General features: G+C 59.4%; 222 protein-coding genes and 7 tRNA genes. 59 read left to right on the top strand and 170 right to left on the bottom strand.

Annotation, left to right across the window (positions count from 1 at the left end; all coding sequences use genetic code 11):
* Positions 1–62: 62 nt before the first annotated feature.
* The 24 genes from V2391_RS02055 to V2391_RS02170 all read left to right on the top strand — a co-directional run bounded on the left by V2391_RS02055 (position 63) and on the right by V2391_RS02170 (position 20,584).
* A tRNA-Val gene (locus tag V2391_RS02055) sits at positions 63–137 on the top strand.
* A gap of 390 nt (positions 138–527) precedes the next feature.
* Positions 528–1,685, top strand: a complete 1,158-nt coding sequence (locus tag V2391_RS02060; RefSeq protein WP_329738049.1) for a hypothetical protein — start codon at positions 528–530, stop codon at positions 1,683–1,685.
* Between the two features lie 545 nt (positions 1,686–2,230).
* Positions 2,231–2,303: transfer RNA gene (locus V2391_RS02065), tRNA-Ala, on the top strand.
* A gap of 200 nt (positions 2,304–2,503) precedes the next feature.
* Positions 2,504–2,579: transfer RNA gene (locus tag V2391_RS02070), tRNA-Ile, on the top strand.
* A 623-nt stretch (positions 2,580–3,202) separates the two neighbouring features.
* Positions 3,203–3,275 (top strand) — tRNA-Ala (locus V2391_RS02075).
* A 75-nt stretch (positions 3,276–3,350) separates the two neighbouring features.
* On the top strand, positions 3,351–5,384 hold the full coding sequence (locus tag V2391_RS02080) for an ABC-F family ATP-binding cassette domain-containing protein (RefSeq protein WP_329738050.1): 2,034 nt from the start codon (positions 3,351–3,353) through the stop codon (positions 5,382–5,384).
* Entirely contained in the window at positions 5,371–5,667 is a 297-nt protein-coding gene (locus V2391_RS02085; RefSeq protein WP_329738051.1) for a hypothetical protein, read from the top strand. The genes V2391_RS02080 and V2391_RS02085 overlap by 14 nt, the downstream gene beginning before the upstream one ends.
* 9 nt (positions 5,668–5,676) lie before the next feature.
* A complete protein-coding gene (locus V2391_RS02090) occupies positions 5,677–6,360 on the top strand; it encodes a site-2 protease family protein (protein ID WP_329738052.1) in 684 nt (227 codons plus the stop codon).
* Positions 6,361–6,444: 84 nt separating this feature from the next.
* Positions 6,445–7,254, top strand: coding sequence for a segregation and condensation protein A (locus tag V2391_RS02095; RefSeq protein ID WP_329738053.1), 810 nt, complete (start codon positions 6,445–6,447; stop codon positions 7,252–7,254).
* Between the two features lie 11 nt (positions 7,255–7,265).
* The gene (gene scpB / locus V2391_RS02100) at positions 7,266–7,994 is read left to right on the top strand and encodes an SMC-Scp complex subunit ScpB (protein ID WP_329738054.1); all 729 of its coding nucleotides are present in this window, start codon (positions 7,266–7,268) and stop codon (positions 7,992–7,994) included.
* Positions 7,981–8,943 carry a pseudouridine synthase gene (locus V2391_RS02105; RefSeq protein ID WP_329738055.1) on the top strand — a complete coding sequence of 321 codons (963 nt, stop codon included), beginning with the start codon at positions 7,981–7,983 and terminating at the stop codon, positions 8,941–8,943. Before scpB ends, V2391_RS02105 begins: the two co-directional genes overlap by 14 nt.
* A 66-nt stretch (positions 8,944–9,009) precedes the next feature.
* A complete protein-coding gene (gene cmk, locus V2391_RS02110) occupies positions 9,010–9,696 on the top strand; it encodes a (d)CMP kinase (protein ID WP_329738056.1) in 687 nt (228 codons plus the stop codon).
* Positions 9,697–9,699: 3 nt separating this feature from the next.
* The gene (locus tag V2391_RS02115; protein ID WP_329738057.1) at positions 9,700–10,428 is read left to right on the top strand and encodes a lysophospholipid acyltransferase family protein; all 729 of its coding nucleotides are present in this window, start codon (positions 9,700–9,702) and stop codon (positions 10,426–10,428) included.
* Between the two features lie 2 nt (positions 10,429–10,430).
* The gene (locus V2391_RS02120) at positions 10,431–11,330 is read left to right on the top strand and encodes a 4-hydroxy-3-methylbut-2-enyl diphosphate reductase (protein ID WP_329738058.1); all 900 of its coding nucleotides are present in this window, start codon (positions 10,431–10,433) and stop codon (positions 11,328–11,330) included.
* Between the two features lie 2 nt (positions 11,331–11,332).
* Positions 11,333–12,775 carry a DUF512 domain-containing protein gene (locus V2391_RS02125; protein WP_329738059.1) on the top strand — a complete coding sequence of 481 codons (1,443 nt, stop codon included), beginning with the start codon at positions 11,333–11,335 and terminating at the stop codon, positions 12,773–12,775.
* Between the two features lie 10 nt (positions 12,776–12,785).
* Positions 12,786–14,120 (top strand): ribosome biogenesis GTPase Der, encoded by a 1,335-nt coding sequence (gene der / locus V2391_RS02130; RefSeq protein WP_329738060.1) that lies wholly within the window; start codon positions 12,786–12,788, stop codon positions 14,118–14,120.
* A complete protein-coding gene (gene plsY / locus V2391_RS02135; protein ID WP_329738061.1) occupies positions 14,113–14,796 on the top strand; it encodes a glycerol-3-phosphate 1-O-acyltransferase PlsY in 684 nt (227 codons plus the stop codon). Before der ends, plsY begins: the two co-directional genes overlap by 8 nt.
* A gap of 9 nt (positions 14,797–14,805) precedes the next feature.
* Positions 14,806–15,813, top strand: coding sequence for an NAD(P)H-dependent glycerol-3-phosphate dehydrogenase (locus V2391_RS02140; protein WP_329738062.1), 1,008 nt, complete (start codon positions 14,806–14,808; stop codon positions 15,811–15,813).
* Positions 15,814–15,831: 18 nt separating this feature from the next.
* On the top strand, positions 15,832–16,503 hold the full coding sequence (gene rpe, locus V2391_RS02145; RefSeq protein WP_196031248.1) for a ribulose-phosphate 3-epimerase: 672 nt from the start codon (positions 15,832–15,834) through the stop codon (positions 16,501–16,503).
* 6 nt (positions 16,504–16,509) lie between these two features.
* Entirely contained in the window at positions 16,510–17,688 is a 1,179-nt protein-coding gene (locus tag V2391_RS02150; RefSeq protein WP_329738063.1) for a cysteine desulfurase family protein, read from the top strand.
* A complete protein-coding gene (locus tag V2391_RS02155; RefSeq protein WP_329738064.1) occupies positions 17,685–18,494 on the top strand; it encodes a Nif3-like dinuclear metal center hexameric protein in 810 nt (269 codons plus the stop codon). Before V2391_RS02150 ends, V2391_RS02155 begins: the two co-directional genes overlap by 4 nt.
* Positions 18,491–19,210, top strand: a complete 720-nt coding sequence (locus V2391_RS02160; RefSeq protein ID WP_271807537.1) for a zinc ribbon domain-containing protein — start codon at positions 18,491–18,493, stop codon at positions 19,208–19,210. Before V2391_RS02155 ends, V2391_RS02160 begins: the two co-directional genes overlap by 4 nt.
* 2 nt (positions 19,211–19,212) lie before the next feature.
* Positions 19,213–20,427, top strand: coding sequence for a bifunctional phosphopantothenoylcysteine decarboxylase/phosphopantothenate--cysteine ligase CoaBC (gene coaBC / locus V2391_RS02165; protein WP_329738065.1), 1,215 nt, complete (start codon positions 19,213–19,215; stop codon positions 20,425–20,427).
* An 80-nt stretch (positions 20,428–20,507) separates the two neighbouring features.
* A tRNA-Pro gene (locus V2391_RS02170) sits at positions 20,508–20,584 on the top strand.
* Positions 20,585–21,077: 493 nt separating this feature from the next.
* Here V2391_RS02170 and V2391_RS02175 read toward each other — a convergent pair.
* Both V2391_RS02175 and V2391_RS02180 read right to left on the bottom strand, forming a co-directional pair.
* On the bottom strand, positions 21,078–21,506 hold the full coding sequence (locus tag V2391_RS02175; protein WP_161116181.1) for a hypothetical protein: 429 nt from the start codon (positions 21,504–21,506) through the stop codon (positions 21,078–21,080).
* A 1-nt stretch (position 21,507) separates the two neighbouring features.
* On the bottom strand, positions 21,508–23,184 hold the full coding sequence (locus V2391_RS02180) for an ABC transporter ATP-binding protein (RefSeq protein WP_329738066.1): 1,677 nt from the start codon (positions 23,182–23,184) through the stop codon (positions 21,508–21,510).
* 1,432 nt (positions 23,185–24,616) lie between these two features.
* Here V2391_RS02180 and V2391_RS02185 point away from each other — a divergent pair.
* On the top strand, positions 24,617–25,243 hold the full coding sequence (locus tag V2391_RS02185) for a DUF1648 domain-containing protein (RefSeq protein WP_329738067.1): 627 nt from the start codon (positions 24,617–24,619) through the stop codon (positions 25,241–25,243).
* Between the two features lie 551 nt (positions 25,244–25,794).
* A complete protein-coding gene (locus tag V2391_RS02190; RefSeq protein ID WP_329738068.1) occupies positions 25,795–25,998 on the top strand; it encodes a ribbon-helix-helix domain-containing protein in 204 nt (67 codons plus the stop codon).
* Between the two features lie 4 nt (positions 25,999–26,002).
* On the opposite strand, the gene V2391_RS02195 is transcribed toward V2391_RS02190, so the two are convergent.
* From V2391_RS02195 to V2391_RS02220, 6 genes are read right to left on the bottom strand one after another with little or no spacing between them, the layout of a single operon-like run.
* Positions 26,003–27,400: a sensor histidine kinase gene (locus V2391_RS02195; protein ID WP_329738069.1), complete on the bottom strand. Its 1,398-nt coding sequence runs from the start codon at positions 27,398–27,400 to the stop codon at positions 26,003–26,005.
* A 26-nt stretch (positions 27,401–27,426) separates the two neighbouring features.
* Entirely contained in the window at positions 27,427–28,089 is a 663-nt protein-coding gene (locus V2391_RS02200) for a response regulator transcription factor (protein ID WP_329738070.1), read from the bottom strand.
* Between the two features lie 45 nt (positions 28,090–28,134).
* Positions 28,135–28,323, bottom strand: a complete 189-nt coding sequence (locus V2391_RS02205) for a hypothetical protein (RefSeq protein WP_329738071.1) — start codon at positions 28,321–28,323, stop codon at positions 28,135–28,137.
* Positions 28,316–29,131: a lantibiotic ABC transporter permease gene (locus tag V2391_RS02210; RefSeq protein WP_329738072.1), complete on the bottom strand. Its 816-nt coding sequence runs from the start codon at positions 29,129–29,131 to the stop codon at positions 28,316–28,318. Before V2391_RS02210 ends, V2391_RS02205 begins: the two co-directional genes overlap by 8 nt.
* Complete coding sequence (locus V2391_RS02215) at positions 29,131–29,901, bottom strand: hypothetical protein (protein ID WP_329738073.1); 771 nt, start codon at positions 29,899–29,901, stop codon at positions 29,131–29,133. The genes V2391_RS02210 and V2391_RS02215 overlap by 1 nt, the downstream gene beginning before the upstream one ends.
* Positions 29,898–30,626, bottom strand: a complete 729-nt coding sequence (locus V2391_RS02220) for a lantibiotic protection ABC transporter ATP-binding protein (RefSeq protein WP_329738074.1) — start codon at positions 30,624–30,626, stop codon at positions 29,898–29,900. The genes V2391_RS02215 and V2391_RS02220 overlap by 4 nt, the downstream gene beginning before the upstream one ends.
* A 477-nt stretch (positions 30,627–31,103) precedes the next feature.
* Between V2391_RS02220 and V2391_RS02225 the strand changes: the two genes are divergently transcribed.
* From V2391_RS02225 to V2391_RS02250, 6 genes are all read left to right on the top strand, one after another.
* Positions 31,104–31,808, top strand: a complete 705-nt coding sequence (locus V2391_RS02225) for a CDP-alcohol phosphatidyltransferase family protein (RefSeq protein ID WP_329738075.1) — start codon at positions 31,104–31,106, stop codon at positions 31,806–31,808.
* A gap of 66 nt (positions 31,809–31,874) precedes the next feature.
* A complete protein-coding gene (locus V2391_RS02230; RefSeq protein WP_022094516.1) occupies positions 31,875–32,309 on the top strand; it encodes an FHA domain-containing protein in 435 nt (144 codons plus the stop codon).
* A 3-nt stretch (positions 32,310–32,312) separates the two neighbouring features.
* On the top strand, positions 32,313–33,197 hold the full coding sequence (ftsR, locus tag V2391_RS02235; protein ID WP_329738076.1) for a transcriptional regulator FtsR: 885 nt from the start codon (positions 32,313–32,315) through the stop codon (positions 33,195–33,197).
* A gap of 38 nt (positions 33,198–33,235) precedes the next feature.
* Positions 33,236–33,766 carry an adenine phosphoribosyltransferase gene (locus tag V2391_RS02240; RefSeq protein WP_195233681.1) on the top strand — a complete coding sequence of 177 codons (531 nt, stop codon included), beginning with the start codon at positions 33,236–33,238 and terminating at the stop codon, positions 33,764–33,766.
* 32 nt (positions 33,767–33,798) lie between these two features.
* Positions 33,799–34,923 carry a coiled-coil domain-containing protein gene (locus tag V2391_RS02245; protein WP_329738077.1) on the top strand — a complete coding sequence of 375 codons (1,125 nt, stop codon included), beginning with the start codon at positions 33,799–33,801 and terminating at the stop codon, positions 34,921–34,923.
* A 176-nt stretch (positions 34,924–35,099) separates the two neighbouring features.
* Positions 35,100–35,966, top strand: a complete 867-nt coding sequence (locus V2391_RS02250; RefSeq protein WP_329738078.1) for a DegV family protein — start codon at positions 35,100–35,102, stop codon at positions 35,964–35,966.
* 73 nt (positions 35,967–36,039) lie between these two features.
* Here V2391_RS02250 and V2391_RS02255 read toward each other — a convergent pair whose 3' ends face one another.
* Both V2391_RS02255 and V2391_RS02260 read right to left on the bottom strand, forming a co-directional pair.
* Positions 36,040–36,651 carry a DUF1836 domain-containing protein gene (locus V2391_RS02255; protein WP_329738079.1) on the bottom strand — a complete coding sequence of 204 codons (612 nt, stop codon included), beginning with the start codon at positions 36,649–36,651 and terminating at the stop codon, positions 36,040–36,042.
* 216 nt (positions 36,652–36,867) lie between these two features.
* The gene (locus V2391_RS02260) at positions 36,868–37,848 is read right to left on the bottom strand and encodes an NAD(P)/FAD-dependent oxidoreductase (RefSeq protein WP_329738080.1); all 981 of its coding nucleotides are present in this window, start codon (positions 37,846–37,848) and stop codon (positions 36,868–36,870) included.
* Between the two features lie 75 nt (positions 37,849–37,923).
* Here V2391_RS02260 and V2391_RS02265 point away from each other — a divergent pair, with 75 nt between their 5' ends.
* Positions 37,924–39,225, top strand: a complete 1,302-nt coding sequence (locus tag V2391_RS02265) for an MGDG synthase family glycosyltransferase (RefSeq protein ID WP_329738081.1) — start codon at positions 37,924–37,926, stop codon at positions 39,223–39,225.
* A 441-nt stretch (positions 39,226–39,666) separates the two neighbouring features.
* Here V2391_RS02265 and dut (V2391_RS02270) read toward each other — a convergent pair whose 3' ends face one another.
* From dut (V2391_RS02270) to V2391_RS02280, 3 genes are read right to left on the bottom strand one after another with little or no spacing between them, the layout of a single operon-like run.
* Complete coding sequence (dut, locus tag V2391_RS02270) at positions 39,667–40,110, bottom strand: dUTP diphosphatase (RefSeq protein ID WP_329738082.1); 444 nt, start codon at positions 40,108–40,110, stop codon at positions 39,667–39,669.
* Between the two features lie 4 nt (positions 40,111–40,114).
* Positions 40,115–40,558, bottom strand: coding sequence for a transcriptional regulator NrdR (nrdR, locus tag V2391_RS02275; protein WP_329738083.1), 444 nt, complete (start codon positions 40,556–40,558; stop codon positions 40,115–40,117).
* Between the two features lie 51 nt (positions 40,559–40,609).
* Positions 40,610–41,059 carry a LysM peptidoglycan-binding domain-containing protein gene (locus tag V2391_RS02280; RefSeq protein ID WP_329738084.1) on the bottom strand — a complete coding sequence of 150 codons (450 nt, stop codon included), beginning with the start codon at positions 41,057–41,059 and terminating at the stop codon, positions 40,610–40,612.
* A gap of 163 nt (positions 41,060–41,222) precedes the next feature.
* Between V2391_RS02280 and lexA the strand changes: the two genes are divergently transcribed.
* On the top strand, positions 41,223–41,867 hold the full coding sequence (lexA, locus tag V2391_RS02285) for a transcriptional repressor LexA (protein ID WP_329738085.1): 645 nt from the start codon (positions 41,223–41,225) through the stop codon (positions 41,865–41,867).
* Positions 41,867–42,571: a heparan-alpha-glucosaminide N-acetyltransferase gene (locus V2391_RS02290; protein WP_329738086.1), complete on the top strand. Its 705-nt coding sequence runs from the start codon at positions 41,867–41,869 to the stop codon at positions 42,569–42,571. Before lexA ends, V2391_RS02290 begins: the two co-directional genes overlap by 1 nt.
* Here the strand turns inward: V2391_RS02290 and hflX are convergent.
* The 24 genes from hflX to V2391_RS02410 form a co-directional block, all read right to left on the bottom strand.
* Positions 42,556–43,845, bottom strand: a complete 1,290-nt coding sequence (hflX, locus tag V2391_RS02295) for a GTPase HflX (protein WP_329738087.1) — start codon at positions 43,843–43,845, stop codon at positions 42,556–42,558. The genes V2391_RS02290 and hflX overlap by 16 nt on opposite strands.
* Positions 43,845–44,783 (bottom strand): tRNA (adenosine(37)-N6)-dimethylallyltransferase MiaA, encoded by a 939-nt coding sequence (miaA, locus tag V2391_RS02300; protein WP_329738088.1) that lies wholly within the window; start codon positions 44,781–44,783, stop codon positions 43,845–43,847. Before miaA ends, hflX begins: the two co-directional genes overlap by 1 nt.
* Positions 44,783–46,153: a tRNA (N6-isopentenyl adenosine(37)-C2)-methylthiotransferase MiaB gene (miaB, locus tag V2391_RS02305; protein ID WP_329738089.1), complete on the bottom strand. Its 1,371-nt coding sequence runs from the start codon at positions 46,151–46,153 to the stop codon at positions 44,783–44,785. Before miaB ends, miaA begins: the two co-directional genes overlap by 1 nt.
* Before the next feature lie 64 nt (positions 46,154–46,217).
* Entirely contained in the window at positions 46,218–46,535 is a 318-nt protein-coding gene (locus tag V2391_RS02310; protein ID WP_118079896.1) for a stage V sporulation protein S, read from the bottom strand.
* Positions 46,536–46,609: 74 nt separating this feature from the next.
* Positions 46,610–47,695, bottom strand: a complete 1,086-nt coding sequence (locus tag V2391_RS02315; protein ID WP_329738090.1) for an ATP-binding protein — start codon at positions 47,693–47,695, stop codon at positions 46,610–46,612.
* Position 47,696: 1 nt separating this feature from the next.
* Positions 47,697–49,247, bottom strand: a complete 1,551-nt coding sequence (gene rny / locus V2391_RS02320) for a ribonuclease Y (RefSeq protein ID WP_329738091.1) — start codon at positions 49,245–49,247, stop codon at positions 47,697–47,699.
* 257 nt (positions 49,248–49,504) lie between these two features.
* Positions 49,505–50,197: a regulatory protein RecX gene (locus tag V2391_RS02325; protein ID WP_329738092.1), complete on the bottom strand. Its 693-nt coding sequence runs from the start codon at positions 50,195–50,197 to the stop codon at positions 49,505–49,507.
* A gap of 11 nt (positions 50,198–50,208) precedes the next feature.
* On the bottom strand, positions 50,209–51,357 hold the full coding sequence (recA, locus tag V2391_RS02330; RefSeq protein ID WP_329738093.1) for a recombinase RecA: 1,149 nt from the start codon (positions 51,355–51,357) through the stop codon (positions 50,209–50,211).
* Between the two features lie 257 nt (positions 51,358–51,614).
* On the bottom strand, positions 51,615–52,130 hold the full coding sequence (locus V2391_RS02335; protein WP_329738094.1) for a CinA family protein: 516 nt from the start codon (positions 52,128–52,130) through the stop codon (positions 51,615–51,617).
* A gap of 27 nt (positions 52,131–52,157) precedes the next feature.
* Complete coding sequence (pgsA, locus tag V2391_RS02340; protein WP_225093622.1) at positions 52,158–52,796, bottom strand: CDP-diacylglycerol--glycerol-3-phosphate 3-phosphatidyltransferase; 639 nt, start codon at positions 52,794–52,796, stop codon at positions 52,158–52,160.
* A 9-nt stretch (positions 52,797–52,805) separates the two neighbouring features.
* Positions 52,806–54,155 carry a 30S ribosomal protein S12 methylthiotransferase RimO gene (gene rimO, locus V2391_RS02345; RefSeq protein WP_329738095.1) on the bottom strand — a complete coding sequence of 450 codons (1,350 nt, stop codon included), beginning with the start codon at positions 54,153–54,155 and terminating at the stop codon, positions 52,806–52,808.
* Positions 54,156–54,181: 26 nt separating this feature from the next.
* Positions 54,182–54,679, bottom strand: a complete 498-nt coding sequence (locus tag V2391_RS02350) for a YajQ family cyclic di-GMP-binding protein (protein WP_329738096.1) — start codon at positions 54,677–54,679, stop codon at positions 54,182–54,184.
* Positions 54,680–54,731: 52 nt separating this feature from the next.
* Positions 54,732–56,219, bottom strand: a complete 1,488-nt coding sequence (locus V2391_RS02355; RefSeq protein ID WP_329738097.1) for a helix-turn-helix domain-containing protein — start codon at positions 56,217–56,219, stop codon at positions 54,732–54,734.
* Complete coding sequence (locus tag V2391_RS02360; RefSeq protein ID WP_329738098.1) at positions 56,219–58,999, bottom strand: FtsK/SpoIIIE family DNA translocase; 2,781 nt, start codon at positions 58,997–58,999, stop codon at positions 56,219–56,221. Before V2391_RS02360 ends, V2391_RS02355 begins: the two co-directional genes overlap by 1 nt.
* 1 nt (position 59,000) lies before the next feature.
* Positions 59,001–60,671 (bottom strand): ribonuclease J, encoded by a 1,671-nt coding sequence (locus V2391_RS02365; RefSeq protein WP_117746567.1) that lies wholly within the window; start codon positions 60,669–60,671, stop codon positions 59,001–59,003.
* Between the two features lie 645 nt (positions 60,672–61,316).
* Positions 61,317–63,563, bottom strand: coding sequence for a polyribonucleotide nucleotidyltransferase (locus V2391_RS02370; protein ID WP_329738099.1), 2,247 nt, complete (start codon positions 63,561–63,563; stop codon positions 61,317–61,319).
* A 149-nt stretch (positions 63,564–63,712) separates the two neighbouring features.
* The gene (gene rpsO, locus V2391_RS02375; RefSeq protein WP_035138510.1) at positions 63,713–63,991 is read right to left on the bottom strand and encodes a 30S ribosomal protein S15; all 279 of its coding nucleotides are present in this window, start codon (positions 63,989–63,991) and stop codon (positions 63,713–63,715) included.
* Between the two features lie 138 nt (positions 63,992–64,129).
* Positions 64,130–64,879, bottom strand: a complete 750-nt coding sequence (gene recO, locus V2391_RS02380; protein ID WP_329738100.1) for a DNA repair protein RecO — start codon at positions 64,877–64,879, stop codon at positions 64,130–64,132.
* A gap of 272 nt (positions 64,880–65,151) precedes the next feature.
* Positions 65,152–65,691 carry a hypothetical protein gene (locus V2391_RS02385; protein WP_329738101.1) on the bottom strand — a complete coding sequence of 180 codons (540 nt, stop codon included), beginning with the start codon at positions 65,689–65,691 and terminating at the stop codon, positions 65,152–65,154.
* A gap of 3 nt (positions 65,692–65,694) precedes the next feature.
* The gene (locus V2391_RS02390; RefSeq protein ID WP_329738102.1) at positions 65,695–66,282 is read right to left on the bottom strand and encodes a hypothetical protein; all 588 of its coding nucleotides are present in this window, start codon (positions 66,280–66,282) and stop codon (positions 65,695–65,697) included.
* Positions 66,283–66,564: 282 nt separating this feature from the next.
* On the bottom strand, positions 66,565–66,897 hold the full coding sequence (locus tag V2391_RS02395) for a hypothetical protein (RefSeq protein WP_329738103.1): 333 nt from the start codon (positions 66,895–66,897) through the stop codon (positions 66,565–66,567).
* A 96-nt stretch (positions 66,898–66,993) separates the two neighbouring features.
* Positions 66,994–68,166 (bottom strand): N-acetylmuramoyl-L-alanine amidase, encoded by a 1,173-nt coding sequence (locus tag V2391_RS02400; protein WP_329738104.1) that lies wholly within the window; start codon positions 68,164–68,166, stop codon positions 66,994–66,996.
* Positions 68,153–68,383, bottom strand: a complete 231-nt coding sequence (locus V2391_RS02405; RefSeq protein ID WP_329738105.1) for a hypothetical protein — start codon at positions 68,381–68,383, stop codon at positions 68,153–68,155. The genes V2391_RS02400 and V2391_RS02405 overlap by 14 nt, the downstream gene beginning before the upstream one ends.
* Before the next feature lie 4 nt (positions 68,384–68,387).
* On the bottom strand, positions 68,388–68,693 hold the full coding sequence (locus V2391_RS02410; RefSeq protein WP_329738106.1) for a hypothetical protein: 306 nt from the start codon (positions 68,691–68,693) through the stop codon (positions 68,388–68,390).
* On the opposite strand from V2391_RS02410, the gene V2391_RS02415 reads away from it, so the two are divergent.
* Positions 68,677–69,042 carry a hypothetical protein gene (locus V2391_RS02415; RefSeq protein WP_329738107.1) on the top strand — a complete coding sequence of 122 codons (366 nt, stop codon included), beginning with the start codon at positions 68,677–68,679 and terminating at the stop codon, positions 69,040–69,042. The two genes, V2391_RS02410 and V2391_RS02415, sit on opposite strands and share 17 nt — an antisense overlap.
* On the opposite strand, the gene V2391_RS02420 is transcribed toward V2391_RS02415, so the two are convergent.
* From V2391_RS02420 to V2391_RS02640, 45 genes are all read right to left on the bottom strand, one after another.
* The gene (locus tag V2391_RS02420) at positions 69,043–69,603 is read right to left on the bottom strand and encodes a hypothetical protein (RefSeq protein ID WP_329738108.1); all 561 of its coding nucleotides are present in this window, start codon (positions 69,601–69,603) and stop codon (positions 69,043–69,045) included. It lies immediately after the preceding gene.
* A 3-nt stretch (positions 69,604–69,606) separates the two neighbouring features.
* The gene (locus V2391_RS02425; RefSeq protein WP_329738109.1) at positions 69,607–70,704 is read right to left on the bottom strand and encodes a hypothetical protein; all 1,098 of its coding nucleotides are present in this window, start codon (positions 70,702–70,704) and stop codon (positions 69,607–69,609) included.
* Positions 70,697–72,838, bottom strand: coding sequence for a fibronectin type III domain-containing protein (locus V2391_RS02430; RefSeq protein WP_329738110.1), 2,142 nt, complete (start codon positions 72,836–72,838; stop codon positions 70,697–70,699). The genes V2391_RS02425 and V2391_RS02430 overlap by 8 nt, the downstream gene beginning before the upstream one ends.
* A complete protein-coding gene (locus tag V2391_RS02435) occupies positions 72,838–75,444 on the bottom strand; it encodes a phage tail protein (protein ID WP_329738111.1) in 2,607 nt (868 codons plus the stop codon). The genes V2391_RS02430 and V2391_RS02435 overlap by 1 nt, the downstream gene beginning before the upstream one ends.
* Positions 75,445–75,448: 4 nt before the next feature.
* Positions 75,449–75,781 (bottom strand): hypothetical protein, encoded by a 333-nt coding sequence (locus V2391_RS02440; RefSeq protein WP_329738112.1) that lies wholly within the window; start codon positions 75,779–75,781, stop codon positions 75,449–75,451.
* Between the two features lie 86 nt (positions 75,782–75,867).
* Positions 75,868–76,284 carry a hypothetical protein gene (locus V2391_RS02445; RefSeq protein WP_329738113.1) on the bottom strand — a complete coding sequence of 139 codons (417 nt, stop codon included), beginning with the start codon at positions 76,282–76,284 and terminating at the stop codon, positions 75,868–75,870.
* Positions 76,285–76,396: 112 nt separating this feature from the next.
* A complete protein-coding gene (locus tag V2391_RS02450; protein ID WP_329738114.1) occupies positions 76,397–77,002 on the bottom strand; it encodes a phage tail tube protein in 606 nt (201 codons plus the stop codon).
* A gap of 35 nt (positions 77,003–77,037) precedes the next feature.
* Positions 77,038–77,388, bottom strand: a complete 351-nt coding sequence (locus V2391_RS02455) for a hypothetical protein (protein ID WP_329738115.1) — start codon at positions 77,386–77,388, stop codon at positions 77,038–77,040.
* Positions 77,385–77,681 carry a hypothetical protein gene (locus V2391_RS02460; protein ID WP_329738116.1) on the bottom strand — a complete coding sequence of 99 codons (297 nt, stop codon included), beginning with the start codon at positions 77,679–77,681 and terminating at the stop codon, positions 77,385–77,387. The genes V2391_RS02455 and V2391_RS02460 overlap by 4 nt, the downstream gene beginning before the upstream one ends.
* Positions 77,674–78,015: a hypothetical protein gene (locus V2391_RS02465; protein ID WP_329738117.1), complete on the bottom strand. Its 342-nt coding sequence runs from the start codon at positions 78,013–78,015 to the stop codon at positions 77,674–77,676. The genes V2391_RS02460 and V2391_RS02465 overlap by 8 nt, the downstream gene beginning before the upstream one ends.
* Positions 78,002–78,388: a hypothetical protein gene (locus V2391_RS02470; RefSeq protein ID WP_329738118.1), complete on the bottom strand. Its 387-nt coding sequence runs from the start codon at positions 78,386–78,388 to the stop codon at positions 78,002–78,004. Before V2391_RS02470 ends, V2391_RS02465 begins: the two co-directional genes overlap by 14 nt.
* Before the next feature lie 12 nt (positions 78,389–78,400).
* Entirely contained in the window at positions 78,401–79,279 is an 879-nt protein-coding gene (locus V2391_RS02475; protein WP_329738119.1) for a phage major capsid protein, read from the bottom strand.
* 16 nt (positions 79,280–79,295) lie between these two features.
* Positions 79,296–79,793, bottom strand: coding sequence for a DUF4355 domain-containing protein (locus tag V2391_RS02480; RefSeq protein ID WP_329738120.1), 498 nt, complete (start codon positions 79,791–79,793; stop codon positions 79,296–79,298).
* Between the two features lie 96 nt (positions 79,794–79,889).
* Positions 79,890–81,044, bottom strand: coding sequence for a VG15 protein (locus tag V2391_RS02485; protein ID WP_329738121.1), 1,155 nt, complete (start codon positions 81,042–81,044; stop codon positions 79,890–79,892).
* Positions 81,025–82,458, bottom strand: coding sequence for a phage portal protein (locus tag V2391_RS02490; protein WP_329738122.1), 1,434 nt, complete (start codon positions 82,456–82,458; stop codon positions 81,025–81,027). The genes V2391_RS02485 and V2391_RS02490 overlap by 20 nt, the downstream gene beginning before the upstream one ends.
* Positions 82,455–83,921, bottom strand: coding sequence for a hypothetical protein (locus V2391_RS02495; RefSeq protein WP_329738123.1), 1,467 nt, complete (start codon positions 83,919–83,921; stop codon positions 82,455–82,457). Before V2391_RS02495 ends, V2391_RS02490 begins: the two co-directional genes overlap by 4 nt.
* Positions 83,893–84,273: a P27 family phage terminase small subunit gene (locus V2391_RS02500; RefSeq protein WP_329738124.1), complete on the bottom strand. Its 381-nt coding sequence runs from the start codon at positions 84,271–84,273 to the stop codon at positions 83,893–83,895. Before V2391_RS02500 ends, V2391_RS02495 begins: the two co-directional genes overlap by 29 nt.
* Before the next feature lie 75 nt (positions 84,274–84,348).
* Complete coding sequence (locus tag V2391_RS02505; protein WP_329738125.1) at positions 84,349–84,711, bottom strand: hypothetical protein; 363 nt, start codon at positions 84,709–84,711, stop codon at positions 84,349–84,351.
* 103 nt (positions 84,712–84,814) lie between these two features.
* A complete protein-coding gene (locus tag V2391_RS02510) occupies positions 84,815–85,189 on the bottom strand; it encodes a hypothetical protein (RefSeq protein ID WP_329738126.1) in 375 nt (124 codons plus the stop codon).
* Positions 85,182–86,225: a DUF4417 domain-containing protein gene (locus V2391_RS02515; protein ID WP_329738127.1), complete on the bottom strand. Its 1,044-nt coding sequence runs from the start codon at positions 86,223–86,225 to the stop codon at positions 85,182–85,184. Before V2391_RS02515 ends, V2391_RS02510 begins: the two co-directional genes overlap by 8 nt.
* 193 nt (positions 86,226–86,418) lie before the next feature.
* Positions 86,419–86,733, bottom strand: coding sequence for an HNH endonuclease (locus tag V2391_RS02520; protein ID WP_329738128.1), 315 nt, complete (start codon positions 86,731–86,733; stop codon positions 86,419–86,421).
* Between the two features lie 279 nt (positions 86,734–87,012).
* Positions 87,013–87,318 carry a hypothetical protein gene (locus V2391_RS02525; RefSeq protein ID WP_329738129.1) on the bottom strand — a complete coding sequence of 102 codons (306 nt, stop codon included), beginning with the start codon at positions 87,316–87,318 and terminating at the stop codon, positions 87,013–87,015.
* A 91-nt stretch (positions 87,319–87,409) separates the two neighbouring features.
* Positions 87,410–87,856, bottom strand: a complete 447-nt coding sequence (locus tag V2391_RS02530) for a hypothetical protein (RefSeq protein ID WP_329738130.1) — start codon at positions 87,854–87,856, stop codon at positions 87,410–87,412.
* Positions 87,853–88,188, bottom strand: coding sequence for a hypothetical protein (locus tag V2391_RS02535; protein WP_329738131.1), 336 nt, complete (start codon positions 88,186–88,188; stop codon positions 87,853–87,855). The genes V2391_RS02530 and V2391_RS02535 overlap by 4 nt, the downstream gene beginning before the upstream one ends.
* The gene (locus V2391_RS02540; protein ID WP_329738132.1) at positions 88,179–88,376 is read right to left on the bottom strand and encodes a hypothetical protein; all 198 of its coding nucleotides are present in this window, start codon (positions 88,374–88,376) and stop codon (positions 88,179–88,181) included. Before V2391_RS02540 ends, V2391_RS02535 begins: the two co-directional genes overlap by 10 nt.
* Positions 88,373–88,546 carry a hypothetical protein gene (locus tag V2391_RS02545; RefSeq protein ID WP_329738133.1) on the bottom strand — a complete coding sequence of 58 codons (174 nt, stop codon included), beginning with the start codon at positions 88,544–88,546 and terminating at the stop codon, positions 88,373–88,375. Before V2391_RS02545 ends, V2391_RS02540 begins: the two co-directional genes overlap by 4 nt.
* Positions 88,546–89,004 (bottom strand): dUTP diphosphatase, encoded by a 459-nt coding sequence (gene dut, locus V2391_RS02550; protein WP_329738134.1) that lies wholly within the window; start codon positions 89,002–89,004, stop codon positions 88,546–88,548. Before dut (V2391_RS02550) ends, V2391_RS02545 begins: the two co-directional genes overlap by 1 nt.
* Entirely contained in the window at positions 89,005–89,307 is a 303-nt protein-coding gene (locus V2391_RS02555; protein WP_329738135.1) for a DUF5052 family protein, read from the bottom strand.
* Between the two features lie 49 nt (positions 89,308–89,356).
* Positions 89,357–89,659: a hypothetical protein gene (locus V2391_RS02560; protein ID WP_329738136.1), complete on the bottom strand. Its 303-nt coding sequence runs from the start codon at positions 89,657–89,659 to the stop codon at positions 89,357–89,359.
* A 289-nt stretch (positions 89,660–89,948) separates the two neighbouring features.
* On the bottom strand, positions 89,949–90,320 hold the full coding sequence (locus tag V2391_RS02565; RefSeq protein ID WP_329738137.1) for a hypothetical protein: 372 nt from the start codon (positions 90,318–90,320) through the stop codon (positions 89,949–89,951).
* Positions 90,320–90,718, bottom strand: coding sequence for a hypothetical protein (locus tag V2391_RS02570; protein ID WP_329738138.1), 399 nt, complete (start codon positions 90,716–90,718; stop codon positions 90,320–90,322). Before V2391_RS02570 ends, V2391_RS02565 begins: the two co-directional genes overlap by 1 nt.
* A gap of 24 nt (positions 90,719–90,742) precedes the next feature.
* Positions 90,743–91,039: a hypothetical protein gene (locus V2391_RS02575; RefSeq protein WP_329738139.1), complete on the bottom strand. Its 297-nt coding sequence runs from the start codon at positions 91,037–91,039 to the stop codon at positions 90,743–90,745.
* Positions 91,040–91,174: 135 nt separating this feature from the next.
* Positions 91,175–91,546, bottom strand: coding sequence for a hypothetical protein (locus V2391_RS02580; protein WP_329738140.1), 372 nt, complete (start codon positions 91,544–91,546; stop codon positions 91,175–91,177).
* Entirely contained in the window at positions 91,546–91,851 is a 306-nt protein-coding gene (locus V2391_RS02585) for a hypothetical protein (RefSeq protein ID WP_329738141.1), read from the bottom strand. The genes V2391_RS02580 and V2391_RS02585 overlap by 1 nt, the downstream gene beginning before the upstream one ends.
* 13 nt (positions 91,852–91,864) lie before the next feature.
* Positions 91,865–92,110 (bottom strand): hypothetical protein, encoded by a 246-nt coding sequence (locus V2391_RS02590; RefSeq protein ID WP_329738142.1) that lies wholly within the window; start codon positions 92,108–92,110, stop codon positions 91,865–91,867.
* 197 nt (positions 92,111–92,307) lie between these two features.
* Positions 92,308–94,512, bottom strand: a complete 2,205-nt coding sequence (locus V2391_RS02595) for a phage/plasmid primase, P4 family (protein WP_329738143.1) — start codon at positions 94,510–94,512, stop codon at positions 92,308–92,310.
* Positions 94,505–95,020 carry a hypothetical protein gene (locus tag V2391_RS02600; protein ID WP_329738144.1) on the bottom strand — a complete coding sequence of 172 codons (516 nt, stop codon included), beginning with the start codon at positions 95,018–95,020 and terminating at the stop codon, positions 94,505–94,507. The genes V2391_RS02595 and V2391_RS02600 overlap by 8 nt, the downstream gene beginning before the upstream one ends.
* Positions 95,021–95,022: 2 nt before the next feature.
* Positions 95,023–95,586 carry a hypothetical protein gene (locus V2391_RS02605; protein WP_329738145.1) on the bottom strand — a complete coding sequence of 188 codons (564 nt, stop codon included), beginning with the start codon at positions 95,584–95,586 and terminating at the stop codon, positions 95,023–95,025.
* Positions 95,587–95,783: 197 nt separating this feature from the next.
* Positions 95,784–96,434, bottom strand: coding sequence for an AAA family ATPase (locus tag V2391_RS02610; protein ID WP_329738146.1), 651 nt, complete (start codon positions 96,432–96,434; stop codon positions 95,784–95,786).
* A complete protein-coding gene (locus V2391_RS02615; RefSeq protein WP_329738147.1) occupies positions 96,435–97,022 on the bottom strand; it encodes a hypothetical protein in 588 nt (195 codons plus the stop codon).
* On the bottom strand, positions 97,023–97,514 hold the full coding sequence (locus tag V2391_RS02620; protein WP_329738148.1) for a hypothetical protein: 492 nt from the start codon (positions 97,512–97,514) through the stop codon (positions 97,023–97,025). It lies immediately after the preceding gene.
* On the bottom strand, positions 97,498–97,689 hold the full coding sequence (locus V2391_RS02625) for a hypothetical protein (protein WP_329738149.1): 192 nt from the start codon (positions 97,687–97,689) through the stop codon (positions 97,498–97,500). Before V2391_RS02625 ends, V2391_RS02620 begins: the two co-directional genes overlap by 17 nt.
* Before the next feature lie 8 nt (positions 97,690–97,697).
* Positions 97,698–97,892, bottom strand: coding sequence for a hypothetical protein (locus V2391_RS02630; RefSeq protein WP_329738150.1), 195 nt, complete (start codon positions 97,890–97,892; stop codon positions 97,698–97,700).
* Positions 97,893–97,899: 7 nt separating this feature from the next.
* Complete coding sequence (locus V2391_RS02635) at positions 97,900–98,067, bottom strand: hypothetical protein (RefSeq protein ID WP_329738151.1); 168 nt, start codon at positions 98,065–98,067, stop codon at positions 97,900–97,902.
* 65 nt (positions 98,068–98,132) lie between these two features.
* Complete coding sequence (locus V2391_RS02640) at positions 98,133–98,351, bottom strand: helix-turn-helix domain-containing protein (protein WP_329738152.1); 219 nt, start codon at positions 98,349–98,351, stop codon at positions 98,133–98,135.
* A gap of 671 nt (positions 98,352–99,022) precedes the next feature.
* Between V2391_RS02640 and V2391_RS02645 the strand changes: the two genes are divergently transcribed.
* Complete coding sequence (locus V2391_RS02645) at positions 99,023–99,232, top strand: hypothetical protein (RefSeq protein ID WP_329738153.1); 210 nt, start codon at positions 99,023–99,025, stop codon at positions 99,230–99,232.
* A gap of 90 nt (positions 99,233–99,322) precedes the next feature.
* Here V2391_RS02645 and V2391_RS02650 read toward each other — a convergent pair whose 3' ends face one another.
* Both V2391_RS02650 and V2391_RS09640 read right to left on the bottom strand, forming a co-directional pair.
* Positions 99,323–99,601: a hypothetical protein gene (locus V2391_RS02650; RefSeq protein ID WP_329738154.1), complete on the bottom strand. Its 279-nt coding sequence runs from the start codon at positions 99,599–99,601 to the stop codon at positions 99,323–99,325.
* A 35-nt stretch (positions 99,602–99,636) separates the two neighbouring features.
* Complete coding sequence (locus tag V2391_RS09640; protein WP_442877994.1) at positions 99,637–99,849, bottom strand: helix-turn-helix transcriptional regulator; 213 nt, start codon at positions 99,847–99,849, stop codon at positions 99,637–99,639.
* Between the two features lie 141 nt (positions 99,850–99,990).
* On the opposite strand from V2391_RS09640, the gene V2391_RS02655 reads away from it, so the two are divergent.
* The 3 genes from V2391_RS02655 (at position 99,991) to V2391_RS02665 (ending at position 101,739) form a co-directional block, all read left to right on the top strand.
* Entirely contained in the window at positions 99,991–100,224 is a 234-nt protein-coding gene (locus V2391_RS02655; RefSeq protein ID WP_329738155.1) for a helix-turn-helix domain-containing protein, read from the top strand.
* Between the two features lie 2 nt (positions 100,225–100,226).
* The gene (locus tag V2391_RS02660; RefSeq protein ID WP_329738156.1) at positions 100,227–100,496 is read left to right on the top strand and encodes a hypothetical protein; all 270 of its coding nucleotides are present in this window, start codon (positions 100,227–100,229) and stop codon (positions 100,494–100,496) included.
* 112 nt (positions 100,497–100,608) lie between these two features.
* Positions 100,609–101,739, top strand: a complete 1,131-nt coding sequence (locus V2391_RS02665; RefSeq protein ID WP_329738157.1) for a tyrosine-type recombinase/integrase — start codon at positions 100,609–100,611, stop codon at positions 101,737–101,739.
* 75 nt (positions 101,740–101,814) lie between these two features.
* Here the strand turns inward: V2391_RS02665 and era are convergent, their stop codons facing one another.
* The 24 genes from era to pyrR form a co-directional block, all read right to left on the bottom strand.
* Positions 101,815–102,891 carry a GTPase Era gene (gene era / locus V2391_RS02670; RefSeq protein ID WP_195568776.1) on the bottom strand — a complete coding sequence of 359 codons (1,077 nt, stop codon included), beginning with the start codon at positions 102,889–102,891 and terminating at the stop codon, positions 101,815–101,817.
* Positions 102,892–102,903: 12 nt separating this feature from the next.
* Positions 102,904–103,281: a diacylglycerol kinase family protein gene (locus V2391_RS02675; protein WP_099431794.1), complete on the bottom strand. Its 378-nt coding sequence runs from the start codon at positions 103,279–103,281 to the stop codon at positions 102,904–102,906.
* A 9-nt stretch (positions 103,282–103,290) separates the two neighbouring features.
* A complete protein-coding gene (gene ybeY, locus V2391_RS02680; RefSeq protein WP_161115787.1) occupies positions 103,291–103,800 on the bottom strand; it encodes an rRNA maturation RNase YbeY in 510 nt (169 codons plus the stop codon).
* The gene (locus tag V2391_RS02685) at positions 103,797–104,783 is read right to left on the bottom strand and encodes a PhoH family protein (protein WP_329738158.1); all 987 of its coding nucleotides are present in this window, start codon (positions 104,781–104,783) and stop codon (positions 103,797–103,799) included. The genes ybeY and V2391_RS02685 overlap by 4 nt, the downstream gene beginning before the upstream one ends.
* Complete coding sequence (locus V2391_RS02690) at positions 104,764–106,056, bottom strand: MiaB/RimO family radical SAM methylthiotransferase (protein WP_329738159.1); 1,293 nt, start codon at positions 106,054–106,056, stop codon at positions 104,764–104,766. Before V2391_RS02690 ends, V2391_RS02685 begins: the two co-directional genes overlap by 20 nt.
* Positions 106,057–106,065: 9 nt before the next feature.
* The gene (gene dnaJ / locus V2391_RS02695; protein WP_117745976.1) at positions 106,066–107,214 is read right to left on the bottom strand and encodes a molecular chaperone DnaJ; all 1,149 of its coding nucleotides are present in this window, start codon (positions 107,212–107,214) and stop codon (positions 106,066–106,068) included.
* An 81-nt stretch (positions 107,215–107,295) separates the two neighbouring features.
* Positions 107,296–108,399 carry a DnaJ domain-containing protein gene (locus V2391_RS02700; RefSeq protein ID WP_329738160.1) on the bottom strand — a complete coding sequence of 368 codons (1,104 nt, stop codon included), beginning with the start codon at positions 108,397–108,399 and terminating at the stop codon, positions 107,296–107,298.
* 58 nt (positions 108,400–108,457) lie between these two features.
* Positions 108,458–109,690: a radical SAM family heme chaperone HemW gene (gene hemW / locus V2391_RS02705; protein WP_329738161.1), complete on the bottom strand. Its 1,233-nt coding sequence runs from the start codon at positions 109,688–109,690 to the stop codon at positions 108,458–108,460.
* A gap of 2 nt (positions 109,691–109,692) precedes the next feature.
* Positions 109,693–110,736, bottom strand: a complete 1,044-nt coding sequence (dusB, locus tag V2391_RS02710) for a tRNA dihydrouridine synthase DusB (RefSeq protein WP_329738162.1) — start codon at positions 110,734–110,736, stop codon at positions 109,693–109,695.
* A gap of 5 nt (positions 110,737–110,741) precedes the next feature.
* Positions 110,742–112,553: a translation elongation factor 4 gene (gene lepA, locus V2391_RS02715; RefSeq protein WP_329738163.1), complete on the bottom strand. Its 1,812-nt coding sequence runs from the start codon at positions 112,551–112,553 to the stop codon at positions 110,742–110,744.
* Between the two features lie 96 nt (positions 112,554–112,649).
* The gene (gene rpsT, locus V2391_RS02720; protein ID WP_022094714.1) at positions 112,650–112,916 is read right to left on the bottom strand and encodes a 30S ribosomal protein S20; all 267 of its coding nucleotides are present in this window, start codon (positions 112,914–112,916) and stop codon (positions 112,650–112,652) included.
* 133 nt (positions 112,917–113,049) lie between these two features.
* A complete protein-coding gene (gene holA / locus V2391_RS02725) occupies positions 113,050–114,012 on the bottom strand; it encodes a DNA polymerase III subunit delta (RefSeq protein ID WP_329738164.1) in 963 nt (320 codons plus the stop codon).
* 78 nt (positions 114,013–114,090) lie between these two features.
* A complete protein-coding gene (locus tag V2391_RS02730; RefSeq protein ID WP_329738165.1) occupies positions 114,091–116,040 on the bottom strand; it encodes a DNA internalization-related competence protein ComEC/Rec2 in 1,950 nt (649 codons plus the stop codon).
* Between the two features lie 350 nt (positions 116,041–116,390).
* Positions 116,391–117,101 carry a helix-hairpin-helix domain-containing protein gene (locus tag V2391_RS02735; RefSeq protein WP_329738166.1) on the bottom strand — a complete coding sequence of 237 codons (711 nt, stop codon included), beginning with the start codon at positions 117,099–117,101 and terminating at the stop codon, positions 116,391–116,393.
* 214 nt (positions 117,102–117,315) lie between these two features.
* The gene (thiI, locus tag V2391_RS02740; protein WP_118079857.1) at positions 117,316–118,560 is read right to left on the bottom strand and encodes a tRNA uracil 4-sulfurtransferase ThiI; all 1,245 of its coding nucleotides are present in this window, start codon (positions 118,558–118,560) and stop codon (positions 117,316–117,318) included.
* Complete coding sequence (locus V2391_RS02745) at positions 118,561–118,842, bottom strand: DNA-directed RNA polymerase subunit omega (protein WP_055250050.1); 282 nt, start codon at positions 118,840–118,842, stop codon at positions 118,561–118,563.
* Between the two features lie 5 nt (positions 118,843–118,847).
* Positions 118,848–119,417 carry a guanylate kinase gene (gmk, locus tag V2391_RS02750; protein ID WP_099431806.1) on the bottom strand — a complete coding sequence of 190 codons (570 nt, stop codon included), beginning with the start codon at positions 119,415–119,417 and terminating at the stop codon, positions 118,848–118,850.
* On the bottom strand, positions 119,418–119,726 hold the full coding sequence (mihF, locus tag V2391_RS02755) for an integration host factor, actinobacterial type (protein ID WP_006236130.1): 309 nt from the start codon (positions 119,724–119,726) through the stop codon (positions 119,418–119,420).
* Between the two features lie 240 nt (positions 119,727–119,966).
* A complete protein-coding gene (gene pyrF, locus V2391_RS02760) occupies positions 119,967–120,683 on the bottom strand; it encodes an orotidine-5'-phosphate decarboxylase (protein WP_195233596.1) in 717 nt (238 codons plus the stop codon).
* A complete protein-coding gene (locus V2391_RS02765; protein WP_192934394.1) occupies positions 120,677–121,585 on the bottom strand; it encodes a dihydroorotate dehydrogenase in 909 nt (302 codons plus the stop codon). Before V2391_RS02765 ends, pyrF begins: the two co-directional genes overlap by 7 nt.
* Positions 121,586–121,599: 14 nt before the next feature.
* The gene (locus V2391_RS02770; RefSeq protein ID WP_320678110.1) at positions 121,600–122,367 is read right to left on the bottom strand and encodes a dihydroorotate dehydrogenase electron transfer subunit; all 768 of its coding nucleotides are present in this window, start codon (positions 122,365–122,367) and stop codon (positions 121,600–121,602) included.
* 116 nt (positions 122,368–122,483) lie between these two features.
* Positions 122,484–123,773: a dihydroorotase gene (locus V2391_RS02775; RefSeq protein WP_161161343.1), complete on the bottom strand. Its 1,290-nt coding sequence runs from the start codon at positions 123,771–123,773 to the stop codon at positions 122,484–122,486.
* Positions 123,757–124,701, bottom strand: a complete 945-nt coding sequence (locus V2391_RS02780) for an aspartate carbamoyltransferase catalytic subunit (protein WP_035138537.1) — start codon at positions 124,699–124,701, stop codon at positions 123,757–123,759. The genes V2391_RS02775 and V2391_RS02780 overlap by 17 nt, the downstream gene beginning before the upstream one ends.
* 4 nt (positions 124,702–124,705) lie before the next feature.
* Positions 124,706–125,290: a bifunctional pyr operon transcriptional regulator/uracil phosphoribosyltransferase PyrR gene (gene pyrR, locus V2391_RS02785; protein WP_117654814.1), complete on the bottom strand. Its 585-nt coding sequence runs from the start codon at positions 125,288–125,290 to the stop codon at positions 124,706–124,708.
* Between the two features lie 452 nt (positions 125,291–125,742).
* Here pyrR and rpmB point away from each other — a divergent pair, with 452 nt between their 5' ends.
* The 3 genes from rpmB to V2391_RS02800 all read left to right on the top strand — a co-directional run bounded on the left by rpmB (position 125,743) and on the right by V2391_RS02800 (position 129,746).
* The gene (rpmB, locus tag V2391_RS02790) at positions 125,743–125,931 is read left to right on the top strand and encodes a 50S ribosomal protein L28 (protein ID WP_022094725.1); all 189 of its coding nucleotides are present in this window, start codon (positions 125,743–125,745) and stop codon (positions 125,929–125,931) included.
* 313 nt (positions 125,932–126,244) lie between these two features.
* Positions 126,245–128,893: a bifunctional acetaldehyde-CoA/alcohol dehydrogenase gene (adhE, locus tag V2391_RS02795; RefSeq protein WP_055250041.1), complete on the top strand. Its 2,649-nt coding sequence runs from the start codon at positions 126,245–126,247 to the stop codon at positions 128,891–128,893.
* Between the two features lie 88 nt (positions 128,894–128,981).
* On the top strand, positions 128,982–129,746 hold the full coding sequence (locus V2391_RS02800; protein WP_329738167.1) for an aminoglycoside phosphotransferase family protein: 765 nt from the start codon (positions 128,982–128,984) through the stop codon (positions 129,744–129,746).
* A gap of 173 nt (positions 129,747–129,919) precedes the next feature.
* On the opposite strand, the gene V2391_RS02805 is transcribed toward V2391_RS02800, so the two are convergent.
* The 27 genes from V2391_RS02805 to rpsP all read right to left on the bottom strand — a co-directional run bounded on the left by V2391_RS02805 (position 129,920) and on the right by rpsP (position 159,447).
* The gene (locus V2391_RS02805) at positions 129,920–131,629 is read right to left on the bottom strand and encodes a proline--tRNA ligase (RefSeq protein ID WP_329738233.1); all 1,710 of its coding nucleotides are present in this window, start codon (positions 131,627–131,629) and stop codon (positions 129,920–129,922) included.
* A gap of 12 nt (positions 131,630–131,641) precedes the next feature.
* Positions 131,642–132,718: a flavodoxin-dependent (E)-4-hydroxy-3-methylbut-2-enyl-diphosphate synthase gene (ispG, locus tag V2391_RS02810; protein ID WP_329738168.1), complete on the bottom strand. Its 1,077-nt coding sequence runs from the start codon at positions 132,716–132,718 to the stop codon at positions 131,642–131,644.
* A 19-nt stretch (positions 132,719–132,737) separates the two neighbouring features.
* Positions 132,738–134,099 carry a M50 family metallopeptidase gene (locus V2391_RS02815; RefSeq protein WP_329738169.1) on the bottom strand — a complete coding sequence of 454 codons (1,362 nt, stop codon included), beginning with the start codon at positions 134,097–134,099 and terminating at the stop codon, positions 132,738–132,740.
* Positions 134,100–134,122: 23 nt separating this feature from the next.
* Positions 134,123–135,310 (bottom strand): 1-deoxy-D-xylulose-5-phosphate reductoisomerase, encoded by a 1,188-nt coding sequence (gene dxr, locus V2391_RS02820; RefSeq protein WP_329738170.1) that lies wholly within the window; start codon positions 135,308–135,310, stop codon positions 134,123–134,125.
* Positions 135,310–136,200 carry a phosphatidate cytidylyltransferase gene (locus V2391_RS02825; protein WP_329738171.1) on the bottom strand — a complete coding sequence of 297 codons (891 nt, stop codon included), beginning with the start codon at positions 136,198–136,200 and terminating at the stop codon, positions 135,310–135,312. The genes dxr and V2391_RS02825 overlap by 1 nt, the downstream gene beginning before the upstream one ends.
* A gap of 2 nt (positions 136,201–136,202) precedes the next feature.
* A complete protein-coding gene (locus V2391_RS02830) occupies positions 136,203–136,997 on the bottom strand; it encodes an isoprenyl transferase (RefSeq protein ID WP_329738172.1) in 795 nt (264 codons plus the stop codon).
* A gap of 1 nt (position 136,998) precedes the next feature.
* Positions 136,999–137,535: a ribosome recycling factor gene (gene frr, locus V2391_RS02835; protein WP_329738173.1), complete on the bottom strand. Its 537-nt coding sequence runs from the start codon at positions 137,533–137,535 to the stop codon at positions 136,999–137,001.
* Between the two features lie 2 nt (positions 137,536–137,537).
* Positions 137,538–138,260, bottom strand: coding sequence for a UMP kinase (gene pyrH / locus V2391_RS02840; RefSeq protein ID WP_329738174.1), 723 nt, complete (start codon positions 138,258–138,260; stop codon positions 137,538–137,540).
* A 117-nt stretch (positions 138,261–138,377) separates the two neighbouring features.
* The gene (gene tsf, locus V2391_RS02845; RefSeq protein WP_055285136.1) at positions 138,378–139,247 is read right to left on the bottom strand and encodes a translation elongation factor Ts; all 870 of its coding nucleotides are present in this window, start codon (positions 139,245–139,247) and stop codon (positions 138,378–138,380) included.
* Positions 139,248–139,292: 45 nt separating this feature from the next.
* Positions 139,293–140,021 carry a 30S ribosomal protein S2 gene (gene rpsB / locus V2391_RS02850; protein WP_055285135.1) on the bottom strand — a complete coding sequence of 243 codons (729 nt, stop codon included), beginning with the start codon at positions 140,019–140,021 and terminating at the stop codon, positions 139,293–139,295.
* A gap of 218 nt (positions 140,022–140,239) precedes the next feature.
* Positions 140,240–141,193, bottom strand: coding sequence for a tyrosine recombinase XerC (locus V2391_RS02855; protein WP_329738234.1), 954 nt, complete (start codon positions 141,191–141,193; stop codon positions 140,240–140,242).
* Positions 141,157–142,494, bottom strand: coding sequence for a methylenetetrahydrofolate--tRNA-(uracil(54)-C(5))-methyltransferase (FADH(2)-oxidizing) TrmFO (gene trmFO, locus V2391_RS02860; RefSeq protein ID WP_329738175.1), 1,338 nt, complete (start codon positions 142,492–142,494; stop codon positions 141,157–141,159). Before trmFO ends, V2391_RS02855 begins: the two co-directional genes overlap by 37 nt.
* 14 nt (positions 142,495–142,508) lie before the next feature.
* Positions 142,509–143,441 (bottom strand): DNA-processing protein DprA, encoded by a 933-nt coding sequence (locus V2391_RS02865; protein WP_329738176.1) that lies wholly within the window; start codon positions 143,439–143,441, stop codon positions 142,509–142,511.
* Positions 143,441–144,964: a YifB family Mg chelatase-like AAA ATPase gene (locus tag V2391_RS02870; protein ID WP_329738177.1), complete on the bottom strand. Its 1,524-nt coding sequence runs from the start codon at positions 144,962–144,964 to the stop codon at positions 143,441–143,443. The genes V2391_RS02865 and V2391_RS02870 overlap by 1 nt, the downstream gene beginning before the upstream one ends.
* Positions 144,964–145,449 carry a YraN family protein gene (locus tag V2391_RS02875; protein ID WP_329738178.1) on the bottom strand — a complete coding sequence of 162 codons (486 nt, stop codon included), beginning with the start codon at positions 145,447–145,449 and terminating at the stop codon, positions 144,964–144,966. Before V2391_RS02875 ends, V2391_RS02870 begins: the two co-directional genes overlap by 1 nt.
* A 188-nt stretch (positions 145,450–145,637) precedes the next feature.
* Entirely contained in the window at positions 145,638–146,426 is a 789-nt protein-coding gene (locus tag V2391_RS02880) for a ribonuclease HII (protein WP_329738179.1), read from the bottom strand.
* A 93-nt stretch (positions 146,427–146,519) separates the two neighbouring features.
* Complete coding sequence (gene rplS / locus V2391_RS02885) at positions 146,520–146,861, bottom strand: 50S ribosomal protein L19 (RefSeq protein ID WP_117583231.1); 342 nt, start codon at positions 146,859–146,861, stop codon at positions 146,520–146,522.
* Positions 146,862–147,009: 148 nt separating this feature from the next.
* Positions 147,010–149,724, bottom strand: a complete 2,715-nt coding sequence (locus tag V2391_RS02890) for a hypothetical protein (RefSeq protein WP_329738180.1) — start codon at positions 149,722–149,724, stop codon at positions 147,010–147,012.
* Between the two features lie 203 nt (positions 149,725–149,927).
* Entirely contained in the window at positions 149,928–152,678 is a 2,751-nt protein-coding gene (ppdK, locus tag V2391_RS02895; protein WP_329738181.1) for a pyruvate, phosphate dikinase, read from the bottom strand.
* A 297-nt stretch (positions 152,679–152,975) separates the two neighbouring features.
* Complete coding sequence (locus V2391_RS02900; protein ID WP_329738182.1) at positions 152,976–153,851, bottom strand: pyruvate, water dikinase regulatory protein; 876 nt, start codon at positions 153,849–153,851, stop codon at positions 152,976–152,978.
* A 34-nt stretch (positions 153,852–153,885) separates the two neighbouring features.
* Positions 153,886–155,982, bottom strand: a complete 2,097-nt coding sequence (gene glyS / locus V2391_RS02905) for a glycine--tRNA ligase subunit beta (protein WP_329738183.1) — start codon at positions 155,980–155,982, stop codon at positions 153,886–153,888.
* 3 nt (positions 155,983–155,985) lie between these two features.
* Positions 155,986–156,897 carry a glycine--tRNA ligase subunit alpha gene (locus V2391_RS02910; RefSeq protein ID WP_006236091.1) on the bottom strand — a complete coding sequence of 304 codons (912 nt, stop codon included), beginning with the start codon at positions 156,895–156,897 and terminating at the stop codon, positions 155,986–155,988.
* 59 nt (positions 156,898–156,956) lie between these two features.
* Entirely contained in the window at positions 156,957–157,520 is a 564-nt protein-coding gene (gene lepB, locus V2391_RS02915; RefSeq protein ID WP_329738184.1) for a signal peptidase I, read from the bottom strand.
* Positions 157,521–157,522: 2 nt separating this feature from the next.
* Complete coding sequence (gene trmD / locus V2391_RS02920; RefSeq protein ID WP_006236088.1) at positions 157,523–158,281, bottom strand: tRNA (guanosine(37)-N1)-methyltransferase TrmD; 759 nt, start codon at positions 158,279–158,281, stop codon at positions 157,523–157,525.
* A 10-nt stretch (positions 158,282–158,291) separates the two neighbouring features.
* Positions 158,292–158,813, bottom strand: a complete 522-nt coding sequence (gene rimM / locus V2391_RS02925; RefSeq protein ID WP_329738185.1) for a ribosome maturation factor RimM — start codon at positions 158,811–158,813, stop codon at positions 158,292–158,294.
* Positions 158,814–158,817: 4 nt separating this feature from the next.
* Positions 158,818–159,063 (bottom strand): KH domain-containing protein, encoded by a 246-nt coding sequence (locus V2391_RS02930; RefSeq protein WP_171021534.1) that lies wholly within the window; start codon positions 159,061–159,063, stop codon positions 158,818–158,820.
* A gap of 42 nt (positions 159,064–159,105) precedes the next feature.
* Positions 159,106–159,447 (bottom strand): 30S ribosomal protein S16, encoded by a 342-nt coding sequence (rpsP, locus tag V2391_RS02935; protein ID WP_022094749.1) that lies wholly within the window; start codon positions 159,445–159,447, stop codon positions 159,106–159,108.
* 201 nt (positions 159,448–159,648) lie between these two features.
* On the opposite strand from rpsP, the gene dinB reads away from it, so the two are divergent.
* Entirely contained in the window at positions 159,649–160,902 is a 1,254-nt protein-coding gene (dinB, locus tag V2391_RS02940; RefSeq protein WP_329738186.1) for a DNA polymerase IV, read from the top strand.
* Between the two features lie 95 nt (positions 160,903–160,997).
* On the opposite strand, the gene rsfS is transcribed toward dinB, so the two are convergent.
* From rsfS to V2391_RS03035, 19 genes are all read right to left on the bottom strand, one after another.
* A complete protein-coding gene (gene rsfS, locus V2391_RS02945) occupies positions 160,998–161,453 on the bottom strand; it encodes a ribosome silencing factor (protein WP_329738187.1) in 456 nt (151 codons plus the stop codon).
* A 27-nt stretch (positions 161,454–161,480) separates the two neighbouring features.
* A complete protein-coding gene (gene yqeK, locus V2391_RS02950; RefSeq protein WP_329738235.1) occupies positions 161,481–162,014 on the bottom strand; it encodes a bis(5'-nucleosyl)-tetraphosphatase (symmetrical) YqeK in 534 nt (177 codons plus the stop codon).
* Between the two features lie 87 nt (positions 162,015–162,101).
* Positions 162,102–162,779: a nicotinate-nucleotide adenylyltransferase gene (gene nadD, locus V2391_RS02955; protein WP_329738188.1), complete on the bottom strand. Its 678-nt coding sequence runs from the start codon at positions 162,777–162,779 to the stop codon at positions 162,102–162,104.
* A 3-nt stretch (positions 162,780–162,782) separates the two neighbouring features.
* Positions 162,783–164,270, bottom strand: a complete 1,488-nt coding sequence (gene obgE, locus V2391_RS02960; protein WP_329738189.1) for a GTPase ObgE — start codon at positions 164,268–164,270, stop codon at positions 162,783–162,785.
* An 85-nt stretch (positions 164,271–164,355) separates the two neighbouring features.
* Positions 164,356–164,613 carry a 50S ribosomal protein L27 gene (gene rpmA / locus V2391_RS02965; protein WP_006236075.1) on the bottom strand — a complete coding sequence of 86 codons (258 nt, stop codon included), beginning with the start codon at positions 164,611–164,613 and terminating at the stop codon, positions 164,356–164,358.
* 33 nt (positions 164,614–164,646) lie between these two features.
* The gene (rplU, locus tag V2391_RS02970) at positions 164,647–165,021 is read right to left on the bottom strand and encodes a 50S ribosomal protein L21 (RefSeq protein ID WP_117786063.1); all 375 of its coding nucleotides are present in this window, start codon (positions 165,019–165,021) and stop codon (positions 164,647–164,649) included.
* A 67-nt stretch (positions 165,022–165,088) separates the two neighbouring features.
* On the bottom strand, positions 165,089–165,901 hold the full coding sequence (locus tag V2391_RS02975; protein WP_329738190.1) for a TIGR03936 family radical SAM-associated protein: 813 nt from the start codon (positions 165,899–165,901) through the stop codon (positions 165,089–165,091).
* Positions 165,898–167,775 carry a TIGR03960 family B12-binding radical SAM protein gene (locus V2391_RS02980; protein ID WP_329738191.1) on the bottom strand — a complete coding sequence of 626 codons (1,878 nt, stop codon included), beginning with the start codon at positions 167,773–167,775 and terminating at the stop codon, positions 165,898–165,900. The genes V2391_RS02975 and V2391_RS02980 overlap by 4 nt, the downstream gene beginning before the upstream one ends.
* A 9-nt stretch (positions 167,776–167,784) precedes the next feature.
* Complete coding sequence (locus V2391_RS02985; RefSeq protein ID WP_329738192.1) at positions 167,785–168,714, bottom strand: YcjF family protein; 930 nt, start codon at positions 168,712–168,714, stop codon at positions 167,785–167,787.
* Positions 168,715–168,732: 18 nt separating this feature from the next.
* Positions 168,733–169,959 carry an FtsW/RodA/SpoVE family cell cycle protein gene (locus V2391_RS02990; protein WP_329738193.1) on the bottom strand — a complete coding sequence of 409 codons (1,227 nt, stop codon included), beginning with the start codon at positions 169,957–169,959 and terminating at the stop codon, positions 168,733–168,735.
* Between the two features lie 9 nt (positions 169,960–169,968).
* On the bottom strand, positions 169,969–172,041 hold the full coding sequence (mrdA, locus tag V2391_RS02995; RefSeq protein WP_329738194.1) for a penicillin-binding protein 2: 2,073 nt from the start codon (positions 172,039–172,041) through the stop codon (positions 169,969–169,971).
* 13 nt (positions 172,042–172,054) lie between these two features.
* On the bottom strand, positions 172,055–172,621 hold the full coding sequence (locus tag V2391_RS03000) for a hypothetical protein (protein ID WP_329738195.1): 567 nt from the start codon (positions 172,619–172,621) through the stop codon (positions 172,055–172,057).
* A 12-nt stretch (positions 172,622–172,633) separates the two neighbouring features.
* Complete coding sequence (gene mreC, locus V2391_RS03005; protein WP_329738236.1) at positions 172,634–173,569, bottom strand: rod shape-determining protein MreC; 936 nt, start codon at positions 173,567–173,569, stop codon at positions 172,634–172,636.
* Between the two features lie 78 nt (positions 173,570–173,647).
* Positions 173,648–174,679, bottom strand: a complete 1,032-nt coding sequence (locus tag V2391_RS03010; RefSeq protein WP_006236061.1) for a rod shape-determining protein — start codon at positions 174,677–174,679, stop codon at positions 173,648–173,650.
* 127 nt (positions 174,680–174,806) lie between these two features.
* Positions 174,807–176,102 carry a tetratricopeptide repeat protein gene (locus V2391_RS03015; protein ID WP_329738196.1) on the bottom strand — a complete coding sequence of 432 codons (1,296 nt, stop codon included), beginning with the start codon at positions 176,100–176,102 and terminating at the stop codon, positions 174,807–174,809.
* Between the two features lie 11 nt (positions 176,103–176,113).
* Entirely contained in the window at positions 176,114–176,656 is a 543-nt protein-coding gene (locus V2391_RS03020) for a peptidylprolyl isomerase (protein ID WP_329738197.1), read from the bottom strand.
* 104 nt (positions 176,657–176,760) lie between these two features.
* Positions 176,761–177,933 carry a zinc ribbon domain-containing protein gene (locus V2391_RS03025; RefSeq protein ID WP_329738198.1) on the bottom strand — a complete coding sequence of 391 codons (1,173 nt, stop codon included), beginning with the start codon at positions 177,931–177,933 and terminating at the stop codon, positions 176,761–176,763.
* A gap of 118 nt (positions 177,934–178,051) precedes the next feature.
* Positions 178,052–180,790 (bottom strand): HAD-IC family P-type ATPase, encoded by a 2,739-nt coding sequence (locus tag V2391_RS03030; RefSeq protein WP_329738199.1) that lies wholly within the window; start codon positions 180,788–180,790, stop codon positions 178,052–178,054.
* A 75-nt stretch (positions 180,791–180,865) separates the two neighbouring features.
* A tRNA-Arg gene (locus V2391_RS03035) sits at positions 180,866–180,942 on the bottom strand.
* 204 nt (positions 180,943–181,146) lie between these two features.
* On the opposite strand from V2391_RS03035, the gene aroF reads away from it, so the two are divergent.
* The 12 genes from aroF to V2391_RS03095 all read left to right on the top strand — a co-directional run bounded on the left by aroF (position 181,147) and on the right by V2391_RS03095 (position 193,759).
* Positions 181,147–182,169: a 3-deoxy-7-phosphoheptulonate synthase gene (aroF, locus tag V2391_RS03040; RefSeq protein WP_329738200.1), complete on the top strand. Its 1,023-nt coding sequence runs from the start codon at positions 181,147–181,149 to the stop codon at positions 182,167–182,169.
* A gap of 3 nt (positions 182,170–182,172) precedes the next feature.
* Positions 182,173–183,087, top strand: coding sequence for a prephenate dehydrogenase (locus tag V2391_RS03045; protein ID WP_329738201.1), 915 nt, complete (start codon positions 182,173–182,175; stop codon positions 183,085–183,087).
* 36 nt (positions 183,088–183,123) lie between these two features.
* Positions 183,124–184,230 (top strand): 3-dehydroquinate synthase, encoded by a 1,107-nt coding sequence (aroB, locus tag V2391_RS03050; RefSeq protein WP_329738202.1) that lies wholly within the window; start codon positions 183,124–183,126, stop codon positions 184,228–184,230.
* On the top strand, positions 184,224–185,543 hold the full coding sequence (gene aroA, locus V2391_RS03055) for a 3-phosphoshikimate 1-carboxyvinyltransferase (protein ID WP_329738203.1): 1,320 nt from the start codon (positions 184,224–184,226) through the stop codon (positions 185,541–185,543). The genes aroB and aroA overlap by 7 nt, the downstream gene beginning before the upstream one ends.
* Before the next feature lies 1 nt (position 185,544).
* The gene (aroC, locus tag V2391_RS03060) at positions 185,545–186,642 is read left to right on the top strand and encodes a chorismate synthase (RefSeq protein ID WP_006236050.1); all 1,098 of its coding nucleotides are present in this window, start codon (positions 185,545–185,547) and stop codon (positions 186,640–186,642) included.
* A 136-nt stretch (positions 186,643–186,778) separates the two neighbouring features.
* Positions 186,779–187,924, top strand: coding sequence for a prephenate dehydratase (gene pheA / locus V2391_RS03065; RefSeq protein WP_329738204.1), 1,146 nt, complete (start codon positions 186,779–186,781; stop codon positions 187,922–187,924).
* The gene (locus tag V2391_RS03070; RefSeq protein ID WP_329738205.1) at positions 187,925–189,175 is read left to right on the top strand and encodes a shikimate kinase; all 1,251 of its coding nucleotides are present in this window, start codon (positions 187,925–187,927) and stop codon (positions 189,173–189,175) included. It abuts the gene before it with no gap.
* 85 nt (positions 189,176–189,260) lie between these two features.
* A complete protein-coding gene (gene aroQ / locus V2391_RS03075) occupies positions 189,261–189,698 on the top strand; it encodes a type II 3-dehydroquinate dehydratase (protein ID WP_329738206.1) in 438 nt (145 codons plus the stop codon).
* A 130-nt stretch (positions 189,699–189,828) separates the two neighbouring features.
* Positions 189,829–190,278, top strand: coding sequence for a DUF4869 domain-containing protein (locus tag V2391_RS03080; RefSeq protein WP_329738207.1), 450 nt, complete (start codon positions 189,829–189,831; stop codon positions 190,276–190,278).
* The gene (locus V2391_RS03085; protein WP_329738208.1) at positions 190,278–191,279 is read left to right on the top strand and encodes a hypothetical protein; all 1,002 of its coding nucleotides are present in this window, start codon (positions 190,278–190,280) and stop codon (positions 191,277–191,279) included. The genes V2391_RS03080 and V2391_RS03085 overlap by 1 nt, the downstream gene beginning before the upstream one ends.
* 152 nt (positions 191,280–191,431) lie before the next feature.
* Entirely contained in the window at positions 191,432–192,556 is a 1,125-nt protein-coding gene (gene glf, locus V2391_RS03090) for a UDP-galactopyranose mutase (protein ID WP_329738209.1), read from the top strand.
* A gap of 255 nt (positions 192,557–192,811) precedes the next feature.
* Positions 192,812–193,759 (top strand): glycosyltransferase family 2 protein, encoded by a 948-nt coding sequence (locus V2391_RS03095; protein WP_329738210.1) that lies wholly within the window; start codon positions 192,812–192,814, stop codon positions 193,757–193,759.
* 124 nt (positions 193,760–193,883) lie between these two features.
* On the opposite strand, the gene V2391_RS03100 is transcribed toward V2391_RS03095, so the two are convergent.
* The 3 genes from V2391_RS03100 to V2391_RS03110 all read right to left on the bottom strand — a co-directional run bounded on the left by V2391_RS03100 (position 193,884) and on the right by V2391_RS03110 (position 195,639).
* Positions 193,884–193,960, bottom strand: a tRNA-Arg gene (locus V2391_RS03100).
* Positions 193,961–194,013: 53 nt separating this feature from the next.
* Positions 194,014–194,781 (bottom strand): ABC transporter ATP-binding protein, encoded by a 768-nt coding sequence (locus V2391_RS03105; RefSeq protein ID WP_329738211.1) that lies wholly within the window; start codon positions 194,779–194,781, stop codon positions 194,014–194,016.
* A 12-nt stretch (positions 194,782–194,793) separates the two neighbouring features.
* Positions 194,794–195,639, bottom strand: a complete 846-nt coding sequence (locus V2391_RS03110; RefSeq protein WP_329738212.1) for an ABC transporter permease — start codon at positions 195,637–195,639, stop codon at positions 194,794–194,796.
* 250 nt (positions 195,640–195,889) lie between these two features.
* Here V2391_RS03110 and V2391_RS03115 point away from each other — a divergent pair, with 250 nt between their 5' ends.
* Positions 195,890–198,904 (top strand): DUF4422 domain-containing protein, encoded by a 3,015-nt coding sequence (locus tag V2391_RS03115; protein ID WP_329738213.1) that lies wholly within the window; start codon positions 195,890–195,892, stop codon positions 198,902–198,904.
* A 180-nt stretch (positions 198,905–199,084) separates the two neighbouring features.
* Here the strand turns inward: V2391_RS03115 and V2391_RS03120 are convergent, their stop codons facing one another.
* The 4 genes from V2391_RS03120 to V2391_RS03135 form a co-directional block, all read right to left on the bottom strand.
* A complete protein-coding gene (locus V2391_RS03120) occupies positions 199,085–200,164 on the bottom strand; it encodes an acyltransferase (RefSeq protein ID WP_329738214.1) in 1,080 nt (359 codons plus the stop codon).
* Positions 200,165–200,181: 17 nt separating this feature from the next.
* Positions 200,182–202,251 carry a DUF6541 family protein gene (locus V2391_RS03125; RefSeq protein ID WP_329738215.1) on the bottom strand — a complete coding sequence of 690 codons (2,070 nt, stop codon included), beginning with the start codon at positions 202,249–202,251 and terminating at the stop codon, positions 200,182–200,184.
* Positions 202,252–202,440: 189 nt separating this feature from the next.
* Positions 202,441–202,764: a DUF2304 domain-containing protein gene (locus V2391_RS03130; RefSeq protein ID WP_442877995.1), complete on the bottom strand. Its 324-nt coding sequence runs from the start codon at positions 202,762–202,764 to the stop codon at positions 202,441–202,443.
* Between the two features lie 5 nt (positions 202,765–202,769).
* Complete coding sequence (locus V2391_RS03135; RefSeq protein WP_329738217.1) at positions 202,770–203,456, bottom strand: glycosyltransferase family 2 protein; 687 nt, start codon at positions 203,454–203,456, stop codon at positions 202,770–202,772.
* Positions 203,457–203,910: 454 nt separating this feature from the next.
* Between V2391_RS03135 and V2391_RS03140 the strand changes: the two genes are divergently transcribed.
* Complete coding sequence (locus V2391_RS03140) at positions 203,911–204,888, top strand: glycosyltransferase family 2 protein (RefSeq protein ID WP_329738218.1); 978 nt, start codon at positions 203,911–203,913, stop codon at positions 204,886–204,888.
* Between the two features lie 16 nt (positions 204,889–204,904).
* Positions 204,905–206,047, top strand: a complete 1,143-nt coding sequence (locus V2391_RS03145) for a glycosyltransferase family 4 protein (protein ID WP_329738219.1) — start codon at positions 204,905–204,907, stop codon at positions 206,045–206,047.
* A 67-nt stretch (positions 206,048–206,114) separates the two neighbouring features.
* On the opposite strand, the gene V2391_RS03150 is transcribed toward V2391_RS03145, so the two are convergent.
* The 9 genes from V2391_RS03150 to V2391_RS03190 form a co-directional block, all read right to left on the bottom strand.
* Positions 206,115–207,110, bottom strand: coding sequence for a glycosyltransferase (locus V2391_RS03150; RefSeq protein WP_329738220.1), 996 nt, complete (start codon positions 207,108–207,110; stop codon positions 206,115–206,117).
* Positions 207,111–207,167: 57 nt separating this feature from the next.
* The gene (gene rfbB, locus V2391_RS03155; protein WP_329738221.1) at positions 207,168–208,187 is read right to left on the bottom strand and encodes a dTDP-glucose 4,6-dehydratase; all 1,020 of its coding nucleotides are present in this window, start codon (positions 208,185–208,187) and stop codon (positions 207,168–207,170) included.
* A gap of 1 nt (position 208,188) precedes the next feature.
* Positions 208,189–209,073, bottom strand: coding sequence for a glucose-1-phosphate thymidylyltransferase RfbA (gene rfbA, locus V2391_RS03160; RefSeq protein WP_329738222.1), 885 nt, complete (start codon positions 209,071–209,073; stop codon positions 208,189–208,191).
* A gap of 4 nt (positions 209,074–209,077) precedes the next feature.
* Positions 209,078–210,085, bottom strand: a complete 1,008-nt coding sequence (locus V2391_RS03165; protein WP_329738223.1) for an NAD-dependent epimerase/dehydratase family protein — start codon at positions 210,083–210,085, stop codon at positions 209,078–209,080.
* 13 nt (positions 210,086–210,098) lie between these two features.
* On the bottom strand, positions 210,099–211,064 hold the full coding sequence (locus tag V2391_RS03170) for a hypothetical protein (RefSeq protein WP_329738224.1): 966 nt from the start codon (positions 211,062–211,064) through the stop codon (positions 210,099–210,101).
* A 1-nt stretch (position 211,065) separates the two neighbouring features.
* Positions 211,066–212,277, bottom strand: coding sequence for an ATP-grasp domain-containing protein (locus tag V2391_RS03175; RefSeq protein WP_329738225.1), 1,212 nt, complete (start codon positions 212,275–212,277; stop codon positions 211,066–211,068).
* A 2-nt stretch (positions 212,278–212,279) separates the two neighbouring features.
* Complete coding sequence (locus tag V2391_RS03180; RefSeq protein ID WP_329738226.1) at positions 212,280–213,392, bottom strand: DegT/DnrJ/EryC1/StrS family aminotransferase; 1,113 nt, start codon at positions 213,390–213,392, stop codon at positions 212,280–212,282.
* A 27-nt stretch (positions 213,393–213,419) separates the two neighbouring features.
* Entirely contained in the window at positions 213,420–214,877 is a 1,458-nt protein-coding gene (locus tag V2391_RS03185) for a lipopolysaccharide biosynthesis protein (RefSeq protein WP_329738227.1), read from the bottom strand.
* A gap of 391 nt (positions 214,878–215,268) precedes the next feature.
* On the bottom strand, positions 215,269–216,797 hold a 1,529-nt coding region (locus V2391_RS03190), incomplete at its 5' end, for an NlpC/P60 family protein (protein WP_329738228.1).

The raw sequence follows: 216,797 nt of genomic DNA on the forward strand, positions 1-216,797 counted from the left end.
GGCAAAAAGTTCTTGGTAAACAGCGCGCGGCTATGATAGTATCTCTTTTGCCGAAAGGCGACGGGCGATTGGCTCAGGGGTAGAGCATATCCTTCACACGGATGGGGTCACAAGTTCGAATCTTGTATCGCCCACCATCAAAAGCACAGGTCAGAGGTATTAAGCCTCTGGCCTTTTTCTTTTTGACGCAAAGGGTGACACCAAAAGTGACACCAAAATCGAACCGTAGTCGTCCTAGGCGTCTTTTTATCGCGCCCTTTTTGCTGACGCCATTGCATATTTTGTATAAAACGCATGCGTATTTTCATTGAATTCTCCATGTGATTCGAGCTCAAATGTGGAGACGGGGACCACTGCCCCAGAACGCCTACCAGCGGATTTCTATCACACGACGGTTTTTCGGCGGAACTCGTCAAGCTTTTGGTCAGCATTTGGTTTGCTTCCGGTACTTACCCGCATGACGGCCCCGTAGATAATCGCCTTGCCCGCAATCCGTACGGCCTATGGCCGATACCAGGGGAGGCCACATGGACGATATCGTCTGCGCAAACACCGCATTCCGCTACTGGCGCTGCCCGCCGCAGGTGCGCGATCTCTACCCGCGCCTGCCCAACTCCGAAGACGGCTGGCGAGCTCTCTCCCAAGCCCCTTTCGTAACCGACGTCCTCAAGACCCCGATTATCGCTGTTGCTTCGCCAGGTTGTTGTAATCACCACTCGGGATTGCGCTCCACTATTCGCTGGGAAGGGGCATCGGATGCCGGCACAACAATCGACACTCATTTAGGCTTTAGTGTCACCAATCCGCTTAACACGTTATTTACCATGACACGCTTTATGTCCCAGATGGATCTTGTGCTGGCTATGTACGAACTTTGCGGTTGGTTTTCTGTTTTCGATCCGACTCCCGCAGCCGAAATGCAATTAAAAATGGCGGAAGAGGAGAATCGCAATTCCAGCACGCAGGATCTGTTCGAACTTGGAGAGGGCGAAGACGAGGTCCCTTGGAAACGAGTTTATGCCCGCGCAACCGTAAAGGCCCCAGATTTTGAAGGCCAATCGAATAAGCGTGAGGACGGAAGAGAGATTACAAAACTCAAAGGTACTTCTCTTTGGATGAGAAAGCCGCTCATCGAACTGAGCGACCTGCATCGATTCGCCGCCAAGGCCAAAAGTCAAATGTGGGGAAAGCAGTTTTATGATGCCGCTCAACAGGTTATCGGCATTGCTGCTTCTCCACTCGAGGTCGCGGGGGTCCTTCTTCTAAGTCGTTCCCGACGTCTAGGTGGTTCAGGATTCAGATACGTGTACCTCAACGATTTAACCCCTCTATCCGAGGCGGCCCAAAGCATCGCAGGTCAAAAGGTTTGCTACGGCGACATTGTGATTGTAAACCCAATCCTAATGAAGGCAGTAATTATCGAAATCCAAGGTGAAGTCATCCATGGATCAGGCGCGGTACTTAACCACGATGCGAAGCGCATGACTGCGCTCCAGAGCATGGGTTTCGACGTGTTCCTGGTAACCCACGATATGCTTAACGATAAAAAGCAGCTAGACACCATAGTCAAAAGCGTCTGCAGTCGTTTGGGGATTCGATATAAAGCCAAATCCGAGGCAATGAAGCGCGCCGAGACGCGACTGCGAGCAAATGTTTTGTGCAACTGGTTGGAAATTGGAAATTAGTCGGCGACATGGCACTAGAACAACCTAGTTTGCCTGCCGGTGAATTTGTGTCATTTCAAAACTATGTCGGATTACGGGGCTGGACCCGGACAGGCCGTCCACACCCTGCATTTCGCGGAATGTGCGAGTCGTCTACCTGCGGTTTTGATTTTACCGATTGCGCCATGCTCGGGGGTTCCCGGCCTGGCCCCGTAAACCTGCATGGTTTTGAAATCGTCGGGTGTGCGGGGGCGCGGTTGGCCCCGATAATGGGCCCGGCGCCGGCGGGACAGCCGTTGGGCGGATGGCGGACCGCGCCGCGGATGCGAGAAACGGCGGTCCGCGGGATTCGAGATGTCCCGAGGGCGCCGGAGAGGAGGGCAGCGGCAACGCCGCCGCCCGCGGGGGCGCGCCCCCGCGGGCGAAAAGGGCATCGCGGGGCCTCGCGGCCCGTTCCCGCGCCTGCGTCCGCGGCCTGGCTGCGCCCCCGCACCGCCGCCCGCAAAATATTTTCCGAAATTGTCCTTGCATCGCCGTCCGAGTTCCCGTATAGTACTTCTTCGCACGGGGGCGTAGCTCAGCTGGGAGAGCGCTTGACTGGCAGTCAAGAGGTCAGGGGTTCGATCCCCCTCGTCTCCACCCGAGCATTGAATGAGGCTCCAACGCAAGTTGGGGCCTTTTTTCATATAGGCACACAAGGTCAAAGGCGGCACCATGATCCTCCTGGTCGACAAGATCGTGCGTTGAACGGGTGCCGCGTGCATGGTAGTATTTCACGACGTGGTGCAACGCTTCTCTAAATGGAAGTCCTTCATTACCTTTGTAACCACTAATCACAAGGGCTCTTGGCGCAACGGTTAGCGCAGGGGACTCATAATCCCTGGGTTCTGGGTTCGAATCCCGGAGGGCCCACCAGAGAATCAAGAGGCCGGGCAAATAGCCCGGCTTCTTTTTGTCAAAGTTCCCACTTCGTATGCCTGCCAAATTGCTAGATAAACGCTTGCGGGTCAAATCCACGTAATTGTTAATGCTGATCGACAAGAACCATTCCAAAACTATGCCGGATTACGGGGCCGGACCCGGACCGGCCGTCCATACCCTGCATTTCACGGAATGCGAGAGTCGTCTACCTGCGGTTTTGTTTTTGCCGATTACGTCATGCTCGGGGGTTGCCGGCCTAGCCCCGTAAACCGGCATGGTTTTGGAATCGCCGGGCGGGCGGGGGCGCGGTTGGCCCCGACAATGGGCCCGGCGCCGGCGGGATGGCCGTTGGGCGAGTGGCGGCCCGCGCCGCGAAAGCGAAAAACGGCGGGCGGCGGGACTCGAGATGTCCCGAGGGCGCCGGAGAGGTGGCCGGCGGCCTCGCCGCCGCCCGCGGGGCGCGCCCCGCGGGCGGATAAGGGCATCGCGGGGCTTCGCCGCCCGTTCCCGCGTCTGCAACCGCGGCCAGGCCGCGCCCCCCGCGCCGGCGCCCGCGAAATTTTTTCCAAAATTGTCCTTGCATCGCCGTCCGAGTTCCCGTATAGTACTTTTCGCACGGGGGCGTAGCTCAGCTGGGAGAGCGCTTGACTGGCAGTCAAGAGGTCAGGGGTTCGACCCCCCTCGTCTCCACCCGAGCATTGAATGAGGCTCCAACGCAAGTTGGGGCCTTTTTTCATATAGGCACACAAGGTCAAAGGCGGCACCATGATCCTCCTGGTCGACAAGATCGAAAAAAGCTTCGGCGCGCGCGTCCTCTTTAGCGGCGCGTCCTTCCAGATCAACCCCGGCGAGCGCTTTGCGCTTGTAGGACCCAACGGCGCCGGCAAAACCACCATGCTCAAGATCATCATGGGCATCGACAGCCCCGACGCCGGCCAGGTCCAGTACGCCAAGGACTGCCAGGTGGGCTACCTAGAGCAGGAAACTAACCTAGAGCACAAGGACACCACCATCCTCGCCGAGGTCATGGCAGCCGCCAAGGAAATCCGCCGCATGGGCGAGCGCGCCAACGAGCTGCAGGCCCAGATCACCGAGCTCTCCGAGCAGGGCAAGGACGTCGACGCACTCCTTAACGAGTACGGCCAGGTCCAGGACCGCTTTGAGCATCTAGGCGGCTACGAGCTTGAAAGTAACGCCCGCAAAATCCTGTCCGGCCTGGGCTTTAAGGTCACCGACTTTGAGCGCCCATGCTCCGAGTTCTCGGGCGGCTGGCAGATGCGCATCGCGCTGGCCAAGCTCTTCCTGCGCCATCCCGATCTGCTGCTGCTGGACGAGCCCACCAACCACCTGGACCTCGAAAGCGTCCAGTGGCTGCGCGGCTTTATCGCCAACTACGATGGCGCCGTGCTCATCGTCAGCCACGACCGCGCCTTCATGGACGCCTGCGTCGATCACGTCGCCGCGCTCGAGAACCGCCGCGTGACCACCTACACCGGCAACTACAGCAGCTACCTTAAGCAGCGCGAGGACAACCTGGAGCAGATGCGCGCCAAGCGTGCCGCCCAAGAACGCGACATCGCCCATATGCAGGTCTTCGTCGACAAGTTCCGCTACAAGCCCACCAAGGCCGCCCAGGCGCAGGAGCGCATCCGCAAGATCGAGCAGATCAAAAAGGAGCTCGTCATCCTGCCCGAGGGCCACAAGCACATCGACTTTAAGTTCCCCGACCCGCCGCGCTCCGGCGACATGGTCGTGGGCCTGGAGGGCGTGTCCAAGTCCTACGGCGACAAGCACATCTACAGCGACATCGACCTTAAGCTCTACCGCGGCGAGCATGTGGCGCTCGTCGGCCCCAACGGCGCCGGCAAGTCCACCCTCATGAAGATCCTCGCCGGCCTGGAGCCGCCCACTACCGGCACGCGCGACCTGGGCACCAACGTTGGCGTGGCCTATTACGCCCAGCACGCGCTCGAGGGCATGACCGAGTCCAACACTGTCCTGCAAGAGATCGACACCGTCACGCCCAAGTGGACCGTGCCGCAGCAGCGCAGCCTGTTGGGAGCCTTCCTGTTTAGCGATAACGATTCCATCGAGAAGCAGGTTCGAGTCCTCTCCGGCGGCGAAAAGGCGCGTCTGGCTCTGGCCAAGATGCTCGTGGCGCCCGAGGCGCTCCTGTGCCTAGACGAGCCCACCAACCACTTGGACATCGACTCGGTGGACATGCTCGAGAACGCCCTGCAAAACTTCCCCGGTACCATTGTGCTGATCAGCCACGACGAGCACTTGGTGCGCGCTGTGGCCAACCGCATCATCGACATCCGCGACGGCAAGGTCACGGTCTACGATGGCGACTACGACTACTACCTCTTCAAACGCGAGGACCTCGCTGCCCGCGCCGCCGCCGAGGCAGCAGGGGAGAGCGCACCTGCCGCGGCCAAGTCCACCAAAGCCAACGCCGCCCAGGACAGCAGCCCCGCCGCGGCCCCTAAGCCGGCCGAGGGCAAAAAGACCAAGGAGCAAAAGCGCGCCGAGGCCCAGGCTCGCGCCGCGCTCAACAAAAAGCTCAAGGGCGTGCGCAACCAGCTCAAGAAGATCGAGGCCGAGCTCGACAAAAAGCGCGCCCGATATGACGAGCTTATGGAATTGATGGCAAGCGAAGAGCTTTATGCCGATCAGAACAAGTTCAACGCCGCGCTGGGGGAATATAACGGCCTTAAGCAAGAGCTGCCCAAGCTCGAGGACGAATGGCTGGAGCTTTCCACCCAGATCGAAGAGGAGACCGCGCGTGAACTCTCGTAAAGCCACCGCCGTGGCGATGAGCATCATCGCCATTGCCTGTCGCATCTGCGGCATCTTTATGAGCGCGATGACGGTGTTGCTGTGCTTTAGCGGCCTCACCGCCAAGCTGCAGATCGTGGGCTTTGTCGTTGAGCTTTCTCGCGCGCTGCCGAGTGCCATCGCCGGCTACGGCGTTATCACCTCGCCCTTCGGCGGTGTGTTTCGCCTGGATTACGCCCTCGTCGCTGTAATCCTGTTTGTGGCCGACCACCTGCTCACGCGCGCCTCGCGCCGCGTCCGCTAAGGGAGCGACATGTCCAGCAGCTACTTTATGAACCTGCTCGCTAGTGCCGTCGCCGTCATCGTGGGTATTGTCATCCACGAGAGCGCGCACGCCGCTGCGGCCTGGGCGCTCGGCGACAAGACGGCGCGTTCGCGCGGCCGCGTCTCGCTCAACCCGCTCAACCACATCGACCCGTTTGGCACCATTCTCCTGCCGCTGTTGATGCTCGCCGCTGGCGGCCCGGTGTTCGCCTTTGCCAAGCCCGTGCCCGTCTACCTCAACAACCTCAAGCACCCCAAGCGCGACGAGGTTCTGGTGAGCGCAGCCGGCCCCGCATCGAACATTGCGCTGGCATGCCTTGCGGCCGCTCTCATGCACGCGACATACGGCAACCTCTACGCCAGGATGTCCTTTGCTGTGGCATCACAAATCATGAACTTCGGTGCCACCTTTATTGTGGTCAACCTGTCGCTCGCGTTCTTTAACCTCATCCCGATCCCGCCGCTCGACGGCTCGTCGATTATCGTGCCGTTCCTCAAGGGCAAGGCGCTCGCCAACTACTACCGCCTGCAGCAATACGCCATGCCCATCCTCATCCTAGTGCTGTATCTGCTGCCCATGTGGACCGGCATCGACGTGATCGGACGGTATTTCGACGTTACCGTGTATCCGCTGGCCGAGTGGCTGCTCAACTTCGCAATCGCCGGCATCTAAGGTAAACTTACAGGTCGTCCGTGCAAAACGGTCGCAACATGCACCCAAACCGCGCCGCGAAGGCGCCGTCAAAGGAGGTCGAAGATGTCGTATCGCGTGTCGACGCAGGTCTACAGCGGACCGTTCGACCTGCTGCTGCAGCTGGTAACCCGCCAAAAAGTTGATATCGGTGCCATCTCGATCAGCGAGGTAGCCGAGCAATACCTTGCCGAGGCCGAGCGCATCGAGGCGCTGGACCTGGACGTGGCGAGCGACTTTTTGCTGGTCGCGGCAACTCTTTTGGACATCAAGGCCGCCTCGCTGGTGCCCCAGGAGGCCCCGCGCAAGACAGTCGACGATGACGAGGACGACGAAGACCTCGAGGAACTCAGTGCGCTCGACGGCGACGCCCTGCGCGAGGTCCTGATCCAGCGTCTGATCGCCTACAAGCAGTTTAAGGGCGCGGCGGCAGCCCTTGGCGCGCGTATGCAGGCCGAGAGCCGCATGCATCCGCGCGTGGCCGGCCCCGACCCCGAGTTCCTAGGCCTTATGCCCGACTATCTGGCCGGCATTACCCTGCGCGGCCTCGCCGTCATCTGCGCCGACCTGGATGGCAAGCGCCAGACCTTCCTGCTGGAGGCCGAGCACGTGGCGCCACATCGCGTGCCGCTCGACCTGACGGTGGCCTCGGTCGACCGCTTTACCATGGCACACCAAACCTGCACCTTCCGCGAGCTGCTGGACGGCGACGCCACCACCGAGCAGCTCGTCGTCACCTTCCTGGCCATGCTCGAGCTCGCCAAGCGTGGCTCGCTTACACTGAGCCAGGACGAGATCTTTGGAACCATTCAAATCAACCGCGTCGAGGGCGCCGAGGCATACGTGCCCGGCGAGGGCCCCGAGCTCACCGAATAGGAGCGGCAGCCATGTCAACCCTTTCCACGCTGGAGGCAAACAGCCTCAAAGGCGCCCTCGAGGCGCTGCTGCTGGTGTCGAGCGACCCCGTGAGCGCACCCGCGCTGGCAGCTGCGCTGGATATCGCCCCGGGCGAGTGCGCGTCGCTTTTGGCCGAGCTCAAGGTTGAGTACGAAGAGGCCAACCGCGGCTTTCAGCTGCGCGAGGTCGCCGGTGGCTGGCGCCTGTTTACGCACCCCGCCTACCACGACGTGGTCGAGGCCTACGTGCTGAGCTGGGACACGCAAAAGCTGTCTCAGGCGGCGCTTGAGACCCTGGCCGTCATCGCCTACCACCAGCCCGTCACGCGCGAGGTGGTCAAGGGCATCCGCGGCGTCAACTCCGACGGCGTCATCGCGTCGCTCGTGGACAAGGGCCTGGTGCGCGAGCTCGGCCGCGACCCCGAGCGCGGTCAGGCAATCATCTACGGCACGACCAACGCCTTCTTGGAAAAGTTCGGTCTTCGCTCCACCCGCGACCTGCCCGATCTGGAGCAGTTTGCCCCCGACGAGCAGTCGCGCCAGTTTATCCGCGAGCGCCTGAGCGGCCGCAGCATTCAGTCCACGCTCGAGGAGCAGGCCGAGGACCTGGACGAAGAGCGCGAACTGATCGATATCGATGTTGAAGATGTTGAGGCAGTCGAGGACGAGGATACCCTGGTTGTCGACGATACCTCGGAGGACATGCATGACGAGGACTAACGAAGCAGAGGTGACGCGCGCCGCAGGCGCCACAACGCCCGCAGGCGACGCCCAGCCCGTCTACCCGCACACGATGCGCCTACAGCGCTTTTTGGCACGCGCGGGCGTGGCGAGCCGCCGCGGCTCGGAGGACCTGATGACCGCAGGCCGCGTGACTGTTAACGGCGAGGTCGCGACCGAACTGGGCACCAAGGTCGACGTCGACCGCGACAACATCGAGGTTGATGGCATGCCCGTCAAGCTCAACCAGGGCGCCGTGTACCTGATGCTCTACAAGCCGACCGGCTACCTCACCACCATGAGCGATCCGCAGGAGCGCCCCTGCGTGGCCGAGCTGGTCCCCCGCGACCGCTTTCCGGGACTCTTCCCGGTGGGTCGCCTGGACCGTGACACCACGGGCCTTTTGCTCTTTACCACCGACGGCGACCTGTCGCAGGACCTGCTGCACCCCAGCAAGCACGTCTACAAGACCTACCAGGCTTTGGTGGACGGCCACCTGACCGATCGCGACTTGGAACCGCTCCGTCGCGGCATCGAGCTCGACGACGGCTTGTGCCAGCCGGCGATCTGCCGGGTCATCAACGCGCGCGAAGCCGAGGCGGTGGCCCCGCAAGGTGTCAAGCCCGGCACCACTGCCGTGGAGGTCATCATCCGCGAGGGCCGAAAGAACCAGGTCAAGCGCATGCTGAGCAAGATACACCACCCGGTGATCCGCCTGCACCGCTGCAACTTTGCCGGACTGGAGCTCAAGGACGTGGCCAAGGGCTCGTGGCGCGAGCTCACCGACCGCGAGGTGCAAATCCTCAAGGCCGGCGGCATCCCGCCTAAGCAGGCCAGCTCCAAGCGCGCCGCCGCGCCGGCGACCAATACCGCGAGTCGCACGCGCCACCACGGCAGCCACGGCTCCGCACCCAAGCGCAACACCTACCGCGAGCGCTACACGGGCTAGGCAACCCGCCGCGCATCAACGCCCGCGTCCCATACCAGCACGTCAACCACCGAAAGGAAGCATTGCATGATCGTCGCCATCGACGGCCCCGCCGGTTCCGGCAAGTCCACCATCGCCAAGGAGATCGCCCGCCAGCTGGGCTTTAACAAGCTCGACACGGGCGCCATGTATCGCGCCGTCACCTTCGCCGCGCTCGACCGCGGCATCGATCTGGACGACGAGGCGGCAATCGACGCCCTCGCCGAGCAGATCGAAATCCGCTTTACCAACAGCACCGGCGAGGATACGCGCCTGACCATTGACGGCCAGGACGCATCGGCTGCCATTCGCACCCCGCAGGTCGACGCTAACGTATCCAAGGTCTCGGCCTACCCGGGTGTGCGCGCGGCCATGCTCATCCATCAGCGCCGCGCCGCCGAGGACCGCGATATCGTGGCCGAGGGTCGCGATATCGGAACCGTCGTGTTCCCCAACGCGCAGGTCAAGGTGTTCCTGACCGCCGACCCGCGCGAGCGTGCCCGTCGCCGCGTGCTGCAGCGCCACCAAAACGACGCACAGCCGCTCGCTACCGAGCGGCTCGAGGCCGAGGTCGACGAGACCCTCGACGCCCTCAAGCAGCGCGACAAGCTCGACAGCAGCCGCGAGGTCGCGCCGCTCGTGCCCGCCGAGGACGCCGTGCACGTCGACTCCACCGCCCACACCATCGACGAGGTCGTCCGCATTATCGAGGACCTCATCAACCAAAGGAGGTAGCCCATGCGCCTGTTTAAGCAGACGCCCGAGGATTACTACAACGCCCCGTACGCCGAGTTCCCCGCGCTCATCCGCGGCACCGTCTTCGTGGTCATGGCAATCCTTTGGGCCTTCTCCAAGCTCATGTGGCGCTGGAAGGTCGAGGACGCCGATCTGCTCTTTGAGCGCCAGGAAGGCCGCGGCAGCGTGGTCATCTGCAACCACACCTCGATGGCTGAGCTGCTGGCCGTTGAGACGGCGCTGTTCTTTGGCGGCCGCCGCATTCGCCCCATTTTTAAGTCCGAGTTCGCCAAAACCAAGATCGTGCGCTGGGCCTTTAGCCGCGTGGGTGGTATCCCCGTCGAGCGTGGCACCGCCGACATGAAGTGCCTGCGCGCAGCCCAACACGCACTGCAGCGCGGCGAGGACGTCCTGATCTTCCCCGAGGGCACACGCATCCGTTCGCGCGAGATCAAGCCAGAGGTCCACGGCGGCTTTGCTCTCATCGCCCAGATGGGCAAGGCGCCCGTCAACCCGCTCGCCATCTGCGGCTGGTCTGATATTACGCCTGCGGGCAAAAAGCTCATGCGTCCCAAGAAATGCTGGATCCGTGCCGGCAAGGCCATCTCGCTATCCGATGCGCCGGCCGAGCTCAAGCGCAAGGAGCGCCTGGCATGGCTTGAGTCCGAGGCCATGAACCGCGTCTACGCCATGCGCGACGACCTGTGCGCCGAGCACCCGGGTAGGTTCTAGCCATGGGTGAGAACGTCATGAATACTGCCGAGGCTGTGCTCGGCAAGGCAGACGCGCCCACCATCGAAATCGCTGCCCACGCCGGCACCTGCTACGGCGTGCAGCGTGCGCTCGACATGGCATTGGCGGCCGCCCCGCAGGCGGGGGAGAGCACTCTGGTCCACACGCTGGGTCCGCTCATCCATAACCCCATCGTGGTACGCGAGCTCGCCGAGGCAGGCGTCGGTCTGGCCGACACCTTGGACGACGCCGCATCGGGCACCGTGATTATCCGCGCCCACGGTGTGGTGCCGCAGGTGATCGAGGCCGCTCGCGAGCGCGGCCTTACCGTGGTCGACGCCACCTGCCCCTACGTGAAGAAGGTCCATGTGGCGGCCGAGCGCCTGGTGCGCGAGGGCTACCGCGTGATCGTCGTGGGCGAGCCAGGCCACCCCGAGGTCGAGGGCATTCTGGGCCATGCCGGCGATGACGCGCAGGTCGTGAGTTGCGCTGCCGATGCGGACGCGCTTCCGCTCAAAGGCAAGGTGGGCCTGGTTGTGCAGACCACCCAAACCGCGCAGAACCTGGCCGAGGTTGTGGCCTCCATCACCCCGCGCGTGCAGGAACTGCGCGTGATCAACACCATCTGCGCCGCCACGAGTGAGCGTCAACAGGCAGCCGCCACACTTGCCAACCGCTGCGACTGCATGGTCGTGGTGGGCGGCAAAAATTCGGGCAACACCCGTCGCCTGGCGCAAATCTGCGCCGACGTCTGCGAGCACACGCACCACATCGAGGAAGCTTCCGAGCTCGAGGCCGCATGGTTTGCCAGCGCGCGCCACATCGGCATCACCGCCGGAGCCTCCACCCCGCAAGAACACATCGAACGCGCCGTTGCGCGCATCAAGGAGCTTTGCCGCTAATCATGGACCAGACCGTACCCGCATACGCCGCCGAGGTGGCCGATTACGGGCGCAGCCGCGACCCCGAGCCGGGTGAGGGCGCGCTCGTTAAGAACGTGCGTCCCGAGTCGCCCGCATGGGATGTGGGTATCGAGCCGGGCATGCGCGTGCTCACGGTCAATGGCGAGAAGCTGACCGATATGATCGTATGGCTTTGGGAAGCAGACGACGACACCGTCGAGCTGGAGGTTTTCGACCCGCGCGACGGCACCGTCACCCCCGTCGAGCTTGACCGCTTTCCCGGCGAGGACTGGGGCCTAGAGTTCGATGGTCCCATCTTCGACGGCATGCGTACCTGTGTTAACGCCTGTGTGTTCTGCTTTATGACCATGCTGCCCAAGGGCGGCCGCTCCACGCTCTACATCCGCGACGACGATTACCGCCTGAGTTTTTTACAGGGTAACTTTGTCACGCTCACGAATCTTTCCGACGAGGACGTGCAAAACGTCATCGACCGAAATATGAGCCCCATGAACGTGTCGGTCCATGCCGTAAGCCCCGATGTCCGCCGCCGCATGATGGGCCGCAACGCCCAGCGCGGCATGGACGTGCTCGAGGCCATCATGGCCGCCGGCATCGAGATTCACGCCCAGATCGTTTTGTGCCCCGGCATGAACGACGGCGAGGAACTGCTGAAGACCCTGCGCTTTTGCGAGGAGCACGAACAGATCACGAGCCTGGGCATCGTGCCGCTCGGTTTTACCAAGCACCAGAACCGCTTTAGCTGGTCCTACAGCGACAAGCCTGAGCTGGCGCGCGAGACCATCGCCATGATCCGACCCTTCCAGGATCGCGCGTACGAGCGCTTTGGCCGCCACACGTTCCAGATGAGCGACGAGTTCTATCTGGACGCCGGTATCGAGCCGCCCGAGGCCGATTTTTACGACGGCTACCCTCAGTACTACGACGGCATCGGCATGATCCGCTCGTATCTGGACGAGACAGACGATGTCCTTGCCGCCGACGCCGAGCGCCTTGCCAGCGTTCGCAAGGCTATGACCGCCCGCGACCAGCGCCTGGTATGTCTTTCGGGCGCCAGCGCACGCGATACCGTCGCCCGCTTCGTGGAGTCTCCACAGGGCCTTTCCGGCACCGTCACGGCCATCAAGAACCGCTACTTTGGCGGCAACGTGGACGTGACCGGCCTAATCGTCGCGAGCGACATCCTGGAGCAGCTGCCGCAAGACCTGTCGGGGGTTATGCTCTTTGTGCCTAAGCTCATGTTCAACGCTGACGGCATGACGCTTGACGAGTATCATCGTGACGATTTACTCGCAAGCCTTACCAATCGCGGCGCCGAGGTTCATGTGGTGTCGACCATGCCGCATGAGCTGCTCGATACCCTGGAGCACATCCTTGGCATTGTGCCTGCCGACTCTACTAATTCCACTGACCCTACCCATTAAAGGAGAGCAGATGAAACCTATCGTCGCCGTCGTTGGACGCCCCAACGTGGGCAAGTCCACGCTCGTTAACCGCCTAGCCCAGACCTCGGACGCCATCGTCCACGAGTCCCGCGGCGTCACGCGCGACCGTTCGTATCACACGGCCGACTGGAACGGCCGCGAGTTCACTATCGTCGACACGGGCGGCATCGAGCCGCTCAAGAGCGATGACGTGTTTGCCACGTCCATCCGCGACCAGGCACTCGCCGCCGCCGAGGAAGCCGCCGTCATCCTGTTTGTGGTCGACGGCCGCACCGGCGTCACCGAGGAGGACGAGTCGGTCGCCCGCATGCTCAAGCGCTCCGACAAGCCGGTCTTTCTGCTGGTGAACAAGCTCGACAATCCCGATCGCGAGAACGACAACATCTGGGAGTTCTATTCGCTCGGCATCGGTGAGCCCACGCCGCTCTCGGCCCTGCACGGCCACGGCACGGGCGACCTGCTCGACGACATCGTCGCCTTGTTGCCCGAGGAAGAGGACGAGGTCGCCGACGAGTTCCCTGACGCGCTCAACGTCGCCATCATCGGCCGACCCAACGCCGGCAAGTCCTCGCTGTTCAACCGCATCCTGGGCGCCGACCGTTCCATCGTGTCGAACATCGCCGGCACCACGCGCGACGCCATCGATACCGTTGTCGAGCGCGGCGGCAAGCACTACCGCATGGTCGACACCGCGGGCATTCGCAAGAAGAGCACCGTGTACGAGAACATCGAGTACTACTCCATGGTTCGCGGCCTGCGCGCCATCGACCGCGCCGACGTGGCGCTGCTCGTCGTCGATGCCTCCGTGGGCGTCACCGAGCAGGACCAGAAGGTCATGGGCTTGGCCATCGAGCGCGGCTGCGCCATCGTGGTGCTGCTCAACAAGTGGGACCTGCTCGACGACGACCGCAAGCGCGAGGCCTGCATGGAGACCGTCGACCGCCGTCTGGGCGTCATGGCTCCCTGGGCCCAGTACCTGCGCATCTCGGCCCTGACCGGCCGCAGCGTCGAGAAGATCTGGGGCATGGTCGACGCCGCCGAGAAGACGCGCTCGCAAAAGATCAGCACCTCGCGCCTCAACACGTTCCTCACCGACCTGCGTGAGTTTGGTCACACCGTGGTGGACGGCAAGCGTCGCCTGCGCATGCACTACGTGACCCAGACGGGCGTCAACCCGCCGACGTTCACGTTCTTCGTCAACCACAGCGACCTGGTCAACGACACCTACCAGCGCTACGTGGAGAACCGTATGCGCTCGACCTTCGATTTTTCTGGCACGCCCATTCGACTCTTCTTTAGGAAGAAGGAGCAAAAGGATGCATAATCCGATTCTGCTGACCGCCATCTGCGCCGTGGTCTCGTTCTTTATCGGAGCGATTCCGTTTGGCCTGATCCTGGGCCGCGTGTTTAACCACACCGATATTCGCAAGGCGGGCTCCGGCAACATCGGCACCACCAACGCCCTGCGCGTAGCCGGCCCCAAGGTCGCGGCGCTCACGCTGCTGCTCGACTGCCTGAAGGGCGCCATCTGCGTCCTTATCGCGCGTCCGCTCATTGCCGACTTGGGCTATGGCTTCCCCGTGAGCATTATGGCCCCCGGTGCCGCCGGCGATTGGATGCTCGGCGTCATCTGCCTGGCGGCCGTATGGGGCCATATCTTCTCGCCCTACCTCAACTTCCATGGCGGCAAGGGCATCGCGGTCGGTCTGGGCGTAATCCTCGCATGGTACTGGCCCATTGGGCTTTCGCTGCTGGGCATGTTTATCGTGGCCGTCGCCATCACCAAGTTTGTGTCGGTGGGCTCGCTTGCCGCCGCCATCGGTCTTCCCATCGCCGCCTGCGCGGTCTTTCCGTACAGCAGCCTGGGACTTAAGTTTTGCATGGCGATGATCGGCATCACCGTGGTGTGGGCCCATCGCGCGAACATCAAAAAGCTCATGGCCGGTAAGGAGTCCAAGCTCTCGTTTACCAAGCGCGTCACCGAGCCCGACGATAAGTAGGAGAGAGTCATGAATGTTGCGCTGATTGGCTCCGGCTCCTGGGGAACCGCCGTCGCCGGCCTTGCTGCCGCGCGAGCCGAGCGCATGACCATGTGGGCCCATAGTGAGCAGACGGCCGCTGGCATTAACGGCGAGCACCGTAATCCTCGCTACCTTGTGGGCTACGAGCTGCCCGATAACGTGGTAGCAACGACCGAGCTCGCCCAGGCGCTCGACGGCGCCGAGGCCATCATCTTCGCCGTTCCTTCGACGCACCTGCGTGGCGTCTGCCACCAGGCCGTGCCCTTTATCGCCGCCGATACCCCGGTGCTCTGCCTCACCAAGGGCATTGAGCCCGAGTCCGGCCTGCTCATGAGCGAGGTCATCGCCAGCGAGATCGGCAACGAGGCGCGCGTGGCGGCGCTCTCGGGTCCCAACCATGCCGAGGAGATCTGCCGCGGCGGGCTTTCTGCCGCCGTCATCGCCAGCAAAGATCCGCAGATAGGGGAGACCTTTAAGGACCTGCTCCTATCCACAGCCTTCCGCATCTACCTGTCGCAGGACATGACCGGCGTCGAGGTTTGCGGCGCTATGAAAAACGTCATCGCTATCGTGTGCGGCATTTCCGCCGGTTCTGGTGCGGGCGACAACACGCTTGCCCTCATCATGACGCGTGGTCTGGCCGAGATCAGCCGTCTGGTACACGCCCGCGGTGGTCAAGCTATGACCTGCATGGGACTTGCCGGCATGGGCGACCTCATTGCCACCTGCACCTCGGAGCATTCGCGCAACCGCACCTTTGGCTACGAGTTTGCACACGGCGTGTCGCTCGACGAGTACCAGACGCGCACGCATATGGTTGTCGAGGGCGCCGTCGCGGCCCGCAGCGTGAGCGAGCTTGCCCGTTCACTGGGCGTAGACATTCCGCTCACCTTTGCCGTGGAGCAAACGCTCTACAACGGTGTTACTTTGGATAGGGCGCTCGAGATTCTTACCGATCGCGTCCCTTCTCAAGAGTTCTACGGACTCACCGACTAGCGCAGAAAGGCTTCTACCATGGGTTCCATCAAAATCGCTCCGTCTGTCCTTTCGGCCGACATGGCCAACCTCAAGGGCGAACTCGACAAGATAGCCGGTGCCGACTACGTGCACTTCGACGTCATGGACGGTCACTTTACCGGCAACCTCACCTTTGGCGTCGACATCCTTAAGGCCGTCAAGCGCTCCACCGATGTACCGGTCGACGCGCACCTGATGGTATCGAACCCCGACGAGACGGTCGATTGGTACGCCGACGCCGGCGCCGACATGATCACCGTGCACTACGAGGCTTCCACGCACCTGCACCGCACGCTCACGCATCTGCAGCAGCGCGGCGTCAAGGCCGGCGTTGTGCTCAACCCCGCCACCCCCGTGTGCGTGCTCGAGAGCATCATCGACGTCGTCGATATGGTGCTGCTCATGAGCGTGAACCCCGGCTTTGGCGGCCAGAGCTTTATCCCGGGCACCATCGCTAAGCTCCACGAGCTCAAGGCCATGTGCGAGCGTCACGGCGTTTCGCCCATGATCGAGGTCGACGGTGGCATTTCTTCCAAGAACATTGCCGAGGTCGTCAAGGCCGGCGCAAATGTCCTGGTGGCCGGTTCTGCCGTATTTAAGTCCGAAGATCCCGCTGCCGAGGTTGCGCTGCTGCAGAAGCTGGGCAACGAGGCTGCACAGGAGGCATAAACCCTTATGACCGCAGGTCAAAACCGCATACCCGTGAATCTTGACTACGCCGCCTCGACGCCCATGCGCGCCGAGGCGCGCCTTGCGCAGCGTGAGTACGACGATAGCGAGCTAGCGGGCGTCAACCCCAACTCGCTGCACTCGCTCGGCCGCAAGGCTGCCGCGCGTCTGGAGGTTGCACGTCGCGAGATCGCCCGCAGCTTTGGCGCGCGCGTTCGCCCGTCTGAGATTGTTCTGACCAACGGCGGCACCGAAGCCAACCAGCTGGCGCTACTCGGTCTTGCCGAGGGTGCACGTCAGCGCGACCGTAAGCGTAACCGCGTGATCGTATCTGCCATCGAGCACGATTCGATTCTGGACAACCTGCCGCTGCTGCGTGCCGCAGGCTTTAGCGTCGACCTGGTGCAGCCCTGCCGCATGGGCTACATTGAGCCCGCCACGCTTGTCGAGCTACTAGGCGACGACGTGGCGCTCGTGAGCATCATGGTTGCCAACAACGAGACCGGCGTGGTGCAGCCCATCCGCGAGCTGGCCGCCGCCGCACATGCTGCCGGCGCCCTGTTTCATACCGATGCCATCCAAGGCTACTTGCATATTCCGCTCGATGTCACCGAGCTGGGCGTCGATGCTATGACCGTTGCCGCGCACAAGATCGGCGGTCCTGTGGCATCTGGTGCGCTCTACGTTAAGACCCGCACCCCACTGCGACCCCGCATCTTTGGCGGCGGACAGGAGGCCGGTCGTCGTGCCGGCACGCAGGACCTGCGTACACAGCTGGCTTTTGCCGCTGCCGCCCGCACGTTGGCGCCCCGCGTGGCCCAGGAGCGTACAACGCTGCAGGCCTTATCCGACAAGCTCTACGCCACGCTTACGGCCCATCCGCGCATTCACGCCACCATGGGCGACTACGCGCAAGCCGACCGTCTGCCCGGCATGGTATCGATCTACATTGACGGCATGGACTCCGAGGAGCTCATCATCAAGCTCGACGCCGCCGGCTTTGAGGTGTCGGCAGGCTCGGCATGCTCGAGCGGCAGCATGGACCCGAGCCATGTTCTCAGCGCCATGGGCATTGGTCGCGAGCAGGCATTGGGCGCACTGCGCATCTCCTTCGATGACCGCGTGAATCCGGACGATCTGAACAACTTTGCCCAGACGCTGCTCTCGATCGTAGGTGCCGCATGATCGTCGCCGAACTCGAGCGCGCCCTGCTTGCACGCTATCCTATGACGGACGCCGAACCCTGGGACCACGTAGGCTTATCCGTCGGCGACCCCGACGACGAGATCCGCGGCGTGGCCTGCGCACTCGACGCTACCGAGGCCAACGTGCAGCGCGCCTTTGAGGCCGGTGCCAACGTACTGCTGACGCATCATCCCATCTATATCAAGGCGCCCGAGGCCTTTTGTCCGCCTAGCGCGACGCGCCCCCAGTGCAGTGCGGCGCTCTACGAGGCTGCCCGCTGTGGGGTGAGTATCATCTCGTTCCACACCAATCTGGACCGCTCGCATGAGGCTCGCGTTTGCCTAAGTACGCTGTTGGACGCCGTGCCCGCAAGCTCGCTGGAGCACGTGGACGACCCCGAAGCGACCGGCCTGGGCGCGCTTGCAACGCTCAACGACCCCTGCAGCCTGCGCGACCTTGCCACTCGCGCCGCCACGGCGTTTGGCAGCGACCCACGTGTGTGGGGCGAGGCCGATCACCCGTGCCGCACCGTCGCCATTCTGGGCGGTTCCCTCGGCGACTTTAGCGAGCTTGCCATCGCCGCCGGTGCGGATGCCATCGTGACGGGCGAGGCGGGCTACCACGTGGCGCAGGACCTAGACTTGCGCGGACTGCCGGTGATCCTGCTCGGCCATGACCGCTCCGAGGAGCCGTTCGTTGATATCTTGATGAACTCTGCGGTTGACGCCGGGGTTGACCCCCGTCATGCGATTAAAATACTGAACCCTTGCCAATGGTGGACTGTGACAAAAGGAGAGAACTTATGAGCGCCGGCGCTACGCTACTCAAGCTGCAACAGATCGATTTGGAGCTCGCCCGCAACAAGAGCGAACTTGCCAATATGCCGGAGCTCAAGGAACTCGCTTCCAAGCGCAAGACCTACGTTAAGCTCAAGGCCGAGATGACCAAGCTCTACGCCCAGCGCAAGGACCTGGATATTGAGCTCGACGACCTCAACACCACCGAGATCCAGACCAACAACGCTATCGAGGCCGCCAAGAAGCGCCACGTTGACGGCTCTGACTACCGCGAGGTACAGGACCTGGAGAACGAGCTCGCCACCCTGGCCAAGCGCCTGGACAAGATCGAGCACACCCGCAAGGATGTCGTCGTCGCCCACAAGGAGGCACTCGACCGCGAGGCTCGCGCGCAGGCCATCATCGCCAAGTTCGAGGAAGGCGTGAAGGCCGACACCAAGGCCGCCCGCGCCAAGGCCGCCGACCTCCAGGCACAGATTGACGCCGCCACCAAGGAGCGCACCGCGCTTGCCGCCACGCTGCCGACCGACGTGCTCACCGACTACGAGCGCCTGCTCAAGCAGTTCCGCGGCCTGGCCGTCGAGACCATCAAGGGCAACATCCCCACGGTCTGCCACACCGCGCTGCAGGCGTCGTCCATGAGCGACCTCAACCACGACGGTAGCGAGATTACGCACTGCCCGTACTGCCACCGCCTGCTCGTGCTCCCCAGCAAGGAAGCCTAACGATGACGGCGGCACCCAACAATTCAATGCAACTTGAGGGAAAAACGATCCTGCTGGGCATTACCGGCGGGATCGCCGCCTATAAGTCGTGCAATATCGCGCGCCTGTTGCAAAAGCGCGGCGCGCGCGTCAAGGTCGTTATGAGCGAGCATGCCACCGAGTTTGTGGGCCCGCTCACCTTCCGTGCACTCACCAACGAGCCGGTCGCTGTAGGTCTGTTCGACGACCCCTCCGACCCCATCCACCACATTTCGCTGGCACAGGAGCCCGATCTGGTGGTCGTGGCTCCCGCAACGGCCAATATCATCGCCAAGATGGCCAACGGCATCGCCGATGACCTCATCTCCACGACGCTGCTTGCCACGCCGCGACCCATCGTGATCGCACCCGCTATGAACAACGGCATGTGGAAGGCGCCGGCGACGCAGGCCAATATAGCCTCGCTGCGCGACCGTGGCGTCCATGTGGTGGGGCCCGGCAGCGGCTACCTTGCCTGCGGTGACGTGGACACGGGACGCATGAGCGAGCCCGAGGACATCGTCGAGGTCGTCTGCGAGGTGCTCAACCCCGCGCCTCAGGACCTGGCAGGCAAGCGCATCGTGATCACCGCCGGTCCTACGCACGAACCGATCGACCCCGTGCGCTTTATTGGCAACCGGTCGTCGGGCAAGATGGGCATCGCCCTGGCGAGGGAGGCTGCTCGCCGCGGCGCTGCGGTCACGCTCGTGTTAGGACCGACGTCGCTCGATGTCCCCCGCGGCGTGGAGTGCGTGCGCGTACAGACCGCCGCAGAAATGCTGCAGGCAGCGCTGAGCGCCTTTCAGACGGCCGATGCGGCCATTTGTGCGGCCGCCGTCGCCGACTACACGCCCGCGGCCCCTGCCGACCATAAGCTCAAAAAGACCAACGAGCGCCTGGATCGCATCGAACTAGTCGAGACGGTCGATATCTTGGCCGAGCTTTCGCGCCAAAAGGGAGAGCGGTGCGTGATAGGCTTTGCGGCCGAGACCGATAACGTCGTGGAGTACGCTCAGCGAAAGCTCGCCCGCAAGGGTTGCGATGCCATTATCGCCAACGATGTCTCGCGCGCCGATTCGGGATTTGGAACCGATACCAACAAGGCTTGGATCGTGAGCACAGCGGGCACGCAAGAACTTCCCGTGCTAACAAAACCCCAGCTCGCAGATACTATTTTGGACTTGCTTCAAAATTTGTAAAAAAGTTCTTGCACAAGGACAAAGTTTCGGGTTAATATACTCCCTGTTGCGAGCGAGAGCACAGCAACAAACAAAAGCTTCGGGACGTGGCGCAGCTTGGTAGCGCACTTGACTGGGGGTCAAGGGGTCGCTGGTTCGAATCCAGTCGTCCCGACCAGAAGTTTGCAGGTCAGGCACCTAGTGCCTGACCTTTTTTGTTTTAAGCAATTGCTTAATTTTGATTAAGCAACAGGGTGCCAAAAAGAGAGCCGGGACCAGATTGCCCGGGTTGCCCGGTCGGCTCGCGCGACGGCGCGGCGGTTCCATAGAAAGCTCTCCCGACTTCACGCCTTTCTGATCGCATTGTAGACAGCCATCTCGTCTTCGCAGTCGGCGAGCACGCGGTGTGCGTCGTCGTTTTGGATGTCCAGTAAATCTCGAAGGTCCTCCATGCGCCAGCGTCCGAGATTTGGCCATGCGCGCTGCGCGAGCTGATAAGTGTCGATTGCGATGTTGTGGTTAAAGTCCAGGCCAAAGCCGTCCCAGGCAGAACAGCTTTGTTTCCTTGATTATCACCTTCATCCGGACACTTCCCGCAGTCATCCGTGTGTGTACGGATGAATGCGGGGTTCAATACCCCGGCGGCCTAATCGGCAGACCGCCGGGAACTCTCACTCCTCGATAAAAGCCGGCACTCGGTTAGTCCTGCGCATCTTGAAATCGCCAGTCTCGTGGGAGACGTAGAGAATGCCGTCCATCCCGTCTCGTGATGCATACGACAGGTGAACTGAACCGCAATCCGATCCATCATTGTCGAGAAGATCAAACGAATTCGGATCGCTCGTTGCGGCCAAACGACCACTCATACAAGAGCCATCGTCATTACAGATTTGCCACTCCATGTCTTCGCCCGCAAGAATCGCCATAGACGGCCTGGTTGCGCCATCGTTGACATACATCCCGTCTATGCCAAACCCATTTTCAGCGCCATCGATGAACGACTGCTCGGACCTATACCTCGCAAATGATGCACATAGCACCATTGCAAGACAAAGTACAAAGCCAACAATCGCTATCTTTGCATAGCTCTTGCCTATCATGTCATTCACCTCCCTCGTATGTATCGAGGTATTCCTGCTTGAGCGTCTGCGAGGACGACTTGATCTTTTCCACGAGCGTGCCGGCCTCGATGAAGTAGAACGAGTTGGTGAGGTCTGCCAGGTCGTCGAGCAGATGGCTTGAAATGAGCACGCTTCGTCCCCGCGCCACCTCGCTGCGCATCGCGTCGCAGGAGGTTTTCCGCTTTCCCGGATCGAGGCCGTTCAGCGGTTCATCGAGGATAAGGTACGGGCAACCGGTCGATATCGCCATGGCAAGCTTTACCTGCTGCTTCATTCCTGTCGAGAGTTTACGGGTCGGCTTGTCGAGATATGAGGAGATTCCGAGGGAGCTGCAGAGCGAGTCGATGTCGGTGGCCGATTTCCACGCCTCCCTAACGAAAGCAAGGTGCTCGATGGCCGATAGCGTGGGATAGAGATCCGCGCTGCCCGAAGAGCTCAGGTAGACGAGTTCTGCAAATTCGGCTGATCGACGTTGGCAGATTCCGTCTGCCGCCAGGCTTCCCGAGCGGATGCGGGTGGGAAATTGGCCCGACAGCGCTTCAAGAAGGGTGGTTTTCCCCGAGCCGTTGGGAGCAACGAGGCCCGCCGCCGTTCCCGGGCTCAGGAAAAGCGACCCGATTGAAAGTATCGTCGTGCTTCCGTATCCCACGCTCGCGTCCAGAAGCTCGAGCCCATGGTGCTTTTTCGCGGGTCCAGGCTGTTTGGGGGAACGTGTCGCAACGGCGCCGACCGTAAAAAAGACCGCGACGTATGCCAGGGCCACGGCAAGCATCGATGCGCTGCCTGAACCGGAGCCAATGAATTCCGTCGGGAAACATCCTACGTAACCCGTTGCCTCGATAGGCGAGAATACGGGCAGTGGCAGGAGCCCGAGCACGGCATTATGCCCTAGTGCCGAATCGGACAATAACGGGAATGCCGGGGCCGCGACAAGCAGCGCGGAGGTAAGGGGGCCCGCGAGGACGCGCCTCGTTGCGGTCGATAGGACGGCGGAGCAAACGGATATCAAGGTTCCGCCCGCAAGCAGCGCGAGAAGCAGGGCTGTGAAGACGTTTCCCGCGGTCGTGGTGGTAAGCGCGCCGTCATGGAAGAAGGCGATCGGGTACCCAATTTGCCCGAAGCCGTTTAGGACCAAGGCGTAAATGCCCCCGGGTGCGAGGCCGGCGAGGAGCATCGCGGTCCCCGCGACGATTATCGAAAACACGATCTGAATAAGGCGCCGGAATTTGGGCACGGGCGCCTTTGCCGCCAGGGTCGCAGGCCTTGTGGCGCCGAGCACGAGTATCGACGAGAGAAGGAAGGGGATGAAGGGAAGGAAAGACGGCGCCGTGGCAATGGCGTAAGGCAGGAAGGAAAGGAATGGCAGGTCGTTTGCGGAGGCCGGGATATCCGTGATGCCGGAGCTGCTCAGGGCACGGCAATATGCGAGCGCTGCGTCATTGGTCTCTCGGTCTCCCACGATGGACCCGGATTGGAAGCCTTCGCCCATGAGCGCGTAGTAGCTCTCGGCAGAATCGAGAAAGGCGGCGTCGGTTTGAGCGGCAAGGGCGGCGTTCGCGTATCTTGCAAGCTCCGCGTCATTTTGCTGCTCTGGAGATAGGTCTGTGCCGCTGGCCTGGGGCGCGCGCGTATTGAATGCGTCGACAAAGCTCTGCATGCCCTGCTTCATAAAGAAGGGGCCGTAAATGGGTGAATTGAACGCAATGGGGATGGAGAAGGCTGCGGCAAGAACGAGCGTACAAATCCATACGGCCCTGTCTCTTAGGATTAGTTTGAGAAGAAGTCGACAGTACATTTAGAAGCACCTACGTTCCTCAAAGAATTGTTAGATTAAAAGTAACAGACCGGATGAAGATACGTGCGACGGGGGCGAGGCGAATGACTGAGCGGTATCTATACGCGGGTTCAACGGTATTATATTGACCACATAGATTATTAACTTGCATTTCTAACAGTTAAGGAGACGGGTGCTTTCCAGCACACTCCTTCGATGATGCCTTCCGCTAGTTGCTATGCTGGTTTCAGCCAACAAAGAATGTGTCCGGGCGCTCAGGTTAACCGTTAGCGTTGGCAACATCACCGTTAGCGTTGGCAACATATGAGATGGGCCAGACCCTTGCCGCGCGCCGATTGCGCGAGAGATGTCGGGCTCCATGTTTATTCCACCTGCTTGTTATCAACCAGCTTCGTTCAACGTCAGACATTCAAGATGTCAGACGTTGAACCTGCGCCAAAGACGCAGCTGGGGCTACTAGATGCCTACAATCGCTCGCGAAGCTCGCCTGTTCGTGCGTGAATGTCTGACAGCTCCGTCAGACATTGTCGGACATTTGATTGTTCGACAAATGCGCACGTGGTCGCGTTCGCAAAGATTACTGAACGGTCGATGGGTGCGTTGAGACCGGAGCAAACGGCGGATGCCAGAAAAATGGCCTCACAGAATCGCACCCATGGTTGATAAAATTGACCGCCCGGGCGCAAATACCCGGGCGGTCAATTCATCCCCTCGTTCGCGATCCCGTGGGGTTTGGGGCTTTGACATGTTGTTGACGGATGGATCAGCCGTACAGCTTGATCTCCCGGGGTTCCATGCGGTCGTCCCCCAATAAGACGTCCCTGATGTAGCTCTGCGGCAGGAACTCGACGGGCAGCACTGGGTCGTCGACGTAGCCGGGCACTGGGAGTAGGCGTGGCCTTTGGACATAGCGTGGCCGCCTGCCGGCGGTCGGACTGCCACTTCAGCCAAAAGCTCAGGCGCGCGCATTAAAATAATGGATATATCGCTTGATGGGCTTTTGACCAAGCATGAACATCGCAGGTAAATCCGTGTACCAATTTTTGGTACACGGATTTACCTGCGGTTTGTTGAAAGCTCTGACATGCGCTGTAGACTTCATTAAAATCGATTGCCGATCAAGTCTTCCTATATATGCGAGCCCCAAGAAACTGCGCTGTGAACCTGAGTCCTCTATCGATCGGCCCGGTGCACCGGGCCGCTGTCCTCGAGCCGGCAACAGCTTGCCGGTCTCAAAACGTATACTTGATTTAAGGCGGAGTGGAATGTGGGCGCGCAAGGAGATGCGGAATCGATGAGAGCCTCAAAAAAAATTACTGCAGTGTTATCATCTTTCATCCTCTCTATTCTTCCATTTCTGATTCTATGGGCGGCTTGGTCAGTCCTCCCTGATACAATTCCCGCTCATTGGAGTGGGGGTGTGGTTGATCGATGGGGTAATAAGCTTGAATTGCTGGTTGTTCCGCTGTTTTCTCTGATTGGCTCTATTGCAATTTCTGTGTACCTTATTGTTTCCACGCGGCGAAGAGAGTTCGCGGATTTCTCTGTTCGAATGCGACGGGACTTTGTTGCGTGCTATATTTCTAGTCTTCTTTTATCGACAACCTGCTCAGTGATAATTGCCGTTTGGGTTCAGTTGATTCTTACGCAAAGCACTGCGGTTGATGGGGGGCTTGGACTATCGATCCTGTATTCCCTTCCCGGGCTATATGTGATCTTGTGCGCTTTGCCGCCTTTTTATGCGAGCGGCGAGAGCAAAAAGGCAGAGCGCCTGATAACAGTTCTTATTGGCGGCGCGGAGATTGTTCTTTGTGGAATAGTGCTTGAAGGTTCGGCTGCCTCTTATGCGATGATTGGACTGATGATTCTGTTCTGTGCGTTTGAGATTGTGTCACAGGTAAGGGATAGCCGGTCCTTATGAGTTGAATTACGCGCGTGCGGATATAAAGGGTGGCATGTTAAATTTGTTGAAAACTCTGACATGCGCTGCCGACTTCATTAAAATCGATTGCCAATCAAGTCTTCCTATATATGCGAGCCCTGAGAAGCTGCGCTGTGAACCTGAGACCGCTATCGATCGGCCCGGTGCACCGGGCCGCTGTCCTCGAGCCGGCATCAGCTTGCCGGTCTCAAAACGTATGCCGTCCGGTACGACCAACAGCCGAGTCTTGCGCCCAGTTCGAGCAGCGCCAGAACCCCGTGCCGGAACCCACGCAGCCGATGGCAGGAGAATTCAGCCGCGGCCATCGAGGAGCCGACCCAGGGACGGCGCCCCCAGTCCTCGAAAGATTTCCACCGCCCCCTACAGGCCTGGATTGATTTAACAGTTGATTTAATCCGGCTGAACAAGCCGAGCATGGGCCGGTTGACAAAATGTAAGGTAAAAAAGCAGATACGACCGTACGCCGGTGCGGGGTTCGGGTGATGTGATAGAAAGTAATACACGTATTACATCTAACGGGGAGGTGCATCATGGCAACCGCCACCGCAGCCCCGAGAACCCCCGAGGACCTCGCGAACAGGTACGACCGCCTGGCGAAGTCGACGGGCCGCACGAAAACCTTCTACATGACGGAGGCGCTTGCCGCAGAGATAGGCAGGCTCGAATACGAGTACGGCCTCATGAATTATCCGGGGAGCGTTTGGTTGCGAGGTATGCCAGTGTGCGGGGCCTGATTCGTCAGGCCCCGCACAGGGGGACCGCGATGGTGGCCACCGCGCCGCCCGAGGGGCTGTTGGCGAGCGAGACGGAGCCCCCGTGGGCGCTCGCGGCCTCAGAGGCGACGTGGAGGCCAAGCCCGTAATGGCGGCCTCCGTCGCGCGAGGAGCGAGAGGAGTCGTCTGTGAAGAGGCGCTCGCAGCCGCGTTCGAGGGCGGCGGGAGAAAAGCCCGGTCCGTCATCGGCGACCTCGATGACGAGGTATCCACCAGCGACGTCGCAGGAGACCACCACGCGCGAGCGCGCGTGCTCGGCGGCGTTGGCCACGAGGTTCGCGGCGGCTCGCGCCAGGGCGGTTCGGTCGAGTGGGGCCTCAGGCGTGCCCGCGACAGCGGGGCCCGTGGCCGCGTCGAGCGTCACGCCTCGCGCCCGGGCGATCTGGGCGGCCTCGGCGAGGACCTGCTCGCAGAGCTCGGCCGGCCGCATGGGGGCCCTCTCCGCCCCGCCGGACCCGCGCGAGGCCTCGATGAGCAGGCGCACGTAGCCGTCGAGCCTTTCGACACTGCCGGCTATGTCGCGCGCGGCGGCCGCGAGGTCGGCGTCTTTCTCGTCTTCCAGCTCCTCCGCCACGAAGTCGGCGTTGGCGCGCAGCACGGTGAGCGGCGTCTTGAGATCGTGGGCGAGCGACGCCACCTGCTCGCGCTGCCCCCGCTCCGCGGCCCAGCGGGCCTCGAGCGACTCGGCGAGGGAGGCCCGCATGGCGTCCATCGCGGCGAGGACGTCGTTCACCTCGCGCACGTTGGTGCTGCCGACCGCGAAGTCGAGCTCCCCCGCGCCGACGCGCCCCGCCGCCTCCGCGAGCGGCGCCATCTTGCGCGAGATCACGCGGCTCGCGCGGCGCGCCACGAGCGCGAGCGCGAGCGCGCTTCCCGCAGCGGCGCCGACGAGCATGAGGTTCTGCGGGTTGGGAAGCAGGCCGGCGAGGTCGCGCGAGACCCACTGCGGCAGGTACTCGCTGACGAGTGCGCAGGCCCCGCCGCCCTTGAGCGGGAACGCGGCGTAGGTGAGGCCCGAGCCCCCGCCCTCGATCTCCACTGTGCCCGGATCCGCGGCGAGTGCCGCACGGGCCATTTCCGTCGCGTCCTCGAGCCGCGTGCCCTCGAGGTCTGTCATCAGCACGTATCCGTCCTTGTTCAGGATGAGGTAGCGGTACGCCGTCGGCACGTCCTGCTGCCCGCAGGCGCCGTCGCGTGCCAGGCCCTCCGCGACCTCGCGCGCATTGGCCGGCCCCCAGCTTGCCTCGTAGACGATGCCCGCGTCGATCGCCGCGGAGAGCGCCATGAACGAGGCGAGCCACGCCGTAGCGACCGCAGCGAACGCGTAGGCGAAGTAGCGCGCGATGACGAAGGAGAGCGGCATGCCCCCGCGACCTCGCGCCCCGGTCCTCAGAGCTGCCACTTGTACCCCATCCCCCAGACGGTCGCGATCGGATCGGCGCCGGCCTCGGAGAGTTTCCTCCGGGCGCGGCTGACCTGCATGGATATGGCCGCGTCGTCGGCGTCGCTCTCCCAGCCGAGCACCGTCTCGCGTATCTGCGCGCGGCTCATGACCTGCCCGGGGTGACGAGCGAGGTACTCGCAGATGGCGTACTCGGTGGGCGTGAGCGGCACGGCCTCGCCGCCCACGGCGAGGTCGCGCGCCCCGAGGTCGATCCGCACCTCCCCGAAGGAGAGGGCGTGCGAGCGCGGCCGGCGCTCACGGCGTAGATGGGCCGCGACCTTGGCGCGCAGCTCCGCGGCCCCGAAGGGCTTGCGGACGTAGTCGTCGGCGCCCAGGCCGTAGCCGGCCACGGCGTCCTCCTCGGCCACGCGCGCGGTCAGGAAGACGATGGGCCCGTCGAAGTCCGGGCGGATCTGCCGCACGAGCTCGAAGCCGTCGAGCCCCGGCATCATGACGTCGCAGAGCACGAGGTCGAAGCGCGAGAGATCCATCCCCGGGACCGCCGTCGGGTCCGCTGCCTTGACGACCTCATGGCCGTCGCGGCCGAGGACGCGCGCGAGCGCGTCGAGGATCGCCCGTTCATCATCCACTGCCAATATCCTCGCCATGTTCGACCTCCTGAAACTTCCGTCGGAATTGTACTAGCGCCGCGCTCAACGGTCCAGAGCCCCGCGCGCAGCCGCGGGCGCGGGCGCCCACATGGTGACCTCTGGGTTGGGCAGCACGCGGTCGGCGATCGAGCGCAGCACCGACCCCCAGCCGGCGTCGAGCAGGGCATTCCCGCCCAGAACGAGCGCTGCGGAGAGGAGGACGAGCACGACGGCGAACGGCTTCCTACGCATCTGCCCTCCCGTCCTCGAAGCGGCAGAACCAGGCGATAAGGACGGCGGCGGCTGCCAGGGTGAGCACGAGGCCAGCGAGCGCAGTCATGAGGAGAGGGCCCGCCGCGCGTGCGGCGTCGATGAAGGCCTCCACCCCGAGCGACCCCAGGCGCGCGGGCCAGGCGAACGGCACCCAGCTCAGGGGCGTCGCCAGGGCACCGGTGAGCTCGCCGGTCATGAGGCCGTGCGCAAGTCCGCCCACCGAGAAGAACGCAAGGAGCATCCCCGCCGCGCCGGCGCCGATGGCGGCGTTGCGGCCGAGGCGCAGGGCCACGCCGAGCCCCAGCGCGTAGAGGGGCAGGCTGCCCAGCACGATGCCCGCCCAGGTGGCCGCAAGCGGAGCGGGGCCGAGCGGCAGGCGTCCGGCGACGGCGAGCACGGCCCCGAACACGCCGAGCGCCACGGCCAGCGCGCCCGCGCCGAGCGTCGCAAGGGCGAGCAGCTTCGCCGCGACGGCGCGCCCGCGCGAGGGGACCGCCGTGAGGTTGGCGAGGCGCCCGGCAGCGCGCTCCTCGTCCACGGCGAGCCCGCAGACGATGGCGGACATGAGCGGCATGAGGGCGCCGAGGAACTGAGCGTAGGCGTCCGCGCCCAGCGCCGGGTCCCATCGGGTTACGGAGAAGTACTCGCCGCAGGCAAGACCGGCTGCCAGGCCGCAGGCGAGGTGCGCCGCCGTGAGCGGGGAGCGCGCCAGGCGCAGGGCCTCGGAGAGCAGGGCCCGCGGGAGAGTCATGCGCGGCGTCGGGTCGGAGAGTCGTGTCACGGCCATCACCTCTCCTCGCAGCGCGCGAACCAGGCCGCGCCCGCCGCCGTGAGCGCGGCGAACGCGAGCGCGCAGACCGCAAGGCCCGCCAGCGTGAGCATGCCGTCCGCCGCGAGCGCCCCGCCGAGCGCCATGTCCGCCGCGAGCGGCTCGCCGCTCGGCAGCACGGGGATGAAGCTCGTGGGGATGACCATGCTCGCCGACGGCGGAAAGAGCTGCGGCAGCGGCACCAGCGACCAGGCGAACCCACCCACGAGCTGCGCGGCGAGCGGGCAGAAGATGCCCGCGAGCATGCCGAGCCGCGCCGTGAGGAAGAGCCCTGCGGGGATCATCCACGCCGCGGTCACCGTGTTGGCGAGCGCGCAGAGGAGCATCGTGAGCGTGCCCGCGGCCGTGAGGCCCTGCGAGGAGAACGCCGAGCCCGCGAGGTAGATGCCGAAGACCACGAGGTTCGAGAGCGCGCAGAGCGCGAGGCACCAGAGCGCCTTGGCCCACCAGGCGCGCCCGAGCGGGAAGCCCAGGCCCAGAAGCCCCCGCATCCGCGTGCGCGCGTCCGCCCGCGCGACGCACGCCACCACGAGCGAGAGAGCCACGGGCAGGAAGAGCGCGTACCAGTAGTTCCACGCGCTGAAGATCTGCACGCCCCGGTAGGGCATCGCGCCGAGCAGCGGCATCGGCAGCGCCATGAGCACGGCCAGGCGAACCGGTGCCGCGTGGCGCGACTTCAGGGCCTCGGCGCGCAGGCCCGCGAGCAGGCCGCCTTTCTCGCCCGTCATGCCGCCACCTCCCCGCGTGCTCGTCGCCCTTCCCGGCAGAAGCTCATGAAGAGCTCCTCGAGGTCCTGCCCGGGCCGAAGCGCATCCTCGTAGGCGAGGCGCCCCCCGCAGATGATGCCGATGGTGTCCGCCATCTGCTGCACCTCGGGGAGGATGTGGCTCGAGACGATCACCGTCGTGCCCGCCGCCGCGAAGCCGCGGATCTGGTCGCGCAGCTCCTCGATGCCGATGGGGTCGAGGCCGTTGGTGGGCTCGTCGAGCACGAGCAGGCGTGGCCGGGCGATCAGCGCCAGCGCGAGCCCCAGGCGCTGCCGCATGCCCATCGAGAAGCGCCCGGCGCGCTTCTTCCCGGTGTCCGCGAGGTCCACGGCGGCGAGCACCTCATCTATGCGGCTCTCGGGAAGGCCCAGCAGCGTGGTGCGAACGCGCAGGTTCTCGCGCGCGGTGAGGTTGGGGTAGAGCGGCGCCTCCTCGATGAGACTGCCGATTGCGTAGAGGTCCTCGCGGCGCCAGGCGTGCCCGGCAAAGAGGATCTCCCCGGCCGTCGGCCGCAGCATCCCGCAGATCATCTTGAGCGTTGTCGACTTGCCGGCGCCGTTGGGACCGAGCAGCCCGTACACCTCGCCCTCGCGGATATGAAGGCTCACGTCGGCCACGGCGTCCTGCGCCTGGTCGCCGCGGCCGAAGCGCTTGGTGAGCCCGCGCGTCTCGAGCATGTAACCCATGGGTTTATCCTTTCTCTTCCGGGCGCGCGGGCCGAGCCACCGTGCCCGCGCGCCTTACCTTTCGGGTTCACCATCCATGGTGAAGCGCGTTTCTAACGAAGCCGTAACGGCAGTTGGGCTCTTTTGGCGCCAACCCTTCTCGACCCGTACGCCACTCATGGCATGTTTATCGCGATAACAAGGACGGAGGTGCCCATGGCGCGCACTTAGTGCCTGACTTTTTTGTTTAAAAATCAATTACTTAAAGCATCGAAGAATCAACGACTTTCCCCCTTAATTCGTCTGCGCAACAAAAACCTGTACACCAGCCTCCAAAAAAGACATGTTTGGTATGTTTGGTGGCTGATGTACACAAAAGCGATAGAAATCCCGTCCGATACCGTCCTCATGTCTGGACTCTCTATGCTCGCGCTGGATAGACATCGCTAGAACGGGTATAGTATCGAAAGTTTTGTCGTTTACCAGCGGGGGAGTCCTGTGGGCATCAAAAAGAAGATCAAAAAGGAGCTTATCGGCACTTCCGATTACCCGTCGAATAAGATCTTCACGATCTCCAATTTCATTACCTTCACGCGCCTGATCCTCACGCTGGTCTTCCTGTACCTGTTTGTGACGGACAACAACCGTGTCGTCGCCATCGTCATCTATGCCATCGCGGCCTCCACCGACTGGATGGACGGCCAGATTGCCCGCATGACCAAAACGGTCTCGTGGCTCGGCAAGATTATGGATCCCATCTGCGACCGTGCGCTGCTATTTACCGGCGTACTGGGCCTGGTGGTCCGCGGCGAGCTTCCCATCTGGGTCTGCGTGCTCATCATTGGTCGCGATATCTACCTTGGTATCGGCACGCTCATCGTGCGCCACTATCACCGCCGCCCCATCGACGTCGTCTTTCCCGGCAAGATTGCCACGGCGCTGCTCATGACCGGCTTCTCGCTCATGCTGTTGGGCTTTCCCACTGTGGACGGCTGGCATCTGCTACCCGCCACGCTCACGGCCTTCCCGGGCCTCAACGGCAGCCCGGTACCGCTCGGCATCTTCTTCGTGTATGGCGGCGTCATCTTCTCCATGCTCACCGCTGTCATCTATTCCATTAAGGGTGGAGCAGCCATTAAACAGGCTGTCGCGCATCCCGAGGACGAAGACATCGACTTTCTTAACCCCGAAATCGAAGACTAAGCCATTGGGGTATGATTACGTACAGTTCATTCTTTGCGGCATGTCCGCGTTAAGTTAGGGGTTGTCATGGACAACATGGTTAACAATATGCCTCAGAACGATAAGGCCTCAGACGCCACCTGCGTTTTCCGCGTTCCTTCGAGCGATGTCACCGTTCCCGACCTCATGGCCAACGTGCACATCACCGCGCCCGTGTTGTCTATCGTCAAGGGCCCGCAAACCGGCGCCGCCTTTGAGCTCGAGGACAATGTGACCACCATCGGCCGCGATCCCGCCAACGGCATCTTCCTCAACGACATGACCGTGTCGCGTAGCCACGCGCGCATTATTCGCGAGGGTCTGGGTGCCCGCATCGAGGACCTGGGCTCGCTCAACGGTACGTGGGTTGACGGCGCTATCGTCAACGGCGCCCCGTTGCACGATGGCTCTTCCGTCCAGATCGGTACGTTTACGCTCATCTACCACGAGAGCACGCCGGAGCGCATCGAAACCGGTGAGTAGGGCATGGCCGAACGCAATTATCTGAGTATCGGCCAGGTCGTCAATCTACTTCGAGGCGCATACCCCGATCTTTCGAACTCAAAAATTAGATTTCTCGAAGATGAGGGGCTCATCACCCCTCATCGTACGCCTAAGGGATATCGTCAGTACTCCAAAGAGGACGTTGACCGCCTGGAGGTCATTCTGCACCTCCAGAAGACTCGCTACATGCCGCTCAACGTGATCAAGCAGCGCCTGGAAAACGCCACGGACCTGTCTACGCTCGCCTACGAGGTGGGCCTGTTGTCCGATGTTCCGCTTAAGACGGAGCCCAAGGAGACCAAGCAAAAGCTGCATCCCATCGAGACGATTCCCGACATGCTCGGTGTTGAGATCTCGTTTATCCGCTCCCTTGCCGAGAACGATCTTATTCGCATCATCAAGAGCCCGCAGAACCGAGAACTCGTCGATGGCCGAGATTTCCCGATTATCCGTTACTGCTCGGAGCTGTCGCGCTTCCACATTGAGCCGCGCAACCTGCGTCAGTACGTATCGTCGGCAAACCGCGAGTCTTCGATGTTTGAGCAGGTTCTCGTGAGCATGCTCGGCATGGATACCTCCGATGACGAGCGCGACGCCAAGCTCGAGCGCGCTTTTAAGAAGCTGCACGACCTCACCGAGGGTGTGCACACCGCGCTCCTTAAGAACCGTGTCTTTGAGTCGCTCAATGCCGTGGTCGAGGACGCTGACATCGATGCTCTCGATGAGGAGATCACGCGTTCCGAGTCCACCAAGGCTAAAAGCGAAGAGACATCTACCTCCGCGGTCCCCGTGCGTGAGGAATCCCTCGTGCAGCCTCTCAAGGTTGTCGCCCCCTCGCACGCAGCCACCGCCAGCGCGAACAAATAGACGCTGCCGCAAACCATCCTCTCCTGAAAGGTCACGCCATGTACGACTTCGAATCTCATATCGTCGATATCCCCGACTATCCCGAGCCCGGAGTCGTCTTTAAGGACATCACGCCGCTCTTTGGCAATCCCGAGGCCCTGAAGGCCATGGTGGATGCCCTGGCCGAACATTTTGCCGGCATGGGCATTACCAAGGTCGTCGGCCCCGAGGCTCGCGGCTTTATGGTGGGCGTGCCCGTGGCCGTCGCACTGGGCGCCGGCTTTGTGCCCGCACGCAAGCCGGGCAAGCTGCCGCGGAAGACGGTAAGCGAGAGTTACGAGCTCGAATATGGCACCGACTCTATCGAGATCCACGCCGATGCTATCAGCTCTAAAGATACCGTGTTGATTCTGGACGACTTGGTCGCGACGGGCGGAACCGTCGAGGCAACAGGTAAACTGGTGCGAGATATGGGCGCAAAGCTTGTGGGTTACGGTTGTATCCTCGAGCTTGCGTTTCTCAACCCGCGCAAGAAGCTCACGCCTTCTAACGAGGACGTTGAGCTCTTTAGCCTGGTAACGGTGGACTAGCCGCTACCCTTAGATACCGGAAAGGAAGCTCCATGCGCACAGCAAACACGCACAAAAACATGGCACGCTGCGCTGCTACGGCAACCCTCGCATGTGTTTTGGGCCTGGGCCTCGCGGCTCCGGCCTATGCCGATACCGCATCCGACCTTGCCGCTGCTCGTACAAAACTCGAGCAGATCGGCACGCAAACCCAGCAGATCTACGACGAGCTCGCCACTCAAACGCAGGCGCTCGACCAGACCGCTGGCGAGATCACGCAAAAGCAGCAGGAGATCGCCGATGGCCAGGCCAAGCTTTCTAACTACGTTGCCGGCGAGTACAAGACCGGCGGCCTGAGCCTGCTCCAGGTTCTGACGGGCGTCGATGACCTGGGCGATATGCTCAACCGCCTGTTCTACTACGGCAAGGTTTCCGACAAACAGGCCCAGACCATCCAAGAGGTCAAGGAGCTTAAGCAGCAGCTTACCGACAAGCAAGCCGAGCAGGAGAAGAACGTCACCGCCACGCAAAAGAAGGTCGACGAGCTCAACGCTCAGCAGGCCGAGGCTCAAAACGTTGTGAACTCCCTGGACTCGCAGCTGCAGGCCGAGCTTGCCGCCGAGGCAGAGGCCAATGCCGCACTACAGGCCGGCATTAACGCCAGCACCGCCGAGAAGGCAACGGTGAACACCGAGACCGCTGGCACGACTGAGAACACCAACAACGGTGGCGGTACGAGCAACAACGGCAGCAACACGCCTGCGCCCACTCCCACGCCCGCTCCGGCCCCCACGCCGAAACCCTCGACTCCCGCTCCGGCTCCGACCCCTTCTGCGCCGAGCCAGTCCGTTGACGGCGGCACCGTTGTTTCGCGTGCCTACAGCAAACTTGGTTGCGCTTATTCCTGGGGCGGCATTGGACCGAACAGCTTTGACTGCTCGGGATTCGTTAGCTACTGCCTCACCGGTCGTTATTGCCGTTTGGGCACCACCGTTACGTTTATGGGCTGGCATCGTGTGACCGATCCGCAACCGGGAGACGTCGTTGTAAATTCCCGTCATACCGGCATTTACGTTGGAAACGGCGAGATGATTCATGCTTCTAACTACAACACAGGAGTTATTAAGACCTCCATTAGTTGGAGCATGGGTAATGATTATATCTTTGTGCGCTATTAAGTAACACTTCACAGCATCCGACATGGGTCTCACGGCTTTTTGCTGCGGGGCCCATTCTTTATCTCCGCCAATCAACTCATCTTCAATAAGCTTTTATCTAGTTCTGAATACTAGATATAGAACAGAATTCAGCAAGATGGTTATAATTAGGCTTGAGTAAATAGAAAGGACCCCATATGAGCTGGGCACTTATCTCCGATTCGAGCTGCAACCTCCGCGATTGGCAACCGACCGCACCCCATACCACCTTTGCATTTGCACCCCTCAAAATTCGAGTGGGGGAGCGCGAGTTTGTCGATGACCTCACGCTCGACGTTCACGAACTCAATTGCGCCGTGCAGGCGGAGTCGAGCGCTTCTTCGAGCGCCTGTCCAAGTGTAGGCGAGTGGACCGAGCTCTTTAGGCTTGCCGACAAGACGATTTGCATGCCCATCTCCGAGGGCGTATCGGGGAGCTACAACGCCGCCGCCACGGCACGCGATTTGGTTCTTGCCGAGGAAGCGGACCGTCAGATTCATCTGGTCAATTCACGCGCGGCCGGTGGCAAAATGGACCTGATCTTTTTGCTGTTCGACCGCTACCTCGCAAGCAATCCAGAAGTTTCATTTGAGGAAGCCTGCAGCTATTTTGATGAGCTGGAACAGAACAGCAAGATTCTCTTTAGCCTGTGCAATTACGAAAATCTCGCCAAGGCCGGACGTATTCCCAAAGCAGCCGGGGTCATCGCCAATAAACTCAACATTCGAGTTTTAGGCACAGCAAGCGAGGCAGGGGAGATTAAGCTCGTCGGTCACACCCGTGGCGAAAAGAAGATGCTTGGCAAGATCGTTGACACCATGGAAGCCGAAGGCTTTACCGGTGGAGAAGTCGTCATCGACCATGTCGAGAATGAGGCGGGCGCCCAGGCACTTGCCAGCCGCATTGTGGAGCATTGGCCCGGCTCCAAGACCATCATCATGCCCTGCAACGGACTTGATTCATACTATGCCGAGATGCACGGGCTCATTATCGGCTACGGCATGGGCGTGGCTTCGGGCCGATAACGTCCAACTAAACAAAAACACGGGCGGGACAAAGTGACTGGTGGCTCTTTGTCCCGCCCGTGTTGTACGTCGGCTAACTATTAAACCCATTGAACTTTAGATAGCTCATCAGATACGCCTTCGATACAAAAGACGAAACCGCGCTGCGCACGAGCAGCGACTCGCGCGTGACCTGATGAGCCGTATCGGCTACGGGAACCTGCTCAATGGAGAACGCTGCGCGAATCGATGCCTCGAGCTGGTCGACCACATAGTCAAAGGCGGTCGGCGCATCATAGCTCAGGCGTTGAATGTTAAAGAGCGCCTGTACCGCAGCGATGGGCAGCACCTGCTTAAAAATACAGATGGCGATAAGGCGAGCAATCTGCTCGCGGCCATATTGCTTTTTTACCGGAGCAGGTACCAGACCGATCTTCACGTAGTTGTTAATCATGGAGGGCGTAATAACAGGCTGCTCCAAACAAATCGAAAGCGGTTCCATCCACAGTTCGATGTACTCAATGACCTGATCACGGTAGAGCGTCACATTCGGCAACTGGTTATAGCGCGGCAAGCTGAGCGTATTGAGTTTGCGAACTATATCAGACTGGATAAATGCATCAGGTAGCACCGTTGGCTGAATATCCTCTGGGCTAATGCTAGCCGACGTATCGGACATAGGAATAACGTGTTTAGCATGGTTCATGTGGTGCCTCCGTTCGTTTTCCATATTGTATTCTAGATTATCTAGTTTTGCATACCACAATGAATGGTATGATTGTCGAGTTTGGTTGGGGTCAGACCGAAGGATAGCTGGCTCGTATTTTTCACAACAAAACGTCCAGCGGCAACGAGCTTGAGGCAACATTGATACTGGACGTTTAAGTAAGATAACAACCTTACATAAGATATATTATCGTACTTATCCGTGTAGGAATGCGTATGCGCTGGTAGCCGCTATGGCTCCGTCCGAAACAGCTGTCACAACTTGACGTAACCGCTTGGAACGGATATCGCCGGCAGCAAATAATCCAGGCGTGCGGGTGGCCATCGATTCGTCAGTCACAATACCGCCGTCGGGAGCCAGATCCACCAGATGCTCAACAAGCTCGGTATGAGGCTGTGTGCCAGCAAAGACAAAGATACCAAACGAGCCGGGATCGAAGGACTCAGTGTGCATTTCACTAGTCGCATTGTTCTTGAACGTGATTGTCGTGGGCATCGCTTCGCCAGAAAGCTCAACAATACTAGTTTGGTACCTAACTGAAATATTATCTTTTGCGAGCACCTTTTGAACCACGCCATCGGGGGCTCGGAACTGATCGCGGCGCAAGACGATGGTCACGCTGCTGGCGATTTCTGACAAGAACAGGGCTTCCTCGCAGGCAGCATTGCCGCCACCGATAACAAAGACCTGTTTACCACGAAAGAACATACCATCGCACGTCGCGCAATACGAAACGCCACGACCGCGATACGTATCCTCGCCAATAAAACCAGCAGATCGCGGCATGGCACCCATGCAAGCGATAACGCTCGAGGCCAGCGTATCGCCCATATCGTGATGCACCGTAAACAGCGCCGCATCAGCATCGTAATCGATACCCGTAACCATGCTCCATGCAACCTGTGCCCCCAGGCCCTCTGCATGTTGCTGAAAACGCTCGCCGAGTTCGGCACCACTCAAGAGCGGAATGCCCGGATAGTTCTCGACCTCATTGGTTGTGGCGATCTGTCCTCCCGACATGCCCTGTTCAATCACGGTCGTCGTTAGGTTAGCGCGCGCCGCATAAATGGCTGCAGCATAGCCCGCAGGCCCGCCGCCGATAATCGCAACATCGATCGGCTGATGAGTAGTCATGAAAAGACCTCCTGTCGAAAGATTGGCGTTCTTTGCGCTCATACCCAAATTTATGCGAACGTGACACTCATGCACTACAATGATTCTCTGTGAAACAAAGATGAAGGGGAGATATCGATGGATCAGACGCAGATGAGCGACGACGCTCCCCTGCTCACGCACAGCACTCCCCAATCGGAACAAACCACACTCTTGGCTCAGCAAAAACCTCTCGTGACCATCGTGCACGCCTCGGTCGGCTCGGGCCACAAGGCCGCCGCAAATGCGATTGCGCAGGCATTCGACCTCATCCGCGGCACCAATGGCATCCCCGAGGATGTTGAGATTGAAGTGCTCGATATCCTCGATTTTGGACGCATAAAATTCGACGGCAACAAAACGGCCGCCTCGTTTACCGGCGCCACGCGCCCAATTTATGACTTGACCTGGCGTTATACCCTTACCGGACACCTGCTTTGGGGCGGCGGCACGGCATGGTCGCGCATCATGTTCCCCGCATTTAACGAGTACGTTCGGACTCGTAGGCCCATTGCCGTGGTCGCCACGCACATCACGGCAGCCAACGTTGCCGTCGGCGCACGCGTCATTACGGGCATCGACTATCCCGTCATTTGCGTACCGACCGATTACGAGGTCGAGGGTTGGTGGCCCCATAAGGACACCGACCTATTCTGTGTGGCAAACGAGTTTATGGCCGAAACACTCCGCCCCCGCAAGGTTCCCGAGGCAAAGATCCGCATTACAGGCATCCCCATTCGCGCCGGGTTCGATACGGATTACAATCGCGAGGAAGAACTCGAGAAGTTCAATCTCCCCACAGACAAGCTCGTTGTGCTGGTGATGGCCGGCGCCAGTTTGCCTCAACCGTACGTTCGCTTTCGCGCGGAGATGGACCGCACCCTCCCCTTCCTGCGCAGCTTCGAGGACATGCACTTTGTCTTTTTACCGGGCAAGGATGCCGAGTATGCCACCCGTCTCATAACGCTTTTCGACGCCATGAAACTCGAGAACGTCACGGTTCTTGACTACGTCGATGACATGGCTGCGCTTATGCACGGCTGTGACCTGGCAATTCTCAAATCGGGCGGACTCACTGTTACCGAATGCCTGTGCGCACACCTGCCGATGATTCTACTGGGCAAGTCCTATGGCCAGGAAAAGGCCAACACCACCATGCTCACCGGCATGGGCGCCAGCATGCATGTCACCACCGCACGCGAGCTCATCGTGACGTTGCGCCATCTCCACGATCATCCGGAGTCGCTCAAGGCACTGCTCATCAATGGCGAAGTGCTGCGACGCCCACGCGCAGCCGAGGATATCGCCATCGCAACCACGGAGCTTGCAGGCAAGCCCCAAAAGCGCAAACGAGCCTTCTGCCGCTTCTACTGGGGAGAAAAACCCGCGCATATCAGGTAGTGACTTACTGCCCGCTGACCGGCCCGGCCCGCCTATATATCATCCCATGCTCAAACATTCTCGCTTCGCAGGGGCGCATGAATCCCACCCGTCCGGGGCTCACCCATATCATTCCATGCTCAAACATTCTCGCTTCGCTTCGCTCGCTGCGAAACTGCGCGTGGAACGATATGGGTGAGCCCCGGACGGGAGTCTTCTTGCTTGAAAACAAAATACATTCTTTCTAGCAAGCCGATTAGATAAGGGAACTTTTCATTAATCGAACCGGTTTGCTATAAGATTTTATCTGCTTTTTCTGAAGAAGCCGTTTCAGTTGCTAGCACGTAAACGAAGCTCTCCCGTGGGAGGCCCCTATATATCGTTCCACGCGCAGTTTCGCAGCGCAGCGAGAATGTTTGAGCATGGAATGATATATAGGGGCCTCCCACGGGAGAGCGGACATTACAATACGCCGCTAGAACCGAAACCGCCGGCTCCTCGGTCGGTTTTGTCTAGTTCGTCTACCTCTACAAGATTGACTGTGGGGACTTCTTGGATGACGAGCTGGGCGATGCGGTCGCCTTTGTTGATCTGAATATTGTTGGTGGAATCCAGGTTGATGAGGATGACCTTAAGTTCACCTCGATAGTGGGCGTCGATGAGACCGGGCGTGTTGACTATAGACAGGCCCTGCTTAATGGCTAGGCCGCTGCGGGGCTGGACAAAGCCGGCGTAGCCATCGGGCAGCGCAATGGCCAAGCCAGTGGAGACCAATCGGCGCTCAAAGGGCTTGAGGATGCAGTCTTCGTTGGCGCGGAGGTCAAGGCCGGCATCCGTGGGATGGGCGTATTTGGGAAGCTCGACCATGGGATCGAGACGCTTAATGTTAACGGTAATGTTAGGCATGAAATCACCTTAGCTTGTCGAGCTCTTGCAAAAACTCGTCGACGTCTTTGAAATCGCGATAGACGGAGGCAAAGCGAATGTAGGCCACCTTGTCGATCTTGGCCAAGCGTTTGAGCACCATATTGCCCAGTTCGTGGGACGTTACAGCCGTCAGCGTACGGGAACGTAGCTCCACCTCGATATCATCGATGATCTCGTTGAGCTTTTTCGTGTCGATATCGCGCTTAATCGTGGCGCGCATCAGGCCGACCAGCAGCTTATTGCGATCGAACCGCTGCTTTGATCCGTCGGATTTGATGACCTCGATGGGATCTTCGCAGCGCTCGAACGTCGTAAAACGATAATTGCACGAACAACATTCACGACGACGCTTGATAGTGTTGTTCGACTCCTGCATACGGGAATCGACAACGCGGGTGTGTGCCTTGCCGCATTTGGGACAGCGCATGGAACCTCCTCTTAAACGATAACAAGGGTACCATGCGACCGACCCGAAATCTTACGAACGGGCCGGAACTTTCAGAACTGCACCAGCATCAAGAGAGCCGCGATCGAGGTGATTGACGCTACGAATCATGTCGGAAGTCTCCTGTGTGGAAAGGCCATCGATGGGATGCTCCTGGGCAAGCGACCACAGGGAATCGCCGGACTGCACGCGAACCGTCTCGTAGGTAACGTTGGCTACGGAATCGGCATATGCAGCGTGACGAGCAGAAAAAACTGACGTGGCGAGCACAAAGAACAGGGTAAACGCCACGGCAACAGCAACAATCGTCGAGGCCTTCAGGGCAACAGGAGCCAAAGCAACGGACGCACGCTGGGTGCGAACGGGTTTAGTGGCCACGGTCTGAAAATGAGAACGTCCACCCTTCACGACCGTAAAGGCCGGCGATGCGGGCACCTCAAGCTTAAGAGCGAGGTTTCCCTGGACCATATCCGCTGCGTTCATTCTGTTCTCCTCTCGTTTGTTTTGACGAGAACTGTTTTATCAAGCCGCGGGGACAAAAAAGTCTAGCGCGGGAACGAGTGTTCGGTTATTATTATCTTCGAACAGTTGTTCCTGTCAAGCAAAAATAGAACATTTGTTTGGTATGGGTAGAGAGGAATCCCTGATGGCTCGCAAAATTACCAAGCGTCAGCAGCAAATTTACGACTTCATCAAGGAATATCAGCAGGAGAAGGGCTATCCGCCCAGTGTACGCGAGATGGCTTCGGCTGTGGGCCTTTCCTCCCCTAGCACTGTACATGCGCATCTCTCCGCACTCGAAGCACGAGGCCTGCTCAAGCGTGACGCCACCAAGCCTCGCGCTCTCGAGCTCTTTGACGAGGACGGATCTTCCGTCTCCATCTCAAAGTCCGATGAGTCCGCGGCGCCCCGTGGCACCGTATCGCTGCCTCTCGTAGGCCGAGTCGCTGCAGGGATTCCCATCCTTGCCGAGCAGAATATCGAAGACACCTTTACCATCCCAACCGAGATCGCAACGGACCAGGGGTCCTTTATCCTCGAGGTCCACGGCAATTCGATGATTAACGTCGGCATTTATAACGGCGACTACATCATCGTTCGTGAGCAGAAGAGTGCCATGAATGGCGAGATTGTCGTGGCTATGATCGATGGCTCTGCAACGGTCAAAACATTCTACAAGGAGCAGGGACGCGTTCGTCTGCAGCCCGAAAACGACACCATGGAGCCCATCTACGCGACGAATCCCACGATTCTGGGCAAGGTCGTCGGTTTGATGCGCCGGTTTTCGTAATGCAAAAACGCATCACTGTCTTTGATACTATTCGCGGGTTTACCATGCTGTCGATGGCGGGATTTCATGCCTGCTACGACCTTGCCTACCTATATGGTTGGAAGATGCCCTGGTTTACCCAGACCATCTTCCAGGACATCTGGCGTGCCAGCATCAGTTGGGTATTTTTGTTTATTGCCGGCTGGATGTGCACCCTCTCGCGCAACAACATCAAGCGTGCCGTCAAATATGCCGCTGCCGCTTTAGTTGTATGGGTCGCAACGACGCTCGTCTCAGTCGATGACTCGGTGAACTTCGGCATCATTTTCTGCATGGCGGCGTGCACCGCCATTGTTGCACTCGCGCGCCCGGTTCTCGATAGGGTGCCGACAGTATGGGGTATAACAATTTGCCTCATACTCTTTGCCTGTACCTGGAGCATTCCTAAAGCGGTCTACCCTATCCCCTATCTAGCTTGGCTGGGATTCCCAGGTCCAGAATTTGTCTCCGGTGATTACTATCCGCTCATACCCTTCTTATTTATGTACCTCGCAGGCTTCTTTGCCGCCCGCACGGCACAAAAAGCAAACCTTGAAGCGCCAGCATGGGCCTATGAGAATCCCATCCCGATGCTCGCAAGCCTCGGACGCCATGCGCTGCCGTTCTACCTGCTTCATCAACCCGTTATCTTAGGCGTGCTGGAGCTGATTTACTCTGTTCGGTAGCGCTCGAGACGCGTTGCGATACGGGCCGGAAGCTTTGCCACAATACGAACGCCATCTTCGAGGTATTCCTCGTGCAGAAGGGTTCCCTGTTCGTGCACGAGCGTGATTAACGCGCCCTCTCGATACGGGATATCGGCCGAGAGCAACACGTCCGTAGCGGCCGCTTCACGAGCGATGCGGTCGACTAAGTCATCAAGACCCTCACCCGTCTGAGCCGAGAACAGAACCGCCTCGGGATAACGCCGGCGAAAGCTCAAGCGGTCGACGCTATCGAGCAGATCAATTTTATTGAACACGGTAAGCGTTAGGCGCTCACCGGCACCAATCTCGTCCAGGACACGATCAACCGCCTCGAGCTGACGCTCGTAATCCTCATCGGAAGCATCCACGACTTTAAGAATCAAATCGGCGCCGAGCACCTCGGAAAGCGTAGATTTGAAAGCGTCGACCAGGCCATGGGGCAGTTTTTGAATAAAGCCAACGGTATCGGTGATCGTCATGCCACGGCCACCGGGCAAACGGTACGAGCGCGTCGTGGGATCGAGTGTGGCAAACAGCTTATCCTGCGAAAGTACTGTGGATCCCGTCAATCGATTAAGCAGCGTCGACTTACCGGCATTGGTGTAGCCAGCCAACGCCACGCGAAACGCCGGCGATTCAATACGGCTTTTCGATTGCACGTCGCGACGCTGTTCAACCTGTTTCAGTTCGCGTCGAAGAGCTGCGATCTTATTGCGAATCAGGCGACGGTCGACCTCGAGCTGGCTTTCGCCCTGACCAAAACGCGATCCAATGCCGCCACGCGTCTGCTCCTTGGCAAGATGGCTCCACATACCTCGCAGACGAGGCAGCAGATACTGCAACTGTGCCAGCTGCACCTGTAAGCGACCCTCACGCGTCTGGGCATGCAGGCCAAAGATATCCAAAATCAACGCCGTACGGTCAATAATCTTAACCGGTTCGCCCACGGCTTTCTCAAGATAGGACTGCTGTGAAGGAGTCAGGTCGTCGTCGAAGATAACAACATCCGCATCCATGCGATGAACCAAACCGCACAGCTCCTCGACCTTGCCGGAGCCGATAAACGATTTGGGATAGGGCTTGACCAGGCGCTGCGACAAGCGTGCCACGCATTGGGCTCCAGCAGTGTGAGCCAAGCGCTCGAGCTCATCGAGCGAACGGTCGAGCGGCCAGGCATTATCGCGCCACTCAACACCAACCAAGACGGCACGCTCAGGTTCAGGCGCCGTAGAGACCAAGGGAAAACGTGCCATTAGACAGCCTCGATACGACGGCAGATATCATCAACGACCTCATCGATCGTAAACTCATCCATATCGAACCAAACAATGCGATCGTCACGTTTAAACCAGGAAAGCTGGCGCTTGGCATAGCGACGTGAGCGCATCTTGATAAGCTCACGGGCCTCATCCATGGTAATAGCGCCACGCAAGGCATCGATAATCTCTTTGTAACCAATTGCCTGCATCGACGTGAGCGCATCACCCAAGCCCTGGTCCATAAGGCCACGGACCTCATCAACCAGCCCCTGCTCAAACATAAGGTCGACACGCATGTTAATGCGCTCATAGAGCACTTCACGGCTACGCGTCAGACCAAACCACAAGGCATGATAACGCTCGCGCGGGACGCTGAATTTCGACTTCTGCTCGGCATACGACACACCGTCATCATGCATCTCGAGCGCACGAATCACACGACGCACGTTATGGGGATGAATCACGGCAGCAGATTCCGGATCGCGCTCGGCAAGCAGGGCATGCAGCGCCTCCTCGCCAATACGCTCGGCAAGTTCCTGATAGCCCGTGCGGCGTTCGTCCTCGAGTTCTCCCGAAGGAAAATCCATTTCATCGAGTGCAGCCTTGAGATACAGGCCCGTACCGCCGCAAAAGACCGGAAGACGTTGCTCGCCAAGCAAACGCTCGATATGCGCCCGGGCATCCGTCTGATAGAGCGCAGCTGAATACGCGACGCCCGGATCCACGATATCGACAAGGCGCAGCGGCACCGAGCACTCCTCGGGCATCATCTTGGCCGTACCGATGTCCATGCCACGATAGATTTGCATCGCGTCACAAGACAACACTTCGGACGAAAGACGAGCGGCCAGGCGGTCGGCAACATCGCTTTTGCCGACCGCCGTCGGACCGACAATCGCTACGGCAGAAAGGCTTGCACCGGTGGAAATCATTAGCGAGGCTCGCCCACGACGGAGCCAGACAGATACCACGTTTTGGCGACATCAACATCAACGTCGACGATTTTGCCGACGAGCTGATCGATGCTATAGCCAGCGGGAATCGGCGCATGCACCGTCTGGTTCTTGGGGCTTTTCCCCAGAAGAACAGCGTCGTTCTTCTTGCTCGTACCCTCAATAAGCGCAGGCACCACGGTGTGAAGCTCGCCCTGGTTATACTCGTGAGCCGTCGTCTCGATAACCTTGACCAGACGGTTAAAGCGCTCAAGGATAACCTCATGCGGGGTGGGATCATAAATCTCAGCTGCCGGGGTACCGGCGCGCTTGGAGTAAATAAACGTGTAGGCCTGAGCATAACGAACCGTCTCGGCAAGCGAGAGCGTCTGCTCAAAGTCTTCCTCGGTCTCGCCCGGGAAGCCCACGATGATGTCGGTCGAAAGCGCAATATCGGGCATACGGTTACGAATACGATCGACCAGACCCAGATAATCCTCGCGCGTATAACGACGATTCATCTCTTTAAGGATGCGCGTGGAACCCGACTGAACGGCCAGGTGGAGCTGCGGCATAACGGCAGGTGTCTCGGCCATGGCGTCAATGGTCTCAGGCAGCAGATCCTTAGGATGCGAAGAGGTAAAGAAGATACGCTCGACGCCCGTATCGCCCACAGCGCGCAGCAAGTCGGCAAAGCGCGGCTTGCCAAAGAGATCGCGACCGTAGGAGTTCACGTTTTGGCCCAGCAGCGTAATCTCGCGCACGCCCTGACGCACCAGACCTGTCACCTCGTCGACAATCTCCTCGAAGGGACGGCTCTTCTCACGACCACGGACGTACGGCACGATGCAGTACGTGCAGAAGTTGTTGCAGCCCGTCATGATGGGCACCCAAGCGTGATACTGCGTCTCGCGATGCCACGGCATACTCATGGCGTCGGTATCCTCATGCTCATTCGTACGGATATGGCGCTTGCCATCCAAAAACGCCTCGGCAATGAGCTCGGCCACGTGCGCAATAGAATGGGTGCCAAAAATGACGTTGACGTTATCGACGTTGGTGAGCAAGCCCTCGCCATCGCGTTGGGCGATGCAGCCGCCCACGGCGACCACGCGCTTACCCGAAGGCGAAGGAGGAAGGCTCTTGCAGGAATTGCACTGACCATACAGGCGCGTATCGGCAGCCTCGCGTACACAGCACGTCATGAACACGACAATATCGGCATGCTCGGGATCGAGCGCCATAAGACAGCCAAACGAATCGAGCAGGCCACTCACGCGCTCGGAGTCGTGCTGGTTCATCTGGCAGCCGAATGTGCGGATAAAGTAGGTTTTACCGGCAAGAATATCGCGTACGGAACGCTGGTCCATGAGCTTACATCCTAACGATGGTATCGACGGGCGCATAGGTGCTACGAGCGTGCAGATGGCTCGCTTACGCAACAGGCTTAACGTCGTCCATGACGACATTATCCATAGCAGCCCGATTAATCTGGTGAACGTAGATAGAGAGACGAATTGCCGTGCGCGACTCTCCGTTAATGAGAATATCGGAGAACACCGGCGCGCAGGAGACATCGAAGCCGGTCGGAATCAGAAAGCCGCGCGCAATGGCGACGGCCTTGATGGCCTGGTTGACGGCGCCAGCGCCGACGCATTGAATGTTGACGGGGACGCCATCTTTGACCATGCCGGCAATGGCGCCGGCAACGGACGCGGGCGATGATTTGCTTGATACCTTCAGGCAATCCATGAAGAAACTCCTGCGTTTAAAAGTACGTTTTAACTGCAATAACTGTATCGTACCGAGCGGACTCGGTAAAGATTTTATTCCTCTTTGGCGAGATCGAACGTCACCGTGATGCGATCACGCGAAACGCGAATCTTAGGGTCGCCGCACAGATTGAGGTAATACCGGGCGGCAAGGTCGTTAAAGTCACGCTCGACAGCACGCGAAAACTGCGCCATGTCTTCCTTGGCGATGCGAAGGCCTCGACGGTCCTTGGCAAGATCGACGGGAGCCGGCGCATGCGAGGTGGAATCGCGCTCGCGCAGCAGACGCGCGGTCACGCCGCGGACGGGCTTAATCTGTCCCGACAGAATACGGTGGGCAGTGCGCTCGGACATCTCGAGGCCCAGCCCGGAGCAGATCCGGATAAAGTCCTCGGCATCAGAGGCAAGGCCCAAACGATCGATAACCGGAAGCTCGCACTCGTCATCGATAAAGAGCAAGCGCGACGTATCGAGACGGCTCGAAGCCTGAGCGTACAGGGTCGCAGCAATCTCGGACGGAGAGCCCAGATACACATCGCAGCCACGCAGCTCCTCAAGGGCAAACTCGCACGCTGCGCGAATGATGTTATGGGGTCCACGAGCGCATACATAGCGACCGTCTTCGTCTTTAACCGCCTGGGGCCAGCTCGACTGGTCGGCGCGCTCGCTCAAGCGATCGGTGGCAACGCACACCTTAAACGCGGAACCCAAATCGACGCCCGATGTAACAACGCGTGCCTCATCCGTGTTCTGCTTGATAGAGAACAGCGCCATACCACGACCGTGAACACCCCAACGGTCCATTTTCATGCTCTCAAGCTTGGAGGTGACACGGGCATCGAAGATACGCTCCTGCATGTCCTGCGGCACACCCGAACCGTTATCCAGGAAGAGGAGGGTGCGAACACCCTCCTCCTTGGTCGTGGCGAGATAGACCTTATCGGCTCCGGCATCGCGAGCATTACGCAGCATCTCGATGACAATGTCCTCTACATGCTGAATGTCATGCTTGGCCTGACGGCGCTCGGCCTCCGAAACGCGGAGGCGGACATACCCCTCGCCAAGGTTTTCCTCGACGCGAAGGTTGCCCTCCCCCGACATCGACGCGATAAATGAGATGAGCTCGTTCGCGTCGTTCATGTTATTTAGCGATATCGACGGCACGGCTCTCGCGAATCACGACAACGCGCACCTGACCGGGATACTCCATCTCTTCCTCGATCTGATGGGCGATATCGTGCGCAAGCACCGTGGACTGGGCATCGGAGATCTTGTCCGGCTGAACCATGACATGAACCTCGCGACCGGCCTGCATAGCATAGGTACGCTCGACGCCTTCGTGAGAGTTGGCAATCTCCTCGAGCTTCTCAAGACGCTTAATGTAGTTCTCGGCCGACTCGCGGCGGGCACCGGGACGAGAAGCGGAGACGGCATCGGCAGCCTGGACCAGAACGTCAAGCACCGTGTTGGGGTCGACATCGGCATGATGGGCTTCGATCGCGTGGACGATAACGGGCTTCTCGCCATAACGGCGGGCAAGCTCGGCGCCAATGACAGCATGCGGTCCCTCAACGTCGTGGTCGATGGCCTTGCCCAGGTCGTGCAGAAGACCGGCGCGCTTAGCGGTCACAACATCCAGACCAAGCTCGGAGGCCATAACGCCGCACAGGTCGGAGACCTCAAGCGAGTGCTGCAGCACGTTCTGACCAAACGAGGTGCGGTAGCGAAGAGCACCCAGGGTCTTGACGATCTCGGGATGCAGGTCGTGGATACCGGTATCGAAGGCGGCCTGCTCGCCGGCCTCGCGCACTCGCTGCTGAACCAAGTCGGCGGCCTTGTGGTACATCTCCTCGATGCGGGCGGGGTGAATGCGACCGTCGGCAATGAGGTTCTCAAGTGCCACGCGGGCGGTCTCACGACGGACCGGATCGAAGCTCGAGAGTACGACGGTCTCGGGAGTGTCATCAATCACGAGGTTGACGCCAGACACCTGCTCGAAGGTGCGGATGTTACGACCCTCGCGACCGATAATGCGACCCTTGAGGTCATCGGAGGGAATATGCACGGAAGTGACGGTGACCTCGGCGGTATGGTCGGCGGCGCAACGCTGAATCGCCAGGGAGAGAATCTCCTGAGCGGTCTTGTGGCACTCGGCGCGGACCTGCTGCTCGGACTCACGGATGATGGTGGCCGCCTCGTGGGTAACCTCGCCGCGGACCTTGTCGAGCAGCTCCTTGTGAGCGTCCTCGCGCGTAAGGTCGGCAATACGCTCGAGCTCGGAGGTCTGCTTGGCGCAGAGCTCCTCAAGCTCGCGAGAGCGCTTCTCGACCTGACCGGCCTGGCTGGACAGCTGGTGCTCGCGTTTATCGAGCGCATCGTTGCGACGATCGAGCGATTCCTCGCGCTGCATCACGCGGTTTTCGAGCGTGCGAATCTCGCTCTTACGCTGCTTGTCCTCGGCCTCGGCGGCCTGCTTGTTCTTGATGATCTCTTCCTTGGCCTCGAGCAGAGCCTCTTTTTTGAGGGTCTCGGCCTGACGCTTTGCATCACCGATCAGGGACTCTGCCTGCGCGTGTGCCGACTGAATCTTTTCGTCGGCCTCGTGAAGACTACCCTGCTTGGCGGTGCGCATGTAGGCAATGGCGGCGATGGCACCCAAAACGAGGCCAACGAGCGCTGCAATGATAGGCATGCTCACTCCTTTTTATGGATTCGTTACACAGCAAAGCGAACCGTCCTTACGAACGGCTCGCGACATTTGGGTAATATGGGCGCAGCTTATGCGGGTCGGATACAGATAAACATATAAACAAACTCATCACAGATGAGCACATATCACAGAGCAAATGACAGTAAATATCCTACGTTGAACCGCAACAACTGTCAAATAAACGCACCCGGCACGGCGCCAATCGAGCGGTGAACGGCAGGGGCGTAACGGGCGAACGCTTATACGGCGCATTCCTCGCTTAAGGCATCGAGGCGCGCCTTAACGGCATCGGCGGCGATGTGATACGAGAAGCCTTTACCCATCAAAAATCTGACGAGCTTTTCGAATGCACGGACCTCGGGGACGCGACGTTTAGCGAGCAAGGCCGAAGCGCGGGCCAAGTCGTCATCCACGGCAAAATACGCCTCGGGATACCCGGGGATATCTTCAAGTACGACATGGCGGCGTTTGAGTTCAACCTCGATCTTGCGCTGCCCCCAGCCGCGACGTTTGCGCTCTTCGATAAAGTACGAACAAAAGCGGTTCTCATCCAAAAAACGATACTCGGTCGCACGAGCAACGGCAAAATCGATCGCGGGCTGTCGAAAGCCATAGCGCGCCAACTTATCGCGCACCTCGCCCGTGGCATGATCACGGCGCGAAAGCATCTCGGTCACCATGGTGAGTGCACATTTACGTTCGATAAGCTGCACCGCCTCGCGAAAGTCATCCCAATCACAGGGAAGATCGGGGCGGTTTTTAACGTACAGGCGCGCCACGCGCACGGGAATCCAAATGGAACGTTCAAAACCGCCCTCAAGATCGCAATCGATATGCGCGCAGGGCTTTTTAGACGCATAACCGTTCGAGAACGAGGAGGCCGCCTTCTTATCGGGAAAGACGACCGTGGCGTCGGTCACCGTATACGACATGTCGGCATCCGCTACTCGTCGTCATCGTCGAGCATTGCGGAGCCATCGATGGCGTACAGCTCATCAAACTCCTCGGGGGCGGGCTGGCCGGTCAACTCAACCTCGGAGGGGGCATCATCGTCATACTCAAGGCCGCAGGCAAGGCGAACCTTGTGCTCGATCTCGTCAGCGCAATCGGGATGCTCACGCAGGAATGTCTTGGCGGCCTCGCGACCGTTGCCGAGCTTATCCTCGCCATAGGCAAACCAGGACCCCATCTTTTTGCAGATGCCGCACTCGACGGCCATATCCAGAATCGAGCCCTCTTTAGAGATGCCGGTGCCATACATGATGTCAAATTCGGCCGAGCGGAACGGAGCGGCCACCTTGTTCTTAACAACCTTGGCACGCACGCGATTGCCGATAACCTCGTCCTTGAGCTTGATGGTATCGATTTTGCGAATATCGATTCGTACGGAAGAGAAGAACTTGAGCGCGCGGCCGCCCGTGGTGGTCTCGGGGTTGCCGAACATGACGCCGATCTTCTCGCGCAGCTGGTTAATGAAGATGCAGGTCGTGTTGGACTTGGAAAGCGAGCCGGCGAGCTTGCGGAGCGCCTGGCTCATCAAACGAGCCTGCAGACCCACCGTCGTGTCACCGATCTCGCCCTCGATCTCGGCACGCGGAGTCAAGGCGGCAACAGAGTCGACGACGATGGCGTCGATGGCACCGGAGCGCACAAGCATATCGACAATCTCGAGCGCCTGTTCACCCGTATCGGGCTGGGAAATCAAGACCTCATCGATATCAACACCGATGCGCGCGGCATAGGTGGGATCAAGCGCGTGCTCGGCATCGATAAATGCCACAACGCCGCCCATGGCCTGCGCCTCTGCAAGAATCTCGAGCGAAAGCGTCGTCTTACCGGAGGACTCGGGGCCATAAATCTCAACGATACGGCCACGCGGCACGCCGCCGATACCCAAGGCGGCATCGAGCGCCAGAGAGCCCGTCGGAATAGCCTCGACCTCGAGCTCGGGACCGCCGTCGCCATACCTCATGATAGAGCCCTGGCCGAACTTCTTCTCGATCTCGGCCTTGGTGGTGGCGATCATCTCATCGCGCTCTTTACCCGTCGTGCGTGCATGAACGGTACGTACGGGACCTGAATTCTTGGCCATGAATAGCCCTCCTCTTAACAACCTGAAACGATAATAAACGAACGGCTGTTCGTGGTCAACCGTTCAGATTCATCATATGCACCCGTACATTCCAAAACCCGACCAAACGCCGACCAATCACCGACCAAACGCTTGACCGTGCCAATCACAAATACGACCGCTCGAACAAATTTAGGCCATATACCAGCGCAAACACCAATACCGTCAAAGGTCCCTATCTCCACAATTAAGGGGCCCTAAGGCCCCTTAAACCACGTCTATTCCATAGAATTGAGCACGCGGACAATGCACTCCAAAGCCTCCGCGACCGCATAGGCCCGAACGCACGACCGATCGCCCTCATAATGACAACGTGCAGACTCGACAACCGGCGCTCCCCCATCGGCCGCGCGATACGCCCAGCCAATATAGAACGTGCCGGCAGGGTCTTGCTCGGTGCCACCACCGGGCCCAGCGTAGCCCGTTGCGCTTACGGCAATATCGCTCTGATAGAGTTCAAGCGAGCCCGCGGCCATCTCGCGCGCCGTCTGATGCGACACGGCACTAAACCGATCGAGCGTTTCCTGCTCGACGCCGAGCACGCGATGTTTGATCTCATCGCAGTAGGTCACCGCACCGCCACGAAGCACCGCCGAGGCACCCGGGATATCGGCAATCGTCGAGGCGATCATGCCCGCCGTCAGCGACTCCGCCGTCGACACCGTCACACCACGGGCACTCGCGCGCTCGACAATATCGCGCGCCAACTCCTCGTTGTTTGCGGCGATCTGCAAATAAGACTCCGTCATACCCACCAGGACCTAGACCGAAAAGACGATCTTACGGCAGTTCCAGAAGTACTGGGCACCCGAGACAATGGTCAAAATCACGGCGATGACGTACAGGAAGCGCGACACCGAATAGACACCGAGCAGCAGCGACACCGGCCCCAGCTGAAGACCGGCCATCGCAAAGACGCACAGATAGCCGCAGATAGAGACCATCGTGGTCGCCGTCTTGTACTTGCCAAGCTTATCGGCGGCAACGACCACACCGGCCGCACTCGCGACCATGCGCAGGGCGCTCACCAGCAGCTCGCGGAACAAGATAATGAACACCGACCACACGGTTACGGTACCAAAATCCAAGAACAGAAGCAGAGCCGAGAACACGAGCAACTTATCGGCGATGGGATCCAGGAACTTACCGAAGTCGGTGATCTCGTTGCGCGAACGAGCCAGGTAGCCATCAACCTTATCGGTGCACGACAGGATGACGTACAGAACAAAGGCGGCAGCGGCGAGCGGGCCGTCGAAGGTGCTCAAATCCGTACCGGCAACGCTTGTGTGAGACAGCGCCGACACGATCATGAACACCGGAATGAAGACGATGCGCACGCACGTCACGATGTTGGCGGGCGTCCAAACACTCGTCAGTTCCTTATTGCTCTCGTTAGCCACGACGCTCTCCTACTCCACAACATGACCGATAAGCTCGTAGCAGAAGCTATCGGTAAACTCGACCGTCAGAATATCGCCCACAGATGCCTCGCTGGCATCCAGATGCACCGCGCCATCGGAATCGGGCGCCTGGAACCAGGCATGTCCGATGAGCTCGGCACCGTCTTCGGTCTCCTCGATACCGTCGACGATCACCTGGGCGCGTTCGCCCACATGTGCGGCAGTTGCAGCAAAACCGAGCGACTCGGCCAGGTCCATGGCCTCCTGGGCGCGCTCGAGCTTAACCTCTTCGTCAACCTGACCTTCCATCTTAGCAGCCAGGCTGCCCTCCTCCTGCGAGTAGGCAAAGACGCTCGTGTAGTCAAAGCCGACGGTGTCCATAAAGTCAATGAGATCGCGGAACTCGTCGTCGGTCTCGGTCGGGAACCCTACCATGGCCGTGGAGCGGATCACGATACCGGGGATGCGCTCGCGCAGGTCGCGGAACAGGTCCTCGAGCTCCTGGCGCGAACCGGAGCGGCGCATGGCCTTGAGGATGCGCGCGTCGCAGTGCTGCACGGGGATATCGATATAGGGCAGCACCTCGGGCGTATCGCGAATGGTTTCGATAAGCTCGTCGGTCATGCCCTCGGGCTGCAGGTAGAGTACGCGGACCCACACGTTATGAGGACGCACCGCCTCATCAACGGCCTGCAGCAGCTGCGCCAGATTGCGCGGCGCGCCCTCAGCGAGGTCCTCGTCGGCAAAGTCGGTACCCCAGATGCCCGTGTCCTGACCGATCAGAACGATCTCGCGCACGCCACCGGCGACCAGGTCGCGCACCTCGGAGATAATGCTCTCGGCATTGCGCGAGTGATAACGACCGCGGATATACGGGATCATGCAGAAGCTACAGAAGCGGTTGCAGCCATCGGAGATCTTGACATAGGCGACAGCGCCCTCGACGGTGCGCTTGACCTGCGGAATATAGGCGGCAATCTCGCGCTCAACACCCAGCACGTCATCGATAACCGCCACGATGCCGTCTTCCTCGTCGGCCTTCACAAAGGCCGCGACCTCGGGCAGCTCGTCGGGTAGGTCGTCGCCGTAGCGTGACGGCACGCAGCCGCACATGACGATCGGGCAGGAACGAACGCCGTCCTGCACCTCGTTGGCAAGCTCGAGCGTGGTCTCGATGCTCTCGGACGTTGCAGAGGCAAGGAACGAGCACGTATTGACGATGGCGATATCGGCATCCTGTGGATCGAATGCCTCCTCGTAGCCTGCGGCAGTCAGCAGCGAACGCATACGGTCGGTATCGACCTCGTTCTTGGCGCACCCGAGGGTGATATAGAGCACGGAGCCCAACGGAGTATCCATGTTGGAGAGCGGTCCTTTCGAAAGAATTAGCGGTAGTTGGTGAACTGCAGCGGCTGACCGTAGTCCTGGTCGCGCAGGAACTGGATCACGGTCTGCAGCGCATCCTTGGAAGCAGAGGAAACACGCAGTTTGTCGGCCTCAATCGTCACCTTGACCTTGAGCTTCTGATCCTTGATGTCCTTATTGATCTTCTTGGCAGTCGTCTGGTCGATACCCTCGACGATGTGACCGAGCACGCGCACGGTACCGCCCGAAGCCGCCTGCGGCGCGTCCCAGGAGACAGCCTTGAGGTCGATGCCGCGCTTGATGAGCTTAGAGCTCAGCACGTCGACGATCTGCTTGGAGACGAAATCGGCCGGGGCATTGATCGTAAAGAGCTTGTCGCCCTTCGAAAGCTCGATGGAGGCGCCGGAGTCCTTGAGGTCATAGCGCTGAGAGATCTCGCGAGTGGTCTGCTGGAAAGCGTTATCGACCTCCTGCATATTGACCTCGGACACAACGTCGAAGCTGGAATCTTTAGCCATGGTTCTTCCTTTCGGTACGGGGAGCCTTAGTAGCTGTCGTACGAATAGTCAACTAATCGTTTGCTGCCTGGCCGTCGGATGCCGTGTCGGTGCCGTCGGCAGACTGAGCATCGGCGCCGTCGGCAGACTGGGCGTCGGTGCCGTCGGCAGTATCGGTGCCGTCGTTACCCTCGCCGTCCTTGGAGTCTGTGGACTCCTTCTTGGGAACGGTAATGGTCACGCGCGCCACGCCCGATGTCTTGGTGTCATAGCGGACCTTTTCACCGTTCTTGGTAACCGTGACATCGGAGGGCTTGGACGTGGTGATCTCGATCGAGGACTCGGGCGTGTACTCCTGCTCAAAGGGACCGGTCGCCTGGGCGCCGTAGACCGATTTGCCGTCGACCTTGACCTCAATCCAGGCGGTCTTGCCCTTGGCAACGGAAACCTTGACCTTGATGACCTCGTCCTCTTCCTTTTTTACCGTCGCCTTGGCGGCATCGGAATCGGCAGAATCCGTCGCATCGTCGGTGCCTTCATCCTCATCAACGGATTCGGTCTTCTTGGAAGACTTCTTGGTCGTCGTCTTGGTGGCCGCGGGCGTCTCGGGCGTCGGCTCGGGTGCAGAAGAGCCGCAGCCACGCAGGAGGACCACGATGAGCAAAATCAGCAAAAGTGCCACGGCACCGATGCCGGCGTAGATGATGCGCGGATCGAGACCATTGTTCTGAGGAGCACGTCCACCGCCGCGTCCGCGATTGGAGCCGCCACGGCCATTCCCCTGCGGCATACGGCCGCGACCGCTATCGGGACGACCACGATAGCCGCCCTGGCGCTGTGAGCCACGCTGGCCCGAACGCGGCGCAAGCTCACCACGGTTCTGATAGCCACGCTGGTCAGAGCGAGGCGCCGAAGAGCGCTGCCCGTAAGGCTGCGATTGGGAACGGAGGCGCGGCGTCACCTGCGTGGTATCGGCGTCGGCATATCCACCGCGGGAACGCCCGGCAGAAACTCCGCGATAACCGCGACCGGAGTAGCCACCGTCGCCGTAACCGGCGCGAGGATCGCGACTCAACCCGCGAGCGGCGGGAAGCGCGCGGTCATCCGGCATGGGCGTACTGCGAAAGCGATCTCGCTGAGAACGAATCTCCTCGCTAGAGCCCGTCTCGGTGATATAACCAGCCTGCGGAGGACGCTGGCCGTACCGCGTCGAGCGTCCTCCCTGAACCATCAGAAAGCGTCCGTTATCGACCGACGAACGCGAGTTAACGTAGCCGGCAGCATCCTGAAAACGACCGCCCTGCTGCGAGGTCTCGCGTTCATATGCCATGAGGTCGTCAAAATAAGCGTTGACGACCTCGCGCGGGTTAAGCCCCAAAAAACGAGCGTAGCTCGAAATCATGCCCTGCGCATAGCCACGCGGGGGCATCGATGCAAAGTTACCGGTCTCGAAAAACTCGATGATCTGCGGCCTGATTTTGATGGTGTTGGCGACCTGCTGGATGGAAAGGCCCATCCGGCGACGCTGCTCGAGCAGCATGTCACCAAAGCGTGCAGCCATCAGAATCCTCCAAACTCACGATCTTCACGTGCCATCTCGGCGTCGACAGACTCCAGCGCGGCAAGCCCCTCCTCATCCAGCAGGACCTCGCGCGGCTTAGAGCCGTCGGGTGGGCCGACGACACCCTTCTCTTCCAGCATGTCCATAATACGCCCGGCACGCGCATAACCAACCTTAAGGCGGCGTTGCAGGCCAGATGTGGAGCCAAGCTGCGATTCCACCACAATATGGGCGGCCTCCCAGATAAGCGGGTCGTCATCTTGCGGCTCGGCAACGCCCGTGCGAACAATGCCGCCGCCACCAGCCATAGACATGGAAGCGGGCGCCACAGCAGACAGAATCTCCTCGTGATAGTCGGGCTCGCTTTGCGACTTAACGAACTCGACGATCTCGTTGATCTCATCGTCCGAGACAAAGCAGCCCTGGATACGGCGGGGCTTGCCCCAGTCGACCTTGGAGAACAGCATGTCGCCCAAACCAGTAAGCTTTTCGGCGCCCATCTGGTCGATAATGACGCGGGAATCGATGCCCGTAGCCACGTTAAAAGCAATACGGTTGGTGATGTTGGCCTTAATAAGGCCCGTCACCACGTTGGAGCTGGGGCGCTGCGTAGCCACGATAAGGTGAATACCGGCGGCGCGGCCCAGCTGGGCGATACGGACGATCGAGGCCTCGACATCCTTGCCGGCGACCATCATCAGGTCCGAAAGCTCGTCGATGATGATGACCAGGTAGGGCATCTTTTGCGGTGGGTTATCGTAATGCTCAAACTCGCCGGCGGCCTGCTTTTCGTTATACGTCGAGATCTTGCGAACGTTGAGGCGCTCGAACACCTTCAGGCGACGCTCCATCTCGGACACGGCCCACTGAAGTGCACTGGCAGCCTGCTTGGGCTCGGTCACCACGGGCACGTAGAGATGCGGCAGGCCGTTATAGCCCGCAAGCTCGACGCGCTTGGGATCGACCATGATCAGGCGAACGTCCTCGGGAAGAGCGCGCATGAGCAAGGTCGTGATGATGGAGTTGATCATGACCGACTTACCGGAACCGGTGGTACCGGCAATCAGCAAGTGGGGCATCTTAGCGAGGTCGGCGACAACCGGAGTGCCCTCGGCATCGCGACCGATGGCCAGCTCGAGCGGGCCACCCTTCACATAGGGAAGCACGTCGCCCAGGTTGACGTTCTGACGCTTGCGATTGGGGATCTCGATGCCCACGAGCGAGGTGCCGGGAATCGGCGCGAAAATGCGCACCGACTGGGCGGCAAGCGAAAGCGCGATATCGTCCTCGAGGCTCGAGATCTTGCTCACGCGCTCGCCCTCGCCGGGCTGCAGCTTAAAGGTCGTGACCGTGGGGCCGGCAATCCAGCCGACGACGCGAGCGCTACGGCCAAACTCGAGCAGGGTAGACTGCAACGACTCGGCAGTCTGTTCCAGTTCCTTATCAGAAGACGCGGAGGACGCCGACTGCGGATTGGCGTGCAGGATTTCGAGCGGCGGGAGCTTGAGGCCGTCCTCTTGTTCGCCCTCGACACCGGCAGCAGTACCGTCCGCTCCCCCATCACCGACTGCAACAGGAGCAGCTGAAGTCGTAGAGCTGGAGGCATCGGCAACCTTGGGATGCTTTAGGAAGTCGGGAATCTGCGGAGCTGCCGAAACGGGATTCACGGCAAACGGCGGTTCTGACTCGTCAGCATTGTCCGGGTCGTCTTCTATCGAAAACTGTCCGGTGACCTGTCCTGCCTTGGCACGGCGACGCGGCAGCAAGGTTGTCTTGGCGGTCTCGAGCGGAGTCTCGTCGTCCTCGTCATCGCCCTCGGTGAGTTCGATTTCGCTATCGGACCAAGACGGGTCGGGCTCGCTCGTGTTGAGCTTGGGCGCGGCCTTGCCCTTCTTGGCATGACGACGCGGCAGCAGCGTGGTCTTAGCGCGCTCGGCCTCCACGGCCTCGGACACGTCGACAAACGGGTCATCGTCCTCGTCGTCATCCAAAACCGGGTCGGCATCGCCTCCCATGACCGTGGTCACCGCGGCATCAGTTCCCTTCTGGCGCAGAATGCTCAGGTGCGGACGGGCGACGCCGGGAACCGACAGGGCCTCTTCGTCGCCCCACGGGCTCACATTGACATCGGCACGACGGCGCTCGGCAAAATCGGCGGCGCGATCGCGTGCGGAGCGCAAAACGCCGCCCACCGAAAAGCCGATAATGACCAGGCCAACGACGACAAGCCCAAGCAAGACAACCATGGCAATAGGTTTACCCAGGGCGTTTTGCAAGGTACTTGCGATAAAGGCGCCAATGTAGCCGCCCGACGCAGATAGGTTTTGCGGCGTAAACATGAGGTCGCACGAATCGCTCGTGCCCGGCACCATCAGCGACAGGATAGAGACAATGGCCACAAACACCACGGCGCCACCCGCGACCGAGCGAATGTTGAGCGGCGAGTCCTCACCCAAAAAGAGCGTGGCGGCAAACAGCAAGATGACGATCGGCAGCACGTAGGCGCCCAGGCCAAAGCCAAGGTGGTAGAAACCGGCAACCGCAGCTGTCACGGGCGCCGTTGCCGGGGAAATCACGGCAATAAAGGACGCAATCGCCAAAACGGCAATGACCACGCCGGCGATATCGCGATTGGCCGAAGGCTCGACCAGGGACTCGAACTCATCGAACTCGGACTCGTGGCCCTTATTGGCACGCAGATGGGAACCGGCACCCTTAGCAGATGCCGGTTGGTTGTTGGCTTTGTTGCCTTTGGCGTTTTGTGCAGATCCGCGCGCCAAACTAAACCTCCATGACGACCGGGATAATCATCGGACGGGTGCGCGTACGGCTCCAGATAAAGTTGGAGAGCGAATCGCGCACGGCTTTGCGAATGGCATCGGAGCCGCTGCTGGTAAAGGTAAACTTACCCTTCTCGATCGTTTTCATGATGGCTGCTGAGGCATCCTCGGAGAACTGGTCGTCGATGGCAAACGAAACACCGCGGCCCGAGAACTCGATAGCCTCGATCTTCTTATGCTTGAGCGAGACGATGGCAACGGCCGTGACCATACCGTCATTGGCGAGCTTTTGGCGATCGCGCAGGACAATGGGGTCGGTGTCGCCGATGCGCAGACCGTCAACATAGACGACGCCGGACTCGACGGGCGTACCGCGCTTGACGATACCGCCACGCATCTCGAGCGTGTCGCCGTTATCGAGGATAAAGATGTGATCATCCTTGATGCCCATCTTACGAGCAAGCTGGGCATGGGCGCGCAGATGCACGGCCTCGCCGTGAACCGGCATAAAGTAGGTGGGCTTGGCCATGGCCATGAGGAGCTTGAGTTCCTCCTGGCTGCCGTGCCCCGAGACGTGAACGAGGGCGCGGGACTTATCCCAGACGTCGCAGCCAAGCTTGGCCAGGCTGTTGACGACCTGCTGAACGGCCTTCTCGTTGCCGGGAACGGGAGTTGCCGAGAGAATGACGGTATCGCCTTCGTGGATAGAAAGCGTCTTGTGCTCGCCGTTGGCCATGCGGGACAGGGCCGACAGCGGCTCGCCCTGCGAACCGGTGCACATGACGACGATCTTGTCGTCGGGCAGGTTATCGATATCGAAGGCATCAATGATATCGGCATCGTCGATGTTGAGGTAGCCCAACTCGCGCGCCACGCGGGTGTTGGTGAGCATGGAACGTCCAGTCACGACGACCTTGCGGCCGCACTTGCGGGCGGCGTCGCAGATCTGCTGCAGGCGATGGATGTGGCTCGAGAACGACGCGACGAACACGCGACCCGGGGCGTTCTTGATGGCATGCAGCAGGTTGGGACCAACCTCGGCCTCGGACTTGGTAAAGCCCGGAACCGTGGCGTTGGTGGAGTCGGAAAGCAGCAGGTCGATGCCCTGCTTGGCAAAGCGGCTGATGGCGGCATAGTCGGGCGTGACGCCGTCGATGGGCGTCTGATCGAGCTTAAAGTCACCCGTGTGCATAACGGTGCCCTGGTTGGTGCGAATGAACACGCCCAGTGCACCCGGAATGGAGTGCGTCATGGAGAAGAAATCGAGCGAGATGCCACCGAGATTGACATGGCTTCCGCCCTTGACCTCGCGGAACTTAGGTGCGCGGATGCGGAACTCGGAGAGCTTGCCCTCGATAAAACCGAGCGTCAGCTTGCTCGAGAAGATGGGCACCTTGTTGTTGAGATCCTGCAGCAGGTACGGAAGCGAACCAGTGTGGTCCTCGTGGCCGTGGGTGACGATGATGCCGCGGAGCTTCTCCTCGTTCTCCAGGACATAGGTGTAGTCGGGAAGCACCAGGTCGATACCGGGCTGAGAGTCGTCGGGGAACATGAGGCCGGCGTCAACGAGCACCATGTCGTCGCCGCACTCGAAGACCGTCATGTTCTTGCCGATGCCGTCAAGGCCGCCGAGCGGAATGATCTTCAAGGGAGATGATTTTTTAGCTGCCATAGGTTCGTGTGGTTTCCTTTCTTCGAAACGGGTCTGGAACAACCGACGGGGCGCTTCTGGCAAACCGACCGCCGGGAACGTACAACAAAGCATCACAGAGTCGATGCAATAACCACAGTATGATACCCATTTGCCCACCAACAGACCACCCATGCATCAAAGCCCCATCTGAACCTGTGTACCTCGCCGGTCTGGTCTCAGCGGGCCCGGCACGGGCTAAGTTTCCTGCTCTACAGTCCTGCGCAAGACGGAAAGCACATTAAGTGCTTTCCTTTGCGTGCGGAACTCGCGATAAACTTAGCCCGTGCCGGGCCCGCTGAGACCAGACCTACCAATAAGAGACAGGTTTATTTAGGTAGGTTTTATCTGAGGAAATGCTGCTGCGGCTATCTACAGATCTGAAATCTGACTACTGAATAGACTGTCTAACTCAATAGCGAGCGGCACCAACCAGCCCTTTTGCTATTCCCGGCGGGGGCCGCGGGTAAAGTTTATCGCGAGTTCCGCACGAGCCGGAGAGCACTTAATGTGCTCTCCGTGCGAGCAGGACTGTAGAGCAGGAAACTTTACCCGCGGACCCCGCCGGGAATAGCAAAAGGGCGACCCCTTAGGAGTCGCCCTTGTTGAGCTGATTATGTACGGCTGTTACTCGGCGTCGTGGTGACGGCGGGGCTTGCGGCCTCCATTGTCACCGGGACGGCGCGGACGGTCGTTGCGCTCGGAGCGCTCGCGACGCGGACGCTCACGACGCTGGAAGTGCTCACCGTCGCCCTCGGAGGCACCCTCAGCACGTGCCGGGGCCTCGGGCTTATCCAGACGATCGAGCGAGATCTTACCGCGATCGTCGACCTCGATGACGACGACCTTGACCTCGTCGCCGACGTTGAGGACGTCCTCGACCTTCTCCACGCGGCCCTTGGCGACGCGGGAGATGTGCAGCAGGCCGTCCTTACCGGGCAGCAGGTTCACGAAGGCGCCGAAGGGCTGGATGGAGACCACGCGACCGGTGTACTCCTCGCCCGGCTCGGGAACCTTGATGATGAGCTTGATGCGCTCGACGGCCTGGTCGACGGATTCGCCGGTGCCGCCGACAAAGACGGTGCCGTCCTCCTGGATGTCGACCGAGGCGCCGGTCTCGTCCTGGATGCCGCGGATGACCTTACCGCCGGAACCGATGACGTCGCGGATCTTGTCGGTCGGAACCTGAATGGAGACGATGCGCGGAGCGGTGCTGCGCGTGGTGTGGCGCGGCTCGGGGATCACATCGAGCATCTTCTGCAGAATGAAGGCGCGACCCTCCTTGGCCTGCTGCAGGGCGCGGGCCAAGATGTCGAAGGTGAGGCCGGTGGCCTTGTTGTCCATCTGGAGGGCGGTGATGCCCTCGGTGGTGCCGGTGACCTTAAAGTCCATGTCGCCCAGGAAGTCCTCGAGACCCTGGATGTCGGACAGGACCACGGTCTTGCCCTCCTCCTGGATCAAGCCCATGGCAATACCGGAGACCGGGCGCTTAATGGGCACGCCGCCGTCCATAAGGGCGAGCGTGGAGCCGCAGGTCGAAGCCATCGAAGAGGAGCCGTTGGACTCCATGACCTCGGAGACGACGCGGATGGCGTAGGGGAACTCGTTCTCGTCGGGGAGCACCGGAAGCAGGGCGCGCTCGGCCAGGTTGCCATGGCCGATCTCGCGGCGCTTGGGGCTGCCCATGCGGCCGGTCTCGCCGGTGCAGAACGGCGGGAAGTTGTAGTGGTGCATATAGCGCTTGCCCTCGGTGGGCTCGATGGTATCCAGACGCTGGCCCTCGTTGAGCATGCCGAGCGACAGGACGGAAAGCACCTGGGTCTGGCCGCGCTGGAACAGGCCGGAGCCGTGAACGAGCGGCAGGTAGTTGTCCTTCACCATGATGGGACGGATCTCATCGGCGGCACGGCCGTCGACGCGCTCACCAGTCTCGACGACCATGGTGCGCATGGCCTTCTTCTCGAGCTTCTTGAGCGCCACGGGGATCTCGCGCTCCCAAGCGGCCTGCTCCTCCTCGGTAAACTCGGCGCGGATGGACTCCTTCAGAGCCTCAACCTTACCGATACGAGAGAGCTTGTCGGCATCACGAAGGGCGGCCGTCATCTCGTCGTAGTGGGCGAAGATGCGCTCCTGGACCTCCTCGACGGGCTGGTCGAGCGGGTACTCCTTCTTGACGATGGGGCCGTTGACCTGCTCCCACTCGGCGACAAACTCGTCCTGGGCCTGGCAGAAAGCAGCAAGGGCCTCCTGGCCAAACTTCATGGCGGCGAGCATGTCGTCCTCGGAGATCTCCTCGGCGCCGGCCTCGACCATCGAGATGAAGTCGGCAGAGCCGCCCAGCTCCAGGTCCAGATCGGAGTTCTCGCGCTCCTCGTAGGTGGGGTTGACGATAAACTCGCCAGTCTCCACGTTGCGGCCGATGCGCACGCAGGCAAGCGGACCCTCGAAGGGCACGCCACCGAGCGTCATAGCCAGGGAAGCACCCATGACGTTGATGACGTCGAAGGGGTTGACCTGATCGGCGACGAGCGAGGTGGCGACGATGTGCACCTCGTTGCGGAAGCCGTCCGGGAAGCTCGGGCGAATCGGACGGTCGATCATGCGCGCGGTGAGCGTGGCCTTCTCGCTGGGACGGCCCTCACGCTTGAGGTAACCACCCGGGATGCGGCCGGCGGCGTACATCTTCTCGTTGAAGTCGACGGTCAGCGGGAAGAAGTCGTAGTTCTTGCGCTCCTTGGAGACGACCACGGTGTCGAGCATCGTGGTGTCGCCCTGCTTGACCAGGCAGGCGCCGGTGGCCTGCTTGGCAAGCTCGCCCGACTCAAAGGTGTAGGTCTTGCCGTACAGCTCAAAGGTCTTGGATACGAGTGTCATTGTTCTCCTTACCCCACAGGCCCCTTGCCTGCGGGCTTCTCATGTGACGCGGGCCCCCTGCCCCCGCCACGCTTCAGAGCGTGATTGTTCACGCCCTTACACAAAAAGAGCGCCCCGCTGCGCAGGACGCTCTTAGCATGTACAAATCCTTACTGGATGTTGTCGCGGATGCCCAGAGCCTTGATGAGCTCACGGTACTCGACGATGTCGTTCTTCTTGATGTAGGAGAGAAGACGACGACGACGGCCGACGAGCATGAGCAGGCCACGACGGGTATGGAAGTCCTTCTGGTGGGACTTCATGTGCTCGGTCAGCTCCTTGATGCGCTCGGACAGGATGGCGACCTGAACCTTGGGGTTACCGGTGTCGACCGGGGTGTTACCGAACTGGGCAGTCAGCTCCGCCTTGCGCTCTTTGGAAACAGTCATTGTTTCACCTTTCGTTTTACGTCGCCCGCGGGCGACTCGATTCGCCTCGGACTGGGAAGCCGCCGGTGGAGCGAGCAACCAAGGTCGAGGTACCAACAGGTCGGTATGTTACCACAAGCAGCCCGCCCCTGCGCATCATCACCGACCCAACATGAATTCCATCGCACGGAGGCGCTGATCGGCGTGCGTCGCAGCCCAAACATGCGAAAGCCCCAGCAAAAAGGCTGCGGTATGGGGGTCGATCCTCTCGGCCATGAGAGCATCGAAGGTCATGGACATGAGGGCGCGCAGCCATGCGACCTCGCCGGTCGACACCAGCTCGGCACCCGGAACGCTCGACGCGCACGACCCGCACAGAAGCCCGCCGGCTTGGGCCGAAAAATGCGAGAGCATGGGATCGCCGCACGAGACACAAGCCGAGAAATCGGGTCGGTAACCAACGTGCGACAGCAGTTTAAAGACAAAGGCCGCCACGAGCAGGTCCATGTGTGCCGGACCGAGCCCGCTACCGACAAGCGTGAGCGCCCGCTGCGTAATGGCAAAGGTAAATGGATCCTCGGCATCCTCGAACGAGCACACACGCGCAACCTCGGCAATCGCGCTGGCGGCACAGGTCGTCTCGTAGTCAGGAGCAGCACCGAGCGGCGCCTCAATAAGCTCCGCCTGAGAAACAACGTCGAGCGAGCGGCCATGCGCCAATAGCATATCAACGGTGCAGAAGAGCTCGCAGCGGGCCGCAAGGCGACCGCCGGGCTTACGTGCGCCCTTAGCCACGGCACGCACCTGCCGACCCCGCTCGTCAAGCATCGTCAGGATCAGGTCCGTCTCTTTGAGCTTGGTTTTGTCGAGAACGAGCACCTTCGTGCGATATGTCCGGGAGCCTGCCATGCGCGCCGTGCGTCCTTAGTCCTCGGCGAAGTAGTAGATAAGTGTCCTAAAGGTCTCCATAGTGCTCCATAGTGCAGTTATACGTTTCCATAGGTCTCCATAGTAGTGCATATTTCAGAACTTATGGACTGAGTTAGGACGCGGACGGCGGCAAAACAAAAAAGGCCCCTCCCCACCATAAGGTGGAGAGGGGTAGTAGTAGGTGGATGATTTTTAATCGTCTCGGAACGTACCGACAAGGCATGACTTGTACTGCGTCATGCTCATGTCCATCAGACATCTAGCGCCATGAGCATGACTTTAGAAATGTCCACTTGTTCCCCGCTGCTGCTGGCAGCCTTAATGACAAGCTTCGTTGGCTTTGCGCCAGATGTAAGGTCGAAGCTTACAGCTTTAACGGAAGGTGTGGCGGTGAAAAGAAGCGAGCTTGAGCCAGAAGAAACGCCGCCATCGGAGTGAAGTTCCGCCGACAGCGAGCGATAGCCTGATTGCGACTTGCCATATGCAAGTAAGCAATATACCGCATCGGGCTTCTGCGTCGGAATGTCCAGCCGATATTCGATGTAATCTGTGCCGTACGCTCCTCCAGCCGGGATTACGTATGCCTTCCCGCTCTGCGTCGCCCCATTGAGAAGGCTTGGCGTGACACCACTCAGAAGGTTGTCAGACCCTTGCTGTTCGAGGGTACCGACAATGAGGTTACCGCCAGCGTCGTGGGCCGTGCGTCCCTTTGCGAGATGTGCCGCGTCGACGGTGTCCGAGGTCAAGTCAACGAGGACTGTTGTCCCATAGACGACTTTGTTAATCGCCATGCGCTACACCCCCGCAATCGTCACGGTCTTGCCTCCAGCGGAATTGTCGGTCTCGGTGTAGGGAATGGCTGCGACAGTAACGGAAGAAAGCGCGTCATAGCCCGTGTCTGCCGTTACTGTCTGCTCAGTCATGGAAGGCGTCACGCTCTTGGTCTGAAGCTTTGCCGCCTCGCCCGCATAGGAGCCGGTGACGCCAAGGATTGCGACGCCCTGCTTGATGTTTCCGGCCACGAGAGCGGTCGCGGAAGCTTCGTCAATCGTGGCCTTGCCGCTGCCGTCGTGGTAGCCCTGCGGGATGATGGCACCATCCTTGGATGATACGGTGACACCAGCCGCGCCGTTGTTCTTCATCGTTCCGACGAGCTGCGCACCTCGTGCGTGGGCGGTCTTGCCAGCGAGGATTTCCGCTACCGCCGCCGTGTCCTTGCTCGTGTCCGAGTCGCGCGTGTCGGTACCAGTGATTGCCGCGCCGCTCTTGTCGTGCGCGGTGACGCCGACGGCGAGGTCTCCAGCCGTAATCGTGTCTGCGGTAAGGTCAATGAGGGTTTGACCGCCATAGACAACCTTGTTTACGTTTTGATTCTCTGCCATTTCAATTGCTCCAATCTGCAATCTACCCTATCGTGACGGTTCTGCCGCCACTTGAGTTGCTTACCGAGCCTATTGGGATAGGCTCGACGCTTACGTCCTTGCTCATTGACCTGCGTCTTGTCGCAAGTTTCAGGCCGTCTACCGTAGGCGTCGCGTCGTATGGGCCTTCGTACATCGGATAGTTCAGCTCGCCCATGACGCTTACCGTCTGCGACATATCCATTTCGATTGATGGTCTGGACGTCAGGTCGATGTCAATCGCTATTCCTTGATTTGACATCATCAAATCTCGCCGTCCTTTATCACGTCCTCAACCTCGACGCTTGCTACGGGCGAAGCTATCGCGTGCCCGTCCGCATCCTTGGCCCTGAGCTGAACCATGGTCTTTCGCAGTTTGTGCATCGAAAGCGTCTGGGCCTGAGTGAGCGCGAAGGTCACTGAACAGCCCGCGTCCGTGCTTGCGATCACGAGCTTGTCGCGGTTCATGTCAACAGCGCTGCGGTCATTCACGACTGTTACAATCACCGTGGGCCAGACGCTCGCGTTCGATAAATCAACGCCCTTGACGTTGAGCGTGATGCTCGGGGTCGTTCCCCTGTATATGCCTTGCTCCATCTTCTTTTCACCCCTTTAATCAAGTGCGCCCCCGCCCCGAAGGGCGAGGGCCTGCCGCAACCTTTTGTGCTGCGGCCAATGCGGACATCAACACTCCTAGCAGGCGCGAGCGTAGGCTACGCCGGAGGTGGTGCCGACGGCAATCCAGCGTACGCGCCCACTGTAGCTCGTGTAACGGCCCCAGACGTACCCGCCTGACGTAACGAACGTACCGTCCAAGCTAACGGTCTGACCGTAGCGGTAGCTAGTGACCACGCCGTAGCCGGTGCCAGCGCCCGAGCGGACATTGAGCGTACCGACAACGACGCGGTAACGACCTGCGCGGTAGCCAGACTGAGCCGGGCGTGCCTGTGCAGAGGTGGACTGAGCCGCTCCAACACGGACGAGGTAATCGTTCGGATCGTAGCCGCCGGTGGGCTTGCCGACCGCGATATAGCGAGTATGACCCGAATAACTTGTGTAACGGCCCCAGACGTAACCGTTCGAGATGCAATACCAATCGTCCAACGATACGGTCTGACCGTAGCTATAACCAGCCACGACAGTGCCAGACATGGACGGCGAGGTGCGCACGTTCAGGCGACCGGTATTGCAGCGGTAGGTGCCGCCGAAGCCGGAGCCGGTCTTAGCCGTGGTGGTGGGAGATGCCACAGTGCCTCCATTGCCATCTGTCGGCGCGATGGGCGCGACATAGCCGGAACCGAGGTAAGCGGCGACTGCCTGTTTAAAATCGACCCAAGTCTTTCCGTAGGCGCGAAAATAGCCGTTCGGGTCGGTATGGTCGCTGCCGCCCCAGCGTTGCGCCGCTTCATAGTGGCTTAGCAAACGGGATGTATCCCATCCATGGGCGCGGAGCTCGTCCCCCGCCCACTTCACGGCTTCATTCCACTGCTTGGCGAAGTCGGCGGCGTTGGTGGCGTGCGCCAGCTCGATTCCGATTGTGTACCTATTGCCGTTGCCAACGTGCCAGCAAAGGCGGTTCTCGGCAACCGTGTTGTAGACCGTGGAACCGTCAAGCTCCATCACGTGGTGGACGGCGTAGGTGCCGTTGCGCGACCAAAGTAGCGTATGGTTGTAGGCAGAAGCGCCGGGGTTAGCCGTCTCATGGATTACAAGGTAAGACGCATTGAGGTAGCCGTGGCCGTTGGATACGTACTTGTTGACGCTCTGGTAGGCTTCCGCGCCGCACGGGGCGGCGAGGGCCGCTACGAGGGCGAGAATGACGGTAAAGGCGCTGCGGAGCGGCAGCTTGCGCTTAGTCTCGGTCATTCGCTCCACCAGCTTTCAGGCGGGCCGCATCGACCGCCTGCTCCGCTGCGGCATAGATGGCGGCGCTCACCACGCCACAGACCGTGCCGATGATAGCGACAGTCTGATTGTTAGTGGTGATTCCGGCGATACTCGCTGCCACGCTGCCCAAGAAGGCTGCGGTGCAAAGCCAGAATTTGCGGCTGGTCAACTTGCGGACAATATCTTCGGTAGTCATCTGACTATCCCCTTTCCGCGCACACAGGCGCACTCAAGATTTCTTGGTAGTACTGCGTTCCAACTCCATTGCCACCGAGCGCGTGGTATGCCGTATAGACCTGCTCGGTCTCGCGCTTTCGACCGTCAGGGCAATAACCCTTCTCGACCGTGCACTCGTGAATGTCGTAGAGCCTGCTGCGAAGCAGGGTCTTAGTGCCCTCTTGGTTGGCAAGGATTAGGCTGTAGAGCCGCTTCAGCGCCACCAGAACGGCCCCCAAAAGGGCGGCAACGCACCACGACAGGGCCGAGTTGATGATTGCTGCGTCCATCGCATCACCTCCCTTCCCCGGCAGTATCCGAGCGCCGTCCCAGAACAGCGATAGTGCGCATTACGTAAAGGGCAATGTCGATATTTTCACAGGTTCGGACGTTGTGAACATGAATAACAGTGACTGGCTCAACTGGCTATCACCTGAGGAGCAGAAAAAGAGGTTTGGCCGCGCCATAAATAGTGGCAGTGGTTGGGATTTTGTGTCATGCATGAACGGCGATATCAATGCGCAGGCAGCGGCAATCATCGGAACGTACTTCTATCCAGAAGGTACAATCGGTTTCTACACTAACAGGATTATTAACGGCATGTTCCGCGTTAACTATCTTGTCGTGCTTGGTAGATAACTAAGCCACGCAAAACGTCAATGACCCGCCCCAATACGAATTGTTAGTAGAGCTGACGATCTCTATAACGCCTTTCGGGCTAATGTCTATTTGACCGAAAACGTTAGTGCCCATGATTACGCAAACGCCAGTAACACGAATAACGGGCCTAACGCCCTCCGGCAATGTTGCTAAAATGCCGGTCTTACTCCATCCGAAAGATACCGTGACCATGCGCCCAACCTTCTCATATTTGCAGTATCCGGGCGCGTCGTTAGTGCTGTCGTTGCCGTAGAAATACCTTACGTAATGCGCATTATCTGCGTTTGCGAGGATTCCGGTGACAGTCACAAGCGGCCCATCCACAGTAAGTAGGCACCTATCGCCCGCCTGTGCGCCCGCGCACGTCGTGAGCATCGGCACTGCCGCGAGCGTCGCGCCGCAGAGCTCAACGTCAAGCGTAGCGCCATTATTTTTGACCACGGTACCGTAGCGTGTGAAGCTAGCCCCGGTATTCACGGGCTTGCTAAACGTCTCCGCAAGCGCCGCGCCAGCATCCATGGCAGACGTAAGCAAATCCATCATTTACACCTCGCCGAAATTACGCGATTCGATTTTCATTGGGCAGCCAGCTTTTAGGCTAATGTCAATCTTTCGCGCTGCATACCTGCGATTGATTTTGAGGGTGGATGACTCGAATCCGTGAGCATCGCCGACACTGATTGGCACATACATCGTCGTAAAGGTAATACGTCGCAAAATTGATCGCGCGCTTTTTAGCAATTCGAGTGCCTTCGTGTTAGCTAGCGCCTGAGCCTGGTCCGCAGTCGTGCCTTCCGGCAATGAACTGTAGCTATAGCTTTTGACGATGCGCCGTCCGACACTCACCGTTGACCATTCACTATCAGGGTCATCATCTACGGCAGTACCGCGCACGCTCGATTCCTGCGTGGCGTAATCAACATGCACGACATTCGAGATTGCCAGGCGGTCTAGCTCGTCCGTCGCTTGCGGCAAGACGTGGCAGCCCTCTCCTTCCGAGAAATCCCAGACAAGCGGGCGCTGTCCTTGTGCCGTATAACGGCTCATGATAACGCGCCCCATGGGGTCGGTGTATGCCGCGTTGAATCCGGCAGCTTCGAGTAGCTTGTTAATGGCGCTGAGCTTGTCGGATACGGAATCAGAGCCGCCCGATACGCCGAACGTCCAGGGTGCCGTGAGCGTGTACGTGGATGGGTCTGCCACGACGGTAAGCCCGGCAGCGCGGGCGATTGCGGCAGCTTTCGCCACTGCGTTTTCGCCCGCATCCACCTGATATGCCGTGTCGAAATCATCATCGGCAAGCTCTCGCAAGCGCCCGTAGAGGTCTGCTGTGCCGCTTCGCTTTGCGCCGTCAATCTCGATAGATGGAGTAGACACTAGGAACGTTCCGAGCGCCACCGTGCGCGAATCGTTGCCGCTCGTAGATTCCGCGTCGAGATAGATGCGCAAAAGGTCGGTGCCGATGTCGAGCGAGCCAACGTAATCAATATTTGCGGTCTCGTGCACGGACGTGTCCTGATTGCGTGTGATCGTACCGCCCGTGATATTGCCGACTTTGCCCGTTTCAAGACCGGTGCGCCTATCAACGCGCATGAATCGATAAGACGCTTTGAAGCGCCCCCGCCAAAAATCATCAGCCATTTACAGGCTCCTCCCATGCGCAAACAGTGAGCTTTGCGGACAGCTTCCACCACCCCACCGATTCCCTGGAGGTGGAGAAGTTGACTACGCCGAATGAGCGATTGCCGTAAGCGTCGCGCACCCAGCATTCGTAATAACGCCGCGCCAAAGCGTCGATGCGCGCGAAATCGCCAGAATCAATCGAGAAGCTATAGCTCTCGCTAATATCGGTTTCGCCCGTCGGCCACGCTGTAGGCATATCCGAGCCGTTGAGCAGGTGATAGGTCGTTACGTTGTGCTCGATATCCCTGCTATGTGATGGGTTGAGCTTGCCAATCCAAGCGGTGGCAGCGTCGGGGCCGAAATTGAACGCCACTCCATCCATCTTAGTGATGGTGGGCACGTTGAGCTTTAGCAGCGCGTCGGTCTCGGCGTACGCCGTGACCTCGTATTTATACTCAACGTTGAGCGGTGGTAGGCGGTCAATTGACTGCTGCCCGCTCGTTAGGTCTTTGCCGATAGTGAGCCTTGTGCCGTCGGGCGCGATGCGAACGATATCGAATCGAACCGCTTTGGGTGTCGTGTTAGCAGCCGTAACCTGGATGGTCGCGGCCATGCCATCGGTGTATTCGATATCGACGATCGGTGCGTCCGGCGTTTGCCAAGAGGAGCTAAACGGAACCGTCGCGGTTGCGCTCAGCGTCGAGCCCGCGCTAACCGTGAGGGTCAGCACGTAATTCGTATTGTTGGTAAATCCAACGTCGGAGTCGAGCGAGAGTCTGCGCGAATCCTTGTCGGGAGCGCCGGAGTAAAGTACGGTGCCGTCAGCCTTGGCAATCGTGATGCTCTGCGCCATGATGCCCGTCTTGTCGCTCGCCGTCCATGCGATATCGAGCGGGAGCATCTTGATAACGCCGTTTTTGGCGGGCGTATAGACGCTCAGCGACGGAGCAGTGGTGACCGTGAAGCTCGCGTATGAGCTCCATTCGCCCCAATCGGCATGCTTGCCCTTGGTGCGCACTCGCACCTGATACGCACCGTTCGCCATGTTTGCGATGGTGTAGCTTGAAGCCGTGCCCGAAATGTTATGGATGAGTGAAGCGCCGTCTTTGACCACATCCACCTGCGCCGCGCTCTGAGCGGTGCCGTCCAGGTGGTTTCGCGTCCAAGTAATCACAACGTTAGACCCAGTGGCATATGCCGAGTTGAGCGCGCCTAGCGAGGGCGCGAAAGGCGGGCAAATCGTGACGATTGTGCTGGATTCGCCCCACGCGCCCGCGATACCGTCAACGACAGCGCGAACACGGTACTTGATGGTGCCTGCGGGCGGGGTCGTGTCGCGCAGATTCTTACCGGATGCGATAAGCGTCTTGTCCGTCCATGTCTTGCCAGCATCGGCGGTCACTTGGCACTCGTAGGAATCGACGTATGCGGGTGCTTTCGTGATGGTGAGCATCACGGACGAAATCGTATCCTTCGCCGCGCTGATGGACGGGGCAAGCGGGGACGTGTACACGGTAACCGCGCTCGATGCGCCGGACGTGCCGCCTGCACCCGTCGAATACACGGTATACGTGTACTTATGGCCCGCTTCGGTCGAACCATCGTCGTAATTCGTCGTTGCGCGCGAATCGTACAGGGTGGTGGCGGTGGTGCCGTCATCCATCAAGCGCTTTACGATGTTGCCGCTAACGGGGTGGAGGCTATCGCTAACGACGTTTTGCCACGTGAGCTTATGGCTCGTGTCGGATACGCGCTCGACCGCCAAGCCCGTAGGCGCAGCCGGGGCCTTGTAGTTAATCGCCGGAACCCAGACGTTGGCGGACGTGCTGGACGTGCCGTTGTGGTAGCCGCCCACCAGCTGCATAACGCCCGAGACGGGCACATTGAAGCCACTCGCGCTTTTATTGACGCGAACGGTTTTCGTGGCAAACAGCTGGTTAACCGTGCCGCCGCGCGGGCTATAGGCATTTATTCGGCCACTGCTCGCACTCTCTCCGTTCACCGTTGCCGTGCCGATAGCACCCGTTTCATAGCCCCACGCGATAGAGCAGAAATAGGTTTTGCACGTTACGTCTGCCTGCGTGTCAGACTGCCACGTGATGCCATACTCGATGCCAACGCGCCAATGCTGGACTGTATTACCGTACTGCATTACATCGCCCCCGCCGTGCGTCGTGCATAACCGACAATCGTATTGATCGCGTTGACTACTTCCTCATCGCGTATGCCGCCCGCGTCCACGCTCAGGTTGCCGATAGACAGCATTGAGTAACCGCCGCCCGGCGTTGCGCGCCGTGCCGCGATATTGCCCGTGACGCTCGCGTCGGCAGCAAACGCCAGACTTTTAGCGCCGAAGAGCTCCTGAACATCGCTTAGGGCCGATTTAGTGGAGGATACGACGCCGGATGCTGCGCCGCCGATTCCCTCGCCGAATGAGGTCATGAGCGCGCGGCCTGAGTACGTCGTATATCCGTGTCCGGAGAAGGGTCCCGTCTTTGCCGGTGAGAACGGGAAGTACGCGCGCACCTGCGCCACGGCGTTGGACACCGCCGAGGTAACCGAGCCGATAGCGGACATGATGCCGTCCTTCAGGCCGTTAAGAATTGCCCTGCCCGACTCGACCAGCCATGAGCCAGCACCGGCGAAGAATCCGACAATTTTATCCTTAATCGATTTGACCGTGTTGTACACAGCGTTGACACCGGATGTGGCCGCGCTCTTGATGCCGTTCCAAATCGAGCTAAAGGCGCTCTTGATGCCGTTCCAACAAGAATCCCAAGCGCCCTTGATGGTGCCGAGCACAGAGCTGATGATGCCTGAGATAGCGTTGATAACTGAGCTAACGATATTCTTAATACCGTTCCACACCGTGGAGGCAATGGCTTTAATGCCCTCCCACACGCCAGACCAATTACCTTGGATAGCCGCTAGCACCGTACCGATAACAGCGTTAATGACCTGCATAACGGTTGTGATAACCGTTTGGATAACGGGCCACACAGCATTGATTACAGCGGCGATAACGGCGCACGCCGTAGAGAATACCGTTTGGATAATCGGCCACACAACGGAGATAACCGCCATGATAACGGTCATCACAGTAGTGATGATGGTTTGAATCACGGGCCACACTGCGTTGATAACGGCCATGATAACCTGGCACGCCATCGAGATGTAGTTCTGCACCGTGGGCCAGACCTGCGTAACGATGAGCTGGATAGCGCTCATAACGACGGAAACGACGGCTTGAATCACGGGCCAAACAGCCTGGATGATGCTTTGAATCACAGAGCAAGCCGTGGTGAAAGCCGCCTGAATCGTCGGCCATGCCGCCACGACGAAATCTTTAACAGCGCTCATTACCTGCGTTACGACCTGTTGGATAACGGGCCAGTATTGGGTGACAGCGCCCTGAATCACAGAGCAAGCCGTGGTAACTGCCTGCTGGATGTAAGGCCACACCTGGGCCGCCGCCGATTGGATACCAGACCAGGCAGAGTTGATAGCGTTGCGCACGTCCTCGTTAGTGTTATAGAGCGCCGCAAGGCCAACAACGACCGCCGCGATTGCAGCGATTATCAGGCCAACAGGGCCGCCCGCAACGGCAGACAGCGCCGCGCCAAGCGACTTGAAGCCAGATACGATGCCAAAAACCTTCTGCATTCCACCCATAACAGGCAAAAGCAGAGTAAATGCCGTGATAGCGGGCATGATAGCGGGTGCAAGCTGGTTGAAAGCGTTAACGATTCCATCAAGGAAACCGCTAGGCAACGCGCTTTTGATTTGGGCGAAAACAGAAGCGATGCCGCTCACGCCTTTTGAGACAACATCCTTGATGCCGTAGATAACCGTAGCGATCGCATCAGCGGTCTTGCCAAAGCTACCGCTAAAGGCGTTAATCGCGCCGGAGATGTTTTCAGCCCCAAACGCATTGATAATCGTCTGAACGGCTTTCGCCACACGGTTTGAGATGTTATCAAGCGCGGTGCCGATGCCCTGCGTCGAATCCTTGGCCTGCTGCGCGAACGATGCGAATCCGTCCACGCCCTCTTGGTCGAGTTTCAGAACGGCTGCGTTGAAATCATCCATCGTAATGGAGCCGTCTTTTAGGGCATTGTACAGGTCTTTTGAGTTGGCAGTAGGGCCAATGAGCGCCTTAGCAACCTGGTTGAGCTGACCGGGCATGACCTCTTGCAGGGTCTTCCAGTCTTGCAGTTCAGGCTTGCCTTTACTCAGGATTTGGCTGTATTGCTGCATCGCACGGGAAACATCGGCGGTCGATGCGCCGGATGCGAGGCACATGTCGTTGAACGCGATGCCGATGTTTGTAGCCTCGTCCAGACCGCCGCAGAGCGGGGCCAGTTGCTGGACCATGCCGGTCAGCGCGGGAAGCGAGGTCGGCAGTCCGTCAATAGAAGCGCTCATCTTCTTGATTGATGCCGTGGCGTCGTCGCTTGAATACCCCAGGTTCTTCATGACCTTGGGGAAGTTGTTCATGGTGTCGACGCGACCGATTGCACTTCCCAGCGAATTTGAGATAGCGTTGAACGCCTTGCTCGTGACGCTCGAAACAAGGCCCATGACCGCACCGGCCTTGGCGGATAGCCCGGAGCTGAACTTGCCGCCAGCGTCTGAGCCCGCCTTGCCGCCAATCTTGGATGCGCCGGAGAAAGCGCCGTCAAGCTGGTCGGCGATTGATGATGTCAGGTTATCGAATTTCGGCGTGAGCAGCACGGAGCCGCTCGCCACATCAGCCATTCAATCACCCCTGTTCGCCCTTTCCCTCCATCTCTACCGTGATGGCGGAGGGTCGGCGGGGAGCGAAAAGCAGCTCGTCCACCCTCGTCCTGCTCACATCGAGACGGTTCTTCGTTTCTTTCTTCTTGGATGCCTTCGGGCGCGGTATCGGCTTGGGCTTCCTGCCCTTGCCTCCGCCCAACCCGTAGGCGATATTTGCGAGCTGGTCGGCGATGAGCGCGAGGATGTACGTCTGCTCATCCCATGCCAGCTCGGGGTGTAGGCGTTTCAGCGTGCGCGACGATAAGGGGAGCTGGACGGCAAGCACGGCGATAGCGCCGAACTCGCCCGCGTCCATCAAATCATCTAGGTTGAGGCTGTAATACTGCTGGAAGTCGGCGTAAAGCTCGTCTCGCCCGTCGAGCAGGACGGGAACGAGCGCCGCTAGTTTTTTACTTCGATGCCCTCGAACAGCGCATTCTCGATGCGCATGATTTCCTCGAAGTCCTCATAGCCCATCTTGGCCTTTACGACCGCGCACACCTTGTCATCGACCTTGCCGCCGAAAACGAAATCGTAGAGCGCCAGAGCGTCGGAAACCGGAGCGTCCTTGCCCTCGTTCGCGTATTTCTGGAACTTGCCGAACATGCGGATGAACTCGCGCGACTTGATGCGTCGCATGTCGATTCGGTACGTCTCGCCCTCGAACTCGATATCTTTCTCATATGGTTCCTTGCAACCCTGGACTACCTTGAAGTTCGGCTCGCGGTCCATGTAACGCGCCGTGATGGACTCGCGCTGGTTCTCCTTGGCGGTTGCGTACTCGCGGAGCTGCTCGGGGGTCATGTCTTCTATATTCATTTGAATCCTTTCGGTAGGCTCATGGAGGACGGGGGCAACGGCTCTAGCGCCTACTACCAGAGCCGCCGTCGCCGCCCTCCATGCGAAACGGGCGGTTTTGGTCGGGATGCCGCTAGGCGGCAACCGTGGTGGTGTCGTAGATGTACTCGCGCATGGTGTCGCCGTCGAAGAAGTCGGACGGCAGGCACTTGATGGTCGGCGCGTAGGATGCGAGGTCGGAGTTGTTCATCTCCATGTCGTCGCGCTCGACGATCACGCCGTTGGGAACGACAACGCGCTTGACCTTGGTGTCGGAAACGACGCAGTCAAAGATGTAAAGATGCGACGCAGTGAAGTTCTTGTTGTGGCGCACGGTCGTGGTGCCCTTGCCGTCAGTAGTGACGTTGGCGTCGCCGTAGACGGACTTCAGCACTGAATCGCGGGTTTCGAGGAAGTTGACCTCGATGGTCTCGCCGAAGCTGGACATGGGCGACGCCACGATTACCCCAGACCAATCCGAGATATCGTCGGTGTCGGTATCGGCCGCGATGGTGATGCCGTCCTCGGAGATGTAGCCGAGAGATTGAAGGCTAGAACCCGTCTTGCACAGCTCGGCAAGGGTCTTGGTCATATCAAGGAACGGGGTCGGGTCGGTACCGGCAGGGGCGACACAGGCGTAACCGCCCTCGCGGCCCTTGGCGATACCGAGGTTAGAAGTATCGAGCATGGATTCAGCCATGTTGCTATTCCTTTCTCATGAAAAGAGCCGCCATGCTATGGGCGCGTGACGGCGTAGAAGTCGAGTTGATAGCGCGAAGACCCGCTATCGGGGTCGGGGAAGGCGTAGATGCCGCCGACGGAGCATGAGCACACGTTGGGACACGTCTCGCGCATGTTGATGAGCACCTCGCGCGCCATGAGCGCGAGCGTGTAAGCCTCCGTCTCACTTTCGGCCCACACCTGGACGGCGAGGTTCGGGGAGTCTTTGCCGAGCGAGTAGCCGCCGCCCGTGCGCTCGACGGTAGTGAACCGTTTGGTGCGCTTTGCGGGGACGGTAGAGCTGGACGGGACGCCCAGGCCTTTTCGGAGCGCCGCGCACGTCGCCGCGATCACGTCAAAGCTCATACGCCGCATCCCTTCTTTAAGGTGTTGTGTTTAAGGTTGTCGATGTATGCGTCGGAGTTCGCCACGCCCACGCGAGCGGATGCCGTCTTGCTTAGCATCTTCAGTTGGCAGTCGTACTCGGGGTTTCCGTGCGGAAGGTGCGCAAGCGCGTTGCATCGCGCCGCCGCCTTCTCGCCTTGCGCCATGAGCATGGAGGACACAGCTCCGCCCTTGGTTATCTCGACGATTCCGCGCTCGACTGGCCTGATTCTGCCGACGCGCCGCATCTTCAGCGACCATCCGCCCTTAGCCATCGCACACCCCGCATTCGACGGGGCGGTTCCACTCACCCGGGCAGTTCGCGTCAAGGTAGGGCTGCGGGTCTCCGATGACGGGGTAATCGCGTCCTCCATACCTAATCAGGCAGTCGCGGAGGGATGCCGTATACGTCTTGGGGAAGTGGAAGGTCATGGAGACGGTCACGCCGTTCGGGCGGGATGCCTCCAAATCAGTTGTTGCGCCCGGCTGCGGGAGGACGTTGGCGACGGGCTCGGAGACCCATTCGCCGGGCACCTCGTTGCCGTGCGCGTCCACGCCCGTGCCGTTACGGCGCAAGACCTCGACGGCGCAACCGCTAATCAGCTGCATAGCGGTCACCCGCCATCATCCGGCAGGAAAGGACGGCACCGGAGCTAAGCCCCAGAAGGTCAAGCTCGGACGGAAGAGGGCGCATGTACTGGTCGAGCAGCGATACGGACGCCGTGTAGCTGCCCGCCGTCTGGCTGTACTGGCTCACGCCCTCCATGCCCTCGGGTGCCGACAGGGCGCGGTTCGCCATAGCCATGCACACGGTGGAGAGGTTGAGATCCAATACCTCGTCCTCCCCCGCCGCGTACCAGTCCATCTTGCCCAAGAGGTAGCCGGTCGCTCGCAACAGCAGCGCGTCTAGCCGCTTCTCGTCGGCTACCGCGCCATAAGCCGCCTCATATTCATCGGCGGTCGCAAATGCCTTGATAGCCATCGTGAATCACTCCTAGGCGGCGACGCCGTTGTCGATGCGCACGAAGTCGTTGACGTCGCGGACGATGAAGCCGACCTCGAACTCGCAGCGGACGGCGAACATGTTTCGCTGCCAGAGGTTGAGCGTCTTGGAGCCGCTGGTAAGGGTAGCCTGGTCGGAGATGGAGATGTTGACGTCCTTGACGATGCCGTAGCGGGCGGCGCTCCAATCGCCGCCGAAGCCGAGTACCTCAGCGGCCTTTGCGGCAGCGGCCTTGTGCGCGGACTTGGTGAAGTGGGTGGGCACGGAGAGCACGTGGCCCACAGCGCCGTCGGTCTGGACGTTGTTGATGAACAGCGGGCGGTTGGTGGTGTCCTTGGTCTTGAGCAGCAGGGTCTTGGCCTGCGGGGACAGGACGAAGGCGTTGAGGTCGCCATCGGCATCGGCAACCTTGCCGATTGCATCGACGAATGCGTCATAGGTCTTGGTGGAGGCGTCGACGGCGTTCTTGACACCGGCGAGGGTGTCGAAGCCGGTGCCGGGGGCGGTGCCGAACATGACGGTCTCGTCGAACTTCTTGGCGATAGCGAACGGCAGGCGGGAGACCAGCTCGTTGTAAAGGGCGGTCGTGTTGTCGCGGAACTGGTTGGAGAAGGGCTCGATGATTGCCAGCGTGTAGCCCTTCATGTCCTTGGTGGTGAGGGTGTGCTGGGAGACGGGCTTGTTCTCGGTCTCGGTGACCCAATCGGCGGCGGGCTCGCCGGTGATGACCGGGATGGTCAGGCCGTTGCCGGGGAGGTCGATGCGCTGAGCGAGCTGCATGATCGCGGAGCTCTCAAGCGTCTTGGCCCAAATCTCGGAAGAGACGGAAGAGGGAAGGGTGATGGAAGTCTTGTTGATGCCTTCAGCCATGTTGTTTTCTCCTTGTCTAGTTAAAGGCGTTCTTCATGAATTGCGCGAAATCGTCCTTCGCGCTGCCCGTTTGCTTTATTTCGGCGTGCTTGCCGTCGCCCAGCACCACGGGCACGGAGGGCTGAACCTTGGTCGAGTACTTGTCTGCGAGCTTCTCGGCCTTGGACATGAGGTCGTCACGGTCTGATGCCGAGATGAGTTCGAGCAGGTCGGAGGGCACGCCCGTTTCGGTCGATACCTCGTCAATCCACTGCTTCTTTTCCTTCTCGGCCTGGAGCGCATCGGCACGTGCCGTCGCGTCGGCAAGTTGCTGCTGAAGCTTCTCCTGCTCGCTCATCTGAGCCTCTTTGAGCGCGGCAAGCTCGTCGGCGGCGTCCTTGTTCGCCTTCGCCTTGCGCTCCCATTCGCGGGAATGCTGCTTCATCTCGTTGTACTTGGCCTCCCAATCGACAGTCGCGGTGTCGCCGTTCGGGTCCACCTGCTGCGGGTCGGTCTGGTTCTGGTCGTCTGCCATGACGAACCTCCTTACCGCGCCGTTCGGCGCTGTCCCCCGCCGCCGTTCGGCTGCGGGTTGCGGATAGATATGAAAAAAGCCCTCGCGGGGCTTGATTCATCGGGTTATTCGGCGCATCTCGGATAGTCCCGAAGCGCCTTTTGATTTGGTGTCTATGAGAATCGCGGTCTCGCCGTCTTGGAGGCTGTTCCTAACGCTTTGAACCGCTCCGTTTATGCCGTCCACGAGCAGGACGTAATGCCCCGCTGTGTCGGTCCCTCCATCTTTTCGCTCTTGGCGCATGGTGGAGATGGAGGACGAGACGTCGCCGCCCGTGGCGTCGGCCATGCCCCACGTGAGCCCGCTCATGCGCAGCGGTGCGTCCTCGCGGTCAGTGATTGACGTGGTGTAGCCATGCTCCGCGAGCGCCGCCGTGAAGCGCTTGTATTCGCCCGTGCCGGACTCGACCTTGCCGCCGTTCCAGCTCCAGTCGAGCGAGCGGCGATTTATCTCCTTGCAGATCTCGTCGGTAATCTTCTTGTTGACGATTTGCGCGGGGAGCCCCGCCATCTCGCGCCTGATTGACGCGGGGTCGATGGTCGAGCGGGCGTCTAGATAGACGTCATAGAGCCAATCCGGGTCGTAGCCCTCCACGGTGGTGAAGTCGTCGCCCGCCACCACTCGGCAATCGCAGCGGTCGTGGAAGCGGTTGAATCCGAAACCCATGTCGCCTGCGCTCTTCCGGCTCTTATAGTCGAAACCGCGAGACGCGAGCATCAGGCAGAAGCCGCACGTCTCTTTTCCAGTAGGCACGCGGGCGTAGCGCACGCCCTTGGAATAGTCGCGCTCCGCGTTGTGGATGGTGGTCTTGTTCGCCGCCCTTCCGACGTTCTCGTATGCGCGCGCGGCGAGTTTCTGGGCGAACGAATCGAACGCGTCCGGCGTCAACTGACGCATCAGATAATCGACCTGCCTGCCGGTCGAATCAATCGAAACTGGGTTGTACACGGTGGACGGCTGGACGTCGATGCCCAGTTCCTCCATCGTCACGTCATACGCCGAGCACGCGATTGTAGCCGCCCTGTCGCCGAACGTCTGGACGCATGTCGTGAGCGTCTGCATGGCGAACTCGCGCATGGTCTCAGCGTCAATAGCGCCGCCGTTTAGCTGGTAGAAAGAACGCAGCGCGGTCTGCATGAAATTGAACGCCGTCTGCTGCTGGGCATTGAGCGCCGCAGTGTATTCAGCAAGCCTACTCGCCGATATCTGCATCGTCCACGCCCTCCGGTTGCGGGGTCGGCTGCTGCTGCGCCGCCTGCGCGGACGCCTGAGCAGCCGCCTGGACTATCTGCGAGTAGCGGACCTCGCGCAAGATGGAGTCGATGGTAGATTCGGAATAGCCGAGATCTCGCCAGAATTGGCGTGTGCCTGAATAGGCGGGAACTGCGCTGTTGACCTTGATTGCGAAATCGGCGTTTGCCGCCTTGGAGGGGCGCAAGACGTCGGCGAAACGCGGTGCGATATCAGCCGTGGCGAAATCAGCCGCATCGACGGCACCGAGCGCCATGCGCGCGACGTTGCCCAATGCGATGCCGTTCATGCGGTTCACGTGCTCCGCCTCGACGATAAGGCGCTGCTGGGCGGCGAACATCGCCTCGCTCGACGTGGGGTTGTCGAAGACGATACCAACCTCGTCGAGCGGGATGCACGCCTCGGACGCGAACTGCTTGCCCAGCATCTCAAGGTGGTCGATGTGTGGCTGCATGGTCATCTGCGAGAGCTGCCCCAGCTGCGGGACATCTCCGTTTTTATTAGGGGTGACGAGCAGCATCGAGTCGGCGTACATCTCGACCTTGCGCTTGGACATATCCTCGGCGGTCTTCTTGTCCACGCCGAGAAGGTAGCGCTGGGGCCACGTATAGAATGTAGCCGCAATCTCGGTGCGCGCGCCGACGCACAGGGCGCGGTCGATGAGGCTGCGCACGGTGCGGTTGATACGGCTCTTGCCGAACGGGCGCGTCAGAGACGGGCGGTAGCGCAAGGGCTCCATCAGCGGTCGGCCGAACGGGTTCGCGGCCCTCTCGGCAATCCACGAGTCGCCGACTTTACGGCACGAATAGGTGTACTCGTCCGTGTACATGTTGACCCACGTGGGCACGCGCTGCCCGCCGTCGTCAACGTCGATATCAACGACGCAGATTCCGGCCTTGATGCGTTTCTTGCGCTCATCCCAGATAGCCGCCGCGTCGAGCGCCGAATGCGCCGATACGATCACATCAGGCTCACCCGGCATTCCCTTGGAGACGGTCAGGAAGGCGCACGAATCCGTAAGCTCAGACGCGACCGCCTGCTCGTAAATCTCGGTCAAAGTGGTGGTGGGAATGATTGAGCTCAACGCCTCGGCGCCGCCCCCGTCAAATCCCTCCAGAACCGAGCGGTTCGCGAGAACGTCAACGCACTTGCCGCCCCACCCCATGACGATGTTGAGGTCAACGAGGTCGGAGGGCATGGACGAATCGGTGGTGACTGGCATTACCTTGCCCTTGTAATACGCCTCGTTGCGGATGTTCGAGCCTAGGTGGCGCTGCCATTCGGCCAACAGCTTGTTGAATACGTCCACCTCCCCGCCCGTGAGGTTCATCATGGACGGGTCGACTTGGTAGAGCGTCGGGTTTTCGTTCGTCATAGAATCACGCATCCCCCCTCGGGGTCTCGTTTGGTCGTCTTGGCGGCCCAGTAGGCGATTACAGCCGCCTCAATGGGCGCGGACGTATCGCCGCCGTAGGCCCACCCTCCATCGCTACCGATTGGGCGCTTGCGGGCCTCCAGGGCACTTTGGTTTAGCGCTTCCTGAGCGTTGTCCTCACCGCCGTCCCAATGGGTGACGGTCTTGTCTATAAGCGCTTGGGAGAACATGGAGGTCGCCGCGATCACGTCGCGCGTGGAGGTGGCGTAGAGCGCTTGGCGCGGATACCACTCGCGCAGGCGGTCGAGAAGCGCGGCTGCGCCGTTTCGCCCGTCCACTGCCACGGCTGCGGTGGTGTCGGTCATCTGCTCGGTGCAAAGGAAGTCGGTTAGCCATGACAGGCCGTCCGCTAGGGTTCCTTGCCCGATATGCTCGATGTAAGCCGCCCCGTCCTCTTGCAGGCGGCAGGCGCACAGGGCGATTTGGGAGCCGTCCGGCGAGAACTTCACGCCGAACGTCTTCTTGCCTTCCGTGGGCACTTGGGCACGCGGAATAGCCAAAGACAGCCAAAGCGATTCGTCGATAGCGCTCGCGCTGCTCGAACCGCTCCACCAATCCAGGCGCTCGTGGGCGAAGCCGGAGATATTGCCCTTGGCTCCCGCGAACTCCGATTCCGTGTAGCCCTCGTCAAGCACGTAGCCCATGGACGGGTTCGATTCGTAAATCTCGTCCAGGATGTCGGCGAATGTGCAGTCCTTGGGCGGCAGCTTCTCGCACGCCCACGACGCCCAGCTCATGCGCCTCATGCCGCCCTCTAGGACGGACTTGCGCACGCGGGCGAACACGGTACCGGCGCTCCGTTCATTGGGAGGCGTGCCCATGTACAGGATTTGGCGCTCGCCCGTGGAAGACGCGGCTAGGGTGTATGCGATTGCGTCGTACTGGGTGTCGGTGAGCTCCTGAGCCTCGTCGTACACGACCAGCTGGATATCGTCGAAGCCACGCGCCGTGCCGTTCGTGCGGGCGATGAACTCGATAGAGCCGCCGTTCCTGAGGAAGATTGCCTCTTCGCCGTTCGTCCTGCGGATGCGCTCCACCAGCTCAACCAGCTCGGGGTGGCGCTCGTCGGTGAAGTAGCGCACGAGGCGCATGAACGACTTCTTGGCGGTCTTGACGCGATGCGCGGTGTGGAGGATATGCCAGCCGCAAACGGCGAGTCGGTAAAGCTCGTAGATTTCGAGCGCAGCGTTCTTGCCGTTCTGGCGGGGCACGTCCAGACCACATGTCACGTAGGCGGGCTTGCCGTCCGCGTTGCACGCGCACCAGTCCGTCAGGATGTAGTGCTGCCATGGAAAAGGCGATATGCCGAGGTCTTCGCCGAGCGCAACCGCGTCGTCCACCTCGCTATAGGCGACAGCGCCCTCGCGGTAGGCTCTACGCGGTTCTTGCCTGCCTTTGCGCACGGTTTCCCGAGACGATGGAGAGGATGCTTGTTTGCTTTGCGCCACTCTCCACCTCCTCGTGGGTGTCGCAGATTCCGAGCTGCTTGTTCAGCTGCCGAATCTCTGCCGATGCTGTTTTCAACGTGCCGATTTGCGGGAATGCCTTCAGGTCGCCCATATCGTTGTTGTATGCAGTCTGCCCGCCGAAGCTATCCAGCTCGTCTTGGGCCGTCTCCGCGATTTTGTACCATTGGCAAAGCAGGGACAGCGCGGGTGCGTCGGACTGCGAAAACGCGCGCCCCTGCGTCAGCTCGTCCCATTTCGCGGACTTGAAAGCGTCCGACTCGACGCCGGGAGGCTTTGTGATGGGCATGCGATCACATCCAATCGGCAATAAAAAAGCCGCCCCATGGAGGACGGCTGAAAGATGTTTGGCTGTCTCTGATTGCTAAATTTCGGGAATCTTGCTCATCACGTAGTGCTCGACGATGGTCTCGCTGACCTTCTTAAGCAGCGGATACGATAGGTCAAGCCCCGATTCCTCAAGAGTCTTGCGGATAAGCTCCCAGACTATATCGTTCTCGATATCGCGCACGAATGCCCTTCCCTCGGCAGTAAGGCCACTGACCCTGCCCCCGTTGTATTCGGGCTCGAAGGACATATCCGAATCGATAAGCCCCTCTTCTCGCAGGCGGGAAAGCTCCTTTCCAACCGAACGAACATCGCCGAAATGGCAGAAGTCGTTAAGCGCGCGCTCCCCGCCGTTCGAGATGAACACGAGCATGTTGCGCATCAGGTTGTAATCGCGCATCGAGCACTCCAATCCAAAAAAGCTAGCCGCCCCGAAGGACGGCTAGTGCGGCGGTAGGATTTGCACCTACGTCTCCTCAATCAAGGGCACTCCTCGTACTGTGCTACTTTCCGCGCTTCCTATTTTCCCATATGCCAACAATCCTATCAACCATAGCCTGCTCGTCCGGCGTAAGCCTTGCTGCGCCCTTCGCCGAATCGTTTTCGTTATGGTTGTAGCCATGATGCATATGCGGCTGCTCTCCTTTGTGGGAGTGGTCTATGTCTATCTGTTTCGATCTCTTGTTCTCGTTGTCGAAATACACGATCGACTTCAAGTCATCGCCCTCGACATGGGCGTAGACGCGTCCTCGCGTCATCGTCTCCATGAGGGCTTCGCTGCCGCGCCCGTTCTTCGATACGAATTTGATGTTCCCGACGGTCAGCACCGAATGGTACTGGCTTCCGTACGGGTTCTTCGGGTTTCCGCGTTTATCCACGCTCCACCCGCTGCTGGCGCCCCTGCCACCCACGGAAACCGCCTCCCTTGTACTCGACGACCTCGCAGCCGCCGAAATCGAATCCGATATTCTTTCCGTAAAGAAGCACGCGGGACGGCTCCAGGCGCTTCATCGCCTCGCGCATCCCGTCGTGCCATACCTTTTGAGCGTCCCTGTCCCGCGCCACGCCCACGGTGGACGTCGCCACGGTCGAATGCTTTGGAACGCCCTTGAAGCAGAACCTGTAGCTGCTCGGTTGCGCCCACGAGAGCGTGGGAACGACCGTTATCCCGTGTTGGGCCCAATACCAGCCGAGCGCCGCGCTGCGGTATCGGTTCCACTGCTGCATGGCGTCGGGCATGTCCATGTACAGGCTGAAATCCGGCGTGAGCACGCATTTATAGGGCTTCAGCACGTCCAGATACGCACCTGGGCGCTGCCAAAGCCGCTCGAACTGGTAATCGTCTATGAAGAAATGGCAACCTAGGTCGGCCTTGTCCGCCGCCTTGGTCGTCTTCGCGTAATTGAAGCCCTGAAGGTCGCTCGGCCCCTCCATCTCTACCGGTGGTAGTGGTGGAAAGCCGTCGCGCGCGCAATCGGAGCGGTTAATCAGATCTAGGTTGTACGCGCGGTCGGTCTTCAACCGCTCCGCGCCGTAATCGAGCTTCTTACTCTTGAAATCAAGACCGAAGCGCGTCATGTCGAAGTCTTTGAGGCTCCGTACTTCCTCGCGCAGCATCGATTTGTTGTAAGTTGCGATATCGCCCGTCTTGTTGTCGGCGATACGGAACGCCTTGATTTGCTCCGGCGTCAAATCGTCGCAATATTCTATTTTGGAATCTGGAATCTCATCCCAGCCGAGCGATTTGCACGCCGCCACGCGGGTGTGGCCGAACACGATAACGGGGTTCTCGGGCGACTCCAAACCGATAGTGCCGCGCAGCCCGAACTCCTTGATGGACTCAGCGACCTTGGGAATCGCCCTCTCGTTGTGCCTCGCGTTGCGCTCATACGGCATGATATCGGCGATTTTCATAAACACCACTATCTACCTGCTATTTTGTTATGTCCCTGAGAAATTCCACACTTGGGGGGTATTTCAGCCCAGGCGCGATTGGGGCTGTGCCGCCCGGGGAGGGGGGCTCCCCCACCCCCTTCAGCGCGAGTTGCACGCCGCAGGTGCACGGTCGCTTCGCAGCGTCTTCGGTTGAATCCAGACGGTCGTACGGTCACGCCGTCCAGTCTTGTGATGCGTTCGGTTTCGGCGTTTTCCGCTGGGGACGACCGCCCGCCTCGCATGTGAAGCCGATTCGGTTTCCCTTGCGCTCGTTGCAGATGCGGTGGGCAGGCTGAACGTTGTTAGGGTCGAGCTCCGAACCGCCAAGTGAAACGGGCACGATCTCATCCAGCTCGTAGCTCCATGGGTGGAGAGGCGGGAGGCTATAGTCTATGGGCCGCCCGCATATGGCGCATGGTAGGCCGAGGGCCTTGACCCTTTGCCTGAGTATGCGCCGCCTGTGCCCGTTGCGGTCGTTGCGTGACATCCATTGTCCTTAGTGGTGGGGGCTGTGTGTGCGAGGGGGACGCACTGAAGAAGGGACAGCCCCGCTATAGGTGGGTGGCATATGCCGCCCCGACCCCTCACTGATACGGCGTGTGGGGCGCTGTGGTGCCCTCAAATGCCGCACCTTAGTTATACGGGATAGTTGGGGCGAAGGGTTACGAAAAAGGGCGCAGATGGGCGCTGAATGCCGCAGGATAGCGAAATAGTGCGCAGTCGAGGCACAAAAAAAGCCCCGCACGCCAGAGCGCACGGGGCGAGACTAGAGAAGGGCCGCTTGGCCTAGACCGGTTCTGGCGCGGGCCATGCCGACGGAATCGACCCAATCGAGTGCGCAGGACACATCGACCTGGGCCTGTCGCTCGGACACGCCCAATGCGTTCGCGGTCTGATGCCAAGGCATGTCCTCGATGTAGTGCAACTCCAAGGCGTCCGCCCAGCGCTGCGTGATATTCGCCGCGCGGATGCCACGGCAGAGCTCGCGCCCCTCCTCCACCTGGTCAGCTAGGTCACGGATTTCGGACGCTGCCGATTTCTCGGCGTCCATGCGCAAATCGGTGGCGCGCATGGCGTCGCGATTGCTAGTGCCGTGCCCGATTGCATCATAGGTCTGTGCGCGGACAGATTCTCGCGCGCGCATGGACGCGATGATCGCCAGCCTACGGTCGATTGAGCGCTGGCACGCCCTGATATACTCGAAATATTCGCGTGCCGTCAATCAAGACCCCCGATTTGATTGAGAAATGCGTGTTTATCTGCAATATTATAGCGCGCGGTACAACCCAGGCGACCACGCTCGCCGCCCTGTATGCGTCCTCCTTGCGGTTGAGCGCGCGAACGTCACGGTAGCAGTACTGGCAGAAGCCGGTAACGTTGTACGTGTTCCTGCCGCACATGGGGCAAACGACAGGCTCGCTCAGGTGCTCATGTCCTAGGCGGGTCTGTTCTTCTGAGACGCTGAACGAGAAGCCGCTATAGGTCTTCTTGCCGCTGCGGAGATAGCGTTTCATCGTGGTCTCGGCGATACGGTTTGCGCGAGCAGCCGCCGCGATGGACGGGTAGGTAACTCCATCCGAGCGCGTGACCTTGTATCCTACGAACTTCATTCGGCACCGCCTACGCATGGGGCCGAGTTAGAATGCTTCAAGCATATCGGCTCAACCTCCTTGCGGAGCTTCTTTAGACAGTCTATGGCCTTGTCTATATCGGATAGCGCCTGCCCTTTGGATAGGCAGCGCCAGACGTATTTGAACGTACAGCACCACCACCAGACGATGATTGCCGAGTGGGTAAACTCGTCCATCCACTGCTTGATAGCGGAGCGCATGGCACGGGTGGCGGTGATATAGCCGTCACCGAGATAATGGCGCGGACAGTTCGCGTCGTAGGTGAGAACTTTGCGGGAATCATCCTCAAGCTCCACTCCCATTACTTGCATGGCGTCACCTCGATGGTGTACATCTCGCCAATAGTCGGAGCGTCTTTTGCTTTAAATGGCAATCGGATATCTTCACTACCAAGATCACTAAAGACGATAAATGTGGCTACGATTCCATCTGGGGCAAGGTCATACCCGCTTTTCATACATGAGATTTCAGTACCCTTGCAATAGGCGCTAAACTTCACTTCTCCACCTCCTTCGGCTCCCAGAAATCGCACCTGTTCCACGGCTGGCACTCGTGCGGCAGGTTGTGCCAGCACGTCAGGTACTTGACCTCGACCACGGTGCTCTTGGTCGTGTGCGGGTTCTTTGCGAACTTGCACGTGGCGCAGCGCTCGCCCATCTTGCTAGACATTAGAACCTCCCCGATGAACCGAAACCGTCAGCGCCGCGCGAGGTCTGGGGCAAGTGCTCAACTTCCTCGAATGCCACGGAATAGTGCGCTAGGAAAATGAGCTGTCCGATTCGCTCGAACGGCGCCACGGTGTACGGTTCGGTGGACATGTTGACCAAAGCGCACACGATCTCGCCGCGATAGTCGCTGTCGATGATGCCGGGCGCGTTGGCTAGTTGCAGGCCGTGGTTGATGGACAACCCCGAACGGATAGCCTGCAACGCAAACATACCGTGCGGCATGGCAAGGTGGATACCCGTACCGAACTTCACAATCTCGCTTGGGAAGATGGTCTTTGGTTCCGTGATGTTTGCCCTCATGTCGCAACCGGCATCGCCCACGCCGTGAGCATAGGTGGGTTTCAGCTTGGGGCTATCGAATTGTGCCTGAATCACTTGGATGTTGGGTGAGACTTTCATCTAATCTTCCTCGCTCACGACAATGCCGCCTTGGATAATCACGCGCTTGCCTTGGGCATCGTCAAAGAAAACCTCTTGGTCGTTCGATTCAATGTCGAACTTGCCGTGCCAGCTCTTGATCTCCTTGCCCGTGTTGTCGTAGAGCGTGACAGTACGGTTGATTCCACCGCTGAAATCGCTGCTCATGCTCTTGACCGAACGGCTGCACGATGAACATCCAGCCAGACCGCAGACAATCACGATAGCCAGGACGGATACAATTAGGGCCGCGACGAACGCGACCCTACGCTTGGTGATATTCATTTGTTGGGTTCCTTTCTATTGAGGGAAATAATTGTTCCGGCCCTTTCAGCTAGAGGTATCTCACCTTTATCCCGAGGTGCTCGCAGATGGTCTCGAATGCCTCTTGCGGTTCCATGCCGAGAACGGTATCGACTTCGCTCCAACTGGTCACACAGCCCTTCTTGCCGTTGTAGCGGAAGGCCATGCACTCGGAATCCAGCCTGAGAAGCCCCCAGTCTCGCTGCACCGTCCACTCGATGTAGTCGATGTAGTAGCCACCAACCCCGCGCTCGTCCAGCAGATACCATGTTGTGTGCCGGCCTAGGTCGTCAGACCAGGTTTTCTTGCGTGCCAGCTTGTAGACGTCACTCACATCTCGTCCAGCTCTTCGGTAGTCATAATGAAATCGCCGCTCCGCAGTTGGGGCAGTAGTTGGGTTTGATGTCATTCATCGGTAGCCCTTCTTTCCGTAGCGTCCGTCACGCTTCATTTGCTCAATGTGCCGTTGCATATTCTGAGCAGCTTCGTCACCCTCGGGAGGGAGCTTTCGCCCGCTGGCGCACTTGACGCAGTGGACGAGCCATTTGCCCTTTCGGCGCTCGAAGTGACCGAAACCAGGAGGAGTCCATTTGCCACACTCACGACAGTAGCCGCCGTACACGTTACGCGCCATATTCCACCACCTTCGCGCCGCACTTAATGCAATATACTCCGCACTTTGCTTCGTACTCATCCATCTCGTGGCCGCAAACCGAGCAGTGCCAAGACTTTCCAGCGAACTCGTGACCTGAATCATCGCCATCGTATATAACGTGGCACGTGCGCTCGGGCGCAGGCTCTATTAGGTCGGCGAGCATGTTGGCAAGGCCGCATAGGTTGCGCACCGAGCAGCGAATCGGCGAGAACGGAATGTTTCCGCACGCAGCTTTCATGAACTTGTCCACGGCTTGTTCGAGCGTGTTACGGTTGGTTATCTCGGCATCAAGCCCTCTCAGCCTTGCCGCGATCTCGCGGCGCTCGTCGTTAGTCGGCATTAATCCTCACCCTTAAGTTTGCGGATGCGGGATACGACATCTTTGAACATTTCTTCCGTGCAATTCCTGGTGTGGCGACCATGAAGCCTGCAATCGTTGCACACAGCTCCGCTTTGATTCATATATGCGCACGACGCCGCGTAAAACGCATCATTGTTTTCGACAACTCTGTTCAAGTCATCCTCCAGCTTCTCCCAGCTGTCGGGCGGGTTGACATAAACTTCATCGGTTCGGTAATACTTGTTCCTTACGCTCCTGAGATTCCAGTAGCCCGGTCCCACTTTCGGATAGTACTGATAGCGCGAAACTTCTATCTCGTTGCCGTCCTTGTCGTACAGCACCGTGGTGTCCAGCGGAATCTCGCGCCCTTCCGCGTCCTTGGGTAGCTCTACGCTCATTCGGTCTCCTTTCTGTCGTTTTCGCTATCCAGCGTTTGCGATTTCACGCGCCATCGAGCGCATGGAATCGTGAAGCTGTTCGACCTTTGCTAAAAGCTCGGCTGCATCGCATGTGTCCACGCTGTCGCGCTCGTTGAGATTGATACACCGCTTAATAGCTGCCTCAACCGTGTTCGGATAGCACTCGATGGCAATAAGGCTCCTGCCGTCGATTGGACTTTTTCTCGTCTTGGCTTTGCCGTCCCATCCATCGGGCGTGACTAGGTAGATCTGATAGCACCATTGGTTGGACTTTAGAAACTCATAGTTTCCTATTCTCATTTGTGATTCTCCTTTCTCCATTCGCTAGATATGCCGTTCTAAGCCACGGCAAGCCCGTAGACGGAGCGATAATCACTCACCCCTAGCCGGTCTAGGGTCAAGCCAAAACCACGCCTTGTACGCGCTCAAAATCGGTTATTCGGTTTCCTCCACTTCTGGAGGAGCGGGAGCGCGGTTAAGACGCTTGATGCGCAGCTCCGCGCAATCGGCGCTCGGATAGGTCGGCGCTACCTCTTTACGGATGTTCGCCGCGCATACCGCCACGCCATAAGCCATGTGCGGTGCCATGAGGTCTTCATCACGCATATAGCCCCAGTAAAGCCTGTCCACTAGTGCCAATGCCCTCTCCCACGCCTTGCAGCGTTCGCGGTACATCTTCATGCGGTCGCGCGTCTTAGATAGCTTCGATTCAAGCCCCCGGCAGTGGCGCTCTAGGCTCGCGTATCGGCGCTTGATATCGGATAGCTCTTCGGCGTAGTTCAGGGCCAGAGATTGGTAGTCCTGCATCACTCATCACCGTTCAGCGTCTTGGTGAGCTTGTCCACGCGCTCCTTGCAGTCGAGCTGTTCGGCGGCAATCGCCGATTCAAACGACATGAACCCGCGCTGCTTGCTCTCGATGATTTCGATTCGCCTTTTCAGCATCGCCACTTCGTCTGCTTCGATGAAACAGGCAAGCATGGCAACATCAGCGCCGAACATCGCCAAACGCACGTCCTCATAGGTCGTGAAATACAACACGGCATTGGTAAAGGCGGCAACGGCGATAATCGCTTTCGCCAGCCATGAGGCGTACTTCGCATACTTGCTCATGCGGACTCCTTTTCTATTGGGTTGTTAAGTTTTCTTCGGCGTTGGCGCGTCTGTAATTCCAGCGCACCTTTGAGCGGTTGTTTTTGCATCCGCAACTAGTTGTATTGCCGTCGCGCAAACGACCGCCTGGCACGATCACTCGATTACCGCAGTCGCATTGGCAGAGCCATTGGGTATGCGGGGTCCTTCGCCTGTCGTATACCTTTTCGATTACGGTCAGCATTCCGAAACGCTGACCTGTTATATCGACCAGCTTCATTGTTGCTCCAATTTTGTTTTGGGGTTTGTCACGTTTGTCACGTTTCTCGCGCGCGCGTTCTTAAATACTTCTATATATCTTTTTTCTTTTAGAAGTTGAGGATTGGCGGCGATTTAAACGTGACAACGTGACAAATGGGGTTTGACCTGCGGAAATATGTGTCACGTTTGAGATTTTCAGAACGTGACAAAACGCACTCAAACGTGACAAATTACGAACGTGCGTACTGTTTTCGTAGAATTGAGCGGACGGACGGACTTGCTTTCGAGCGTTGCGTTGCTTTCAAACGTGACAAACGTGACAGATTCTCGAACCTTGGAAGTCCACGTTCTTCGTGCGAATGGCGAACGCTCGCCGCTGTCCTCGCACCACTGTTTGTACTCGTTGTAAACGGATTCAATCGGCCTGCCGTCAAGCTGTTCGCCCGTGATTCCGCAGTCTGCAAGCCAGCGGACAACCGAATCATTGTTCATTCTGACTTCTTCCACCTCTGCCGCCATATCGGGGATGGTGGTGAGCGTGCCGCGCCGAATCAAGTCACCAAGCGCCATAAGCCCCAGCAGCGCACCGCGCTCTAGGACTTCCGGCTGCGATAGCTTCTCGGCTATGTGCGGATCGTAACCCTCCGTACCAGGCGAGAACCGCTTACGGAACGGGATGAACGCAAGGCGCCTAAAGATGCCGTCCGTGGTATCCGAAAGGCGCGGTACCGAGTTCATGGAGAACACCATTGAAGCGCTCGGGCGGAACTCGTAGCCGTCCCCGTTCTTAACGTCCGTGTAGATGGCATCGCCAGTGACTAGCTTCTTGAACATGGATAACTCGTCACCGCGCAGGAAACCGTCCGGGATATCGTCACCGAGGTTGGCCAGCTTGCCGACCACGCGACCCGCCTGGAACCGCTGACCCAAGGTCGCAATGTCCAGACTTGACGTGTTCTCGGTGCCGAGGATTGAGCGGAGCCAGTTCAGATAGGTCGATTTGCCGTTGCTCGCCTTGCCGCTCGCGCCGCCCGCCTTGCCTATGAGCATGGGCGATTGGCTGAGCACGCGCCGCGAGCACATGCAAGCGCCTATGACCTCCTGCATGGCGAGCAGCGTTGCGCTATCGCCGTTGCTGATTGATTCAAGGAACTCGTCGGCGGCGTTGCGCCCGACGCTAAAGTTCAAGTTGACGGGTAGGGTTGCGATGATGTACATGGACGGGTCGGGTTCGACCTCGCGTTCTTCCAGCACGTCATAGGTGCAGTTGGCGAACTGAACGTAATAGCCGCCGTCGAACTCGCGGTCGCTCGTCACGCTCGGTGCCATGTCCATGATGTAGCTGGCGACTTCCGATTTGTCCTGTTTCTTTGCATCGTCGGCTAGGTTGAGCGTGCAACGGTTGATGGCGCGCGTTCCGAACTCCCATTTGCGGCCCATCCACACGGCGGGCGCGCCGTCGATTTTTCTGGCGTGGTTCTCGGACATTACCATCTTGGCAAGCTCGTTGGTGAGGATGCCGCCGCGCTTGCCGCGCGGTGCAGCCCCTCCACCACCACTGGAATGCCCGGGTGCGCCGACGGTGCGCCCATCGTCACTTGGTTTGTACCCGATGCCGCCGCCCTGCTCGTATTTGCAAGCGCTCTTTACGATACGGTCGATATCGCGCGAGTCCATGGGCGGCTTGCATCGCATGAAGTTCGCGCCAAGCACGGCGTTATGGATTTCCTCGTCTGAACGCCCGATGCTTCGGAGGTGTGACGCATAGCGGAACAGCGTCTTGTCGCGCTCGCCCGACTTGATTTCAGCGGGTAGCGAGAACTTGCCGTTCTCCTTGCGTGAGTTCACCTCGTCCGAACCGTTGCGCTGGATGTAATCGAGGAAGTCGTAGACGTTATCGTCCGCTGTGGCTATGTCCACTTCCCAAGGCGATGCGATCCATTCGTACATCTGACCGTTGGGATGGATGGAGCCCGCCGCGACGACGAATGAGCCGTCACAGCGCACGTCCACGCCCAAGGTCGAGTTAGTGGATGGATGGATGTTCGTCCTGCCCGTCCTGAAGAAGTAGTGCCTGCCGCCGCTGCCGGTGACGGCAATGGGCGTATCTGGCAGCTCGCCGTGGGTTGTCTCCCACTCCTTGAGCGTCGCTAGCCCGTCCTTGGAATCTGACACATCAAAATCGAGGACGAGCAGACCGCCGCTCGGCGCTCCGCAGGTGATTCCGATATTGGCGTTCGGGTGTTCCGTCCAGTAGTTGATTACGTTATCTGGATTATCCGTCCAGTCATTCAGGCCGTGGCGTGCGTCCGATGCCGGGACTTTGCCGCGCGGGGCCACCGGAAAGACGGCGAACCCGGCGCGGACGTATGAAAGCGCCGTCCTCCCCAGCTCGGATAGGCGCGATTCGCGTTCATCCATCGTATGGAACTCCTAGAATCTCACATATCCGGCGTGCCGTGTCCCGCTTGTAGCAGAACTCGAACCTGACGCCGTGCTCCTTTTCGAGCGTGCCGATGATACGGGCAACGGTGCGCCCGTTCATCGGCTTGCTTCGGTACTTGACGCATTTGCTCCCGCGATCAAACGGGTTGCACCTGCGGCATTTGCGGCAAACGTAGCTCTTCCATTGGTACAGCTTCGAGCGATCGTTGAACTCGGGGTGTTCCTCCACGAGTATTACCAGACGGTAGCCCTCGGCTCGCGCCCTGTCGCACTCGCGGACGAACCTCGCGTGGTCGCGCCCGATGTTCCCCGCCACCTCCTGCACGTCCTGTTTGGTGTCGATGGAGATGTTGGAGCCTTCGAGCATGTAATCGCCGAACGGTAAGGCGGTAGCCCTAGGCGCGAACTCCACGCCATGGGCTACCATCCATTTTTCTATGTTGCTGTGCTTGGACTTCTGCTGCCGTGAATCTTCGATAATCACGATTAGTTGAACGGGATGGGGCCAGCGTAGACGTTAGCCGCAGGAGCCGCCACAACCGCAGGAGTAGTGGAGGGGGCATTACCGCCGTCGAGCTTCTTGGTATCTTTGGGCTTCACTTTGCCGTCACGCACGTCCTGAACGGGAACGACTTGGCATACGTTAAGGCGCGTCTTGACCTCCCCGTTGTACTCGTACTCTTCCTCTTGGAGGTTGATGCCGACGAGACGGTTTGCGAACATATCCAGACGGCCCGCATCCCACGCGGCGAACGGGTCAAAGCCGGGGTTGGATGCCTGGATGGCTTCGAGACGGCCCTTGAGCATACCAAGCGCCGTGTCCTTGTAGCTCATGAAGAAGTGGTGGGCGTAAGGGTGCGCCTGTCCCCAGTCATCGGAGTAGTAGTTGGCAAACTCGCCCTCGGCAATGTCGAAAACGGCTTCGACATACTGCTTTGCATCGTTGTCTTCGAGCGACACGAGACGGGCAACGTAGCCGCCCGGCGCGGGTCGCTTGAAATCGCCTCCGTCTGCGGTCGCGGTCACACTGCCCCAGTTGACGTTACGCATGTTGGTTCCTTTCCGCTACGCTTCGTAGCTTGTTTTCAAAAAGGCGGTCGCGCTTATCGAAACATTGCGGTACCTCGCCCAGTGCCGCCCTTAGAGCGTCAAAGGTTCGGTCAGCCGCCACGTCTGGATCGCAACCGCCCTGGATTAACTGTTGGTATCTGTCCTCGCAAAGACGCTCCATCTCTGCGAGGGTTTCGTTACTTGGTTTCTGCACCATCCGGCTCAACGTCCTTGATGGGCTTCATGCCCCAGTACTCGCGCAGTGCGGTATCGACTGCCTTTAGGTCGTTGTCCATCTTTTCGGGCAGGCTACCCATGGGGGCTTTCGCCAAGTTGTGCCCGTTGTTCGCCGTGATGAAAAGGTGCTGTCCCTCTTCCACTATGCAGTCGATAACCACGGGGCAAGCGCCAGCGATGTTCCACTTCTCATCGAGCATCTTGCCGATGGTCATGACCTTTTCATCGCCGTTCGCGTCCTCGTCCACATGATGGAGGAAATACACGATGGTATCCGGGCCAGTGTTAATCGCCGCAGTTACAAGCTGCTGGAAGTGCATGGCGATCTCGGTGAATTTTTGGTACCCCTTCTCCTGCGCACGGTTGAAGTTCTCGTTCTGCATGAGATAGGTGGAATCGTCAATGACGTAGCAACGCCCTTGAGCGGTTCGTAGGGTATCGAAAATCTGTGCATACGTGGCACGGTTCGCCTGCGGGAACTTAGCCCCGCCACGGAACGGTAAGGGCTTACCGAGGACATTGAAAATGCCAACCTCATCTGGCGCGAAATTGCGCAACGAGGTGGACTTGCCTGAGCCAGACTTGCCCAGGACTAGGATTGCGGTACCCATCTACTGCACCTCCGCATTATCTTGTTGTAGACGGTCGCTAAGAATCGATTCAGGAGAATTGCTTTTATTGATATCGGCTATCTGCAATTCGCACGCTTCAATTCCCTGCCTTAGAGATTGCAGCTCATTTTCTTTGTTGCTCAATTCCGATTCATAGATGGCGCTAATCCTAGCCATTATGCTTTCGAGCATCGCTCGCCACCTTGTGTCGGCCTTGTTGTCACGAAGCTCAATGCCGATGTTCTTACAATACTTGGCTGCACCAAGCTCTGAATCGGACTTAATAGCTTTCAAAGAGTCCACCGGTTTATGCGACACTGGGTGCTCAATTTTCAATTCCCCATTTTCCAGCGTTGTGACGTAGGTCGCTGAATCTGAAATAGAAAAGCCTAGCGCGGTTAGCGGTCTGCTCACCCCAATGTGGAATTTGTCGCCTATTCTTAACGGCTCTCCCGTATCGAACGTCGGAATGAACACTTCAACTGGCTTTTTCGGCTGTTTTTGCTTATTCGCCGACTTCTTCGTAGCAGGCTGCTCTTCTTGCGCGTTTGTCATCAAATCGCAGCTGCTAATGTTGAGCTTTCTCATCTACTCCACCTCACCCGTAAGCAGTGCGGCGGCGGCAGCTCCGAGGTTGTTACCGAGTGCGTCAATCACCTTGGGCAGCTGCACGCGGACGGTCGTTCCGGTCATCATCGGCGGTTCGCAGCGCTCGACCAGCTCGCAGCCATCGGGCAGCTCTCCATCAGCAACGGCGGCATCCAGAACCAAATCAGGCTTGATTGTCACAAGGCGGTTGAGCGTGTCCAGACCGCCATCAGACGTGCGCAACCACTCCACGAACTCGGGAGCGGACTTGAGCATTGGGTACTTGCCCACCTTCTCCTTGGTCATACGCGCCGAGATTGTGCCGACCTTCTGACCGTTCACGGTGAGCTGCTTTTGGGTAACGCCGTTTACCATGAAGTCCTCGCGCATCTGCGCGTCAACTTCCTCGCATACCTGCTTCTCGGCCTGCTTGACGGCCTTCCCAAAAGCGGTGATTACCGCCAAACGCTCTTCGTTACTCACGTTCGGCATCGCCAATCACCTCGCAGACAACAGGCTCGGACACGATGGGGAACTCCCTCACGTGGCAATCGTCCTCGCCACCGAACAGACTTCCGTTCGCGCCCTTGCTCACGGCAAGCGCCGTCTCCCTATCCTTGAAAACGCCAATGGGCGTGTAGCCTTGGCTCACGACATAGACTTTCATTCGTCCTCCTAATTTAGATATCTTGACCTGTAAAGGCGCATGACCTCGCGCTCGGCTTCTGACTTTGTCGCATCGGGGCTGATGGTGTACAGCAGCCGACGTACGCGGACGATTCCGGCGGGGCTGTACCGTGAGTCATCGGTAACCTTCGATGCGTACCACGCTCCGTTTTTGCGCTCGACAGACCAACCCATGAATGCCATGATTCTCCTAGTAGTACATGCCGCTCGGCGTGGTGCCCTCGATTTTCCCAGCGATAGCGAGCAGTAAAAGCAGAACGACGGCGCAAATGATGCTTTGCTTGCGTTCGCTCTGCCTGCTCCACCACCCACTGACCCTATCGAATGCAGCCAGCGCCAGCGTGCTGATATAATTCATCTGAGACCTCCTTTCTGTCGGGTCTTGAGCCGTTTCCCGTGTTGGTAGCCCGTGGAACGGCTTTTTTAGTTTTCATTCATCCAGCGGTCGAACTCGCTCACGCTGATTAGCGCGTTGCGCTTTCCGTAGGTCTTGAACTTCAAGCGTCCCGCCTTGTGCTCCGCATACAAGGTGGAGCGCGGCACGCCCGAATAGAGCGACGTCTGACGGACTGTGTACGCCATTTGCGGTTTCAGCCCAGCGGCTATAGCGAATTGCAGCGCTCGACTTGCGATCTCTTCCATGCTTCACCTCCTAGAGCCGCCAGCGCGATACTGCCTAGGTACGCAATCAAAAGGGCTGTACACATTTCCTTATGACACGGCAGTACCGCGTTCGCGGTTCTATAAGGGTTCTAGAAATGCGCCCCAGCGCCATGCGGTACGTATCCTGATTTGCTTATAGGCGGACTGAGAACGAATCGAAAACTTACGATGACTTGATTCGCGGATACGCACCCCGTGACGCTGGGGCTTGATATGGGAAAACACGTGGGATACGCGGTCATTTCCTACCGCGCTACGGCTCTCCACGCTTACCGCCAGCCCGTGGGCTGGAATCTTGGTTTCGCCTAGCCAGATTCGGCTAGACTCGCGCTTTCACGCTCCATCCCACTTGCCTGCCCACCCGCTCTCGTTGACCCTCGCAAGGGGCGTTCTTGGCTCGGTAGGCAATGGATGGTATGCGGTTCTCAAGGGGCGCTATCTCCCTTTGCGTCCCGCTCGCACCGTACTGGCGAGTGTGGTTGGCCCGATCGCAGGAGGCATGTTCACGTAGAGAGGTTCGTGAATCGCCAGTGCGGCGCGTGCGAAACGCAGTTGGTAAATAAGTGGTTGCTTACAAATCGAATGAACAGAAGTGCGCTATCTACCAGCACAACCATTCAGCGGAGGAACATCGGAATATAGTTCCCGGCATGATCAAGAGGAATTCGACATATCAGCCGAAACATTGCAGGCAGCAGGTAAATCCGTCTGCCGCCGATACCTTGCACCGATTGGGTGCTGCGATTCTCAAAGCCGCCGGCTTCTTCCTCGCTACGGTGGCCGGTGAAATCGTGCTGCAGGCATTTGAGCCTGAAATCAAAGCGTTAGCTTTGATGCTGAGGGCTTTTATCGGCCTGTAAGCAAAGTCGTGAAAAAGACTTCGCAAGCCCTGAAAACCGTGTAGAAAAGCCCGAAGCCGATAATCGGATGGCGCTCGAACCAATCGGCAATCACAGCCACTTCGCCTCGTTAAGCTCAAGGACGGCATCCAGCCACTCGCTCAGGCGCATGTCGGCGTGCATCCAGTCGGCTTCCATGAAGGCCTCGTAGGCATCGCGCTCGCGCTTCTCAAGCTCCTCAATCGTCATTTCCTTCTCCTTCTCTTTGTTTTGGGGAATGAGACGCTTTTCTATGTCGTCGACTTTTATCTGAATGTGGACAACCTCAAATAACAGGGCCACGCACATGCCGGCACAGAAGTTGAGCGTCCATTGGATCGTGTCAGGCATCCATTCCTCCTCCCCCTTTTGATGACTCACGTGATTTAGTTGGCGCGAGAAGTACGCTCGTCAGTCAACCCGAGCAGGTAGTCAACCGAGCAGCGGAAGAGTTCAGACATAAGAACGAGTTTCGAGCTTGGAATGTCTCCTCCGTTTTCCCAGCCAGCTACTGAGGAGCGCGTCTTTAAGCCAAGTCGATTAGCCAAATCGCCCTGACTTAAACCGAGCCGAACTCGCTCACTAGCAATTGCATTCAATAGAATCCCTCCTTAGTTCACTATTTGTGTACTTCACAATTAGTGAATATAGCTGAGTCGAAACATTTTGCAAGTATCTATTTCACTTTTTGTAAAGTTTTTCGTACAATAAGTTCGCGCCAGTGAACCAGGAGGCAAGAGATGAACAACCGGCTAAAAGCCACCAGACTTAAATATGGCAAAAAGCAGGCAGAAATAGCAGAGGTCTTAGGTATTGGCGTCTCGGCTTATTCCATGATGGAAAGCGGCCAACGTGAGATTAACTCATCGAAGCTAATAGCCCTGTCTAAGTTCTATGGATGCACGACCGATGAACTTCTGGGGTCTTGGGCATATTTCAAGAAACAACAAGACCAATCGACCAAGGAGGAATAAGCATGGATAACGACACGCTGCTTTTCAGGGATAAGGGTGCCGGCGTTTTCAAAGATATCTGCATCTACCCGAACCGGATCACCACGCTGAAGAAGAACACCTTCTTCGGCACGCATATGGAGGTGGTTTACCTGAATGACGTCACCGGCGTCTACAAAATTAAGGGCAAGCAGGTAATCCTGAACAACAGGCTGCGGACGGGTTATGGCTACAGGCTGAGCAGCCATTCCCAGGCAGAGGAATTCGTCAGGGTCCTTAACTCGGTCATGTAGCGACTAACCAAAAAGAAGCGCCCCACTAACCCGCCAAGACCAGTGGAGCGCTAAACAATCCCATCCGCATTGCTAGAGTCGGCTATGCCCGACAGGAGGGACTTTTTTAATTATGACACGTTCGTCATGGGGGACGAAGACCAAAATCGCCAAGAACAAATGGCGTATCAGGTGGTGCGAGTGGGACGGGCTCAATCGAGTACGCAGATCTAAAACACTCTACCCCTGTACCTCGCGCGAAGCTGACGATGAGCTGCGCCGCCTTTGGCAGCTCCACCACCTGCCACCAAATGAGCGTGTAGTGCCATGCCCCACGTTCAAGCAATGCTGGGACGAATGGTATTTCCCACAGCTGGAAAAGCAGCTTGAGACTGGCGATATGTCGCACAGTACATTCATCAATTACCGTAGCGCATGGAGGTCAAAGGTTTCGCCGAAATGGGCAAACATTGTCATGAATAAAGTGCGAGTTGAAGAATACCAGCGTTGGTTGGACAAGTTCACCGCAGCGCAGGCTCACGTCTCGCACATCATCGTTCTTAACCTCGTCAACTGCGCAAGACTCCATGACGTGGACGGCATTTCTTTTATCGATGCAAAATTCAAAATGCCGCGTGAAAAGAAAAACACAGGCGACAGCGGGCTAGAAGTCTACACGGTAGCCGAAATCGACAGCATCCTTGAATCGTTGCGAGGCAGTCGCATCGAGGGCGTGGTGATTCTAATGGCTAAAGGCTCATGCCGTGTCGGCGAAGCAGCGGCAGCGGCGGTAAAAGACATTACGTTTGATGAGCGCAATGGTCGTACATACGCCGTCTACGACCTTTATCACCAGTATTCTCAGAACAACAGCTTTGAGCCGCTAAAGACAGCAGAAAGCCGCCGTCCAATCATCATTCCACCGCCATGGAGTTCACGGCTCGCCGAGATAGCAAAGCAGCGCACCGAAGACCAAGAGCTATACATCTGCGACAAAGGCACAGGAATGCCGATGGATCGCAAGAGGATTACAGGTGAGTGGCTCAGTTATTACAGAAATGGAACGATTGACTTGCGCTACCTGACCATGACCAAGTTGCGCAACTCATGGGCAACCGCGATGCTTTGGAAGTACGGCATCCCCGCCCAGATGGTGGACAAAATGATGGGCCACGCCGCGAAGAATATTCTCGGCAAACACTACGACCGCCCCGACAAAGAACTGTTCATCGAGACGGTCGATAAGGCGTACTTCGGAAATTAGTTAGGTACCCTTAAGGACAAATTAGGACGCAAAACCTTTATGCAAGCGTTCTACCTGCGGGTTTGTTAAATTACCTTAGTCCTCGGCGTTATACCCAAAGCGGCGAATCTGGGCCTCGTCGTCACGCCAGCCGGCCTTGACCTTCACGTCCAGCTCCAAAAAGACCTGCGTGCCAAAGATGCGCTCAAGATCGCGACGGGCGTCGATACCGATATGCTTGATCATCTCGCCGCCCTTGCCGATGATGATACCCTTTTGGCCCTCGCGCTCAACGTAAATGGTGGCGTGGACGCGCAGCACCTTCTTGGTCTGCTCGAGCGCATCGCAGATCACGCCAACGGAGTGCGGAATCTCATCACGGGTGCGACGCAAGACCTTCTCGCGCACAAACTCGGCAACGAGTGTCTCGTCGGAAGCGTCAGTACCCATGTCCTCGGGGAACCAACGCGGACCCTCGGGCAAAAAGTGCGCAACGGTCTCGATGAAGGCATCGACGTTGAAGTTCTTGACCGACGACGTCACGATCTCGTCGTCATATTCCATGAGCTCATGGGCGGCCTTAAGCTGTTCCATGACCTGTGCGGGGTCGGCCTCATCGGCCTTGGTAAGCACCAGGACCTTCTTGGAACGAGCGTTCTTGACGCGCTCGGCAACCCAGGCGTCTCCCCTGCCGATCGGCTTGGTGGCATCAATCAAAAACGCGACGACATCGACATCGTTCAGCTCGAACAGCGCACTCTTGTTGAGCTCGGACCCCAGGCCGTCCTTGGGCTTGTGGATACCCGGGGTATCGACAAAGACCAGCTGGTAGCCGGGACGGTTGACGACGGCGCGCATGCGGCGGCGGGTCGTCTGGGCCACCGACGAGGTGATGGCGACCTTTTTGCCGTAGCAGGCGTTGAGCAGCGTGGACTTACCGGCGTTGGGGCGGCCAACCAGGGCTACGAAGCCGCTGCGAAAACCGGGTTCAACGTCACCAAAGCCCGCGAGGCTATCGTCCTCGTCGCACAGGGCGTCGAGCTCCTCGTCGCTCATGCCCTCAAACGGATCGAATTCCTCGACTTCCTCGTATGCTTCGGCCGCTTCGGCATCCGCCGCATCCAGGACCTCGTCGTCCAAAATTTCATCGATAGGCTGCATAGTGTCGGACATGAAAATCCCTTTCTAGATAAAGCCGAGCGCGTGGGCAAATACCAGCAAGCCCACAATCGCGGCGGTGATGGAAAGAACGTATACGGAGGCGGCGGCGATATCCTTCGCGCGCTTTGCCAGCGGATGGAGCTCCTGGGTCGCCAGATCGACAATCGCCTCCATGGCGGTGTTGCATAGCTCGCCGTGAATCACCAGGCCACAACAGATGATAATCGTGGCCCACTCGGCAATGTCGAGCCCCACGATGCAGCCGGCAATGACGGTGCACACGCCCGCAACGAGCATGACCTTAATATTGCGCTCGGTCTTGACGGCGGTGACGAAGCCCTCCATGGCGTAGGAGAACGACTTTAAGAAGGACGGATGGTCCTTGTTCGATCCGGGAATCATAGACGGCTCCTAGTCGTGGGCGTGGTTGGTGATGGGGCCGACGTGGACCAGCTTGGGGTCCTCGCCGCGCTCGAGCGCCAGATCGCGCAGGATGGCGTCCTCGCGGGCCTCCATGACCTCGGCCTCGTCGTCCTCGATATGGTCATACCCCAGCAGGTGCAGCATGCCATGCACGAGCATCAGGCGGCACTCGTCGGCAGGGGCATTGCCAAAGCCGGGGGCCTGACGGGCAATGACTTGCGGGGCCAGGATGATATCGCCAAGCTCAAGCGTCTCGTCGGCGGGAATATCCTCGTCAAAGGCCGAGTCGCATTCAAACGAGAGGACATCGGTGGTGCGGTCGATACCGCGCCACTCGTGGTTGAGCTCGTGCATCTCGTCCTCATCGACATACGAAAGGGAAATCTCGACTTCACGCTCAACGCCTTCGGCGGCAAGCACGACCTCGCAGATGTGTTCTACCTCCTGCGCGTCGAGCAGCGTATCGAGCTCGGCATCGTTGCTGATCAATACACTCAACGGGACTCCTTTCGGTCGCGCGGGCGCTGCTCGCGCACGTCATCATAAGCATCATATGCCTCGACGATACTTCCCACCAGGGCATGGCGCACCACGTCGGCACGCTCGAGGTGAGAAAATGCGACATCGTCGACACGGCCCAAAATCTTCTCGACATCCGCCAAGCCACCACGACGGCCCACCAGGTCACGCTGGCTCAGGTCGCCGGTAATCACAAACTTGGAGTTAAAGCCCAGGCGCGTCAGAAACATCTTCATCTGCTCGGGCGTGGTATTTTGGGCCTCGTCGAGCACCACGAAGGCGTCGCTCAGCGTGCGGCCGCGCATGTAGGCAAGCGGGGCGATCTCGATCACGCCGCGCTCCATGAGCTCATCGGTGCGCTCGCGATCCATCATGTCAAAAAGGGCGTCGTAGAGCGGGCGCATGTACGGATCGATCTTTTCCTCGAGGGTGCCGGGCAAAAAGCCCAGGTTCTCCCCCGCCTCGACAACCGGACGCGTCAAGATCAGACGGCCCACCTCGTGACGCTTGAGTGCGGCAACAGCGAGCGCCATGGCCAGATAGGTCTTACCGGTACCGGCAGGACCCAGGCCAAACGTGATGGTATTTGAGCGGATGGCATCCACATAGCGCTTTTGACCGAGCGTCTTGGGGCGAATGACGCGACCGCGATACGAAAGCAGCACGTCATCGCGAAGCGACGTAGCCTCGTGCTCACCGTCGCGCAAGACGGCCAGGCAGCGAGAGACATCGTCGGCAGAAAGCGTGCGCCCGGAAGCAGCCTCACGAAAGGCATGTTCGAAAAAACGCGCGACCAGTTCGACCTCGTCCGGGTCACCGCTCACGGCGATGCTGTCGCCACGGGCGACCACGTGGGCGCGAACTGAGCTCTCCAGCGCACGAAGGACGCCGTCGCCGGCACCCAAAACGCGCGAGGGGTCAATACCCTCGGGAACGGTAAGTCTAATCTTCGAGGCTTCCATGAACCTCCCTGCGTGCATGGACCAAGCCGGAATCATCGACTCCGATGATAGCAACATCGAGCAGGCACGGGGCTGTGAGTCCACGGGTATCGTCTAGACGGGCATGATGGAACGAACCAAGCGTCAGGTTGTCGCCATACTCGAGCACGGCACGCTCAACGGTGCCCACGCGACGGCGAGCGTCGGCAATGGCGAGCTCCTGCGCAGCGGCTCGCATACGACGGCTACGCTCGGCCATGACCTCGGGCGGCACCTGGTCGGGCATATCGGCAGCAAGAGTACCAGGACGTTTGCTGTAACGGAACACGTGCATACGCGAAAAGCCCACGCGGCGGCACAGCGCCAGCGACTCCTCAAACTCCTCGTCCGTCTCGCCGGGAAAACCGACGATGACATCGCACGAAAGGGACGCCTGAGGCAAGTTGGTGCGAATCATGCGCACCGTCTCCTCGAAGGCCTCGGCGCTATAGGGACGGCCCATGCGATGCAGCGTCCGTGTGCAGCCGGACTGCACGGGCAGGTGTAAAAACGGGGCGATGCGCTGCGGATAGCGCGCCATCACCTTAAGCAGGGACTCGGAGATATCCATGGGCTCGACCGAGGAAATGCGCACATGCGGAATAGACGTGCGCTCCATAATCGCCTCGAGCAGCTCATCGATCTCGACGTGTTCATCAGTCGCGCTCTTGCCATCGTAGGCGCCCAGGTTCACACCTGTCAGCACCACCTCGGGCACGCCGGCCTCCTGGGCCTCGCGAACCTGCTCGAGCACGGACTCGACCGGCACAGAGCGCTCGGGGCCGCGGGCCTTCCACACAATACAATAGGTGCAACGATGGTTGCAGCCGTCCTGGATCTTCACGCCCAGACGCGAGCGACCGAGTGCATCGACCACCTCGCCGTCGCTGCAGGCGGGAACATTATCGGACTCAACGCCCAACACCTCGCAGACGCGTTCGGCAACATCAATCTTGGACGGCTCGGCGATCACGCGGTCCGAAAGCTCCAGCAGCTCCTCGGGGTGCAGATTGACCACGCATCCGGTCACGACCACATAGGGCTCGTTTGGATAGCCCAGCGCATGGCGAACGGCCTTACGGGTCTTGGCCTCGGCCTCGCCCGTAACGGCACAGGTGTTAATGACAATCAGCTCAGCATCCTGAGGCTCCACCATCGCAAACCCCAGGCGCATAAGGTCGGCAGTGATACGGTCGGACTCAACCCGGTTGACGCGGCAGCCGAGGTTGAGGACAGAGATATGAGGTGCGAGCACGCGGGCTCCTTAATCGAGGATGTCGTCGAGAGCGCTCTTGATGCGATCAGTTACCGACTTCTTACCGGAAGCGACGTCATCGCCCATCTCGTCGGCAAAAGCGCGAAGCAGCTCGCGCTGCTTGTTGGAGAGATTGGTGGGGACGACCACGCGCAGCTGCACGATCAGTCGACCGCGTGAGCCGCCACCGCCGATGCGCGGCATGCCGAAATTGTTGACGCTGACGGTGTCGCCGTACTGCGTACCGGCGGGGACCGTCACCTTGACGACTTCGTCGGGCATAATGCCCTCGACCTCAATCTCGCAGCCGAGCGCAGCCTGCGCAATCGAGATATCGCTCACCAGGTACAGGTCATCACCGTTGCGCTTAAAGCGCTCATGGTCGGCAACGCGCACGTTGACGATCAGGTCGCCCGAGGGCTCGCCGCGAAGGCCTGCCTCGCCAAAGCCGCTCACGCGCAGCTGGCGACCGGTCGAAACGCCGGCGGGAATATCGATGTCGATCTTTTCATGCGAAGGCGTGCGGCCCTGACCGTCGCAGGTCTCGCAGGGATGGTCGATAACCGTGCCCTCGCCGTGGCAGTCAGGGCAAGGCGAAGAGGACTGAACCTGGCCCAGGAACGAGCGCTGGACCGTCGTGACATAGCCCGTGCCGTGGCAGCGGCTGCACTGCTTTTCCTGTGCACCCTCGGCTCTACCGGAGCCGTTGCAATCCTCACAGGGGGCAAGGCGGTCATAGCTGATGGTCTTTTTGCAGCCGAGTGCCGCCTCCTCAAGGGTCACCGAAAGGGAGATGGCCATATCGCGGCCGCGACGACGCTCACGGCGATTTCGGGCGCCACCGCCGGCACCGCCGCCAAAGAACGACGAGAACAAGTCGTCCATGCCCATGCCACCAAAGATATCGTTGATATCGACGTAGCCGGAGCCACCGGGGCCGTCGGCAGTGCCGTAACGGTCGTAGTTAGCACGCTTCTGCTCATCGGAAAGAACGGAATATGCCTCGTTGAGCTCTTTGAACTTAGCCTCGGCCTCGGGGTCGTCCGAAACGTCCGGGTGTACGGTACGGGCCTTCTTTAGAAACGCGCGCTTAATCGTCCGCGCGTCGGCATCCTTGTCGACGCCAAGCACCTCGTAGTAATCCCTATTTTCCGACACGACCGAATCCTTCCGACTTTCATTATTGTCACAGTGCGTCCTATACCCAAGCTGGGCCGGCCGCAAACAGAGGGTTTGATGTTATTGCATTGCGTAGGGCGAAAGCATGGCACGTTGCGAGCAGCTCGCAAACCAAACCGACACGAGCGCAAACATAAATCCGTTGGCAAAACCGTTGGCAAACTGCATCGCGCCGCGCTTCCACCACAGCAGGCTGCGGTGCAGCACGCCGTCCGAGAGCACCATGAACAGGCCCATGGCAAACGGAATAAAGCACATCACGGCAAAGGCCGAGAACACGCCCGAGATGGCCGATAGCACCAAAAACGGCGCCACGATGCCCATCAGGTAAAAACCGGTACGGGCCTTACCTTCCAGGCGCTCGGCCTCAACATGGGCCCGACCGACCAGATCACCGCCCGAGGCGCCGTTGGTGCCGGCGTGACCCATGCCGCCAATATGGACCTCGTCGCCATCGTGCGTGCCGGCGGGAAACTCAATCGTCTGCTCGGAGGTCACACGGGTCCGCCCGCTGCCGCCGCAATCGGGACAGGGGTCGGCGACGACCTTACCGGAGCCACCGCACTCAGGGCAGACAGACTGGAACGTGCCGGCACCAAACAGAAAGGACAGGTCGACATCGATGTGGCCGCGACCGCCGCAGCTCGGACAGGTATGTGCATGCTCGGACGAAACAGAGCCCGAACCGCCGCAGTGGCCACAGGTATCGAAGCGCGTATAGCGGACGGTCTTGCGGGCACCGCCCTTGGCCTCCTTGGCGTCGAGCTTAATATCGACGACCACGTTGGCGCCGTTCTCGGGATTATAGGCAGCCTGCCCGCGACGCGGCTGACCCCAGGCGCCACCAAAGGGAAAGCCGCCCTCAAAGGGATTGCCGTAGCCCGCGCTGCCGGCGTAACCGCCGCCATAGGGCGAAGCCGTGGGAGCGCCGGCAAAGGGATTGCCCGAGCGCATGGCGTCGTAGCGCGCACGCTTCTGCTCGTCCGAAAGCACGGCATAGGCCTCGGAAACCTCTTTAAACTTTTCCTCGGCATCCGGCTCTTTGTTGACGTCCGGATGGAGCTTGCGGGCCTTTTGCTGGAAGGCCTTCTGTATATCACGCGAGGTGGCGTCCTTAGAGACGCCCAAAATCTCGTAGTAATCTTTTTCGTTCATTGTCGCCATGCGCGGCAACCTCCTGCTCACAGCAGCGTATATATTGCGGTAATTCTACCCGAGCGGCCTAAGCTAGACCCCAAAACAGCTCGAACAGCATATTTCCATCGAGCCAGCCCAAGTGGGTGGGCGCTAAACGGGCATGGAAGCGACCTGCGATAACGTCTTTTGAGTTGACGCACCCCGTATTTCCCTCAATATCATCAGGCACCCAAGTGGCAAGGCCCAACTCGAGCGCACGGTCACAGGCCGCCGCCAACTCGTCCACGGGAACTAAGCTAGCCGAGCGCACCAACAGATCGGGCCCAATGCCACGCGTCATGCGGCAGGCGAGCATCAAATCCTCAGCCACGGCCTCGCGCTGCGACAGATACTCGGCATCAAACGTCGTCGCGGTGTCGTCGCGTTGCACCAGACGCACGCGATACGCATCGCCGCGAGTAGACACGTCGGGAAACAGCCCGGACAAGCGATCGAAATCCTCGGCGTCGAGCATGCCGGCGGCAGAGCGACCCAAGCCCAGATAGCCCTGTCCGGTCCAATAGGCAATGTTGTGGGCACACTCATGGCCGTCGAGCGCGTAGCTTGCCACCTCATACGGGTGATAGCCGGCCGCACCCAGGCGCTCACGCGCCGCGTCCATGCATGCAGCCTGGAAATCCTCGTCGGGCTCGAGCGACTCGTCGCGACACGCCATGCGGTAGAGCGGCGTGCCCTCCTCGAGCGTGAGCGGGTACACCGACACATGATGCGGCGCCGCCGCCAACACGCCATCGAGCGTGCGCTGCCAACTAACGGCGGTTTGCCCGGGAAGACCGCACATCAGGTCGCACGACACATCGAGCCCAGCGTCCTTGACCGTCGCGATGGCAGCGAGCGCCCGATCGGCATCGTGAATACGGCCGATGGCGGTAAGTTCGGCGTTATCGAGCGTTTGCACGCCCAGAGAGACGCGCGTGACACCCACCCCGGCAAGCGCAGTGGCAAGCTCTGCGGTCAGCGATTCGGGATTGGCCTCGCAGGTAAACTCAACAGGCTTGCACCACGCAGAGATACGCCGGGCAAATTCTACCAAACGCTCCCCCGCCAGCGACGGCGTGCCGCCGCCAACATAGACGGTGCGGATCTGTGCAAGCGCGCCTGCGTCGCCAAAGGCATCGAGGCGCGCATACAACTGCTCAAAATAGGTATCGAGCGCAACGCTCATGTTGCACGGAGCAAAACTGCGTGAGTCAAAGTCACAGTACCGGCATTTTTGGGCGCAAAACGGCACATGCACGTACAGCGCGGTAACGGCCACCGTTAGGCCTCCAGCGGATGAGCGGGCACCGACTCGCCGGCGGCAAGTGCGGCCTCGCAGGCCACCACATCGTGCTCGATATCATCGACCAGTGCCATGAACTCCTCGTATGTGGAGCAACGCACCACCTGAGCGCGCCAGGCCGCAGCATGGGGCATGCCCTTTAGATACCAGCTCGCGTACGTACGGGCACGCGACATGAGCGGCAACAGCTCGTGCGTGAGCGTCAGATGCTCGCGCAGGGCATCCAGTCGCTCGACCGAGCTACGCTCCGGCACCGGCGCGCCATCGAGCGCAAGGGCGCGAGCATCGCCGAACACCCAGGGATTGCCATAGATACCGCGCGCAATGAACACCGCGCTGGCACCCGAGTTGCGCAGATGCTCCGCGGCATCCTCGGCCGAGAAAACGTCGCCCGAACCGATCACGGGAATCTCGACGGCGTCGGCCACCTCATCGACGACTGACCAATCGGCCTGGCCCGTATAGAGCTGCGTGGCACAGCGACCATGTACCGCCACCGCAGCGGCCCCTGCCCCCTCGAGCATCTGGGCAAACGTCGCGGCATTGCGGTCTTCGGCGTAAAAGCCCTTGCGGATTTTTACGGTCACGGGCACGTGCGCCGCGCCTACCGCCGCCTCGACAATCTGCTCGGCCAGCTCAGGCGTGCGCATAAGTGCCGAGCCCTCGCCCTTGGTAACGACCTTGCGAGCCGGGCAGGCCATGTTGATGTCGATCAGCGACAGGCGATCGCCAACACGCTCCTCAACGGCGGCGACGGCGCTCGCAAACTGATCGGGCTTGGAACCAAAGAGCTGTACGCAGATCTGCTGCTCCTCGTCGGCCGGTAGCACCAGGCGCCACGTCTTATTGCTGGCATAGGCAAGACCCGCCACGCTCACCATCTCGCTGTAGGCAAGATGGGCACCGCGGCGGCGGCACATGATGCGGTAGGCGGGGTCGGTCACGCCAGCCATGGGAGCCATAAGGAACGGCTGCTCGGCATAGGCACCCAGCAGCCGCGTACTGTATTCAGAAAGCGCCATGGGACCTACTCGTCCACCTTGAGGATCGCCATAAAGGCCTCCTGCGGGACCTCGACCGAACCGATGGCCTTCATGCGCTTCTTGCCCTCTTTCTGTTTCTCGAGCAGCTTGCGCTTACGCGAGATATCGCCGCCATAGCACTTGGCCAAAACGTCCTTGCGGCGCGCCTTAACGGTAGAGCGGGCGATAATCTTGTTGCCGATAGCGCCCTGGATGGGCACCTCGAACAGCTGGCGCGGAATGATTTCCTTGAGTTTGTCGCACAGCCCGCGGGCCAGGCCATAGGCCTTGTCCTTGTGCACGATAAACGAAAGCGCGTCCACTTCATCACCCGAAAGCAGGATATCGAGCTTGACGAGCTCGGAGGGACGATACTCGTTGAACTCATAGTCGAGCGAGGCATAGCCCTTGGTGCGGCTCTTGAGCTGGTCAAAGAAGTCCAAGATGAGCTCGGCGAGGGGCATATCAAAGCGCATCTCGACCGATTTGCTCGTGAGATGGATCATGTCGGTTGTAATTCCGCGGTGCTCGATAGCGAGCTGCATGACGGCACCCGTATACTCGGGCGGGCAGATAATCTTGGCCTTGAGGTAAGGCTCCTCAATGCGCTCGATGCGCGTGGCCTCGGGCAGATCCTGCGGGCTGCGAACATCAATCATCTCGCCGTCAGTCTTGTAGACGTGATAGTCCACCGAAGGGCTCGTGGCAATCAGGTCCAGGTTGAACTCGCGCTCCAAGCGCTCCTTGACGACCTCCATATGCAGCAGGCCCAAGAAGCCAACGCGGAAACCAAAGCCGAGCGCCACCGAGGTCTCGGGCTCCCACACCAACGACGGGTCGTTGACATGCAGCTTATCGAGAGCGTCGCGCAGGTTCTCGTAATCCTTGTTGTCGATCGGGAACAGGCCCGTATAGACCATGGGCTTGGCCTCGCGATAGCCGGGAAGCGGCTCGGGGCAGGGATTCGACGCCCACGTGAGGGTATCGCCCACGTGCACGGCCTCGGGGTCCTTCAGGCCCGTGACCACGTAGCCCACCTCGCCGACCGTCAGTGCGTCGACCGGTGTCTCGGCGGGACGCTTGACGCCCACGCCGTCGACCAAGAAGTCGCCCTCGGCCTGCATCATAAGCAGGGTATCGCCCTTTTTAATGGAGCCGTCAAAAACACGGACCGTGGCAACGACGCCGCGGTACTCATCAAAATACGAGTCAAGGATGAGCGCCTTGAGCGGCGCGTTCGCATCGCCCTTGGGCGGTGAGATCAAGAAGACGATAGACTCCAGCAAATCGTGAATACCCTCGCCGGTCTTGCCCGATACGCATACGGCATCGTCAGCGGGAATGGCCAGGTCATCCTCGATCTCGGTCTTGACCTCGTCGGGGTGTGCAGAGGGAAGGTCAATCTTGTTGATGGCGGGCACGATATCCAGGTTGGCGTTCATGGCGAGCGTCGCGTTGGAGACGGTCTGCGCCTCGACGCCCTGCGTGGCGTCGACGACGAGCACCGCGCCCTCGCAGGCAGCCAGCGAGCGCGAGACCTCGTAGGTAAAGTCCACGTGGCCCGGCGTATCGATCAGGTTGAACTGATACGTCTCGCCATCGTCAGCGTCATAGGAAACGCGAACGGCATTGGACTTGATCGTGATGCCGCGCTCGCGCTCGATATCCATGGTGTCGAGCAGCTGCGACTCCATGTCGCGCTCGTCGACGGTATGGGTGAGCTCGAGGATACGATCACTGATCGTGGACTTGCCATGGTCGATGTGCGCAACGATCGAGAAGTTGCGGATGTGGGAAATGTCAATTGAAGTATTCATGCGGACTATCTTACCCGAGCGGTACAAAAAATGGAGCCTGTTACATAAAACAGGCTCCATTTATGCGCGTAATCTGTGTGGTGTGAAATTTACAACTTAGGCGTTGATGCTGTTCACGAGCTTGGCAAGACCGGACTTGCGGTTGGAAGCCTGGTTCTTGTGGATGACATGCTTGGCAGCAGCCATGTCGAGACGCTTGGTGACGGTCTTGAGGGCAGCCTGGGCCTTCTCGGCGTCGCCCTCGGCGACGGCGGACTGGACGTGCTTGGTCAGCGTCTTGAGCTCGGACTTGACAGCCTTGTTACGCATGCGAGCTGCCTCATTGGTGCGGATACGCTTCTTCTGAGACTTGATGTTTGCCACTTCTGGAGTTCCTTTCGAGTTCCTTGCAAAAAATGTATGACACCTCTGAGACACGGTGAGGTCATGCAAGCGCCTACTATAGCACGCTCCCCCTCAAAGGGATAGAACGAATTTGTCAAATAGGCAGGTATCATCACGATTTTCTCAAGATGTTCGTAATCCAGAGCAAAAGCGCGGTCTCCGAATCGGCAGAACCCTTCAGTGCGAGCTCCACATCGACCGCGCCCTCGAGCGCAGCGACAAGCTCCGCCATCGAAAAGCGGCGTGCCCAGGTCAGGTGATTTTTGACCTGCCAGGCCTGAAGCTTGAGTGTCGCGGCGAGCTCACGCCCCTGCCCACGAGAGTCGAGCGCCTTGGCGACGATCAACTCGCGGATGCGACCGCATAGCAGCGTGTAGGTCCACACATAGCTCTTGGCGGGCAGCAGCCCAAAGAGCTCAAGCGAGCGGCGCATATCGCGGGCCGAGACGGCATTGAGGAAGTCCCAGGGCTGAACTTCGGCCGTGCGCACGATCCAGCGCTCCACATCGGCAAGCTCAATTTGCGGCGCCTCGACCATCTGGGCAAGCTTGGCCAAGTCGTTATCGAGCATGCGGGTGTTCTCGCCCGAGCGCGAGACGAGCTCCTCGGCAGCAGCCGTCGAGATGGACTTACCGCGCTGCGTCGCCATCTGCTGAACGCGGCGCGGCAGTTCCCAGCGCTTGGTACCCGAACAATCGACGATAGCCTTCTTGTCGATCTTGGCGATTGCCTTATACAGGCGCGTATTCTTGGCAAGTGAGTCGGCAATAATGAGACAGACCGTCGTGGGGCTGGGACTTGCGAGGTACTCGACAAGCGGTTCCGAGACCGCCTTGGCAAGCTTGGAGCAGCCGTCGAGGATCACCAGGCGAAACTCGCTGCCCATGGGAAAGGTATTGAGCGAGCCGATGATCGACTCGATATCGGGATCTTTCGTCATGTCGCGTTCATCGAGGTTGAACTCAACCATACCCGACTTTTCCAAGCGAGCTTTCATACGCGAGACGGCGTGGTCGCGCTTGACCCCATCGGTACCGACGATCAGATATGCCGGCAGCAGACCGGTTTCGGACATTGCGCTCCCCTCTCGCACACACTCGAATTCGTACCGTGCCATTTTAGCCCAGGGGTCCACCGCGCGCCAACGATGTCATCACGGTCGCTGGCATCGCATGGCAAAGCCCTTCGCAGTCGGCGTGACGGTAATGTCGCCGTGTTCGATGGTGCATGCGAACGCACCACCCGCTTCCTTAACTGCATCGATGCAGGCATCCGACGGATGGCCGTAACGATTCCCCTCGCCGGCGCTCGCGATAGAGAACTCGGGCTTAAGCGTGCCCAGCAGGTCTGTGTCGACGGAAACTTTTGAGCCATGATGCCCCAGCTTGAGCACATCGATATCTCCCACCTCCTGTACAAACTCGCGCTCCTGATCGAGCTCGGCGTCACCAGTAAGGAGCACACGCAGGCTCTTGCCTTCCTGAGCGTAGGAGAGCAGCAAAACAAGAGAGTCCTCATTGCCCTCGCCATCCACCGTGTCAAACGGCCACATCACACGAGCCCGAAATGCGCCGATATCGACCGTGTCTCCGCGAGCCACCTGCCGATACGTTACACCCGGGCGATTCAGAACCTCAGTAGGCGCGCCGTCAAGTGCATCGGCCGCGACCGCAATGGTTCCAACCGAAAAACGATCGAGTACGTCGGGAAGACCGCCCCAATGGTCTTCATCCCAATGCGTCACGAAGACGGCGTCGATATGGTGGACGTTATTGCGAACCAACGCCGACACCACGCGGTCATCGAGCCCACAGTCGACGAGTGCCACGGCGCCACCCTGACGAACCAGAATCGCATCGGCCTGGCCAACATCGAGGACCGTTACCGAAGGCGGCGCACATCGATCCCAATAGACATACGGAACACCCGCTGCGAGCATTAAACACAGCAGCCCCGCTGCCATGCTCCGCGCGCGGGGGCGTGGCCACCAGACCAAGAGGGCCACCAGCGCGAACGGCACCACATATACCGAGGGCGTATCGGGCGGCACGCTTACGGATGCGCCCGGAACGGCAGCAAAGAGCTGTTCAAAGAACAGCGCACAGCGGGCGACAATCATGGGCACCACGAGCGCCCCGTGACGCAGCAGCGGCACAAGCGAGCAGGGCACCAGCACAACCGATACAGCGAGCAGCACGCTTATCACCGGACCGATCACGGCATTTGCAAGTGGGGCAATGAGCGAAAACGTCTCAAATGCGGGAATCGTAACGGGAAGTGTCGCCAGCTGCGAGCACAGCGTGACAGACAAAACGCTGGCGACACCCGATGGCATGCCCAGCTCGCCCAAGGCGTAGGTGGCGTAGGGGCAAAAACAAAGGATGGCAAAGACACTGGCGCACGAAAGCTGAAAACCCATTTCGAACAATACCGTCGGACGCAGCAACACAAAGATTGCCATGGTGACGAACAGAGCCGAGAGGCCATGCCGACGACGCCCGGCGCCGTTGGCGACAAGCGACGCCGCCACCATGCAGCACGCGCGCACGGCCGAGGGCGAAGCGCCCGTAAAAACGGCATAGGCAGCGAGGGCCAGCACCAACAGCCCCCGCTGCAGCCCACGAGAGAGGCGTGTCTTTTGCAGGGCGCTCTCAATCACAAACCCCACGATGGCAAGATGACTACCCGAGACAGCGATAAGATGTGCGGTGCCCGTTACCGAAAACCAATCGCCCGCCGGCTGGGCACGCAGCTCGGCCGAGCGTCCGCAGACAACGCCGGCAATGAGCGAGCGCGCTGGATCGGTCGCGGGCGCGATAACGGCAAGGAGCTCGTTTCGAAGCCAAGACAACGGGCCTGGAGGGCCCTCGTCGATCGATACCAACCGGACGACTTTAACCTTTCGAAGCTCGCCCCGAAGCACGCGTGAGCGCCCATACGCATCATTCTCAAAGCGCGAAATTCGACCGATAGCACGTACATGCGAACCGACGCCGAGCTCACGATCGCACGACAGCCATACCTGACCCAAATGCTTTTCGCCCGCAAACGCATCGCAGGTATAGGAGTACACACCGTCATTGATGGACGGATCGCCGTGCACAACAAACTCAAGACTGCTCGCAGCCCGATTATCCAGTGCCCTCGATGCGTGTAGCGCTCCTATCGCCCAAGCCGCGGACACGACCGCTCCCGCAACGAGGCCAAGGGCCGCGGCATACAGCCATCGCTTCCACCGCACAAGACGCATACAGGACCGTGCCAATACGATGCACGTCGCAGCCGCGAAGGGAATGGCCATAAGCAATGTGACGGGCGCCGCCCGCTCTCCCAGCAGCGCATCGGCCGCCATGTTAAGCACTAACCCACAGCTCGCACACAAGCCGGCACAAAGGGCTATCGCCCACGGCATCAATGGGCGCGGTGGCATCACATGCTCGCGCTCGGTCGCACTCATACGCAGATGCAATCTTTAATTTTGGCGAGTTTCTTCTCACCGATCCCCGATACGCGCATAAGGTCATCGACCGAGGCAAAGGCCCCGTTTTGCGTCCGTTCGTCGATAATTGACTGGGCCATAGAAGGCCCGATGCCCGAAAGCGTCTGCAGCTCCGCCGCACTTGCCGTATTGATATTCACAAGTCCCGACGAAGACCCTGTACCAGGGGTCGTGGAAGCACTGCTTTCGGCGGCGCCGACGGCCGCAGCCGTTTGTTGCTCCCCTACCGTCGGCACATAGATCTTTTGACCATCGGTGATCTTGGACGCACGGTTAAGAACCGTCACATCCGCCTCGGCCGTAAGCCCTCCGGCGGCATCAATCGCCTGGGACACCCGTGCTCCATCTTTAAGCCGGTACACGCCAGGCTTCACAACGGCGCCATCAACATCGACGTACACCTCGGCAGCAGAGGAGCTCTTGGCAGACGGCTCATCGGCATCGTCAGGAGAGGCATCCCCGGCCCCGCGCACATCCGAGGCGCTCGCCTCATCACTACGCTCAAACGATACGTCGCTGGAGTGACCACCAAAACCTGCCATCGCCAAGCCGCTCGCGGCGGCAATGACAACCAGGATCGCCACGACCATCGCCTTATGGCCGAGCAGCTTTTCTGCCCAGCGGTCCATCCGTTTAACCCGTTCGTGTTGCTCGCGCTGCGCCATAGCAAACACCTCCCAACACCATCGTGTCAGGAAACGAACGCCGCAGCCTCCGCACGCCCACACCGGTTTTCGCGGTCAAACCAAAAGCTGACCAAAACCTTGCGGAAAAGTGTCCATTTATTCAGGCACACGTCGACAAATGAACCGTTTATCGCCTAATGCCCAGATAGAAAAAGACCGACGATGCAAAATCACCGCCGGTCTATACACAACATTATTCGTGATCTTGGTAAATCTCACGTGGAGCGAGCTCGGAATGTTTGCGTTTTAAGGTCTTAGGGGCCTTATACGTGTTGCTCTCGAAGTCGATATACTCGGTCTGCTTGAGCAAGCGCTCAATCATCTCCTCGTGATCGAACAGCTCCCACGCCTCATGCACGGCATCGAGTTTGGCGTGCGTCTCGGGGCGGCGCGGCATAAAGAGCGTGCAGCAATCGGGAGCGGCCTCGGTCGAGATATCGAAGGTACCGATTTCCTCGGCACGCGCGATGATCTCCTGCTTGTCCGAACCAATCAGCGGGCGGAACACGGGGATCTTGACGGCCTCGTTGACGGCCATGATGTTCTCGAGCGTCTGGGAAGCAACCTGACCGAGCGATTCACCGGTCACAATAGCCTTGGCGCCCTCGATATGCGCAATGCGCTCGGCAACCGAATACATAATGCGACGGTACATGATCACGCGCAGGTTGCTGGGGCAGGTCACCGAGATCTCACGCTGACAATCGCCAAACGGCACCACGTACAGGCGGCCGATCTGGACACCCGGCTCAAGCGCACGGATGATGTCCTGCACCAAATACTCGCTCGTGTCGGGCGTCTGCGGACGACCGGAGAAATGTACCGGCACGCACACCGCGCCGCGACGCGCGAGCATCCAGGTCGCTACCGGAGAATCGATACCCGACGACAGTAGCGTCACGACCTTGCCGGCAGATCCCACCGGCAGACCGCCCACGCCGCGCTCGGAGCGCGCGTACACATAAACGCTACCCTGGACCACCAGCACGTGCACCATTGCGTCGGGGTCGTGCATCTGGACCTTTTTATCGGGAAACGCCTCGCACAACACCTCTCCCACCTGACGATTGATATCAATCGAGGTGAGCTCGTAGTCGGTGTTCGAGCGCTTGGCATGCACCTTAAACGACTCAAAGGGACCAAACTCGCGCAGCGCCTTCACGGCGGCGGCGCAGTACTCCTGCGGGTCGCGGTTCGTGTGATATGCCAGGGACACGCGAGCAACGCCGGGGACGGTGCGAATGACGCGCGCCGCCTCGTCGGCCTGATGCTCGTTAAAGGTCACGAGGATATAACCGGAAATTCGAGACACGGCATTCACGGAAAAGGCGGCCAAGGCCGCCTTGATGTTATCCATGAGGATATGCTCAAAATGTGCGCGGTTCTTGCCCTTTAGTCCAACCTCGTGATAGTGGACCAGGCAGACGCGGGCTGCCATTTAGGCTTCAGCAACCTTATGGCCGAGTGCCTTCTCGTAACGGGCCTCGTCGTAGGAGATGTCGCCGTCGACAATCTCGTCCATAGCCATCGAGATGGTATCGGCGCCGGAAAGCGCAATAGTGATGTCATCGACATCCTGGACGGCGAGCACGCGGTTGTGCTGGCCACGCAACATGCTGTTAATGTCGCAGGCGCGCTTGGAGGCAAGCGAGGCGAGCAGGAAGCGGTTGTGATCGGTCTTCTCCAGAAGATCGTCAATGCAAGGCTTTACAACGGACACGGACCTCAGATCCTTTCATGCATATCGAGAACGCGAACGAGCTCATCGGTCGCGCGGTCGAGATCGTCATTCACCACGACGTCGTCGTAGCGGTCGGCAAGGGCAAGTTCATCGGCGGCGTTTGCCATACGCAGCTCAATCGTCTCGGGCGTCTCGGTACCGCGACCGACCAGACGCTCGCGGAGCACCTCGAGCGAAGGCGGCTTGATAAAGATCAACACGGCCTCGGGGAAACGCTCCTTGACCTGCAGGGCTCCCTGGACATCGATCTCCAAGATCAGAGACGAGCCAGAGGCGAGCTTGGATGTGACCTCGCTCACCAAGGTGCCGTAGCAGTTACCGTGGACCTCGGCCCACTCAACAAACTCACCGTTTGCCACGCGGCGGTCGAACTCCTCGCGCGTCAGGAAAAAGTAGTTGACGCCGTCGACCTCACCTTTGCGTGGTGCTCGCGTGGTAGCCGAAACCGTCAGGCCCAGGTTCGAGCGACGCTCGCGCACACGAGTGACGAGCGTGCCCTTGCCTGCACCTGACGGTCCAGAAATCACAAAGAGCTTTGAATCCTGAGCGCTCACTTATTTGGTCAGCTGCTCGAGGAGCTGCTCGCGCTGGCGGACGCCGAGGCCCTGGACGCGACGGGTAGCGGAGATGCCGAGCTCCTCCATGATCTTGGCGGCCTTGGCCTTGCCATAACCGGGGAGAGACTCGATGAGGGTGGAAACCTTCATGCGGGAAGCGATGGGGTCATCGGAGTTGAGCACGGACTCGAGGGACTTCTCGCCCTTCTTGATCTGCTCGCGAAGCTCAGCGCGGGCGTGACGTGCGGCGGCAGCCTTCTCAAGAGCCTGCTTGCGCTGCTCGTCGGTAAGCTGAGGGAGTGCCATTCGAACCTCCAAATAGTTGGGTTATATCTGATGCAATAATTGGCATTTTAGCACGTCAAACGCACTAAATGCCCAATCGACGGCACCATAGGTTAGACGATACCTGCGAAAAGTGCAATATACGGAGGTTAAAGTTGAGCCCCTGACCTGCGATTCCACACAAAGGATGGGAAAGTTTTCGCAGGCACAGGGGCTAATTTGTGCTAATGAGACCCAAAAGTGGTGACTTGAGGGAATCTTTTAGGCGACGTTTTCGACCAGCTCGGCAACGATAGCGTCAAAGGCGGCAACCGGGTCGTCGGCACCGGTGATGGGTCGGCCCACCACGATATGGCTCGCGCCGCGCTCGATAGCCTGAGAAGGCGTCGCCACACGGGACTGGTCACCAAGGGCGGCACCCACCGGACGAACGCCCGGAGTCACGATCAACGCGTCGGGGCCGAGCAGCTCGCGCATGTCATGGGCCTCCATCGGCGAGCACACGATGCCGTCGATACCGTTGGCCTGGGCAAGCTTTGCCAGGCGGGCGGCCTCCTCGGCCACGGGTGACTCGACGCCGATCTCAGCCAGCGAATCCTGGTTCATGCTCGTGAGCACGGTGATGGCGACGAGCTTGGCGCGGTCCTCGCGCGCCTCCTCGGCACCCTCACGGCACGCAGCGAGCATAGCACCAGAACCCAGGCCGTGGACCGAGAGCAGGTCGGCACCGGCAAGCGAGGCCGAACGGGCGGCACCGCGCACCTGATGCGGAATGTCATGGAACTTGAGGTCGAGGAAGACCTTAAAGCCCAGGTCCTTGAACGTCTTGACGATCTCGGGCCCCTCGGCGTAATAGAGCGTCATGCCCACCTTGAGCCAAGCGGCATGACCAGAAAGCTCGTGGGCGAGCTCGAGCGCACGCTCACGGTCGCAGTCGAGGGCGACGATAACGCGGTCGCGGGCGTCGGTCTCTAGCATTCGAAAGCACCTACCAGCTCGTTGATGTCCTTCACGCCCTGGGACTCCGCCCAGGCCTCGAGCTCGTGCGCGATCTTAATTGAGGCGCACGGATCGACGAAATTGGCCATGCCGACCGACACGCAGGTGGCGCCGGCCAGGATAAACTCGGCCGCATCCTCGCCCGTCATGACGCCGCCGACACCGTTGATGGGGATATCGACGGCCTGAGCGACCTCCCAGACCATGCGAACGGCGATGTGGTGGCACAGCGGACCCGAAAGGCCGCCCTTGGGCTTGGCCACACGGGACTTGCGGGTATGAACGTCAATGGCCATGCCCTGGATGGAGTTGATGACCGAAAGGCCGTCGGCTCCCGCGGCCTCGAGAGCCTTGGCAATCTCGGCGACGTTAACCGGCGCCATCTTCACGAACAGCGGCTTATCGGTCACCTTACGGCAGGCAGCCATAACGGCAGAGGCGCCCTCGGGCGAGGAGCCCATGGCGGCACCGCCGGCGGCAATATTGGGGCAGCTGACGTTGATCTCGTAGCCGGCAGCCCAGGGGCACAGCTCGACATACATCTCGAGCGCGCGCACAAACTCGTCAACGGAGTGGCCGGCGACCTGGCAGATGACCTGGCAACCGTCCTTGGAGAGCTGCTCGAGCCAGGGACCGGACTCACGGGCGAAGGCAGCCACGCCGGGGTTCTGAAGGCCCACGGAGTTGATCATGCCGCCCGGGATCTCGGCCATGCGGGGCGCGGGGTTGCCGGGCCAGGGCTCGGCAGCACAACCCTTGGTGGTGATGGCGCCCAGCTGGGAGACATCAAAGAAGTTCTGGAACTGCCAGCCGTAGCCAAAGGTACCGGCTGCGGTGTTGATGGGGTTCTGCATCTTGACGCCGCCGAAGTCGACGGCCATGTTCACGGTACCCACTAGAAGACCACCACCTTGGAAGCATCGAACACGGGGCCGCACATACAGGCGCCCTTCATACCGTCGACCGTCTCGACATTGCAGGTGTTGCAGGCACCAAAGCCACAGCTCATCATGCGCTCGAGCGAAACCTCGCAGTACGCACCGGCCTCGGCGGCAGCGGCGGCGACCTTCTTCATCATGACGGCGGGACCGCAGCTGGCCACGTAGTCGTAGCCGCCCTCGCCGAGCAGCTCGGCGGCAGGATCGGTGCAAAAACCGTGCGTGCCAAGCGAACCGTCGTCAGTGCAAACGCTGACCGTGTCGCACAAAGCGCGGAACTCATCGATGCCCACGGCCTTGGACGCGGTACCAAAGCCCAGGCACACGTCGACGGCCACACCCTGCTCGGCAAGCTTACCGGCAAGGCACAGCACGGGCGGAACGCCGATGCCGCCCGCCACGAGCAGCGCCTTCCTGGTGCCCTCGGGCACGAACCAGCCGCGGCCGCCAGGACCCAGCAGATTAGAGGTGGAGCCGGGGCCCATCTGCGACAGACGACGGGTGTCGTCGCCCACGACGGCGTACCACAGCTCGACGGTGCCGGCCTGGGCGTCGGCGCGATAGAAGCTCAGGGGCACGCGAAGCAGCGAGGACGCATCACCGGGCACGGCAATGTTCACAAACTGACCGGGCTTGAGCGCACTTGCAAGCTTGGGGGCCGAGATGACGAGCGAGAAGATGCCGTCGGCGATCTCCTGGTTCGAGACGACCTCGAAGTCGTGCATGCGTGCAGTGGAAGGTGTGGGCATAGACGCTCCAATCCCCCATGCGGTTGCATGGTCAAAACGAACAGAAAGCGCGGCACCGCAAGGGCGCCGCGCACATAAGCGATAAGGCAATGCTAGCAGATGCAGCCGTCGGCGAGCGTCTGCTTGCCGCCGACAAACACATCGGTGGCACGACCGGTGAGCGTGCGGCCGGCGAAACCGGAGTTCTCGGCGCGCGACTCGTAACCGTCCTCGCCGACCGTCCAGGTGGCGGACGCGTCGAACACGGTCAGATCGGCAACGGAGCCCGCCTTGACCTGAACCTGGTCGAGGCCCAGGATCTCACGCGGCTTGATGGCCATGAGCTCGACCATGCGGCCCATGCTCATCTTGCCCGTGTTGACCAGCTCGGTAAGTACAAGCGACAGCGAGGTCTCGAGGCCGATCATGCCAAAGGGCGCAAGCTCGAACTCGCGGGCCTTCTCCCACGGGGTGTGGGGAGCGTGATCGGTGACGATAACGTCGACGGTACCGTCGATGACGCCCTGACGGATAGCCTCGGCATCCTCCTCGGTACGCAGCGGCGGGTTGACCTTGAGCGAGGTGTTGTAGGTCTCGTCCAGGTCGTTCTCGGTCAGGAACATGTGGTGCGGGGTGGCCTCGCAGGTAACCTGAACGCCAGCGGCCTTACCGGCACGCACGATTTCCAGGCCATGGGCGGTGGAGATGTGCTGGATGTGCAGCTTGGCACCGGTCAGCTTAGCGATCTCGATGTCGCGAGCGATCTGGAGCTCCTCGCCGGCAGCCGGCCAGCCCTCGAGGGCCAGACGGGTCGAAACCTTGCCCTCGTTGATCTGGCCGTGGCCGACCAGGTCCTCGTCCTGGCAGTGGCTCATAAAGACCTTGCCGAACATCTTGCCGTAGTCCATGCAGCGACGGAGCATGCCCGCGCCCTGTACGCCGCGACCGTCGTCGGTAAAGGCGACGGCGCCGTGGGCGACCATATCGCCCATCTCGGACATAGCCTCGCCCTTAAGGCCGCGGGTCATGGCGCCCGACGGATAGACGCGGCAGTGACCGACCTCGGCAGCGCGGGACTTGACGAACTCCACGACGGTGCCGTTATCGGTGACGGGATCGGTGTTGGGCATGGCGCACACGCCGGTGAAGCCGCCCTTGGCAGCTGCGCGGGTACCGCTCTCGATGTCCTCTTTGACCTCATAGCCGGGCTCGCGAAGGTGAACGTGCATATCCACCAGGCCAGGGACGAGGTACTTGCCGGAAAGGTCGCGGACCTCGGCTCCCTCGACGGCGAGATTCTCGCCGACCTCGGCGATCTTGTCGCCGTCAATCAGGACGTCAACGACACCGTCAAGCTCGACGGACGGGTCGACGACGTGGGCATTCTTAAGAAGCAAGGCCATTATCGGCACCTCCAAGCAGCAGATACAGGATAGCCATACGCACGCAGATACCGGCGTAGACCTGCTCCAGGATGACGGAGCGTTGCGGGTGGTCGGCCATATAGGAGTCGAACTCAACGCCGCGGTTGATGGGGCCCGGGTGGCAGATGATCGCATCGGGCTTCATGAGCTTCTCGCGGTCCTTGGTCAGGCCGAAGAGCTTGTGGTACTCGCGAATGGTCGGGAACGGGGCACCCTCGAGGCGCTCCTGCTGCACGCGCAGCATGTAGACGACGTCCAGCTCGGGCAGGACGGAATCGAGGTCGCTCGTCACGTGGTCGCAGCCCAGGACCTCGGGCGCCGGCGGCAGCAGCGTGCCGGGGGCGACGGCGTAGGTCTCGCAGCCCATGATCTTAAGGGCGGGGATCAGCGAGCCGCACACGCGGGAGTGGGCGATATCGCCGACGACGGCGACCTTCAGACCGTGGAAGTCACCCTTGTGCTCCCAGATGGTGTACAGGTCGAGCAAGGCCTGCGTGGGATGGTTGTGCTTGCCGTCACCGGCGCAGATGACGCTTGCGGGCGAGTTCTGCGTGACGATGTAGGGAGCACCGGCGTGCTTATCGCGAACGACGATGCAGTCGATCTTATAGGCGTTGAGGGTCTCGACGGTGTCGACGAGGCTCTCACCCTTGACCGTGGAGGTCGAGGAGCCGCCAAAGTTAAGACTGTCGGCCGAAAGACGCTTCTCGGCGAGCTCGAAGGAGCTGCGGGTACGCGTCGAGGGCTCGTTGAACATATTGACGATGGTCTTACCCTTGAGCGTGGGGACCTTCTTGATCGCACGCTCGTTGACCTCGGAGAACGCCTTGGCGGTCTCGAGGATGAGCTTGATGTCCTCTTCGGAGTACTCGGTAATGTCGATCAGGTGCTTATGGTTGAACGCCACGGTACTACTCACCTCCCAGCGGCGCGGAGCCCACGTGGGAACCCGGCGCGACGTCGTTGATCTCGACGGCGGTACGGCCGTCGACTTCCTTCATATATAGGTGCACGTTCTCCTCGTGCGACGAGGGAACGTTCTTGCCGACAAAGTCCGGCGAGATAGGGAGCTCACGGTGGCCGCGGTCAACGAGGACTGCCAGCTCAATACGGCTCGGACGGCCCAGATCCATGACGGCGTCCAGAGCGGCGCGGATGGTACGACCCGTGTACAGGATGTCGTCCACCAGCACGACGCGCTTGCCGTCGACACTGAAGGGAATGTTGGTGGCGTGGATCGCGGGAGCGAAATTGGTAGCGTAGTCATCGCGGTAGAAGCTGATGTCGAGACTGCCGAGCGGAACGTCGACGCCCTCGATCTCCTTGATCTCCTCGGCGAGCTTCTTTGCCAGAAGGTCGCCGCGCGTGACGATGCCGACCAGAGCGAGGTCTTCACAGCCCTCGTTGCGCTCGAGAATCTCGTGCGCGATGCGGGTCATCGCTCGATTGACGGCGGTCTCGTCCATAATGACCGCCTTGGGGGAAGTCGTGCCCATCGATCTCCTTCCTCACATGTCTTGACTGCTGACACAGTCAAAAAAATAGATGCCCGACCGCTCAAAGCGGAACCAGACACCCACAGGAAGGGCCGCTCTTTGGCAGCTATGTAATTCCATGTGGGTATCTCGTACCCCTTTAATGGTCAAGGGATAGTGTAGCCAACCTCAAGCTGAATTGCGAGCATAAATACAGAGCATTCCGTAAACGGAGCCCAATGCTCAATAAACCTATATATATTTGTGGGACGAGCTTGAAAACGCACACACGAGCTGGCATAATCCCCTCTGCTGCACGCAAAACGGATCTACGTCCAGGGCCGTGGCGTGGGCACTATCGCCAAAAGAGAAATATCTCTGTGTAGATTACGCACAGGGAGCTGCTTCTGTGCTATAGTTCAGGCTTGTTTGTTAACGCGACATGTTCGTTTGTCGCCCAAGGAGGGTCAGTTATGTCCAAAGTTTGCGAAGTTTGCGGTAAGCACCCCGTTGCCGGTCGCTCCATCAGCCACTCTCACCGCGTCACCAACCGTAAGTTCCGCCCCAACATCCAGCGCGTCTACGTCGTCGTCGATGGTCACCGTCGCAAGATGAACGTTTGCTCCACCTGCCTCAAGTCCGGCAAGGTTGCGCGCTCCTAAATAAGGTCTTACCAACAAGTACCTCGGACTCTCCGGGTCAAAGACCTCGCGTTCACATAGAACTTACCAAAGGCGCTCTCCCCTACGGAGGGCGCCTTTTTGCACTCATTGGGGACAGGCTTACATGAGTGAAAGCACTCATGTAAGCCTGTCCCCAATGAGCGGGGCGATGCACTGGTAGATAGTTTAGTTAAAACGCTTCAGTATATTGAAGCGTTTTAGTGTGCCTTTTACAGGAATCTGACCGTTCGCCGAATAATTTCTTGCTATCATGCAAGGCGTAGGGTAAATCTCCGATCGCAAGGAGACACAAATGGTGAAAAAGTCACCGGAAAACACTACTCCCGCAATTGTGGACAACGTAGAGGCGCTTGAGGCTAAGCTCGCTCAGATGCGAGAGGCCCAGGCGCTTTTTGCTACGTACACGCAGGAGCAGGTCGACAAGATCTTCTATGAGGCCGCCATGGCCGCCAACAAGGCTCGTATCCCGTTGGCGAAGATGGCCATCGAGGAGACCGGCCGCGGCGTTCTTGAGGACAAGGTCATCAAGAACCACTACGCCGCAGAGTACATCTACAACGCTTACAAGAACACCAAGACCTGTGGTGTCCTGGAGCGCGACGAGGCTTACGGCATCACCAAGATCGCCGAGCCCATCGGCATCGTGGGCGCCGTCATCCCGACGACCAACCCCACCTCTACCGCGATCTTCAAGACGCTGATCAGCCTGAAGACCCGCAACGCCATCATCATCTCTCCGCACCCGGCTGCCGCCAAGTGCACCATCGCCGCCGCCAAGCTCGTGCTTGACGCCGCCGTCAAGGCCGGTGCCCCCGAGGGCATCATCGGCTGGGTTGATGTCCCCTCCATCGAGCTGACCAACATGGTCATGCGCGACGTCGACATCATCCTCGCCACCGGTGGCCCGGGCATGGTCAAGGCCGCTTACTCCTCGGGCAAGCCCGCGCTGGGCGTTGGTGCCGGTAACACCCCGGTCGTCATCGACGACACCGCCGACGTGCTGCTCGCCGTCAACTCCATCATCCACTCCAAGACCTTCGACAATGGCATGATCTGCGCTTCCGAGCAGTCCGTGACCGTCATCGACACCATCTATGACCAGGTCAAGGCCGAGTTCCAGAAGCGCGGCTGCTACTTCGTCAAACAGGGTGCCGAGATGGAGGCCCTGCGTGCCGCCATGTTCAAGAACGGCGCTCTCGATCACCGCATCCCCGGCATGGCTGCCGCCAAGATCGCCGAGCTCGCCGGCATCGAGGTTCCCGCCAAGACCAAGATCCTGATCGCCGAGGTCACCTCCACCGACCCCGCCAAGGAGGAGTTCTCCCACGAGAAGCTCTCCCCGGTCCTGGCCATGTACCACGCCAAGGACTTCCAGGAGGCCGTCGACAAGGCCGAGCACCTGGTGCTCGCCGGTGGCCCGGGCCACACCGCCTCTCTGTACGTGCACCCCGCCCAGGCCGAGAAGATCAGCCTGTTCGAGCACGTCATGAAGGCCTGCCGTATCGTCATCAACACCCCGTCCTCGCACGGCGGCATCGGTGACCTGTACAACTTTGGCATGAAGCCGTCTCTGACCCTGGGCTGCGGCTCCTGGGGCGGCAACTCCGTCTCCGAGAACGTTGGGGTGAAGCACTTGATCAACGTTAAGACTGTGGCCGAGCGCCGTGAGAACATGCTGTGGTTCCGCGCTCCCGAGAAGGTCTACTTCAAGAAGGGTTCCACGCCTGTCGCCCTCGACGAGCTCGGTACCGTCATGGGCAAGAAGCGCGCCTTCATCGTCACCGACCAGTTCCTCTTCAAGAATGGCAACACCCGCGCCATCGAGGCCAAGCTCGACGAGATGGGCATCGCCCACGACTGCTTCTACGACGTCGAGCCCGATCCGTCGCTGCAGTGCGCACGTCGCGGCGCCAAGCAGATGGCTCTCTTTGAGCCGGACGTCATCATCGCCGTCGGCGGTGGCTCCGCTATGGACGCCGGCAAGATCATGTGGATGATGTACGAGCACCCCGAGTGCAAGTTTGAGGACATGGCCATGGACTTCATGGACATCCGCAAGCGTATCTTCACCTTCCCCGAGATGGGCAAGAAGGCCTACTTCGTCGCCGTCCCGACCTCTTCGGGTACCGGCTCCGAGTGCACGCCGTTCGCCATCATCACCGACAAGGAGACCGGCATCAAGTGGCCGCTCGCCGACTACGCGCTGCTCCCCAACATGGCTATCGTCGACGCCGACAACTGCATGACCGCCCCGCGCGGCCTGACCGCTGCCTCCGGCATCGACGTCATGACCCACGCCATCGAGTCCTACGTCTCCATCATGGCTTCCGACTACACCAAGGGCCTCTCCGAGCGCGCTGCCAAGCTCGTCTTCGAGAACCTGCCCTCCAGCTTCACGAACGGCGCCAAGGACCCGCATGCCCGCGAGGAGATGCACAACGCCTCCTGCATGGCCGGTATGGCCTTCGCCAACGCCTTCCTGGGCCTCAACCACTCCATGGCCCACAAGCTCGGCGCTTTCCATCACCTGCCCCACGGCCTCGCAAACGCCGTCATCCTGACCCGCGTTATGCGCTACAACGCCGCCGAGGCTCCCGTCAAGATGGGTACCTTCTCCCAGTATCCTTACCCCAACGCGCTGCACAACTACGCCGAGATGGCCAAGTACTGCGGCATCGAGGGCAAGGACGACAAGGAGGTCTTCGAGAACTTCATCACGAAGCTCGAGGAGCTCAAGGACTTCATCGGCGTCAAGAAGACCATCGCCGACTACGGTGTTGACGAGCAGTACTTCCTCGACACCCTCGATGAGATGACCGAGCAGGCATTCAACGACCAGTGCACCGGCGCTAACCCGCGCTACCCGCTCATGAGCGAGATCAAGGAGCTCTACCTGGACGCCTACTACGGCCGCGAGCCCCAGGACTACGCCGTCTGCTAGTTTTTAGCACGGTTATTTGCGGCGGGGGTGCACGGGTGAACGCACGCCCCCGCCGTTGCTTCTATCGCATCGTTGAAAGGATGCAATCATGCTGCTCCCCGATTCCAAGACCGAGCTCGTCCGTCGCGGCAACAAGGTCGTTTACGACCTTGGCGACAAGATCGTCAAGGTCTTTAACGAGACCAAGCCCGTCTCCGACGTGTTCAACGAGGCTTTGAATCTTGCCCGCATCAATGAGTGCGGCATCCGCAGCCCCAAGGCTCTCGAGGTTTCTCAGCTCGAGAACGCCAACGGCTGGGCGCTCGTGACCGAGAAGGTTCCGGGCACCACCCTTGCCGAGAAGATGGCTGCCGAGCCCCAGCGCTTTGGTGAGTACCTCGAGATGTTCGTCGACCTCCAGATCGAGATCCACGGCTACACCTCCCCGCTGCTCAACCGTCAGCGCGACAAGTTCGCCCGCATGATCGACAGCCTCGATCAGCTCAATGCCACCACGCGCTACAACCTTCAGGAGCGTCTGGACGGCATGACCAAGGAGTTCAAGGTTTGCCACGGCGACTTCAACCCCTCCAACGTCATCGTCGGCGACGATGGCCAGCTCTATGTGTGCGACTGGGCACACGCCACCCAGGGCTCCCCTGCTGCTGACGTTGCCACCACCTACCTGCTCTTTGCCCTCAACAGCAAGGACCAGGCCGAGGCCTACCTGGAGCTCTACTGCGACCGCGCTGACATGCCCATGCAGGTCGTGCGTCAGTGGACGAGTATCGTTGCCGCTTCCGAGCTCGCTCGTAAGCGCAACGTGAACGATGAGTTCCTTAAGGACTGGATCGACGTCGTCGATTATCAGTAATATCTGAGCGATTCATTTCGCATCGGAGGCACAAAGGGAAACCCCGCAGCTCGAATGGGCTGTGGGGTTTTTCTTTTAGCTATAAAAGATTCTTAGACGCAAAAGCGGCCCTGCGCCTCTCCCTCGAGAGACGCAGGGCCGCTTCGTAAGCGCACTCAACGCAGCGGGCTCGATTAACGGCGTGCTGCCTTCACAAGCTCGGCGACCTTGGCGACAACCTCATCAATCGCCACATCCTCGCGCTCGCCCGTGGCACGGTCCTTGAGCTCGACGGTGCCGTTCTTAAGGCCACGCTTACCGAGCACTACCTGATACGGGAAGCCCATAAGGTCGTTGTCAGCAAACTTAAAGCCGGGGCGCTCGTCGCGGTCATCCACGACAACCTCGATACCCTCGGCGCACAGGCCATCAACAATCTGCTCGCAAACGGTCGCGCACTCCTCCTTCTTGGGATCGAGCGGAATCACCGCGACCTCGTACGGAGCGACAGAGACCGGCCAGACGATACCGTGCTCATCATTGTGCTGTTCCACGACGGCAGCGAGCGAGCGGGACACACCAACGCCGTAGCAGCCCATGATAAGCGGCTTCTCCTTGCCGTCCTCGTCCATAAAGGTGGCACCCATGGCCTCGGAATACTTGGTGCCCAGCTGGAACACCTGGGAGACCTCGATGCCGCGGGCAGCAGAGAGCGGCTTGCCGCAGTGCGGGCAGGGATCGCCGGCAACGACGGTGACCAGGTCGGCCCACTCGTCGACGGTAAAGTCGCGCTCAGGGCAGGCGCCGGTAAAGTGATAGTCGACCTCGTTGGCACCGCAGGCCCACTGCTTGGACTGGCGCAGGCTCTCGTCACAGACCAGACGAATACCCTCGGGCAGGTTAACCGGTCCGATAAAGCCCTTATGCAGACCGTAGGTCTGGAGCTCCTCGTCGGTCATCATGCGATAGCCCTTGCCAAAGACATGCTCGGCCTTGCAGTCATTGAGCTCGTGATCGCCCGGAACAATGGCCACAACAGGCTTACCCTCGGCATCGATCAACGCCAGGGACTTGCGCGTACCGTTCTCGGGGAACCCGAAGAACTTGGCAACGGCCTCGATGGTGCCCATGCCCGGAGTCTCGACCTTGGTGAGCGTACCGTCGCCGGGGCCCTCGGTCACGACAACCTTGGTGCTTGCCGCCTCGTCATCGGCAGCAAAGCCGCAATCGTCGCAGTAGACGAGCGAAGCCTCGCCGGCGTCGGCCAAAGCCATGTACTCGACGGAGGTATCGCCACCGATCTCACCGGAGTCGGCAACAACGGGCAGGGCCTTGATATAGCAGCGCTCGCAGATGTTGGCGTAGGCCTGCTTCATCTTGTCGTACTCCTCCTGCAGGCTCTCCTGCGTGGCGGAGAAGCTGTAGGCGTCCTTCATGATGAACTCGCGACCGCGCATCAGGCCAAAGCGGGGACGGAACTCATCGCGGAACTTATCCTGGATGTGATAGAGATTCACCGGCAGCTGCTTATAGGAACGCAGCTCATTGCGCACCAGGGCAGTCACGGTTTCCTCGTGCGTGGGGCCGAGCACGAACTCGCGGCCGTGGCGGTCATCAAAGCGCACGAGCTCCTTGCCATAGGCATCGATACGGCCGGACTCGCGCCACAGCTCGGCATCGACCATGATGGGCATCATGAGCTCCTGGGCGCCGGCAGCATCCATCTCGTCGCGCACGATGTTCTCGATCTTGCGAATCGAGCGCCACGCGAGCGGCAGATAGGAATAGAGGCCGGCGGCCTCCTTGCGGATCATACCGGCGCGAAGCAGCAGACGGTGGCTCGCAAGCTCGGCATCGGCCGGATCCTCTTTGAGCGTCGGAGCATACAGCTTAGACATATACATTGCTCGAGTCATTTATTTCTCCTCAATAAGCTTGTCGACCTCGGCCATAAGCGCGTCGACAATTTGGTCCTCAGCTACTTTACCAATGATCTGGCCGTGCGAAAAGAGCAGACCCTGACCTCGTCCGCAGGCAACGCCCAAGTCGGCGTCAGAAGCCTCGCCGGGGCCATTGACTGCACAGCCCATCACGGCAATCGAAAGCGGCGCGGAGTAGTTCTTAAGCCGCTCAGTGACCTCCTCAGCGATAGGAATGAGGTTGACCTGGCAGCGAGCGCACGTGGGGCACGATACGATCTCGGGGCCACGGCGGCGAAGACCCAGCGACTGCAGGATACCCCAGGCGACCGGCGGCTCCTCGACCGGATCGGCCGTGAGCGAGACGCGCATGGTGTCGCCAATGCCCTCGGAAAGCAAAATTCCCAGGCCCACCGAGCTCTTAATGGTGCCCTGGAGCTTGGTTCCGGCCTCAGTCACGCCCAAATGAAGCGGAACATGGGGGATTTCGCGCGACAGGGCACGATAGGTGTCAAGCGTCGTTTGCACGCTATGAGCCTTGGCGGAAAGCACGATATTGGTAAAGCCGCGATCTTCAAAATGTTTGACGAAACGCTCGCTCGACATCACAAGCTTTTCGGGCTGCGTAAGGTCATCGCGCTCGGCGATATCCTGCTCAAGCGAGCCGGCGTTCACGCCAATGCGAATCGCGCACCCAGCGGCGCCCGCGGCATCGATCACGGCGTCGACCTTGGCCCAATCGCCAATGTTGCCGGGATTGATGCGGAGCTTAGCGGCACCGGCCTCCACGGCGCCAATGGCGAGCTTATGGTTAAAGTGGATATCGGCAACGATCGGCACCGGAGACTCCGCACAAATCGTGCGAAAGCCCTCGAGCGCAGCCTCAGCGGGCACGCTCACGCGCACAACATCGCAACCCGCCTGGGCAAGCGCACGCACTTGCGCAAGCGTTGCCTGGGCGTCGGCGGTATCGGTGCAGGTCATGGACTGAACCACCACCGGAGCGCCGCCACCTATCTGCACGTCGCCCACAAACACAGGGCGCGTCAGCTCGCGCGGCAAAGGATGGGACAAAGACAATCCAAACACTCCCCTACAAAATAAATCGAAGGACGTCGGAACGAAGCATATAGACAAACAGCAGCGCGAAAAGCGCGATGCCGACATAGCTCACGATCGTCTGCACCTTCAGCGGCAACTCGCGACCGGCGACCTTTTGGATGATCTCGATAACCAGCTTTCCCCCGTCGAGCGGCGGAATGGGTAGCAGGTTCATAAAGCCCAGCGAGAACGAGATGAGCGCGGCAAACGTCAAGAATGTCGCGGGGCCGGCGGCAGCCGCCTGAGAAGACATGACGCTGATGCCCACAATCGAGGAGGACTGATCGAGTATCTCCATCGTATGCTGCGGCTGCAGCAGGCGCATCACGCCCTCAGCAGTCTGCTGAACATAGGAGAACGACAGCCGCGCCGACGTAATGGGGTCCAAATGGACCACTTGCGTGGAGGCATAAACGCCCAAACGTTCGTCCTCCTTGAGCGCGACCGCGGTAGAAAGATTCTTACCGTCGTGCTGATACTCAATGGCGATATCGTCCTTGCCGGCGGCCGCTCCGATCGCATCGTACACGTCCATCCAGGAAGAGCACGACACGCCATCGACACTAAGAATCGTGTCGCCAGCCTCGATGCCCGCCTTAGCGGCTATCGAGCCTTCTTCGACCTGACCGATCACGTTGCTATCGACCGGCACCGATACGCCGGCGATAGAGTAGATGCTCATAAGCAGCAAAAAGCCCGTCAGGATATTGACGAGAATGCCCGCGAGCAGCATAAAGGCACGCTTGAGAAAACCCTGGCCCAGATAGGTATGCGAACGCTCCTGCTCAAGAAACTCGGAAGCGGCGACCGGCAGCTCCCACACATCGCCCTCGGCAGTCGCATGCTCTCGATCGAACTTGCGGCCGTCAAAGGTGGTATATCCTGCAGCATCGCGCGGCAGCGTCTGGTACCTAACCGGATAGTAGCTGGGTGAAGGCTTCTCCCCTTCCTCGTACCAAGGCGCAATGGAACCCCAGCCCAAAAGCAAGGCGCAAGCCTCGAGAACATCCTCCTCGGACAGCTCCAGCTCGACGGAAAGGTCTGCAACTGAAACGCGACCATGACGATAGATCGCAGCAAGCACACGGTCGGCACACGAGACATCGGTCGGGTCCATACCGCAGATAGCGGCATAACCACCCAGCAGCAGCGGCGTCACGCCAAACTTGGTACCAATGCGACGCGACGTATGATGAATGTCAAAGCGGCATGGCAAGCCCAAGAAAAACTCGGTGACGCGCACGCCGCACGCACGGGCCGCCAAAAAGTGGCCGCCCTCATGCAGAAACACGAGGACGGATAGCATCAAAAGGCCCCAAAAGACCGAGGAAAGAACACTCAGAACAGTATCCATAAAACGAAAAGCAATCCTTACGATTAAGAGCGGGTTGCAGCAAGCACCTCGGCGGCCTTGGCACGTGCCCACGTATCGATATCGCGAAGCTGCTCAAAAGATGTAACCGCCTGCGTATCGTGTGCATCCATGCAGGACTCAACGATGCGATCGATATCGGTAAAGGTACAGGTATCGTGCAGGAAGGCATCGACGGCAACTTCGTTGGCGGCATTCAGCACGCACGGCATGGTGCCGCCCGTCTTGCCGGCACGCTCGGCCAGCGCCAGGCAGCGGAACGTGTCCATATCGGCAGCGTCGAAGGTAAGCTGCCCCAACTCACGAAAATCGATTCGCGGCGCCGGAGTATCCCAGCGCTCGGGATACGAAAAGGCAAACTGGATGGGAATGCGCATGTCGGACGCACCGAGATGCGCCATCACGGAGCCGTCGGCAAACTCGACCATAGAGTGGATCTTGGACTGACGCTGCACGACCACGTTGATAAAGTCGAGGTCGCAACCGAACAGATGCATCGCCTCGATACGCTCCAAGCCCTTGTTCATAAGGGTGGCGGAGTCGATGGTGATCTTTGCCCCCATGGCCCACGTGGGATGCGCCAAGGCGTCCTTGCGGGTCACGTGGTCGAGATCCTCGCGCGTACGGCCAAAGAACGGACCGCCCGAACAGGTAAGCCAAATGCAGTGGGCCTCGCGTGGATTCTCACCCAGATAGCACTGATAGATGGCGGAGTGCTCGGAGTCGACCGGAATGAGCTGACCCGGCTGCGCCAGTGGCATCAGCAGGTCGCCGCCAACGACGAGCGACTCCTTATTGGCAAGTGCAAGACGCTTGTTCGAGGTCAGGGCAGCATGGCTCGCTTCGAGCCCGGCGGCGCCCACAATAGCGACGAGCACACAGTCGACGTCATCGCGACGTGCGAGCTCACAAACTGCCTGCGCACCAACACCGAGCTCGGTGCCCTCGGGCAGCTCCTGCAGCACAGCGTCCGCGCCGTGGGAGGTGTCGGCCACGGCAACGGCCGGAACAGAAAACTCACGGGCAAACGCAACAAGCTCAGCGGTACTGGAATTAACGGAAAGCGCCGTCACCTGCAGACGGTCGGCATGCTGACGGCAAACATCGAGCGCCTGGGTGCCAATAGAGCCCGTACAGCCCAAAATTGCAACCCGCAGACGGCCATCGGGGCTGTACGTCGTCTGAAAGGCCATTACAGCACGCCTCCGATCATCAAAAGCAGCTGCGCGGTAATGCAGCCAAAGATAAGCGAGTCGCTACGGTCGAGCATGCCGCCATGGCCCGGAATCAGATTGCCAGAATCCTTGACGCCCACGCCACGCTTGATGCGTGACTCGATGAGGTCGCCGATAACGCCCAGGATGGACACGACCACGCCGCACAGCAGCGCATAGGGCAAGCTCAGCTTATAGAAATGGGTCGCCCACAAAATAAGCCAGATGAGAACCGAGCCCAAGATGCCGCCGAAAAAGCCCTCCCAGCTCTTTTTGGGAGAAATCTTGGGGACCATCTTGTGCTTGCCGATACGGCTACCCACGATATAGGCGAACGAATCGGAGACCCAGAGAGACGCGCAAACACCCACCGAAAGCAGGGCGCCGGCAAAACCGGGCACGGCATCGCGCAGCAGCACGATGGCCGACAGCATAAAACCGGTGTAGATGGGGCCCATGAGCGTCACGGCTACATCGGATATACGGGTACGCGACGACCAGACGTACCAAATACCCACCGCAAGCATCAGTGCAAAAAGCAGGGCATTCAACAGCAGCGAGTCGCCCAGCGCCGAGAGCGGAAAGAGCACGGCGGCAGCGATACCCAGGCGCTCGTTGGCCACCTTGCCATCGAGCTTCGTCATGCGGAAAAACTCATAGCAGCACAGGCCGCTCATGACGGAGACGAAGATAGCAGTGGGAACGATACCCAAAACCAAGCAGAGAATGAACACGACGGCGTAGACGATACCTGCGGCGGCGCGGGTAATAAAGCCGGCCAACCACGAAGTCGTAGCCGCGCCGCTCTTGGCGGAAGGCGCCTTGGGAGTTGACGTCTTGGGAGCAGACGCCTTGGGACGATCGGACACGATTAAGCCTCCTCGGTCTTGCTCAGTCCACCAAACCTACGGTCGCGGCCCTGGTAGGCCAAAATGGCGTCGACAAGGCCCCAACGATCAAAGTCGGGCCAATAGGTATCGGTGACATAAAACTCGGAATAGGCAACCTGCCACAGCAGATAGTTCGAAAGGCGTAGCTCGCCGGAGGTGCGAATCACAAGCTCCGGATCGGGCAGCCCAGCGGTGTAGAGATGGGAGGCAACCATATCATCGTCGATGGCGGCAGGGTCGATCTTGCCGGCAGCGGCGTCGAGCGCAATCTGACGGACGGCACGGGTGATCTCGGCACGGGCGCCGTAATTGACGGCAAGCGCCAGCGTCATGCCGGTGTGGTCGGCACACTCGGCAAGACCGCGCTCAAAGACATCGCGGGTCTTCTTGGGCAGTGCGGAAATATCGCCCAAAAAGACAACGCGCACGTTTTCGCGCTTAAGCAGCGGCAACTCATCGATAAACGTCTTGGCAAACAGATGCATCAAAACGTTGACCTCGTGCTGTGGACGATTCCAGTTTTCGGTGGAAAACGCATAGGCCGAAAGGACGTCGACTCCCAAGCGCACACATGCGGTAATAATCTCGCGCAGGGAGACGATACCGGCCTTGTGGCCCTCGGTGCGGGCAAGACCGCGCGCCGTGGCCCAGCGACCGTTACCGTCCATGATGCACGAAATATGATGCGGAATCTTATTGAGGTCAAGGTCGGAAAAACCGACGCCCGCAGGGGCGTCGGCAAAGTACTCGACCAGTTTGTTCTCGTCGTATTGCACCTTAGATCTCCATGACCTCGGCTTCTTTTTCCTTCAGAAGCTCCTCGACCTTGGCAACATACTCATCGGTATGCTTCTGGACCTTGGCCTGCTCGCGACGGACATCGTCCTCGGTGAGATCTTCGTCGCGCTCGAGCTTGTTGTTAAAGTCACGACGGATGTTGCGAATGGAGACCTTGGCCTGCTCGGCATACTCGCGGCACTCCTTGACGAGCTCGCGACGACGCTCCTCGGTGGGAGCCGGGAACGGCAGGCGCACGACGGTACCGTCAGAGTTGGGGGTAATGCCCAGATCGGAAGCGCTGATAGCCTTCACGATGGCGTTGACGAGCGCCTTATCCCAGGGCTCGATGAGCAACATGTGGGCCTCGGGGGTCTTAACGGCGGCAACCTGGGTAACCGGCGTGGGGACACCGTAGTAATCGACCGAGATGTCGGACAGAATGTTAGCGTTGGCGCGGCCCGTGCGAACCTTGGAGAAGTTGTGCTTGAGGGACTCGAGCGACTTGTCCATGTGGGCGGTGATGTTCTCTGCCATGCTTAATCCTCCTGATAGACGAGCGTGCCGACGGGCTCACCCGAAAGCGCGCGCTTGACGGTGTCCTCGCCATCGATGTTGAGGACCAAAATCGGCATACGGTTATCCTGGCACAGTGCCGTAGCTGTGGAATCCATAACCTGCAGACCGCGGACGAGAACCTCGTGATAGGTAATCTTGTCAAAACGGACGGCATCGTCGCACTTGACGGGATCCTTGTCGTAGATACCGTCAACCTTGGTGGCCTTAATCAGGACCTCGGCACCAATCTCACAGGCACGAAGAGCCGCGGCGGTGTCGGTCGTAAAGTACGGATTGCCCGACCCGGCGGCAAAAATTACGACGCTGCCCTTGGAAAGGTGGTTGATGGCGCGACGGCGAATATAGGGCTCGCAGATCTCGTTCATCTGGATAGCGCTCATCACGCGGCAGGGAACATCGTTGTGCTCGAAGGCATCCTGCAGGGCGAGCGCGTTCATAACGGTTGCCAGCATGCCCATGTAGTCGGCCTGGGCGCGCTCCATGCCACCGGCAGCGCCGGCCATGCCGCGGAAAATATTGCCGCCGCCGACAACAACGCCAACCTCATGGCCAACGGCGAGCAGCTCCTTGACCTGCTTGGCAAGGTGGTCGGTAACCTTGGGGTCGATGCCATATTGGCCGTCGCCCATCAGTGCTTCGCCGGAAAGCTTAAGAAGCACGCGTTTATATCGGATGTCGGACAAAGCGATCCTCCTTTAATTAGACTCTCAATATGATAGCAAAGGCTCTGATAAGAGCCATGAAAAAGCAGGCTGTGAGTAAAACCCACAGCCTGCTCATTACCAGCTACAAGAGCTTATTTACTCGCCACGGACCAGACGGTCGAAGGCAACGACGGTAATGGTATCGCCGAGCTCCTTGGAGACCTGCTCAGCGTACTTCTTGATGGTGAGGGAGCTGTCCTTGATGAACTCCTGCTCGGTGAGCACGGACTGCTTGTAGAACTTCTCCAGACGGCCAACGGCCATCTTCTCCTGGATAGCCTCGGGCTTGCCGGACTCGGCAGCCTGAGCCATGTAGATCTGCTTCTCGTGCTCGACGGTCTCAGCCGGAACCTGATCGCGGGTAGCGCAAATCGGGGCGACGGCGGCAACCTGAAGGGCAACGTCGTGAGCGAAGGTCTTGAAGGAGTCGGCCTGAGCGGTCTCGGCCTTCTCGAAGGCGAACTCGACGAGGACGCCGATCTTACCACCCATGTGGATGTAAGAAGCGAGAGCGCCGTTCTCGGCCTTGCGGGCGGCGAAACGAGAGATCTTCATGTTCTCGCCCATGATGTGAATCATCTCGGTGAGCTCGGAGGAAACGGTCTCCTCGCCCATCGGCTTCTCGAGCAGAGCGTCGACGTCAGCCGGCTCGGTGGTGGCGACAACCTCGGCGACCTTGGAAGCAAAGCCGGTGAACTTGGCGTTGGAGCCGACGAAGTCGGTCTCGCAGGAGAGCTCGAGCAGAGCGCCGGTCTTGCCATCCTCGGAGACGAACGCGGCGACAGCGCCCTCGTTGGTCTCACGGCCAGCCTTCTTGGCAGCCTTGGCGAGGCCGTTCTTGCGGAGAACGTCGACGGCGGCGTCCATGTCGCCGTCAGCCTCGACGAGAGCCTTCTTACACTCCATCATCGGGGAGTCGGTCATCTCGCGGAGCTGCTTGACCATAGCGGCGGTAATCTGGGCCATTGTGGTTCCTTTCAAAGAGATGAAAAAGACTTAAATAGGACTGATTTACTCGGCCTTGGGCTCGGCGGCCATCTCGGCCTCGGAGACCTGCTCCTTGCCGGAGCCAGCGAGGCAGGCGTCGGCCATGAGCTCGCACATAAGGGTGACAGCGGAGATGGCGTCATCGTTGCAGGGGATGCCGTACTCGACCTCGTCGGGATCGGAGTTGGTGTCGATCAGAGCGACGACGGGGATGTTCAGGCGCTGGGCCTCCTTGATGGCGTTCTCCTCGCGCTTGGTGTCGATGACGAAGAGAGCCTGGGGCAGACCCTTCATGTCGCGGGCGCCACCGAGGTTGGTCTGGAGCTTAGCGAGCTCCTTGCCGAGCACTGCCTGCTCCTTCTTGGGCAGCACTGCCATGCGGCCGTCCTCGACCATGGCCTCGAGCTCCTCCATGCGGTTGATGCGGGAGCGGATGGTGACGAAGTTGGTCAGCATACCGCCGAGCCAGCGCTGGTTGATGTAGGGCATGTTGGCGCGCTCAGCGGCGTTCTTGACGGCCTCCTGAGCCTGCTTCTTGGTGCCGACGAACAGCACGTTGCCGCCCTTGGCGACGTTCTTGACGAAGGTGTAGGCCTGGTCGGCGTCAAGGATGGTCTGCTTGAGGTCGAGGATGTAGATGCCGTTGCGCTCACCGAAGATGAACGGCTTCATCTTGGGGTTCCAGCGACGGGTCTGGTGACCGAAGTGGCAGCCGGCCTCGAGCAGGGTGCGGATATTAATCTTGGTAGCCATGTTAAACCTCCTGTGGTTTGCCTCCGCGCGGGGTCATCCTCCAAAACCAACCCGGACATGTGCTACCAAAGCCCGGGCACCACGGTATGGAGTAGCCGCGCGTGCGTGATAAAAACCTGTTGCCGTGAAGCAACCCGATGAATGATAGCAGGATTGCCTCTTCCTGCCAACCCGCAATCAAAACCACACACCTTGGCGCGGCGCGGGAGGCCCTTCTCCTACTCGCCGCGGGGATGTGCCTGACTCACGGCACGCTTGAGGCGTTCGGGAGTGAGATGCGTATAGATCTGCGTCGTGGACAAACTCGCATGCCCCAGCAGCTCCTGAACCGAGCGCAGATCCGCGCCGCCCTCGAGCAGGTCGGTCGCAAAGGTATGGCGCATCGCATGCGGGGCGATGTCGGCAGGAATGCCGGCAAGTGCCGCAAGCATATGGAACCGCCTCCTGAGCATGGCGGCACTCATACGGTTTCCGCGCGCCGAGATAAACAGCGGATGCACGCCGTTCGCACCGTCGCCGCGCTTTGCCTGTGCAAGGAGCTGTGGCCTCCCCTCCTCAATATAGTTACGGGTCGCCTCGAGAGCGCGCCGATACAGGGGCACGATACGCTCCTTGCTCCCCTTGCCCCAAAGTCGCAGCGTTCGCTCAGACCAACCAATGGACTCCACGTTGAGCCCCGCGAGCTCCGAGATTCGCGCACCGGAGGCATAGAGCAGCTCGAGCATCGCAGCATCGCGCAGCCCCGCAGGCGCCGAGGTATCTGGGGTCTTGAGCAACGACTCGACTTGCCGGGTCGTCAGCACACCGGGAAGATCGCGCGGCAGTTTGGGCGACGATATCGCCGAGACCGCATCGCCCTCAACGATTCCCTCGGCAGCCATCCACCGATAGAGTGAGCGAATGGCAGACAGGTGTGCCGCAAGGGTCCGAGCCGCCACCTGGCCACGCGACAGCTCGGCCAAATAGGAGCGAACGGTCCGTACGTCGGCAGCGCGAGCGTCGATGCCCTCGCGGTCGCACCACGCGGCGAAGCGCTCGAGCCGCGAGGCGTAGGCGGTTACCGTATTGGGAGCGAGTCCTTCGACGCGTGCAATGTGGGCAATGAACGAGTCGACGGCATCGTACAGGTCAAAAGCTATGACCTCTCGCCTCCAAACAGATCGGAGCGCGATTCCAGATAGGCATCCAGGGCCTTGAGGGCGCGGTCCGCGTAAGCCTGGTAACGATCGCGCTTGCTGCGACGCTTACCGTCCTCGAGCGGCGGCACAAGACCAAAGTTGACGTGCATGGGCTGGTAGCCCACCGTAGCCGGATCGGTCGCATACCCCACAAGCGCGCCCAGGGCGCCCACGCGCGGCAGCTCGACGCCCGCGGCCCCGATGGCCTCGGCATAGGTGTTGAGCGCAGCGAGCAGACCCGTCGCCACGGCCTCCATGTACCCCTCGGTACCAGTAATCTGACCGGCAAGACGCACGCTCGTGCCGGGAACGGCAAAGGTGTCGTCGAGCACGTGCGGAGCATCGACAAAGGTGTTGCGGTGCATAACGCCGTAGCGGAAGAACTCGGCGTTCTCCAGGCCGGGAACCATATGGAAGACGCGCTTCTGTTCGCCGAAGGTCAGGTTGGTCTGGAAGCCAACCAGGTTATAGGCGGTCTTCTCCTTGTTCTCGGCGCGCAGCTGAATTGCCGCCCAGGGACGGCGACCGGTGCGCGGGTCGGTGAGCCCGACGGGCTTCATGGCGCCAAAGCGGATGGCATCCTTGCCCGTGCGCGCAACCTCCTCGGCAGGCTGGCAGGCCTGGAACAGGTCCCCGCCCTCAAAATCCTTGAGCACCACGCGATCGGCCGTGGTAAGCGCCTCGATAAAGGCCTCGTACTCTTCCTTGTTGAGCGGGGCATTGAGATAGTCGCCACTCCCCTGCTCCTCATAGCGCGACTGCGAGAACAGCACGTCCATATCGAGCGTAGAGGCATCGACAATCGGGGCGGCCGCGTCAAAGAACGCCAGGGCGTCACCACCGACGAGCTTCATGACCTCCTCGCTCAATGCCGGCGAGCATAGGGGGCCCGCGGCGATAACCACATGACCCTCGGGAATCTGGGTGACCTCGCCGTGGACGACCTCGATATTGGGGCGGGCGGCAACCTCAGCCTCGACGAGCTCGGAAAACTTGACGCGGTCGACCGCCAGGGCGCCGCCGGCAGGAACGGCCGCACGATGAGCGCAGTCGAGCAGCACCGAGCCCATGCGCTCGAGCTCGGCCTTCAGCAGACCGGCGGCAGAATCGGGACGGGTCGACTTAAACGAATTGGAGCAGACGAGCTCCGCCAAGTGATCGGTATGGTGGGCAGGAGAGCTCACCTGCGGGCGCATCTCGCACAGCTTTACGGCGAACCCGCGATCTGCCAGCTGAATCGCGCATTCCGATCCCGCCAGACCGCCACCGATAACCGTCACCTGATCAAACAGCATCTGCAAACACCTTTCTAATTGACACGTTTTCCATTGTGACCGAAGGGCGTCTGGGCGTGAAGGGCAAACTTGGAGGGCGCATACCTTCCATCCATCATGCGCTCGATGAGGCCCTCGAGTTCGAGCGAACCCAGAAGTTTGAGCACGCCGACGGCATCGAGCGAGACGAGTGCCGCGATGTCGTCGACCTTGAGCGGCGAGGCGATGAGCGCATGCATCACGGCCTGCTGCGTGGGGTCCAGATCTGCGATACCGGGTGCATCAGGACGCGAATAGCGCAGGGTACCGTATATGCGAGAGATAGCCACCTCGATGGACTCCTCGTCAATAATGCAGCAGGCCCCGTTGGCAATGAGGTAGTTGGTACCGCGCGACTCGGGTGACAAAATCGAACCCGGCACGGCAAGAAGCTCGCGCCCCAGGTCCATGGCGGCCTCCGCCGTCGAGAACGTGCCCGAAGGCATGCCAGCCTCCGACACGAAGAGCGCCTGCGAAAGCGCGGCAATCACCCGGTTACGCCGCGGAAAGGCAAACTTACGCGGCCCCATACCCCAAGGCGAGATGGACACGACCGCGCCGCCCGTATCGATCGTGCGCGCGATGAGTCCCGCGCTCGAGCGCGGGTAGATTACATCGGCGCCTGTCCCCAACACCACGACATGTTTGCCGCCGGCATTGACTGCGGCCCAACCCGACGCCTGGTCGCAACCGACCGCACCGCCCGATACCACCGTCACCCCCGCTTCCACCGCGACCTTGGCCGCAAGCTCCGCGACGGCAAGGCCGTAGGGAGAGGCCTTGCGCGCACCGATAATCGAGAGCGCCGGTGTCGAGAGAACCTCAGGGTCGCCACGCACGAACAGCGTCTGTGGCACATCGGAAAGCTCCAGAACAGTAGCGGGGAACAGCCCATCCCCGGGATGCAGTTCGTAGCGAGCCTCATCCATCACTGGTCCCTCCTTCCCTGATACATTGCGGCCTCGAGCACATGATCTTGCGTCACCCGCTCACTTTCGGCGACATCGGCAATCGTGCGCGCGATGCGCACCAGGCGCACGATGCCGCGTCCCGTGAGATGCGTGCGCTTCGACAGGCCGAGCACGCACGTTTCCGCCGCCTGATCGAGCGCAAAGGTCGACACAACACCATCGATAGAGCGGGACTCGTCGTCCTCGGCCTCGGCATCCGCATCGTCCATATGGGTCTCGCGCCAGGCACGAAAAGCCCTACCGCGGACAACGTAGTCGCGCAGCTCGGCCGACGACATACCCTCGGCGCCCTCAATAATCACCTGCGGATCGGGGCGGGTCACGTCGATCATCAGGTCGATACGGTCGGCCAAGGGACCGCGTAGCTTGGACCGGTAGCGCTCGACCATCGATGCCGAGCAGCGACATGGAACCTCGCGATCGCCCAAAAAGCCGCAGGGACAGGGATTGCTCGCCGCAAGCAGCTGAAAGCGCGAGGGAAACGTGAAGGCGCCATCGACGCGCACGATCCTGACATAACCGCGCTCGATAGGCTGCCTGAGCGTCTGCAGCACACCGGTGGGAAACTCGGCAAGCTCGTCCAAAAAGAGCACGCCGCCATGGGCAAGGCTGATCTCGCCCGGATGCACCGGGCGCCCTCCGCCAATAAGGCCCGCTGTCGATATGCTGTGATGGGGGCTTCGAAACGGCCGATGCCCCGCAAGCAGGCCATCGATGTTCTCACCCAAGACCGAATGAATGCACAGCGCCTCCTGCTGGTCCTCGACGGAAAGCTCGGGCAAGATACCCGTCATGCGACGCGCAAGCATGGTCTTGCCCGAACCGGGCGAGCCGATCATGAGAAGGCCGAGCTCCCCTGCCGCCGCAAGCGCTATGCCGCGTTTGGCGACTTCCTGCCCCAACACATCGGCATAATCGAGCTCGAGCTCAAAGGTGGCCTCGAGCACTTCAGAATCCAGATAATGCCGAGCTGCCTCGCCCATACCGTGAGCAAGCTGCGACAGATGGTCGATAAAACCGCAGTCGACCCCCGAAAGCGGAACATGCTGGTCGGACCTGCCGGCGATAAAAGACAGCCCCATGTCGCGAGCCAGCAGCCGGAACGCCACCTCGCCCTTGACGGGAAGCACCGTACCATCCAAGCCGAGCTCGCCGGCAATGAGGCAGCGGTCGAGATTGTCGCGTGGAATCTGCCCATCGGCCGCAAGCACCGCAATGGCTATCGGCAGGTCAAAGCCGCTACCGGTCTTTCGGATATCGCCCGGCGCCAGATTGACCGTAATGCCCGAGCGAGGGATCTCGAATCCCGCAGAGCGCATCGCGCAGCGAATGCGCCCGCGCGACTCCATGACCTCCATACTCGGGATGCCGAGCATCTGGATGCCCGGGATGCCACCCGCAAGCGATACCTCGACCGTGACGGGAATCGCCTCGACGCCGCGGATACAGGCAGCGTGAACGGCAAAGGTTTCGAACGCCATCACGACACCTGCCAATCGAACGCATTGTACTGGTGCTCGATCTCGGCGATATGCCCGCCGCGAATGGTGACGCCCACGGCATCGAAGCGGATCGCCTTGAGCGGATAGTGCTCCATGAGATAGCAACTCGCGATGCGACGATAGCGCCGCTGCTTTTGGGCGTTCACCGCTTCCTCGGGAAACACCCGAGTATCGCACTCCAGCGCAACACGCCTGGTCTTGACCTCGGCCATCACCACCACATCGTCGAGCTCGTCGAGCAGCACCAGGTCGGCCTCGCCCTCCGAGCATCGATAGCCTTGTTCCAGCAATGCATAGCCGCGCTCGTTAAAGTAATCGATTGCGATAAGCTCGCCCAGCATACCGAGCTCGCGAGGACTGAGCCCCTTGATAAACTCAGGGGTGATCGACCCGCAATCGAGCTCCCCCTCTTCCCAACGCTCCTTGAGCTGCTGCGTCTTGCTCATTTTGGCTGCGGCACACATGGGGTCTCCTTTCCCACTCCCTGCATTGCCTCGATAATGAGGGCAGGTTTCATGCGGGTAAGTACCGGAAGCAAACCGAAAACCAACCAAATGCCGACAAATGAGGGGCCGCGCGCAACAATAGCGTTGCACACGGCCCCTACCAGCAGGTTTATAGAACCCTTAAGGTCCCAGTCTCCACAATTGGCCTAAAAAAGGCGCTCAGTCTGCAGAAAGTTTCCGCAAAAGCTCACACGGTGCAGCGGAGAAAGACCATGTTTGCGAATGGCCTCAATGTGCTCGGGACTCGCATAGCCTTTCGATTCGGCCAAATGGTACTCGGGATACTCGGCATCGTACTCGACCATCATCTCGTCACGCGTGACCTTTGCCATGATGGATGCCGCGGCGATACAGGCGATCTTGGCATCGCCCTTGACCACGTCGCGCTCATGGGGCACGGCGCCCAGGGGGTTGCCGTCCATAAGCACGCAATCGGGCTCAAGCCCCGTATCGGACACCGCACCCGCGACAGCGGCTCGAATGGCGCGGGCCATGCCCATCTGATCGATATCCGCAGGAGCGATATGGCAAAAGCCGATAGCAGTCGCCACCTCGGCAATCTTCACCGAGAGCAGCTCGCGGCGCGCCGGCGTGAGCTTTTTGGAATCATTGATGCCCCAGATGCGCGGCTCCATCGGAAGACACACGGCACACACGGTCAAGGGACCCGCTACCGAGCCACGGCCCACCTCGTCGACACCCACGACCACGCCATCACCGCCGAGCTCATGCATAAGCTCGTACATGCCGTTGACGCGCTCGCGTTCGGAAAGTTCCTTGGCATGGCGCTTAAGGGCACGTTCGCAAGCCTTGATCACCTGCTGGCGCGGATCCTCGCGATAATGCTCCACGAGGGCGGGAATCTCCTCGAACGTGGCGCTCGCCAGCTCGCCGGCAACCTGCGATGCCGAAACCGAGCTCGTCATGTTGGCCATATCGGGGCCTCCTTGTATGCAAATCAAATAAAAAGAAGGGCCACCCGAAGGTGACCCTTTTGTCCAAACGAGTGGACAGACGCTGCGATCTTCTTAGCGCTTCTCGGGGATGCGAGCAGCCTTGCCCACCTTGTCGCGGAGGTAGTACAGCTTGGCGCGACGGACGCGACCATGACGGACGACCTCGAGCTTGGCGATCTTGGGGCTGTGAAGCGGGAAGGTACGCTCAACACCGACACCGAAGGAAATCTTGCGGACGGTGAAGGTCTCACGGGCACCGGCGCCGGCCATGCGGATGACGTCGCCCTGGAAGACCTGGATGCGCTCGCGGTCGCCTTCCTTAATGCGGTAGTGAACCTTGACGTTGTCGGCGACGCGAACCTGAGGAATGTCCTCGCGGATCTGCTGACGCTCGATTGCGCGGATGTAATCCATGTGCAATTCCTTACTCTTCTAGAGGTGCCGTACCACCTTGGCCGGCACGTAGTTGAACAAACGTATTCGAGTATACACGCCACGACCTTGGCTGCAAGAACTATTTTGCCCGTGCGCAAAAAGACAAAAACACGCACTCTTTCTGCACTTATGCGCCGTCCGCAGCATCAGTCGTCGGCGTCGTCACGGTCGTGCCGGGCGCGATATAGCCGTATTCGAGCAGCACCGAAAGCGCATGCTGCTTCCAAGTGGCAAGCTCTTCGTCATTATAGTTGTCATGGGCCCATTCATTCATCGCGTCCTCGGCGTCTTGGGGCACCAGGTCCTGGCTGTCTGCCATCAGGTACAGGATGCCTAAGATGTCGAAGTCCTGCTTGGTCATCTCTTCCTTGTTTGATGTGCTGATGAGGCCGTGATCGATGCCGTAGCGGCAGATATCGGTCAAAACGGTAACGAGGCCCGTAGGAATCTGCGAGGCATCCTTCGCGGCAGCTGGCGCGGTGTCGTCAGTTACTGCAGCGGCATCGTCGCTCGACGGAGCAGACTCAGCCGCGTTCGCATCGGAAGCTGCCTGCTCTCCCTGTGCAGGAGCCGCGCTATCCGTCGTTGCCGAAGAATCCCCCGAAGAAACGGACGCAACGTTCACCGGTGTCTCGACCACGGTCGCCATCGGGTCGACCGGTGCGGGTGCGGCGATGACCTCGGCCCAATCGGAATACACACCGTCAATAAAGGCGCGAACATGGAAGGTGCCCGGTTGCGAGATAGTCATCGTACCGTCTGTCGCGACCGAAATGCCCTTGCTCTCGAGCTCCTGGGCCTCCCAGCTGCAGGCCCTATCGACTTCCTTGCCCGTCGTGTCATAGACCGTAGCCGTCAGGCCTTCGATGCCGTTAAGGTTCTCCTCGACGCCGACGACGGTCTGTGCCGAGCCCTCGAGTTTGATGTTGCCGTTAAACGGCTCGGGCGCCACGTCACTTACCTTATATTTGTAGGCCGCGGCGTCGATCTCGTCATTGGTCGAGACATGCCCGTTCACGTCCACATAGGTGTCCTCGGGGATAAAGTACTTTACGTAGGCGGTGCCGGCCTTTTTACCCACTACGACTTGCTCGTGGGTAACAGGGTCGGTCTGGATCTCGATGACGTCGGACTTGCATTCCTTGCCCTTTTTGTCCACCACGCGCCAGTCGCCCGACGACTTCACAAAGCCGTAGTAGCCAACATCGTCCTCGTCCCTTGCGCGCACGCGATAGGAAGAGATGGGGTCTTCCCCTCCCACCGTAAGCCTTCGGGTCTTATCGGTCTGCAGCGACACGAGAATCTTGGAGATGGGCTTAATGGGCTGCGGCGTGCCCAACTGCGTATCGACCGTCACCGACTCAAACGACAGATTGGAACCCGTAATGGACATGGGATAGGTCGCGGCCATGTCATTGAGCACGTTGCACGTGCGCGGGGCGCCACCGTTGCGCGAAGGCACCTCGCGATCGGCCAGGACCGAATTCCAATCGATGGCGCGCACCATGTGGTTGTTGGTGCGATGCGACCAGCTCGTGACGTTTCCGGCGGTGGTATCGTAGCCGTCGTCGCCACGATGGGCGATTGAGCGCAGGAACAGGTTCTGCACGCCGTCGTTCGACTGATCGCCAAAGGTGGTGTAGAACGAGCGCTGGTCATAACCGGCGGTATGGAACTCCTGCACGGCGGCGTTGTCGTCGTAGCACTCGCCGTTCATGTTAAAGATAATCACGTCGAACGTCACGCCCACCGGCTGGTCATAGTCCTCGGACAGCGTCGTGGTAGAACTCGTCTGCTTGCTATTGACCTGCGTGTGCGCCGGGATCGTCATATTGACGGTAACCGACTGATTGTCCGTCGTGGTGATCGACTGTTCCTCGGTCTTGCTCGCCTCCCACAACTGGGACATCGTGGTTTCGGCCGAAAACGAAGTCTCGATCTCCTCGCTCGCTGTTGCGGGCACGCCCAGCGACTCCTTGAGGCTCACCGATGCGCCCCACGAGCCGCCTTTGGAATACGATGCGGATTCAGAAGTGCTCGTGCCGACCGTCTCCTCGGTACCGCGGGCGAGCGTGATGCTCTGCGAGGCGTCCTCATAGCCGACGTTAAGTGCCGAGGTAACGAGCTCCTGCTCAGTCTTAGAATCGACAAAGGAATAGCCCGGCGCGTCCTCGGGCGCACAGTTAAGCTTGTTCACGCTGTTGAGCTGCTGAACTCTAAAGTTATAGAACGCGATGCCAAAGCCATTGAAATCGTACTGATAGGTGCCGCCGAGCTTGTCGACACAAGCAATGGTGGCATAGATGACGTCCTGCTCAGTCGTGTCTTTCGACAGTCCGTCGAGCGGCACGTTTTTACGGAAATCGGAGCCCTTCAGCTTGTGACCGATACAGCCGGCGATATCGTCGGTCAAGCGCTCGTAGACCGCATTGAGGCTTTTTGCAGATGTCAGACCACTCTGCTTCGATTTGTCGGCGCCATCGGAATGCTCACCGTTGCCACCCGAAAGCGCATCATAGAGATAGATATAGTGACCCTTACCGAAGTCCTTCTCAAAGCCCTTGCCGGCGTGGTCCCAGTACAAAAAGTCCTTGGATTCGTCGCCTCCGCCATAGCCAAGGATGTTATAGGCAAGCGATGCCCAGTTGGGCAGCACCTTTTTGACGGCGGCCGTGTAGAACGAGACGTTGTCGTACATCGAGGTACGGCCCTCGAGCTTGCCGTCATCGATATCTACAAACGTGCAGTCGCGATCGTTGACCGTAATGGTGAGCGGGTTGACCATGTCGCCATAGAGCTCGTCGCGCGATTCATCCTGAAGGGCAAAACCGGCTGTCGGCATCCCGCAAAGCGCCGTGACCGCAACGACCACCCAGCACAGGGTCACCTGTGCTGGGTGGTCGTTGCAAATACCTGGTGAGGTTTTTCATCGCAGTCCTCCCGTCAGTTGCCAATGTATTGAACCAACGTAAAACGCCGCCGCGACCACAAGGGGCGCGACGGCGTGAAGGGGAACTTAAAAGGCGCAAATGGAACGCGACTCAGTTAAGCGGAGCGCTTGGCCTCGAGCTTGGCCTGAGCGGCAGCCAGGCGCGCGAGGGGTACGCGATAGGGCGAGCAGGACACATAGTCCACGTCGGCCACGTTGAACAGGTCCTTGATGGACTTGGGGTCGCCGCCGTGCTCGCCGCACACGCCAAAGTGCATGTCGGGGTTGGTGGTGCGACCCTTCTCAACGGCCATGCGCACCAGCTCGAGTACCGCCGAGTCGATGGTCTCGAAGGGGTTGTCCTTCAAGATCTTCTTGTGCATGTACAGGGGGATGAACTTGGCCTCGGCGTCGTCGCGAGAGAAGCCGAAGGTCGTCTGCGTAAGGTCGTTGGTGCCAAAGCAGAAGAAGTCGGCGTGCTGAGCGATCTCGTCGGCGACCATACAGGCGCGCGGCAGCTCGAGCATCGTGCCCACGGGAATATTGAGCTCGACGCCCTCCTCGGCAGAAACCTCGGCGATCGCGCGCTCGATGACCTCGCGGGTCTGGACATGCTCCGCCGTAATGGAGACAAGCGGAACCATGATCTCGGGACGCGGATCGACGCCCTCCTTAATAAGGCGGGCGGCTGCCGTGGCGACAGCGCGAACTTGCATGAGTGGCAGGTCGCCAAAGACAACGGACAGGCGCACGCCGCGCAAGCCGAGCATGGGGTTCGACTCGACCATGCCGTCGATACGACGCAGTCGGGCACGTAGGACGGCAAGCTCTTCCTCGCTGGCGCCAGCGGCTTCCTTCTTGGTGATGGCGACCTCGAGCTCGCGAGGATTATCCAGGAACTCATGCAGCGGCGGATCGAGCAGGCGGACGACCACATCGCGACCGGACATGGTCTTGAACATCGCCAGGAAGTCCTCAGTCTGAACCTTGAGCAGGTCAGCCAGGGCCTGCTGCTTCACGGCCTCATCATCGGACAGGATGAAGCTCTGGATGATGTTTTTGCGGTCGCCCAGGAACATGTGCTCGGTGCGGCACAGGCCGATGGCCTCGGCGCCAAACTCGAGGGCGAGCGCGGCATCCTCGGGGTTGTCGGCGTTGACGCGCACATGGTTGGCGTGGCCGCCGGTCTCGTCCAGACGAATCTCGTCGGCCCAGGACAGGATGGTGTCCAGGTCGCCGGTGAGCTCGGCCGAAACCAGATCAACGGCGCCGTCGACGACGATACCCTGGGTGCCGTCGATGGAGATGACATCGCCCTCATGCAGCACGCGGTCGCTGCCCTCGATGCGCACGACCTTCTCGGCGGCGTCGATGTGGAAGCGCTCGACGCCGCAGACGCAGGGCGTGCCCATACCGCGAGCGATAACGGCGGCATGGCTCGTCTTGCCACCGTGGCTGGTCAGGATACCCTCGGCGGCGACCATACCCTTCAGGTCGTCGGGGTTGGTCTCCCAGCGGACCAGAATGACCTTATGGCCCTCGGCAGAACGCGCGACGGCGTCATCGCGCGAGAACACGACCTCGCCCACGGCGGCACCGGGACTGGCGTTAAGGCCGCATGCGAGCGGCTCGTACTTCTTGGAGGAGTCGAACTGCGGGTGCAGGAGCTGGTCGAGCTGCGCGGGATCGATTCGGCCCACAGCCTCCTCGCGGGTGATCAGACCCTCCTCGACCATTTCGATGGCAATGCGCAGGGCGGCGGTGGCAGTGCGCTTGCCCACGCGGGTCTGGAGCATCCAGAGCTTGCCCTGCTCGATGGTGAACTCGATATCGCACATATCGCGGTAATGGTCCTCGAGCGTCAGAAACACGCGCTCGAGCTCTTCGCCCGCGGACTCGAGGCCCGGGGTGGCCTTGAGGTCGGCGATGGGCTCGGTGTTGCGGATGCCGGCAACAACGTCCTCACCCTGGGCGTTAACCAAAAAGTCACCGTAGAACTCCTTGGTGCCGTCGGCCGGATTGCGCGTAAAGGCGACGCCGGTCGCCGAGGTCTCGCCCTTATTGCCAAAGGCCATAGCCTGGACGTTGACGGCGGTGCCAAGGTCGTCGGAAATGCCATGCTGCTTGCGGTAGATACAGGCGCGCTCGTTCATCCAGCTGCCAAAGACGGCCTGGATGGCAAGGCGCAGCTGGAGCTCCGGATCGTGCGGGAAGACGGGCTTGTCGTCGGCAACCTCGAGCTCGGGATACAGGGCGGCCTCGACGTTCTCGGAGAAAATGCCCTTGAAGGTCTCGACGAGTTCCTGCAGGTCCTCGGCCGAAAGCTCGGAATCGACGCGAACACCGGCAACCAGGCGGGCCTGGGTCAGGGCGTTCTCGAACAGGTCGGAATCGACGCCCATAACGACGTTGGAGAACATCTGGATAAAGCGGCGGTAGCTGTCCCAGGCAAAGCGCGGGTTTTGCGTCTGGGCGATGAGGCCCTGAACGGAGTCGTCGTTGAGGCCCAAGTTGAGGACCGTGTCCATCATGCCGGGCATGGAGAACGGAGCGCCCGAGCGCACCGATACGAGCAGCGGATCGGAGGCGTCGCCGAGCTTCTTGCCGCAACGGGCCTCGAGGTCGGCCTCGGCAGCAACGATCTCATCGAGTGCACCTTCGGGCCAGACGTTGCCGGCACCGGAGTACTCGACACAGGTCTGGCAGGTAATGATAAAGCCACCGGGAACCGGCAGGCCGATGCGGCTCATCTCGGCTAGGTTTGCGCCCTTGCCGCCAAGCACGAAGTTCATGGATTTGTCGCCCTCAGTGACGCAGGTGCCCTGGGCGTCGGTTCCAAAACGGTAAACCCTCTTGCAATCGCTCACGATACTTCCCCTTCCATACGCTCTCGCGCACGACCGTGGTGACGAATCGACCCGCCGGATGCGGGCCGTGAGGGAACTATACGGCGGGTTTCACGCTGACATGAGAAGAGGGTACGGGGTTTGGTAAACGTGGTAAATGTGGCGGTAAACGGTAGGTAAAGTTGGTTACCTTATGAAGATACCAATGCAAGAGAATTGCAGGTCAAATGCAAGTTTCTTGCTAAATCGCTTTACCATTATCGTGCATTAATTTAGGTAGTCTTGTTTAGACGGGGCATTTTTAGCTATCCCAATAAGCTAGCTTTGGTGGGCTCGGCGGGTGGCGCGGCGGGCACGGGCTTCTTGGATTTCGACCAAGTGACTTATGATCTCGGAGGCGCTCTCCTCGATCGCCTTGCCGTCGGTACGCACCACAAAGCAGCCCAGTCGCTTCATGAGGGCGCGGGCTTCCTCGAGCTCGCTGCATACGCTCTCGGGCTCGGCATAGGAGCCGGCAACGGCACGGGTGTAATCATCGCCCAAGCGGCTATCGCGAATCCCGGAGATCACATCGACAGTCGAAATCAGGCCAAACAACCGCATCGGGTCGACCTCGTAAATTGACTTCGGTGGCTCCATCCCATGGGCCAAAGGAACATTGGCAACCTTGTAACCCTGAAAGGCCAAATACATCGACAGCGGCGTCTTGGACGTACGCGATACGCCCAGCAGCACGATATCGGCACCCGAAAGATCGTCGCAACCGCGCCCGTCGTCGTGCTCAACGAAATACTCCATGGCCTCGATACGATGGAAATAACGGTCATCGGTCTTATGAATCGTGCCCGCAACGCCCTTGGGCGGCACACCGATGAGCGACGACAGCACGGCAAGTGTCGGACCGATCAGGTCGACCGAACGGATATGTAGCATACCCAGGTAATCGAGCACACGGGCGCGAAGCGCCGGATCGACAATGGTGTGGAACACGGCAATATCGCGATGGTCCGCATCGACTCGCGGACCCACAAACGACTTAACCTGCTCCACCGAGGTCACCTTAGGCAGGCGCAAAAGATGAAAAGCCCCTTCATCAAATTGCCCGGACGCCGCAAGCACCACCTCACAAGCGGTATCACCGAGCGAGTCGGAGATAACGATAACGGTGGGACGAGCGGTGACCGGGCAATCCATGCGGGGCTCCTTTTGCGCTTACGCGCAGGGTAGCTTACTTTTTGCGGGCAAGCTCACCGATGTTGGCGATGCCGGAGAAAACGGCCTCGAAGCGGTTGAGCAGCTTAAGGCGATTATCGCGGAGCTGCTCGTCCTTGTCCATGACCATGACCTCGTCGAAGAAGCGGTCGATGGGGGCGCGTAGGGCAGCCAGGGCGGCAAACGCGGCGGGATAATCCTCGGCAGCAAGGGCGGCATCGACAGCGGTCTGAGCGGCCTCGGAGGCATCGGCAAGCGCGAGCTCGGCATCGCCCATCAGGCTGCGATCGTACTCCGCAGCCAGCTCGGGCTTGGAGATGTGCGCGGCGCGGGCATAGGCGGTAGCCAGGTTGTCGAAGGTCTCGGCATCGTTCTTGCGAGCCTCGTCGAGGGCGGCGCAGCGGGCGAAGAAGACGGACGGGGCGATGATGTGCACCGCAGAGACGGCGGCGACGGTATCGGCCGGGATCTTCTCGTCGCGGGCCATGCTCACCAGGCGGCCGTGGAAGAAGTCGCGGACCTGCTGGGCGACCTCGGCGGCGTCGAACTCAATGCCCTGCTCGCTATAGAGCTCAAGGGCAAAGTCGATCAGCGACGTGGGGTCAATCGGCAGACGATCGCGCAGGATGTTGATGATGCCGATGGCGGCACGACGCAGCGCGTAGGGGTCCGAAGAGCCGGTCGGGGGCTCGCCGATGGCAAAAATACCGGCGATGGTATCGAGCTTGTCGGCACAGGCCACGATGCAGCCAGCGGTGCCCTCAGGCAGCTCGTCGCCTGCAAAGCGGGGACGATAATGATCGCGAATGGCGTGGGCGACCTCGTCGTTCTCCCCCATCGCAATGGCGTAGTAACCGCCCATCACGCCCTGCTGGCTCGTGAACTCGACGACGGCGTTGGAAACCAGGTCGGCCTTGCACAGGTGCGCGGCGCGAGCCGCATCGGCGGCCAGATGGGCACCCAGGTGAGCCTCGCGAGCGATGGCGAGCGCAAGCTGCTCAATGCGCTCGGACTTGGCGAGCACGCTACCGAGCTTCTCCTGGAAGGCGACCTTGGCCAGACGCTCGCGGAACTCGTCGAGGGAGATCTTCAGGTCCTCCTCATAGAAGAACTTGGCGTCGTCCAGACGGGCGCGCACGACGCGCTCGTTGCCGTCGATCACGCGCTCGGCATTCTCAGGCTTGCTGTTGGAAACGACCACGAACTCACGCGTGAGCTTGCCCTCGCCGTCATAGATCGGGAAGTAGCGCTGGTTGGTGAGCATGGACTCGCAAATAATCTCGTGCGGGACCTTGAGGAACTCCTCGTCGAAGGTACCGACAAGCACCGTCGGCCACTCGCAGAGGTTGATGACCTCCTCAAAGACCTTCTTGGGCGTGTCGACATGGCAGCCGGGGCGAGCAGCCTCGACCTCGGCGATACCGGCAAGGATGGCCTCACGACGACGCTCGGCAGAGAGCACGCCGGCGTCCTCGAGCACCTGCTCGTAGACGGCGGGGCTGGCGACCACATGGTCACCGGGGCCAAGTACGCGATGACCACGCGTGGTGTTGCCGCTCGTCACGTCGGCAAAGGACACGGGCACGACGTCCTCGCCAAGAAGGCAGCAGATCCAGCGGACCGGACGCACGAACGTGGCGTGCTCGTGGCCCCAGCGCTGAGAGCGGTAGTTGGGCCACTGCAGGCCGGCGATGGTCTTCTCGCACAGGGCCGTCAGGATCGGGGTGGCCGGGGCGGAAGGAATGTTCTTCTCGGCAAATACGTACTCGCGACCGTCGGTGTCCTCGCGACGGACCAGATCTTCGGCAGCCACACCGCACTTGCGGGCGAAGCCCTGGGCGGCCTTGGTGGCGTTACCGTCAGCGTCGAAGGCGATGTTGGCCGCGGGGCCACGCTTGACCTCATGAACCTCATCGGTCGCGGTAGCGACGTCGGCAACGAGCGCAGCCAGGCGACGCGGGCTCGAGATCACGCGGACCTCGCCGTGGGCCAGACCTGCCTCGTCGAGACCCTTGGCGATCATGGTGCCAAGCTGCTTGACGGCATTGTTCAGCGGTGCGGAGGGCATTTCCTCCGTACCGATCTCAAACAGGAAATCCTTAGCGTCTGCCATGGCTTACGCCACCTCGCCTTCCTGGTCGGCATTCTCGTTGACTCCGGCGACCTCGGCCATATAGGCCTCGCAGCACGCCTTGGCGACGGCGCGGACGCGCAGGATGTAGTTGGCACGCTCGACCGCGGACAGCGCACCGCGGGCATCGAGCAGGTTGAAGGCATGACTGCACTTCATGACGCAGTCGTAAGCGGGCAGCGGCAGCTTGCGCTCAAGGCAGGAGTGGCACTCGGCCTCGTAGTCGTCAAACTTCTGACGCATCATCTCGACGTTAGCGACCTCAAAGTTGTAGGCGCTAAACTCGCGCTCGTTCTCCAGGAACACGTCGCCATAGGTCATGGGCGTGCCGTCGGGCAGATAGCTCCACACCAGGTCGTAGACGGAGTTGACGCCCTGGGCGTACATGGCGATGCGCTCCAGACCATAGGTGATCTCGACGGGCACGGGATCGACCTCGATGCCGCCCACCTGCTGGAAGTACGTAAACTGCGTGACCTCCATGCCGTTGAGCCAGACCTCCCAGCCAAGGCCCCAGGCGCCCAGGGTCGGGCTCTCCCAGTCATCCTCGACAAAACGGACGTCATGGTCGTTGGGGTCCAGGCCGATAGCGGCAAGAGACCCCAGGTAAAGCTCCTGGGCGTTGACCGGCGACGGCTTGATGAGCACCTGGAACTGATAGTAGTGCTGCATGCGGTTGGGGTTCTCGCCGTAGCGGCCGTCGGCAGGACGGCGGCAAGGCTGAGCGTAGCAGGTGCGCCACTCGGCGGGGCCGAGCGAGCGCAGCGTGGTCGCGGTGTGGAAGGTACCGGCACCGACCTCGGAGTCATAGGGCTGCATAATGACGCAGCCCTGCTCGCCCCAGTACTGCTGGAGGCGAAGGATGATGTCTTGGAAGGAAAGCGATGAAGCGTTCATGCCTCTAATATCCCCTCGTCGAAACGATTACACGGTTAGGTACTGTACTATAGCGGTTTTTAGTCGATAGCGCCGATGCGGTTGAGCGGCCAGTAGCGCACAAGCGCCACGGCGATCAAATCAGAGCGATCGACGGGGCCAAAGTAGCGCGAGTCGGCAGAGTTTTCGCGGTTGTCGCCCATCACCCACACGCACCCGTCGGGAACGGTGTAGGGATAGCTTACCTGAGCGCCGGGAGCCTGGGCTGAAAGCGGCCAGCTCATGCCGGTAGTGTAGTCCTCGTCGAGCGCCTGGCCGTCAACGACCACCTTGCCGTCCTGAAGGTCGACTGTCTGGCCGGCCGTGGCAATAACACGCTTGACGAGAACATCGTGCTCGGAGGTGCCATCGGGGTTGTGGAACACCACGATATCGCCTTGGCTGACGGGCTGGCCGAGCTCAAGGCTCACCTTTTGCGCCAGGATCTGGTCGCCGATCTCGATCGTGGACTCCATGGAGCCGGTGGGCACCACAAAAGGTTCAACCACAAAAGAGCGAATCAAGAAGGTAGCGACCAGTGCGATCGCGACGACCGCGATCCACTCAAACGCACCCTTTAGCACGGAATGCTGCGATGGAACCATTCTCACTCCTTGCTCTGCGAATACGACGCGTCCAGAATGTCCTGCGCGTATGCGCGCTCCTCGGGCGTAAGCCGCGCCGTCTCGATCAGGTCGGGACGCCAGCGGCAGGTGCGCTCGATGGCATTCTTACGGCGCCAGGCGTCAACCTTGGCATGGTCACCGCTCACGAGCACCGGCGGCACGCCCTCGCCGTTGAACTCGGCGGGACGGGTGTACTGCGCGTACTCGAGCAGGCCACCGTCCTCGGCAGTCGAGAACGACTCATCGACATTGCTCATCTCGTCACCAAGGGCGCCGGGAATCAAACGTACGACGGCATCGGCAACGACCATAGCGGGAAGCTCGCCGCCCGTGAGCACGTAGTCGCCGATTGACAGACGCTCGTCGGCATACGCATACGCGCGCTCGTCGACGCCCTCGTAGCGGCTGCATACAAACAGCAGACGCTCGCTTTTGAGCAGGCGCTCGGCCACATGCTGCGTAAAGGGTTCGCCGCAGGGCGTAAAGAACACCACGGTGGGCTTGGGACCCTCGGAGCTAATAGCCTCGATGGCCTCGGCGATGGGCTCGACCTTCATGAGCATGCCCTGCCCGCCGCCGTACGGCTCGTCATCAACGGTACGATGACGGTCGTGCGTCCAGTCGCGCAGGTTATAGGCCTTGAAATCAAAAAGGCCGGCCTTTCGGGCACGGCCCAAGATCGATGTGGACATGACGGGCTCAAACATCTCGGGAAAGACCGAAAGGGTCTCGATCAGCATGTTTTCCTCCCTACTTATCCATATCGATCAAACCGTCCATAACGTGGACGGAAATTGTCCCCTGATCGGGAAGATCGAGCACAACCTGCTCGATCACGGGAATCAGCACCTCGCCGTACCGATCGCCCTCGACAACCCAAACATCGTTGGCGGGCGTCGACATGATCTCGTCGATCGTGCCGAGCGAACCGAAACGCTCGTCGACCACCTCGCGACCCATCAGATCGGTATAGGCGGCGTCAAGCGAATCGAGCTCAAAGTCGTCACGATTTGCCAGCACGTAGCATCCGGTGATGCCCTCGGCGGCCGTCAAGTCATCAATGCCCTCAAACGAGACCAGATCGCCATCGCCCGTATCGGTGACGGATGTGACCGTGCAAAAACGGTCACGCTTGAGCGCCGGCGGCGTCAAGGCGACGCGCATACCCGGCAACAATACAGAAGGAAGCCCCCGCAGCGGCTGCGCGAGGACCTCCCCCTTCCTTCCGTGCGGCTTGGCCACACGGGCGATGTTTTTGTACTGGGACCTCAAGGTCCTAGCCCAGAACCTCTACCTCGACTGCAGTGTCGAGGCGAGCGGCCAGTGCACGGGCGAGCGTGCGAATGGCCTTGATGGTACGGCCACGACGGCCGATGACCTTAGCGACGTCATCCTCGGCAACCGAAACCTCAATCGTGGAGGCGTCGTCACCATCGATGACCTCAAGGCTCACGGAATCCGGGTCGTCGACGATCTGAACAACGAGATATTCGACGAGATCGGCGATGCGATCTGAGAGCATTGCCTCACCCTCGAGCTGTGCAGCGTCAACCTCAGGCACGATTTACTCCTCGGCGCCCTCAGCGGCCTCAGCGGCAGCCTTAGCGGCCTCGGCCTCTTTGGCGAGCTGCTTCTTGGACTTCTTGACGACGGTCTCGGTCTTCTCGCCCTCGTTGGCGGCCTTGACCAGCGCAGCGACAGCGTCGGTGAGCTGAGCGCCCTTGGACTGCCAATCAGCGATCTTCTCGAGATCGAGGTTGATGGTCTTGGGGGCGGTCATCGGGTTGTAGCGGCCAACCTCCTCGATGATACGACCGTCACGCGGGGCGCGGGAATCGGCGACGACGACACGGTAGTACGGACGCTTCTTAGCGCCGTGACGAGCAAGGCGAATCTTGACTGCCAAAGGAAACTCCTCCAACCAAGCAGCTTTAGGCTGCAACTACAAACAAACAGTTGAACATAATACGCCATCGACGCGGGCAGGTGAAGTCCGTGAGACCAACTTCTTCGGTGTAGTCGAAGGCAAATCCATATCTTAGACAAGAATTCGCGATTTGCAAGCACATCCACGCACCCCACATGAGCTGCGCGGTATACTCATGCCATGAAAAGACGCGAACATACATACGGTTATGAGGATGCTGCGGGCGTCACGCCGCCGCCCTGGACGGGACCGGCGGTGGGCCTCATGGATCTCGATGCGTTTTTTGCGAGCGTGGAGATGCTCGACCATCCCGAGTGGCGCGGCAAGCCGCTCATCGTGGGTGGCGATGCCGATTCCCGCGGCGTCGTGTCCACCTGCTCCTACGAGGCGCGCCGCTTTGGCGTGCATTCCGCCATGCCCTCGGCCGAGGCACGGCGCCTCTGTCCGCAGGCCATTTGGACGCATGGGCATTTCAATCGCTACCACGAGGTCAGCGCACAGGTCATGGCGATTCTCGCCGACGAGACCCCGCGCGTTGAGCGCGTATCAATTGACGAGGCCTTTATCGATATCACACCGGGCCGCTTTGCGCCCGAAGATCCGCTGCTGGTTGCGCGGCGGATAAGCGACCGCGTGGCAGCGCTGGGAGTGACCTGCTCCATTGGCGTAGGCTGCAACAAGACGGTCGCAAAGATCGCAAGCGAGCGGGACAAACCGTTTGGGCTGACCATCGTGCGCCCTGGAACCGAGCAGCGCTTTTTGGCCGCGCTGCCGGTATCTGCCATGAGTGGCATCGGGCGCTCGGCCGAGGAGCGACTGCGCCGCATGCGCATCTATACACTCGGCGAGCTGTCACGCGCGCCCGAATCAACCCTAGCCTCTATTTTTGGCATCAACGGCGAACGCATGCGCCAACGTGCGCTGGGGCTCGAAATCTCCGAAGTCACGAGTCTAGATGAAGAGCGCGAGGTCAAGTCGGTCAGCAATGAACGCACCTTTGCGAAAGATTTGACTGAGCGTCAGGACATCGAAGCGGCGATTGCGCTGTTGGGAGAGTCAGTGGGACGCCGCCTGCGCCGTCAGGGACTAACGGGCGCCACGGTGACGCTCAAACTCAAGTATTCGTATGGAAGCGGTCGCTCGGCACAGCGCCGGCTACCTCATCCGACCGACGATGAGAACATCTTTGTGGCAGTGGCGCTCGAACTTCTCGACAACATCTGGCAGGAAGGCATGCATGTGCGCCTGGCGGGCATCGGCATGAGCGACTTCGACCATCAGGGCGGCATCCAGACCGACCTGTTCTGCGAAGTCGACGACCGCGGAGCCCAATCGAGCGACCGTCGCGACCTCTCAGTCGCTATCGACGCCGTCCGAGACAAGTTCGGCGACACCGCCCTATCCTTCGGCCGTCAATCCCGCTTCAACGATTAGTCCCCATGGCAAAAAGAAAGCCGGTCAGCTGCGAATGGCGCAACTGACCGGCAAACGGTAAAGGGTAGCTAAAAAGCCCCGTCCCAAATGAACTACTAAAGGAGGTCGAGGGGAAGCTGGGGAGCGTCACCCCAGAGCTTCTCGAGACGGTAGAACTCGCGGGCCTCGGGGGTAAAGACATGGACGACGACCGAACCGTAGTCCATGAGCATCCAAGTCTTCTGCTCACGGCCCTCGATGGAAAACGGGTGCTCGCCGCAAGCCTCGGCGACCTTCTCCTCGATCTCGTCAACGATCGAATCGACCTGGCGGTTGTTGGTGCCGGTAGCGAGGACAAAGTAGTCACACACATCGGAAAGCTCAGTCAGGTCGAGCACCTGAACGTCCTCGCCTTTCTTGTCGTAGGCGGCCTGCGCGGCGGCGCGGGCGACATCCTCGGCGGCGACACCGCTCGCGGACAGCGAGGCGGCAGTGCGGTCGGACGTGGCAACGAAGCTCTTGTGCTCCACACCTTCAAGAATCTGCTCGTCGGTCATGGTCTCGTCGGCCATGGAATACCTCTTTCTAGACAGCCCGAGCTAGCGCAGCTGGGCGTAATGGTTGTAAATCGTAATAGCCGTGGGATAAAGATAACGCCCGGTCTGGATCACATAGACCAGACCCTGCGCAAAACAGGAGAAGAACAACTCGTCGAGCGAGGACTTCCCCACCATCTTGCGCAGCGCATGGGCATAATCGCCGTGGCGGTTGGGTTCGATGGCATCGGCCACAAAGACCACCATATCGAGCGGCGTCATGTCGCAAGCGCCCACGGTGTGACGGTCGACAGCCTGAAAGACCGCCGGCGACAGCTCGGGAAAAAGCTGCGGAAGCTCGTAGGCGGCAACCGGGCCATGCAAAAGCGGCGTCGCGGCAGACGGAGAGCCGGCAATCTTAATGCCGTAATGCAGAGCGCGCGTGACCAGCTCGTCGTCGGAGAGCACTTTATCCCAGTCATGGATCAGGCCAGCGGCAGCGGCATCAAAGCGGTCGACACCATACACCTCGGCTAGGTGCAACGCAGTCTCGGCAACCCCGAGCGAATGAACGAAGCGCTTACGCTTATCCTTCATGCGCACATCGAGCAACTCGTGGATACGCGTCAAGAGCGCGCGCTCGTCGTCCTCAAACTGTTCTTCTACCGACAACGTTCTCCCCCATCAATCAAAATCGTCTTGCCCAAGATCGGCATACAGGCCGCGTTTACGGATATAGCCGAGCACGGACTCGCTCGTAAGATAGCGCACGCTCATGCCGCGAGCAACCCGCTTGCGAATGTTGGTCGAGCTAATCGCCAGCGCCGGAATCTGAATATAGCGAACATCGAATGGCAGGCCCGATTCCTTAATCCGCGCCCGGGCCGTATCGATATCAAAGCCGGGACGTGTCGCAGCAATAAAGGTTGCTAGTTCGGCAATCTCATCAGCATTGTGCCAGGTCACAATATCGATAATCGCATCGGCACCCGTAATAAAGTAAAGTTTCACCTGTGGCGGGTAAAACTCGCGAAGGGCACGCAGCGTATCGGCTGTGTAGGTGACACCGGCACGATCGATCTCGAAGCGGCTTGCCAAAAAGGCCGGGTTCGCGGCGGTCGCGAGGACCGTCATGGCATAACGGTCCTCGGCCGGCGTCACCGGTTTGTCGAGCTTAAAGGCAGGAGAGCCCGCCGGCATAAAAAGCACGGCGTCCAAGTCGAGGGACTCACGCGCCTGCTCGGCGGTTACCAGGTGCCCGTAATGAATGGGGTCAAAGGTGCCGCCCATAATGCCGAGCCTAAACTCCTGCCCGCTCTCTATGGGAAGCTCGGGCAGACCGATTCCACCGCGCAGCGACATGGCTTACTCGCCCTCCGGGGTCTCGACGTCTTCCGCAGCAGCAGCGTCATCGGTACCGTCAATGGCATCCACCGCGTCGACAGCCTCCAGGCTATCATCGGCGACGTCAACGACCTCGACGGCGACATCCTCGCTACCGTCCTCGAGCTCGTCCTCAAACTCCGAGAAGTCCTCGGCGCCCTCAAAGTCAAAGGCGCGCTGGCAAATGCGGACCTCGTCGCCCGCACGGCAGCCGGCCTTCTCGAGCGCGTCGTCAACACCCATACGGGCAAACTTATGCTGCAGGTAGATGACGGCTTCCTCATTTTCCCAGTCGGTCTGGATAACCATGCGCTCGATGGCACGGCCGACCACGCGGAAGGCATGGGGCTCTTCCTGAACAATGCGGAAACGCTTCTCGCGCTGCAGACGGCGGCGCTCCCACTCCTCGTCGCGCAGATCGACTGGCTCATCGGAGACCGCAAGCTCGGCGCGGAGCTTGGCCACCTGCTCGCCCACGGCAAGCATCAGCGTGTTGAGACCGGCACCCGTCACAGCGGACACGGCAAAGAACATATGGCCATCGTCGAGTGCCGCACGCTTAAGGTCGGCAATCTTGTCGGCCGTGCCCGGCGCATCGCACTTGTTGGCGACGACGATCTGCGGACGCTCCGAAAGCTCGGCACCATACTGCTCGAGCTCACGGTTGATGATGCGATAGTCCTCGACCGGATCGCGATCCTCAAATCCGCCCGTCATGTCAACGACATGCATAATCAAAGCAGTGCGCTCAATGTGGCGCAGGAACTGATGACCCAGGCCCTTACCCTCGCTCGCACCCTCAATAAGACCCGGAACATCGGCGACGACATAGGAGTACTCGCCGGCACGCACCATGCCCAAGTTGGGCACAAGCGTGGTAAACGGGTAGTCGGCAATCTTGGGACGGGCAGCGCTCATACGCGCGATGAGCGAGGACTTGCCGACAGAGGGAAAGCCCACAAGCGCGGCATCGGCCATGAGCTTCATCTCGAGCTCGATCCAATGCTCCTCGGCAGGCTCACCCAGTTGGGCAAACGCAGGCGCGCGGCGCACCGACGTCACAAAGTGGGTGTTGCCCAGACCGCCGGCACCACCGGGCGCCACGACTACGCGTTCACCGTCGTGCACCAGGTCAGCAATCTCGAACATCGGGGTCTGCGTCTCGGGATCGAGCTCGCGGACTACGGTGCCCATGGGGACTTTCAAAATCAGGTCCTCACCGCTCTTGCCGTTGCGACGGGCACCCTGGCCATGCGTTCCGCGCTCAGCACGGAAATGATGCTTAAAGCGGTAATCGATCAGCGAAGACAGCTGAGCGTCGGCCTGGATGACGACATTGCCGCCACGACCGCCGTCGCCGCCATCGGGGCCGCCCTTGGGAACAAATGCCTCGCGCCTAAACGACATGCATCCGGCTCCGCCGTCGCCGCCGCAAACGTTAATGCGGCTGATATCGGTGAACTGTGACAACAGAATCGCCTCCTACAAAAAAGAGGGAGACCCTTGAATCCTAAAACTCAAGTGCCTCCCACATATGTGCTCTATGAAGGGTGAATTACGCGTTCGCGAGCGGGCGTACGCTGACCCTGTGCTTGATACCCTTGTGGAACTCAACGGTACCGTCGACCAGCGCGAACAGCGTGTCGTCCTTGCCACGGCCAACGTTCTCACCCGGGTGGATGTGCGTGCCGTGCTGACGGACGAGAATCGTGCCCGTGGTTACCGTCTGGCCGGCATAGCGCTTCGTGCCAAGGCGCTGACCGCGGGAGTCACGGCCATTACGGGAGGAACCGAGTCCTTTTTTGTGTGCCATTGTGTATACCTACTCTTTCGTTACGAGTGTAATCTACTCGGCGACGGGAGCCTCGGCAACAGCCTCAGCCTCTGCCTTGACAGCCTTCTTGGCGCGGGAGGTAGCCTGAACCTTCACGATCTTCAGCTTGGTGAGCTGCTGACGGTGACCCTTCAGACGACGATAGCGCTTGCGCTTGTGGAACTTGAAGACCAGCTGCTTCTCGCCCTTGAACTGCTCAACGATCTGAGCGGTAACCTTGGCCTTGGCCAGCTTGTCGGGATCGGTGACGATCTTCTTACCATCGTTGAGGAAGATAACCGGCAGGGTGATCTTGTCGCCCTCATTGCCCTCGATCTTCTCGACGGTGATGACATCGTCGGTGGCGACCTTGTACTGCTTGCCGCCCGTGTTAACGATTGCGTACATGTTTACTTGCCCTTCATGCATCAGTTAGTGCAACAGCCGAATATAGTAGCAGGCGATAATACCCCCGTCAACGAGTATGTGGAGCAAATCCACAAGTTCGCACAGGTATGGGGCTGACGAGTCGGCCCTCGTCGTCCTCGCATGCTTGATTCTGACGCTCGACATCGTAGGAGCAGATGGTCACGAGGTCTTGCATACCGGTGGAAACAATAGGTGCATCGACGCCCGGGGTCAAGCCCTGCAACAAAACATCAGCGGCAGAAAGCAAAATTTCCGGACGCATGGACCCCTCGTTGTCGGCATGGGTGTCGAGCATGAGCACCAAATGGTCCGGGCGCTCCCCTGCCTTAAGCTCATAGCCCACCAGAGTGTGGTCAAGGTCTAGACGCTTGCTCTTCTTACCGCGTGCGTAGTCGATGCCATGGCCCGCGCGCAACGTGTCGATCGCAGCGCGCACCTCATCGGCGCTCACGGGTGCTTCGGCGTCCAAGTGTAGGTCGATACGGTATGACAGACGCGTGAGTTGCGCCGTCAGCGCCGGCGTGCGCACGTCGATGTAGGCGGCCTCGATGGGGGCCAGATCGGCCGGAGAGGCAGCAGCCAGGCGCCCAAACGCCTCGTCGAGTGCAACGAACCCGGTCATAAACAGGTCATACCACTCGCAGGTCGACGACGTTCCCACCGGCAGCGCCGACGAAAAGCCCACGCGCATGTGCGGAGAGAAGCCCTGCGTCACAGCATAGGGCAGACCCGCACGACGCACGATGCGCTCAATGGTATGAATCACTTCGAGATGGCCCAGGTACTTAAGACGGTCGCGCTTGCCATAGCGAACGCGAAGCCTAAAGAGCGTGGGGTTGTCGGTCAGGCGCTCACTCATGCGCGATCACCCACCAATACGTTCTTGACGTGGAGCGTGGGGCAGATTCCGCAGCCGGTGCACGACGTACGGGTACAGTCGGGGGTCGTGACACCCTCCAGCGAGCGGCGGTATTCGCGCTCGAGGAAGCCGCGCGAGCAGCCGGGACTCACGTGCTCCCAGGGCAGGCGCCAGTCCAGTTCGTAGGGCAGGTGCACGAGCTCGTTGAGATCGATACCGTTTTTGGCCGCAGCCGACTTCCAGTTGTCGAGCGAAAAATGCTCCACCCAGGCGTCAAAACGCGAGCCCGCACGCCAGGCGTCGATAATGACCGGCGTCATGTCGCGACCGGCGCGGGACAGCGCGGCCTCGACGAGCGAGGTCTCGGCATCATGGTAGTGAACGCGGACCGCACGGTTACGAACGCTCGTAATGAGCAGCTTCTGACGGCGCTTGACGTCGTCGTAATCGAGCTGCGGGCACCATTGGAACGGCGTGGCGGCCTTGGGGATAAACACCGACACCGAGATGGACACCGAGATGGAGCCGCGACGCGCCTTGGGAACCACGGAGCGGCCGAGCTCGAGCACGTGGTCGGCCAGGTTGGCGATAGCCACGATATCCTCGTCGCGCTCGCCGGGAAGGCCCATCATGAAGTAGAGCTTCATGCGATTCCAGCCCGCCTCGAAGGCCGCCTTGGCCGCACGGTCCAAGTCCTCCTCGGTCACGTTCTTGTTGATGATGTCGCGCATGCGCTGACTGCCGGCCTCGGGGGCAAACGTCAGGCCGCCCTTCTTTTCGCCGGCGACCGACTCGGCCATATCCACGCCAAACGAATCCAGGCGCTGCGAGGGAATGGACACGCGAATGCCCGTATCTTCCAGACGGCGGTTAAGGCGACCGAGCACATCGCGGATGCAGGAGTGGTCGGTGGTCGAAAGCGAGGTGAGCGACACCTCGTCATAGCCGGTCTTTTCCAGGCCCTGGATCACCGATGACACGATCTGGTCGGCCGAGCGCTCGCGTACCGGACGATACGTCATGCCTGCCTGGCAAAAACGGCAGCCGCGGGCGCAGCCACGCAGGATCTCGATAAACAGGCGATCATGGACGAGCTGCGCATACGGCACGCACGACTGAGAAAGCGGATTGGTGGCACCAAAGTCCTCGACGACGCGCTTGTAGACTACCGGCGGGACGTCCTTGCCCTCGCGCGGCACGGTGTAGCCATGCGGCGAGCAGGGCTCGTCATAGCGCACCTCATACAGGGACGGCACATAGGTACCGGCGACCGTCGCGAGCTGCTCGACAATCTGAGCGCGCGAGACGCCCTCGTCGCGCAGACGGCGATGCAGCTGGCAGATCTCGAGCAGCGACTCCTCGCCCTCGCCAATGAGGATGGCATCGAAGAATGCCGCGTACGGCTCGGGGTTATACACCGAGGGACCACCGGCGACGATGATGGGATCGTCCTCGGTACGGTCGGCAGCCAACAGCGGAATGCCGGCGAGATCGAGCGCTTCGAGGAAGTTCGTCACGGCCATCTCGTGCGGCACGTGCATGCCGACGATGTCGAACGAGGCCACGGGCGCTGCTCCCTCGAGCGACAGCAGCGGAATCCCCGCCTCGCGCATGGCATCGCCCATATCGGGCCACGGCACGTAGCCGCGCTCGCAGGAAATGCCCTCGGCCTGATTAAGGATGTTGTAGAGAATGGCGATGCCCTGGTTGGGCAGACCGACCTCATACACGTCAGGATAGATCATGCAGCAGCGGTAATCGGCATCGGCCTTGGAGAGCGTGCCCCACTCATGGTCGATATAGCGACTCGGCTTTTCGACCTTGGCGAGCAAGGGCTCAATCAAATGAAAACAGTCTTGGTACACAGCGCGCAAAAGAAACCCCTAAGCAGCAAGATCGGATGCGTCCTCAAAGGGACCCATGGGACGAGTAGCACCGGCGACCGTGGTCACCAGGTCGCGGACGCGCGAGAACGTGGCGGCAGCCACCTCGTTGGCACGGGTGTAGTCGACATCGCGCTCGTAGAGCGAAACGAGCGCACGGCCCATGCCATAGGTTCCCGCGGCGGCGGTCAGTGCCTTGACGGCAAACCCAATATGCGGCGTCTGCTTTACCAGGGCGCGGGTGACGGCGCGGAGCACCAAGCCGCCGGCAAGGACGCCCGCGACCTCATAACCGCGCTCGGGCTTAATACCGCGTCCAAAGATGGCCGCGAGCTCAAAGAGCATGCCCACCTGCGCCAGCGCCATAACGGGATAATCGGCCCCCGGCAAAAACACCAGCGCGCCCGTCGCCATATTGGTAAGCGCGCACGAGGTGATGATGCGGTTAGCGGCCGCAATACGCATAAAGGCGAAGTTCGCCGCAAATGCCGTCTCCTTGTCCGTGCGATCGAGAATCCAGCGGGCAAGCGTCTCGAGCAGATACGTCTTATCGGTAGCCGCTACCGCGCCGAGCATGGGCGTGGACTCCTGGATAAAAGGCACCTCGACAGCGGACTCGGCCAGCACGCACACGGGGGCGCCGGCAATCACGAGCTCCTGCACGGCGCTCTCAAGGCGGTCAGACCCGCACGAAAGCACCAGCACCACATCGGTATCGGTCTTGGGGACGATACGGTCCTCACCCAGGCGCTCAACGCGCACAATGCCCGACGTCGTCTGTGGCACGAAGGCATCGCGCACCGTCTCGACCAAAAAACGTGAGGCAGACGAATCGAGGTAGACGGACACGCGAACAGGCGTGTCGAAATCCTTCTTGGTAGTCGCGCCCATCTTAAAGACGCGGGTCAGCTTATCCACGGGAATCTTCATAGCAAACCCCTCCAGCGGTTACGCGGCGCCCGAACGATGCCGCCATATGGATTGTACGATACCCACCGTCAGCAACTGGATCATCATCGAGGACGAACCGAAGCTAATGAAAGGCAGCGGAATACCGGTAATCGGCATCATGTCGATGCACATGCCAATGTTCTCGAAGGTCTGGAATGCCCACATGCCGACGATACCTACGCATGACAAGCGTAGGAACAGAGACTCACACTTAAAGGCGACACGAATCGTCGAGAATATAAGCAGCACGTACAGGCACAGCAGCAAAAAGGAGCCGCAGAAGCCAAAAGTCTCGGACAAAAAGGCAAAGACGAAGTCGGTGTGGAACTCGGGCAGAAAGCCACCGGCAGACTGCGTCGCATGGCCCAGCCCTTTACCGAAAAAGCCACCCGATCCAACCGCGATGAGCGATTGCTGCAAGTTGTAGGCATCGTCCGAATCGGCATTGTCGGGGTCGATAAAGACGGTCAGTCGGTTCATCTGGTACTGCTTAATGAGCACATCGTGGCCGAGCAGCGAATCGAAGACAGAATCAAGCGCCAGGACGAGCGCCACCAGGCCCACGAGCAGCGCCAAGGTCGACAGCACCCATTCGCGGCGGGCACCGCTCATGCAGATGACAACAGCACCAGACACCAACACGACCAGGCCCGAACCCAAGTCGCCCATGGCGACGACGGCCAAAAACGGAACGGACAGCATGCCGCAGAGCTTAATGTAGTCGCGAACGGAATCGATGCGGCCGTTGTACTGCGAACCAAGCGTGGCGATAAAGAAGATCGTGATGAGCTTGGCGAGCTCGACCGGCTGGAAGGTGAGACCGATACCGGGAATCTTGATCCAGCCCGTCATGCCTAAGCCGCCCGTATAGGACAGTCCCGGAATCTTGGGCGAGAAAATCACAATGAGGTCGATGACGAGCAGTGCCGTCGAGAAGTTAGAGATGCCGCGCAGATCGGTTCGCCAGACGAGCACCGCAAGCACCGCACCGATGCCGATACCCAGCAGGTGACGCGAGAACGAGGCGTCGGCCTTAAACTGCGAGGCCGACCAAATGATGATGGCGCCATAGGCAACGAGTGCCAAGGTTGCCAGCAGCACGCCGATGTGCACCTTTTGGCGAAACGTACCGCGCGAGGCCGAAAGCTGCTTGTTGACACGGTCCAGGCTGCTGCGGGAACCGGTTTTAGTTGAGCGGAACAGGTCCGCCGGCGAAAAATCCATCGCAACCTCCTATCGAACCGAAGAATCGCCCGTGGCAGAAGATGTATCGGGCTCGTTGTAGATGACGCCGAGCACATCGCGCACGACATGTAGGGCAATGGCAGAACCGCCGCCGCCCTGCTCCAGGACGGTGGCAATTACGTACTTGGGGTCGTCGGCGGGAGCATACGCGCAGAACCAGGAATACTCGTCCTCGCCGCTTTTCTCGCCGGTGCCCGACTTACCGTAGACCTGAGGCGTCAAGTTGGTAAAGTGCGACGCCGTAGTGGCGGAAGTCGAATAGATAACGTCGTGCATGCCGTTGCGCACCAGTGTCAGATCGGCATCACTGTTAATCTTGGCGGTGAGGCGCTTTTTGGAGCCCTTGCCGTTGTAGATATAGGCATCGCCCCCGTCGCCGTCACGCGAGACGGCGGACAGAAACACGTGCGGCGTGAACTGCTTGCCACCGTTGGCGAGCCCCATATAGGCGCACGCCATCTGCAGCGGCGTCACCAAGATATCGCCCTGTCCGATGGCAATGTTGGTCATGTCGCCCGCATTCCACTTGCGATCGTCTGCCGAGGCATCGGAAAAGAAGGATTCCTTCCACTCGGCATCGGGAATACGCCCGGCGCCTTCACTGGGAAGGTCGATGCCGCATGTCGAGCCCAAACCCCAACGGCGGAACATCTCCTGCAGGCCCTCGGGGTTGTCCTTGTCATAGAAGAACGCCTTGCCGATATCGTAGAAAACCGGGTCGCACGAATTTGCGATGCCCGATTGCAGCGTCATGGTTCCATGACCGGAGTGCAGCCAGCAGTACTTGCCCCACTGCTTGCCCAGGCCCGTCCAATAGCCCGTGCAGTCCGTGGTTTGAGACGAGGTGTAGGTACCATATTCGAGCGCGGCGAGTGAAGTCAGCGGCTTGATGGTCGAAGCCGACATGTACTGGCCGCTAATCGCGCGGTTGAGCAGCGGATGCGAGCCCTCATCGTCGTTGAGCTCGGTCCACACATCGTTAGAAACGCCGCCGATAAACACCGACGGATCGAATTTGGGCTCGCTGGCCATGCCCAGAATCTCGCCGTTGTTAGGGTCGAGGCATACCACCGCACCGTTGCCGGCATTGCTGTAGCCCGACTGCTTGGCGCGCGCGATGGCATCAGCAAGAGCCGTCTCGCAGGCTTGCTGAATGGCAAGGTCGATCGTGAGCTTGACATCGGAGCCTGCGCGCGGGGGTACAGCGCCGGCCTGTCCGGTAACGTTACCCGAGGCATCGACCTTTACTGTCTGTTCACCGCGAATACCCTGAAGCAGGTTTTCGTAATAGCTCTCAACGCCAGCCTGGCCTACGATGTCACCCGACTGGTAGGCAATCTTACCCGCAGACTCGTTGCTGTCCTCGGAGGCCTTCTTGTTCTGCGCCTCGATCTGCTCGGAGGTAATGGTGCCGGTATAGCCCAAAATATGGCAGGCGGTCTCGCCATACGGGTACTGGCGCTCGGTGCGCTCGGCAATCTTCACGCCGGGAAACTCACCGGCGTGCTCCTGAATGTAGGCGACAGTAGAGCGACGCACGTCAGTCGCGATGGTATGCAGACTCTGCGCGCCTTCGGAATTGTCCTGGATGTTGCGCAGCACCGCGACATACGGCATGCCAAGTACGTTAGCAAGATGACGCACCAGCACCTTGTCGCCGGCAAGGTCGCGATAGGCGACGACGGCAAGCGAGGGACGGTTCTGTACCAGCGCGACGCCGTTGCGGTCCAAGATGCGACCACGCACGGCGGGCGTGGTAACAGTACGCGTCTGATTGCTCTGTGCCTGCTTATCATAGTAGTCCGACGAGACCATCTGCATGCCCCACAGCTTAACGGCAAGTGCGGCAAACATCGCACCCACGCCCGTGGTAAGGATGGAAAAGCGGCCCTTAAAGGCCGTAGCGGCCGTATTGCCCTCGCCCTCGGTGGCGCGCGGGGCCGTTCCGTGCTGCGTGTCGTAGGTAAAGCGGGAGTCGCCGCGGCGCATAATGACCAGCGCGACCACAATGGCCACGACCAGCACGATACCGGCGATAACGACCGTCATCTGGGAAGACATCTACAGGCCTCCCCTATTTGAGCTTACGGGTCTTGGGCTTAAAGCGCATACCCGTCTGACGCCCACCGCGCGCGGAGAACCCATAGCCAGACTGCGGCGCGACGCCGGACATCAAAAACGGGACGGCGACCAAGCCCGTCAGAATCGAGGACGGCAGGGCGTGCCCAAAGATCGCCACGACAAAACTCGACTCAAGACCCATAAACAGCAGGATAAGGCTGTAGATCACATTAATGGCAAGCGCGAAGGCGCCCACCGTGATGCCGCGAGCGCTCGGGGTGCCGCCCGTCTGACCGGCGGCACTGTGCACCAGGGCAAAGCTACCCACTGTCAGCAACAGCGACATCACGCCCACCGGCACGGCTGCCGACAGGTCGTAGAACAGGCCACTGCAAAAACCGCAGATGACGGCACGCGTGGGGTCGCCCGAAAACACACCCAGGCACACCAGGACAATCATAAAGTTGACGCGACCGCCCGCGATAGAGATCTGCGGAGCCAAGCCCGCCTGCAACAGGACGCAGACAATGGCAGCGATCGCAAAAGCGCGGGAGCCAGCCCCCTGTTCGTGTAGATCCATGGACATGCCTCCCTATTCGCTCGAACCGGAATCATCGGACGCATCGGAGCCGTCGTCCGAGCTGTCGTCTTTGGACTTGGTGGCCGCATCACGCGAGGTGCCCTGCGGCGTACTGTTGGCGCTGCTCACATCCTCGTCCGAAGCCGACTGTTCGTCGGTCAGCGACGTAATGACCAGCACTTCCTCGTTGTTTTCGGCCGTTGTCTGGGCGCGCACGACGATGGTGTAGTACACATCGTTGGCAGACTTTTCCACCGAGGAGACCGTACCGAGCGGCAGACCTTTGGGGAACACGCCGCCGATACCCGAGGTCACGATAATGTCGCCCACCTTCACGTCGGAGTCGACACTCACGTGCTCCAGGCGCAGGGTACCGTCGGGCTGCCCCTGCAGCATGCCCTGAGCGCGTGTATCCTGCACCATGGCGGACACGCCCGAGTTCTCATCACCGATCAGGCGGACGGTGGAAGTCTTAGCCGAAACCTCGATAATCTGACCGATGACACCGGCAGAGCTCGTCACGGGCATGTTGATGGTAAGGCCGTCGGCAGAGCCTTTGTCGATGGTAACGGTCGAGGTCCAGGCATCGCCCGAAGCGCCGACAATGCGAGCCGCGGTGGACTTGAGGTTGTAGGTCGACTGCAGACCGACCAGGCTCTCGAGTCGCTCGGCGGTCTTTTGAGCCTCGGAGAGCTCGGCAACCTTTGACGTCAGGACCTCGTTTTGCTTCTTAAGCTCGTCGAGGGTGTCTTGCGAAGCCGTAAGGTTAGAGAACACGTTTCCGATTGCGTTAAAGGGAGCGGCCACAGCCGAGCCCACAAAACGCACCGGCGAGGTAATCGTCGTCACGCCCGAACGCACGGCATGAATCGGCCCCGCTTCGCCCTCGCGAATGTAAAACGTGAGGAGCAGCACCGAAATCACGCTGAAAACAATCAACGGGCGCATACCCGTTGATTGTCGCTTGGTATTCAGATTTGAAGAGAAACCCGAAGATCGTGCCAAATGGAATCCACCTTTTGGAAATTAAGCATTGGTCTGGACGAAGCCACCGTCAAACGCGTTGGCCTCGAGCACGCGGGCACAGCCGTTGACGACGTTGTCGAGCGCCGTAGGGCTAACGTTGACCGAAACGCCGGTCTCATCGCGCAAACGCACATCGAGACCGCGCAGCAGCGCACCGCCGCCGGTCAGAAGGATGCCGTAGTACATAAGGTCCGAGGCAAGATCGGGCGGCGTGGCGTCGAGGGCGTCCTTGACGGCCTTGGCCATCTCGTCGAGCGGCTTGTTGAGCGCGCGGCGAATCTCCTCGCTCTCGATGCGCACGGTCTTGGGCAGGCCCGTGATCACGTCGCGGCCGTTGACCTCGACGTCGAGCTCGTCCTTGAGCGGCACGGCAGAACCGACCTTGATCTTGATGTCCTCGGCCGTGCGCTCGCCGATAGCCAGGTTATAGGCATCGCGAACGTGGGTAAGGATAGCCTGGTCAAACTCGTCACCGGCAATGCGGATGGACTGCGAGACGACGATACCGCCCATGGCGATAACGGCGACCTCAGTGGTACCGCCACCGATATCGATGACCATGGAGCCGGTGGGCTCCTCGACAGGCAAGTCGGCGCCGATGGCAGCGGCCATGGGCTCCTCGATCAGGTATGCCTGGCGGGCACCGGCCTGGATCGTAGCCTCAAAGACAGCGCGCTTCTCGACCGACGTGACGCCGGAGGGGACGCAGACGACAACGCGCGGACGCGGGGTCCACGGATAGCGCTTTTCGGACGCCTTGTCGATAAAATAGCGAAGCATGGCCTCGGTAACGTCAAAGTCGGCGATAACGCCGTCCTTAAGGGGACGAACGGCCACAATGTTACCGGGCGTACGGCCGAGCATGCGCTTTGCCTCGATACCGACAGCCAGGATGCGCTCATCGTTCTTGTCGATGGCGACAACGGAGGGCTCGCGAATGACGATGCCCTTGCCGCGCACGGAGACAAGCGTGTTGGCGGTGCCGAGGTCGATGGCAAGATCGCCCGCATAGCTACCGAAGAACATATCCATCAAAGAAAACAACGCAACTCCTGATGTGTTGGATGATTGCTGGAAAACTACTAGCCCATCATACTAGCGCAAGCCCGGCACCTCACTTGCGGTGAAGCACCGGGCAGCGCCAAATCTCATAAGGTCACTACTGGTTGTCAGCGGCGGAGAGATCGATGTCGAGCGAGGAGACGGTCCAACCGATATGGTTGTCGGAGCGCACGAACTTGACGGTGTACTCCTGCTCGCCGCCCTTGGACAGCGACGCCTTGACCTTGGCGGTGGTCTCGGTCATAGACTGATCCATGCCCTCGATGGAGACGGTGGCGCCCTGCGGAATCGAGGAAACGATCATCGACTTGGCGTCCTCGGACAGGCTGGAGGCCAGGCAGGACTCGGCCTTGGCCGTGTCGCCATCACCGGCGGCCTGGAACAGGTCGGTGACAACAGACTCCTGCGAGGGGAAGCCCAGGCCACGCGTATAGGCAAAGCCAAGACCGCCTGCGGCAAGGACAATCAGCAGAAGCAGCACCAAGAAGACCTTGAGGCCAGTATGGCGATGGCGACGACGGACCTTGGCCTCCTTGCGGTCCTGCTGAACCATCTCGGACTCGGACAGGGTAAAGAAGCCGGTGTCCGAGGGGTCGGGCATAAACTGGCCGGTAGCACCCGTGGGGTCGAGCGGGTCGACGGCCGGAGCATCCATCGCGGGAGCCGGAGCCGTGGCCATGGCCGTCTGGGCCGAAAGCGCAGCGAGGGAATCTTGCACGCGGGCAAGCTCATCGGCCTGCTCGGGCGTGAGCTGGTAGATGCCGTCGGCGGTGGCGGCGTTAAAGGCATCGAGCGCGTCAGAGGGGCGACCGGCGACAGAGAGCGCCTCGCCCATACCGGCGTTAAGCGCACGCGTGTCATCGCGCGGACCGGCAAAGTCGATGGCCGTGCGGTAGGTCTCCACGGCGTCTGCCGGACGGCCGAGTTTAATAAAGCAGCGGCCAAGATCGCCGAGGGCGGCGGCAGGAGCCGGGTTGGCCCCATCGATGGCGGCCTGACGGAAGGCGGTACCGGCGTTGGCGTAATCGCCCGACTGGAACAGGGCGTTGCCCAGGCCCAGATAGGCCTTAAACGGCGTCGCATAGGATGCATCCTGCGTTGCGGCAGAGAACGCCTGGGCTGCGGTCGCATAGTCACCCACGGCAGCAAGCGCCTTACCGCGGTTGGTGAGCAGCGCGCCGCGCTTGCCATAGGTACCGTCGTTGAGGGCGGCGGCGTAGGCCTCAGCGGCCTCGGCATACATGCCCAGGTGCATCAAGGCGTTGCCGCGCAGATGGTCGGCCTCGCCCATAATCTCGCTGGGAGTCTTTGCCGCACCGAGCATCTGGGCGGCAGCGGAATAATCACCCGCGCGATAAGCGGCGCGGCCCTGTTGGATCAGCTGGCTATTCAAGGAAGTCCCCTTTACTCGTGAACGATCTCGACGTGGACGATCTCGTCGCCGGCACGCAGCTGCGAAATCACATCGAGGCCCTCGACCGTGGTACCAAAGACGGTGTAGCCGGAGTCGAGGTTATGCTGGGCGCCCAGGCAGAAGTAGAACTGCGAACCCGCAGAATCGGGATCCATCGAACGTGCCATGGCAAGCGCGCCGTCGACATGGCTGTTACGCGGATTGGTAGCGAACTCGCCCTTGATGCAGTAACCAGGGCCGCCGGTACCAGGCATGCCGTCGGGGCCCTCAAGGCCGGCGGCGACATCGGCGCCGGACATATCGCGGGTATTGGGGTCGCCGCCCTGGATCACAAAACCGGGCACATAGCGATGGAACTTAAGGCCATCGTAAAAACCCATCGTGGAAAGCTCGCAGAAGTTGGCCACGTGGATGGGAGCGCCCTCGCCGTCAAACTTGACCTTGATGGTGCCCTTCGACGTCTCGATCACCGCGCACTCATCGCCGGAAAGCTGGTACTCGGGCGTGTAGAGCTCTTTCTTAAAACCAAACATGTGGTTCCTTCCTCGTGCGTTTAAAGCATATTTGTTCGAATTGTAGCAATAAGCACAGGCTTTCATCAATTGCGCACGCAGGTTATACCGCTTAGGCGCATTAATTACGAACGCTGTCGCGGCTTCCAAGCGCCCACGTTGGCATCGTACTGGTTGAGCGCGCTGTTGCCGCCCTGCGCCATGGGTGCCAAGATCTCGCTCTGGCGAGCGCTCATCGACTCACCATCGGGGATGGAAAGCGAAATGTCCCAGCTCTGGCAGATCACGTCGACGCGCTCGTACATCCACTCGGCAAGCTGCTTGAGGTGTTCGATGTCTTCGGCATAGACCGTGCCGTCCTGGTACTTAAGATTGTCGAGTTCGTCCTGTGTCTGCTTGATGCGGTCGCGCAGGTCATAGGCGCTCTGCGACATCTCCTGGCGCGTGCTGAGCGTAGAGCGCAGATAGCCGCTGTTAAAGGAGGTGATCACCTCGCCGATCTGGTCCTCGGTGTTGTACGAGAGGATCGTCTGGTAGATCTGGTCGAGCTTGGCATAAAGTTCATCGTCAGTGAGCACGACCTCCTCCTTGACCACGTCGGAGGTGTCGTCGCCATCGCTCTCATCGACCTTGGCGACATCGTCCTGAGTCTGCTCGCCCTTCTGGCGCGAAGGGAAAGTACTCTGCGCGGCATGGCCAAACTCGCTATAGAATCCCGGCATGACGCCCAGGGGGTCGGTCGTCACAAACCAATAGGCACCGCCGCACACGGCCGCGAGCAACGCAACGACGATAACCGGCTTGGGAATATGGCGCTTATGCTTATGGTAGGCATCCTCGTCGGGATGCACCTTGCGCTTGGGCTTCTGTTTGCTGGACTGAGCATCGTCTCGCAGGGAAACCGGCGTCGGCATGTCCACCTTAGGGATGCCGAAGTCCTTGTCGAAGGCCGGCAGCACACAAGTCTCGTTGGGATCGGCGGCGTCCGAAAGCACCGCAGCGGCAGACGCCGGTGCATGGGGCACCTCGGTATCGATCTGCTCCTGCGTCAAGCGCGGAAAGCCGGCCGTGCGGCCTGCCGCCAGATCGGATGCAGCCGCGTCTTTGGAAAGGATGCCCGGGGCGGGGCGCCCGCACTTGGGACAGGTACGGTCATGCGGGGACAGGCGTGCGCCGCAACCATCGCAGAATACGAACTCGGTATGCTCGGGACCGTCGCCCGGACCAACGTATGCGTTGCAGTAGGGGCAGAACGAGGCGCCGTCTTCTATAGTCTTAAGGCAATGCGGGCAGATCACGGCTTCCTCTTTTCGGAGCAATTCATACAGTCGAGGTTAGAGCATAGCATCGCCACGCCCCCACAGGAGCAAGGCACCAATTCAACATCGCCAGGAAATCATCCCCCGGCGACTAGGGCTAGGCTTTCTTTGCGGGCTTTTTCTTCTTGCTCGGCATTGAGACCTTAATGCCCTGGGCGGACTTGGTCACCCGCGAACGTTTGGCGCCCGCGCTCTTCTTTTTCTTGGGCTGGGCCTTTTCCACACCCTCGAGCGCGCGAACCTCGGCCTCGCGAGCGGTGCGCTCCTCGCGGCGCTGCGCCATATCGGCGGCGACGCGCTTGGCAAAACGCTGGGCAGTTGAACCCGTCGAGCTCACCTTGCCGCCGCCGCGGCCCAAGCGAACGCGTACGCCGCGGCCAAAGCCAGTGGCAGCATGGCGACGGCGCGGCTTAAGCGAATCCATCTTCGCGGCGAGCTTAAAGAAAACCGTGCAGGTAAAGACGACGATCGCCAGCAAGATAACGGCCTCGCCCATCGACAGGTTGGCGATGGACAGCAGCTCCGGGAATCCGATAACACCCGCCAGGATGCCGACAACGACAAACACAAAGAGCACCACACGCAAGGGAGTGAGCGGCTGCGAGATACGCCAGATCAGGCTCACGCTCGCCGCGCACGACGTAAGCAGGCACATGGTCGAAAGGGTGAGCTGGTTAAAGCCGAACACGCGCGCCACAAAGATATCGAGCGCCGCGGCCATAATGACCGCCAGCGACGCCGGCAGCGCACGCTTGAGCACGTTGGTCAAGAATGACCCCTTCACGCGGGCATTATTGGGCTCCAGACCAAGCACAAAGCCCGGCGCGCCGATGCAGAAGAAATTGATGAGTGTCATCTGAATCGGCTCGAAAGGATACGGCGGAAACGCAATGCACAGCGCCGCCAAGCCCATCGAGAACAGCGTCTTGGTCAGAAACAGCGCCGCAGAGCGCTGCAAGTTGTTAATGGAACGACGGCCCTCGGCCACCACGGCGGGCATCGAGGCAAAATCGTTGTCGACCAGCACGATTTCGGCCACGTTGCGCGCGGCATCGGAACCGGCGGCCATGGCCACGGAGCAGTCTGCCTCCTTGAGCGCCAGCACGTCGTTGACGCCGTCGCCCGTCATGGCAACGGTATGGTCGCGACGCTTGAGCGCCTGCACGAGCTCGCGCTTCTGTTGCGGGGTCACGCGACCAAAGACGTGATAGCGGTCCACTGCCGCATCGAGCTTGGACGGCGTATCGAGCGTCGTGGCGTCGACGTAGGCATCGGCCCCCGGAACGCCTACCACGCGCGCGATCGACGACACCGTGCGCGGGTCGTCGCCGCTGATAACGTTGAGGGTCACGCCCTGCTCGTTAAAGTAGCCGATGGTCTCGGCGGCCGAGGTGCGAATCTCATCGCGAATGGTCACAAAGCCCACGGGCTCGGCCTCGCCCACCATATCGCCGTCGGGCGTAAAGCCGTCCACACGGGCCACCACAAGCACGCGGCAGGTGTCGGCGAGCTCGGCCACACGGTTCTCGACCTGCGCAAAGGCGCGCTCCGAAAGCACAAATTGCGCTGCGCCCATCACATAAGAGCCCTGCGCAAACGAGGCGCCGCTCCACTTTTTGGACGATGAGAACGGAATGACCGCCAGCGGCTCGGACACCTCGACCGGGCGGTCGGCGTAATAGTTGAGTAGGGCCTGACAGGTCTCGTTGGCGTCTGCCGAGGTGGCACGTGCCACATTGGCGAGCGCAAAATCGAGGACTGTGGTCTCGACGGGGACAGCCGCCTCGTCCGAATCCGCGCCAAAGCCAACACCCTCAACAGGCAGCGGGTAGGTGCCCTCGACCTCCATGTGACCCGACGTGATGGTGCCCGTCTTGTCCAAGCACAACACGTCGACGCGCGCGAGCGTCTCGATGCAGTAGAGCTGCTGCGCGAGTACCTTGCGGCGCGCCAGACGCACCGTGGCGATGGCAAGCACCGACGAGGTCAGCAGCACCAAGCCCTGCGGAATCATGCCCAAAAGAGCACCCACCGTGGACAGCAGCGCCGACGAGGGCACGCGACCGGCAAGCAGCTCGGAAAAACACCACGAAAGCGCGCTCTCGCCCGGCGTACCGGCGGCATCCCACAGCTCGCTCACGCTCGAGGCAAAGAGCGCCAGGCCGAGCGGAATCATAATGAGGCTCGCGAAGCGCACGATGGCGTTGAGCGCGTTCATGATCTCGGAATTGACCTTTTTGACGTACTTGGCCTCGTTATTGATCTTTGCCACGTAGTTATCAGCGCCAACATGGATCACGCGGGCGCGCAGCAGACCCGAGTCGATAAAGCTGCCGCTCATGAGCTCGGAGCCGGGCTGCTTTTTGATGAGATCGCTCTCGCCCGTCAGCAGGCTCTCGTTAACGAGCGCCTCGCCCGACACCACCATGGCGTCGGCCGGAATCTGGTCACCGCGCCCCAGGCGAATGATGTCGTCGAGCACGATCTGGTCAAGGTCGAGCTCCACCTCGGCACCATCGCGCACCGCGACGGCCTTCTTAGAGGTCAGCAGCGTGAGCTTATCGACCATCTTCTTGGAGCGCATGGACTGGATGACGCCGATGGCGGTATTGAGGAACACCACGAACAGGAACGTCAGGTTCTTAAACGATCCAGTCATAATGACCAGAATCGCCAAGACAGCGTTAATCAAGTTAAACAGCGTGCAGAGGTTCTCGATGATGAGCTCTTTGACCGATTTGGTCTTGAGCTCCATGTTGCGGTTGATCTTACCGGCGGCGATGCGCTCCTCGACCTCGGCGATCGAAAGCCCGCGCTCGATATCCGTTACTGCCATACCACGTCCCATCACGTCGCGTCGGTATAAGAAAACCGCCCGGACCATGCGAGGTTCGGACGGTCTTACGTTCGATGGTGCCCCATGTTGGATTCGAACCAACGGCCTTCTGCTCCGGAGGCAGACGCTCTAATCCCCTGAGCTAATAGGGCGAACGGTTGGCATTATACCCAAGTGCGCCACGGGCTAACAAAAGAATAGAAAAAGCTTTGCAATTACGTGGGAGACACGGCGCAAAGGCACACTTTAGAACGCAAAAGTGAAACAATTAGTATAAACTCACATGCACCATATATGCACGGCTCGCGATGCGGGCCGTTTTTGCAAAAGTTATCCATCGAGGTGAGAGGCACACCATGATTGCAATTTTAAAGCAAAGCGCCAGCGACGAGGCCGTCGGCCATATCGTCAGCTGGATTGAGAAGAAGGGTCTCAAGACCGACGTCTCGCGCGGCGAGAACGAGACCATCATCGGCCTGGTGGGCGATACGACCAAGATCGACCCGTTCCTGCTCGAGTCCATGGATGTCGTCGAGCGTGTGCAGCGCGTCTCCGAACCTTTTAAGCGTGCCAACCGCAAGTTCCACCCCGAGGACTCCGTCATTGATTGCGGCCACGGCGTCAAGATCGGCGGCGACCAGTTCCAGGTCATCGCCGGTCCCTGCTCCGTCGAGGGCGAGAACCTCATTCGCATCGCACGCCGCGTAAAGGCCGCCGGCGCCACGATGCTGCGCGGTGGCGCCTACAAGCCCCGCACCTCCCCTTACGCCTACCAGGGCATGGGTCCCGCCGGCCTGGACCTGCTATGCGAGGCATCCGCCGAGCTCGACATGCCGATCGTAACCGAGATCATGGATCCGCGCGACGTGCAGGTCTTCTTGGACAAGAAGATTGACGTCATGCAGATCGGCGCCCGCAACGCGCAGAACTTCCCCCTGCTAAAAGAAGTCGGCAAGACCCAGACCCCGATCCTGCTCAAGCGCGGCATGTCCGGCACCGTCGACGAGCTGCTCATGGCTGCCGAGTACATCATGAGCGAGGGCAACGACAACGTCATCCTGTGCGAACGCGGTATTCGCACCTTCGAGACCCGTACCCGCAACACCTTCGACCTCAACGCCGTGCCGGTGCTTCACCACCTGTCGCACCTGCCCGTCGTCGCCGACCCCAGCCACGCCACCGGCTACACCCGCTATGTCGAGCCCATGGCGCTCGCCGCGACCGCTTGCGGCGCCAACGGCCTGGAGATCGAGGTCCACGACGACCCGAGCCACGCCTGGTCCGACGGCGCCCAGGCCCTCACGCCTGACCAGTTCGACGACACCATGCGCCGCATCCGCGCCATCCGCGAGGTCGTCTGCCAAGAGACCATGGAGTAGGCCATGGGTACGGTGAGAAACGCACGCGTCAACCAAGGCGGCCCCAAGTGCGCCGGCATCGTCGGCTTGGGCCTGATCGGCGGCAGCTTTGCCCGCGGCTATGCGCAGGCGGGCGTTCGCGTGCTTGCCTGGGACCCCGACGATGACGTAATGACGGCCGCTAGCATGGGCACCGTCGCCGGCGAGCTCAACGACGAGACGCTCGGCGAGTGCGACATCATCGTCCTTGCCTGTTATCCCGAGGCATGCATCGAGTGGCTCGAGGCGCATGCCCAGGCGCTCGCCGACGCTACCGACACCGAAGCCATCATGGGCCCCGTGGTGATCGACACCGTGGGTGTGAAGGGCATTGTGTGCGAGCGTACCTTTGAGCTCGCACGAGAGCACGGCTTTTACTTTGTGGGCGCACACCCCATGGCGGGCACCCAGTTTTCGGGCTACGCTCATTCCAGCGCCGACCTGTTCCAGGGCGCCCCGCTCGTGCTCGTTCCTCCCGCGGTAGACGATGCCCTTAAGTTGGAGCTCTTGGGCCAGGTGCGCGAGATGGTGCGTCCCTTGGGGTTTGGCAAGTTCAGCGTGACCACCGCCGCCGAGCACGACCGCGTGATCGCCTTTACGAGCCAGCTCGCGCACGTGGTGTCCAACGCCTACGTAAAGAGCCCCACCGCCCAGGTCCACCACGGCTTTTCGGCCGGCAGCTACCGCGACCTCACCCGCGTGGCGCACCTCAATCCGCAGATGTGGTCCGAGCTCATGATCGACGACGCCGACGCGCTTGCCTTCGAGATCGACCATCTGATCGATTCGCTCGGCGCCTACAGCCACGCGCTCAAGGATCGCGACCAGCGCTATCTGGAGAATCTCCTAGCCGAGGGCGATCGCATCAAGCGCGCACTCGACGACGAGAGCGCCCACTAGACCACCTATCACGCCAGATCGAAAGGACCATAGCTTATGGCGATTACCATCGATATCGACACCGCACGCCCCTACCAGGTACACGTGGGCACCTTTTTGCTGGAGCAGGCAGGGCCGCTCGTTCGCGCCACCGCCGGAGGCACTCGCGCCGTCATCGTGACGGACACCAACGTGGGTCCGCTCTACCAGATGCCTGTCAAACAGAGCCTGGAGGCGTCAGGCTACGAGGTAAGCATCTACACCTTCGAGGCCGGCGAGGCACACAAGCGCGCAGAGACCTACATCAACATCTTGGAGTTTGTGGCCGAGCATGAGCTTTCGCGCTCCGACGTGATCGTGGCGCTCGGCGGCGGCGTCGTGGGCGACGTGGCCGGCTTTGTGGCCGCCACCTACATGCGCGGCTGCAAGTTTGTGCAGATCCCCACGAGTCTGCTCGCCATGGTGGACTCGTCGGTGGGCGGCAAGACGGCCATCGACCTGGCCGCCGGCAAAAATCTCGCCGGAGCCTTTTGGCAGCCGAGCGTGGTTATCGCCGACGTAGGGTGCCTGGCCACCCTCACGCCCGAGCAGTTCGCCGACGGCTGCGGCGAGGTCGTCAAGCACGCCGTGATCGCCGACCCCGAGCTCTTCGCCGAGCTTGAGAAGACCCCGCTCACGCTTGAGCTGCTTAACCAGGACGTGGCCCGCGTGGCGCTCATCATCGCCCGCAATATCGACATCAAGCGCGCCGTGGTCGTTGCCGACGAGCGCGAGACCAACCAGCGCAAGCTCCTCAACTTTGGACACAGTGCCGGACATGCCGTCGAGGCCTGCAAGCACTTTGAGCTGGGACACGGCAACTGCGTGTCGATCGGCATGGGCATCATCACGCGCGCCGCAGCCCTGCACGGCATTTGCGATGCCGAGCTGCCCGGCCGCATCGAGGAGCTCTGCGCGCGCCACGGTCTCAAGACCCGCTGCGAGCTTTGCGCTGACGCCGTCTTTACCGAGGCGCTGCACGACAAAAAACGCGCCGGTGACACTATCGACCTGGTGATTCCGCACGGCATTGGCCGCTGCAGCATCGACCGCACGCCGCTTTCAACCTTCCATGAATTAATTGCCGAGGGCCTCGGCCAGAAGGGAGACGCATTAGCATGCTAGCCCGCATCACCCCCTCCCCGCTCAAGGGCACCGTTCCTGCCATCGCGTCCAAGTCGATGGCGCACCGCCTCATCATCTGCGCCGCACTCGCCAACGGCGAGACGCACGTCACTTGCAACACCACCTGCGCCGATATCGAAGCCACGGTACGCTGCCTCACGGCCCTGGGCGCCCGCATCGAGACCGTCGAGGACGGCTTCCAGGTCCATCCCACCATGAAGAGTATTGAGTTTGGTCTGCTCAAGGCACTTGCCGGCGGCACGCTCGACTGCGGCGAGAGCGGCTCCACGCTCCGCTTTATGCTGCCCGTCGCCTGCGCGCTGGGGGCAGAGGCGACCTTTGTGGGACAGGGCCGTCTGGGCGCACGCCCCCTCTCCCCGCTCTCCGACGAAATCATAGCCGCCGGCTGCGACCTGCAGGGCCTGGGCGGTTTTCCGCTCAAGACAAGCGGCCGCATGCGCCCGGGCACCTTTATCCTGCCGGGTAACGTGAGCTCGCAGTACATCTCCGGTCTGCTGCTGGCAGCCCCACTTCTGGCCCAGCCCTCCTGCGTGCAGGTGACCGGCCTTATCGAGAGCCGCCCCTATATCAACCTAACCATCCAGGCCATGAAGGCCTTCGGAGTCGAGGTCAACGTCGAGCGTATTCCGGCCAAGGACGGCCAGCCCGAGGTCACGAACTTCCGCGTGAACAGCGGCTCCTACCGCACGCCTGGCAGCGTGGCCGTCGAAGGCGACTGGTCCAACGCCGCCTTTTGGCTGTGTGCCGGCGCCATCGGCTCCGACCCCATCACCGTCGAGGGTGTGTCGCTCAGCTCCGCGCAGGGCGACCGCAACGTGCTCGCCGCGCTTTCGCGCTTTGGCGCTCGCATCGTGCGCTCCACTAACGCCGCCACCGTGCAGTCCGACAAGCTCGCCGGCTTTGAGATGAGCGCGCACGACATCCCCGACTTGGTGCCCGTTATCTCTGCCGTGGCATCGTTGGCGCAGGGCCGCACGTTTATCCGCGATTGCGCCCGCCTGCGCATCAAGGAATCCGACCGTCTGGCCACTACCACCCGCGAGCTCACCGCACTGGGGGCGCAGGTACGCATTGCCGGTGACGACCTCATCATCAAGGGTGTCGACGCCTTTACCGGCGGCGAGGTCGATTCGCACAACGACCACCGCATCGCCATGATGGCCGCCATCGCCGCGAGCCGTGCTACCGGCGATGTCGTGATCCACGGCGCCGAGGCCGTCAACAAGTCCTATCCCGATTTCTTTGACCACTACCGCCTGCTGGGCGGCAAGGTCACGCTCGAGGAGGAATAGCATGTCCTCGACCTTTGGCAACGTTTTGCATCTGAGCATCTTTGGCCAGTCGCACTCCCCTGCTATCGGCTGCTCACTCGACGGCATTCCCGCTGGTATCGCCGTTGACCAGGAGCAGCTGCAGGCCTTTTTGGACCGTCGCGCCCCCGGTCGCGACGAGACCGCAACCAAGCGCCGTGAGGCCGACGCCGCGCATATCATTGCCGGTGTGGTCGATGGGCACACCACCGGCGCACCCATCGCAGCGATCATCGAGAACACCAACACGCGCTCCAAGGACTATTCCGAGCTGCGCCGCAAGCCCCGCCCCGGGCACGCAGACTTTCCGGCGCGCGTGAAGTACCACAACATGCACGACGTCGCCGGCGGCGGACACTTCTCCGGTCGTCTGACGGCCCCCCTATGCATCGCCGGCGGCATCGCGCTGCAGGCGCTCGAGGCCCGTGGCATCAAGGTCATGGCGCACGTCGCGCAAATCGGCGGTATCTCCGACCTGCCCATGGACGACATGGTCTATCGCGAGGCCGACCGCAAGGCGACCCTTACAAACGACCTGCCCTGCATTGACGCCGCAGCTGCCGGTCGCATGCGCGAGGAGATTCTGGCCGCACGCGACGAGCTCGACAGCATCGGTGGCATCGTGGAGTGCGGCATCTACGGGCTTCCCGCGGGCATCGGCGACCCCATGTTCGACGGCATCGAGAACCGCATCGCACAAATCGCGTTTGGCATTCCCGCCGTAAAGGGTGTGGAGTTTGGCATGGGCTTTGCCGTGGCCGCTATGCGCGGCAGCGAGAACAACGATCCGTACCGCGTAGATGCCGAGACCGGCGAGATTGCGGTCGAGTCCAACAACGCCGGCGGCATCCTGGGCGGCATCTCCACCGGCGCACCCGTCATGTGGCGTATGGCCGTGAAGCCGACGCCCTCCATCGGTCGTGAGCAGCAGACCGTGGACATGGACGCCATGGAAAATGCCGAGCTCTCGGTCCACGGCCGCCACGATCCCTGCATCGTCCCGCGCGCCGTCCCCGTAGCCGAGGCAGCCGCAGCGCTGGCCATCTGGGACGCCCTCCTCGAGGACGCAGCCCAGCGCTAAAAATCTCCGGGGGCCAACTCCGGCCCCCACGCCCACCCAGTGATTTTTCTGGGACGGGGATTAAAAAATCATTGTGTACCTAATGATTTTTTAATCCCCGTCCCAGAAAAATCACCGACACGTGAAAGGGGCCTCCATGGACCTCGCCGATATTCGCCAGGCCATCGATAGCATCGACACCACCCTGCTCAACAGCTTTGTCGAGCGCATGGATATTGCCACCGAGGTCGCCAAATCAAAGATCGAGACGGGCAAAGCCGTCTTTGACCCCGCCCGCGAGCGCTCCAAACTCAACAACCTCGCCAGCCGCGCACCCGAGCGCTACGAGGCCCAGACCATCACCCTGTTCCGCCTCCTCATGAGTATGAGCAAGGCAGAGCAGCAGCGCTACATCAACGAACTCAAGGGCATCACGGTGTCGCAAAAGGCCCACGCCACGGCTGTAGCCTTTGACGCACCCTTCCCCCAGACGGCAACTGTCGCCTGCCAGGGGGTCGAAGGCGCCTACAGCCAGATCGCCGCGTGCAAGCTCTTCGACGTGCCCGATATCGCCTTCTTTGAGACCTTCGAGGGCGTCATGCGCGCCGTGCGCGACGGCTTTTGCGAGTTTGGCGTGCTGCCCATCGAAAACTCCACCGCTGGCTCGGTCAACGCCGTCTACGACTTGCTCGCCCAGTTCGATTTCTACATCGTGCGCTCGCTGCGCCTCAAGATCGACCACAACCTGCTCGTCAAACCCGGCACCAAGCTCCAGGACGTGCGCGAGGTCTATAGCCACGGCCAAGCTATTGCCCAGTGCGCCGGCTTTATCGAGCGCCATAATCTGCACGCCTCCAAGTACCCCAACACCGCCATGTCTGCCGAGATGGTCGCCAACTCCGAGCGCACCGACGTCGCCGCCATCGCCTCGCGCAGCTGTGCGGCACTCTACGGCTTGGAGGTGCTGGAGCCCAACATCCAGGACTCGGACAACAACTACACGCGCTTTGTCGTCATCAGCCGCGAGCCGCGCGTCTATCCCGGTGCCAACCGCACCTCGCTCATGATCACCACGGCCAATGAGCCGGGCGCGCTCTATCGCGTACTCGAGCGCTTCTACGCGCTCAATATCAACCTCATCAAGCTCGAGAGCCGCCCCATCCCCGGGCGCGACTTTGAGTTTATGTTCTACTTTGACCTGGACTGCCCCTTTGGCAGCAAGGCCCTCGACGACTTGCTCGACTCGATCGACGACGCGTGTGAGAGCTTCACCTACTTTGGCAGCTACACGGAGGTGCTCTAGATGACCGATACCGTCGCAACCCGCCCCTACGGCGTCCTGGGCCGTGTGCTGGGCCACAGCTACACCCCGACCATCTACAAAGAGCTCGCAGGCCTGGAGTATGTGCGTTTTGAGCGTGAGCCCGAGGATCTTGAGGCTTTTATGACCGGCGACGAATGGGAGGGCACCAACGTGACCATCCCCTACAAGCGTGCCGTCATGGAATACCTGGACGAGCTGAGTCCCCTGGCCGAGCGCATGGGCAACGTCAACACCATCACGCGCCTGCCCGACGGCCGCCTGCGCGGCGACAACACAGACTACTTTGGTTTTCAGTGCCTGGTCGAGGAATTGGGCGTTGAGGTTGCCAGCAAGAAGGTCCTCGTGCTCGGAGCCACCGGTGGCGCGGGTACCACCGCCAGCATGGTGCTCGGCGACCTGGGCGCCATCGTCGTACCCGTGGGTCGCACGAGCGTGGTCAATTACGACAACATCGCGCAGCAATCCGATGCCGCGCTGCTCGTCAACTGCACGCCCGCCGGTATGTTCCCCCACTGCCCCGACGCTCCCTGCACGCTCGAAGGCCTCAATGCGCTCGAGGGCGTCATCGACATTGTCTATAACCCCGCCCGTACGGGTCTGATGCTCGAGGCCGAGCGCCGCGGCATCCCCTGCATCGGCGGCCTGCTCATGCTTGTTGCCCAGGCGGCACAGGCTGTAGAGCGTTACACCGGCCAAGCCACCCCGCGCGAGCGCATCCTGGATGTGACGGAACGTCTGTCCCGCCGCGAGCAGAACATCGCGCTCATCGGCATGCCGGGCTCGGGCAAGACCCGCGTAGGCGAGCAGATCGCCCAGCTCACGGGCCGCGAGCACATCGACCTCGATCGCGCCCTCGAGGAGCGCCTGGGCATGCCCTGCGCCGACTTTATCGTCGAGCGCGGCGAGGTGGCCTTCCGCGAGCAGGAGACGGCGGAGCTGGCCGACATCTCCAAGCGCAGCGGCCTGGTGCTTTCCACGGGCGGCGGCGTGGTCACGCGAGACGAGAACTACCCGCTGTTGCACCAGAACAGCCAGATCGTGATGCTCAACCGCAAGCTCGATGAACTCGCCCACAAGGGTCGCCCCATCACCGCCCGCGATGGCATCGATAAGCTCGCCGAACAGCGCATGCCGCGTTACCGCGCCTGGGCCGATTGCATCATCGACTCACGCGACTGCGCCGCCAACACCGCCCGCGCCGTCCTCGACACCCTCCCACCCGCTCTCTAACAAATACCACCACAAAGGGGACAGGCACCTTTGTGGTGGTATTTCATTCCGCCTCACCGCCCGCCCAACCGCAAAGGAAGCAACCATGAAAGCACTCGTCATCAACGGCCCCAACCTCAACATGCTCGGCATTCGCGAGCCGGGCATCTACGGCAACGATAACTACGACCGCCTGGTCCAGATCTGCCAGGAGGCAGGCGCCGCGCAGGGCTTTGACGAGGTCGAGGTCTTCCAGTCCAACCACGAGGGCAGCATCGTCGACAAGATTCAGGAGGCCTACGGCAAGGTCGACGGCATCGTCATCAACCCGGCCGCCTACACGCACACAAGCGTCGCGATCTTGGACGCCCTCAAGGCCGTCGCCATCCCTGCCGTCGAGGTCCACATCAGCGCCGTAGAGACGCGCGAAGACTTCCGCCAAGTGAGCTACGCCCGCCTGGCCTGCTTCGCGACCATCACCGGCGAGGGCCTGCAGGGCTATGCTCACGCACTGGAGCTGCTGAAAGAGTATCTCGAAAAGTAGCCTCGCGTGCAAATCCATCAACGCGATTCACACGCCAATAAAGCTAGTGCCGCCAGCAGCAACCTCGCTACTGGCGGCACTTTATTACTGGCATATAATCGTTGCAGTCACACAACGTCTGGAGACGCACATGTTAAGCATCCATCTGGGAGATTACCCCGGTTCCATCTACGATACCGAGACCTATTTTAGGAACTCATACTTGGACTCATGGTTCGAAGACCCTATGGCCGCACAGATCATTAAAAGCGTGGACGGATCAGAACTCATCGGCCCCCACAACATCGTAAGCAAGCAGCTTGGCTCGATCACCCCACTCGAACTGTCCGGCGGCGTCAAGACGCTGCTGCTGGTTCGCAATCTCCCAAATATGGTGTTCAACGCATCCACCTGCGGAGACAACTGTGCCCGCTGGCTACTCAAGATCGGCAAAGAGCAGGATGTGCTGGTGACCCTTTACCACATCATGAAGTTCCCTTGGAAGCGTTTTGAGATTCGCATCGATAACGACGACCGTATCGTCAGAAATATGCAGGAGTTTGTCGGCGCCACGAATGACTATTTGGATGTTGATGAGTAATGAAGGGAACGCATACCGTTGTCGTAGAACGTACAAAGGTCAAATACACACTCACGTTTAAGCGCAATATTTCCTTTATACGCGGCAACAGCGGCACGGGCAAAACGACGCTCATCTCGATGATTCGCGACTACAACGACCGAGGACAGGAAAGCGGCGTTACACTCAGCTGCGACGTGCCTTGCGAAACGCTTTCTGGCAGGCGCTGGGAGCGTGAGCTGTCGATCATCGAAGATTCAATTGTCTTTCTTGATGAGGGCAACGAGTTTATCTACTCGAAAGACTTTGCTAAAGCCGTTAACGGGTCGTCCAACTATTTTGTTCTGATATCTCGTCGCGACGCCAACGAACTCCCCTACAGCGTCGACGAGATCCTAAAACTGGTCAACACGACGAGCAAAGTAATTAACGGCCGTAAAAGCGACAAGCGTTTTTACTCGGTGACCAAACCGCTTTATACCCACGCGGCAAACATGCTGTATCAGGACCTTAACGTAGGTTTCGACAATCCCGATGCCGTAATTGTCGAGGATAGCAAGTCTGGCTATCAATTCTACAGCGCCCTTTGCAACCGACTGGGAATCCCCTGCTATACCGCTACCGGCGTAGCGAATCTAAAACGAACGATTCACGAATGTCCCGAGCAAAACATCCTTGCCATAGGAGACGGCGCAGCGTTTGGCCCCTACATCGAAAAGGTGCTGGGACAGCGGGTTTACAAGAACGTTCGCCTGTTCCTCCCCGAATCATTTGAGTGGACGCTTCTGCAATCCGACCTCATCCCCAGCAACGACATTCCAAAAATCCTCGAGGACCCTTCGAGTTATATCGAAAGCCGCGACTACCTGAGCTGGGAGCGGTTCTTCACCGACGTATTGATCAAGTACTCGGCAGACACTCGTTATGCTTACAAAAAGGCGAAGCTCAATGAGCAGTACCTGAAGCCGGCGGCGATGGATGCAGTTGCAAGCGTTTTGCCCGAGTGCCTGAAGGCGGAATAGCGAGTCCTTAAGTTCATTTAGAAACCCGGTTACGCCCACGCGCTGGAGCTGCTGAAAGAGCATCTGCTACACTAATCTATGGGCAAATAAGTCAGTGGCGTTTGTCCTGAATCATTTGTACCTGTTCGATTGACATACAAGGGAGCATATCCATGTCCCAGTACGATTACCTTGTCGTCGGTGCCGGCCTTTCGGGCGCGGTCTTTGCCAATGCCGCCAAGCGCGCCGGCAAGTCTGTCCTGGTCATCGATCGACGCGATCACATCGCCGGCAACATCTACACCGAGGACGTCGAGGGCATCCAAGTCCACCGCTACGGCGCGCACATCTTCCACACCTCAATGAAGGACGTCTGGGGCTACGTCAACCGCTTCGCCGAGTTCAACAACTACATCAACTCTCCGGTAGCAAACTTCCACGGCAACATGTACAACATGCCCTTCAACATGAACACCTTCGCCAAGATGTGGCCGGGCGTCGTCACGCCGGCAGACGCCAAGGCCAAGATCGCTGAGCAGGTGGCTGCCGAGAACATCGGCGAACCGCAGAACCTGGAGGAGCAGGCGCTGTCGCTCGTCGGCCGCGACATCTTCGAGACGCTCGTGAAAGGCTACACCGAGAAGCAGTGGGGCCGCGACTGCAAGGATCTACCCGCAAGCATCATCAAGCGCCTCCCCTGCCGCTTTACCTACGACAACAACTACTTCAACGATCGCTACCAGGGTATCCCCATGGGCGGTTACACCAAGATGGTCGCCAACATGCTCGAGGGCATCGAGGTCCGCTGCGGCATGGAGTACAAGGAGCTGATTGCCACCGAGCCCGATATCGCCACCAAGACGATTTACTGCGGCCCCATCGACGCGTTCTACGACTTTAAGCTGGGCACGCTCGAGTACCGCAGCTTGCGCTTTCAGACCGAGACGCTCAACGAGCAGGACCACCAGGGCGTGGCCGTGGTCAACTACACCGAGCGCGAGATCCCCTACACCCGCATCATCGAGCACAAGCACTTCGAGTTCGGCACGCAGGACAAGACCGTCATCACGCGCGAGTACCCGGCCGACTGGAAGCCCGGCGACGAGCCCTACTACCCCATCAACGACGCCAAGAACGAGACCCTCTACAAGCAGTACGAGGAGCTTGCGGCGCAGGAGGGCGACGTGATCTTCGCCGGTCGTCTGGGCGGCTACAAGTACTACGATATGGACAAGGCCATCGCCGCAGCCTTCGAGCTCGTCCGCAACGAGCTGGGCGTGGAGCCCGCGGAGGCGTAAACAAGGCGGTCATAAACACACAAGCAGGAAGCCCGGCACAGTTCGTTGCTGTGCCGGGCCTATTTATGGAGCGATCGAAACGCACCATTTCCATGTGAGAAAACGGGCTGCAAGTCATCCCCATGTCTTACAGCCCATGTTTAAACAATAGCACGGCAGACACATGTGTCCCCTCTGGTTTTCAGACCTTTAAAACCAATGCAAAAATGTAACAACTATACTTCTAACGGCAATAACCAAACTCTGGAGATCAACGTGAACTCAAAGAAAATCGCCGTTATCATCCCTTGCTACAACGAAGCGCTAACCATCGCCAAAGTAGTAGATGATTTTCACCGTGAACTGCCCGAAGCCACGGTCTACGTATATGACAACAACTCTAGCGACGGCACCGCCCAAATTGCACGCAAGCATGGGGCAACCGTTAAGCTCGAACCCCACCAGGGCAAGGGCAACGTATGTCGTCAAATGTTCCGTGATATCGAGGCCGATTGTTATCTCATGGTCGATGGAGACGACACCTACCCGGCGGAGTCAGCGCGCGCTTTATGCAAACCCATCCTTGCCGGCGAAGCGGATATGACCGTAGGCGATCGCCTCTCAAACGGCACATATGCCGAAGAGAACAAGCGCGCCTTCCACGGCTTCGGCAACAACCTGGTACGCAGCATGATTAAATGGATCTACGACTACAGCTTTGATGACGTCATGACTGGCTACCGCGCCATGAGCAGGCCCTTTGTCAAGACGTTCCCGGTGCTCTCTGAAGGCTTTCAGATTGAGACAGAGTTATCTATTCACGCCGTCGATCATCGTTGGCGCATCAAAGATGTTCCCATCGAGTATCGCGACCGCCCGGCTGGTTCAGAATCCAAACTAAACACCGTAAGCGATGGAATTCGAGTCATTGCCATGATCGGCACCCTCTTTAAGGACTACCGTCCGCTTAAATTCTTCTCGCTTGTTGCGCTCATCTTTGCCGCTATCGGTCTTGCCCTGGGCATCCCGATCGTTACGGAGTACTTTGCTACCGGACTTGTTCCGCGCTTCCCAACCGCCATGCTCGCCGCCGCTTTCATGTTCCTATGCGGACTCTCGCTCGCTACCGGTTTTATCCTGGACTCTGTGGCCAAGGTGGAGCGTAAGCAGTGGGAGTTGAGGGTGTACGAGGAAATAAAGAACCAAGAACCGCGATTAAGGTAAATCACATTTGAGATAGATGGCCCAAAAGGTGCATAGAACTATGCTCTGCGAGAAGTCATGAGCGCACGAGCGTACCCGGCTTTTATAAAAATGGCCGGGTACATGGCCCGGCCAGCTGTTTCTCTGGTGCTCCATGGCGGATTCGAACCGTCGACCTTGGGATTAGAAGTCCCCTGCTCTATCCAGCTGAGCTAATGGAGCATAATGTCGCGCGTCCAAGCGGGCACAAGTTCACACGGCGCATAAATTATAACCTACTTGAACTGGTCGTGGTATGCCTTGCAGACCTCGTCCACGGGGCCATCCATACGCAGGTCGCCCTTCTCGATCCATACAGCACGCTGGCAAATACGCTCAACCTGTTCCATGGAGTGAGAAACGAATAAGACCGTAACGTCGCCACTTTCGATAAAGTGTTGAATACGGCGCTCGCACTTCTGCTGGAAAAAGACATCACCAACAGAAAGCGTCTCATCAACGATCAGAATATCCGGCTCGGTAATCGTAGCGATGGCAAAGGCAATGCGCGCAACCATACCCGAAGAGAAATTCTTCAGGGGCATGTCGACAAAGTCTTTGAGCTCAGCGAACTCGATAATCTTGTCAAAGCTAGCGTCAATAAACTCCTTGGTATATCCAAGCAGCGCACCGTTAAGGTAAATATTCTCACGAGCGGTAAGCTCGGGATCGAAACCAGCGCCAAGCTCAATCAGCGGCGCAATATTGCCGTGAACCTTAACCTCACCTTCGCTGGGTTCCAAAACGCCAGCGATGATCTTAAGCATCGTAGACTTGCCGGAACCGTTAGTTCCAACAAGACCAACGACCTCGCCGCGATGCACATCAAACGAAATATGCTTAAGCGCACGGAATTCCTCAAAGAACAGATCGTGCTTTGCGAGCTTAATAAAGTACTCTTTGAGGTTTGTAAGCGACTCAGACGCCATGTTAAAGATCATGGTGACGTCTTTGACCTCAACAGCAAGAGGCTGCTTGCTGTAATCAATAGCAGATTCAGTCATGAACAGCACTCCTTAGATGTAGAGAATAAACTTGTGCTCGGTTTTGTGGAACACGGTATAGCCAATGGCAAGGGCAAGAACAGCCCAGGCAACACATAGGCCAAACGTAAGCGAAGAAGGCACGGTATTGAACAGGAAGATGTCACGCATAAACTGGAGATAGTTGTACATGGGGTTCACAACCACCAACACCTGAATCCAATGAGCCATATGGCTGATGTAATCGGTGGTCCAGAAGATCGGCGTCAGGTACATCCACGCGGTGATAACAACGGTCCAAAGGTGCATAACATCACGGAAAAAGACCGCCAGCGCCGACAGCATCATGCCCAAACCCATGCAGAAGCACATAAGAAGCAGCAAACACACCGGCAAGAGAATTAAATGCCAACTAGGAACCACATGGAACCAAAGCATAACCAAGGCGACAGCAACCAATGAGAAGGCGAAGTTAACGAGCGAGAACAGCACCTTCTGCACCGGAAAGACCCAGCGGTGCACCTTAACCTTCTTAAGCAGCGAGGAAGCCCAAATGATGGACATAAGCGCTTGGTTCGTCGACTCGGACATGACAGAAAACGTCACGTTACCGACGATCAGGTAAAGCGGATACATCTCAGGCGTAATGGAGCCATTGCGACCTTGGGCAAAGATTGTCGAAAAAACAATCGACATGACAATCATCATCAACAGAGGATTGAGCACGGACCAAGCTACGCCCAAGACGCTGCGCCGATACTTAATCTTAAAATCCTTGGTAACCAGCTGCCTAAGGATAAATTTATCCTTCTCAAAATCATTTTTAGCGTGAGAGGCCGGCTTAGCCACCGCTTTTTGACTCTCTACGTTGTCAGCCACAAACCAACTCCTTATCTCGCAAAACACAACAGTGGAAAGTATAGCCCTCCCTCGTGTCAGTAAAACCAGCCTATGCAAAACTGGAAAAGTACCCATATCAGCTATAGCCAATCAACGAATTTGCTACGAGGCAAGAAAAGAACTGAGCTATTTCTGCTGTGTTTGTACTCCCAACCTATCCATGGCCCCAGCGCCCTGCCACGAGATTATCATGGTCAAGTTAAGACATGTACCCTGTAAGGAGAACGACATGCCGCGTTTTTCCATCTGCGTTTCATCATATAAAGATGAAAAATATCTGCCCGCTTGCATCGACAGCGTCCTGGCTCAATCGTTTACCGATTTTGAGCTCATCGTAGTTGACGACGGTAGTCCCGACTCCACCGCCTCGATACTTGAGCAATACGCTCAAAAGGACAGACGTGTCATACCGCTCATCCAAGATACGAACCGCGGGCTTCACATCGGGCGAAAAATTGCCGTTGCAAAAAGCACCGGCGACTACATCATTCTCCTGGATTCAGATGACGAGCTCGGCGACGACTGCCTTGCCAAGTTCGACTCTTATCTCAACGCCACCCCCTGTGATGTCCTTCACTTTGGCATCGATGTCATTAATGCTGGCGTAAGCGACAACGAGGCTTCCAACTTCCAGAACTACATCAATGCACCCGTTGATCCCTTGTTCAATAAAGACATATTTGAAGCCGTCTTCAGTGCACGCAAGGGTTATCTTCAGGACTGGCGTATCACTCAGCGAGTCTATGCGGGGGGCTTCTTCCGCAGAATGTTCGCGGCGATGACCAACGACAGGCTTGAGCGAGCTGAGGACGCATACGAGTCTTTTGTCACACTTGCGAACGCGCGCTCGCAATACACCGCCAACGACATTGTCGGTGTACGCTATTACCTTGGTCGAGGCGTCAATTCCGACTCCTCACTCTCGGTATCGGCCTTCTTCAAAAGCGCTTCCGATTTTCAAGCTAACATCGATCACATGAGAACATTTGCGGCCGCTTTTGATGCCATCGACATAAAGAAGACCTGTTCGGAAGCCGTTGTAAAAATGTACGAGTTGCTTTTCAACGATTGGCTTGTTCGCGTACCAGAAGATCAAAAACTCGATGCTGCCGACGAAGCGGCAAAGGTAATGGGCAAAATGCCCGTTGCCGAAGAGCTCATGCGTCTTTCTCGCGACAGAGCATACGGCCTGCTGCAAGCAAATAGCGCCCCCGCAAATGACATGGCCCTCGATTGGTACGAGCACGCAAAGAAGCTGGCCTCGACTGACGCCGCAACTTCTCCACGCTTCATGTCGTTCTACACCGCAGCTCGCGACCACATAAACGATCTGATCTACATGGCAAAGCGCAAAAGCTATGAAAACCGAAACATTCGTATCTTCGTCTCGGCGCACAAGCCTGTCGAGCTATTTGACAGTTCAATACTCCAGCCAGTGCAAGTTGGCTGCAGCCTTCGCAACGACAGGTTCCCTTGGGCATTCCACGACGATAAGGGCAACAATATATCGGATCTCAATCCCATGTACTGCGAGCTGACAACCCAGTACTGGGCCTGGAAAAACACCTCGAGCGAATATGTCGGTTTTTGCCATTACCGTCGCTATTTTGACTTCTCGGGCACACGCCACGATGAGAACATCTACGGCGAAATCATGGACGATTTCATCGATGCGGCATCTCAAAAAAAATACTCACTGGACGACGAGAACATCGAGAAGTTTGTGACTCAATACGACGTCATCACCACCGAGCGTAAGGACATTCGCACCTATGTCGGACGAAATGCCACTTTGCGCTCCCAATACGACGCCGCAGACAAACTATTCGTTGAAGACCTGGACAAGATCGTCTCCATCCTTAAAAAGCAGCATCCGGAATATGGACAGGATGCCGACAAGTTCCTCAGTGGCCACGTGGGGCGTTTCTGCAACATGTTCATCATGAAGCGCGAGATTTTTAACGATTACTGCGCATGGCTCTTTCCCCTGCTTGAGGAGTTTGTTTCTACAACCGATATGTCCCGTTATTCAAAAGAGGGAGTGCGCACCCCCGGTCATCTTGCCGAGAGGCTGCTTAATATCTACCTCATTCATCATGAACGCATAGGAGCAGACTGGAAGATGGCCGAGCTGCAGTGTGTTCACTTTAGAAGGCCGGATCGCCGTATGCCTTTCGAGGCGCCCTATGCCAAGGCAAACGGTAAACAGATCATTCCGGTTGTTTTCGCTGCAGACAACAACTATGTCCCCATGCTTACCACCACAATCTATTCCGCACTGCTCAACGCCTCGGAAGGCTATTTCTACGATGTGGTTGTGCTCCATAGGGATATTGCTGGAGACAATCAATCGATTATGCAGCAGTTCTTCGGTCAGTTTGACAATATGTCATTGCGTTTTTGCGATGTGAGCGAACATGTCCTTCGCCATGATTTGAGCACCAACAACCCTCACATCAGCGTTGAAACGTATTATCGCTTCTTGATTCAAGAGATTTTGCCTGGCTACGACAAGGTTCTGTACCTTGATAGCGACCTGATTATCCAGGGTGATATTTCTGAGCTCTATGGCGTGGACTTGGGCAATAATCTCCTTGCCGCCGCTCACGATATCGATTTCTTGGGCAACCTTAACATGAAGGACGGCAAGCGCCTTGCCTACGCCCAAAAAGTCCTGGGCATGGAAAACCCCTACGATTACTTCCAGGCAGGCGTCCTTGTACTTAATACCGCCGAGATGCGCAAGCTCTATTCAATTGAAACGTGGCTTGATTACGCTTCCGATGATCGCTTTATCTACAACGATCAAGATGTTCTGAACGCGCACTGCGAAGGCCGCATAACTTGGCTTGACTACGACTGGAACGTCATGATTAACTGCAACAATCGCATTGCAGACGTCTTCTCTTTTGCACCTGCTTCTGCATTTGACGCCTTCAACGATTCGCGCAATCACGAGAAAATTATTCACTATGCAGGATTCGAAAAACCTTGGAAGTTCTCCTCATGTGATCGCAACATTGCCTATTGGACCTATGCTCGCCAGACTCCCTTTTACGAATCCCTTATGAGCATGTTGGCAGGACCGGAAAGAACGGCTTCTTCCTCCCCCCTCACAATGCACGAACATGCGATATCACCCGATAATCCGCTTCGCAAATTCATCGATCCCATCGCACCGGTCGGTAGCGCAAGGCGAGAGATGATGAAATCTGCGGTGAGGGCCGTTAGGAAAAAGAAGTAGGATCTTCGAAATCTAGCAAAGCAACAGTAGAGTTGCAATTTTATGGCCCCCATTTCCTCCCAATTAAAAGTCGGATGAAATGGGGGCCATTTTTTGCCTTAGTTTTAAGCGTCGAACCTCGATAGCGACAGTAGTGCACTATAAACGCTTGCTTAACTGCATGGCGGCATGTTTACACCGTTAGGATTTTGCAATTCGCGTATTTCTGCAGAGCTTTTTGAGGGACTCCAGCACAAAAGCAAACAAGAGAGAAAGCGCAAAGACTACAAACGGGCGAATCGCCGCATCCCAAAAGATGTTATGCAAAACATAGACGTCCAAAGCCCAAATAAACATCATATGTACGGCGTAAACATCAAAACTAAGGGAAGACAGTTTAGAAATTACAGCAATGAACGGATGCTTATCAGATTGGAAAAGCGGCTCCAGCGATTTGAACAGCATGAAAAGCGAGATTGAGTACACCAAAACCGGAAGGTGCAGATAATCGTTATAAAAGTTATCGTAATCCGAATATGCACCGGACAACACCGTATGCGGCACGTTGGTCTTGATTGTCATAAGCGCCATAAATACAACGGAAGAAATCGCGGCAATCAGGAAAACCGGGCGCATATTTCTGTCGTGTTCCTCAAAAGGAGAATACGTAACAATGTAGTAGCCGATTAAGAAGTACATTATCGCACCCGTCAAATAAGGTACGGCAAGCATTGAGAACAAATTATGATTTGGCGCAAAGCGATTTGCAAAAGGAATTACTGCAGTTGAGACGATACAGAGACCAATGGCATACTCCAGCAAACGCTTGTTCGACGCAAAACAAGCCAATAGCGGTGTAATCAAATACAGAATCAAAATTGAATACATAAACCAATAAACGTCGCAAATTTGATTCGTTAGAAACAGCTGAATGAACTCAAAAAGGGAGAAAGATCTTGCCGGAAGACCAAGCTGGGTCGGCGCAAGACAGCTGAGAATGTAAATAAAGAAACTAAAGCCAACAAGAGTCGCCAGAACGCGCTTGAGCCTCTTTTGAAAAAAGACTTTGGTAGAGTACCGAGAACGATATCCGATCAGATTTGCTCCGCTAATCATAAAGAAGACAGGTACGGCAAACATAAACAGTGACTGCAGCGCAACTGAAACAAACCACTGCACATTGCCTTGGTTAACGTATACAACCGTCGTGCAATGAAGAACAACAACGGCAAAGCAGGAAAGGACATTGAGAACGTCCATATAATGGCGGCGTATTGTCATTAGGGAACCTCAACTCGTTATTTAATCAGATACAGTCGCATTGACCCCGACGATAGTACCGGTTCAAAACCGGGAGTCTCATCGTTTATTTCAGTAATTCCCTCCCAGTCTTTTTTCTTGTATTGAAGGTCGCGAGAATAACATACATGCTTATCCTCCGCCGTATAGTCGCTACGATCAAGCAGGAGAACATACTTTGCTCCAGTGTTCTCAACGGCATCTTTCACTGTAGAATCCGTTGAGATATTACAGAGGCCCTTACGAATAGCATGACTGTCCTCAGATTCTGCCGAACCGAGCTTGGCATGATAGTACAGATTCAAACCATCGACAGACCAAGCAAATGAGCTACCGTCAACGGGAAGATTGATTATCAAACTACCTTCCGGAACCACTTCTTTGACTTGTTGAATAAAATCCCGCTCGGCAGCAGTGTAGGCCTGGACACGGTAACGCGAATAGCCATTATAGAGATCGTAAGAATTAAGCGTGAAAGCATTGGTCAAATCACCTCTAGAATGATCTTCCCATGCGTATGCGTAATTGAACGGATAACAATTAAGGAAAAAGAATAATAGGGATATCAGCACTGCCGATAGATTAAACCCCAAGCTCCCGGAAAAGTACCTCAGATGCTTAAGCACGCTGTATGCAGCTAGGACCACACCATGCAAACCAAAATATATAAACGGTACAAGCGAAATCGCCACCATCGCAGCGATTCGCTCCGGATCCGTGTACCAGAAGCCCGAAAAAAACGAACGAGCCTCAGCAGAAAATGCACCCGCACCGATATAAATCAGCAAAACGATGGCGAAGCTCAAGAAAAACCATCTTTGTTCCTTTTCATGGATAAGAACATAGATGGCACCTATTGCAAATAGCGGACACAGAAGAACCTGAGGAACCCCGAAGAAGAAAGAGCCGTTAACGATCGACTGCAAAATACCCTCAAGCGACATGCCCCATTCCCAGGTGAAAGAAACAATTCCGTGCATAAAAGGAAGATTGTAGACAGCCACCCATAGGAGTACGCAAAAAAAGCAAAAGATGATCTGAGCACACCTAGTTCTTAGGATTGAGCTTTTTGAAGAAACCTCGGCACGCTGATCCATGATTCCAAACGGAATAATCCTCAGCAAAATAAACGGCGCAATCAAAAGGCAAGTGAAGATGGCGGCATTTGGATGAACACCGGCTACGCCGACAAGCGCCAAGACAAAAGCGTAGAACGTTGCCCCGTAAAAGCAAAAACGCTCACCGAAAGAGATGGAACGAATTAACAAGGCAGCAGCAGCAGGGACCAAACAAAATGCGGCAATATTCGGAAATGGGCCATGAACGGCAAGCATGCGCATGGGAAATGCAACAGAGGCAAAAGCGGAAATCGCAACGATAAAGGGAGACACTTTGGCGTTCTTACAGATGGAATCTAAAAATGCCAAGATACCCAACGGATATGCAAACGCTATAAAACAAAAAATAGATGCGTTTTCCGCCACAGACGTTTGAATCCCCGTAAGGGAAACAAGTAGAGCTGCAGGTATGTGCCAAACAATTGGATAATATGATCCGCTACCCAAAAAAGCCGAGGGAAAGGCAGTCGAATCGTAATAGGTCACTCGTATTGTTGAGAAATTGCCCGAATCGGCGATCGATTTAATCCAGGCGAGATGCGATAGGTTGTCATCGTACTGAATGAAGGAAGATAACCCGTCGATATTACTCAAAAACAATGCGGCAACGAGAATAGCGCCAACAGCCACACATATCCCCACCGCCGGCCATGTCAGTCGACTGACATTAGAAAAACCATCGGTTGATAGGCGTGACCTTGAGTTAATCAAACGGATAGGAAAGGCAAGAGAGACGACGAAACAAAACGTCAACAGGATGAAAAATGCCGCCCCAGTAAGGCCCAGCCCCGTTCCAATAACACCCGCAACAAGAAAAACAAATGCCGAAAGCGCCGGAGCAAGACAGATGAATTGAGGGTTGATTTTTTTGAAGCCAATCCGAAGCAATAAGCTTCCTGGGGCAAACAGAATGAAAGTAACGATTAAAACAGAAATAGCAAATACCCGCATTAATAGCCTCTCGTCAAGAGGTGCCGTTTGCTAACCAGACACAAAAGAACAGTATCGACAAATGAAGCAACCCAATTGAAAGCAACTTAGAGCCTCATGGTGTTTAGAGCTTTTATCCAAACTATAACTAAGCTTTCAAAAAAAGCTTAGTTCATTGTGAACCTCGCCATCCGGTTCAAGAGGCTAAATCTAGCCTCTTAACGCAACCTCTTGTATAAGACCCTCTATCTTCTTGCGCAGCATGGCAATCTTGGTCGTATTCGAAAAATCACGCATAACCAAAACGGCAATCACATACACGAAAACAAAATTTGCTGAAGCCTGAAAGCCTAGCAAACCAGCAAAGAAAGAAGCCACCTGCGGGAAAAGAGCCAATACAACAAAGCTCAACGAGAAGAAGAGCCAGAAAATCGAGTCCATAACATCGATCTTCGACTTCTTTATTCGTCTAATGATGAACAGAAGAACCAGTGCGGCGCAGACAATGAGCACAATGCGAAGCGAGAGAGTCAACCAAATCACCTGAACCATTGAACAAAGAGAATAGACGTACAGACACGAGTCATGTACGCAGCAGAGCGCGTGAGATTAAGATAGCTCTCCCCCGCCGTACGGTCACGCATGGACACCTGAACTTCCTCGACTTTAGCACCCTTTCTGATAAGGTGCGCAATGGTCTCGGGCTCGGGGTTGAGCGACATGTCCTTAGCAAACAGTTCAATCATGCGACGGTTGAACATGCGCATGCCAGAGGTGGGATCACTGACACGCTTTCCTGTGGTCATTTTCACAATAAACGTGATGATCCTCGAACCAAACATACGTGCAGAATGCTCTTTTTTAAACTGAACGAAGCGCGATCCGATGACGATATCAGCATCGTTCTCATCCATTTTCTTACGCATGGAATCGATATACTGCGGCATATGCTGGCCATCAGCGTCAAATTGGATGGCATAGTTATAGCCCATACGAGCTGCATATTTCATACCGGTCTGAAAGCCCACGGTGAGACCACCGTTAACGGGAAGATCAAGAACGGGGTAACCGTTGGCCCGGCAAATCTCGCCAGTTGAGTCAGTCGATCCATCATTAATTACGATGAAGTCAACCTCCGGAGCAACAGCTTTCAACTCTTCAATAGTGTTTTGAAGAGAGCACTCCTCGTTATAGGCGGGAATTACTGCTAAAACTTTGTCTCGCATATACATTCAATCCATTTAAATTTAAATATTCGATTCGCCTAATCAAATATGAACATTAGAGATATTTTACACGAAAACAGGCATGAGAAAGAGAAACGCTCAAAGCAAATGAAGGCCAAGCAAGAACCCCAATTGTCGGGTTAAAACAATTTACGAAATACAATCCTGAGCCAACTCCGCAAATCTCTCGCTAATCGAAATGAAGACAACTGCATTGCTATGCTAAACGGACTTGAGCGATCTGCTGAAAAGAAGGTATTTCTTCTTACCGCAAATGCGGAGACAAAGATATCAACGTGAGGTTACCTTCATCTAAGTGGCCTCAAAACAAAAATGTCAACCTTATCAAACAAAATCACTAATTACCTCCTTTCGATAAAGTTGCATTTGGATAATAAAACCGGGAAAATATTTCATAGTAAGTTATTCCCGCACCCATCAGAGGTTATAAAACATGAAGGTTTCGGTCATCGTTCCTGTATACAATGTCGAGCAGTATCTTGCGCGATGCCTCGACAGCATACTTGCTCAGACGTACGACGATTACGAAATCATTTGCGTAAATGATTGCAGTCCGGATAACAGCTCAACGATACTGAGCGAGTATGTTTCAAAGCATTCGGACCGCATTAAGGTAATCACTAACGAAGTCAATCTTGGCCTGGGCCTTTCAAGAGAGAAGGCCCTTGGAGTTGCTTGTGGCGAATTCGTCATGTTCATCGATAGCGACGACTACATCAAGCCCGATTACCTGCAGCACTATCTCGATGCTACAAAAGACGGCGACTACGACATTGTGGTTGGAGGGTATATTCGAGACATCGACGGCAAGCTGACCGAACATTACCTAAGCGATACGGTCTGGAGCTCCACCACCTATGCCATCGCTTGTGCGAAACTATACCGGCGGTCTTTCATATCGGAGAATGACCTGCACTTCACATCAATCAAATGCGGTGAAGACATCTACTTCAGTCTATCAGCATTTTATTGCAACGCTAAAACTAAAGTAATTCAATACGCGGGCTACTATTACGTGCTGAACCCCGGCTCAATCACTGGTTCAATGAACTACAAAAAGAACCACGAGAGAATTATGGCCGAGCTCTTTGACACCTTCCTCAAAAACCATGAGCTGAGCAGCATCCCCCAGGACAGACAGGACGTTATCGAGTACACCTATCTCGCCAATATGATTAATGCCCTCATTTCGTTCAATCATGGATGCGGCATTTCCCTTATGAAAGAGAAGTACGCTTTTGCAAAGGCAGACGCAGAGTCAAAGTTCCCCAACTACCTATCCAACCAATACGTTGGACTGTTGAAGCCTAAGGGCCAAAGAACAAAAATCCGACTTGGAGTCGGAGTGGTAATTCTTCTTGAGAAAATTCATATGGCTCGCTTCCTCTTCTATCTTATTGCCCTCATTTAGATAAGGAACGAATAAGGTGCTCGACCACATAGCTATATTTTCCGCCTTTTACCCACCACACCTTGGCGGAGTTGAACAGTTTACTCATAACCTTGCAACACAGTTGACAACACAAAACATCAAAGTAACTGTGGTGACATCCTCAACCGAAGGACTCTTCCGGATTTCAGATGGAGAGGTAACGGTTATTGGAATTCCTTCGAAATCAATCATGGGCGACCGTTTTCCTCTAATGATTCCTTCGAAGGCCACTTTCAAGCAGATTAAAGAGCTTACAGAGGCTCCATTTGATGGCATTGTCATCAACACGCGATACTATCCGATTTGTCTTCTGGGATGTCGCATCGCAAGCGCCCACAACCTGAGACCCGTTCTAATCGATCACAGTTCGGGTCCAATTTCTAACGAAAAGTCTCCTCTGGGACTCGCGATGCGTACTTATGAGGCAATCAACAATCGTCTGATTAGGTCCAAAAGGCCTATCGGCTGCTCAGTTTCAGAGCGAGGGCTATCTTGGCTTAAGAGCATAGGCTTTGATGCCCAAGCTGTTATACCGAACTCAATCGACTGCGCTGAATATAGGAGCACGGCCAAACCGGACAGCTACAGAGAGCTCCTATCGCTGACCGACAACGAATTTCTTGTCACATATGCCGGAAGATTGATCCCCGAAAAGGGCCTGCCCAAACTTCTGGGGGCAGTATCCTCCCTCAACGCCGCTGGAGCATGCGTCCATCTTGCAGTCGCGGGAAGTGGCCCTCTTGAGGGCAAGCTCCTTGAGGCCCATGAGACATGGCTTCATTACATGGGACGTCTATCAAAGCAGGAGCTGTCGGGACTACTAAGAGACTCTGACTGCTTTTGTCTTCCCACCGAGTATCCAGAGGGGCTTCCAACGGTTCTTCTGGAGGCGGCAGCTCAGCATTGTGCGATTGTCGTCTCAAATTGCGCCGGCGCAAGAGAGGTCGTTCCATCCAAGGAGTACGGTACTGTGCTTAACGTAGTTAGCGAGGATGAAATCGCTAAGGCGATTCTTGTCTACTGCAACGATCGAGGTGCGACCACAACGTGCGGCGATAACGTGGCGCTTCATATTGAGCATGGCTTCTCGTGGGCAGCAACCGCAAATAAGCTCATCAAAATCTTAGACGCCTCATAGGGATACACGCAAATTAAAACTGCCTTGGTGCAATACTGAACAGTACACACCAAGGCAGCCCAATTGATTATTTTGAGGCTCTAAGTATCATCATTCGCTCAACCAGGGGCATCAAGCCCAGCGCATTAACAATGCGCTTGATGACCAGCTTGATACGCAAGTTGAGCAACTGCGCAGAGGATACCTTCAGGCGGTAATCGAGCTCTTCTTCCAATTTCTTAACACTGACATCCGCTCGGAAAGCAAGATCAAAAAAGTATTCAGCCTGCTTTGCCCTCAAAGAAGCATGGAACTCCGAAGGCATTTTTGAAATCAGCTCATCGATCATTCCAAGCATTCTCTTATCGAACTTAGCAGTTGCATCTGCATTTGCAGAGCGCCAGCCAGTCCATGAGGAGGCAACTGCGACACGATACAACCCTAAAACCTCAGGAAGGCAGACGACGGAACCGCATGTTGAGAGATAAAGCATCATAGGCCAATCACCTACAGGGCAATTGTTAGGCCGCCACTGCAAGTAATTCTTCATATCGCTCGTTCTGGAAAAATAGCTACATGTCGGCAGTGCCGCTCCGCCACGCATTATGAGGTCTTGTGTTGAAAATGTCATCGCTCGAGCGCAGCCGCTGGCAATTCCATCAATTTTGCCCGTGGTGTCGTTGTAAAGCTCTGCCGAGTGAGCACACAAAGCGACCTCAGTGTGAGACTCCATGTAGTCAAACTGTGTTTGAAGCTTATTCGTGCCTACCCATGCGTCGTCGCATTCGAGCTCAGCAATGTACTTTCCACTTGCGGCTGGAATCAGAAAGTCGCACAAGGGTGATTTCCCCTTTGAAAACTGATTTTCAATTGGGAAAATACACTTGATGATGTCTGGATGTTGTTCCTGATATCGAGAAATCAAAACCCTAGATGAGTCTGTCGACTTATCATCATAGATCAAAATTTCAAACGGAAATGAAGTCTGCTGGGAGAGGGCAGACTCAATTGCCTGAGAGAGATACCTCTCGTGGTTGTAGCAAATCATCAGGACACTGACCTGAACATCATTACTTTGCGGCATATAACATCCATTTCCAATACTGAGCAGAGAATTCCAGGTTCGGGAGATGAATTGCCCCTACTGTCCCTGGGCGCGGTAGCGGGCCTCTGTGGCCTCCTTGGCCGGGCGCCACCAGGACTCGTTCTCCACGTACCAGCCGATGGTCTGGCGGAGTCCCTCGGCGAAGCCGGTGTGCTTGGGGCGCCAGCCGAGCTCCGTCTGCAGCTTGGTGCTGTCGATAGCGTAGCGGCGGTCGTGGCCCGGGCGGTCGCGCACCCAGTCGAAGTCGTCGGGGTCCTTGCCCATCGCCTCCAGAATCATCCTCAGGACCGTGATGTTGTCCCTCTCGCCGTCGGCGCCGATGAGGTAGGTCTCGCCCGTCCTGCCCTTAGTGAGGATGTCCCAGACGGCGCTCGAGTGGTCCTCGGTGTGGATCCAGTCGCGGACGTTCTCGCCCGTGCCGTAGAGCTTGGGGCGCTGGCCGTCGATCACGTTCGTGATCTGCCTGGGGATGAACTTCTCCACGTGCTGGTAGGGGCCGTAGTTGTTGGAGCAGTTGGAGATGGTCGTGCGCAGGCCGTAGGTGCGGGTCCAGGCGCGAACGAGCATGTCCGAGCTGGCCTTGGTGGAGGAGTACGGGGAGCTCGGGTGGTACGGCGTCTCCTCGGTGAACCTGACGGGGTCGTCCAGGGCCAGGTCGCCGTAGACCTCGTCGGTGGAGACGTGGTGGTAGCGGACCCCATACCTCCTCACGGCCTCCAACAGCCGGAAGGTTCCCTCCACGTTGGTGCGAAGGAACGGCTCGGGGTCGGCGATGGAATTGTCGTTGTGGGACTCGGCGGCGTAGTGCACGATCGCGTCGTGGCCGGGGACGAGCTCGTCCAGCAGCGCCGCGTCGCAGATGTCGCCCACCACGAGCTCGACCCTGTCCTCAGGCAGGCCGGCGATGTTGGCCGGGTTGCCGGCGTAGGTGAGCTTGTCGAGCACGGTCACGTGGACGTCCGGGTGGTTGTCCACCACGTAGTGCACGAAGTTGCTGCCGATGAAGCCGCAGCCGCCGGTGACGATAATGTTCCTGGGCTCGAAGACGTCCGTCATGCTACCTCCCGTCCTCCTCTGCCACGGCAAGCAGGTACTGGCCGTAGGCGGTCTTCCTGAGCGACTCCCCCAGGGCGCGCAGCCGCGACGCGTCGATGAAGCCGCGGCGGTAGGCTATCTCCTCGACGCAGGCGATGAAGTAGCCCTGGCGGCTCTGGACGGCCTCTACGTACTCGGCCGCTTTGAGCAAGCCCTGGGGCGTGCCGGTGTCCAGCCAGGCCATGCCGCGGCCCATGAGCTCGACGGAGAGTTGGCCCTGCTCGAGGTAGGCGTTGTTGACGCTGGTGATCTCCAGCTCGCCGCGCTCGGACGGCTCAACGGCCGCCGCGATGTCCGCCACCCGCCCGTCGTAGAAGTAGAGGCCCGGCACGGCGTAGTTGCTCTTTGGGCGCTCGGGCTTCTCCTCGATGCCGACAACGCGCCGCTCGGAGTCGAACTCGACGACGCCGAAGGCGCGCGGGTCCTTCACCGGGTAGCCGAACACGACCGCCCCGCCGTCGGCCTCCACCTTTGCCTTTGCGCGGTTTAGCACGCGCGTGAGGTCCTGGCCGTGGAACATGTTGTCGCCGAGCACGAGCGCGCACGGCTCGCCCGCCAAGAAGCCCCGGCCGATGGTGAAGGCCTCGGCGAGGCCGCGCGGCTCGGCCTGCTCCGCGTACTCCAGCCTCATGCCGAGCTCGGAGCCGTCGCCGAGCAGCTCCCGGAAGGCGGGGAGGTCACGCGGCGTGGATATGACCAGCACCTCGCGGATGCCCGCGAGCATCAGCACCGAGAGCGGGTAGTACACGAGAGGCTTGTCGTATATCGGCAGCAGCTGCTTGCTGACCGCCTTGGTTATGGGGTGCAGGCGCGTGCCGGAGCCGCCCGCGAGGATTATGCCTTTCACCGCCCTACTCCTCGGGCCTCATGCGCAGGGAGGCGAACCGGTCGACGGCCATCTCGGCCCTGTAGGCCTCGAAGAGCTCGCGGCAGCCGAACCTGGGCTCGTAGCCGAGCTCGTCCTTTGCGTTCTGGACGTCCATGAGGAAGCCGCCGCCGCAGGGCTTCTCGGGGCGGTACACCACCTCGGAGCGGCCCGAGGCGGGGGCGAAGACGTCGGCGATGGTCTCGACCTGCTCGCGCAGGGTCACCGGGATGCCCGTGCCGATGTTGTAGAGGCCGCCGTCCCTATCGGCCAGGGCGGCCAGGCACAGCTCCTGGCTGAAGTCGTCGACGTAGACCATGTCCTTGGAGTACTCGGGGTCGCCCCAGACCTCCAGCGGCTCGCCCGCCATGGCACGCTCGATCATCGTGTAGACGGGCCGCTTGGTCTTGACGCCGTTGGGGAAGTAATAGTGGTAAGGGCTGTAGCTGTAGATGGTGGGGAGGCGGAACACGAACTTCTTGATGCCGTACTCCCGGCGGTAGTGCTCCATTACCTCGAGGGCCGCGTTCTTGGCGATGACGTACATGGCGTGGTCACCGGTGTAGCTGAACGACGGCGGCGTGTCGGGCGCGAGGACCTTGCCGGGGGCGGAGGCAAGAGAGATGTCGAACACGGTCTGGGTGAAGATGACCCTGTCGACGCCGACCTTGCGGCACCACTCCAGCACGTTGTAGGCGCCCATCGTGATCGAGCTGAGGTACAGCCCGCCGTCGTAGTCCCTCATGTAGGAGGGAATCTGCGCGGCGAGCAGCATCACGGCGTGCACGCCGTCGGTGGGGAGGGCGTCGAAGTCCCCCGGCCTCGTGACGTCAACCGAGTAGTAGTCAACGCCCATCCCGGCGAAAACCGGGGCCTCGGGGCGGCGCCCCACGGCGACGACCTCGTACTCGGCGGGGTCGAAGAACTCGGAGGCGTACTTGGTGAGGTAGGAGCCAACGTTTCCCGTGGCCCCGAAGATGACGATCTTCTTCATCGTTTGAACCCTTCTATCTGAGGACGGACTTGACGCAGGAGGCAACGTACTCCATGTCATCACGGTTATATCGCTGGTCGACGGGGAGCGGGAGAACGTCTCGGGCGTACCTGTGAGCCCAGCTCGGCGCGGGACACTCCGCCAGAACGTTCGGCCATAAAGTGGGGACGAACACGCCCGCCTCCGCAAGCCTGTCCCTGAGGCCGGCGGAGTCCTCAACGAGGAGGGGGTACATGTACGGCCCCTCGGGCGACCCGGCGGCAAGCCGGTTGCGGCCGCCGAGGGCCTCGCCGAGGATGGCGTAGTTCTCCTCGCGGCGACGCCTCGCGAAGGGGAAGTCGACGGCGGCCATCAGGCTCCGCGTGGTCTCGGACATGGCAGCGAGCGGCTCGGCATCGATGGACTCCTCGGAAGCACGGTAGGCGCCGTACCACTCGGCGCTGCCATCCTCCATCCTCCCGACGACATGAGCCATCCTGGCGCGCGACGAACCCTTCGGCAGCTCCCGGCCGAGCCGCGAGCCATCGCGCGTGACCAGGTAGGCGCCATCGGGCACCCCGAAGAACTTCCTGCAGGTGTATATGGTGTCCACACCGGCCCAAGGCTCGCGGAAGAAGCCCTGCACCTCGTCGACGACGAGCCTGCCTCCCGAGGCGGACCGGGCGCGCTCGACCTCCGAACAGGAGAGCCTACCGTAGTAGTCCGCGACGTAGAGCCACTCGCCTTCGCTGACGGCAAGTTCGGAGGGAAGAGCAAAACCCTCCCCCACCTCGAAGGTCCTGACGGCTATCCCCTCGCGCTCGCAGGTCCCGCTCACCGCGTCACACATGAGGTCCGGCAGGGCGATGCGCTCGATCCCCCGAAGCTCGGCCAGGTAGGCAAGGCAGTTCCTCGCACTGTTGAGCGCCACCGCCCCGGGATGGTAGGGCTCGCCCTGGTAGCGCTCCAGCTCAAGGTATCCGCCGATCTCGCGGCTCACGCTACCTCACCACCGCCCGCATGGACTCGCCGGGCGCGGCCCTGAAGGCCTCGAGCTCCTCGCGGGATCCAAACCTGAGCATCACGGAGCCGAAGGCGTGGTTGGCGGCGGTAAAGGCCTCCACACGGGCGCCGGGGGCGACCCACAGCTGCTCCTCGGCGACGTGCGCCTCCCTGAACCCGGGCGCGTACTCCACTCCCGCGAACTCGCCCGCGTGGTCCGAGTGCAGCATCTGCTGGAACCAGAAGCCGTCGTAGGCTGGCATCGACAGCTCGTCCACAGACAGGCCAAGGGCGGCCTGGACGCTCGCCCTCACGAGGTCGGTCGCTCCCCCCGTCGCGAGGCGCAGCATCTCGCAGAGGCGGTTGCCACCGCCGCGCGGCGAGCTTTCCATGATGTAGGCGCGCCCGTCGGTCGCCACGCGGGTCTCGACGTTGAAGACGCCGCTCCCAAGGCGCAGGAGGTCGGCCAGGCGCTGGAGCTCGGAGACGAGCTCGGCCTGCGCCCAGGCGGGCATGGAAGCCGGCATGGCGTAGGCGGCCGGCGTGTAGGGATTGGGGGCCCCGGGGTCGAAGAGCTGCGAGGTGAAGGAGACGCACCTGAACTCGCCGTCCACGAGGAAGGCGTCGGCGTCGGAGCTGTCCCCAGACTTCTCGAGGAACTGCTCGACGATGCACCTCCCGTCTCGCGAGAACGACAGCGCGTACCCGACCGCCTCGCGGAGCCCCTCCGGCCCGTCGACGCGGGAGCAGCCCTTGGAGCCGGCCGAGTCGACCGGCTTGGCGATGACCGGGTACCTAAGCGAGTCGGCCGAGGCCGCGGCCTCCTCGGCCGAGGAGAAGATGTGGAGCTCCGGGCAGTTGAAGCCGTTATCGCGCAGGAAGGAGCGGTAGCGCTCCTTGTCCTGCAGGACCGAGACCGCCTCGTAGGAGCCCTGGAACGGGAGCCCGAGCCTCTCGGCGGCGTAGGCGGCCGAGACGACGCCGGGGTCGGCGGCGAAGGACATGATGCCGTCGGCGCCGACCGACTCAGCGGCGGCCAGCACGGCAGTCTCGTCGACGATGCTCGCGTTCACGTAGCCGTCGGAGAAGCGGTGGGCGTAGTTGTCGGGCAGGTAGTCGCACGTGACGACACGGGCACCCAGCTCGTGGGCGGCGTCGATGACGGGGATGGCGTACCGGGCCCCGCCGAGCAGCAGGAGCGTCTTTGGCATGGCTAGTTCCTTCCGGTCGACTCGACGACGTCGCAAATGCGGTCGACGTCGGCAAGGGAGAGATCGGCGTACATGGGCAGCGTCAGCACCTGGGCGGCCATCCTCCTGGCCACCGGGGTGCGGTCGCTGGAGTAGACGCTCCTGTAGCAGGCGTAGTCGCTAATGAGCGGGTAGAAGTACTTGCGGGCGCCCACGCCTGCGGCGTCAAGGGCGTCAAAGACGTCGTCGCGCGTGGCCCCGAAGGCCTCGGGGTCGAAGATCACGGGCAAGTAGGCGTAGTTGGCCCTCACACCCGGGGCGGGACGGAACACCCGCACGCCCGGGACGGCCTCGAGGCGGTCCCAGTAGCGCTCGGCCACGGCGCGGCGCTTGGCGACCTCCTCGTCGAGGTGGCGCAGGTTGCAAACGCCCATCGCGGCACAGAACTCGTTCATCTTGGCGTTTCCGCCGACGTACTCCACGTCCTCCGGCCCGGTAATTCCGAAGTTCTTCCACTGGTTGAGCGTGTCGTAGAGCGAGGTGTCCCTGAAGCAGACGGCGCCGCCCTCGATGGTGTTGAAGACCTTCGTGGCGTGGAAGCTGAACATGGAGGCGTCGCCGAAGGAGGCAGCGGATACCCCGTCTCGCTCGACGCCGAAGGCGTGGGCGGCGTCGTAGACGACCCTGAGGCCGTGGCGGTCGGCGATGTCCTGGATGGCGTCGACGTCGCAGAGGTTGCCGTAGACGTGGACTGGCACGATGGCGCACGTGCGGGGTGTGATCGCCTCCTCTATGCGCTCGGGGTCGAGGGTGCAGTCCGACTCGCGGACGTCGGCGAAGACGGGCGTGAGGCCCTTGCGCGAGATGGCGTGGGTCGTGCTCGCGAAGCTGAAGGGGGTGGTAACGACCTCGCCGCGCAGGTCGAGGGCCTCGAGTACGCACTCGAGGGCGTTGTGCCCGTTGGTGAACAGGCACACGTTAGGCGTCCGCAGGCGCTCCTTGAGGGCCACCTCGAGCTTCTTGTGCTCCTCCCCCATGTTGGTGAGCCAGTGGCTCTCCCACAGCGGACGAATCTCCTCGCAATACTCTTCGAACGGTGGCATTGAAGAGCGGGTGACGAGAATCCGATTACTCATCTGACCTCCAATAATCTGCTGCTTCGATCATTTCCTAGACCTCAGAAGGTCGACGACGCTAGACCTAAGATAGACGAAAACCTCCAGCCTCAGGACGGCGGACAAGCCGAGATACACTGCGGCCATCACGAGCGCCTCGACAACGATCTTCAGAACCGGGTTGATCACCAATCCGCCAGCGACCAAGCTCAGTCCTCCCGCGATTATCGAGAGCAAGAAAGAGGGCGCGATGTCGCGCAGTTGCTCCCCGTAGGAGTATCCAATAACGCGCTTGTTCGGGAAGCCGTTGACGAAAGTTGAGATTATCCCGGTGAACATATAGGTGCCAACCATGACGTAGACGTCCCTGAAGACAAACGCGGCGATAAGAAGGCAGGCAGTTCCATAGCACTTCTTGATAAGCTCGAGCTTAAGGAACAGGTCGGAACGCCCCATGCCGTTGAGAGTCTGCAGGTTGGTCGTGTGAATGGGAAGCAAGGCGTAGGTGAAGCAATACATCCTCATGAATGGGACGCACGGGAGCCATTGGTCCCCGAGCACCAAGGTTACGATTGGCTCCGCGGCCACCGCGAACAGCGTCATCGCTGGTGCAATGAGATACGTGGATGTCTTGAGGGCGCGCCTGACCAGGCGCTTTACCTGCGACAGATCGGACTGGACGTGCGCGACCGCAGATAGCATCACAGGCTGTATGGCCCCGTCCAGTATGTTTCCCAGGGCCTGGGGGTACTTCTTTCCTTGGCTGACCAGGCCAAGGCTCGAAGCGGAGAACTGCTTGCCAATAATCAAATCGGAGAGTGATTGATAGCCCTGGTCCAGAACGCCCGAGACAAGCAGCTTCCACCCGAACCCAAGCATCGTTCGGGCACGGGCCAAATCAAAAACCATTTGAGGAAGCCATTTGACGCTATGCGCGAGAACGACGCAGTTGCAAAGGTGATACGACACCTGCTGAATGACAAGCGACCAGAGCCCGGCGCCCAGAAGAGCCGAAGCAATTCCCAGAGAACCGGAAACCAGGCCCGCAATGAGCGTGGCGTCAAACACCTTACGGAATTCGAGTTCACGCTCCACAAGCGCGACCTGAACCGAGTTGAAGGAGCTGACCACGAGAATGAGACACATGGCTCGAAGCGGCCAAACCAGGGACGGTATCACGTAGAAGGAGGCAATCCCGGGGGCAGCAAGGAAAACAATCAGATACAGCGCAAGTGAAACGCCGAAGCACAGCCAAAATACAGTTGAGGAGTCTTCATCGGTAATTGAAGGAGCCTGAATCAGTGCCGTGTTAAGCCCCGACTGAACAAGCACGTTGCCGATATTCACAAAGACGAGCATGATCGCCAACGTTCCAAAATCATCTGGCGAGAGCAATCGGGCGAGAATAATCTGGACGATTAACTCGACAACCGCTCGACCGCCCCTCTCGAAAAACTTCCAAAAAAGAGAAGAGAGCGTCTTAGCCTTAAGCGAATTCTGCGCCATTCAATCCCTCTTCTTAGGTACCAATACATGAATAACAGTCGATTTAAACCGAGGTTAAACCATAGCGCATCTAATGACAATTAATTACAAGTTCCAACAAATGCACGATAGCTACAGCATAGGAAATGAAGTGATTTCATGCTTCAAAAATAAAAACTGGAATCACTGTGCTGTCCCTCATTTTCCTGCTGCATATGGGACCAACACCACAATGCTTTGGCTTCCACGGAATGTTTTATATGCGCGCTAAGGCACAAGAAACCAGCATCGAGATCGCCAAATAAATTTAAGCGCAAGAAAGAATCAAACTCTTACGCTTGCCTTTCCCGAGTGAATTATCCCAAAAGAGTCCACCCAGGCTGTACATTTGAACAAAAATCACCAATAAAACCTAAACAAACGGCCTGAGAACGCCCCTAATTTCATAACCCACATAGACACTGTGCACGCGGACACCATTACGAGGGCTCGAGGCTTCGATAATCTGATCGTTGCCTATATAGATTGCTATATGACCTTTATAGCAAATCAAATCGCCGCGTTGTCGTTGGGAAAAAGAGAGGTGTTTAAACTTGGGATCATTCCACATGTCGTTTGCGTAATGATCATGACCCGGAGTGTAATAGTGATCCCAGGGGGTGTATCGACCCAAGTTCATTCCCGTAGCATAGAGACATTGCATAACGAGGCCAGCACAGTCAACGCCGACGCCTGGAGCGCAGGAATAATCCCAGATATAAGGTGTTGTCCCAACATAATCATACGCACGAGTGATCATCGCATTAATACAATCCTGCCTGGTAGCATAAGTACCAATTCGGGATGGCGTTCGATATCCGAATATTCCCTGGTTCATGTGCGGAATGGTAACAGACGCGCATGAGACTTGATAATAAGAAGACGGGTTCTGATAACCACGGTATCCAACCCATACAGAAGTATGATTCGTGTGCCAAGAGCCATCGGGGTATTGAACATCAACATACACATACCAATAGCCGTACGTTAAGCCAAGCGCACTTGGATTAAGGTGTGCTGAATTCTCCGAAGAAGCCGCTTTGAGCACACCCCATTTTGACCAGCTGCTATTCGTCCATACAAACTTGAACTTAAAGGAACCGGCTTTACTAGCTAAATTCGAACCCAAGTCTGCACTTATATCCCAGGACCAATTGCTGTCAGTTGTTTTAACGGAAATCCCGCTGTACCCCCATACACCGAATGAGACGGTCTTAGTGGTATAACTGCCATCGGATGCAATAGCATCGCAGTAAATCGTGTAATCACCAGGCTCAGAAGGTGTCCAATCGAGACGCGGGCTCTTCCCTTTTTGAGCAACTCCCCACTTTGCCCAGTTATTCTTAGTCCAAACAAACTTATATGTTAGGTAATCAGTCTGACCGGACGTTGATGCGTCAACGGAGACGGTTTCACCCTGCTGAATCAAATCAGTATTACAAGAAAGGGAGTCATAGCTGTATGACTCTTTGGAAACTTCTACCGGATAGTGAACAGTAGATTTAATTCCATCAGCATCGACGAAATCGATCCAGATATTAATCTTTCCAGACTCAGAAGGAGTCCAATCGCATTGAGACGAGTCGCCATAGGGGCGCAATACTCCCCAGCTTTTCCAATTGTCCTTCTCCCATACAAATTTGTAAATAAAACCGCTCGTATCCCCATCGAAATCAGCATGAATCGTGCAGGGAACACCAATGGTCACAGGCGAATCATCAGACGTTTTCAGGGTAACGCCTTTAGAACGATACTTATCGTAAACAATGACCCTCGCCGTGGCGTGCTTGGCCCCGGCGCCGTCGATCACGTCGAGGGTGACGGTGTAGTCGCCCGGCTCGGTCGGGGTCCAGGTGGCCTCGGGCGAGTCCTGAGACGAGCCGCCCACGACGCCCCACTTCT

It is taken from the genome of Collinsella sp. CM84Y_54 (assembly GCF_036317945.1).
In the GTDB taxonomy this organism is placed as follows: domain Bacteria; phylum Actinomycetota; class Coriobacteriia; order Coriobacteriales; family Coriobacteriaceae; genus Collinsella.

What these genes read in the sequence shown, in the direction of transcription:
- V2391_RS02060 (WP_329738049.1), top strand. Translation starts at nt 528, where the DNA reads ATGGACGATATCGTCTGCGCAAACACCGCATTCCGCTACTGGCGCTGC.
- V2391_RS02080 (WP_329738050.1), top strand. Translation starts at nt 3,351, where the DNA reads ATGATCCTCCTGGTCGACAAGATCGAAAAAAGCTTCGGCGCGCGCGTC.
- V2391_RS02090 (WP_329738052.1), top strand. Translation starts at nt 5,677, where the DNA reads ATGTCCAGCAGCTACTTTATGAACCTGCTCGCTAGTGCCGTCGCCGTC.
- V2391_RS02095 (WP_329738053.1), top strand. Translation starts at nt 6,445, where the DNA reads ATGTCGTATCGCGTGTCGACGCAGGTCTACAGCGGACCGTTCGACCTG.
- scpB (WP_329738054.1), top strand. Translation starts at nt 7,266, where the DNA reads ATGTCAACCCTTTCCACGCTGGAGGCAAACAGCCTCAAAGGCGCCCTC.
- V2391_RS02105 (WP_329738055.1), top strand. Translation starts at nt 7,981, where the DNA reads ATGACGAGGACTAACGAAGCAGAGGTGACGCGCGCCGCAGGCGCCACA.
- cmk (WP_329738056.1), top strand. Translation starts at nt 9,010, where the DNA reads ATGATCGTCGCCATCGACGGCCCCGCCGGTTCCGGCAAGTCCACCATC.
- V2391_RS02115 (WP_329738057.1), top strand. Translation starts at nt 9,700, where the DNA reads ATGCGCCTGTTTAAGCAGACGCCCGAGGATTACTACAACGCCCCGTAC.
- V2391_RS02120 (WP_329738058.1), top strand. Translation starts at nt 10,431, where the DNA reads ATGGGTGAGAACGTCATGAATACTGCCGAGGCTGTGCTCGGCAAGGCA.
- V2391_RS02125 (WP_329738059.1), top strand. Translation starts at nt 11,333, where the DNA reads ATGGACCAGACCGTACCCGCATACGCCGCCGAGGTGGCCGATTACGGG.
- der (WP_329738060.1), top strand. Translation starts at nt 12,786, where the DNA reads ATGAAACCTATCGTCGCCGTCGTTGGACGCCCCAACGTGGGCAAGTCC.
- plsY (WP_329738061.1), top strand. Translation starts at nt 14,113, where the DNA reads ATGCATAATCCGATTCTGCTGACCGCCATCTGCGCCGTGGTCTCGTTC.
- V2391_RS02140 (WP_329738062.1), top strand. Translation starts at nt 14,806, where the DNA reads ATGAATGTTGCGCTGATTGGCTCCGGCTCCTGGGGAACCGCCGTCGCC.
- rpe (WP_196031248.1), top strand. Translation starts at nt 15,832, where the DNA reads ATGGGTTCCATCAAAATCGCTCCGTCTGTCCTTTCGGCCGACATGGCC.
- V2391_RS02150 (WP_329738063.1), top strand. Translation starts at nt 16,510, where the DNA reads ATGACCGCAGGTCAAAACCGCATACCCGTGAATCTTGACTACGCCGCC.
- V2391_RS02155 (WP_329738064.1), top strand. Translation starts at nt 17,685, where the DNA reads ATGATCGTCGCCGAACTCGAGCGCGCCCTGCTTGCACGCTATCCTATG.
- V2391_RS02160 (WP_271807537.1), top strand. Translation starts at nt 18,491, where the DNA reads ATGAGCGCCGGCGCTACGCTACTCAAGCTGCAACAGATCGATTTGGAG.
- coaBC (WP_329738065.1), top strand. Translation starts at nt 19,213, where the DNA reads ATGACGGCGGCACCCAACAATTCAATGCAACTTGAGGGAAAAACGATC.
- V2391_RS02175 (WP_161116181.1), bottom strand. Translation starts at nt 21,506, where the DNA reads ATGATAGGCAAGAGCTATGCAAAGATAGCGATTGTTGGCTTTGTACTT.
- V2391_RS02180 (WP_329738066.1), bottom strand. Translation starts at nt 23,184, where the DNA reads ATGCAGAGCTTTGTCGACGCATTCAATACGCGCGCGCCCCAGGCCAGC.
- V2391_RS02185 (WP_329738067.1), top strand. Translation starts at nt 24,617, where the DNA reads ATGAGAGCCTCAAAAAAAATTACTGCAGTGTTATCATCTTTCATCCTC.
- V2391_RS02190 (WP_329738068.1), top strand. Translation starts at nt 25,795, where the DNA reads ATGGCAACCGCCACCGCAGCCCCGAGAACCCCCGAGGACCTCGCGAAC.
- V2391_RS02195 (WP_329738069.1), bottom strand. Translation starts at nt 27,400, where the DNA reads ATGCCGCTCTCCTTCGTCATCGCGCGCTACTTCGCCTACGCGTTCGCT.
- V2391_RS02200 (WP_329738070.1), bottom strand. Translation starts at nt 28,089, where the DNA reads ATGGCGAGGATATTGGCAGTGGATGATGAACGGGCGATCCTCGACGCG.
- V2391_RS02205 (WP_329738071.1), bottom strand. Translation starts at nt 28,323, where the DNA reads ATGCGTAGGAAGCCGTTCGCCGTCGTGCTCGTCCTCCTCTCCGCAGCG.
- V2391_RS02210 (WP_329738072.1), bottom strand. Translation starts at nt 29,131, where the DNA reads ATGGCCGTGACACGACTCTCCGACCCGACGCCGCGCATGACTCTCCCG.
- V2391_RS02215 (WP_329738073.1), bottom strand. Translation starts at nt 29,901, where the DNA reads ATGACGGGCGAGAAAGGCGGCCTGCTCGCGGGCCTGCGCGCCGAGGCC.
- V2391_RS02220 (WP_329738074.1), bottom strand. Translation starts at nt 30,626, where the DNA reads ATGGGTTACATGCTCGAGACGCGCGGGCTCACCAAGCGCTTCGGCCGC.
- V2391_RS02230 (WP_022094516.1), top strand. Translation starts at nt 31,875, where the DNA reads ATGGACAACATGGTTAACAATATGCCTCAGAACGATAAGGCCTCAGAC.
- ftsR (WP_329738076.1), top strand. Translation starts at nt 32,313, where the DNA reads ATGGCCGAACGCAATTATCTGAGTATCGGCCAGGTCGTCAATCTACTT.
- V2391_RS02240 (WP_195233681.1), top strand. Translation starts at nt 33,236, where the DNA reads ATGTACGACTTCGAATCTCATATCGTCGATATCCCCGACTATCCCGAG.
- V2391_RS02245 (WP_329738077.1), top strand. Translation starts at nt 33,799, where the DNA reads ATGCGCACAGCAAACACGCACAAAAACATGGCACGCTGCGCTGCTACG.
- V2391_RS02250 (WP_329738078.1), top strand. Translation starts at nt 35,100, where the DNA reads ATGAGCTGGGCACTTATCTCCGATTCGAGCTGCAACCTCCGCGATTGG.
- V2391_RS02255 (WP_329738079.1), bottom strand. Translation starts at nt 36,651, where the DNA reads ATGAACCATGCTAAACACGTTATTCCTATGTCCGATACGTCGGCTAGC.
- V2391_RS02260 (WP_329738080.1), bottom strand. Translation starts at nt 37,848, where the DNA reads ATGAGCGCAAAGAACGCCAATCTTTCGACAGGAGGTCTTTTCATGACT.
- V2391_RS02265 (WP_329738081.1), top strand. Translation starts at nt 37,924, where the DNA reads ATGGATCAGACGCAGATGAGCGACGACGCTCCCCTGCTCACGCACAGC.
- dut (WP_329738082.1), bottom strand. Translation starts at nt 40,110, where the DNA reads ATGCCTAACATTACCGTTAACATTAAGCGTCTCGATCCCATGGTCGAG.
- nrdR (WP_329738083.1), bottom strand. Translation starts at nt 40,558, where the DNA reads ATGCGCTGTCCCAAATGCGGCAAGGCACACACCCGCGTTGTCGATTCC.
- V2391_RS02280 (WP_329738084.1), bottom strand. Translation starts at nt 41,059, where the DNA reads ATGAACGCAGCGGATATGGTCCAGGGAAACCTCGCTCTTAAGCTTGAG.
- lexA (WP_329738085.1), top strand. Translation starts at nt 41,223, where the DNA reads ATGGCTCGCAAAATTACCAAGCGTCAGCAGCAAATTTACGACTTCATC.
- V2391_RS02290 (WP_329738086.1), top strand. Translation starts at nt 41,867, where the DNA reads ATGCAAAAACGCATCACTGTCTTTGATACTATTCGCGGGTTTACCATG.
- hflX (WP_329738087.1), bottom strand. Translation starts at nt 43,845, where the DNA reads ATGGCACGTTTTCCCTTGGTCTCTACGGCGCCTGAACCTGAGCGTGCC.
- miaA (WP_329738088.1), bottom strand. Translation starts at nt 44,783, where the DNA reads ATGATTTCCACCGGTGCAAGCCTTTCTGCCGTAGCGATTGTCGGTCCG.
- miaB (WP_329738089.1), bottom strand. Translation starts at nt 46,153, where the DNA reads ATGGACCAGCGTTCCGTACGCGATATTCTTGCCGGTAAAACCTACTTT.
- V2391_RS02310 (WP_118079896.1), bottom strand. Translation starts at nt 46,535, where the DNA reads ATGGATTGCCTGAAGGTATCAAGCAAATCATCGCCCGCGTCCGTTGCC.
- V2391_RS02315 (WP_329738090.1), bottom strand. Translation starts at nt 47,695, where the DNA reads ATGAACGACGCGAACGAGCTCATCTCATTTATCGCGTCGATGTCGGGG.
- rny (WP_329738091.1), bottom strand. Translation starts at nt 49,247, where the DNA reads ATGCCTATCATTGCAGCGCTCGTTGGCCTCGTTTTGGGTGCCATCGCC.
- V2391_RS02325 (WP_329738092.1), bottom strand. Translation starts at nt 50,197, where the DNA reads ATGTCGTATACGGTGACCGACGCCACGGTCGTCTTTCCCGATAAGAAG.
- recA (WP_329738093.1), bottom strand. Translation starts at nt 51,357, where the DNA reads ATGGCCAAGAATTCAGGTCCCGTACGTACCGTTCATGCACGCACGACG.
- rimO (WP_329738095.1), bottom strand. Translation starts at nt 54,155, where the DNA reads ATGGATACTCCGTTGGGCTCCGTGCTCTATATCACCCTCGGGTGCGCC.
- V2391_RS02350 (WP_329738096.1), bottom strand. Translation starts at nt 54,679, where the DNA reads ATGGCTAAAGATTCCAGCTTCGACGTTGTGTCCGAGGTCAATATGCAG.
- V2391_RS02355 (WP_329738097.1), bottom strand. Translation starts at nt 56,219, where the DNA reads ATGGCTGCACGCTTTGGTGACATGCTGCTCGAGCAGCGTCGCCGGATG.
- V2391_RS02365 (WP_117746567.1), bottom strand. Translation starts at nt 60,671, where the DNA reads ATGGCAGCTAAAAAATCATCTCCCTTGAAGATCATTCCGCTCGGCGGC.
- V2391_RS02370 (WP_329738099.1), bottom strand. Translation starts at nt 63,563, where the DNA reads ATGACACTCGTATCCAAGACCTTTGAGCTGTACGGCAAGACCTACACC.
- rpsO (WP_035138510.1), bottom strand. Translation starts at nt 63,991, where the DNA reads ATGACTGTTTCCAAAGAGCGCAAGGCGGAGCTGACTGCCCAGTTCGGT.
- recO (WP_329738100.1), bottom strand. Translation starts at nt 64,879, where the DNA reads ATGGCAGGCTCCCGGACATATCGCACGAAGGTGCTCGTTCTCGACAAA.
- V2391_RS02385 (WP_329738101.1), bottom strand. Translation starts at nt 65,691, where the DNA reads ATGGCGATTAACAAAGTCGTCTATGGGACAACAGTCCTCGTTGACTTG.
- V2391_RS02390 (WP_329738102.1), bottom strand. Translation starts at nt 66,282, where the DNA reads ATGGCAGAGAATCAAAACGTAAACAAGGTTGTCTATGGCGGTCAAACC.
- V2391_RS02395 (WP_329738103.1), bottom strand. Translation starts at nt 66,897, where the DNA reads ATGGAGCAAGGCATATACAGGGGAACGACCCCGAGCATCACGCTCAAC.
- V2391_RS02400 (WP_329738104.1), bottom strand. Translation starts at nt 68,166, where the DNA reads ATGACCGAGACTAAGCGCAAGCTGCCGCTCCGCAGCGCCTTTACCGTC.
- V2391_RS02405 (WP_329738105.1), bottom strand. Translation starts at nt 68,383, where the DNA reads ATGACTACCGAAGATATTGTCCGCAAGTTGACCAGCCGCAAATTCTGG.
- V2391_RS02415 (WP_329738107.1), top strand. Translation starts at nt 68,677, where the DNA reads ATGATTGCTGCGTCCATCGCATCACCTCCCTTCCCCGGCAGTATCCGA.
- V2391_RS02410 (WP_329738106.1), bottom strand. Translation starts at nt 68,693, where the DNA reads ATGGACGCAGCAATCATCAACTCGGCCCTGTCGTGGTGCGTTGCCGCC.
- V2391_RS02420 (WP_329738108.1), bottom strand. Translation starts at nt 69,603, where the DNA reads ATGGATTTGCTTACGTCTGCCATGGATGCTGGCGCGGCGCTTGCGGAG.
- V2391_RS02425 (WP_329738109.1), bottom strand. Translation starts at nt 70,704, where the DNA reads ATGGCTGATGATTTTTGGCGGGGGCGCTTCAAAGCGTCTTATCGATTC.
- V2391_RS02430 (WP_329738110.1), bottom strand. Translation starts at nt 72,838, where the DNA reads ATGCAGTACGGTAATACAGTCCAGCATTGGCGCGTTGGCATCGAGTAT.
- V2391_RS02435 (WP_329738111.1), bottom strand. Translation starts at nt 75,444, where the DNA reads ATGGCTGATGTGGCGAGCGGCTCCGTGCTGCTCACGCCGAAATTCGAT.
- V2391_RS02440 (WP_329738112.1), bottom strand. Translation starts at nt 75,781, where the DNA reads ATGGACGCGGGCGAGTTCGGCGCTATCGCCGTGCTTGCCGTCCAGCTC.
- V2391_RS02445 (WP_329738113.1), bottom strand. Translation starts at nt 76,284, where the DNA reads ATGAATATAGAAGACATGACCCCCGAGCAGCTCCGCGAGTACGCAACC.
- V2391_RS02450 (WP_329738114.1), bottom strand. Translation starts at nt 77,002, where the DNA reads ATGGCTGAATCCATGCTCGATACTTCTAACCTCGGTATCGCCAAGGGC.
- V2391_RS02455 (WP_329738115.1), bottom strand. Translation starts at nt 77,388, where the DNA reads ATGAGCTTTGACGTGATCGCGGCGACGTGCGCGGCGCTCCGAAAAGGC.
- V2391_RS02460 (WP_329738116.1), bottom strand. Translation starts at nt 77,681, where the DNA reads ATGGCTAAGGGCGGATGGTCGCTGAAGATGCGGCGCGTCGGCAGAATC.
- V2391_RS02465 (WP_329738117.1), bottom strand. Translation starts at nt 78,015, where the DNA reads ATGCAGCTGATTAGCGGTTGCGCCGTCGAGGTCTTGCGCCGTAACGGC.
- V2391_RS02470 (WP_329738118.1), bottom strand. Translation starts at nt 78,388, where the DNA reads ATGGCTATCAAGGCATTTGCGACCGCCGATGAATATGAGGCGGCTTAT.
- V2391_RS02475 (WP_329738119.1), bottom strand. Translation starts at nt 79,279, where the DNA reads ATGGCTGAAGGCATCAACAAGACTTCCATCACCCTTCCCTCTTCCGTC.
- V2391_RS02480 (WP_329738120.1), bottom strand. Translation starts at nt 79,793, where the DNA reads ATGGCAGACGACCAGAACCAGACCGACCCGCAGCAGGTGGACCCGAAC.
- V2391_RS02485 (WP_329738121.1), bottom strand. Translation starts at nt 81,044, where the DNA reads ATGCAGATATCGGCGAGTAGGCTTGCTGAATACACTGCGGCGCTCAAT.
- V2391_RS02490 (WP_329738122.1), bottom strand. Translation starts at nt 82,458, where the DNA reads ATGACGAACGAAAACCCGACGCTCTACCAAGTCGACCCGTCCATGATG.
- V2391_RS02500 (WP_329738124.1), bottom strand. Translation starts at nt 84,273, where the DNA reads ATGCCCATCACAAAGCCTCCCGGCGTCGAGTCGGACGCTTTCAAGTCC.
- V2391_RS02505 (WP_329738125.1), bottom strand. Translation starts at nt 84,711, where the DNA reads ATGCGCGATTACAACCTGATGCGCAACATGCTCGTGTTCATCTCGAAC.
- V2391_RS02515 (WP_329738127.1), bottom strand. Translation starts at nt 86,225, where the DNA reads ATGAAAATCGCCGATATCATGCCGTATGAGCGCAACGCGAGGCACAAC.
- V2391_RS02520 (WP_329738128.1), bottom strand. Translation starts at nt 86,733, where the DNA reads ATGTCACGCAACGACCGCAACGGGCACAGGCGGCGCATACTCAGGCAA.
- V2391_RS02525 (WP_329738129.1), bottom strand. Translation starts at nt 87,318, where the DNA reads ATGCGCGCCACCGATTTGCGCATGGACGCCGAGAAATCGGCAGCGTCC.
- V2391_RS02530 (WP_329738130.1), bottom strand. Translation starts at nt 87,856, where the DNA reads ATGAAGTTCGTAGGATACAAGGTCACGCGCTCGGATGGAGTTACCTAC.
- V2391_RS02535 (WP_329738131.1), bottom strand. Translation starts at nt 88,188, where the DNA reads ATGCAAGTAATGGGAGTGGAGCTTGAGGATGATTCCCGCAAAGTTCTC.
- V2391_RS02545 (WP_329738133.1), bottom strand. Translation starts at nt 88,546, where the DNA reads ATGTCTAGCAAGATGGGCGAGCGCTGCGCCACGTGCAAGTTCGCAAAG.
- dut (WP_329738134.1), bottom strand. Translation starts at nt 89,004, where the DNA reads ATGAAAGTCTCACCCAACATCCAAGTGATTCAGGCACAATTCGATAGC.
- V2391_RS02555 (WP_329738135.1), bottom strand. Translation starts at nt 89,307, where the DNA reads ATGAATATCACCAAGCGTAGGGTCGCGTTCGTCGCGGCCCTAATTGTA.
- V2391_RS02565 (WP_329738137.1), bottom strand. Translation starts at nt 90,320, where the DNA reads ATGCCGACTAACGACGAGCGCCGCGAGATCGCGGCAAGGCTGAGAGGG.
- V2391_RS02570 (WP_329738138.1), bottom strand. Translation starts at nt 90,718, where the DNA reads ATGAGCGTAGAGCTACCCAAGGACGCGGAAGGGCGCGAGATTCCGCTG.
- V2391_RS02575 (WP_329738139.1), bottom strand. Translation starts at nt 91,039, where the DNA reads ATGAGAATAGGAAACTATGAGTTTCTAAAGTCCAACCAATGGTGCTAT.
- V2391_RS02580 (WP_329738140.1), bottom strand. Translation starts at nt 91,546, where the DNA reads ATGCAGGACTACCAATCTCTGGCCCTGAACTACGCCGAAGAGCTATCC.
- V2391_RS02585 (WP_329738141.1), bottom strand. Translation starts at nt 91,851, where the DNA reads ATGAGCAAGTATGCGAAGTACGCCTCATGGCTGGCGAAAGCGATTATC.
- V2391_RS02590 (WP_329738142.1), bottom strand. Translation starts at nt 92,110, where the DNA reads ATGAAGCTGGTCGATATAACAGGTCAGCGTTTCGGAATGCTGACCGTA.
- V2391_RS02595 (WP_329738143.1), bottom strand. Translation starts at nt 94,512, where the DNA reads ATGGATGAACGCGAATCGCGCCTATCCGAGCTGGGGAGGACGGCGCTT.
- V2391_RS02605 (WP_329738145.1), bottom strand. Translation starts at nt 95,586, where the DNA reads ATGCGTAACGTCAACTGGGGCAGTGTGACCGCGACCGCAGACGGAGGC.
- V2391_RS02610 (WP_329738146.1), bottom strand. Translation starts at nt 96,434, where the DNA reads ATGGGTACCGCAATCCTAGTCCTGGGCAAGTCTGGCTCAGGCAAGTCC.
- V2391_RS02615 (WP_329738147.1), bottom strand. Translation starts at nt 97,022, where the DNA reads ATGAGAAAGCTCAACATTAGCAGCTGCGATTTGATGACAAACGCGCAA.
- V2391_RS02620 (WP_329738148.1), bottom strand. Translation starts at nt 97,514, where the DNA reads ATGCCGAACGTGAGTAACGAAGAGCGTTTGGCGGTAATCACCGCTTTT.
- V2391_RS02625 (WP_329738149.1), bottom strand. Translation starts at nt 97,689, where the DNA reads ATGAAAGTCTATGTCGTGAGCCAAGGCTACACGCCCATTGGCGTTTTC.
- V2391_RS02630 (WP_329738150.1), bottom strand. Translation starts at nt 97,892, where the DNA reads ATGGCATTCATGGGTTGGTCTGTCGAGCGCAAAAACGGAGCGTGGTAC.
- V2391_RS02635 (WP_329738151.1), bottom strand. Translation starts at nt 98,067, where the DNA reads ATGAATTATATCAGCACGCTGGCGCTGGCTGCATTCGATAGGGTCAGT.
- V2391_RS02640 (WP_329738152.1), bottom strand. Translation starts at nt 98,351, where the DNA reads ATGGAAGAGATCGCAAGTCGAGCGCTGCAATTCGCTATAGCCGCTGGG.
- V2391_RS02645 (WP_329738153.1), top strand. Translation starts at nt 99,023, where the DNA reads ATGATCAAGAGGAATTCGACATATCAGCCGAAACATTGCAGGCAGCAG.
- V2391_RS02650 (WP_329738154.1), bottom strand. Translation starts at nt 99,601, where the DNA reads ATGCCTGACACGATCCAATGGACGCTCAACTTCTGTGCCGGCATGTGC.
- V2391_RS02655 (WP_329738155.1), top strand. Translation starts at nt 99,991, where the DNA reads ATGAACAACCGGCTAAAAGCCACCAGACTTAAATATGGCAAAAAGCAG.
- V2391_RS02660 (WP_329738156.1), top strand. Translation starts at nt 100,227, where the DNA reads ATGGATAACGACACGCTGCTTTTCAGGGATAAGGGTGCCGGCGTTTTC.
- V2391_RS02665 (WP_329738157.1), top strand. Translation starts at nt 100,609, where the DNA reads ATGACACGTTCGTCATGGGGGACGAAGACCAAAATCGCCAAGAACAAA.
- era (WP_195568776.1), bottom strand. Translation starts at nt 102,891, where the DNA reads ATGTCCGACACTATGCAGCCTATCGATGAAATTTTGGACGACGAGGTC.
- V2391_RS02675 (WP_099431794.1), bottom strand. Translation starts at nt 103,281, where the DNA reads ATGATTCCCGGATCGAACAAGGACCATCCGTCCTTCTTAAAGTCGTTC.
- V2391_RS02685 (WP_329738158.1), bottom strand. Translation starts at nt 104,783, where the DNA reads ATGGAAGCCTCGAAGATTAGACTTACCGTTCCCGAGGGTATTGACCCC.
- V2391_RS02700 (WP_329738160.1), bottom strand. Translation starts at nt 108,399, where the DNA reads ATGGCGACAATGAACGAAAAAGATTACTACGAGATTTTGGGCGTCTCT.
- dusB (WP_329738162.1), bottom strand. Translation starts at nt 110,736, where the DNA reads ATGGCGCTTTCTGAATACAGTACGCGGCTGCTGGGTGCCTATGCCGAG.
- lepA (WP_329738163.1), bottom strand. Translation starts at nt 112,553, where the DNA reads ATGAATACTTCAATTGACATTTCCCACATCCGCAACTTCTCGATCGTT.
- holA (WP_329738164.1), bottom strand. Translation starts at nt 114,012, where the DNA reads ATGTCCGAAACCGGTCTGCTGCCGGCATATCTGATCGTCGGTACCGAT.
- V2391_RS02735 (WP_329738166.1), bottom strand. Translation starts at nt 117,101, where the DNA reads ATGGCGCAGCGCGAGCAACACGAACGGGTTAAACGGATGGACCGCTGG.
- thiI (WP_118079857.1), bottom strand. Translation starts at nt 118,560, where the DNA reads ATGGCAGCCCGCGTCTGCCTGGTCCACTATCACGAGGTTGGACTAAAG.
- mihF (WP_006236130.1), bottom strand. Translation starts at nt 119,726, where the DNA reads ATGGCACTCCCTCAGCTTACCGACGAGCAGCGCAAGCAGGCTCTTGAG.
- pyrF (WP_195233596.1), bottom strand. Translation starts at nt 120,683, where the DNA reads ATGCTAGAGACCGACGCCCGCGACCGCGTTATCGTCGCCCTCGACTGC.
- V2391_RS02765 (WP_192934394.1), bottom strand. Translation starts at nt 121,585, where the DNA reads ATGGCCGTCGACTTCGGCGGCGTCAAGATGCAGAACCCCATCAACACC.
- V2391_RS02770 (WP_320678110.1), bottom strand. Translation starts at nt 122,367, where the DNA reads ATGCACGACTTCGAGGTCGTCTCGAACCAGGAGATCGCCGACGGCATC.
- V2391_RS02775 (WP_161161343.1), bottom strand. Translation starts at nt 123,773, where the DNA reads ATGGCCTTGCTTCTTAAGAATGCCCACGTCGTCGACCCGTCCGTCGAG.
- pyrR (WP_117654814.1), bottom strand. Translation starts at nt 125,290, where the DNA reads ATGGGCACGACTTCCCCCAAGGCGGTCATTATGGACGAGACCGCCGTC.
- rpmB (WP_022094725.1), top strand. Translation starts at nt 125,743, where the DNA reads ATGTCCAAAGTTTGCGAAGTTTGCGGTAAGCACCCCGTTGCCGGTCGC.
- adhE (WP_055250041.1), top strand. Translation starts at nt 126,245, where the DNA reads ATGGTGAAAAAGTCACCGGAAAACACTACTCCCGCAATTGTGGACAAC.
- V2391_RS02800 (WP_329738167.1), top strand. Translation starts at nt 128,982, where the DNA reads ATGCTGCTCCCCGATTCCAAGACCGAGCTCGTCCGTCGCGGCAACAAG.
- V2391_RS02805 (WP_329738233.1), bottom strand. Translation starts at nt 131,629, where the DNA reads ATGTATATGTCTAAGCTGTATGCTCCGACGCTCAAAGAGGATCCGGCC.
- V2391_RS02815 (WP_329738169.1), bottom strand. Translation starts at nt 134,099, where the DNA reads ATGGATACTGTTCTGAGTGTTCTTTCCTCGGTCTTTTGGGGCCTTTTG.
- dxr (WP_329738170.1), bottom strand. Translation starts at nt 135,310, where the DNA reads ATGGCCTTTCAGACGACGTACAGCCCCGATGGCCGTCTGCGGGTTGCA.
- frr (WP_329738173.1), bottom strand. Translation starts at nt 137,535, where the DNA reads ATGGCAGAGAACATCACCGCCCACATGGACAAGTCGCTCGAGTCCCTC.
- tsf (WP_055285136.1), bottom strand. Translation starts at nt 139,247, where the DNA reads ATGGCCCAGATTACCGCCGCTATGGTCAAGCAGCTCCGCGAGATGACC.
- rpsB (WP_055285135.1), bottom strand. Translation starts at nt 140,021, where the DNA reads ATGGCTACCAAGATTAATATCCGCACCCTGCTCGAGGCCGGCTGCCAC.
- trmFO (WP_329738175.1), bottom strand. Translation starts at nt 142,494, where the DNA reads ATGCTGTTTGATCAGGTGACGGTTATCGGTGGCGGTCTGGCGGGATCG.
- V2391_RS02865 (WP_329738176.1), bottom strand. Translation starts at nt 143,441, where the DNA reads ATGGATGAGGCTCGCTACGAACTGCATCCCGGGGATGGGCTGTTCCCC.
- V2391_RS02870 (WP_329738177.1), bottom strand. Translation starts at nt 144,964, where the DNA reads ATGGCGTTCGAAACCTTTGCCGTTCACGCTGCCTGTATCCGCGGCGTC.
- V2391_RS02875 (WP_329738178.1), bottom strand. Translation starts at nt 145,449, where the DNA reads ATGTGTGCCGCAGCCAAAATGAGCAAGACGCAGCAGCTCAAGGAGCGT.
- V2391_RS02880 (WP_329738179.1), bottom strand. Translation starts at nt 146,426, where the DNA reads ATGGCCAACATGACGAGCTCGGTTTCGGCATCGCAGGTTGCCGGCGAG.
- rplS (WP_117583231.1), bottom strand. Translation starts at nt 146,861, where the DNA reads ATGGATTACATCCGCGCAATCGAGCGTCAGCAGATCCGCGAGGACATT.
- V2391_RS02890 (WP_329738180.1), bottom strand. Translation starts at nt 149,724, where the DNA reads ATGCCGACAGCCGGTTTTGCCCTTCAGGATGAATCGCGCGACGAGCTC.
- V2391_RS02900 (WP_329738182.1), bottom strand. Translation starts at nt 153,851, where the DNA reads ATGGATTGCCCGGTCACCGCTCGTCCCACCGTTATCGTTATCTCCGAC.
- glyS (WP_329738183.1), bottom strand. Translation starts at nt 155,982, where the DNA reads ATGGCAGACGCTAAGGATTTCCTGTTTGAGATCGGTACGGAGGAAATG.
- V2391_RS02910 (WP_006236091.1), bottom strand. Translation starts at nt 156,897, where the DNA reads ATGAACGCTTCATCGCTTTCCTTCCAAGACATCATCCTTCGCCTCCAG.
- lepB (WP_329738184.1), bottom strand. Translation starts at nt 157,520, where the DNA reads ATGGTTCCATCGCAGCATTCCGTGCTAAAGGGTGCGTTTGAGTGGATC.
- trmD (WP_006236088.1), bottom strand. Translation starts at nt 158,281, where the DNA reads ATGCTGATCGAGACCCTTTCGGTCTTTCCCGAGATGTTTGAGCCCGTC.
- V2391_RS02930 (WP_171021534.1), bottom strand. Translation starts at nt 159,063, where the DNA reads ATGCTCTCAGATCGCATCGCCGATCTCGTCGAATATCTCGTTGTTCAG.
- dinB (WP_329738186.1), top strand. Translation starts at nt 159,649, where the DNA reads ATGAAAAGACGCGAACATACATACGGTTATGAGGATGCTGCGGGCGTC.
- rsfS (WP_329738187.1), bottom strand. Translation starts at nt 161,453, where the DNA reads ATGGCCGACGAGACCATGACCGACGAGCAGATTCTTGAAGGTGTGGAG.
- yqeK (WP_329738235.1), bottom strand. Translation starts at nt 162,014, where the DNA reads ATGAAGGATAAGCGTAAGCGCTTCGTTCATTCGCTCGGGGTTGCCGAG.
- nadD (WP_329738188.1), bottom strand. Translation starts at nt 162,779, where the DNA reads ATGTCGCTGCGCGGTGGAATCGGTCTGCCCGAGCTTCCCATAGAGAGC.
- rpmA (WP_006236075.1), bottom strand. Translation starts at nt 164,613, where the DNA reads ATGGCACACAAAAAAGGACTCGGTTCCTCCCGTAATGGCCGTGACTCC.
- rplU (WP_117786063.1), bottom strand. Translation starts at nt 165,021, where the DNA reads ATGTACGCAATCGTTAACACGGGCGGCAAGCAGTACAAGGTCGCCACC.
- V2391_RS02975 (WP_329738190.1), bottom strand. Translation starts at nt 165,901, where the DNA reads ATGAGTGAGCGCCTGACCGACAACCCCACGCTCTTTAGGCTTCGCGTT.
- V2391_RS02985 (WP_329738192.1), bottom strand. Translation starts at nt 168,714, where the DNA reads ATGAAGATTCCCGTGGATAAGCTGACCCGCGTCTTTAAGATGGGCGCG.
- V2391_RS02990 (WP_329738193.1), bottom strand. Translation starts at nt 169,959, where the DNA reads ATGGATTTTTCGCCGGCGGACCTGTTCCGCTCAACTAAAACCGGTTCC.
- mrdA (WP_329738194.1), bottom strand. Translation starts at nt 172,041, where the DNA reads ATGTCTTCCCAGATGACGGTCGTTATCGCCGGTATCGTGCTGGTCGTG.
- V2391_RS03000 (WP_329738195.1), bottom strand. Translation starts at nt 172,621, where the DNA reads ATGGATCTACACGAACAGGGGGCTGGCTCCCGCGCTTTTGCGATCGCT.
- mreC (WP_329738236.1), bottom strand. Translation starts at nt 173,569, where the DNA reads ATGCGCCCGTTGATTGTTTTCAGCGTGATTTCGGTGCTGCTCCTCACG.
- V2391_RS03010 (WP_006236061.1), bottom strand. Translation starts at nt 174,679, where the DNA reads ATGGATATGTTCTTCGGTAGCTATGCGGGCGATCTTGCCATCGACCTC.
- V2391_RS03020 (WP_329738197.1), bottom strand. Translation starts at nt 176,656, where the DNA reads ATGTTTGGTTTTAAGAAAGAGCTCTACACGCCCGAGTACCAGCTTTCC.
- V2391_RS03030 (WP_329738199.1), bottom strand. Translation starts at nt 180,790, where the DNA reads ATGGCAGTAACGGATATCGAGCGCGGGCTTTCGATCGCCGAGGTCGAG.
- aroF (WP_329738200.1), top strand. Translation starts at nt 181,147, where the DNA reads ATGATTGCAATTTTAAAGCAAAGCGCCAGCGACGAGGCCGTCGGCCAT.
- V2391_RS03045 (WP_329738201.1), top strand. Translation starts at nt 182,173, where the DNA reads ATGGGTACGGTGAGAAACGCACGCGTCAACCAAGGCGGCCCCAAGTGC.
- aroB (WP_329738202.1), top strand. Translation starts at nt 183,124, where the DNA reads ATGGCGATTACCATCGATATCGACACCGCACGCCCCTACCAGGTACAC.
- aroA (WP_329738203.1), top strand. Translation starts at nt 184,224, where the DNA reads ATGCTAGCCCGCATCACCCCCTCCCCGCTCAAGGGCACCGTTCCTGCC.
- aroC (WP_006236050.1), top strand. Translation starts at nt 185,545, where the DNA reads ATGTCCTCGACCTTTGGCAACGTTTTGCATCTGAGCATCTTTGGCCAG.
- pheA (WP_329738204.1), top strand. Translation starts at nt 186,779, where the DNA reads ATGGACCTCGCCGATATTCGCCAGGCCATCGATAGCATCGACACCACC.
- V2391_RS03070 (WP_329738205.1), top strand. Translation starts at nt 187,925, where the DNA reads ATGACCGATACCGTCGCAACCCGCCCCTACGGCGTCCTGGGCCGTGTG.
- aroQ (WP_329738206.1), top strand. Translation starts at nt 189,261, where the DNA reads ATGAAAGCACTCGTCATCAACGGCCCCAACCTCAACATGCTCGGCATT.
- V2391_RS03080 (WP_329738207.1), top strand. Translation starts at nt 189,829, where the DNA reads ATGTTAAGCATCCATCTGGGAGATTACCCCGGTTCCATCTACGATACC.
- V2391_RS03085 (WP_329738208.1), top strand. Translation starts at nt 190,278, where the DNA reads ATGAAGGGAACGCATACCGTTGTCGTAGAACGTACAAAGGTCAAATAC.
- glf (WP_329738209.1), top strand. Translation starts at nt 191,432, where the DNA reads ATGTCCCAGTACGATTACCTTGTCGTCGGTGCCGGCCTTTCGGGCGCG.
- V2391_RS03105 (WP_329738211.1), bottom strand. Translation starts at nt 194,781, where the DNA reads ATGACTGAATCTGCTATTGATTACAGCAAGCAGCCTCTTGCTGTTGAG.
- V2391_RS03115 (WP_329738213.1), top strand. Translation starts at nt 195,890, where the DNA reads ATGCCGCGTTTTTCCATCTGCGTTTCATCATATAAAGATGAAAAATAT.
- V2391_RS03120 (WP_329738214.1), bottom strand. Translation starts at nt 200,164, where the DNA reads ATGACAATACGCCGCCATTATATGGACGTTCTCAATGTCCTTTCCTGC.
- V2391_RS03125 (WP_329738215.1), bottom strand. Translation starts at nt 202,251, where the DNA reads ATGCGGGTATTTGCTATTTCTGTTTTAATCGTTACTTTCATTCTGTTT.
- V2391_RS03135 (WP_329738217.1), bottom strand. Translation starts at nt 203,456, where the DNA reads ATGCGAGACAAAGTTTTAGCAGTAATTCCCGCCTATAACGAGGAGTGC.
- V2391_RS03140 (WP_329738218.1), top strand. Translation starts at nt 203,911, where the DNA reads ATGAAGGTTTCGGTCATCGTTCCTGTATACAATGTCGAGCAGTATCTT.
- V2391_RS03150 (WP_329738220.1), bottom strand. Translation starts at nt 207,110, where the DNA reads ATGCCGCAAAGTAATGATGTTCAGGTCAGTGTCCTGATGATTTGCTAC.
- rfbB (WP_329738221.1), bottom strand. Translation starts at nt 208,187, where the DNA reads ATGACGGACGTCTTCGAGCCCAGGAACATTATCGTCACCGGCGGCTGC.
- V2391_RS03165 (WP_329738223.1), bottom strand. Translation starts at nt 210,085, where the DNA reads ATGAAGAAGATCGTCATCTTCGGGGCCACGGGAAACGTTGGCTCCTAC.
- V2391_RS03175 (WP_329738225.1), bottom strand. Translation starts at nt 212,277, where the DNA reads ATGCCAAAGACGCTCCTGCTGCTCGGCGGGGCCCGGTACGCCATCCCC.
- V2391_RS03180 (WP_329738226.1), bottom strand. Translation starts at nt 213,392, where the DNA reads ATGAGTAATCGGATTCTCGTCACCCGCTCTTCAATGCCACCGTTCGAA.
- V2391_RS03185 (WP_329738227.1), bottom strand. Translation starts at nt 214,877, where the DNA reads ATGGCGCAGAATTCGCTTAAGGCTAAGACGCTCTCTTCTCTTTTTTGG.